The organism is Variovorax sp. P2_H12 (genome assembly GCF_056403395.1).
The window spans coordinates 1-224,345 of the sequence record NZ_JBFUFO010000009.1 but is presented as its reverse complement, the minus strand read 5'-3'; the positions used below and the strand labels follow the sequence as shown (position 1 = coordinate 224,345).

The window sequence follows — 224,345 nt, the reverse complement described above, 5'->3', positions numbered from 1 at the left end:
GGTCTTCGGTCATGCGGGTGGCGGCGGTCGGCGCCAGGCAGTTGACCCGGATGTCGTTCTTCGCGCCCTCGATCGAGAGCGTCTGCATCAGGCCCACGAGCGCCAGCTTGGCGGCGCCGTAGTTGCTCTGGCCGAAATTGCCGTAGAGGCCGGAGGACGAGGTCGTCATCACGATACGGCCGTACTTCTGCTCGTTCATGAGCGGCCACACCGCCTTGGTGCAATGGACCGCCCCCATCAGGTGGACGTCCATCACCAGCCGGAAATCGGCCAGCTCCATCTTGGCGAAGCTCTTGTCGCGCAGGATGCCGGCGTTGTTGACCAGGATGTCGACCCGGCCCCAGGTCTCGACGGCCTGCGCCACCATGGCCTGCACGGCCTCGAAGTCGGTCACCGAGGCGCCGTTGGCGATCGCCTCGCCGCCCGCCGCCTTGATCTCGTCGACCACCGCCTGGGCGGCGCTGACCGAGCCGCCGGAGCCGTCGCGGGCACCGCCCAGGTCGTTGACCACGACCTTGGCGCCACGCGCCGCCAATGCCAGCGCGTGCTGGCGGCCCAGGCCGCCGCCGGCCCCGGTGACGATGGCCACACGGCCCTTGAAGTCGATGCTCATGCTGTCGGTGCTTTCATAAAAAAATGTGACTCGCCCCACTCCATCGGGGGGTGTATGCGGCTGCGCGCAGCGCGCCCGTTCGGGAGCCGCGGCGGAACCGGCTTTGCCGGGCCGCAACGCGGCGCCCCCTGGAAGGGGGTGGGCGGCTACACGCAGTGAGCCAACCTGGGGGTGGGCTCACAACTCAGCGCGTTGGCTAATGGGGGCCGCGGGCGTCTCGGCCCAGTGGTTCTTGAACCCGAGACGCGCCGGGGAGACGTATTGCTCGCGGTAGATCTCGAACGGCATGCTGTCGCTGGCTTCGATGCGCTTCTGCGCCTCGATCGAGGTCTGCGTCATGCGCTCGAACTGCGCGCGCAGGTCGTCCGGGAACGGCAACGCGAGCAATGCTTCGCGCGTTTGCTCGGACCGGGCGCGCACGAAACCGACGAAGGAATCATCGTGCGCCTTCATCGCCTCGAGCACCCTTGCCGACGGCAGCACGGCCGGATCGCGCAAGGCCGCCTCGGCCGCGCGCACCGCCTCGGCGTGCTGCGTGCCGCCGTGCGCCGCATCGAGCGCGGCAGCGATCGGCACGAACTGCTCCAGCAGCTCGGCACCCCAATCGGTCAGCGTGGCGTCGCGCCCGGCGCGCCGCAGTTGCAGGCCGGGCTCGCGCCCGCGCGCGGCCGTCAGGTGCTGGTTGTGCGCCAGGTCGGCGATCTCCTCGCGGGTGTCGGGCGGGCTGTCGGTCAGCAGGCAGTGCAGCAGGAAGACGTCGAGGAATCGCATGGTCTGGGCATTGATGCCGACCGGCTCGAAGGGGTCGAGATCCATCAGCCGCACCTCGACGTATTCGACGCCGCGCTCGCGCAGCGCATGCAGCGGGCGCTCGCCGGGGTAGATCACCCGCTTCGGGCGGATGGTGCCGTAGAACTCGTTCTCGATCTGCAGCAGGCTGGTGGCGAGCTGGTTGTAGTCGCCGCCCAGATTGCGGATGCCGATCGCCTCGTAGGCCGGCCAGGGCCGGGTCAGTGCGTCCTGCAGCGAGGCGCCATAGCCGTCAAGGCTGTTGTAGCTCACGGCCAGCGAGGCCTGCGCCTCGCTCTGGTAGCCCAGCCGGCCCATGCGCAGCGAGGTGCCGTGCGGCATGTGCATGCTGCCCTCGCCCAGCGGCAGCAGCTCGTGTGGCCGGCCATCGACGAAGCTCGAACACAGCGCCGGCGAGGCGCCGAACAGGTAGAGCAGAAGAAAGGCGTGGCGGCGGAAGTTGCGGATCAGCGCGAAGTACTGCTCGCTCGACACGTCGGGCAGCGACCAGTTGTAGTGAATGCCCGAGATGGTCTGCATGCGCCGCCCGTAGCGGTGGCTCAGGCCCATGCGGTAGACGCTCTTGGCGCGTCCGACATTGGACGAGCCGTAGCGCCCGATCGGAATGGTTTCGTCGGGGGGCAGGCCGCAGGGCATGCTCGAAACCCAGAGCCGTTCGTCGCCCGCTTCGTCGAGCACGCGGTAGGTGAACTGGTGCACCCGCACCAGTTCCTCGAGAGCCGCCTCGACGCCCGCATGGGCGCCGGTGATGAGTTCGAGCTGCGACTCGCTGAAATCGGTCGTGATGTGCGGATGCGTGAGCGCCGAGCCCAGCGCCGCGGGATGCGGCGTCGGGGCCAGCTTGCCATCCGGTTGCGCCCGCAGGCTTTCCTTCTCGATCCCGCGCCGCGCCCCCCGGAGCCGCGCGGGCGAGAGCGCGTCCAGGCGCTCCTTGAAGTTACTCATTTAGTTATCACCCATCGTTCTTTGGTGGGGACGGAAGGTAGCATGCCGAAAGAAATGTTGCTCGCCCCCAGGTTGCCCGGCACTTCGTGTCCGGGCGCCCACCCCCTACCGGGGGCAATACCAGCGGCCCGGCGAAGCCGGTTCCGCGGTATTCCACGAAGGGCGGCCTGGCTGCGCCGGCCGAGTCAGGCCAGGACGCGGAGGAGGAATTTATTGAGGTCGGCGATTTCTTCCATGCAGACCGAGTGCTCCATCGGGTAGTCGTGCCATTCGACGTCGTAGTCCAGCGCCTGGAGCGCATCGCGGCTCTGGGTGGCGCGAGCGATCTGGACCACGCCGTCGCGCAGGCCATGGGCCTGGAAGATCGGCGTCTTCTGGTTCGCCGGATGGCGCTCGGCCGCGGTCGTCGCGGCCAGCGGCAGGTAGCCCGACAGGCCGACGATGCCGGCGAGCGTTTCTGCATGGCGCAGCCCGGTCATGAAGGCCATGGCGCAACCCTGGGAAAAGCCGGCGACCACGATCCGCGCGGCCGGGATGCCTCGCGCCTTCTCGTTGGCGATCAGTGTCTCGATCGTCGCCTGCGATCGGCGCAGGCCCGCCTCGTCCTCGCGCTTGGCCAGGTCCGGACCCATGATGTCGTACCAGGCGGGCATCCGGTAACCGCCATTGATGGTGACCGGAATCACGGGTGCGTTCGGGAACACGAAGCGCACCGGGCCGACAGGGCCCAGGTCGAGTTCGTTGGCGATGGGCACGAAGTCATTGCCGTCGGCGCCCAGGCCGTGCATGACGATGACGGTGGCCGTCGGGTTCGGGCCGGTTTCGATTTCGATGGGTGGATTTGACATGGCTCCGAAGTTACCGCAGAAATCGACCCCGCCTCCGACAGGACGGCCGCCTGGCTGCCTTTCGGAAAATCCGTCGCCCGCTCGCTCCGCCAGCGCCGACCGGCAAAATGGCGTCATACCAACGACTGGAGACACTCATGTTGACATTGATCGGCTTCGCAGCCAGCAACTACTACAACAAGGTCAAGCTCGCACTGCTCGAGAAAAACGTGCCCTTCGACGAGGAACTGGCCTGGATCGGCGAAACCGACCTGGCTGCCTCGCCGCTGGGCAAGGTGCCCTACCTGCGCACTGACCAGGGCATGCTGTGCGAGTCTGCCGCGATCAACGAGTACATCGAGGCGGCCTACCCCGAAACCCCGCTGCTGCCGGCCGACCCCTTTGCCGCGGCCAAGGTGCGCGAGCTGACGCTCTACCTCGAACTGCACCTCGAGCTGGTGGCGCGCAACCTCTACCCCGAAGCCTTCTTCGGCGGCAAGGTCAGCGACGGCCTGAAGCAGAAGATCGGCAAGGATCTCGAGAAGAACATCGCCGCCTTCGGCAAGCTCGCGCATTTCGACACCCCCTTCATCGCCGGCGAGCAGTTCACGCTGGCCGACTGCGCGGCGATCACCCATCTGCCGACCGTCGCCGGCGCCACCAAGATGATCTACGGACGCGACCTGCTGGCCGAGCAGCTGCCGGCCGCGCGCGACTACCTCAAGCGCATGAGCCTGCGGCCGCATGTGGTCGCGGTCAACGCCGACCGCAAAACCAACACCGAGGCGATGTTCAAGCGCTACGCCTGAACGGCAACGATCTCTTCAAGGACCACGATGCACAGCTCCGCAGCCACCCGCCATTTCTCGGGCACCTACGCCGAGGCCCGGCGCAAGTTCCTCGATGCCGCCGCCGAACGCGGCGCGGCGGTCGAATCCTTCGTGCTCGAAGCGCATCGCGGCGCGCTCGGCGAGACGCTGGCCACCGACGTGGCGCGGGTCGGCGCGCCGGGCGCCGCCAGGCTGCTGATCGTCAGCTCCGGCACGCACGGCCCCGAAGGCTTCTGCGGCTCGGGCTGCCAGGTCGCGACACTCCACGATGCCGACCTGCTGGCGCGGCTTGCACAGGGCGGAATTGCGCTGCTGCTGGTGCACGCGGTGAATCCGCACGGCTTCTCGCACCTGCACCGCACCAACGAGGACAACATCGACCTGAACCGCAACCACATCCCTTTCGATGCGCCGCTGCCGGTCAACGCCGCCTATGCCGAGGTCGAGCCCTTCGTGCTGCCGGCCAGCTGGCCGCCGACCGCCGCCGACGAGGCCGCGATGGCCGCCTACATCGACAAGCACGGCATGCGGGCCTACCGCACCGCAGTGACGGCCGGTCAGTACACATCGCCCGACGGGGTGTTCTACGGCGGCCTGGCGCCCTCCTGGAGCAACCGCACCATTCGCGCGATCCTGCGCCAGTACGCAGCGACCGCCACCGACATCGCCTGGATCGACATCCACACCGGCCTCGGCCCCTACGGCCACGGCGAGAAGATCTACCCGGGCCGCAACGCGGTGGCGGATCTGGCGCGCGCGCGGGCCTGGTGGGGCGCCGACGTGTTCGCGCCCTTTGAAGGCAATTCCGCCTCGGCCGACGTGTCGGGGCCGGTGGTGTCCACGGTCTATGACGAATGCCCACAGGCCGCCGCATCCCTGATGGGGCTGGAGTTCGGCACCCTGCCCGACCAGGAAGTGATGCGCCGGCTGCGCGCCGACACCTGGCTGCGCCGGCATCCCGAAGCGCCGGCCGCGCAGCAGCGCGCGATCCGACAGGACTTGCGCGACGCCTTCTACTGCGACAACGACGAATGGAAGGGCATGATCCTCGGCCAGACCCGCGTGGTGCTGCTGCAGACGCTGCAGGGGCTCAAGGCATGACCCCGGGGGGCCGCAGGCCGGCTACGGGAAACTTCGGCGCCCGCCGTTCGCGCAGCGACGCCACGCCTTCGCGCACGTCGGGCCCGGCAAAACCCATGAACTCGAGCGCCAGCGAGGCGTCGAAGGTCGGCCCGGCCTGGCGCAGCCAGTTGTTGAGCGCGTACTTGGTGAAGCGGATCGCGCTCTGGCTGCCGGCTGCCAGCCGGTCGGCCAGCGCGTAGGCACGCGGCAGCAACTCGGCCTCGTCCACCGCCAGCGAGACCAGGCCGATGCGCTCGGCCTCCTCGCCGCTGACCGGTTCGCACAGCAGGAGGTGATACTTGGCCTTCGCCATGCCGCACAGCAGCGGCCAGACGATCGCCGCATGGTCGCCGGCCGCGACGCCCAGGCGCGTGTGGCCGTCGACGATCTTGGCGCTCTTGCTGGCGATCGAGATGTCGGCCAGCAGGCCTGCCACCAGCCCGGCGCCGACCGCCGGCCCATGCATCGCACTGACGATCGGCTTGTCGCAGTTGACGATGTTGTAGACCAGGTCGCGCGCCTCTTTCCAGACCCGGGTGCGGACGGCGTCGTCGGTGGTCATCTGCTCGACCATGGCCAGGTCGCCGCCGCCCGAGAATCCCATGCCTTCGCCGCGCAGCACGGCGCAGCGCACGCTGTCGTCGGCCGCCACGTCGCGCCAGATCTCGGCCAGCTCGCGATGGCCGTCGTGCCCTGCCGTGGGCAGTTTTCCGTTCTGGGCCCGCATCTGGATGTCGAGCACGGCATCGGCTTCTCCGCGGCGCGTGATCGCGAGGGTGCTGTAGCGCGTGTAGTCCATGGTGATGCCCTTCGTGGCGTCAGAGCTTGGCCGCGAGATCGCGGCACTGCTGCAGGTTGCGGTTGAACTTCGCTTCCATGCCCGGCTCGCAGGCCGAACTGGTGGTCATGATGCGGCACAGGCCGACCACCAGGAAGTCCGACACCGCATCGGTGCACATCGGGAAGCGCGCCAGCGCGGGGTTGTCGCGCGTCTTGAAGCCCCAGCTGTCGGAGAAGCCCAGCATGCGGCCCATCGCGTCCTCGAAGTAGTCCCGGTCGCGCGCCGCGATGGCCGCTTCCATGGCCGGCAGCTCGCCGCCGAGGAAGCTCATCGCCGCGGCGGGAAAGCGGTTGGCCTCCTGCTGCGCGGCGGCGCCCGAGGCGGCGGCGAGCAGCAGCGGCGCGACGGCGCGCCCGAGGAAGGCAGGAATGCGGGAGCGAAGGAGGTCCATGGGTTCCGGTCTGGCGATGGGCTTCGAAGGCCGCCCGATACAGGCGGCCGCTGGAACCGTATTTGAACCGAAACTTGGGACCGCTGGATCACCAGCTCAGGCGCATGCCGATCGAGCCCTGCAGAGACGATTTCACCTTGGCATCGCCGCCCGCGTTGTAGAGCTGTCCGACTTCGCCGTACAGCGTGGCCGTGGGCGTCAGCGCCAGCGTCATGCCGGCGGCCAGCTCGGTGGAGACATAGCCGCTGGCGCTGGCGATGCGGGTGCTGGCCGCCGGACCGATGAAGGTCGCGACGTCGGTGCCCGAACCGGCGTGATAGACGTTGAAGCGGCCATAGGGTTGGAGCCGGCCGGCCGCGGTCGCGACATCGCCCTTGATGCGCACGCCCAGCCGGCCGATCCAGCTGCCGTCGGCATCCTGGTTCACCAGCGCACCGCTGATCAGCACGTCGTCGAAGCGGTTGCGCTGGTAGATCAGCTGCGCCTGCGGCTCGATCGTCCAGCCCTCGGCCAGCGCGAAGCCCTTGCCGGCCTCGATCGAGGCCGTGAGACTGTTCGACTTGCCCTCGGCGCTCAAATTGCCATTGGGGAGCACCGTGTAGCTGTGGCGGCCGCCCTGCAGCACGGCATCGGCGTAGAGGCCGTCCGCCCCCATCCAGGTCGCATAGCCGCCGAGGTAGCGCGACTGCAGATCGTTGCGGCCGACCGCCGCGACCAGGCCGCGGGCGTTGCCGCTGACGTCGGCGTTGCCGTCCAGCGTGCCGACATAGATACCGGCGCGCCAGCCGCCGGTGGCCAGCAGGTCGGTGCCGGCCTGGACGCCGCTCACGTGGCCCTGGCTCTGTGCCGCGGCCACGCCCTCCTGCCGGATGTCGAGGTCGCTGTAGATGGCGCGGGCCCAGGCCTGGCGCCCAGCTGCGGGGTCTCCGGAGGCAGCGGCCGCCGGCGCCAACTCGTCGCCGACGCGCCGGTGCAGGTTGCCCAGCATCGCCAGATCGGCCTGGCGCAACTGGGCCGGCAGGGCCGCGAAGAGCGGCACTTCGGCACGGTAGGTGGGCACGGCGACCGGCTGCAGGGTCTGCCCCTGACTACTGATGTTCTCGAGAATCGGCAGCGCCGTCGGCACGGTCGGCACTGCCGGCACCGTGGTCGACGAGCGCAGGTACCAGTTCTCGCCGGCCCCCGTGGCATCGGCCGCGTACAGGCGGTATTCGTAGGCACCCGCATCGACGTGGCCGCCGGCCAGCGCGAAGGCGTCGCGCGTGGTCTGGGCGGTGGTGGTGGCGCCGTTCAGCGCGCTCACCACTTCGATGCCGTTGCCCGTGGTCAGGCCGCCGAGGCCGCCGAGATTCGTGACACGCACCGTGGTGCTGCCGCTCGCGCTGGCGGCGGCGCCGTTCAGCACCAGCCGGTCGCTCAGGCTGCCGCTGGCGCCCAGCACCGTGCCGAGACTCAGCACGCCACCGTGGCCGACATAGGCACCGTTCACCGTCAGCGTGCTGCCGGCCTTGCTGCTCAGCAGGTTGACCGTGCCAGCGTTGCGCAGCGACGCGACCGACTGGTCGAAGCCGGCCGTGTCGAGCGCGGCGCCTGCCGCCACGGTGTGGGCCGAGGCAGCGCTGAACACCTTCGCCGCCGCGGCCCGCAAGGTGCCCGCCTCGACCGTGGTGGCGCCGGTGTAGCTGTTCGCGCCCGACAGCACCGTGGCGCCGCTGCCCACCTGCCTCAGCGCGCCGCTGCCGCTGATGACGCCGTCGAGCTGCAGGGTGTTCGAACGGTTCAGGCTCAGCGTGCCGTTGTTGACGACATTGCCGACGACGCTGCCGCTCGTGCCGCCGGCGCCCAGCTGCAGGGTGCCGGCCGTGATGGTCGTGCCGCCGGTGTAGCTGTTGTCGGCCGTGAAGGTCGTGGTGCCGGCGCCCAGCTGCGTCACGTGGCCGCTGCCGCTGATCGGCGCCGCGAACGTGACGGCATCCAGGCGGTTGATCACCAGCGCCGCGTTGTCGACGATGGGTCCGTCGACCTTGCCGGCCGTGCCGCCGGCGCCCAGCTGCAACACGCCGGCCGTGATCGTGGTCGTGCCGGTGATCGCCTGGTCGCGCGTGAGAATCAGCGTGCCGGCACCGGTCTTCTCGATGCCGCCCGAACCGGTCAGCAAGCCGGTGTAGTTGGCATCGGTCGGCTGTGCGAAGCGCACGATGCCGTTGTCCGTGATCGCCAGCGGTGCGAAGCCGGCGCTGGTCTGCAGCGTGCCGGCCGCATCGACCGTCATGCTGCCGGTGTAGCTGCTGGCGTCCGCGCCAAGGACCAGCGTGCCGCCCGCCACCCGGGTGCTGGTGATGTCCGAGGTCGACAGCGCATTGTTGAAGGTCCAGGTGCCGCTGTCGTTCTTGACCAGGGTCTGGAAGTTCGAGATCGGCTGGCCGAAGGTCCCGACCCCGGTGCCGTTGAGGGTCAGCGTGTTGCTGCCGCCGCCGCCGTCGATCCCGCCGGTGATCGACGAGCCGTCGTAGAGGTTCAGCGTGTCGTTGCCGTTGGCGAAGTTCAGCGAGCCCAGCACCTGGCCCCGGTTGGTGAAGGCGATCTCCGTCGTGCCGGACACGCCCATGACCCTGCCCGAGCCGCCGGTGTACTCGATGACGCCGGTGGCACCGTTGACGACGGTGTTCTGGCCCGAATCCGGCTGGAACCAGATTGCCGCGCCGCCCGCGCTCGACCGGATCTCGCCGTCGTTGATGATCAGGTTGCCGGTTCCGAACGCATTGACCGCCTCCGCGGTCCACGAGTTGCCCGTCGAGAGCACCTTGGCGCCCTGTCCGATCGTCAGCGTGTTGTTCGAATACATCTCGATGGTGTTGGCACCCGAGCCCACGCCAAAGAAGCCGTCGCTGCCGGGCGGGGCGGCGTTCTCGACCGTGGCGCCGCCGCGGATCTCGATACTGGAATCGCTGCCGATGCTGATGCCGGCCTGGACGCCGGTGCTGATCAAGGCGCCGGGCTCAACGACGACAGCGGTGCCCGAAGCGGTGCCCGGGCCGCTGCCCACCGTGACCCCCTGCGTGCTTCCGGCGGCGCAGGTGATCACTGCGCCGCTGGTCGAGCACGCGGCCGCCGCGGCACCGCCGAAGCCGAGCAAGGCGGCGCCCAGGGCCATTTGCAGGATCGCGAAGCGCTGGGACGGCCTGGCGTTCGAAGGCGATGACGGGCTGACGCTGCGGGTGGCGGACTTGCCGGCACCGGAAGCCAGCTCGGAGGCCACGGCCCAGACCTGGAGCGAGGAGTTCCAGACGACACTGAAAACGCGATTCATGCAGTTGCTCTTCCAAAAAATGAAACGCCCGAAGGCGAAATGAGTACTTACGAATGTAATCCTTAGGTACACGTTTTTTAGAGGAACAAATTCACGGATCGCACGAAATCGGTGCGTTCGCAGTAAAGAACGCTATGGTTCAAATAGCAAATAAGTCACATTTTTCGGGGTTTTCCTGGGTTCGGAACGGCTCGGGCGGGTCTTTCACCGCCCGGTCGGCCACCGTCTCAGCCGCGTGACACCGGGCGTCGCGCGCACGCGACGGCGAGACGCCCTGGATGGGGCCGTAAACTCGCCCGATGGCATCCAGACGACCCGCGCGGAACCCGCGCACCCTCGAGCGCGGAATCATGTGCATCCTCATCGGCGCGGCGGTGCTGATCGCGCCGAGCTTCCTCTCGTCGCCGGGTTGGCGCGAGACGGTCGGCGGCGCCTACCTGGTCGGCTGGTTCGCGCTGGTGCTGGGCATCGCCCTGGTGGGCGTGGACCTGGTTCAGCGAGCCCGGTCCAGGGGGCGCTGAGCCCCCGGGCGCTTCCCCGCGCCGCGCACGCTCAAGGACGCGCGCGTATCCTCTTCACGAGTTCGACCCCGGCCAGCACGATGCTGCCGGCGACGATCCCGACCGCGGCATTGGCGCCCGTCGAGGCCAGGGCCCGCAGCAGGCCACCGGCATCGGCGGCCCAGGCCTCGACCGCATGGGCCAGAGCCGGCACGCCGTGCACCAGGATGCCGCCGCCGACCAGGAACATCGCCGCCGTGCCGGCGATCGAGAGTCCCTTCATCAGCCAGGGTGCCGCCGCGAGGATGCCGCGCCCCAGGGCCCGCGCGCCCGCGCCTTCGCGCCGGCTCAGGTAGAGCCCCGCGTCGTCGAGCTTCACGATGCCCGCGACCAGGCCGTAGACGCCGACGGTCATGATCAGCGCGATGCCCGCCAGCACCGACAGCTGCGTCAGGAAGGGCTGGCCCTGCACCGTCCCCAGCGTGATCGCGATGATCTCGGCGGACAGGATGAAGTCGGTGCGCACCGCGCCCTTGATCTTCTGCTTCTCGACCGCCACCAGGTCGACCTCGTCGCTGGCCACCGCCTGCTCGTGCCGCGCGGTATCGGCGGCGTGCTCCTTCTGGTGCAGGAACTTGTGCGCAAGCTTCTCGCAGCCCTCGAAACACAGGAAGGCGCCGCCGATCATCAGCAGCGGCGTCACCAGCCAGGGCAGCCAGGTCCCGATCGCCAGCGCCGCCGGCACCAGGATCGCCTTGTTGACGAAAGAGCCCTTGCAGACCGCCCAGACCACCGGCAGCTCGCGGTTGGCCCTGACGCCCGCCACCTGCTGCGCATTCAGCGCCAGGTCGTCGCCAAGGACGCCGGCGGTCTTCTTGGCGGCGACCTTGGTCAACACCGAGACATCGTCGAGCACCGTCGCGATGTCGTCGAGCAGCAGCAGCAGGCTGGTGGCCATGGAGCGCTCCTGCTCAGACGTTGCGCTTGAGGCGGATCTCCTCGATCTTCACGCTCCCGAGGGCCGTGGTCTTCGCGGTCTTCATCTCGCGCTTGAAACCGGCCAACTCGTGGAAGCGCATCGCGCGATCGTTGCGCAGCGGCACCCAGATCGTGACCACGGTGCAGCCCTCTTCCTCGAGGCCGTCGCGGGCGGCGTCCCACAGGGCAACGCCGACGCCCTTGTCCCAGTGCTCGGGATTGACGTAGATGGCCCAGATCTCGCCGGTGGTCGATGGCGTCTTGGCGTCGCGCGAGCGGTCGTAGCCGACGAAGCCGACGACCTCGCCGTCGAGCACTGCGACCTGCACCTGCGGCTCGCTGAACTCGATGGCCTCACGCCACTTGGCTTCGCGGCTGGCGGGCGCCAGCGCGCGCAGCTCGTCTTCGGGCAGGATGCCCTCGTAGGCGGCACGGGCGGCAGCGGCGTGGACTTCGGCGATGGCTTTGGCATCGCGCAGGGTGGCGGGGCGAACTTCGTAGTCGGACATGAATGCGGGAAGCGAAACGGTAAAGGCCATATTGTCGCCGCGCCGAAGCTGCGGGCTAAACTTGCCGCTGCATTTGCATTCGCACTATCCCGGAGAACCCCATGGCAAAGAGTCAGCAGCGCAGCAACAAGGAAGCCAAGAAACCCAAGAAGGACACGGCACCCCCCAAGCCGCCGGGTGCTGCCATCGAACCGGTGCGCACGATCACCACCGCGGTGATCCCGCGCGGCAAGCTCAAGAACAAGTGAGCGACGCGCCCAGCCCGAGCGCGAGCCCGCAGCCGCAGCCGCGCAACCCCCTGCACGGCCTCACGCTGGAGGCCATCGTGACCGCGCTGGCGGACTGCTATGGCTGGGAAGGCCTGGGCGAGCGCATCCCGCTGCGCTGCTTCACCAGCGACCCGAGCGTGGCTTCCAGCCTGAAGTTCCTGCGCAAGACGCCGTGGGCGCGCGAGAAGGTCGAGAGCCTCTATCTCTTCATGCTGCGCGACCAGCGACGGCAGCAGTCGTCGCCGCCGCCGCGCCCCTGATGAAGGTCCGCATCCAACCGGGCGGCTTCAGCTTCGATACCGACGCCGGTCTCACGCTGCTGCAGGCGGCCGATGCCGCGGGCATCGAATTGCCGAGTTCGTGCCGCAACGGCACCTGCCGCAGTTGCATCTGCAGGCTGGTCGAGGGCCATGTCCGCTATCGCATCGAGTGGCCCGGCGTCAGCGCGGACGAGAAGGCCGAGGGCTGGATCCTGCCCTGCGTGGCGGAGCCGCTCGGCGACGTCGCGCTGGACGTGCCGCACGCCTTCTCCGCGTTCTAGGGCCTGTGGAGGAGCCGGTCGCGCTGCGCCAGCGACGGAAAGAGCCGGAACCAGGCCAGCGCCACCAGCACGGTGCCGACGCCGCCCGCCACCACCGACCCGACCGGCCCCAGCAGCGCCGCCGTGGCGCCCGACTCGAACTCGCCCAGCTGGTTGCTGGCGCCGATGAAGATCGAGTTGACCGCGCTCACGCGGCCGCGCATGGCGTCGGGCGTCTCCAACTGCACCAGCGTCTGGCGGATCACGACGTTGACCATGTCGGCGCCGCCGGAGACCGCGAGCGCGATCAACGAGACGATGAAATTGCGCGACAAGCCGAACACCACCATGCAGACGCCGAACAGCGCCACCGCCATCAGCAGCGTGCGGCCCACGTGACGCTCGACCGGCCGGCGCGTGAGCAGGATCGACGTCACGAGCGCGCCCACCGCCGGCGCGCCGCGCAGCAGCCCGAGGCCCCAGGGCCCGGTGTGGAGGATGTCCTTGGCATAGATCGGCAGCAGCGCCACCGCGCCGCCGAGCAGCACCGCGAACAGATCGAGCGAGACCGCCCCGAGCACCGGCTTGCGTTTCCAGATGAAGTCGACGCCGGCCAGCACGGTGGCGAGGGTCACCGGCTCGCGCGCCGGCGGCGTGTGGGCATAGCGCAGCCGCAGCACCAGCGCGGCGGCCAGCGCGAAGAAGACCAGCGCCGCGCCGTACACCACGCCCATGCCGGCCACGAACAGCAGCCCGCCCAGCGCCGGCCCGCCGATGATGGCGCCCTGCATGCCGGCCGAGCTGAAGGCCATCGCGCGCGGCAGCATCATCGGCGGCACCAGCAAGGGCGTGAGCGCCTGCTGCGCCGGCATCTGAAATGCGCGCACGGCCCCCAGCACCAGCGACAGGCCGAGCAGCAAGCCGCGCGAATCGTGCGCCACCTGCACGGCAAGCAGCAGCATCAGCGCCACCGCTGCCTGCACCGAGAAGCAGGCGGCGACGATGCGGCCCCGGTGCCGGCGGTCGACCACGTGGCCCGCGAGCAGCGCCAGCAGCAGCGCCGGCACGAACTGGTAGAGACCGACCAGCCCCAGGTCCCAGGCGCTGCCGGTCAGCTCGTACATGTGCCAGCCGATCGCGACCAGCAGCATCTGGCTGGCGGCGGTGCCGAACAGGCGCGCCACCCAGAGCTGCATGAAGGGCCGCTCGCGCGTGAGATCTGAAAAACGGGTGGGGTGAACGGCAGGCGGCGCAGCAGGCATTGGCTGCGAGGATAGCCGAGCCTTCTAGACTCGACGTCCTGATGACCGAACTGCAAGCGATCCACATCGACCCTCACCTGCTGGTGCTCGACAAGCCCGCCGGCCTGCTGTGCGTGCCCGGCCGGGGCGATGACAAGCAGGACTGCCTGAGCGCCAGGGCGCTGCGGCAATGGCCCGATGCCCTGGTGGTGCACCGGCTCGATATGGCGACCAGCGGCCTGGTGCTGATGGCGCGCAGCCCGCAGATCCAGCGCGCGCTCGGCGACGCGTTCGCGGCGCGGGAAGTGCACAAGGGCTATGAAGCGATCGTCGATGGCCTGCTGCCGGCCGCGCAAGGCTGGTCGCTGATCGATGCGCCCCTGGCCGCCGACTGGCCGCGCAGGCCGCTACAGAAGATCGACCCCGCGGGCAAGCCCAGTCAGACCCGCTGGCGCGTGAAGCGGCAATTGCCCGAACGTCATGCCAGCCACCTCTGGCTGGAACCGCTGACCGGACGCAGCCACCAGTTGCGCGTGCACCTGCTGTCGATCGGGCACCCGATCCTCGGCGATGCACTGTACGGCGACGACACGGTGCGCGAGCGCGCGCCGCGGCTGCTGCTGCATGCCACGAGCCTCGAATTCATCCACCCGGCCGATGGCCGGCTGCTGCGCTTCGACAGCCCGCCCTCCTTCGCATAGACCCCGTCTCGCCCACGGCCGGCGAAGCCAGGCCCGTTCGTGAAACACCGCGGAACCGGCTCCGCCGGGCCGCCGGTGTTGCCCCCGGTAGGGGGTGGGCGGGCTACACGAAGTGAGCCCAACCTGGGGGCGAGCTACAGATCCCCGCGGACCACCAGGACGGGGCATTTGGCGTCCTGCAGCACACGCTGGGTGACGCTGCCCAGCAGGAGCTTCTCGATGCCGGTGCGTCCATGCGAGCCCATGACGATCAGGTCGGCGCCGATCGCGATCGCGGTGTCGACGATGCCCTCGTGCACCACGTGGCCGTCGATCACGCGCTGGTCGCTGTGCAGTCCCTCGGCCGCCAGGGCCGCAACGCCGCGCGCCAGCGCCGCATTGGCGCTGCTGGTGGCGGCCGCGAGGTATTCGTTCTGGCCCAGCGCATAGTCCGCGCCGACGCCAATGAAGGGGTAGTTGTCCACCACATGGATGAGCGTGATGCGACTGCCGAACGCCAGCGCCAGCCCGCTGGCCTTGCTGACCGCGAGCATCGAGGTGTCGGACCCATCGATCGGGACCAGGATGTGATTGAACATGGCAGACCTCTTTGGTTCACTACAGGGTTCGACGGCTCGAACCGGGCCCCGAATTTACATCCAAGGCCGGGCCACAGTTGTAGGACGACTGCGGGGCGCCGCGAGTTCCGGGTCCGGCCGGCGCCGGGCCGCCCCAAGCCGGCTGCGGCCCCCTTGGGGGGCAGCGACCACACGAAGTGAGGGAGCGTGGGGGCATCAGTCCCCCTGGAAACCGTCCGCGCGGCAGGTGACGACCAGCGTGTCGCGCCAGCCCGGCTCGCCGTCGATCAGGGGCTGGATCGGCGTCGACTCGTGGATCACGCGGGCATCGTCGAGCAGCAGCAGCGTCCACGGTTCGGTCAGCGTGAAGCGCTCGCCGCGGCGACCGGTCGCCTCGAACACCCGCGTCTCGCCGCCCTTGATGTTGTGGCGCCCGGCCAGCGCGACCGCCACCAGGTCGACCCCGTCGCGGTGCGCGCCCTCGGGCGTCGGCCGTCCGATACCGTCGGCCGTGTCGATGCGGAACTGATGCGCCTCGACGTACCAGCGCTGCGCGCCACGCAGGCCGCTCGCCACCTCGCCGAGGCCGCGCATCAGCTGCTGCCAGACCGGTTGCGCCACGGTCGCCGCCTCCATCGGCGCGAACCAGCGCTGCATGCCGCCATGCAGCGCGTTGTATTCGACCGGCTGCCAGTGGGCGCGGTGCGGCGCCTGTTCGATGGTCGCGCCCTCGACAGTGAAACAGGCATGGCGCCGCGTGCGATAGCGCCCGCCGTCCTTCAGGTACTCGTCGGGCGGCAGATGGGCCCAGTCGCCATGCAGTGCGTCGAGTGCGGCCAGCGGCATCCCGAGCCAGTCGGCCACGCCCTGCGGACTCAGGACGGCATAGCCATCCTGGCGCAAGGTGGGAACGAGTCGATCGGGTGGAGTGAAAGGCGGACTGAATCCGGTGCTCACTCCGTCACCTTCACGTCCTTCCAGAAGGCCACGCGGTTCCTGACCATCTCCGCCTCGGGCTTCGGGTCGGCGTAGTACCAGGCCGCATCCGCGTGGAGTTCGCCGTTGACCAGCAGCGAGAAGTAGTTCGCCGTGCCCTTCCAGGCGCACGTGGTCTTGTGGTTGCTGAAAGTCACATGGTCGCGGTTGAGCGACTCCATGGGGAAATAGTGGTTGCCTTCGACCAGCACCGTGTCGTCGCTCTCGGCCACGGTGACGCCGTTCCAAACTGCTTTCATCAAGATTCTCCGGTGCCCGCCAAAAACTGGGGCAACACGCTATTGTGCCGCCGGCGCCTGCAGCCAGTGGACGCTGAACAGGCGCTCGGGATCGGTCCACACCGCGGCCGGCCTGAAGCCCGCCTCCTCGGCCAGCGCGCGCAGGCCCTCGACCGTGAACTTGTGCGAGTTCTCGGTGTGCAGGGTCTCGCCTTCCTCGAAGCTGAAACGTTGGCCGTCGAGCGTCACTTCCTGCGACCGGCGGCTCACCAGATGCATCTCGACCCGCCGCAGCGGCGAGTTGTAGAAAGCCGCATGGGTGAAGCCACCGAGGTCGAAGTCGGTGCCGAGCTCGGCGTTGGCGCGCCGCAGCAGGTTGAGGTTGAAGGCGGCGGTCACGCCCTGCGCATCGTTGTAGGCGGCATGCAGCAGGGCCGGGTCCTTGACCAGGTCGACGCCCAGCAGCAGGCCCCCGCCGCGCAGCAGCCGATGCGCGAGCTGCAGGAAGGCCAGCGCCTCGTCGGGTGTGAAGTTGCCCAGGGTCGAGCCCGGAAAGAAGCCCACCCGCTGGCCGATGCCCTTGCCGCGCGCGGGCGGCAGCACCAGCGGCATCGTGTAGTCGGCCACCACCGGCTGCACCGCGAGCCGCGGGTAGTCGGCGCGCAGGCGCGCGGCCGCCGCCTCCAGGTGCGCGCCCGAGATGTCGATCGGCACGTAGCGCCTGGGAGACTCGAGCGCGTCGAGTAGCAGCCGCACCTTGGTGAGCGAGCCGGCGCCGAACTCGATGATCTCGGCATCGGGGCCGATCTGCGCCGCGATCTCGCCGGCGCACTCGGTCAGGATGCGCAGCTCGGTGCGCGTCGGGTAGTACTCCGGCAGTTCGCAGATGCGATCGAACAGCGCCGAGCCCGGGGCGTCGTAGAAGAACTTGGGCGAAATGCTGCGCGCGTCGAGACTCAGGGCCGCGAACAGCTCGCGGGCGAAGTCGGACAGCGGCGCGGCGCGCTGCGCGGCGCGGAATGCGTGGCGGTTGAATGCAGGAGTGCCCATCAGAGGTCCTTCGCGAGCCGCAGCCCCGAGAACTGCCAGCGCGCGGCCGGCGGGAAGAAGTTTCGATAGCTGGCCCGCGTGTGCCCGTCCGGCGTCGCGACACTGCCGCCCCGGAGCACCAGCTGGCCGACCATGAACTTGCCGTTGTATTCCGCCGCGATGCCCGCGAGCGGCCGGAAGCCCGGGTACGGGTCGTACGACGAGCGGGTCCATTGCCACACGTGGCCGCTCATCTGGGTGATGCCGGGCGCATCGTGCGCGACTTCCCATTCGAACTCGGTCGGCAGCCGCGCACCCGCCCATTCGGCGTAGGCCGCGGCTTCGAAGAAGCTCAGCTGCGCCACCGGCGCTTCGAGCTCCAGCGGCCGCACGCCGTGCAGGCCGAAGACCTGCCAGCCGCCCGGCACGCCCTCGTGCGCCAGGCGCGGATCGTCGGGCGCCAGCCAGTAGGCGGGGGCGCGCCAGCCTTGCGCCTGTACGGCGGCCCAGCCGTCGGACAGCCAAAGCTCCGGCCGCTGGTAGCCGCCGTCGGCGATGAACTGCGCAAAGTCGCCGCAACTCACGAGCCGGTTCGCGATCGCATGGGGCTGCAGCAGCACAGGGTGCCGCGGCGTCTCGTTGTCGAAGGCGAAGCCCGGCTCGCCGTGGCCCACCTCCACCACTCCGCCCGGCTGCGGCAGCCAGGTCATGGCGGGGGTCGCGCAAGCCAGCCGCAGCGCCGGGCCGGCCGGCGCACGATAGGCCGGCAGCAAGGGGTTGCACCACAGCGCATGAACGATGTCGGTGACGATCAGTTCCTGGTGCTGCTGCTCGTGCTGCAGGCCCAGCGTGACGATCGGCTCGATGGCGGCCCAGTCGGGCCCGCCCGCCTTGCCGAGCAGCGCCAGCACCGCACCGTCGACATGGCGGCGGAAGGCATGCACCTCGTCCAGCGAGGGCCGAGTCAGCAGGCCGCGCTGCGGCCGGGGGTGGCGCGGGCCCAGTGCTTCGTAGTAGGAGTTGAAGAGATAGTGGAAGCGCGGGTCGAACACCTTGTAGCCGCTCGCGTGCGGCTGCAGCAGCACCGTCTCGAAGAACCAGGTGGTGTGCGCGAGGTGCCACTTGGTCGGACTGGCGTCGGGCATCGACTGGATGCACTGGTCCTCGGCCGACAGGGGTGCGGTCAGCTTGAGGCTGTGCGCGCGCACGGCCGCGAAACGATCGCGCAATGCCTCCGCCGCCGGCAGCTCCGGACGGATCAGGTTCATGGGGTCTCCAGTTTGGACTCGAACGTCTTTTAGCCCACACGGACGGGGAAACGCCGTAGGACAACGGCGCGCCAGGGCGCTGGACCGGGGTGCCGGCGCGGCAAGAGGTGCCACTTTGGCACAAGTCGCGGGCGCCTGCCAGGGGCCTGCGTATCATCCGGCGGATGAGCAGCCCCCCGACGACGACGCCACCTTCCGGCCGCCCCCATGTCCTGATCATCGGCTGCGGCTTCGGCGGCCTGGAGGCTGCGCGCAAGCTCCAGCGGGCCGATGTCGACGTCACGATCGTCGACAAGACCAACCACCACCTGTTCCAGCCCCTGCTCTACCAGGTGGCGACCGCCGGCCTGGCGGCACCCTCGATCGCGGCGCCGATACGCCTGCTGTTCCGGCGCCAGCCCAACATCACGACCCTGCTCGGCGAAGCGGTACGCATCGATCCGGCGGCGCGCACGGTGCACCTGGCCGACGGCAGCCAACTTTCCTGGGACCACCTGCTCGTCGCCGCCGGCTCCACCCATAGCTATTTCGGCAACGACGCCTGGGAGCCGATGGCGCCGGGCCTCAAGACGCTGGCCGACGCCTTCGAGATCCGCCGCCGCGTGCTGGTGAGCTTCGAGGCGGCCGAGGTCGAGTCCGATCCGGTGCGGCGGCGCGCGCTGCTGACCTTCGCCGTCATCGGCGCCGGGCCCACCGGCGTCGAGATGGCCGGCACGCTGGCCGAGATCGCGCGCCACACGCTGGAGGGCGAGTTCCGCAACATCGACCCGAGCAGCGCCGAGGTGCTGCTGATCGAGGGCGGCGCCCGCGTGCTCCAGGCCATGCCCGAGTCGCTGAGCCAGCGCGCGCTGGAACAGTTGCAGAAGCTCGGCGTGCAGGTCCGGCTCAACGCCCGCGTCACCGCCATCGATGCCACCGGGCTGCAGATTTCCTCGCCCTTCAGCGATGGCGGCGCCGGCCTCGGCAGCCACCGCATCGACTGCGGTTGCGTGATCTGGGCCGCCGGCGTCGCCGCCTCGCCGCTCGGCCGGATGCTGGCCTCCGCCACCGGCGCCGAGACCGACCGCGCCGGCCGCGTCAAGGTGCTGCCCGACCTCAGCCTGCCCGGCCGTCCCGACATCAGCGTGGTCGGCGATCTCGCGGCGGCCATGAGCCATCAGCCCGGCAAGGAGCCGACCCCGGTACCCGGGGTCTCGCCCGGCGCCAAGCAGATGGGGCGCGCCGCGGCCGCGAACATCCTGCGGCGGATCGCGGGCCAGCCGACCGAGCCCTTCCGCTACCGCGACTACGGCAACCTCGCCACCATCGGCCGCAACTCGGCCGTGGTCGACCTCGGCACCCCCGTCGGGCCGCTGCGTTTCGCGGGCAAGGCGGCCTGGCTGTTCTGGCTGTTCGCGCACATCTACTTCCTGATCGGTTTCCGCAACCGCTTCGTGGTGCTGATGGACTGGGCCAGCGCCTACTGGAGCTTCCAGCGACATGCCCGGGTGGTGGCGGACGTCCGCGCCAAGGAGAAGATCCAATGACACGCATCGAACAGAAACTGCAGGCCCTGGGACTGGTGCTGCCGCCGCCCGCCAAGCTGCCGGCCGGCGTGGTGCTGCCCTTCCCGTGGGTGCGGCTGGTCGGCCGCCGCGCCCTGGTCTCGGGCCACGGACCGATCGCCGGCGACGGCGGCTTCGCCGTGCCCCTGGGCAAGGTCGGGCGCGAGCTCAGCGTCGAGCAGGGTTACGAGGCGGCGCGCCTGACCGCGCTGGGCATCCTCGCGAGCCTGCAGCGCACCCTCGGCAACCTCGACCGCGTGACGGCCTGGACGCGGGTGTTCGGCATGGTCAACGCGGCGCCGGGCTTCAACCGGATGCCGGCGGTGATCAACGGCTTCTCCGACCTGATCCTCGAGCTCTACGGGCCCGAGGCCGGCGCCCACGCGCGCAGCGCCGTCGGGCTGGCCGAGCTGCCGTTCGACATTCCGGTCGAGATCGAGGCCGAGGTCGAGTTCGACTAGGGGCGCGGCAAGATCCTGCTCACAGTTCGAGAACCAGCCTGCTGCTGCCGCTGCAGGCCCGCGAGCAGCACGTCATCATCTTCGTGTCGGCCTCGCGTTCGGCGCGCGTGAGCACGACGTCGCGGTGGTCGACCTTGCCGGCCAGCACGCGCACTTCGCAGGAGCCGCACAGGCCCTCCTCGCAGTCGCTCTGCACATCGATGTTGGCCGCGCGCAGAGCGCTCAGCACGGTCTGGTCGGCCGGCACGTGCACGACGATGCCCGAATCCTTCAGCTCGACGTCGAACGCATGTTCGCGCGCGGGGTCCAGGGTTCGCAGGGTCGATTCGAAATGCTCGACGTGCAGCGCGTCCTCGGGCCAGGCGGCGCAATGCGCCTCCAGCGCTGCCAGCATGCGCCCTGGCCCGCAGGCGTAGATCTGGGTCCCGGCTTCGGGCGTGGCGAGCAGCGCTGCCAGGTCGTTGCGCCGGCCTTCGTCGCCGGCATGGACCACCAGTCGCTCCCCGTGCAGTTCGGCCAGTTCATCGACCAGCGCCATGCTCGCGCGCGAGCGACCGCTGTAGTGAAGCGTGTAGTCGATGCCCAGCGCGTTGGCGCGTCGTGCCATCGCACTCACAGGCGTGATGCCGATGCCCCCGGCGATGAAGATCACTTTCCTCACCGACTCGTCGAGATGGAAGTGATTGCGCGGACCGCGGATCTTGAGCCGGTCGCCGGCCTTCACGTGCGCATGCACCCAGGCCGAGCCGCCGCGGCCCTCGGCCTCGTGCAGTACCGCGATCTCGAGCGCATTCGCGTCGTCGGGGTCGCCGCACAGCGAGTACTGCCGCGAGAGCTCCGGATGGCCGCATTCGACGTCGATGTGCGAGCCCGGCGTCCAGCGCGGCATCGGCCGGCCGTCCGGTGCGACCAGGCGCAGCTTGACGATGCCGTCCGCCGCCCGCGTGACGCTCTCGACCACCACCGGCCGCGTGATCGCACCCTTCGAGGGTTCGCCGATGCGCACCGGCGCATGAACCTCCGGCCGGCGCAGCGCAGGCTGCGAGCGCTCCGGATTGTGGGCAGGGTCCCATTCGACCCAGAGATGCTCCGGACCGCGAAACGAGGTGTTCGGCACGTACGAGAACGCTTGCGCGGACAGGCGCATGTGGGGCAGCCGCCGCGTGAATTCCTCCAGGAAGATCTGCATCTCCATGCGCGCCAGGTTCTTGCCCATGCACTGGTGCGAGCCGTAGCCGAAGGTGAGATGGTCGCTGGAATTGTCGCGCCGGATGTCGAACAGGTCGGCGTCCGCGAAGTGGGCCTGGTCGTGATTGGCCGACGAGGTGACGATCAGCAGCTTCGAGCCGGCGGGCAGGTCGACGCCGCCCACCTGCGCATCGGCCGTGACGAGACGGCGCCATGCCGCGACCGAGCCGTTGTGCCGCAGGCATTCCTCGACGGCGTTGGGGATCAGGCCCGGGTCTTCGCAGACGTCGCGCCACACGTCGGGGTGCTGCAACAGCAGCTTCATCGCATTGGCGGTGGCGTTGGCCGTGGTCTCGTGGGCCGCGACGATGCCGGCCATCATCATCGAGTGCAGGTACGAATCCGTCACGACCTCGGGCAGCTCACGCTGCTTGCGCAACCCGTACTGCATCCAGCCGCCGCCCTCCGGGTCCTGCCGCATCTTGTCGAGAACCTTGCCGGCGAACTGCCAGAAGTTGCCGACCGCGTGCGCCACCGCCACCTGCTCCTCCGGCTTGGGCCGGCCCCAGGTGTTGACGGTGTGCGCGATCGAATACTGGCGCAGCGTGTCCATGTCCTCCTCGGGCACGCCGAGGAAATGCAGGGCCACGGTCAGCGGAACCTCCCAGAGCATCTGGTCGACGAGGTCCGCACGGCCGTCGTCGATGAAGCGGTCGACGTACTCGCGCGCGAGCCGCCGCACCATCGGTTCATGGTGCTTGAGTTCCTCCGGCGTGAAAGGGTCCATCAGCGCGCGGCGACGCGGCATGTGCGCCGGCTCGTCTTCATTGACCAGCGTGCGGTTCAGCGCGAAGCCGTAGGACGCGAGCACGGCATTCGCCTCGTCGCCGGTCGGCGTGATCTTCTCGAGCGCGATGGAAGGGCTGAAGGTGATGTTGTCGCGGAAGATGGCCTTGATGTCGTCATAGCGCGTGACCACCCAGTAGCCGAGCTTCGGGCTCCAGAAGATCGGCTCCTTCTCGCGCGCCCAGCGCACGTACTCGGGCGGGTCCTGCTGGTAGCCGTCCTCGAAAGGGTCGAAGTCGGCGGCGCGCTGGCTGACCGGGCAGCCGGTCGGCGTTCGCTCGCCGGACAGCGCACCGTGCGCGACGGGACAACCGGTGGATCGACGCGGGACTTCAACACTGCTCATGGCGCGCGCCTCCTCAGTCCAGCGAGATCTTCAGGTCACGGATGAGCTTCTGCCACTTGATGGTTTCGGCCTTCAGCAACTCGGCGAACTGCGCCGGCGTGTTGCCGACCGGCTCGACACCGAAGTCGACCAGCCGCTTGGTGACGGCCGGATCGTGAATTGCCGCAACGACCTGCTTGTTGATCGCGGCGATCGTCGCGGGGGGCGTGCCGGCGGGCACCACCATGCCGACGAGCGCTGCGGCTTCGACGTTCTTGTAGCCCAGTTCGGCAAAGGTCGGCACGTCCGGCAATTGCGGCAGCCGGGTCGCGTTGGCCACCGCCAGCGCCTTGACCTTGCCGCCCTTGATGAAGCCGGCGCCCGCGGCCAGGTCGACCATCATGGCCGGGATCTGGCCTCCGGCCACGTCGGCCAGGGCCGGAGCGGCGCCGCGATACGGCGCATGGACCATCTCGATGCCGGCTTCCGACTTCAGCAGCTCCATGGCCAGATGGTGGGGACTTCCCGCTCCGGCCGAGCCGTAGTTGAAGCCACCGGGCTTGGCCTTGGCCTGGGCGACGAAATCCTTCGCATCACGCACCGCAAGACCGGGGCCGACGACCAGGATCATCGGAAAGCGCCCCATCAGCGTGACGGGTGCCAGGTCCTTGGTGGGGCTGTAGCTGAGCGACTTGTAGAGCACCGGATTGAAGACCAGCGTGCCGTTGTCGGCCGAGAGCACCGTGTACCCGTCCGCGGCGGCACGCGCGACCTCGGCAGCGCCAAGCGCCGTGTTGCCGCCGGGCTTGTTGTCGACCAGGATCGGCTGGCTCGCCTGCGTCGACCAGGTCTGGCCGATGGTGCGGGCGAGGAAGTCGGAGCCGCCACCTGCTGCGTAGGGAACGACCCATCGCACCGGCTTGGCGGGATACGTCGGCTGGGCCTGCTGCGCGAGCGCCAGCGGGTGCAGGACGGGCAACGCCAGCAGCGTGGCGACAAGAAATTTCTTCATCGGGTTGATCCTCGTCAATTATTCGCGTAATTGTTATACGCTATGCGTAATTACTGGATAGGGTTTTTACCAATCCCAACGGCCCTGAGTAGGATCGAGCGACATGAGCAAGACCCAGAAGCCCGCCACGCCTTCGAGCACTTCCACGCCCCGAGTGCTGGAGCGCCGGCAGCGCGTGCAGTCCGCCGAAACCGGCATGGCGGTGTTGAAGACCTTGTCGGCGATGGGCGGCAGCGCAGGCTTGTCCGCGCTGGCCGCGCAGGTGGGCGAAAGCCCGGCCAAGGTGCATCGCTACCTGGCGAGCCTGATCCAGGAAGGCCTGGTCGATCAGGACGCAGACTCCCAGCGCTATTTCCTCGGGCCTGAACTGATCCAGATCGGACTGACGGCCATGCGGCAGGCCGAGCCCATCCGCCTCGCCGAACCGGCGCTGGTCCGACTGCGGGAGAGCCTGGAGATCACCTGCTTTGTGGCCCTCATGGGCAACAAGGGCCCCACCATCATGCGATTCGAGGAGCCGGGCTTGCCCGTGACGGTCAACGTGCGCGCCGGCTCGGTGATGTCGCTCGTCTGGTCGGCGACCGGCCGCGTCTTCCTGGGACTGTTGGACGAGGCCCGGGTGCGGACCCTGGCGGAAGAAGAGCTGGCAGCCGCGACACCGGACATGCTCGCCCTGCTGCCCATGCCGAACCCGATCGACAGCCTGCAAAGCGAAGTCCGGGCAGCCGGTTGCGCTGTCGTCCGGGACGTCTACCTGCGCGGCATCAGCGCCGTGGCAGCCCCCGTGTTCGACTTCACGGGACGGGTCTGCGCAGTGATCACTGCCCTCGGCGCCAGCGGCGGCTTCGATCCTTCCGCGAACGGCCCGATCGCGACGGCGGTTCGGCGTGAAGCGCAGGCCACCAGCGCGAAACTCGGTTACGCGGGCCCGCGTCCGGGAAGCTGAGGGCGGCAGCCTCCGGGTCCCGTCAGGACTCGCTCTCGGCCTCCTGCAGCAGCCGCCACATCACCTTGCCGCTGCCGCTCTTGGGCAGCACATCGACGAATTGCACCACGCGCGGCACCTTGTAGACCGCCATGTTCTCGCGGCACCAGTCGATGATCTGCTGCTCGGTCGTGTCCTTGTGGGTCGGGCGCAGCACCACCACCGCCTTGACCGACTCGCCCCGGTAGGCGTCCTTGATGCCGATCACGCAGGCCTCCTGGATCGCGGGGTGGCGGAACATCAGCAGCTCGACCTCGGCCGGCCAGACCTTGAAGCCGCTCGCGTTGATCATGCGCTTGAGGCGATCGGTCATGAAGAAGTAGCCGTCCTCGTCCATGCGGCCCATGTCGCCGGAGCGGAAGAAGCGCTTGCCCTCGAATTCGACGAAGGCCGCCGCCGTGGCGTCGGGCCGCTTCCAGTAGCCCTGGAACACCTCGGGCCCGTGGATGATGATCTCGCCCGATTCGCCGACCGGCATCTCGATCAGCGTGTCGGGGTCGACCACGCGCGCATCGGTGCTCATGTAGGGGATGCCCAGGCACTGCTGCTTGGGGTTCTCGAAGGGATTGGCGTGCGAGGGCGCGGCGGTCTCGGTCAGGCCATAGCCTTCCTGGTATTTGAGGCCGAACTGCTCGAACAGGCGCTGCGCCACGGCCTGCGGCATCGCGGCCCCGCCGCCGCCGATGTAGCTCAGACTGCTCAGGTCGTAGCTGGCGAAATTGGGGCTGGCCATCAGGTCGATGACCATGGTCGGGATGTTGGTCCAGCTCGTGACCTTGCGGCGCGAGATCAGGCGCCCGGCCACGTCGCGGTCCCAGCGCGGCATGATGACCAGCGTGCCGCCGACCAGCACCGTCGTGTGCATCATGCTGACCACGCCGGTGATGTGGAACATCGGCACCACGGCCAGGACCACCACCTCGGCCGAGCCCAGGCCCCACAGCTGGCTGGCGCAGGCGTTGTGCATCAGGCTCGAATGGTGGTGGACGCAGCCCTTGGGCAGGCCGGTGGTGCCGCTGGTGTAGGGCAGCAGCGCCATGTCGCCGGCGCCCACGACGTGGTCGGGCGGCGCATGGCCGGCGCCCAGCGCATCGGTCCAGGTCATGACCGCGCCGCCTTCCAGGGCCGGCACGGGATGCCGGGTCAGCAGCCAGTCGCGCCAGGCCGGCGCCGGCGCCTCGTCGCCCGTGACTTCGGGGTCGAAGGCATCGGTGAACTGGGTGACGATCATGTGCGCCAGGCGATCCTTGGGCTCCAGCGCATTGCTGGCCTTGGCCAGCTCGGGCGCCAGGTCGCCGGTGGTGATCGCGAACTTCGCGTCGGGGTCGGTGATGTAGTGCTTGAGCTCCTCGGCACGGTTCATCGGATTGACCGGCACCACGACCGCATTGGCGCGCAGGATCGCGAAATGGGCGATCACCAGCTGCGGGCAGTTCTGCATGTCGAGGATCACGCGGTCGCCGCGCCGCACGCCCAGGGCATGCAGGGTGCCGGCGAGCCGCTCGGCCTGCGCCGAGAACTCGGCGTAGCTGATCTCGCTGCCGAAGAAGACCAGCGCGGGCTTGGCGGGATAGCGCGCGGCGTTGACCGCCAGGTTGTGCCACAGCGAGGTCGCCGGCACGGTGATCGAACGGGGCAGGCGCTGGGGCCAGAACTTGTAATGCGGGCGATCCATACAGTCTCCTAAGTGCGTGCGAGCCTACGATGCTCCGTGACCTTGCCGCATCGGGGAAGCCCCGACGCGCGTCACCTGAGCGACTTCGGCCACGGGGCCGGCGCGACTACCGCCATCGACCGACAGACGCGGCGCGCGATCTGCCGTAAAAGGTCAGCCTCTCAACCCATTCGAAAAGGAGCTTCCATGGCCGCAGACAAGCACGCAAGCGTTCATTGGGAAGGCGCCGGCAAGACCGGCAAGGGCCTGATCAGCACCGAGACCGGTGCGCTGAAGGATTTCCCCTACGGCTTCGCGAGCCGCTTCGAGGACGACAAGCGCGGCACCAACCCCGAGGAGATCCTGGGCGCGGCGCACGCCGGCTGCCTGACGATGGCCTTCGCCTTCGCACTCGAAGGCGCCGGCCTCACGGCAACCTCGATCGACACCCGGGCGGCCGTGCGCCTGGCCAAGGACGGTCCGGGCTTCAGGATCGACCGCATCCAGCTCGAACTCGAGGCCGTGGTGCCGGGCATCGACGAGGCGAAGTTCCAGCAGCTCGCGACCGGCGCCAAGGAAGGCTGTCCGCTGTCGAAGGCGCTGGCCAGCGTGCCGGAGATCACCTTCAAGGCGACGCTCAAGTCCTGAAGCCCGGCCGCGGCAGCGGCAGCGGCGCTGTTTATGATCCCCTCGCAACGAGGAGACACCCATGAACATCGCCCGCAAAGGCATCGCCGCGCTGCTGTGGCTGACGGCCTCGGCCGCCGCCCTGGCAGCCTTTCCCGACAAGCCCATCAAGGTCGTCATCGGCTTCCCGGCCGGCGGTCCGCTCGACCAGCACGCACGCCTGCTCACCGAGCGGCTGCAGGCGGTGCTGGGCCAGCCCGTGATCGTCGACTACAAGCCGGGCGCCGGCGGCTCGGTCGGCGCCGAGGCGGTGGCCAAGAGCGCGCCCGACGGCTACACGCTGATGCTGGCGAACACCGGCGTGGCGGTGATCAATGGCGCGCTGTACGCCAAGCTGCCCTACAACACGCTGCGGGACTTCACGCCGATCGCACGCACCGCGATGCAACCGCTCGCGCTGCTGGTGACGCCCAAGCTTCCGGTGAACGACCTGCGCCAGTTCATCGACTACGCCCGCGCGCGCCCGGGCCAGATCAACTACGGCTCGGCCGGCAACGGCGGCATCAGCCACCTGGTGCCCGAGATGTTCAAGAGCGCCACCGGCCTCTTCATGGTCCACATCCCCTACCGCGGCAGCGCGCCGGCCTTCACCGACCTGATGGGCGGCCAGGTGCAGTTCATGGCCGAGTCGATCCCGCAGGCGGCCAACTACCACAAGCAGGGCAAGGTGCGCGCGCTGGCCGTGACCAGCGCGGCGCGCAACCCGGCGCTGCCCGACGTGCCGACCGTGATCGAGGCCGGCATCAAGGGCTTCGAGGTGGTCGGCTTCTACGGCTTCCTGGCGCCCGCGGGCACGCCCAAGGAGGTGGTCGCCAAGCTCAGTGACGCGTTCAGGCAGGTGCTGACCAGCCCCGAGGTGCGCGAGCGCATGGTGAGCCAGGGTGCGGACCCGGCCTTCCTCGGCAGCGAGGATTTCGCCCGGTTCCTGGCGGCCGAAACGCCGCGCTGGGACAAGGCGGTGAAGGCTTCGGGCGCCAAGATGGACTGAGTCGCGCAGCCGGCGACCTCCCCCGGATTGGGGATGGCAGGCATCCCGCGCTTCGGTCGCTCGCTTCCAGAAACGCGATCCGGCCACTAAGCTGAGGGCTTCCATCCGAGGGAAGTTCGCATGCAACTCCAGACTGCAGTCACGCGCCTGCTCGACATCGAGCACCCCGTCCTGTTGGCCGCCATGGACCTGGTGGCCGATGCGCCGCTGGCGGCGGCCGTCATCCGCGCCGGCGGCTATGGCTTCCTGGGAGGAGGCTACGGCGAGGAAGGATGGCTGCGGCGCGAACTCGCCGCACTCGTGCCCGCGGCCAGAAAGACCAACCGCCCGTTCGGCGTCGGCTTCATCACCTGGAGCCTGGCGCGCCAGCCCCGTCTGCTGGACATCGCGCTCGAACAGGGCCCGAGCGCCGTCTGGCTGTCGTTCGGAGACCCGGCGCCGTTCGCGCCACGCATCAAGGCCGCGGGCGCGAAGCTGGTGTGCCAGGTGCAGACCGAGGCGATGGCCCGCCAGGCGCTGGACGCAGGCGCCGACATCCTGGTGGCCCAGGGTGCCGAGGCCGGCGGCCATGGCGTCAGCCGCGGCAGCCTGGCGCTGGTGCCGGCGCTGGTGGACCTCGCGGGACCGGAGGTGCCGGTGGTGGCGGCCGGCGGCATCGCCGACGGGCGCGGCCTGGCGGCCGCCCTGATGCTCGGCGCCAGCGGCGTGGCCCTCGGCACGCGCTTCTATGCCACGGTAGAGGCGGCCGGCTTCGACGCCGCCAAGCGCCGCATCGTCGAGGCAAGCGGCGATGACAGCCTGCGCAGCATCGTCTTCGACATCTCGCGCCGCAACGTCTGGCCGGCGCCGTTCACGGGCCGATGCCTGCACAACGATCACCTGCGGCGCTGGGCCGGGCGGGAAGTCGACCTGATGCGTGCGCTGGGCACGGAAGGCGAGCGATACGCCGCAGCAAGAGCCTCGGGCGACTTCGACACGGCCGCCGTGATCGCGGGCGAGGCATCCGGCCTGATCCACGACGTCCCGCGCGCCGGCGAGTTGATCCGCCGCATGGTCGAAGAGGCCGCCGGGTTGCTGGGCGCGGCGCCCGACTTCCTGGCGGAAAACAGCCGGCAGTCCCTGGCGTCGATCGAGGCGAGGTAGCACCCGCGCAACGACGCGGCATGGCCATGGCTCGCGACCTGCAGGCGTTCTCTGCCGTCCTCGATGCCGAGGGGCCGTTGCAGGCCCTGGCCTACCTCAATGCCGGCGTCCCCCATCGGTACACCGCGGTCTATCGCTTTGCCGGTCCGGTGCTGAGGAATGTCCTGCTGCACGACAAAGAGGGCAAGATGAGGCCCGAATTCCTCGCCGCGGTGCCCTTCGACAAGAGCTATTGCCAGTTCGTCCTGCGCGATGAAGCCTTCCGCACCGACGACTCGTCCGCCGACGCGAGGCTGGAAGGCCACGCTTACCGGGAGGTGGTCGTCTCCTATCACAGCGTCCCCTTGCTCTCCCTGGCCGGTGACCTGTGGGGCACGCTGAGCCATTTCGACCCCGCGCCACTGCCTCTGTCCGACGAGGAGTTCGCGCTTCTCGAGGGAGCAGCGAAGCTGCTGGCCCCCGTGCTGGCCGATATCTGATCAAGGCCTACACCTTTAGTGCGCTTCCATCACGCGCAATCAGTAGTAAAAATGGGTTACATGGAGTCCTTGCATTTTTCCCGGCGGCCCGACCCCGCGCCCGACGGTCTCTTTGGACGCCGGCGGCCCCGGTTGCTGCCCGAAGCGTCTGCACGCAGGCAGGGCCTGCCCACCGCCGAGGAGCGCCTCCCGCGGCCGCTGAGCCCCGCAGAACTGGTTCAGATCGCCAGGGCCTGGAGGCGGCGGGGCGACGGCGCTTCGATCAGGGTTGCCGAAACGCTGGAGTCGCTGGCTGCCCGCCGGGCCCCGCCACTCCCTCCGACGCTCCTGTCGAGGCCGGCCTCGAGATCCGTGGTGCGGAGGATCTCGGAGTTCATGGGTTTGTAGCCGAAGGCATGTGAATTTTTTACACCCGAAAGGGCCGGACCGCGCGAAAATCGGGTTGCTAGTTATTGCTGCAAGTGCAATCAAGGTTCGGCCCGCCTCGTGCGGGCCTTTTTTTTTGGGTGTCACCAGAGCGAGGCACACCTCTTGCATACCGGCTCCTTCGAAGGAGACGCAAGGCGGCCACGGCCGTTCCTTCACCCGACGATTCATCGACCTACCCAGGAGCCCTGTCATGAAGCATTCCCAGCGCGGCATCGCGCTCGCCCTCGCCGCGGCCGCACTGCTCGCCACCGGCGTCTCGCACGCCCAGACCGCACTCGACCACGTGCTGAAGGCAAAGCTCATCAAGATCGCGGTACCGACCGACTACCCGCCCTACGGATCGGTCGACAAGACCATGACGCCGCAGGGTCTCGACGTCGAGATGGCGCAGCTGATCGCGGGCAAGCTCGGCGTCAAGGTGGAACTGGTGGCGGTGACCAGCGCCAACCGCATCCCCTACCTCCAGACCCGCAAGGCCGACCTCGTGATCTCCACGCTCGGCAAGAACGCAGAGCGCGAGAAGGTGATCGACTTCTCGGCCGCCTATGCGCCCTTCTTCCAGGCGGTCTACGCAGCCAGGAGCCTCAACGTCAAGAGCTTCGCCGACATGGGCGGCAAGACGGTCGCCGTGACGCGCGGCGCGATGGAGGACCAGGAACTCGCCAAGGTCGCGCCGGCCAGCCTCGAGTACAAGCGCTTCGAGGACAACAACGCCACCATCGCGGCCTTCGTGGCCGGCCAGACCCAGACCCTGGCCACCAGCGCCGCGGTCGCCGGCGACATGATGCAGAAGAACCCGCAGCTCGGCGCCGAGTACAAGCTGCTGCTCAAGGACAGTCCCTGCTTCATCGGCATCGCCAAGGGCGAGGAGCCGCTGAAGGCCAAGGTCAACGAGATCATCGCCAACGCCAAGAAGGACGGCACGCTCGACGCGATGGCGAAGAAATGGCTCGGCCGCCCGGCCGGCGACCTGCCGGTCTGAAAGGACGAGGCCCCATGCTCGTCACTTCGTGTATTCAACGCCCCCCGAGGGGGTGCAGTCCGCCTTGGGGCGGCCCGGCGGCGGACTAGGCCATGGGCATCGAATTCGACTTCGGCGCCGTCCTCGGCCAATGGCCCCTGCTCGTCAGGGGCGTGCTGTGGACGCTGGCGCTCACGGCGATCGCGACCGTGATCGGCATGGCGGTGGGCGTGGGCTGTGCCTGGGCCCGCGCCAGCGGCCCCACCTGGCTGCGCTGGGTGGTCGGCAGCTATGTGGAGCTGATCCGCAACACGCCCTTCATCGTGCAGCTGTTCTTCATCTTCTTCGGCCTGCCGGCCGCGGGCTTCAAGCTGTCGCCCGAGGTGGCCTCGGTGATCGCGATGGTGCTGAACCTCGGCGCCTACTCGACCGAGATCATCCGCGCCGGCATCGAGGCCACGCCGCGCGGCCAGATCGAGGCCGCGGTGAGCCTGGCGCTCGACAAGGTGCAGGTGTTCACGCGGGTGGTGCTGCCGCCGGCGATGAAGAAGGTCTGGCCCGCGATGGTGAGCCAGATCATCATCGTGATGCTGGGTTCGGCGGTCTGCAGCCAGATCTCGACCGAGGAACTGAGCTACGCCGCCAACCTGATCCAGAGCCGCAACTTCCGCGCCTTCGAGGCCTTCATCGTGGCGACCGTGATCTACCTGGCGCTGTCGGTGGGTGCACGCCGCCTGTTGAACTGGGCCGGTCCCAAGTACTTCTTCGGAAAGTGAATCGCTCATGTCGGACTTTTCGCTCTGGGACATCCTGCGCAACCTGCTGCTGGCGCTGCGCTGGACGGTGGCGCTGTCGCTGATCGCCTTCGTCGGCGGCGGCGTGGTCGGCGGCCTGCTGCTGTTCGCGCGGCTGTCGGGCGGGCCTGTCGTCGATCGGCTCATCGGCCTCTACGTGCAGGTGTTCCAGGGCACGCCGCTGCTGATGCAGCTGTTCCTGGCCTACTTCGGCATCGCGCTGCTCGGCATCGACGTCTCGGCCTGGACCGCGGCCTCGGTGGCGCTCACGCTCTACACCAGCGCCTTTCTCGCCGAGATCTGGCGCGGCTGCGTGGCCTCGATCCCGAAGGGCCAGTGGGAGGCTTCGGGCAGCCTGGCGCTGAGCTTTCGCGAGCAGATGCGCCACGTGATCCTGCCGCAGGCCACGCGCATCGCGGTGGCGCCCACGGTCGGCTTCCTGGTGCAGGTGATCAAGGGCACCGCGCTGGCCTCGGTGATCGGCTTCATCGAGCTCACCAAGGCCGGCAGCATGATCTCCAACGCGACCTTCAAGCCCTTCGTGGTGTTCAGCTGCGTCGCCCTGCTCTATTTCGTGCTGTGCTTTCCCGTGAGCCTGTACGCCAGGAACCTCGAGAGGAAGATCCATGTCGTTCGTCGCTGAAGCCCCCGCATCCGCATCCGCATCCGAAGCCGAACCCGCGGCCCGGCCGTCCGCCGCACCCATCGTGCGCATCACCGCGCTGCGCAAGTCCTACGGCAGCAACGAGGTGCTCAAGGGCATCGACCTCGAGGTCCGGCGCGGCGAGGTGATCGCCATCATCGGCAAGAGCGGCTCGGGCAAGAGCACGCTCCTGCGCTGCATCAACGGCCTCGAGGTGTTCCAGGAAGGCTCGCTCACGGTCGACGGCAAGCCGCTGCTGCACGAGAGCGCGATGGCCATGCGCGAGCTGCGCCAGCACGTGGGCATGATCTTCCAGAGCTTCAACCTGTTCCCTCACCTGACGGTCGGGCGCAACGTGATGCTGGCGCCGACGCTGGTCAAGAAGCGCAGCCGCATCGAGGCCGCCTCGCAGGCGCGCAAGCTGCTCGCCCGCGTCGGCCTGGCCGAGAAATTCGATGCCATGCCGGACCAGCTCTCGGGCGGCCAGCAGCAGCGCGTGGCGATTGCCCGCGCGCTGGCGATGGAGCCGGCGGTGCTGCTGTGCGACGAGATCACTTCCGCGCTCGACCCCGAACTCGTGGGCGAAGTGCTACGGGTGGTGGAATCGCTCGCGGTCGAGGGCATGACCCTCCTGATGGTGACGCACGAGATGAGTTTCGCCCGCAAGGTCAGCGACCGCGTGATCTTCATGCACCAGGGTCGGGTGCACGAGATGGGGCCGCCCGCGGCGTTGTTCGGAAATCCGCGCACCCCGGAGCTGCAACAGTTTCTTTCATCGTTGCACGATTGAGGTTTCGCGGCCGGGGAACCCCCGGCCTGTGGCAAGCTCCGAGCCGTATGCCACTCCGCCCGCTTTCCTCCCGTCGACGGCTGCTGCGCACCTTGTTGGGCGCCGTGGCCCTTCCCGCCCCGCTCGCCGCGCTGGCCGGCTTCAATTTCTTCACCAGCGAATACACCGCCAGCCGCGAGGAATTGCAAGCGCAGGTAGCCAAGCGCTTCCCGGTTCAGCAGCGCTATGCCGAGATCTTCACGGTGGCGCTGCGCGACCCGCAGCTGTCGCTCGACGCCCGCAACAACCGGGCGGCGATCACCGCGGTGCTCTCGATCGCCAGCCCGCTGCTGCGGCCGCCCTCGGTGGAGGGCCTCGTCTCGGTGAGCAGCGCACTCAAGTACGACCCCGCTGCGCGTGCCGTGCGGCTCGACCGGCCGCAGGCCGACCGGATCGAGCTGCAGGGCCTGACCGGCCGCGATGCCGAGCGGCTGCAGCAGATCGGCGCGGTGGTCGCCCAGGAGCTGCTGCGCGACCAGCCGCTGCGCACCTTCAAACCCGAAGAACTCACCGTCGGGCGCAAGACCTACGAGATCGGCGACATCACGGTGCAGGACGACGGCATCACGGTGGTACTGAAATGACTCCCCCCCGAAGCGCCTGCGGCGCCTCCCCCTCGAGGGGGCGATACCAGCGGCCCGGCAAAGCCGGTTCCGCGGTATCTCTTGCTCTCCTCCTGGCTGGGCTGACTCGCACTTCGCGCCGCTTCGCACTCGGCCTCGTCTCTTCCGCCATGTTGATCGCCGGGTGCGCAGCGCCCCCCGCTGCCACGCCACGCAATGTCGACCTGCAGGCGCACCGCGGCGGCCGCGCGCTGGCGCCCGAGAACACGCTGAGCGCGTTTTCCCACGCGATCGAGATCGGTGTCACGACGCTCGAACTCGACATCGGCCTGAGCGCCGACAACATGGTGGTCATCTCGCACGACACGGTGCTGAACCCCGACCATACGCGCGATGCCCGCGGCGACTTTCTCAAGGCCAAGGGACCGTCCATCCGCTCGATGACGCTGGCGCAGTTGCAGACCTACGACGTCGGCCGGATCGATCCCGCGAGCAGCTACGGCAAGCCCTTCCCCAAGCAACTCTGGGCCGATGGCGAACGCATTCCGACACTCGCCGCGCTGTTCGCGCGCGTCAATCAACTGGGCGCGACCGCGGTCCGCTTCAACATCGAGACCAAGCTGGACCCGGGCCGCCCGGAAGAAACCGCATCCCCCGAACAGATGGTCCGCGCCCTGCTGGCCGAGATCGACAAGGCCGGCATGGCGCAGCGCGTGACGGTCCAGAGCTTCGACTGGCGCTCTCTGGCCCTCGTCGGCCGCGACGCGCCGGGGCTGCCGCGCGCCTATCTGACGAGCGCCCGGACGCTCAAGGACAGCCGCTGGACCGCGGGCTTGAGGATCGAGGATTTCGGTTCGGCGCCGAAGCTCGTGAAGGCCGCGGCCGGCGACGGCGGCGGTCCGGTGATCTGGTCGCCGGCCTACGGCGAGCTCACGCCGGCGCTGGTGCAGGAAGCCCATGCGCTCGGCCTGGCCGTGCTGCCCTGGACCGTGAACCAGCGCGCCGACATGACGCGCCTGCTGGACTGGGGCGTGGACGGGATCATCACGGACGACCCGGCGATCCTGCGCGACCTGCTCGGCGAGCGCGGGGTCCCGCTGCCGGCCAAACCGGGGCGTTGAGTTTCAGACGTGGCGCGCGGCGCGTGCCCGCTGGGGGGGTGCCGCGGGCTGGTGATCGGCGCGCGCATGCAGCGTCTCGATGATGTGGCACATCGCGTCGGTGCCGTCGCAGCAGTCGCGCAGCGCGATCAGATCCTTCTCGAGCGAGCGCAGTTCGCGCAGCCGTTCGCGCACGTGGCCCAGGTGGGCGTCGAGCGCGACGCAGGCCGCATCGCAATCGGCCTTGCTGCGCAGGTCGAGCCCCAGCAGCGTGCGCACCTCGTCGAGCGACATGTCCATCGCGCGGCAAAGGCGAATGAAGCGCAGGCGGTGCACGTCGCCGTCGCTGTAGAAGCGGTAGCTGTTGTCGCCCCGGCCCGGCGGGGCGATCAGCCCTTCCTTCTCGTAGTAGCGGATGTTGGCCGCGGTCACGCCGCTGCGCGCCGCCGCATCGCCGATGCGGTAAGCCGGCGTTCCGGAGAAATTCGCAGTCGTCATCGGATGACCTTCAAGTGACTTCAGGGTTTGAATCATCGCAGCGGCGCCCGGGTTCGGCAAGCCGCGCGGCGCGCCCGATAATCGCAGCCGATGTCTGATCAATCTTCACTCGCGGCGCCCAGCGCCATCACCGACGTCGCCGGCATCGAGGTCGGCCACTATTCCGACCCCCGCCGGCCCACCGGCTGCACCGTCATCCTCGCGCGCGACGGCGCGGTCGCGGGCGTGGACGTGCGGGGTGCGGCGCCCGGCACCCGCGAGACCGACCTGCTTGCGCCGGGCAACCTGGTCCAGCAGGTCCACGGCGTGATGCTCGCGGGCGGCAGCGGCTGGGGGCTGGCCGCCGCCGACGGCGCCATGCGCTGGCTGGAAGAGCGGGGCATCGGCCTCGACGTGCGCTTCGGCACCCTGCCGATCATTCCGGCCGCCGTGCTGTTCGATCTGCCGGTCGGCGATGCGCGCATCCGGCCCGACGCCGACGCCGGCTATGCCGCCTGCGAGGCGGCATCGCGGGCGGCGCCGGCCGAAGGCAACGTGGGCGCCGGCAGCGGCGCGCTGGTCGGCAAGCTGTTCGGCGTCGATCGGGCGATGAAAGGCGGCATCGGCACCGCGTCGGTCACCGTCAAGGGCGTCACGGTCGGCGCGTTGATCGCCTGCAACGCGCTCGGCGACGTGATCGACCCGGACACCGCGCAGGTCGTCGCTGGCGCGCGCACCGAGGACGGCAGCGCACTGCTCGACACCCGCCGCGCCCTGCTGCGAGGCGAACTGCCGAAGCCGCTGCTGGCCGGCACCAACACCACGCTGGGCGTGGTCGCGACCGACGCGGTGCTGACCAAGGTGCAGGCCAACCGGCTCGCCACCGTCGCCCATGACGGCCTGGCGCGCGCGATCAATCCGGTCCACACGATGAGCGACGGCGATACGCTGTTTGCGCTGGCCACCGGCCGCGTGCCGCTCGAGGGCGATGACGCCCCGGGGATGACGGTGCTCAGCACGATGGCGGCCGAAGTCGTGGCACTGGCGACCGTGCGCGCGGTGCGGGCCGCGCGCTCGCTGCGCATCGGCGAGAGCTATTTCCCGGCGGCCGCGGACCTGCCCTGAGCGCACCCGGCGGAAGACAGGGTCCGAAGCGCCGCGGCCTGCACCGACACGACGCCGATCAGCAGCAGCGCGCCCAGCCCCGAGTACAGCAGCAGCTTCACCGGCGAGATGAGCGTGAACAGGTCGCGCCCGGCGATCAGCAGCAGCGCGGCGATCGCGAGCAGGGCCAGCAGCAGCTTGGCCGTGGACAGCAGGTGGGTCTTGAGGTTCTTCATGGTCCGGCGAGCGCGAGAGCTTCGGTCCATGCATTGGGCACGCGTCCAGCCGGTGCATCAATAACCCGGCGGATGGATTGACGCGTCTCCGAAGCCTTGCTAAGCAAGTGGCCCACGCGCGTTTTTCACGCGCTTTGTAACCATCCCGCCCCGGAAAGCAAAGAAAATGCCGCTGCCGCGCCCGCGGCGTTCACGAGCCCCGTTTCCAACCTGCCGCCGCATGCCCCAAGCCATCCGCCTGTTCCTGCTGTCGATCCGCGACCTGATCGCCTCCGCCGGGCCCGTCATCTTCCTCGTCATCGCCCTGCTGGCCGCCGCCTACTGGTGGCTGCAGCCGCAGCCGCCCCAGCGCGTGGTGCTCGCCACCGGGCCTGCGGGCAGCGCCTACGCCGGATTCGGCCAGCGCTATGCGGAGGCGCTCAAGGCCAATGGCATCGAGGTCGAGCTCAAGCCCACCGACGGCTCGCTCGACAACCTGGAACTGCTGCGCAGCGACGGGGCCGACGTCGCCTTCGTGCGCGGCGGCAGCGCCGACCCGGTGAAGGACGAGCAAGGCGGACTGACCTCGCTCGGCAGCCTGTTCTTCGAGCCGCTGTGGTTCTTCTACCGCACCGATGCGGCGAAGCGCATCGACCGCAAGACCGGCACCCTGACCTCGCTGACGCAGTTCAAGGACCTGCGCATCAACGTCGACAAGCCCGGCAGCGGCGTGCCCGACATCATGGACCGGATGTTCCGCGCCAACCACATGGACCCGGCCACGCTGGACCTGTCGAACCTCGAGCAGTCCCCCGCCACCGAGGCGCTGCAGGCCGGCCTGCTCGACGTCGTCGTGCTGGCCTCGGCCCCGCAGTCGCCGCTGGTCCAGAAGCTGCTGCGCGCGCCCGACATCCAGCTGATGGACTTCGCCCAGAGCGACGCCTACTCGCGGCGCTTCGCCTTCCTGCAGCCCGTGACCCTGCCGCGCGGCGTGGTCGACCTGGCCGCCGACCTGCCTTCGCACGACGTCTCGCTGCTCGCCGCCACCACCTCGCTGCTGTCGCGCGAGGAAACCCATCCGGCGCTGCGCCAGCTGTTCGCGCAGACCGCCCAGACCCTGCACGGCGGCGCCGGCTGGTTCAACCGGGCGCGCGACTTCCCCAACACGCGCACCAGCGAACTGCCGGTGAGCCCCGAGGGCGACCGCGCGATCAACGGCACGCCGCCGTTCTGGCAGCGCTACCTGCCCTTCTGGGCCAGCAACCTGGTGGAGCGCATGTGGCTGGTGCTGGGCGGCTTGCTGGTGCTGATGCTGCCGCTGTCGCGCGTGGTGCCGCCGCTCTACCAGTTCCGGGTGCGGCGCCGCGTGTTCCGCTGGTACGCGCGGCTGCGCGAGGTCGAGCACAAGCTCGACGCCCGCACGGGCGACGCCGACGCGCTGCTCAAGGAACTGGCCGAGCTCGACCGCGTGGTCAACAAGGTCGCGGTGCCGCTCTCGTATGCCGACGAGCTCTATGCGCTGCGCAACAACATCCACACGGTCCGCAAGCGGGTGCTGGCGAGCGCGCCGGGCGACGCCCAACGAGGACGGCCTTTCGCTTCGGAAGCTGCCTGACCCTCGGGCGATGTCCCGAGGGCCGGCAACTCACCCACTCACCACTTGTCGTCGACGGCGGGCGCTTTCGCCGCGGCAGGCGCAGTCGCGGCCCGCGGCGCGGCCTGCTTCGGCTTGACCGTCGGCGCATCAGTTTGAGCCGAGCTGCCCGTCGCCGCGGCAACGCGCGCCGACACCACCCCGCGCAGTTGAAGCGCACCGGGCTGCAGGCCATCGAGATTCATCTGCACGCGCTCGAGACGGCCCTGCGCCATGCTGGGCGTCACGCGGTCGATCACGACTTCGCAGCAGTCGGACTCGACCCGACCGAGCGACTGGTTGGTCTGCGGGTCGAACATCTCCTTGCCCATGTGGACCAGCCGGTAACGCGCGCCTTCGCGAACGGCCTGGCCGCCCTGGCTCAGCACCACGGCATCGCCCTCGCGCGAAATCACGGTCACCGGGAAGGTGCGCGAGACGATGCCCGAGACGATGCGGCTGGCGATGTCGTTCTGCATGCCCTCGCTCACCTGGGCGCCGTCGACACTGGTGCCCAGCGTCGTGGCGGCCACGTTCGGCGCCTCGCCGCGCAGCGACTCGGACAGCATCACCTGGCGCGTCGCCACGTTCACCAGCTTCTGCGAGACGGCCCAGCCACCCGAGTAGCTCACCAGCTCACGGTCGCTGGTCTGCAGCTTGCGCGCGTGGCGGTTGTAGGCAAAGGAACTGATCTTGCCGACCCACACCACGTCGGCGCTCATCGCCTGGCCCAGCTTGCCGAACTCGGCGCGCGGCGCCTGACCCGACGAGATCAGGTCGAGCTCCTGTGCCACCTCGCCGCCCAGGTCGCGGTCGAGCACCGTGAACCGGCCGGTGTTGGTCAGTGCCGCGAGGATCTGCTGACGCAGGTCCTCGGCCACCTTGTCGGCCGGCACGCTGCGTCCGCCGACCGCGAACGCGTCGGTGTCGAAGCGCAGCGGCGCGATCACGATCTTCAGCTTCTTGCTGTCGGCCGCCGCCGGCGTGAACTTGGCCACCTCGGCGTCGATATCGGCCTTGTAGAAGCCGCGGCTGTCCGGCCCGTCGAGCTGCTTGACCTTGAATCCCGTGATGGCGCCGCCGGCGCTCTGCACGATGTGCTCGGCGAACGCGTTGGCGCGCAGCGCCTCCGCATCCTTGCCGTGCGCCAGCGACAGCGTGACCTTGAACTGCTCGGAACTCAGGTCCACGGTCTGGCCGTTGGCCTGCTTGAGCGCCATGCGGATGGCTTCATCGACGGCTTCGGCCGCCGACGCGCCGGCGCCCTTGGCGTTGACCGTCACGGTGCCGACCTTGCCCACGTCGGGCATCGGCGCCACCGGCGCTGCCGGAGCGGCCGGCGGTGTGGCGGCCACGGGGGCTTCGGGCGGCTTGGCCTTGTCGCAGGCCGCGACCGAAAGAGCCACCAGCGCGGCCAGTGCGAGTCGGTTGAGCTTCATGGGATCAGAACGAGCCCAGCGCCTTGGTGGCGTCGGTCGGCACCGGGATGTCGTGGCTCTTCGCGTAGGCCGTCGAGACGCTCAGCGTGTCGTAGACGTTCTTGGCATTGCCCGGGAAGTTCGTCACCACGTAGGCGCCCGAGCTCAGCTTGGTCATGGCCAGCATCGGCGATGCCTTGAGCGTGCTGGCGAAATTCGTGATGTGCGGGCGCAGGCCGATGTACTTGATTACGCCGGTGCCCAGGGACGCCATGCCCGAGGCGTAGAGCGACTGCGACTCGGCATCCATCTTGAGGTTGCCGTCCTTCAGGCGCTCGCTGATTTCCTTGGACGAATCGCTCTGGATCTTGTCGGCATCCGACAGGTTGCCCTTGGTCGCGCCGTCGCCGAGCGCATCCGCCGTCGACTTGAGCTTGGCCGCCGATTCCTTCAGGCCGACGGCTTCGGCCATCTTCGACTGGGCCACCAGCACCTCCTTGTTGGCGGCGACATAGGCGCGCACCAATTGATCCTGCTGGGCGCCTTCGTTGCCCGCGGGCGCCGACGACGAACCGCCGCCGGTCAGGCCACCGATCGATGGCATGGACAACTGGGCGAAGGCCGAGGACGAGACGAGGACGCAGGCAAGAGCGATGGCGTTGAATTTCATGACGTTCGAGAAAGAAAAGGGAAGAAAGAAGAAAGACCGGCGCATCAGCGCAGGCCGATGTTGGTGACCTGGCTCACGAGTTCGCGCGCGGCGCTGTCGGCGGCCTTCTTGAGGGCGTTGCCGCGCGCTTCGGCTTCGGTCGGGCCGACGCCGGCGTACTGCACCGGGCCGACCGTCGACAGGTTTTCGGGGATGCCGCTGCTGAGATCGAGGATCTTGCCGGTGACGGTCACGGCCACGCGCTTCAGGCCGCTGGCGGGATCGGTGTCGGCGAGACCGACGTCGAGCGTGCCGAATGCGAGGTACGGCACCTGGGCCGCTTGCAGCCCGCGCACGACATCGCGCAGCGTGGCCGGGTCGAGGTCGTTGCCGCTCTTGTAGTCGTTCTCGACGTTCTTGATCTTCAGCAGGCCGTTGGTGTACGGCTCGACGAAGGCGGCTTCGAGCACCTTGAAGCCCGCCGAGGCGAAGACACCGGTGAACACCGAGTTGAGGTTGGCGCTCGGGAAGATGCGCCAGGTGGATTCGCTGGACTTGCGCGTCGTGCTGCCGCCGGTCTCGATCGTGTCGGTGCGCTTGGCCTCGATCGAGGTCGAACGCTTGACCGATGCATTGGTGCCGATCCGGCCATTGCCGATCGACTCGCCCTCGACCCCGCTGCGATCGTCGGAGCCCTTCGCGTCGATCTTCACGCCGCGATCGACGCGCTGGTAGACGCGGTCGTCGAAGCTCTTCTCCGAGTCGACCTGGCGCGAGACGAACAGGAAGGTCAGCTTCGACTTGTCGCCCTTCGCCACGGCCTGCGTCGCCGAGCCGGCCTTCACCGCGTTGCGCAGTTGCGCCACGTTGATCGAGGTGCGCACGGTGACGGTGTAGACGTGCTTGTCGGTCTGGTCCTGTTCGTCCAGCACCGTCGTCTCGAGAATGAACTTGTCGAGATTGGCGGCCACGCGATCGCGGATCGCATCGAAGTTGGCCGACTCCGCCTGCCCCGCCTCGGCGTAGTAGAACTCGACCGCCTTGACCTGCGCTTCGCGCAAGGCCTTCTGCTTGTCGTCGGCCGAGGCCTTGCTGCCGAACACCGAGCCCTGGTAGGTCACGGAAGCCTTGCCGCGCGCGTTGGCGACCTGCGCCTGCGCGGTGAAGGCCGCCGCGGCCATGAGCAGCATCAGGAAGACGTTGCGGATTACTTGCATAGATTGAGTACCTCTTTGGTGGCCGTGATTTGCTTGTCGATGTCCTTGTTCGCCGCGGCATCCTTGAGCCAGGCGTCGCCGGGGCCGGCGAGGACGTTCGAGAGTTTGGTGAACAGGCCGCGCAGGCTGTCGCTGTAGGCCGGGAAATCGTCCACGGTCTGCTGCGAGGACGGAACCGTCTTGACCTCGCCGTTCTTGAATTCGGATTCGAGGTACACGCGGCCGGAGAGCGGCTGGTGGATCTTCAGCTGCACCTTCGAGGCATAGATGTAGCTCGTGCCGGCGGCGACCTTGGCGTGTTCGAAGCGACCGAAGCGCGACACGTCGACCACGATCGCGTAGTCGGGCTCCGGCAGCTTGAGTTCGTACACGGAACCGTCCGCGATGCGCATCGACATCACCTGGCCGATCGCATGGCCCTTCGCATAGGGAAGGATCGGCACACCGGTGCGGCTCGAGATGGCTTCGCTCAGCATGTCCGCGACCCAGGTCTCGGCCACGCCGGGCTGGGCGGCGAGCGCGGCAGGCAGCGCCTTGCGCGCCTCGTCGCTCACCGTGGCCTGGGAGACCTGCAGGAAGCGCGGCACCTGGCTCGGCAGCGAAGCGCGGCCCAGCGCATCGGCGAAGCGCGCGACGATGCCGGGCGTCGTGCCCGCACCAAGATAGAGCGTGCGGACGCGGCTGGCGAGCTCGTCCTCGGTCGGCGCGTGGTCCAGCAGGTCCACATAGGCCACGCTGAAGGGATAGGCACGCAGCACGGTCATCGTCTTGAAGTCGAAGAACATCGCCTGCGCGCGCAGCTGGATGAAAAGCTTGGAGTAGCCACCGAACTGCTCGGTCGAGACCGTCTCGCCGCTCATCACGAGCGCCACCGTGATCGACTGGTCGCGCCCCTTGAGCTCGGCCAGATTGACGGTGTCGAGCTCGAAGGCCCGGGGCGGCTGCGTCGCCACCGCCTGGCGGATCAGGTCATTGACACCCGTCCCCCCGAGCGAGGCCGCGAAGCGCTGCGAATACGGAAAGCGGCTCGGGATGCTCTGCGCGTCGCCCGAGTACGCGAAGCCCGCGAGGGACACCGTGACTGCGAATGCCGGACCGCCGAACCCCAGAATCCCCAAAAAAACCAAGACCAGGCCGCGGCAACGCCGCGCCATTTCCATCCCCATCCCCATACCCATGCCGATATCCCGCTCGCACTAAAAAAGTGCGCGGATTTTACGTCATCAACTGTTACACGTAAAAACAACAACTTTCGACTGAAGATACGTTCACTGGCGCTGCAGCCGCAGCAGCTTGCCGTTGCTGCTGTCGGTCAGCAGGTAGAGCCAGCCGTCGGGCCCCTGCCGCACATCGCGGATGCGTTCGCCACGGTCGGCCAGCAGCCGTTCGCGGGCGATCACGGCATTGCCGTCCAGCGTCAGCCGCCACAGCGCGGTGCCGGCCAGCGCGCCGACGAAGAGATTGCCCTTCCAGTCGGGCAGCGCGTCGCCGGTGTAGAAAGCCAGGCCGCTCGGCGCGATCGACGACTTCGGCGTGCCCGGGGTCCAGGCCGAGCCGTCGCTCTTTTCCCAGTAGGTGAGCGGCTGCTCGAGCCCGGCCTGCGCCGTGCCGACGCCGACCTGCGTGAGGGTGCCGTATTCCTGGCCGTAGCTGATCAGGGGCCAGCCGCAGTTTCGGCCGGCCAGGGTCAGGTTGAGTTCGTCGCCGCCTTGGGGGCCGTGCTCGCTGGTCCAGAGCTCGCCGGTCACGGGATGCAGTGCCGCCCCTTGCGGGTTGCGGTGGCCATAGCTCCAGATGTGGGGCTGCGCGCCGGGGGTCGCGGCGAAAGGATTGCCCGGTGCAGCCGCGCCCTCGGTGGTGATGCGCACCACCTTGCCGTTGCCGCGCGAGAGGTCTTGCGCGAAGCCGCGCTGGGTGTCGAGCAGGCGGTCGCCCAACGACACGAACAGATAGCCGTTGCGATCGAACACCAGCCGGGACCCGAAATGCGCCGTGCTGTCGACCTTGGGCGACTGCCGGTAGATGACGGTCAGGTTGACGAGGCTGCGGCTGGCCGCATCGAGTTCGGCCCGTGCGACCGCAGTGCCGTTGAGACCGGGATTCGATCCGTCGCGCTCGGAGAAGCTGAAATAGATGCGGCGATTGCTCGCAAAGTCCGGGTCCACCGCAATGTCGAGCAAGCCGCCCTGCCCCACCGCGGCGACCGGCGGCACGCCGGCGACCTGGTCGGCTCCGCCGTTGACCGGCGAACCGTCGGCATTGCGCAGCCGCAGCTGGCCGCCGCGCTGGGTGATCAGCATCCGGCCATCGGGCAGGAAGGCCAGGCCCCACGGGATGTCGAGGCCGGTCGCCAGCTCGGTGACCTTGACCGACATCGTCGACGCCGCGGGCGGTGCAGGTGCGGGTGCGGGTGGAGCAGGCGGCGTGGCGACGCTGCCGGCCGGCGGGGCCGGGGTCGGCGTCGCGATGGCGCTAACACCGAAGGCGGCGACCGAGACGCTGGCGCCCCCACCGCCGCCCCCGCAACCGGCCAGGGCGGCCAGGGCCGTCGCAAGAAAGTACCGAGTCGCTGCTGCCATTGCACGCTCCTTCGGACGGGCGCCGCGACGCGCCCGGGTCTTTTTGCCTGACTACTTTAGCGCCTTGAAGCGCATCCGATGCGGCTTGGCGCCTTCTTCGCCCAGGCGCTTCTTCTTGTCGGCTTCGTACTCCTGGTAGTTGCCGTTGAAGAAGGTCCACTGGCTGTCGCCTTCGGCCGCCAGGATGTGGGTCGCGATCCGGTCGAGGAACCAGCGGTCGTGGCTGATCACCAGCACCGAGCCGGCGAACTCGAGCAGCGCGTCTTCCAGCGCCCGCAGGGTTTCGACGTCGAGGTCGTTCGACGGTTCGTCGAGCATCAGCACGTTGCCGCCCGCGATCAGGGTCTTGGCCAGGTGCAGCCGCCCGCGCTCACCGCCCGACAGCGTGCCGACCTTCTTCTGCTGGTCCGCGCCGTTGAAGTTGAAGCGCCCGGCGTAGGCCCGGCTGGCCATCTGGAACTTGCCGACATTGATGATGTCGAGGCCGTTCGAGATGTCTTCCCAGACCGTCTTCTCGTTGGCCAGCGCATCACGGTTCTGGTCGACGAAGGCCATCTTGACCGTCTGGCCGACCACCACCTCGCCGCTGTCGGGCTGCTCCTTGCCGGCGATCAGCTTGAACAGCGTCGACTTGCCGGCGCCGTTCGGGCCGATGATGCCGACGATCGCGCCCGCGGGCACCTCGAAGCTCAGGTTGTCGATCAGCAGGCGGTCGCCGAAGGACTTGCTGACGTTCTTGAACTCGAACACCTGGTTGCCCAGGCGCTCCGCGACCGGGATGAAGATCTCCAGCGTCTCGTTGCGGCGCTGGTATTCGAAATCGCTCAGTTCCTCGAAGCGGGCCAGGCGCGACTTGCTCTTGGCCTGGCGCGCCTTGGGGTTCTGGCGCGACCATTCGAGTTCCTTCTTCAGGGCCTTGGCATGGGCTTCCTCGCCCTTTTGCTCCTGCGCCAGGCGCTCGCCCTTCTGCTCGAGCCAGGTGCTGTAGTTGCCCTTCCATGGGATGCCGCGGCCGCGGTCCAGCTCCAGGATCCACTCGGCGGCGTTGTCGAGGAAGTAGCGGTCGTGGGTGATCGCCACCACGGTGCCCGGGAAGCGCTGCAGGAAGACTTCGAGCCACTCGACCGATTCGGCGTCCAGGTGGTTGGTCGGTTCGTCGAGCAGCAGCATGTCGGGCTTGCTCAGCAGCAGGCGGCACAGCGCGACGCGGCGCTTCTCGCCGCCCGACAGCACGCCGATGTTGGCGTCCCACGGCGGCAGGCGCAGCGCGTCGGCTGCGATCTCGAGCTGGTGCTCGGAGTCGGTGCCGGCGGTCGCGATGATGGCTTCGAGTTCGGCCTGCTCTGCGGCGAGCGCGTCGAAATCGGCATCCTCGGCACCGTAGGCCACATACACCTCTTCGAGCCGCGCCTTGGCCTTGTAGACCGCGCCCATCGCTTCCTCGACCGACTCGCGCACCGTGTGCTCGGGATTGAGCTTGGGTTCCTGCTCGAGGTAGCCGATCGTGAGACCGGGCATCGGCAGCGCCTCGCCATCGATCTCCTTGTCGATGCCGGCCATGATCTTGAGCAGCGACGACTTGCCAGAGCCGTTCAGGCCCAGCACGCCGATCTTGGCGCCGGGGAAGAACGACAGCGAAATGTCCTTCAAGATCTGCCGCTTGGGCGGCACGGTCTTGCTGACCTTGTTCATGGTGTAGACGTACTGGGCCATGTCTATTTCTACTCGGTGATGGGCTGCTGGAAAGATGGGAAAACCGGCCTCGACCCGGCGCGCAAGTCCGGTTCGGCAATCGGGAGGGGTCGCCTCGCCCGTGCGCTGGATCGAAGGGAGTTTCGGCGTGACAGGCGCTTGCTGCTGCTGCGCGCTGGCGCGAAATGCCTGCCGAGTCTAACTCAGGCCCTCATTTGGGGCTGGCAACGGCGGCTTCAACAATGCCGCCAGCATTTTCATCGGCTCGGCAGCCGACGCTTCTCGCGCGGCACCAGAAACATCGGCTGCCGCCCTGAAACTCGTCCTGCAGACACGGGATGCGGGGCTCCCTAGAGTGGGGATCTCCAACCTGCCCGCCCGCCATGCCGTCGTCGAAACCACGCGCAGCATTCGCGCTTTTCCTGGCGCTTGCCTCTGCAGGCCACGCTGCACCCTACCCGGCGGCGCCCGCGGACATCCAGCAACTGGAGCGCAGCGAGCACTTTCTGCGGGGACTCGTCGGATTCGCGGGGCAGCTTTCTGCATCCGACCTTCTTTTCGAAAGACTGTTGCAGGCGTCCGACGCCGAGTCGGTCTTCTTGCAGGTGGCAGGCTCGACGCGGGCGACCGCAGCCGCCAAGGCCTACGCCGCCTGCGGCCTGAGCCGCCTGGGCGGCCGGCATCTCGCGGGGATCGTCCAAGCGCTTGGGCGCGATCGAAGCGTCGTGTCGACGATGCACGGCGATCAGATGTCCGCCAGGCCTCTGTCGCTGGTCGTGCAGCAGATCTCGGAGGCCGGTTGCTGAATGCACCAGCCGCCGCTCGAACCGCATCACAGCCAGGCAGCGCCAACCAGCGCCGACCCAGCCAGCTCTCTGACTTCACTCAGGTTGGACCCATGAAGACTTCTTCCTCGTTCATGCTCGCTTTATCGACGCCGCCCGCCGGCGCCGTGCGCGACGCGCATCACCCCGCTGAGCCGCGCACGCAGCGCCGTGTCCCGTCGCGATCCGAATTGAAGTAGACCGACACCTCCTTCTGGTCATATCAACAAGGCAAGGGTTTGACGCATCGCGGTGCGCGGCTCGGTTTTGTCGACCCACGTCCTGAGGGCGGCGACCCATCGTCGTGCTCGAAAACTTTCAGAAATTTCCCAGCAAAGTTCTCCGAGCTTCTACCGACACTTCAGATCGATCCTGCAGGCGCAGTACGCGAACCTCTCTAGAGTGAGTTCCGCAACTCAAACCTCCCAAAGCATGGAAGGGAAACATGAGGTCAGGACATTTTTCGCAGCGCTTGCGGCGACCGTATTCGGAGCCGCAACATCCGTTTGCTCACCCCAGCAGGCTGCTGAGCGCCCGCCAACCGCTGACGCACCTTCGAAATTTAGCGGTGAGGCGATGAGCCTGTTCCGTACCGAAGCGCTGAAGGCGGGGGCCGGGGCCCTGCACGGCCCCATTGTGCTGGCGCGGTCGTGGCCAAGCTGGGCGTTCGCTCTGACGGGCGCGCTGATCGCACTGGTCATTTGCGGCTATCTCGTGATCGGCAGCTATACCAAGCGAGCCACGGCTGCGGGGCTCCTGGTGCCCACGCAAGGTGCCATACGCATCCTTGCCACGACACCCGGCGTGGTGACCCGAAGACACGTCGAAGAGGGCCAGCACGTGCGCCGCGGTGAGGTGCTGTTCGTACTCGCCGACGAGCGACGAGCCGCCGACATGCCAGGGCACGCACGGCTTTCAGATGTACAGGCCGAATCGCTGGCGCAGCGCCACGCAAGCTTGCTGCGCGCCGTGGAGTCAGCAAAGCTCCTGCGCGAGCAGACGAAGCAAGGCCTGCGCGGAAGGCTGGAAGCATTGCTGGAGCAACGCCGACGCAGCCAGCAGGAGATCGACCTGCACGCGCGTCGCATCGTGGTGGCGGAAAGGATGCTCGAGCGCCATCGGGTTCTGGAACGCGAACGCTTCATCTCACAAGTCGCGCTGCAGGACAAAGAGGACCAGCTCGAAATGCTGCGCGCGCAGCTGATCTCGGCGCAGCGTCTACAGGCCGAATTGACAAACAACGTCGTCTCGGTGCAAAGCGAACTGAGCCAGACCTCCACGCGCACCGATAACCAGATCGGCGAACTGGAACGCGTCCTCGCCGCCCTGGATCAGGAATCGGCCGAAGCACAGACGCGTGATCGGCTCGCCGTCACCGCGCCCCTCGACGGCATCGTCACCGCCATCACGGCGCAGGTCGGGCAACCCGCGGGCAGCCAAGCGCTCGCCACGCTGCTGCCCGAAGGCGCGGAACTGGTTGCCCAGCTCTTCGCCCCTTCGCGCGCGGTGGGGTTCGTCGAGCCAGGTCAGCCGGTGCGCATTCGCTACCAAGCCTATCCCTATCAAAAGTTCGGCCAGTACACCGGGACGGTCACCGAAGTCTCGCGCAGTCCGCTGCAACCCAGCGACTTCACCGCCATGCCTCCGCTCGCGCTGCCCCATCAGGAGGGCGTGTATCGGGTGACGGTGCGGCTCGATTCGCAAAGCGTCATCGCATACGGCAAGTCGGTGCCGCTGATGCCGGGCATGGCGCTTGAAGCGGATATCGAGCAGGAACGCAGGCGCTTGATTGAGTGGGTGCTGGAGCCGCTGATGAGAATGCAGAAGTACGTCTACTAGAGGGAAAGGCAATGCAGAAACACCTCATCGCGCTCCTTGTCTTGCTGGCCGGATCGTCGGAATTTTTCGAGCAGATTCCAGGATCGGCTAGGCCAACCTCTTTCAACCAGGGAGTTTCACAAAATGATGGATCTTGGCGTATCGAGCGAGCAGTTTCTCAAGGATTACTACGAGAGAAAATTCCTCTTCCGGAAGGGCGCATTGACCTGCACGCCCGTGACCTGGAAGGACATCAACACCGCCCTGTTCGCGTGGGATCCCCACGACGGATCGCTTCTGCTCTTCAAGGACGGAATCGTTCCCGCTGAGCGCTACACAGAGACATTCATGGATCTCACGACGCAACGTTCGAAGATCGTCAAGGATATCTTCTACGCGTTGCTGCGCGATGGCGCGACCCTGGTGCTGAACCGCTTGGAAGCGAAGTCGGAAGCCGTTCACGACCTCACCATGGAAATCGCCCGATTCGTTGGCGAAAGAGCAGTCGCCAATGGCTATGTCGCATTCGGCGGCAAGGGCACCTTCGCCAAACATTGGGATACCCATGACGTTTTCGCGGTGCAGCTTATCGGCCGCAAGCACTGGCGTGTCTTCGCTCCCACATTTCCTCTTCCATTGCCTCATCAGAAGAGCAAGGAGCACCTGCACGAATGTACTCGGGAGCCTCTGTTCGACGGATATCTGGAAGCCGGCGACGTTCTCTACATTCCCCGCGGCTGGTGGCACGAGGCGATTCCGCTGGAGGGCGCAGAGACATTCCACATTGCCGTCGGCGTGCACCCGATGCGGTTCACAGACTACATCGCATGGTCCTGCTTCAAGACGCTGCCTTCCGCCATTGACTTGCGCAGATCACTCAAGGCCGAGATCAACGACGTGGCCAGCCTTGAGCGGGCCGCAAAGGCGGCGCAGGAACTCTTGCAAACGGAGTCGTTCCTCGATGCCTTCAAGCAGGAAGTCATCGCCGGCGAGCGGGTGGTTTCAAGGTTTTGCATCGAAACGTTTGGCCGACCGAGACCGACCACGTCGCGAAATGAGTTCAGATTGAACTCAGCTTACAGGACGACACGACTATCCGCAAAAGTCAGCGTCAACGGCCACGCAATCTCGGTGGACGAAGCGAGCCGCAAACACATGACCGCCCTTTTTTCGCAGGCAACTATATCCACCGCTGAATCGTCGCCGTGCCCGACACATTGCAACAAGGCACAAACACTAATGGAGGAACTCGTGGCACGAGACGTCGCTTCTCTGATTCCCAGTTTTTTGCCTCCGGCTCATCCAAAGTGATCTGAGATCGAAATTCATCCACAACTCCATCTCCCGAGTCATCCATCCAAACAAAAAGGGAGGAATTATAGAATAAATTCATTTACCCAGAATCAATCATTCAGTTCATCAAATTCATCAAGGGAAAATAAAATGAGAGAATTAACGATATCGGATATGGAATTGGTCAGCGGAGCAGCGAATTGGGGTCAAGTCGGGACGGGCATTGCCAGCGTAGGTTTGGCAGTGGCGATCGCCGCGACCCCTGTTGGGTGGGTCGGCGCCGCAGGGGCCGGGTTAGCTGCGTACATGGGCGGCCTCATGATTGGCGATGGGCTTGCAAATAACGGCATTTTCGAAAGCGATCAAGGTTAATCAGAGCAACATCTCAAGCATGAGCGAAATCTCAAAAATTCTGATTGCGATTGGCATATTCATCGTTTCGATTGCCATCATACTCAACAAATTGAAGATAGTAACCTCGGAGAATCAAATAGGCAAAATCAATCCAATATTCACTGTCGCCATAATTTTTAGCATTGCATCTGGAATGATTAGCTATTTTTTAAACTAACCATCACAAGCAAGACGTGGTCTTGCTTGTTTCCTTATATTGAAGCATAGATCTAATTTCCCACACCATTTGATCGATATTTGATGACGCAATCGCCCTGCGGCCCCTCCCTCCACCAGCTCGCATGCCCACCTATCTTCAAACGACCTCGACAGAATGCGGGTTGGCTTGTCTAGGCTATGTCGCCGCCCATCACGGCCGGGCTTTCGAAATGAGCGAGTTGAGAGCCCGGTTTGCCATTTCCATGCGCGGTTCGAGCCTCGCGGATCTCATCGCGTTATCAAGAGCGATCGGCCTGCAAGCGCGGCCACTGCGTCTGGACTTGAACGAACTGTCCCAGCTCGCCCTCCCCTGCGTCCTGCACTGGAACATGAGCCATTTCGTCGTTCTGACCCGATGCGCACGCGGCAGGTTGACCATTCACGATCCGGCATCCGGCGAGCGCCGCATGACGATCGCCGAGGCCGGTCCTCATTTCACCGGCGTGGCCCTCGAACTCACGCCCGCGCCCGAGTTCGAGCGCATCGCGCCCAAGCCGCCCATCGGATGGCGGCAATTGGTGGGCCCGCTCCATGGGCTCAAGCGCAGCCTGGGCCAGCTCTTCATACTGGCCGCCAGCCTGCAGGTCGTGCTGCTTGTTGCGCCGTTGTTCACGCAATGGATCGTTGACGGCGCGGTCGTCTCGGGCGATGTCGATTTGCTTTGGCTGCTGGTGATCGGCTTCGGGCTCACCACCCTGATCAAGGTGGCCCTGGAAGCGGCCCGCGGCTGGCTCGGCATCGTCGCCTCGGTGCAGTTCGGCGTGCAGTGGGCGGCGCGGATCATGGGACATCTGCTGCACCTGCCCGCGCAATGGTTCGAAGTGCGGCATACCGGCGACGTGGTGTCGCGCTTCCAGTCGATGCAGAGCATCCAGCAGGCCGTCACTGGCAAGCTGGTCGAAATCCTGCTCGACGGCCTTTTCGCGCTGGTGACGTTGCTGGTCATGCTTTTGTATAGCGTGAAGCTGGCCTCGGTGGTGGTTGCCGCGGTGCTGCTCTACGCAGCGATCCGCGTGCTGCCGCACGGCGCCTTCCATCGCGCAAACGACGAGGTGCTCACGCACGATGCCAGGGCGCAAACGCATTTCCTCGAAAGCCTGCGCGCCGTCCAGACGATCAAGATCGCGGGCCTCGAAGACCAGCGCGTCGCGCGCTGGCTGAACATGGTCGCGCTGGCCACCAACCGCCGAACGAGCACGCAAAGGATGACCCTGGCCTTCGGCGCCGGCTACAGCCTGGTCTTCGGGATGGAGAGCATCGCGGTGCTGGGCCTGGGCGCGGCCATGGCCATCGGCGGCACGCTCACGGTGGGCATGCTGATGGCTTTCGTTTCGTACAAGGACGAGTTCTCCTCGCGGATGCAGCGCTTCATCGACAACCTGATGGCCGTCAGGATGCTGCGGCTGCACGTCGAGCGTCTTTCGGACATCGTGCTTGCCGAGCCGGAGCGGTTGGAGGGCTCCATCGTCCAGTTGGAGGCGACAGAAGGCGCTCGGATCGTGCTCGACGACGTCAGCTTCCGCTATGGGAGCGGAACGCCGTGGGTGCTGCGGCACGTCAACATCGAGATCCGCACCGGCGAGCATGTGGCCATCGTCGGCGCGACCGGTTGCGGCAAGTCCACGCTGGCGAAGATCATCCTCGGGCTCTTGGAACCCACCGAAGGTGCAGTCCGCGTCAACGGCGTGCCGCTCGGTCGGCTTGGGGTGAGCAATTGGCGGCGGCAGGTCGGGGCGGTGATGCAGGACGACCAGCTCTTCTCGGCCAGTCTGCAGGACAACATCGCCGGCTTTGACGAATCGATCGACCTGAAACGCGTTCAGGGCGCCGCCAGCGTTGCCGCGATCCATGCGGAGATCCTGGCCATGCCGATGGGCTATCACACGCTGGTCGGGGACATGGGCAGCAGCCTGTCCGGCGGCCAGAAACAGCGCATCCTGCTGGCGCGGGCGCTGTATCGGCAGCCCAGCCTGCTCTTGCTCGACGAGGCAACGAGCCATCTCGACGTGCCCAAGGAAAAGGAGGTCATCGAGGCGATCGGCAAGCTTCAGATGACGCGCATCGCGATTGCGCACCGGCCCGAAACGATCGCGATGGCGATGCGCGTGATTGAGCTCTCTCCCGCTGCGATGGCCCCACGCAACATCCTCGAATGAGGGTCAACCCCAACTCATGAGACAATAACGCCTGTTGCCGGGTCCAGTTGCCCGCAACGCCGGCTCTCTGCCGGGGACGAAGAAGACCTTTACACGGTTTTCAGGCTCCCACTCCTGACCCATCTGCCCTTACTGGCTCGTCGTCCGATGTGACGCCCGAGCGGGTGGATACCACTGCGCCGTGTAGGGCGCTTGTTGAACTCAATGAACTTTGATGAACTGAAGCTGGCCCCGGCCATCTTGAAGGCCGTGCATGAGCAGGGCTATGAAACCCCCACGCCGATCCAGGCCCAGGCCATTCCGGCCGTGCTCGACGGCCATGACCTGCTGGGCGGCGCCCAGACCGGCACCGGCAAGACCGCTGCCTTCACCCTCCCCCTGCTGCACAAGCTCACGATGAGCCGCAGCGCCACCAACAAGTTCGGCGGCACCGGCATCCGTGCCCTGGTGCTGACCCCCACGCGCGAACTCGCGGCCCAGGTCGAAGAATCCGTTCGTACCTACGGCAAATACCTTCAGCTGACTTCCACCGTGATCTTCGGCGGCGTCGGCATGAACCCGCAGATCAGCAAGCTCAAGAGCGGCGTCGACATCCTGGTGGCCACCCCCGGCCGCCTGCTCGACCTGCAGCAGCAAGGCATGCTCGACCTGTCGCAGGTGCAGATGCTGGTGCTCGACGAAGCCGACCGCATGCTCGACATGGGCTTCATCCATGACGTCAAGAAGATCCTCGCGCTGGTGCCGAAGGAAAAGCAGAGCCTGCTGTTCTCGGCCACCTTCAGCGACGAGATCCGCGACCTCGCCGCCACGCTGCTCAAGAACCCGCAGAGCATCCAGGTCACGCCGCGCAACACCACCGTTCAGCGCATCACGCAGGTGATCCACCCGGTCGGCCGCGGCAAGAAGAAGGCGCTGCTCGCCCACATCATCAACGAGCACAAGTGGAGCCAGGTGCTGGTGTTCACCCGCACCAAGTTCGGCGCCAACAACGTGGCCGAGTTCCTGACCAAGAACGGCATCGAGGCGATGGCGCTGCACGGCAACAAGAGCCAGAGCGCACGCACCCAGGCGCTGGCCGGCTTCAAGAGCGGAGAGATCCGCGCGCTGGTGGCCACCGACATCGCGGCCCGTGGCATCGACATCGACGAGCTGCCGCACGTCGTCAACTACGAGATCCCGAACGTCAGCGAAGACTATGTCCACCGCATCGGCCGCACCGGCCGCGCCGGTTCGAGCGGCGAGGCCGTGAGCTTCGTCTGCCTGGACGAAGAAGGCTTCATGCAGGAGATCGAGCGCTTCACCAAGCAGACGATTCCCGTGCAGGTCATCGACGGCTTCGGCCCCGAGGAAGGCGAACGCGCCGAACCGATCGCCATGGGCCGCCAGACCATCTGGGGCGGCGCCGGCCGGCCGCCGAGCCGTGAAGTGATGCAGGCGGCGGCCAAGGCCGCGCGCACGGAAATGATGCAGCGCATCCGCGACAACAAGGCAGGCCAGGGCGAACGCAGCGGTGGTGGCGGCGGCAATGGCGGTGGCCAGCGTCGCGGCGGCGGCAACGGACAGGGCCAGGGCGCCCCGGCCGGCCGCAGCGCCAATGGTGGCGGCCAGGGCCCGCGCGGCCAGGGTGGCCGTGGCCAAGGCCCGGCACGCGGCCCGCAGGGACCGGCGCGCACGCCGCACCATGCACCGGCGCACCATCAGAACCATCTGCCGCATGAAGAGCGCCAGCCGCGCCATCACGGCAACAGCCACAGCCCGACGCAAGCCGACGCGGTGGCCCATCTGCGTGCCGAAGCGGTGGCCGGCGGCGAGGGACAGCCGGATCCGTTGCGCACCAGCGTCGACAGCCTGGGTGGCGGCCGTGGCCGTCGCGGCGGCGGTGGCGGCTACGGCGGCAACCGTTCCGGCGGTGGCGGCGGGCGTTCGGGCGGCGGCGGCCGTTCGGGTGGCGGCTATGGCGGCGGTGGTGGCGGCTACGGCGGCGGCGGTGGCCGCTCCTTCGGCCGCTGAGTCGCAGCGACTCCTCTCCTCCGTAAAAAAGGGCGCGCTGCGCCCTTTTTCTTTGGGCGCGCGCTCAGGCCAGGCGCAGGCCGGTCTGCCGATCGAACAGGTGCACGCTCTCGTTGCCGATCGCCAGCCCCACGATCTGGTCCGGCTCGGCGTCGACGCGGCCATGCACCGCCAGCGTCAACGTGGTCTCGCCGACCTGGACCACGAGTTCGGTCTCGGCGCCGGTCGGCTCGACCACGATGACCTGGGCCGGCACGCCGCGGTCCGGGGTCGACAGCGTGATGTCGCCCGGCCGCACGCCGTAGTGGACCTGCTGCCCATCGACCGCCGACGTGCCCGCAGGCGCCGGCCACGAGGCGCCCTGCGCCTCGACCCGGCACTGGCCGTCGACGCGCCGCACCATGCCCTCGAGCACGTTCATGGCCGGCGAGCCGATGAACTGGGCGACGAACAGGTTGTCGGGCCGGTCATACAGTTCGAGCGGCGTGCCGATCTGCTCGACCGCGCCGTCGTGCATGACGACGATGCGGTCGGCCATCGTCATGGCCTCGATCTGGTCGTGCGTGACGTAGACCGTGGTGGTCTTCAGGCGCTGGTGCAGCGCCTTGATCTCGGCGCGCATCGCGACCCGCAGCTTGGCGTCGAGGTTCGACAGCGGCTCGTCGAACAGGAACACCTTGGGGTCGCGCACGATCGCCCGCCCCATCGCGACCCGCTGCCGCTGCCCGCCGGAGAGCTCGCGCGGATAGCGTCCGAGCAAGGCGTCGAGATTGAGGATCTTCGCGGCGTCGGCCACACGGCGCTCGGTCAGCTCCTTCTCGGCCTTGCGCAGGCGCAGGCTGAAACCCATGTTCTCGCCCACCGTCATGTGCGGATACAGCGCGTAGCTCTGGAACACCATCGCGATGTCGCGGTCCTTCGACTCGAGTTCGTTGACCACCCGACCGTCGATCATGATCTCGCCGCCGCTGATGTCCTCCAGGCCCGCGAGCATGCGCAGCAGCGTGGACTTGCCGCAGCCCGAGGGGCCGACCAGCACCACGAACTCGCCGTCCTCGATCTCGAAGCCCAGGCGCTCGATGATCCGGGTCTTGCCGTAGGACTTCTGGACATCGCGAAAAGTGACTGAAGCCATATCGTCGTCTCTCTCTCTGTGTAGGCCCGGCGAAGCCCGGGCCTGTTCGGGGGACACTGCGGAACCGGCTTTGCCGGGCCGCTGGTGTCGCCCCCTGCAAGGGGGTGGGCGCCCGGACACGCAGTGCCGGGCAACCTGGGGGTCAGCTCTTGACCGCTCCGGCGGTGATGCCGCCGACCATGTAGCGCTTGAACGTGTAGTAGATCGCTGCCGGCGGCAGCGCGTAGATGAGGCCGGTCGCCATCAGCAGTTCCCAGGGCGAATCGTCGGCCGCAAGGAAGTTGCCGAGCGCCACGGCCAGCGTCACGCTGCGGTCGTTGGACAGCAGCAGGAAGGCATAGAGATACTCGTTCCAGGCCAGCAGCAACGCATAGGTGCCGACCGCCACCAGCGAAGGCACCATCAGCGGCAGGTAGACCAGCCTGAAGAGCTGCAGCGGCGAGGCGCCGTCCATGCGCGCCGCCTCGTCGAGCTCGTAGGGCAGCTTGTCGGAAGCCTGCTTGAGCACCCAGATGCAGTACGGCGAGGCAATCGTCACCATCGCGAGGATCAGCGCCCACTGGCTGTTGAGCAGGCCATAGTTGCCCATGGTCTTGTACATCGGCACGGCCAGGAACGCGGCCGGGATGAAATAGGTGAACAGCGCCATGTTCATCACCGTGCGCCCTCCCCGCACGCGCAGCCGGCTGATCGCGAAAGCCGCGGTGGTCGCCACGAACAGCGTGATCGCGCCGACCGCCACCGCGATGAACAGCGAGTTACCCAACTGCACCCAGAAGTGATCGAGGTAGAAGTGCTTCTGCTGGAACACGGTGCTGAAGTTGTCGAGGGTCGGCGACTTCGGCCAGAGCCGGCCGCTGGTCGCAGTGCCGCGCGGCGAGATGGCGAACAGCACCATGTGGTAGATCGGGATCAGCGTCCAGATCAGCACCGGGATGCCGATCAGCAGCAGCTTGGCTTCGTTGCCTGCCGACTTGAGGGTCCAGCGCTTGCGGCTCATTTCGACAACCTCTTCATCATGAAATAGACCAGGGGCAGGATCAACGGCATCGCGACCACGATGGAGGCCATCGACAGGTCGACCTGGTCGAGCCGCAGATAGCGGATGCCGATGGTCGCGAGCACATGCGTCATGTCGGCCGGGCCGCCGCCGGTCAGCAGGTAGACGCTGTTGAAATCGCCCAGCGTCCAGATCATCGACAGGATCAGCGACGTGACATAGAGCGTGCGCAAGGCCGGCCAGCTGATGAAGCGGAACTTCTGCCACGAACTGGCGCCGTCGACCGAAGCCGCCTCGTACTGCTCGCCCGGTATCGCCAGCCGCCCCGCCACCAGGATCAGGGTCCAGAACGGCAGCGATTTCCAGATGTGCATCAGCATCGCGAAGCCGAGCGCCAGCGTCGGCTCGTTGAGCCAGTTGGGCCCGTCGAGCCCGGTCAGGTGGAAGATGGTGCTGTTGATCACGCCCCACTCGGGGTTGAGCATGAAGCGCACCGACAGGATGGTCGGGATCGACGGCACGGCCCAGGGCAGGATGAAGATCCCCGCGAGGACCTTGATCCACCAGCGCGACTGCACGAAGAAGGCCGACAGCACCAGCGCCACGGCCATCTTGACGTTGATGGCGACGATCAGGAACACCACCGTGTTGATGACCGAGCGGAAGAAGATCGGGTCCTCGACCAGGTGCACGTAGCTCTGCGGATGGCGCGCCAGCCAGAGCCCGTAGCACACCGGGTAGAGGACGAAGACCGCGAACACCAGCAGGTAGGGAACGACCATCAGCCGGCCCCAGAACTGCCAGCGCCCGAGCTTGCTGGCGGGTTGTGCGGCGCTGCCGGCCGCGGTCACGGCGCTTGCGGTGGAACTCATGGTCGGCTACCCCCGAATTTCAGTTACCCATGGCGTAGCACGGCCCGACAGCCGACGAAACCGCCCTGAACGAAGGCCAGGAACCCCGCGGAACCGGCTTCGCCGGGCCGCTGGGGTTGCCCCCTGGAAGGGGGTGCCCGAGCCACACGCAGTGGGCGAGGCTGGGGGTGATCTTCATCGCGCGACCGTCTTGATGCGCTCGATCATCTCGTCGACCGCCTTGTCCACCGGTACCTTGTCGCTCACCACGCGATTCATCGCCTTGGCCCAGACGTTCTCGTTGTTGAGCACGGTGAACTTGTAGTTCTTGGTGAATTCGAAGGTCACGGTGCCGGCCGCGTACTGGTTGAAGACCGACTTGCGATGCGGATCGGCCTGCCAGAACGGGCTCGCCTGCCCCGCCTTGGTGACCGGGAACCAGCGGCCCAGCGAGCCCTCGACGTAGGGCGTGAGATTCTCTTCCTGCAGCAGGAAGGCGACGAACTCCTTGGCGCGCTGCTTGTTCTTGGCCTCCTTGAACACCACGCCGGTCTTGACCGCGGTGCGGTAGACCATCTTGCTGCCGTCGGGCTTGTTCGGGAAGCCTGCGGTGCGGATGCGCTCGGTGTAGTTCTTCTTGGCCTCCTCGCGCTGCTCGGGCGTGAGCGACGCGTTGTTGGAGTCGTCGAGCCACTTGGCGGCAATCGAGATGGTCGCGTTGTGCGTCATGGCGGTCGTCTTGTTGTGGAAGGCGACGTTGTTGTCCGGGTCCTTCCAGCTCGTGGACGACGGCGGCGTGCAGCCCTTGGTGTAGGGCGCCGTGTAGTCGGTCATCGCGCTGATCAGGCCGGCACGCACGGCAGGGTCGTCGACCAGCAGCTTGCCGCTGTCGTTGACCATCTTCACGTTGTAGGCGTCGGCGAAGGTCAGGAAGGAATAGAACGAATCGCTCGAATCCACGCCCATCGGCATGCCGATGCCGAAGTTGCGCTTGCCGCTCTTCTGGCGGCTGGCCGGCTGCACCTTCTCGCACCAGAACGACCAGTAGTCCTTCCAGCCCGTCGGGATGTCCGACTCCTTGACGCCGGCCTCGTTCAGCATGTCGATCCAGTACTCGATGTGCATCGTCTGCTGCTTGATCGGGAAGGCGTAGTAGGCCTTCGCCTTGGTCTTGTCGTCGTACAGGAAGGTGGTCTCGATGGTGTTCGGCGCGAAGCGCGAGGCGATCGGGGCCATCACGCTGCTGATGTCCTCGAGCTTGTCGTCGTAGGCCCACTTGCCCGTGACCTGGAAGTCGTAGACGTCGGCATAGGCGACATCGGGCGGGCTGCCCGAATCGAGCGCCGAGACGGTCTTGGGGATCATGTCCTGCACCGGATACTGCGAGAGTTCGACCTTGACACCCTTGTGCTTGTCCTCGAACTTCTTGATGGCGGCGAACAAGGCGTCGTCCTCGGCCTTGTAGAAGCCCTTGACCCACCAGACAGTGAGCTTCTCCTGCGCCAGGGCCTGGCCGGCGACTGTCAGGCCCAGTGCCATCAATGTCGGGACCACGAGTGCTTTGAATTTCATTTCTCTTGTCTCCTCTTTCTTGCAACGGAAGGGCTCGATGCACGAGCCGGGGTGGGAAGCAGGAATCCGTGGTGCGCCTCAGGCCGCCGCCCGCAGGCGCGGGGGTGGGCGCGACAGCCGGGGCAGCTGGCGGCGCGAGCCCAGCACGTCGTCGATGTCCTCGCGCGCGCTGTCGATCAGCTTGATGATGGCCCGCTCGGCCCGCGCCGGGTTGCGCGCGATCACCGCATCGAGCACCGCGCGGTGCATCGGCAGCGATTGCGCCGGGCCGTCCTTCTTGCTGGTGGAGATCTCGAAGCTGGTGCGCAGCAGCGCATGCAGCGCCTTGCTCATCTGCGCCAGCATGCGGTTGCGCGCACTGCGCAACAGGCCGTTGTGGAAGCGCAGGTCGAAGGTGACGTAGTCGCCGCCGAATTCCACCGCGTGCTTCATGCCGGCGTAGGCGGCCTCGATCTCCTCGATGTCCTGCGGCGTGGCGCGCTCGGCGGCCAGCCGGACGGCGGCGGGTTCCACCGCACGCCGCAGGTCCTGCAGGTCGCGCAGGAACTCGGGCGTGAGGCCGGCGCGCGCCTGCCAGGTGATCACGTCGGGGTCGAACCAGTTCCATTGCTCGTCGGGCAGCACGCGGGTGCCGACCTTGGGGCCGGTGACGATCAGGCCCTTGGCCACCAGCGACTTGACGGCTTCACGCACCACCGTGCGGCTGACGCCGAAGGCCTCGCACAGCAGGGGCTCGGCCGGCATCGGCGCACCGACCGCGTACTGGCGCGAGACGATCGCTTCACCCAGCAGGTCGAGCGTGCGGCCGTGGGTGTTCTTGGCCATGAAACGTCCTGGTCAGGCGTCGACCGGGGTCAACAAGGGCTGGCCGGCGAAATGCGCGCGCAGGTTGTCGAAGGTGAGCTGGCCCATGGCTTCGCGCGTCTGCTTCGTGCCGCTGCCGATGTGCGGCGTCAGCACCACGTTGGGCAGGGCGCGCAGGGCCTCGGGCACGTTCGGTTCGTTGGCGAAGACATCGAGGCCGGCGCCCGCGATGGTGCCGTGGCTCAGGGCGTCGATCAGGGCCGCTTCGTCGACCACGCTGCCGCGCGCGACGTTCACGAGGTAGCCGTCGGGCCCGAGCGCCTTCAGCACGCGCGCATCGATCAGGCCGCGCGTGGCGGCACCGCCGGGCGTGATGACGACCAGGAAGTCGACCGCGGCGGCCAGCGAGACTGCATCGGGATGGTAGGTGTAGCCGACGCCGGCGCGCGGCGAGCGCGAGGTGTAGGCCACGCTCATCTTGAAGGCCAGTGCGCGCTCGGCGATCGCCTGGCCGATGCGGCCCATGCCGACCAGCCCGAGCCGGCCGCCCGTGACCTTGCGGCTCAACGCGATCGGGCCGTGCGTCCATTCGTTGGTGCGCACGAAGCGGTCGGCCTGCGGAATGCGGCGTGCCGTCGCGATCAGCAGGCCGATCGCGAGATCGGCCACATCGTCGTTGAGCACGGCGGGCGTGTTGGTGACCGGCACGCCGCGCTCGTGCGCGGCCGCGACATCGACGCCGTCGTAGCCGACGCCGAAGACCGAGATCACTTCGAGCGCCGGCAGGCGGGCGATCAGTTCGCGCGGCACCTTCGCCTCCCCGTTGGCGACCACGCCGCGGATGCGCGGCGCCACGGCCGCGAAGGCCGCCGGGTCGCTGATGTGGATGCGGTCGTGCAGCGTGTAGTGCTGGCGCAATTGATCCAGCAGGAAGGGCATCAGCGGCGCGACGAGCAGCAGCTCGGGTCGTCCTGCGTTGTCTGGCATCACACTGTCTCCTGCTGGAACCATCGATGCGCACGAAGCGCCCTGCGGCAGCGCCGTCATCCGATCGCTGTCGATTCAAATCATATGATGATTGAAATCGAGAGTCGGCAGGACAAACCCTGATCGGCCGGGATCAGCCCGGCGGTGCGGCCCGCGTCACGAAGCGCCCTGCGCGCGCACCCGTCGCGCGCCCTTCGGCGGTGTAGCTCAACACCCCGTTGACCCAGACATGCTCGATGCCTTCGCTGAACGCGCGCGGATGCTCGAAGGTGGCGCCATCCTTGACGCGCAGCGGATCGAAGACCACCACGTCGGCCATGTAGCCGGCCTTGAGCAGGCCGCGTTCGCCGATGCGAAAGCGCGCGGCCGACAGGCCCGTCATCTTGTGCACGGCTTCCTCGAGGCGCAGCAGCCCCTTGTCGCGCCAGTAGCTGGCCAGCACGCGCGGGAACGCGCCCCACAGGCGCGGATGCGGGCGCTCGTCGTGCGGCAGGCCGTCGGAACCGATCATCGACAGCGGATGCGCCATCACGCGCTGCACGTCGTCCTCGCGCATCTGGAAGTAGCAGGCATTGCCGGGCTTCAGGCGCAGCGCGGCGTCCTGCTGCGAAACGCCCCACTCCGCGGCGATGTCGGCCAGGTAGCGCCCGCCCATCTCGGGGTGCGCCTGGCTGCCCGTGATCAGGATGTCGATGATGCCGTCGACCAGGTCTTCGCGCAGCACCGTGGAGCCCGCGGTGTACGGGTAGACGTCCATGCCGATCTCCTGGCCGCGCGCCAGCGCCTCGATCAGCGGCAGGGTCTCGCGCGTGCGGCCCCAGTTGGCGGGGCCGGCGCACTTGTGGTGCGAGATCACGAGCGGCAGCCCCGATTGGCGCGCAGTGAGCGCCGCCTCCTGCAGCGCCGGCAGGATGCCGGCCAGCTCGTCGCGGACATGGGTGGCATAGACACCGCCGTTGCGTGCCGCCACGCTGGCGACCGCCACCAGTTCCTCGACGTCGGCGGCATAGGCCTCCTCGTAGAAGACGCCGGACGACAGCCCCAGCGCACCGGCGTCCATCGCCTCCTGCATGTCGGCCGCCATCGCGGCGCGCTCGGCCTCATTGGCCGCTCGATCGAGCACCGCCATGTGGCGCATGCGCAGCGCGGTGTGGCCGAGCAGTGCCGCAACGTTGACCGCGGGCCGGGCCGCATTCACGGCGTCGGCATAGGCGCGCATCGTGGCGTGGCGGAACTGGTGCCGGCCCAGCAGCGACAGCGGCGCCCGCGGCGAATCGGTCACCACCGGCGCGAGCGAGATGCCGCAGTTGCCGACGATCACGGTCGTCACGCCCTGCGAGATCTTGGGCAGCATGTCGGCCTTCTCGATCGCAGCCGCGTCGTCGTGCGTGTGGACGTCGATGAAACCGGGCGCGACGACCATCCCGCCGCAATCGATCTCGAGCACCGGGCCTTGCAGTCGCAGGCCGGCCAGCAGTGCGGGCGGCGTCTGGCCGGGCGCGGCGATCGACGCGATGCGTTCGCCGGCCAGCAGCACGTCGGCCTTCCAGCCCGGGCTGTCGCTGCCGTCGACGAGCGTGCCGCCCTTGAGCAGCGTGGGGCGATCGAAGTCTTGCTTCATCGTGAACGGTCGTCGAGTTTTTCCGTGGCGCCCGAGAACTCGGCGCTGTCGAAGCCGTGCTTGTGCAGCAGGTGCTTGAACTGCGTCAGCCCGCGCGTGGCGACCGGCCCGAGCTTCTGCGCCAGTCGCACCATCAGGATCTCGAGCACCACCAGGTGCGCCAGGTAGGCCTCGGTGCCGACGCGCATCACCGCGTCCTGCGGCACCGACACCGCGAGCACCAGGTCCGCGATCTCGGCCAGCGGCGTGTCGGGCTGCGTCAGCGCCACCACGGTGGCGCCCTGCGAGCGCGCGAACCGCGCCGCCTCCAGCGTGTAGGGCATGCGGCCCACGTGCGAAATCACGAAGGCGACGCCGTCGGGCCCCAGCGTGCTGGCCGAGACCAGTTGCTGGTGCAGATCGAAGAAGGCGTTGGAGTTGCAGCCGAGCCGGAACAAGCGGCTCTGCAGCTCGTTCGCCATGAAGGTCGATGCCGCGCCCACCGAGTAGCAGTCGATGCGCCTGGCCTCGGCCAGGCGGCTCGCGACCTGGTCGATCACCTCGACGTCGATGCGGCGGCCCAGCTCGGTCAGCGAGGACACGGCCGCATGGATGATCTTGCTGGCGACGTCGCCCGCGCTGTCCTCGGCCAGCACGCTGCGGTGCAGGTAGGAGCCGGTGACCGCGAGGTCCTGCGCCAGCGCCAGCATGAACTCGCGCACCGACTCGAAGCCGAAGCTGCGGCAGGTGCGCACGATGGTCGGCATCGAGACGCCGGCCTGCTGCGCGAGCTGCTCGACGGTGGCGGCCACGGCCGCGCGCGGGTCTTCGAGCACGCACTGCACCACGCTGCGCTGGGCGGCCGGCAGCTCGGGCAGGCGCTCGCGCAGGCGCTGCAGCAATTGAGCGGAGGAACCGTTCATTGCGTCCTTCAGAAGCGGGTGCTGACCGCACCGGTGACCGCGCCGTCGTCCTCGACGAGCGCCAGCCAGCGCCACTTGTCGAAGGTGGTGCACGGGTGGGAGATGCCCAGGGCAACGCGGTCGCCGACCTGCGGCGCCGGCCCTGCGGGGTCGAAGCGCAGGTAGGCATGCTGGTCGTTGAGCGCGCTGACGCGCCAGCCCGGCGGTGCGGCGTCCGGGCTGCGCGCACCGCGCGGGGCATGGCGCACCGGGATCGGCATCTCGAGGTCGTAGGAGATGTCGCGCCGGCCGCAGGTCAGCAAGGCCAGGCCGGGCTCGGGCACCGACTGCACCATGGCCCAGACTTCGAGCGCCGCCCGCAGCGAGGCATCCAGCCCCTCGCGCCGCTCGACCTGCTTCAGGAAGCGCGCGTAGTTGCCGTGGTCGTGCGTGATGTAGCAGCCCGAGCGCAGCACGCCCTGCACCGGGCGCGACAGGCCCTGCGCGCGCAGCAGCGGCAGCACCAGGTCGAACACGGCCGAGCCGCCGGCCGTCAGCATCACGGTGGGGTCGCAGAACAGCTGCTGCGCATCGCAGGCCTGCGCCACTTCCAGCACGCGGTTCACGAGCGCCGTGACTTCGCGCGCGTCATGCGCGCTGTCGCAGGTCGCGAGGCCGCCCTCGTAGCACTCGATGCCGCCCAGTTGCGCGGTGGACGAGCGCGCGATGGCGGCGGCCAGCGCCAGGGCCTCCTCGCGCGTGCGGCAGCCGGTGCGCTGGCCCGGCACGCCGATCTCGACCAGCACGTCGAAGCGGCGGCCCGACCCGCGGCGCGCTGCCCAGTCCTCGATCAGCGCCAGCTGCGCCAGCGAGTCGACCAGGAACCAGACCCGCAGGCCGTCGTGGCGCGCGAGCAGCAGGTCGAGCGCGTCGAGGTCGGCGTCGCAGACCACCTGGTTGGCGATGATGGCGCGGCGGGCGCCGGCTTCCACGCCGACGGCCAGCTGGAAGATCGTCGCGAAGGTCAGGCCCCAGGCGCCGCCCGCCAGTTGCTGCGCGAACAGCTCGGGCGACATGGTGGTCTTGCCGTGCGGCGCCAGGCTGACGCCCTTGCGCTCGGCATAGTCCTGCATCCAGGCGATGTTGTGGGCCAGCGCGGAGCGCCGGATCACGGCCAGCGGGTAGGCCAGGTCGTCGGCCAGCAGGTTCCACTTGTTCCTGCCGATATCGGCGGCGCGGCACGGCGCAGCCGTGAGCGGGTAGCTCTTGCTGCGGTGATCGAGGATCAGCTCTGGGGTCATGGTGTGTGGAGGTTACTCAAAGATCGTTGCGCCAGCAGGCATGCCAGTGGCCGGGCTGCACTTCGCGCAGTTGCATGTCGGCGCTCGCGCAGCGCGCCTGCGCCAGCGGGCAGCGGGTGCGGAACACGCAGCCCGAGGGCGGATTCGCGGGGCTGGGCAGATCGCCCTGCAGCAGCGGCACCACGCGCCGCTGGGCGGGGTCGGGAATCGGCGCCGCCGCCAGCAGCGCACGCGTGTACGGGTGCTGCGGACTGGCGTAGAGCGCTTCGGTCGGCGCGATCTCCATCACGCGGCCGAGGTACAGCACGACCACCCGGTCGCAGAGGTATTCCACCACGTCGAGGTCGTGCGAGATGAACAGCAGCGTGAGGCCGAGCTGCTCCTTGAGCTCGCCCAGCAGGTTGACCACCTGGGCCTGGATCGACACGTCGAGCGCCGACAGCGGCTCGTCGGCCACGATGAACTGCGGCTCGACCGCCAATGCGCGCGCGATACCGATGCGCTGGCGCTGGCCGCCCGAGAACTCGTGCGGAAAGCGATCGGCATGCTCGGAGCGAAGGCCCACCTGCTGCAGCAACTGCTCGATGCGCGGCTTGCGCGCCGCGCCCTTGGCCAGGCCGTGGGTGTCCAGCGCCTCGGCCAGCACCTCGCGGATCCGCATGCGCGGGTTGAGGCTGGCGTAAGGGTCCTGGAAGATGATCTGGACCTTGGAGCGCAACGGCCTGAACTGCGACTGCGTGAGATGCGCCAGATCCTGCGGCGCCGCGTCCGAGCCCTGCGGCTGATACAGCATCTGGCCAGCGGTCGGATCGACCAGCCGCGTGAGCAGCCGGCCGATGGTGCTCTTGCCCGAGCCCGATTCGCCGACGAGGCCCAGTGTCTCGCCCTTGCGGATCGTGAAGCTCACGTCGTCGACCGCCCGCACCGGATGGCTGCCCTTGCCGAAGTACTTCTTGAGATTCCGGATCTCGAGCAGATGCTCGCTCGCCAATGCCGCACTCGTCATGCCGCCACCTCCTCGGTGAATCCGATGCAGCGCATCATGCGTGCGCCCCCGGTGGTTTCGAGCATCGGCATGCGGGCATCGCAGGCTTCTCGACGGAATGCGCAGCGCGGCGCGAAGGCACAGCCCGGCGGCGGTGCGAACGGGCTCGATACCTGGCCCGGGATCGCCACGAGTTGCGGACGCCTGCCGGCCTGCACAGGCGAGCCGCGCCGCCGCGCCACACCCGGCAGGCAGGCCAGCAGGCCCCGGGTGTACGGATGCCCGGGCCGCGCAAACAGATCGTGCACCGGCGCCGATTCGACGATCCGCCCCGCATACATCACGGCCACCGCATCGGCGTACTGCGCCACCACGCCGAGGTTGTGCGTGACGAACAGCATGCTCATGCCGGTCTCCTTCTGCAGCCGGCCCATCAGCGCGAGGATCTGGGCCTGGATCGTGACGTCGAGCGCGGTGGTCGGCTCGTCGGCGATCAGCAGCGTCGGGTTGCAGGCCATCGCGAGCGCGATCATCACGCGCTGGCGCATGCCGCCCGAGAGCTGGTGCGGATACTCGTTGACCCGCTGAGCGGCGGCCGGGATCTCGACCAGTTCGAGCATCCGCCGCGCATGGGCATGGGCCGCCTTGCGGTCCAGCTTCAGATGCAGGCGCACCGATTCGGCAATCTGCTCGCCGATGGTCAGCACCGGGTTCAGGCTGGTCATGGGCTCCTGGAAGATCATGCCGAGCTCGTTGCCGCGCAGCGCGCGCTTCTCGGATTCGGGCATGTCGAGCAGGTTCACCCGGCGGCCGTCGCGCCGCACGAACCACGCTTCGCCCTCGACCTGCGCATGCGAGGTCTTGGCATGCAGGCCCATGAGCGTGAGGCTGGTGACGGACTTGCCCGAGCCCGATTCGCCGACCAGCGCCAGCGTCTGGCCGGGCCGGATCGCAAAGGAGACGTCGGCCACGCTCTGGATGCGGCCGGCTTCGGTGGCGAAGGAGGTCGACAGGCCCTGCACTTCGAGCCGCGGCGCTGTAGAAGCATTCGTATTCATGCGGCCTTCCTCAGCTTGGGGTCGAGCAGGTCGCGCACGCCATCGCCCAGCATCTGCAGCGACAGCGCGGTCAGCACGATCGCGAGGCCGGGGCAGAAGATGGTCCAGAAGGCCTTGTCTGCATAGTCGAGACTGCCCGCGATCATCGTGCCCCAGGTCGGGATGTCGGGCGGCACGCCGACGCCGAGAAACGACAGGCCCGCCTCGGCCAGGATGGCGTAGGCGAAGATGAAGGTCACCTGCACCAGGATCGGCGACATCAGGTTCGGCAGGATGTGCTTGCACAGGATGCGAGGCGTGCGCACCCCCAGCGCGCGCGCCGCATCGACGAACAGCAGCTCGCGCAGCACCAGCGTGGTGGCGCGCACCACGCGGGCCACGCGCGGCGTGTAGACGATCACCAGCGCCAGCATCACGTTCCACAGCGAGACGCCGAGGATCGACACCAGCGCGATCCCCAACAGGATGTCGGGGAACGACATCATGGCGTCGACCACGCGCATCAGCGGCGCATCGAGCCGGCGGAAGAACCCGGCGAGCATGCCCATCAGCGTGCCGAACAGCACCGCGCCCGCGGCCGTGACGAAGCCGATCAAGAGCGAGTAGCGCGCGCCGTGCACGATGCGCAGCATCACGTCGCGTCCCAGCTCGTCGGTGCCGGCCCAGTGCGTCCACGACGGTGCATGCAGGCGCTGGCCGATCTCGATGGCGCCGGGGTCGGCGTCGGAGAGCAGCGGATAGAGCAGCGCGACGCCCACCACGAGCAGCAGCACCAGCGCCGCGGCCAGCACGATCCTGCGCCCGAACAGGCGGCGAGCGACCGGCATCGCACCGGACAGCCAGGCAAGGGCAGCGGCTCTCATTTGCCCTCCAGCCGGATGCGCGGATCGACCAGGGTGTAGATGAAGTCGACGCCGAGGTTGATGAAGACGTAGATCGCGGCGATCACCAGCAGCGTGCCCTGGATCACCGGATAGTCGCGCCGGAGCACCGCGCGCACCACCAGGTTGCCGACGCCCGGCAGGTTGAAGACGGTTTCGGTCACCACGGTGCCGCCGATCATCAGCGCCAGCGTGAGGCCCAGCACGGTGACGATCGGCACCAGCGCGTTGCGCAGCACGTGCTTGACCATGATCACGCCCTCGGGCAGGCCCTTGGCGCGCGCCGTGCGCACGTAGTCCTCGCCGAGGATGTCGAGCATCGAGGCGCGCGTGAAGCGGATGATCAGCGCCGAGTTGAGCAGGCCCAGCACCAGCGCCGGAAGCAACAGGTGCTGCAGCCGTTCGCCGAAGGAGGCGCTGGGGTCGCCATAGCCCGAGGCCGGGAACCAGCCGAGCTTGACCGCGAAGAACTGGATCAGGATCAGGCCGAGCCAGAAGCTCGGGATGCTGGCGCCCAGCATCGCCACGCCGCTGACCACCTGGTCGGCCGCGCTGCCGCGCCAGACGGCGGCCGCCATGCCGGCCGGGATGCCGATCAGCGCCGCGATGGCGACCGCGAACAGCGCCAGAAACAGCGTCGGCTCGGCGCGCTCCAGCAGCGCCTGCGCCACCGGGCGCTGCAGGAACAGCGACTGCCCGAGATTGCCCTGCAGCAGCTCGCCCACCCACAGCACGAACTGGGTCGGCAGGGGCTTGTCCAGGCCGTACCGGATGCGGGCCTGGGCGATGTCCTCGGTGGTCGCCTGGTCGCCGAGCAGCAGTGCGACCGGGTCGCCGGACGCCAGGCGGGTCAGGGCGAAAACCAGCACCGCGACGATGGCGAGCACCACCAGGGCCCCGGCCAGGCGGGTGAGCAGGAAGCGCAGCATGGGAATCCGCTCTTACTTGCCGAGGCCCGTGTTCCAGAAGAAGGGCCAGATCGCGGGCGTGTAGCCCTCCAGCCTGGCCGAGCGCGCCGACAGGCTGTTGAACTTGCCGACCTCGATGAACGGCACCTCGTCATACACGGTCTGCTGCACCGGGCCCCATAGCGCCCCGCGCTTGGCGCTGTCGGTTTCCTGGTTGAAGGCCGTCAGCGTCGACTTCTTGGCGGCCGTGTCCCACCAGCCCGGCGCGCCGTCGCCCAGTTGCGGCGGCGACAGCATCGGCTCGGGGAACAGGCCCGAATGCGTGAAGTACACATCCCACAGCTTGGCGTCGTTGCGGCGCTGCACCAGCGTGGCCCAGTCGACCACCTGCAGGTCGGTCTTGAAGCCGGCCTTCTTGAGCTGTTCGGCCATCACCAGCGCCATGTTGTAGTGGAACTCGTACTGGCGGCTCGCCATGATGCGGATCGGCTGGCCGTTGTAGCCGGCCTTGGCCGCGAGCTCCTTGGCCGCTTGAGGGTTGCGCGTGTTGTAGGCATTGCTGCCGGCGGCCGAATAGTAGGGCGTGCCCTTGGGGAAAAAGTTGGGCTCGACCACGAAGAAGCGGTTGTCGCCGAAGCCCGCGGCCATCAGCTCGCCCTGCCCGACCGCGGTCTGCACCGCGCGGCGCAGCGGCTGCGAGGCCAGCACGCCTTCCTTGGTGTTGAACACGATGTAGGGGAAGCCGAAGTTCTTGGTCACGATCGGCACCACGGCCGGCGCGCCCTTCTCGATCCGGCCCGCGGCCTCCACCGGCAGCAGGTCGGCGTACTGGAACTGGCCCGAGAGCGAGCCTTCGACCCGGGTGTTGGCATTCGGCACGGGCACGAAGCGCAGTTCGTCGAGCAGCGCTTCACGGCGGCCCGCGTAACCGCTCGGCGCCTCCTTGCGCGAGGTGTAGCCGTCGTGGCGCACCAGCACCGTGAACTGGTCGGGACGGCGCTCCTTGAACTTGTAGGGCCCGGTGCCGATGAACTCCTTGAGCTGCGGCGCGATGCTCTCCTTGGCCATGATCGCCGCCATGCCGCTCGGCAGCGCGAGCTGCGCCAGCAGCGGCGCGTAGGGGCTCTTGAGCTTGAGCTCCACGGTGAGCGGGCCCTTGGCCGTCAGCGACTCCACTTCCTTGCCGACCGCCTTGCCGCGCGGCGACAGTTCCATCCAGCGCTGCAGCGAGGCCACGACATCCTCCGCGCCGAGGTCGCGCCCGTTGTGCAGCTTGACGCCCTTGCGGATCGCGATGGTGTAGCTCAGGCCGTCCTTCGACACCACCGGCAGGCCTTCGGCCAGCATCGGCGCCACGTTCCAGTTGGCATCGAAGGTGTAGAGCGGCTCGTAGACGTGCTGCATGATCGTGCCGACCAGGTCGGCGGTGCTGACCATCGGGTCCAGGCCCTGGGGCTCGCCGACCATCGCGAGATTGGCGGCGCCGCCCCTGGCAGGCTGGGCCGACGCCACGGATGCGGCCAGGCCGAGCGCGAGCGTGGCGGCGATGGCACCGGCCACCTGGCGCCAGACCGGCGCGCGCCTGAACAAAGCAGATGTCGCTACAGTGAGGGCGGGAGATTGCATCGTGGCTCCGTGAGTAATAACATTACATCGTCGATCGTATTTGCAGTCGTATCGAGGTCAATAAGGGGTTTGCCCTTATCTATTTTGTAAATTTCTTACACATTCATCGCCATGTCTCACGTTGAAATGCTCGGCCAATCACCCATCGCCTCGGACCGCCAGGCCCGTCCGCTGTCCCCCGCCACCCGCGCCGGCGACTTCGTTTTCGTCTCCGGGCAGGTCCCCACCGACGACCAGGGCCAGGTCATCGTCGGCGGCATCGAAGCCCAGACGCGCCAGGTCTTCAAGCGCATCGAGCAGGCCCTGGCGCTGGCCGACTGCACGCTGGCCGACATCGCCAAGGTCAGCGTCTGGCTCAACGACGCGCGCGACTTCGGCAGCTTCAACCGGGTCTACATGGAATGCCTGGGCGACCATCGTCCGGCACGCTCGACCGTCGAATCGCGGCTGATGATCGATGCCAAGGTCGAGATCGACGTCACGGCCTACAAGCCGCGCGGCTGAACCGGAGCACGCATCCATGGCCCACCACCGACTCGTCGCCGTCGACTGGGGCACCAGTTCGCTGCGCGGCGCGCTGCTCGACGCCGACGGCCGGGTGCTGGACGAGCAGGCCCATCCGCGCGGCATCCTCAACGTCAAGCCCGGCGGCTTCACCGAGGTGTTCGAGACGCTGTTCGCCGACTGGATGCGCCCGGCCGGAACCCGCTGCCTGATCTCGGGCATGGCCGGCAGCAAGCAGGGCTGGGTCGAGGCGCCCTACTGCGCCTGCCCCGCAGGCCTGGCCGAGGTGCGCGGCAAGATCCTCGAGATCGAGCCCGGCCGGATCTCGATCGTGCCGGGCCTGAGCGACACCCACGACGGCGTGCCCGACGTGATGCGCGGCGAAGAGGTGCAGATCCTCGGCGCCATGGCGCTGACCGGCCTGCGCGACGGCCTGTTCGTGCTGCCGGGCACGCACAACAAGTGGGCCCGGGTGAAGAACGGCATGGTGACCGGCTTCCGCACCTTCATGACCGGCGAGTTCTATGCCCTCCTGAGCCAGCACTCGATCCTCGCGCGCACGCTGGACACTTCCGCGCCGCTCGACGAGGCCGCCTTCCTGCAAGGCGTGACGCAGTCCGACAACGGCCAGGGCCTGCTGCACAACGCTTTCGGCGCGCGCACCCTGGCCCTGTTCGACCGCATGCCGACGCGCGAACTCTCGAGCTATCTCTCGGGCCTGCTGATCGGCGAGGAACTTCGCACCCAGTCGGTCCATGCTGCGGTCGAGGTGGTGCTGATCGGCGCGCCCGCGCTCACGCAGCGCTACCTGCTGGCGTTGCAGGCGGCCGGCACTCAGGCCCGCACGCTCGGCACCGAAGCCACCTGGGCCGGCCTGCACGCACTCCATTCATCGAACCACAGAAGACCATGAGCACACCCACGACCAAGTTCTCCGCCGCCCTGCAGGCGCTGCCGCTGGTGGCGATCCTGCGCGGGCTCACGCCGGCCGAAGCGCCCGCGGTGGGCGACGCGATCGTCGAGTCGGGCTTCCGCCTGCTGGAGGTGCCGCTGAATTCGCCGCAGCCGCTCGAGAGCATCGCGCTGCTGCGCCAGCGCTTTCCGCAGGCGCTGGTGGGCGCCGGCACGGTGCTCGGCGCGCAGCAGGTGCGCGAGGTGCATGCCGCCGGCGGCGAATTGATCGTGGCGCCGAACTTCAACGCCGAGGTGATCGCCGAGGCCGCCCGGCTCGGGCTCGTGAGCCTGCCCGGCGTGATGACGCCGACCGAGGCCTTCGGCGCACTGGCCGCAGGCGCCACCGGCCTCAAGCTGTTTCCCGCCGAACTGGCCTCGCCGGCGGTGGTCAAGGCGCTGCTCGCGGTGCTGCCCAAGGGCACGCCGCTGATGCCGGTCGGCGGCATCACGCCCGACAACATGGCCACCTGGCGCGCGGCCGGCGCGGCCGGCTTCGGCATCGGCTCGGCGCTCTACAAGCCCGGCAAGAGCGCGGCCGCGGTGCGGGAGGACGCGCTGCGCTTCGTGGCCGCCTTCTCGGGCAGCCAGCGCGCCTGAAACCGCCTTCCTTCAACAACTCTCCGACGAGCCCCGCCATGTCCGCAGATTCCGACTACGCCAGCCCCGCCGTGCGCACCCTGCGCCAGGACCTCGCGCTCGCCCTCCGTGCCGCCGCGCACCACGGCCTGTCCGAGGGCGTGTGCAACCATTTCAGCGTCATGCTGCCCGGCGCCCAGGACCGCTACCTGATCAACCCGCGCGGCCTGCACTGGAGCGAGATCGGCCCCGACGACATCGTCCTGATCGACGTCCATGGCGAGGTGCTCGCGGGCCGGCACCGGGTCGAGCCCACCGCCCTCTTCATCCATGGCGCGGTGCATCGCGTCAGGGGCCACGCGGTGGTGCTGCATTGCCATATGCCCTATGCCACCGCACTCACGCTGACGGTCGACCGGGCGCTCGACCCGACGCTGAGCCAGAACGCGATGCGCTTCATGGACCGGATCGCGATCGACGCCGACTACAACGGCCTGGCGCTCGACGACCACGAGGGCGAACGCATCGCCCGCGCGATGGCCGGCAAGGACGTGGCCTTCCTCGCGAACCACGGCGTGGTGGTGGCCGGGGCGACCATCGCCCATGCCTACGACGACCTGTACTACCTCGAGCGCGCCTGCCTGCACCAGGTGATCGCGCAGTCCACCGGCCGGCCGCTGGTGCCGGTCGGGGCCGCGCTGGCCGCGCAGGTGGCGGCGCAAATCCAGGGCGAGCGCGAGCAGTCGGACCTGTTCTTCAAGGCGCTCGGGCGCCTGCTGCCGGCGCCGCGCCACGCCGCATAGGGCACGCGCCGCGGCGCGCTCAGGCGCGCCGCACAGTGCCGGCCCAGAACAGTTCCATCGGACGGCTGCGCATCCGGCGCCAGACGCCTTCGTACAACGAGCGGACGTGCGCGCGCCGCAAGTCGCGCGAGCGGATGGCCATGTGGAACGCCAGCGCGAAACTCACCGCCACGTTCAACACCGCCATGCTGCAGACGCCGGCCACCGCCCACCACAGTTCCGCCGAATGCAGGGGCGCCTTGCCGAGCACGCCGAGCGCGACGCCGATCGAGCCCGCGCTCAGCGTCACGTGCCGCACCTCGAAGCTGAACGCGAAGGCCGACAGGAGGGCAGGAACGAGTCCCAGAAGGAGCCCCAGCGAGATGTTGCCGGCCACGCCGGCGATGTTCGAGCGCCAGAAGGCCGCCAGCCGGGCCACGCCGGCGGCGCCGAGCGTCAGGCGCAGGCGGCGGTTGTAAGCCAGCGCGTCGCCGACCCGGTGCAGCACGAACCAGTTGTCGACCCAGCCCGCGAACAGGCTTGACGACCACAGCAGCACGCCCGTCAAGGCGGCGTAGATCGGGGTCGGCCCGAGCAGCGAGAACGACTGCAGCGTGGCGTGCGCCTTGTCCGGCGAGATGAGGTCCGATCCGAAGAGCGTGCGCCACAACAGCGCCACGCCGAGGCACACGGGAAAGACCGCCAGCACATTGCCGAGCACCGCGGCCGCCTGGGTGCGGATCAAGGCCAGCACGGAAGTCACGAAGTCGTCCATGCCCTGGGGCGTGCCTGCCGCGTCGAGTTCGCGGGCCAGCGTCGGCGCGGTCATCGCGGGCTGCTTGGTCGCCAGCGAGAAGTGCAGGAAGTGGATCAGCAGGAAGCTCGCGGCGTAGTTGATGCCGGCCAGCAGGCCCTCGAGCAGGGAGGCCAATTGGGCGCCGCTGATCGCGAACTTGACGCAGACCGTGACCACCGTGACGAGGCCGCCGCCGGCCGCCATGCGCAGCATCTTCAGGTATTCCTGGCGGTCGCGGGCGATGTAGTGCTCGCCGGTGTCGGCGTTGTATTCGACCACCTTGCGCGCCAGCAGCGAGAAGTTGCTGCGCATCAGGTGCGAGACGCTCTGGCTTTCCTGGTTCGCCGTCACGAGTTCGGCCGTCAGGCGCGCCATGGCACGCATGTCGTCGGGCGCCATCCAGGTGTCCAGCAGTTGCTCGGCGCGGGCGATGCGCATGCGCATGCGCTCCATCTGGAACACGATGTCGATGCTGACACCGTTTTGGTAGAGGTTGGCGAACACGTCGTCGATGGCGATGCGGCACTGGTCCAGCAGGACCCGCAGGTAGTTGACCTCGCGCAGCAGCCGGCCGGGCTCCGCGCCGTCCTCGACCGCCTCGTGCGCGGCCTCGACCGCCAGCATGGCACGCGGCAGCCGGTAGAACGGCTGCGATTCGGTCGCGACGCGGGCGTCGGCATCGCCGAGCCGGCCGCGCACCATCTGCGACATGCCCGTCGAGCTGATCTGGCAGGTCAGGTTGTGCAGGGCGGCCAGCAGGTCGAGCGAGAAGGCGCCCGTACGCCGCGTGTCGTCAGCCGCGTCGTGATCGAACAGCGCCCGGATGCGATCGAGCACATCGGGCGGCAGCGTGTCGATCCAGTCGGCGTCCGCGCTCGACGTGAACATCAGCGTGAACAGCGCGCTCAGTTCGCGCCGGTTCGGCGCCGGCGGAATCAGCGACGACTGGATGCGCTCGGTCAACGCGCCGAAGAAGCCGGAGTGAACCGGCATGCCGGCATCGCACAAGAGCGAGATGCCGTCGCTCTCGCGCAGCACGGCGCGCAGGATGCCCGCGACATTCGCCTTCCACGCGGGATTGCGGTCGAGCACGTTCAGCATGTAGCGCAAGCGGGTGTGCTCCTGGACGGAGCGCGCCTCCGTGGCGCCGTCCGCCTGCACGATGCCGCGGCGGCGAATCCAGTGCGCGAGTTCGATCAGCCATTCGCTGCGCTCGGCATAGGACGCTGTCGCGTCCGCCATCGCCAGCAGGGCGTCGAGCTGGTGCCCCGCGCTGCGCGACGCGCGCCACTTCTTGAAGGCGGTGAAGATGCCAGGCATGGAGCTCACGAAATTGAATCCGGTGGGGAGGAAGCGACGCTGGCGCACACCGCTTCCTGCTGATTCTTCGACCGGAAACGCGCACAGCCGCATCTGCCTGGAGAGCGCGGGCCGACGTGTCCACAGCAGCAAAATGCCGACAGCGAACACGCCGATCCGCGCCAGGCACCAAGCGCGGGGAGCGATGATAACTGCCGGCGCCCGGGGCGGATCGCCGGCCTGGCTCACGCCGCGTAAGGCGGCGCTTCGGCCGACAGGCCCTGCTTGACCTGCCGCGTCAGGGCATCGGCCAGCACCTCGAACTGCCCGGCCTCCAGCGCCGCGAAGGTCTGCTTCACCACCTCGTCGGGCGAGGCCTTGGCGCCGGGCACCTTGCTCGTCATGTCGGTGTCCATGAAGGCCACGTGCAGGCTCAGCACCTGCGTCCCCTGCTCGCGCAAGGCATTGCGCAATCCATTGCTCAGCGACCAGGCGGCCGACTTCGAGGCGCTGTAGGTCGCGGAGCCCGGAAGGCTGAGCCAGCTCAGCACCGACAACACGTTGATGATCGCGCCGCCGCCGTTCGCGGCCAGCACCGGCGCGAAGGCGCGGGCGACCGCCCAGGGGCCGAAGAAGTTGGTCTCGAACTCGGCCCGCGCCGACTCGAAGGCGTCGGGCGAACCCAGCAGGCTCGCGCCGCGCGAGATGCCGGCGTTGTTGATCAGCAGCGTGACGTCACTGCAATCGCGCGCGGCGGCCTCGGCCTGCTCGGGCCGGGTGACGTCGAGCGCCACCGGATGCACGCCCGCCAGCGTGATGCTCCGGGGGTCGCGCGCGGCCGCGTAGACCTTCTTCGCGCCGCCGGCCAGGGCCGCCTTCGCGAAGGCCAGGCCCAGGCCGCGGTTGGCGCCGGTGATGAACACGACGGAGTCCTTGAGGTTCATGGTCTTCTTTCGGGAAGGGATGAAAAAAATCAGGAAGCCTCGATGCGGCGCAGCAGCGCGCGGGTGCTGCGCGGCCAGCCGACCCGGCCGAACCAGGCGCCGCCCGCGATCGCCGAGGCGATGACGATGCCGTACACCACCAGTGCCGCACCCTGCATCACGAAGACATGCACGAGATCGCCGCCCCAGCGCAGAGCGAGCCAGCCGCCGAGGCCGGCGACGACCAGCCGCGCGATGTTGCCGAGCACCGGCCACAGCAGCCGGCCCGCGCCCTGGGATGCGAAGTACAGCACCAGCCCGACGCCAAAGAAGCCATAGAACGGCCCGACGGCGCGCAGGTACTGCGAACCGGCCTCGAGCATCGCGGGGTCGCTGCCGAAGAGCAGCAGCCAGGGGCGCGGGAACAGCGCGGCGGCCAGGCCGATCGCCCCCGAGAGCACGAAGGCGATGGCCGCGCCGGCCCAGGTGGCGCGCAGGGCGCGCTCGCGCTGGCCGGCGCCGATGCAGGTGCCGACCATCGCGACCAGCGGCGCGCCGAGGCCGAACACCAGCGGCACCAGCAGGTATTCGAGCCGCGACGCGGTGCCGTAGCCGGCGATCGCGCCCGGACCGAAATGGCCCGTGAGCGCGGTCGCGATGCCGATCGACAGGTTGGTCGCCACGGTCGACACCGCACCCACCAGTCCGATGCGCAGGATGTCGCGGAACAGCGGCCAGCGGAAACGCACGCTCGCCCACGAGGGCTTCAGCAGGCTGCCCGCCGAGCGCAGGTAGGCCCACAGCGCGAGCGAGCCGCCCAGGTAATAGACCAGCAGCGCCACCGCGCCGCCCGCGATGCCGAGGCCCGGGATCGGGCCCCAGCCGAAGATCAGCAGCGGCGACAGCGGAACCAGCACCACGACGCCGGCCACCGTGACGTTGGCCGGCACCGCCATGTTGCCGGTGCCGCGCACCACCGCGGCCAGCGAGTTGAAGATCCACACCAGCACCGCGCCCGCGAAGGCGACGTTGGAATAGACCATCGCGGCCTCGAGCGAAGCGCCGGTGCCGCCCATCAGCGAGAACAGCCAGCGTCCGCCGAACAGCATCGCCACCATGAACAGCGCGCCGAAGCCGATCGCGATCGCGATCGCATGCAGCACCAGCGCGTCGGCGTCGTCGCGCCGGCGGGCACCGAGCGCGCGCGCGATCGAGGACGCGATGCCGCCGCCCATGGCGCCGGCCGAGGTCATCTGCATCAGCATCACGATCGGGAACACCAGCGCCATGCCGGCCAGCGCGTCGGTGCCGAGCTTGCCGACGAAGAAGGTCTCGATCAGCCCGACCGAGGCCTGCGCCACCATCACCACCACGTTGGGCGCGGCCAGGCGCAGCAGCGTGGGCACGATCGGCGCTTCGAGCAGGCGCCGGGTGCGCGGGTCCAGCGACGTCAATGGAGCACCTTCGTGCTTCGCACTGCGGTGCAAGCTTGCTTGGGAGCGGCCCGGCGCTGCGCTCATGCGAGCGCCTTCGCCATCAGCACCGGCCGCGATTCGCGGATCGGCAGGTTGACCAGCGCCGCCCCGGCCGCCAGCACGATGTCGATGTACCAGACGATGTCGTAGCTGCCGGTGGCCTGGAACACATAGCCGCCGAGGAAGGCGCCGAGGAAGCCGCCGACCTGGTGCGCCAGCATCACGATGCCGAACAGCATCGCCATGTTGGCGGGGCCGAACATCTTGGCGACCAGGCCCGCGGTCGGCGGAACGGTCGAGAGGAAGGTCACGCCCATCACGGCGGCGAAGACCAGCATCACGACCGGCGTCTTGGGCGCCAGCAGGAAGACCAGCACCGCGAGGCCGCGGGTCGCATAGAGCAGCGCCAGCAGCGACTTCATGCGCCAGCGGCCGACGGCCCAGCCCATCGCCAGGCTGCCGACGATGTTGAAGAGGCCGATCATGCCGAGCGCCCAGCCGCCGATCTCGGGCGGCAGGCCGCAGGCCGCGACCACGCCCGGAAGATGGGTGGCGAGGAAGGCGACGTGGAAGCCGCAGACCAGGAAGCCGAGGCTCAGGTAGCGATAGCTCGGCGTGCCGAGCGCCTGCCGGATCGCCTCGCGTGCACTGAGCGGCTGGATGCCGCTGGCGGCAGCCGATTGCGCCGCGAGCAGGTTCGAGTTGCCCTTGAGCACCCACACCGCCGGCAGCGCCAGCAGGATCAGGATGGCCAGCCACTGCATGGCGCTGGCCCAGCCGACGGCAGCCATCAGCCCGATCGCGATCGGCGCCATCGCGAACTGGCCGAAGGAGCCGCCCGCGTTGACGATGCCGGTGGCCAGGCCGCGCCTGTGGGCCGGCACCAGGCGCGTGGTCGCGGCCATCAGCACCGACGGCCCCGCCATGCCCGCACCGCCCGCGGCCAGCACGCCGATCGCGAAGATCAGGCCGGCCGTGGTGGTCATCAGCGGCGTGAGGAAGGTGCCCAGCGCCACCAGCAGCACGCCGATGAAGATCACGCGGCCGGTACCGATGCGGTCGGCCACCGCGCCCGCGAAGGGCTGCGTGAGGCCCCACCACAGCTGGCCGAAGGCGAAGGCCAGGCTGATGCTGCCGATGCCCAGGCCGGTCGAGGTGTTGAGCGACGACAGGAACAGCCCCATCGTCTGGCGCACCCCCATGGTCAGCGCGAAGGTGCCGGCCGCGGCCAGCAGCACGACCCAGACGGCGTAGCGGGCGACGGACGACGCGCCCGCGGTGGTGTGGTCATTCATCGAGTGCTCCCTCGGCGATCTCGCCCGGACCCTGCAGGATGGCGATGCTCTCGTCGAGCAGCTGGTGCAGTGCCAGCACCCGCTCGACACCGAGCAGCTCGTTGAGCGTCTCCTGCGCGATGCGCCAGTGGCGCTGCGCCTCGCTGCGCTTGCGCCGGCCCTCGTCGGTGATCGCGACCAGCCGGCTGCGCGCATCGGGGCCCTCGCCCTGCGTCAGCCAGCCGGCGGCGACCATCGGCTTGAGGTTGCGCGTGAGCGTCGAGGCCTCGACGCCCATCGCCTTCGCCAGGTCGACCGGCCGCAGCGGCCCGAGATGCAGCACATGCGACAGCAGCGAGTACTGCGTGGTCTTGAGACCGCTCTTCGCGAGCTCGGCGTCGTAGTGGCGCGAGACCTGCCGCACCAGGTGCCGCAGCCGGAAATTGGTACAGCCTTGCGGCTTCGCGATGGTGTTCATGTCGATGATTGTAGCTACAATCATTGCATATGCAACTTTAAGGGAATTCGCATGACATCGACCGATCAACTGGCGGCCTGGATCGCCGAGGAAGCCACGATCTCGGAACGGCTGGACGCGGGCCCGGGCCCCGGGGTCGCGCAGCGGGAGCAGATCGCCGGCAAGACCGGGCTGGAGATCATGAGGGCGATGCTGCGGGCCGAGATCCCGTATGCCCCGATCGCCAAGACGCTGTCCTTCCAGCTGATCGAGGTCGAACCGGGGCGCGCGGTGTTCCAGGGCAGGCCGCTGGCCGAACACCTGAATCCGCTCGGGACCGTCCATGGCGGCTGGTTCGCCACCCTGCTCGATTCGGCGCTGGGCTGTGCCGTGCACACGATGCTGCCGGCCGGCCATGGCTACACCACGGCCGAGCTTGGCGTGAACCTCGTGAAGGCGCTGACGCCCAAGGTGCAGCGCGTGCGCGCCGAGGGCAAGGTGCTGCATTGCGGCCGCCAGCTGGCCACCGCCGAGGCCCGCCTCGTCGGTGCCGACGGCACCCTCTATGCGCACGCCACCACCACTTGCCTGGTGTTCGAACTGCCGAGCCGCTGAGAGCCCCTGCGCACTCTGAGGTGAATACACCTTCGGCGGCGGGGGGACATTGCGCCGCCCCCGGGGGGACGCCAGTGATTATGATTCGCATTGACGCACGCGAGCCGCGCGCCGATGCCACTCGATCCACAGTCCCCTGGAGACGCTTCATGACCGCACGCCCTCGCGCGCCTGCCCGCGCGACCCTCGCGCTGGGCGCGACCGCCCTCGTCCTGCTGGCCGCCGCCCTGCCCGCCCACGCGGCCGGCGAAGTCACGCTCTACACCACCCGCGAACCGGGCCTGATCCAGCCGTTGCTCGCGGCCTTCAGCGCACAGAACGACATCAAGGTCAACACCGTGTTCGTGAAGGACGGCCTGCTCGAGCGCGTCAAGGCCGAAGGCGCCCGCTCGCCGGCCGACGTGCTGATGACGGTCGACATCGGCAACCTGATCGACCTGGTCGACGGCGGCGTCACCCAGCCGGTGAAATCGGCCGCCCTCGAATCCGCCATTCCGTCCAACCTGCGCGGTGCCGACGGCCAATGGTTCGGGCTGTCGATGCGCGCCCGGGTGCTGTATGCCGACAAGAGCCTGCCGCTCACCTCGTTCCACTATGAAGACCTCGCGAACCCGAAGTACAAGGGCAAGGTCTGCATCCGCTCGGGCCAGCATCCCTACAACGTGGCGCTGGTGTCGGCGCTGATCGCGCACGAGGGCGAGGCCAAGGCCGAGCAATGGCTGCGCGGCGTCAAGGCCAACCTGGGCCGCAAGGCCACCGGCGGCGACCGCGACGTGGCGCGCGACATCCTCGGCGGCATCTGCGACGTCGGCCTGGCCAACTCCTACTACGTCGGCCAGCTGAAGGGCGCCAAGGAAGGCACCGACGCGCGCAAGTGGGGCGACGCGATCAAGGTGATCAAGCCGACCTTCGTGCAGGGCGGCGGCACGCACGTCAACATCAGCGGCGCCTCGGTGGCGAAGAACGCGCCGCAGCGCGCCAACGCGGTCAAGCTGCTCGAGTTCCTGGTGTCGCCGCCGGCGCAGGTGCTCTATGCCGAAGCCAACTACGAATACCCGGTGCGCAAGGGCGTGGCGCTCGATCCGATCATTGCCTCCAGCATCGGCGAGCTCAAGGTCGACCCGCTGCCGATCGCCGAGGTCGCGAAGTACCGAAAGCAGGCCAGCGCGCTGGTCGACAAGGTCGCGTTCGACCAGTGACGCGGCTGCGGTCGGTCGGCCCGGTCTGGCGGATCGCTTCGGTGCTGATCGCACTCGGCGTGCTGGCGCCGGTGCTGAGTCTGCTGTGGCTCGCCTTCGGTTCGGGCCTGGGGCACTGGGGCCACCTGGCCCGGCATGTGCTGCCCCGGGCGGCGCTCGACACCGCGATGCTGCTGGCCGGCGTCGGGCTGCTGGTGCTGGTGATCGGCACCGGCTGCGCCTGGCTGGTGACCGCCTGCGACTTCCCCGGCCGCGGCGTCCTGCACTGGGCGCTGCTGCTGCCGCTGGCGATGCCCACCTACATCGTGGCCTTCGCCTACCTCGACCTGCTGCATCCGCTCGGTCCGGTGCAGGGCGCGATCCGATGGCTGCTGGGCTTCGACAGCCCGCGCCAGTTCCGCCTGCCCGACCTGCGCTCCATGCCCGGCGCGATCTTCGTGCTCGGCTTCGTGCTCTACCCTTATGTCTACATGACCGCACGCGCCATGTTCATGACCCAGCCCGCCCACCTGATGGAGGCGGCCCGCTCGCTCGGCGAGAGCCGCCTGGGCGCCTTCGTGCGGGTGGCGCTGCCGCTGGCCCGGCCGGCGCTGGCGGTCGGCCTCAGCCTGGCTTTGCTCGAAACGCTCAACGACATCGGCGCCTCCGAATTCCTCGGCATCCAGACGCTCACGGTCGCGGTCTACACGACCTGGATCACCCGCTCCGACCTCGCGGGCGCGGCCCAGATCGCCTCCGCCATGCTGTTCGTGGTGATCGCGCTGGTGCTGCTGGAGCGCCACGGCCGGCGCCACCAGCGCTTCGGCTCGGCGCAGCGCATGCGCGCCATCCAGCCGCGCCGGCTGCACGGCGCGGCGGCATGGCTCGCCAGCGCCGCGGCCGCGCTGCCGGTGCTGGTCGGCTTCGCCGCGCCGGCGCTCTACCTGGTGTGGGAAACGGCGAAGCGCCTGCGCCTGGGCGGCGGGATTTCGGCCGGCCTGGTCTCCAGCCTCGTCAACACGATCGGCGTCGCCGCGGGCGTGACCACGGTCGCGGTCGCTGCCGGCCTGGTCGTGGCCTGGGCGGTGCGCACGCAGGGCTCGATGCGCAACCGCGGGCGCTGGCAGGGCCGGATCGCCACGCTGGGCTATGCGGTGCCGGGCACCGTGCTCGCGATCGGTCTCCTGACGCCGGCGCTGGCCGCCGATGCCGCGCTGGCCGCGCTGATCGGCCATCCGGGCCTGCCGCTGATGGGCGCGGGCATCGTGCTGGTGGTGGCCTGCGCGATCCGCTTCCTGGCGATGCCGGTGGGCGGCATCGAGGCCGGCCTGGCACGCATCCCGCCGGCGCTCGAACAGGCGTCGCGCCTGCTCGGCGAGAACGCCAACGGCACGCTGCGCCGCGTCCACCTGCCGCTGCTGCGGCCCGCGATCGCGGCCAGCGCGCTGCTGGTGTTCGTCGATGCCATGAAGGAGCTGCCGGCCACCCTGCTGCTGCGGCCGGCCAACTTCGACACGCTCGCCACCTGGCTCTATGCGGAAGCCGCGCGCGGCACCTACGAGGAAGGCGCGATCGCGGCACTGGCGATCGTGGTCGCGGGGCTGCTGCCGGTGGTGCTGCTGGCGCGCAGTGGATTCTCGGAGGCCGCGTCATGAGCGCCGCGCCGGGCCGCCCCAAGCAAGCTCGCACCCCCTGGGGGGGCAGCGAGGACACGCAGTGCCGAGCGTGGGGGCTCGTATGAGCGCCGCGCCGGGCCGCCCCAAGCAAGCTCGCACCGCAGTGCGAAGCACGAAGGTATTCCAATGAGCGCCGCGCTGGAAATCGAAGACCTGCGCCTCGGCTACGAAGGCGCCCACGGCCTGCACACGGTGGTCGATGGCTTTTCCCTCTCGCTCGCCGCCGGCGACATCGGCTGCCTGCTCGGCCCCTCGGGCTGCGGCAAGACCACGGTGCTGCGCGCGATCGCCGGCTTCGAGCCGGTGCGCGCGGGCCGCATCCGCCTCGGCGACAGCCTGCTGTCGTCGGCCGAGGTGCACGTGCCGCCCGAGCGGCGTCGCGTCGGCATGATGTTCCAGGAGTACGCGCTGTTTCCGCATCTGAGCGCGGCACGCAACGTCGCCTTCGGCCTGCGCCGCTGGCCGCGCGCCGCGCAACGCGAGCGCGTGGCGGCGATGCTCGCGCTGGTCGGGCTTCCCAACGCGGGCGAGCGCCTTCCGCACGAACTCTCGGGCGGCCAGCAGCAGCGCATCGCGCTGGCGCGCGCACTGGCACCCGAGCCCGCGTTGCTGCTGCTCGACGAACCCTTCTCCAATCTCGACGGCAGCACGCGCGAGCGCTTGACGGCCGAGGTGCGCGAAATCCTCAAGAGCGCCGGCCAGACCGCGGTGCTGGTGACGCACAACGAGGCCGAGGCGCACGCCATGGCCGACCGCATCGGCGTCATGCACGACGGCCGGCTGACCCGCTGGTCCGCCAGCAGCCGCGGCTAATGCGGAGAGGGCTTTTTTAGACAAGGTCTTCACGGCCCGGAAGAATTCCCGCTTCCAGACCCACTCCGAACGAGAGAGAGAGCACCATGTCCCAGCCCCAACCGCTCACCCTGGTCAGCCACCTGCTCTGCCCCTACGTGCAGCGCGCCGCGATCGCCCTGCACGAGAAGGGCGTCGCTTTCGAACGCGTCGTCATCGACCTGGCCGACAAGCCGGACTGGTTCACCGCCATCTCGCCGCTCGGCAAGGTGCCGCTTCTGCGCGTGCCGCAGTCCGGCGGCGGCGAAGCGATCCTGTTCGAAAGCAATGTGATCTGCGAGTACCTCGAAGAAACGCAGTCCGGCGTGCGCCTGCACCCCGAAGACCCGCTCGCACGTGCCGAGTCCCGGGGCTGGATGGAGTTCGGCTCCGCGATCCTGGCCGACCTGTGGGGCTACGAGACCACGCGCGATGCCGAGGTGTTCGAGCAGAAACGCCTTGCGCTCGCGGGCAAGTTCGAACGCGTCGAGGCGGCGCTGAAGGACGGCCCGTACTTCGCGGGCGCAAGCTTCAGCCTGGTCGATGCCGTCTTCGCACCGATCTTTCGCTACTTCGACGTCTTCGACGAGATCAGCGACTCGCGCGTCTTCGAGGCGACACCCCGGGTGCGCGACTGGCGCGCAGCGCTGGCGGTCCGCCCGAGCGTGCGCGCTGCCGTGGTGCCCGCGTACGCGCAGCACCTGCGGGACTTCCTGCGCCGGCATGAGGCGCATCTGCTGACGCTGGCCGGCCCCGCCGCGCGCGCCTGACGCGCGACAATGGCGAAACGACCACTCTTCGCGCCCCACGACATGCGACTTCTCCACACCATGCTGCGCGTTGGCAACCTCCAGCGCTCGATCGACTTCTACACCCAGGTGCTGGGCATGCAACTGCTGCGCACCTCCGAGAACCCCGAGTACAAGTACAGCCTCGCCTTCGTCGGCTACGAGGGCAACCCGGCGCAGGCCGAGATCGAGCTGACCTACAACTGGGGCACCGACAACTACGAGATGGGCACCGCCTACGGCCACATCGCGCTCGGCGTGCCCGACGCCTACGCGGCCTGCGAGAAGATCAAGGCGGCGGGCGGCAACGTCACGCGCGAGGCCGGGCCGGTCAAGGGCGGCAGCACCGTGATTGCCTTCGTGACGGATCCGGATGGGTACAAGATCGAACTCATCCAGCGCGCGGAAGGCGCCGCGGGCGGCGGGCTGCGCTGAGGCCCTTCGCGCAGCCCGGCGCCTGCCGGCCCGGGGCCCAGGCTCAGCCCATCGGCGCGGCCGTGGTCCACAGGCCGAAGTAGATGTCGGCCTTCTCGCGTGCGATGGCCGAGCCGCTGCGCTCGATCGACGCCGGCGACCTGCTCGCGAAGTCCGCGATCGACTGCGACAGGTTCCAGACCTCCGCACGGTCGATCAGCAACAGGCGGTCATGGAGGGGCTTGGTGGCTGACAGGCGCACTTCGAGCGGCCGCGCTGTGCGGTACTGCGCCTGCCAGCGGCTGACCGCGGGGCCGAGGCTGGACTTGGCGCCCGCGCGATCGCCGAGGATGCGGATGCGCACGCCTTCGCGCGCGCAGACCGCGATGTCGGTCAGCGCGGTGGCGTTGACATAGGGGTCGACGATCAGGATCTCGTTGCGGGCGGCGCGCACCACCTTCGAGAGCTCGGCGAAGACTTCGAAGGGGGCGTGGCGCGCGATGAGCGCGCCGCCCTCGGCCGCCGCCGGACGGGCGGGCGATGGCGCGGCACGCTGCAGGCGCCGGTCCACGATCGAGGCGAGGCAGCGGCGGCGCGGGGCGGGTGCGAAGGGACGACTGTCGCCGTTCAAGACGATCTGGATGGAACGCGTGCCGATCGTGAGGACGATGTCGGCGGGATGTCTATGATTCGAGGTAGCCATGATGTGCGTTGCTTTCTACATGTTGCACGTTGTGGTTAGAGCCTCGTTGGTGTTGGTTGCACCTTCGGGGCTCGCCTTTTTGTCTCAGATGGATGTGATGAGTTCACGCATCCCGCCCTGAGGCGCGGCGGCTTTTCTTGGGCGCACCCATTCACTTGGAATGGCGGGGAAGCGAAGCGAGGGCGTTCGGAACGCGCCGAGGGAAAAGTCCGAAAGTGCCGCCGGCGCTTCGGCCTCAATGCTTCGTCCCATGCATGACGCATCGGTCTGAACGACGGCCGAATCGTCGACAACCCGATGTCTGCGCGCCTGAGCAGGCATCGCATTGCTGGCCTCGTCCGCCGGACCGACGAGAACGGAATCGAGCAGCGGGAGAACCGCCGATCAAAGGTCGCGCAACACGGGCTTGGTCGGTGCCGGCAGGACCCGCTTTCGGGGCCGGCCTGCCATCGGAACTTCAGCCGGCAGCGCATCGATCTCTTCGTCACTGAGTTCGACCGCAGGCGCTTCGGGCTCGAACGCGGGCTGAGAGCGTGGCAACGGCGTCTGCATCAGCTCGGGCGGCCGTGCGGACGTGGCTGGCGCTGATGCCACCGGCGATCGCGGCGCAGCACGCTGCGCATCGCCGCTCGGCAGCGGCCCCCTCGCCGATTGCGCCGACATCACATGGAGCAACGCGCGGAACTCCTGGGCGCGACGCTCCTCCTGATCCGCCTGCCAGCGCCGCAGTTCCTCCGCTCGGGCCTGATCACGTTCCGCCTGCTGCCGTTCCTGGAACTCGAGCTCGATCTGGATGGCCTGGCGCACGGCCTGGGCGACGTCCGCGTTGCGTCCGGGCGCGTCCACCGGCTGCAGCCGCCCTTGCGCCAATGCCGGCAGATCCCGCAGCGCCAGCCGGATCTGCTCGCCGAATGCGGCTCGGAGCCGGCGCACGCACCACCAGGCCACCACCGAGGTCCCTGTCAGGACCGCCAGCAGGCACCCGAGCCAGAGGATGGCCATGAACTGACCCCAATCACTCATGCTTGAGCTCCTTCGCCAGCTGTGTCATGGTCCAACTCCCATTTCTTCAGCAGGTCCAGGGGGATCGCGTCGGCCACCTCGTAGAAGCGCTTGCCTACCATCCGCTCGGCCTGCTTGAGCAGCACGGCCACGGGGCTGCTCGGCTCATGCGTTTCGAACCACTCGCGCGCCGAGCGGATGCGGCCCAGGATGTCGGCGCGCGTCGCGGCGCCTTGGCCGGACCGCGACCAGGTCCCCGGATCGGTCGACGCCGAGGCATCCGCGCGCCAGCCTCCCTCGCGCGGCGCCGCCTGGACATCCGCCGGCGCGTTCTCCAATGTGGCGGCGTTCGCCGTCTCCGGTGTGACGAACACGTCCAGCAATCGAACCAGCGCCTGCAGCGAGGGCGCGTCCTCGCCCAGATGGGCCTTGGTCCAGGCATCGATCTCGCGCGCATGCCGCGCGGCTTGCGCGAGCAGCTTCACGGGCGCCTGCGCATCCCGCCCGGCGGCCGCATGCAGCGCCAGCAACTGCAGGCTCACCGACTCCGGGCTCTGCGCATCGGCGGGCCGCGGCACGGCAAAGGCCCGCTCGACGTCGCGCACCGTCAGGCGCAAGGCGGTGCTGGAGGCGACCACGATCTCGCGCACGTCGCTCATCAATCCCTCGGGATCGACCAGCGCGGCCAGCGCGTTGGCGCGCACCTCGGGATCGGCCTGGCCCTCGATCACGAGCTGCGGATGGATGGCGTCGGGCCAGGTGCGCAATGCCGCTTCCAGCATGGAAAGCACCTGTGCAAGCCCCGCGGCCTGGCTCTGGCGCGCGCGTGCGCGGCAGAGCCACACGAACAGGCCGATGTCCTTGGTCCGCAGCAGCAGGCGACGGCAGTCGCGCTCGATCTCGGCCCAATTGGGCGCATCGGACGTGCCGACGAACTTGCCGTATTGCGCTTCGCCGCGCGGCGTCATGCGCGACAGGAGCACCGCGTATTCGGCGTCGTATTCCAGGCTGGCGCCACAGGGCTGGGTGCTGCTGATCGGCCGCAGCCAGTCGGGGACCGCGGCCGCTGGCGGGTTCGAGGGGTTGGAAGCGTGAATCATGGATCTGGAATGGAATGAAGTGAACTCACTGGATGCTGGCGGGGCCACGGCAGGTACGCAGGCCGATGTATTCCTCCGGCTCGAACACCATGCCGACCGCGTAGTCGGGGCCGCCCGCGGCCGGCCGGCCATGCTCGACGCCCAGCCCCGCGCCGTCCGAGCCGCCCAGCCAGGTCGACCAGCCGAGCTTCTCCTTGTCTTCGAGGCGGGCCGGCGGCGCGCTGTCGTTGCGCACACGCAGCTCGACCTCCCAGACGAACTCGAAGCCGATGAAGCCGCGCACCCACTCGACCAGCATCGGCAGGTCCTTGCCTTGCGGCGTAAAGCGAAGGTACTGGTCGAGACTCAAGGGCCCTATCACCAACCGGAACTTGTTCTGGCGATCGGCCACCACCTCGCCGGCGATGGCGCCAAGCCCCATCACGCTCGAGGTGCGCGGCACGCCCAGGTGGGTCTGGTCCTCGGCATCGATGCGGATCCAGTGCATCACGAATTCCTGCAGTTGCACCGGCACCGCGAAGAAGCGCGCCAGCGTGGCGGCCAGGCCGTCGGGGTTGCGCGCTTCGCGGCTCAGGTGGGTGGAGGCGGCCATCCGCGCATGGGCGGGCAGCACCGAGTCCCGGATCTCGAGCGGATCGTGGCCGGTCAGCCGCGCGATGTAGCGGCTGAAGGTCTCGTCGTCGGCACGGTCGAGCCCGGCCGCCGCCTGGCTTTGCGCCCAGGCCCGGTGCATGTGCGTGAGAAAGCGGTGATGGAAGATGTCGAGGAAGTCGGCCAGCGTGCTGTCGCGGTGGTTCTCGGTGCGGTCGCGCACGAGTTCGGTGTAGTGCAGCGGCAGCGGCCCGTTGGGCCCCAGCAGCCCGAGCCCGTACAGCCGCACCATCGGCAGCGCCGGGTTGTTGCCGGTGCGCGCCGGCGCACTGCCAGTCCCGGGCGTTGGCACGCTCGCGCCCGGCAGCGCCACCTCGGCGATCTCGCGCGGCGCGAAGCTCAGCGCCGCGGTCTGGCCGAGCCTGAAGCGCTCCTGCTGCGGGCGGCTGGCCCGCCCGATGGGTGGCAGCTCGGAATGCAGCGCGCCGAAGCGGCGCATCAGCACCGTGAAGCCGAACTTCCAAGGCGCCTGGCGCAGGCGCTCCAGCGTGGTCTGCAGGGCCAGGTCGTTTTTCGCGTGGGTCTCGACCGTTTTTCTCATGCCACCCCTCGCCCGCCCATGCGCACCGGCCAGCGCGCGACCGTGCCGCGCTGCATCGACTCGAGCACCGTCTGGGTGAACACGTTGATGCTGACGTGGCGCGCGAGATAGTGCTCGAGCACCAGCCCGAACAGATAGGGGCTGGTGCCCGAGAAGCCCTGCTCGTCCACGCTCAGGATGCAGCGCACGCCGCGGCCGTAGATCAGCGGACCGGCGCCCGGCAGGCGCCGCGTGACGGGCTCGATGCGCGACCCCACCAGGCTTTCGATCTGGCGGCGCTGCACGTCGTTGTCGATCGAGACGAACAGCCGCAGCATGTCGCGCAGCGCCTGCGCGCCTTCGCGGTGCGGCAGGTCGGCCAGCGGCAGGTGGTTGAAGCCGAGCTGGCGGATCAACCGCCAGGCGATCTCGCGCTGCGCGAACGGCGACTTGGGCGTGCTCGGCGGCCGGATCAGCCCCACGCCGGCCACCGGGATCGACTCGGCCACCGCCAGGTCGGTCTTGCCGTTGCGAGGCACCAGGCACGGCAGGTCGCGGTTGGTCAGCAGCGCCTTGACCGAGAGATAACGGATGGTGTCGGCATAGGGGGCCTCGTTCTGGTCGACCAGCGAGACGAACACCTCGGTGCCGACGTAGGGCGTGCGCGTGCCGTACTTGCGCGAGGTGTCGGACGCCAGGCGCGGCTCGCGGCGCACCGAGAAGTAGCGGCCATAGTTGCCCTCGTCCTCGTTGAGGGTCTGGTAGAGCGGCCGGAAGTCCATCGCGGCCGTGGTCTGCGCCTGCTGGCCCGCGATGCCCTTGACCGCGTAGACCTCGAAGTCGAGCGGGCGCGAGCGGTCGGGCACCAGGTGGAATTCCGGCTCCGCGGTGTTGAGTTCGATGCGGTCGGTGCGGCGCTCGAACAGATTGACCACCGGCGTGCAGAAGAGCGCGAACTGGCCGGCGTCGACGAGCCCGGCCAGCGCGCCTGGCGGCCGGGTCAGCAGGATCAGCAGCTCGGCCTCCCTGCCCGCCACGCGCGAGAGGCCCGGGGCCAGTTGCGTCAGCGTGAAGAAGTAGAAGCGCTCCGGGCAGGCAAAGTACTCGTGCAGCAGGTTGTGGCCGTGGAAGGTGTTCCATTCCAACGGCAGCAGGCCCTGCCCCGGATCGAGTCCCTCGTGCACCAGCGCACCCTCGGTCACGACGTGCGGCCGCTGCATCAACTGGCCCGGCACGCCGGTGAAGGTGGCGACCGCCGAGGTGTGCAGCAGTTCGAACAGGTGCGAAGCCACCTGCTCGTTGCCCTGCAGGTAGACCGGCAGGCGGTCGAGGCCCTTCAACGCATCGAAAGTGAGTTCGCCGACCGTGCGCAGGCGCAGGCGCAGGGCGCCCGTCACCTGCACGTGGGGCGGTACGTAGCGCTCGAGCGCGGGGATGTCGGGCGGGGCGCCCGTGAGGCGGGCATCGACGATCTCGATCGGCCACAGCATCACGTCCTGGCTGGAGCGGAATTCGCAAGGCGTTTCCTCGCCCGGCGGCACCCGGGCGTGGAAAGCGGTGTCGCGCGGCACCGCGAAGCCGCGCGTGAAATCGCCCTCCGTCACGCTCGGGTTCAGCTGCGCCACCGCCATCGACGGCGTCGGGCTCAGGTAGTTGGGGTACAGCACCTCCAGCAGCCGTTGCGTGAAGCGCGGGAACTCGGCATCGAGCTTGATCTGCATGCGCGCCGAGAGAAAGCTGAACGATTCGATCAGCCGCTCCACGTACGGGTCGTCGACCTCCACGCCGTGCATGCCCAGCCGCCGGGCGATCTTCGGATGCGAAGCCGCGAACTCCGCGGCCGCGTCGCGCATGTAGACGAGCTCTTTGTTGTAGTAGTCGAGAAGGTCGGGGTCCATGGGGTTCCAGCAGGGCCGCGGTTCAGCCCGAGGCGCGCGACGAGGCGCGCAACGGCAGGGTGACGCTCATGCGGTTGGTTTCGAGGTCCACCGAGCTCTGCACGGTGAGCTCCAGCGGGTAGGGCTTGAGATTGATCATGGCGCGGATCTCGAACAGGAGGACGTTGTAGGACTCGCTCGCGCCCTCCTTCATCAGTGGCGAGACCTTGATGCTGCCGGGCAGCAGGCGCGGCTCGTAGTCGGTGATGGCGCGCCGGATGATCACTTCGATATCGGCCCACTTGCGCTCGGAGATGTAGCTGCCGGCCAGCGGCGGCACGCCGAAGTTGACGGTCGAGGCCGCGGCCTCGGGGTGACGCGTGCGGTCGATCAGGTCTTCGGCGTTGCTGGTGTTGAGCAGGAAGGCCAGGTCGCGCTGGACGATGTCGCGCATCTGGGCAGGCGTGACTGTGTAGTCGGACGGCCGCTCGCCGGCGCGGCCGGGCGCGTCGTCGCGCAGGCGATCGAAGAGCGTCGGCAGCAGCTGCGCGTGCGCGCGCACCGCGCGCTCCTCGGGCGGGCGCGGAGAGCGAATGCCCGGATGGACCGGGTGCGTGCGGTGCGCGCCGCCGGCGCGAGGCAACGGGTCCGCGAATTCGGTGTCGGGGGCTTCAGCCTGCGGCATCGCCCTGCCCTCCCACGGCACCGAACTCGCAATGGCGCAGATCGAGCAAGGCCATGTCGCCGGCATCGGTGCTCCACATCTTCTGGCCGCGCGCCAGCACGCCGGTGCGGCCGACATCGGACCAGACCGTCTCGCGCGCCATCAGCAGCGCATCGCGATCGCCGGCATGGACCGGGTAGCGCATCGGCAGGTAGGCCCTGAGCGGCGTGCCGTCGCGCAGCACCAGGTCGGCCTGGGACCAGAGCAGGTCGAGCAGGCGCGCCGGGCCGGCCTTGGTGACGGACCTCAGATCGTCGAAAGGCAACCAGCGGTAGGCGCCGGCCAGGACCACCTCGCACACCGGCCCCAGGCGCGAGTCGGAATCCGAGATCCAGGCGAACGAGGGTTGCAGGTTGCTCGCACCCGGCACGTCGGGTGCCTGTGCCAGCGCCGCCTCGCGGACCCGGTCGCCGCCCTCGGTGGCCGCAGGGTCGCCGCCGATTGCCAGCTTCAAGGCCTCGGCCAGACCCACCACCCAAGCGGGCACCTTGCGCTCGCTGGCGATCAGCGTTGCGGGCTCGGCGCGACCCACCAGGACTTCCAGGCGCTGATGCTCGGCCCGGATCAGCCCGCGCATCACATGCGCCGTGCTCTCGTTGTCACGCGCGAGGGTCGCCCATGTCTGCAATTGCTTGAGGGCACGCTCCCACTGCCCGAGCAGGCACAGCAGTTCGAACAGGAACCAGCGGGCGTGCGAGGCCTGCGGCCTGGCGCGCACCTCGGCTTCGGCGCGAGACAGGGATTCGGACAGGGGGTGGGCCTGGGACCAGTCGCGGAAAGACTGGGAGGTGCCCGGCGCGGCGCGCGAAGAACTGGATGGATTCATGGAATGTGGTGGGCTCAGAAGTCATTCAAAGTGATGGCCTGTCGAGGTCGTCAAGACCCGCGGATTCGTCCAGCGCGACGACCTGGGTCGATGCGCTCACCCGGGGTTCCCGCTGTTCCTCGAACGCCTTGCCGGCAGCTCGCGCGTCGAGCGTCGGCATGTGGCTGTCCGGCGACAGCGCATGATGCTCACGCCGTGTCAGGCTCGGGATGGCGGGCTGGCTGCCGTGCATCAGTTCCGGTGCGAAAAGCTGCAACACCTCCTGGGGCGCCTCGCCATCGAGAGAGATCGGCCGGCCCAGCGGATCGAAGCTGTCGAGCACCTTGTCGATGCCCGCGCGCGACTGCACGATGTCGCCCAGCATGGGGTACTTCTCCCCGTCCCGGCTCAGTTCCTCCATGCTGGGTGCGGTCGGGCCTTCGGGCGCAGCTGCGCCCTGCCAATCGCCCCCCCCGGTGAGACGGGTCGGATCGCGCACCACGCGAGCGAACTCCGCGTGCAGGCCGTCGAACAAGTCGGGCACCGTCAGCTGCAGCGCGGTGGGGTCCGCGGCCGACGACGCCAGCGCCTGACCATCCGCTGCGACACGCCCAAGGCGCGTGATGTCCAAAGGTGTTGCGGCAGGCCGTGGCGGCAGCTCACCCAGCAACTCGGCCAGGGGATCGGCCACAGGCCGTGGTATCGCCCCGGCGATGTCGAGAACGCCGAAGGGATCGTTGAAAGCTTGTGCCGGCTGCGAGTTGCCGGACAGCGCGAGGTCGCGCAGATCGAAGGCTTCTTCCGCGGCACTTGCGGCCTCTTCTGTTTGAAGGGGTGATGGGGCGCTGTTCATGGCTCGATGCTCCAAAGGTCTGTCAACCGGTTCGCCGCGTGGACGAATCCGCCATAGGCGTCCCGCAGCCAGAACGCACAGTCCGCCTCGCCGTGGTGCAGGCGGGCGGGCCAGTCGGCCCACGGCAGGTCGCGGGCGCCGCTCAGGCATTGCACAAGGTCGTCGGGCGATGCGGGGCCGGCCGTGCGATCGAGCAGCGCCATCGCGCGCAGGCACTCCGACTCGGTGAGTTCGCGGCGCGGACGGCGCGCGCCCAGCTCGCGCCAGCCCGGCGCGTGCAACGGCCACAACGTCTGCACCGAGCGCTCGAGGGCCCGCAATTCAGCCGCTCCGCGCTCCCCGGTGTGGCGCCCGACCGCCAGCGCCAGCCAGAACAGCCAGTCGCGCGGCTGCAGGGCCTGGGCTTCGAAATGCCCGCGAACCCAGGCCGGATGCGCCCGTTGGTACACGAGCAGTGCATGGCGGCGCCCCGCCCGGTCTGCCGAAGGCGTGACCACGCCGAGCACGAAGTGCGTCGGCGCAAAGGCCAGGGTGCCCGGAGGCAGCACGAAGGCAGCCGGCAGCGCACGGCGCAGGTCGAGCGCCGCCATGTCGGCGTGCCGGGCCAGCCAGGGTTGCCAGCCTTCGATCTCGCCGTGCCGCACGCCGCTGCGCACGAAGTCCGCATGGCCGCGCAGCTTGCCCCAGATGGCAGGCGGCGAAACGAGGGTGCTCGCGATCAGGTTTTGCAACATGGCGCCGGCTCAGGCAAAGCGGCCCGGGCAGCGAAAGCCCTTGAGCACATCGCTGTTGAGCGGATTCGGCTGGCTGCCCGAATGGATGTCGAGCAGCGCCTTGCGGCCATCGAACTGGAACTCGACGCTCATGCGTCCGGGCGTGGCGGTGCTGACGATGCGGCCTTTTTCGAGCAATCGGAACAAGGCCCAGGGCCCATGGGCCTGCACCGTCGACGTCGCCCCCGAGATGCGCGGATTGGCGGTCAGCTCGGCCGTCGAACCACCGCGCGGTCCGGGCCAGTTCACGGCAAAGGATTGCACCGGGCCATGCACATAGCGCAGGCCCTGGCCGTCGATGTCGATGATGAGATCGGTGACGCTGGGCTCCAGCTCCATCACCTTCAGCTCCATCTTCCACGCGAACTTCTTGCCCGCCGCGTCGCGGAAGAACAGCTCGCGGATCTGGCGCGCACGGTAGAAGGCATCCAGGTTCGGGCCGCTCTGTGCCAGCAGTTTCAGCAACTCTCCGAGCAGCGTCGGCCCCGTGGTCGCGGGCTGCGGCGCGGTGCCGTTGGCCACGCCTTCCGCGCCGACCATCGCATTCGCCATGTCGGGATGCTTGTAGCGCCACGGGCGCACGCTGGTGTCGACGAAAGGCGCCAGGTACTTGGTGAAGAATTCGTCCGCCGCGCCGCCGGCGGCGAACACTTGCGAGAAGTCCTCGATCGAGGCGTCCTCCGCCACGGCCGCGAGCGGATAGCGGCCCTCGACGCCGCGCCGGCAGGGCTCGCTGACCTGCATCGCCATCAGGCCCATGATGCGGTCGAGCTGCACCTGCGCCTGCTGGCGCAGGATGCCGGCCGAGCCCTCGGCCACCTTGCCGCCGCCGCTGTCTGCCAAGGCCGTCAACACCTCCCGAAAAGGCGCCGGCAACTTGCCGGCCTCCAGCTTCAGTCGGGCGCCCACCTCGGCGCCGCCAGGCGGCAGGCTGCCGGCCGTGAGCGCCGTGTCGGCCACCACCAGCGTGGTGTAGAACTCGTTGATCAGGCCCGAGATGGCTTCGAGCCCGGGCTTGGCGCTGCTGGCGCCGACGCCGGAGCTCAGCGCGATGTCGGGCTGCCCCGTGACCACTTCGCGCAGGGCGGCGAAGCGGTTGTCGACGATCTCGCGCTCCAGCCGCTCTTCGGCGCGGATGCCGAAGTTCTTGCCGATCTCGCGCGTCTTCTTGTCGAGCTCGTCAGCCGCCTTGTCGAGAAAGCTCCTCTCCTGCTGCGCCTGCACCACGAGCGGACGCGAGAGCGTGGTCTCGCGCGCCGCTGCGCGCGCCAGCCGCGACAGCGGCGAATCGGGCGCGGCCAGCTGGCGCAGCACGCTGAGATCGAAACCCAGGCTGGTGCCGGTGACCTCGCTGCCGCCGACGGTGCGGATCGAATCGAGAAAATTCTCCCATTCGCTCGCGTACTCGTTCAGGTACTGGCGGCGCACGTCCTCCAGCAAGGCGCTGTGGCGCAGCCGGTCTGCCGCTTCGTCCGCCGCGCCCTTCTTCAGGCTGTCCAATGCGAAGGCCGCATGGCCCTGCCCCATGACCCAGGCATCGTCGCCCAGCGCGCGCGCCACGAATTCAGGCAGCCGCTTGCTGAAGAGCTCGTGGTAGCCGTCGTAGGTGAACATGCCGGGCACGCCCTTCTCGAGCGGCTGTCCATCCACGCGCGAGAACACGGTGCCCGCCTGCGGCCCCACGGCGCGCACCAGCGTGAACTCTTCGGGCGCCTGCTGCCGCATGGCCGCCTTGGCGCGCTCGTAGACGCGTTGCGTCGAGGTGTTGCTGTTCAGGAAGCTCTGCACCTGGCGCACCAGCGCCTCGTTCGGCAGCGAAGCCGACTGCACCGGGCGCTGCCCCGAGAACAGGGCCTGCACATGGCCCACCATCGAGGCGCGGCCACCGAAGACCGCCGCGCTCTCGGTGGTCTCCCAATCCTTGAGCACCCAGTCGCGCACGTCGCGCGCGCCGCCGCTCATGAAGCGCTCCTTGTCGTGCAGCAGCTTGTAGACGCGCAGGGTTTCGTAGGCGCTCTTCGCGTCCTGGTCGCGCACGCTCTGCGCCAGCACGGCCTCCATGCGCTGCAGGATGGCCGGCACCAGCATGTGGTCCTGCAACTGGGCATAGGTCTCGGACGAAGCCTCCAGCACCGGCGGCACGCTGTACAGGCCGTAGAGATGGCTGAGCGGCGGGTTGTCGACGTCCAGGCCCGGATGGCCCGGCAGCTCGCGCGCGCCGTTGAGCACGTCGGGCACGCCGGTGGGCTTGAAGCTGGCATACAGGGCGCGCACCTGGCCCATCAGCGCCTGGGCCCGTTGGCCCACGACCGCCAGGTAGTCCTTGTTGTGGCCGAAGCTCAAGGTCAGCGCACCGGCCAGCCACAGGAAGACCACCACCGCCAGCGCATGGCCTAGCAGGCGCAGCAGGCGGAAGCGGAACTCCCAGCGCAGGTTGGGGCGCACGAGATGCGCCTCGGGGATGATGACCTTGGTGAGCAGGTCTTGCAGGAAGAAGCCCTGCTTGCCGCGATCGGCGTCGGTGACGATCGGCTCCGGGCCCGCGGCGACGCCGACGATCGGCACGCTCGCGGCCGCCTTTGCAGGCTGCGTCTCGGTGGACGATGCCTCGGCGTCTGGCGATGCGCCGCCCTGCTTGGCCCTTTCGGTCGAATCGGCTGCCGGCGGCGTTGCCATTGCCGCTTCCGTCACCGGCGCCTCCTTGTCCTTGCGCGGCGAGGCGCGGCCCGCGGGCTCCAGGCTTTGCCACAGGCGCTGCATCAGCGTGCTCTTGTCCGCGAAGACGGGTTCCAGGGCCTGCGCGCCGCTCGTGAAGTACACGCCGCGCAGCGTGTTGTGCAGTTGGGTGGTGTCGTAGCGCGAATCCAGGAAGATCTCGTCGATCGCCTCGACCAGGGGTTGGATCAGGCCCTGCAACTCCTGCGGCAGGCCCAGCAGCCGATGGCGGCGCTCGATGTCGTATTCCTCGTTCAGCCGGGGCCGCAGTCCTTCATGGAGGCGGCCCACGAGAAGACCGAACTCGGCATCGAGCTTCGTGCGCAGGGCGTCGCGTCGGGCGGCGAAGTCGGCCGCCGAGTTCTGCGGCCTGCCCTTGAGCCCCTCATAGGGCAGCGTGAAGCCCCAGGTCTGGGCCCGGCCTTCGCTGGTGAGCGACTGGAAGTACTCCGAGAAGCCGCTCAGCAGGTCGGTCTTGGTGACGACCACGTACACCGGAAAGCGGATGCCCAGCTCCTGGCGCAGTTCGGCCAGCCGGTCGCGCACCATGCCGGCGTGTTGCCGGCGTTCGACGTCGGACCTGCGCAGCAGCTCGGCCGTGTTCAGCGCCACGATCGCGCCGTTGATCGGCGCGCGCGTGCGGTGCTTGCGCAGCAGGCCCAGGAAACCGCGCCACTCGATGGTGTTGGCGGCATCGCTGTCCTGCGTGGTGTAGCGGCCGGCGGTGTCGATCAGCACCGCCTCGTTGCTGAGCCACCAGTCGCAGTTCAGGGTGCCGGCGCCGGATGCGAAAGCCGCGCTGCCCGAGGGCCCGCTCATCTTGCGCGCCAACGGAAACTGCAGGCCCGAGTTCAGCAGCGCGGTGGTCTTTCCGGCGTCGGGGCTGCCGACGATCATGTACCAGGGCAGGTCGTACAGGTAGCGCTTGCCTTCGACGATGCGACGCAGTCCACCGGTGCCCCGCAGGTTCCTGAGCTGCGCGAGCGCTCCCTGGACCACGCTGGTGACGCTCTTGAGCTGCTCCTTGGTGTCCTGCCGGAGCTTCTCTTTCTCGGACTTGGCGGTGAAGAACTTGGCGATCGCCCCCGGGTCCGCCTTGACGGCCTGCCACAGCTTGTAGAGCCAGTAGACCGCGCAGAGCCCCACGATCACGCCGATCACGGTCGCGCGCACCCACACGGGCTGGAGCGGGCGTGCCGCGCCCAGCGAGAGCAGCGGCCCGGCATGCCAGGTGAGCAGGCACAGGGCCGCCACGCCCGCGAGGCTGACCGGCGCGGAAGCCAGCCACAGGATCGCGAAGGCCAGCAGCAGCACCAGCAGGCTGACGCGCACGCCGACCCCTGCCAGCGGCCGCAGGCCGTCCACCGCGATCAGCGGGCCGACGAACCAGATCGCCAGCCCCAGCACCGCCAGAGCGATGAAGGCCAGCATGGCGCGGGAGAAAAAGAAAGCGAGAAAGGATCTGAGAAATTGCATGAGAACTTGTCCTGGATGGCTCAGCCGACCGTCTGGTCGACGGAGCCGATCAGCACCGAGCCGCAGGCCGTGCGGTGCCCTTCGAGCGCCACCGGCCGGCCACCGATGTCATGGCCCGGCTCGCCTTCGACGATCTTGTTGACGCCGTGCAGCGGGCAGTCCACTTCGTCGCCCAGCCGGGCGACGGGCCGGTCCTGCACCGTGAGGCCGGCGGCGCCGGAGATCACCTTGCCGCCATGGGTGGTGCGGTCGCCGACCACGATCACTCTTCGACTCATGGCTTCGCTCCAGAGTCGCTGCCGAGCGGCGCGCGGCCGCTCGTCGGCGCAGGCGCATCGCCCTGCGTCACCACGATGTCCACGCGCCGGTTGCGCGCACGCCCCGGCGCCGTGGCGTTGTCGGCCATCGGCTGGGTGTCGCCCCTGCCCTCCACCACCAGGCGGTCGAGGGCCACGCCGCGGCTCTTGAGCACCTCCGCCACGGCGGCGGCGCGCTGCTCGCTGAGCGCCTGGTTGTCGGGGAACTGGCGGGTCTTGATCGGCCGGTTGTCCGAGTGCCCCGTGATGCGCACGGTGCCCGAGACCTCGTTGATCTCGTTGGCCACCTTGGCGATCGTGGGCAGCAGCCTGGCGTTGACCCGCGCCTGGCCCGGCACGAACATGTCGTCGCCCTTGAAGCTGACCGCGCTGTGCGCGTCGTCTTCCTCCACGCTCACGCTGCCGCGCGCGATCTCGGGCGCCAGCAGTTCCTTCAGCCGCAGCGACCTGTGCGCGGGCGCCGGTGGCGGGGGTGGCGGACGCAGCGCGCCGATGGCGCGGATGCTGGCCTCGACCTCGGTGCTGCTGTGCACGAGCTGGTACTTGTACCAGGCGTACTGCCCCAGCAGCCCCAGCGACAGCAGCGACACCGTGACCCACACCGGCACCGTGCGCAGCAGCCGGAACTTGCCCGCGCCCACGCCCTTCCAGTGCGGAGACAGCGCGCGCGGTACGTCGCCGCGTGCGCGCATGACGATGTCGTAGAGACGATGGCGGATGGTTTCGAGCTGGCGCGGGCCGTTGGTGGGCGAGTGGTAGCGGCCCTCGAAGCCCAGGGCCAGAATGAAGAACAACAGGTCGAGAAGATCGATGTGCTCCTGCGGCGAGGCCGCCAGCCGGCCGATGAGGAGGAAGACCTTTTCGCCGCCCTTGTGGTCGTCGTGGAATTTCTGCGCCAGTTGCTGTTTGGCCCACACGCCGGTGCTGCCGCCCACGCCGCCGCCCCAGGCGGTGCGGTTGGCGGCTTCGTCGATGGCGGTACACAGCGCATAGCTGGCCGCCACCACGTGCTCGTTCCGGATCTGGGCATTGCTGCACACCATCTGGAAGGTGGTGACTTCGCGCACCAGCAGACGGTGCAGCACCTCGACCCGGTCGGCTGAGAGTTCCTTGGGCATGTCGCAGAGCGCGCGCAGCAAGGGCTGCGCGGCTTCGAGCAAAGGGTTCTGGGCGGCCTTGACGGCGGCGAGGCGGGCGTCATGGGGAGGTTCGGGCGCCAAGGGAATGGTCTCATCGCCGGCGCTCTGGGTTTCCCCGCCCCACCGGGTACCTTGCCCGTCCGCGGAGGTTGGCGAGGTGCCTGTGTGGGCGCTGTCGGGCGCGGTAGCGGGTTCAGTCATGGGAGCAGAAAAACTTGGAGAGAGAAATGAAAGGGGATTGGGAAAGGCAACGCACCGGTTGGGCAGCGAATGCGTGAATGGCGAGGCGCTAGCGCTTGCGCACCGAGGCCAGCATCTCGTCCCACAGCTTCAGCACCTGCTCGTCGGACAGGCTGGCGTCGCTTTCCGGGTGCACGATCGCGTGGTCTTGCTGCAGGTAGTACGCCTCGCCCTCAGTCTCCGGTGGCTTCTGCCCCGCAGCGACCGGAACCTGGTACATGCTGCCCGTCTTCAGGGTGATGCCGAAATACGGCCGGTCGAGCGTGCGCGGCTGATCGTCGCGCCGCTCAATGTTGAAGACATGCTGAATCGGGGAGCGGTTCGTCTTGGTGAGCGACTCCTCGGCAGCGTCTCCGCCCAACTGCAACTTTCGCTCGCGCAGGGTCGCGATCTGGGTCCGAAACGGCGCGTGCGCAGCAAAGGCCTTCTTCGTTCGCTCCAGAACGCCTTGACTCGGCTGCCCGGTGACGGCGTGGTAGTCGACATCCACGCTCACGTCGCCCATGTCCTTGGCCGTGAAATAGAAGGAAGCCCTCTCATCGTCCTGCCCCACATCGAACAGCACCCCCTGCATACAGAAGCCCGGCTTTGCCCGCTCCGCGTTCTCGTAGGGCAGGAGCTTGGAGGCGATCAGCTTCAGGCGGGTCTCGGCGGCGGTCGGATCGGCGTTCTTGTAAGTAATGTCGTTGTCATCGTTGCTGTGCGACTTTTGCTCCAACGTTACGTAGCGAGGTCCCACCAGCACATGCACCTCGGTCTTGATCGAGCCTGCGGATACCTCGTCAGGCAAACGCCGCAACAACGCGGAGACCGTGCTGAGTTGCTCGCCGTGCAGCAGCATTGACCCTTTGGTCTTGTCGTTCCTCGCGCCGCTCAATTCAAAGCGCCGCTTGTTCACTTCATTCCAGAACTCTTCATTCGTATAGCGCTCCGGTTTGACGGTCGCATAGACCCGCTGGAAGTGCCTGTCCAGCCCGTAGTACAGCTCGATGTTTCCCCACCCCCCGGTGCGCAGCTCGAAGTTCGAAGGCAGCGTGATCAGATAGCGGCCGATGCAGTGGGTGGTGCGTTGGGTCGGGATGGTGGTCATGGTCTTGGGGGTATAGCCAGGGGCGTAGATGAAGGGGAGCCAGCCGCGCAGCGCCGCGGCGGCGACGAGCATGAGCAGCAACGCCAATGCAACCAACGCCCAACGGCGGTAGCGTGAACGAGACTGTCCGGTGGCAGAGAGGTTTGTCATGGTTCAGCTCTTCGCCTTGATTGCCGCGCCCTGCGGCACCTTGGCCTCCAGCGCGATCTTGCTGATGGCGTAGAGCGCGATCTGCCGCGCGAAGGGGCTGTCTTCCTTGTAGGCCGGCTCGTGCTCCAGGCCTCTCACGCGGAAGACCTGGCGCACCTTGGCGCAGTCCACGGGGCTGCGGCCGGACTGCGCGGGCACGGTGCCATCGCCCGTGCCGTCCGCCGTGTCGGCCTGCAATTCCCACTGGGTTGTTTCAGTTTCGAATGTCTGGCCGTTTCTTCCCGTGTTGATGGTTTGCTTCGTCCTCACGTACTCGGGGTTCTCACCGTCCATCGTCACTTGCTGCGGCGTCATGCCGTAGACCTCGTCGGGCGTCGGTCCTTCGCCCAAGGCCTTCCTGCTGCGCTTCATCCGCCACACGACGCGCTCGAAGCTTTGGGTCTTGCGCTTGTTGTCGGCTCCGTAGAAGGCGTAGGTGTTCGGGTGGTAGGTTTCGGGGGTGACCAGCTTGTGAAAGTCTTCTGCTTGCTTCAGAAACTCCAAGTAGTCAGCCCATTCGATTGGAACCCCATCCTTCGGCGCAAGCCACTCCTTCTTGACGAGTGCCCACCAACGGTCGCTCCGCCTGTAGATCTCGGCGTAAGGATCGGCCTCCGGCAGCAGCTTCGGCGCCATCTCGCGCTCGGGGCCACGAACTTCCAGCCAACTCTGCATGTGGGTCCTGCCCGGAGCCGGCGACAGCTTGTAGCGCTGGGTCGGCAACAGCTCCAGCGTGCCGGGGGCTTGCGCGAAAACAGCTGTCACTTCCTGGCCGGTGCTGCCGATGACCTGGCCCAGGCCCCAGCCTTCCTCGGCCAGACCCAGCTTGCAGCGGCGGTAGGCGATTGGCGCGCCGTCCACGGGCATCACACCATGCACGATGCCTGCGATGGCGGCCTCCATGCCGTCCAGCTGCTGGCACGCGCGCGCCACCAGCCCGCCCATGCTGTGGGTGACCAGGATGACCTGTTCGCAGCTCGCGCTGTCGGTGTTGTTCTCGGCGATCACCTGCCGGATGCGCTGCTGAAGCCGCTTGGCGCCCTTGGCGTTGTCGTCCAGCCAGTTGTAGCCGCAGGCATAGACCGGAAAGGCCCAGTGGCGCAGATTGGCGATGTCCTCGGGATCGCTGAGTGCCGGGCCCTTCTCGGCCCGCCACCGCTGGTCGACGGGCTTCCTGGCCTTCAGTTCCTCCATCAGCACGTTGATCTTGGCCGCCACGTCGGTGTGGGCAGGCTGGTCCGATCGGTAGCCGTTCAGCGACTTCTCCAGGAAGATCAGGAAGTCCTGATAGCTGCCCTTGCCGACCTCGCCCCAGCCGCGGCGCTGGTAGTAGTGCTTCAGTTCCTTCTTGCTCGTCGGCACCACGCTGCCGACTGTGTGGGAGGGGACTTCCCCCCGGGGGTCGACCTCGGTGCGGTCGGGATGCAGAAGCTCCTGGCGCTTGCCCGCGTTTTGCCGCCATTTGTCCCAGAACAGTTCAGGCAAGGAGTCGAGGTTCCAGACCTTCAGTTGCTTGCTGTCCGTGGTGCGCAAGTTGCTGCCCATGACCCCCGGCACGAAGACAATCGGCAGCACGTTCACGGTGCAAACGCGAACCTCGACCAGATCGGTCCGCTCCTTGCGCGTGAGGTTGTGACAGTAGCGCGACGTGCCGTCGGGTTGCGGCATCGGCAGCAGGACGCGCGGTTCAGTGGAAGTGCTTGTGTCTGTCATGGATCGATGAATGGGCTGGCGCCGGAGAAGACCCGGCAGTCCGGGCAGCACGCTGAATGGGCCGCCCTTGCGTTGTGATGTCTGTTGTCGGTCTCAGCGATGCCTAGCGCGTTCGCACCGAGGCCAGCATCTCGTCCCACAGCTTGAGCACCTGCTCGTCGGACAGGCTGGCGTCGCCTTCCGGGTGCACGATCGCGTGGCTTTGCGATGAGTAGTACGCCTCGCCGTCAGTCTCCGGAGGCTTCCGGCCCGCGGCGACCGGGACCAGATACCGCATGCCCGTCTTCAGCGTGATGCCGAAGTAGGGTCGGTCCAGCGTGCGCGGTTGGTCATCGCGCCGCTCGATGTTGAAGTGGTGCTGAATCGGGGAACGGTTCGTCTTGGTGAGCGACTCCTCGGCAGCGTCTCCGCCCAACTGCAACGTTCGCTCGCGCAGGGTCGCGATCTGGGTCCGAAACGGCGCGTGCGCTGCATAGGCCTTCTTCGTTCGCTCCAGAACGCCTTGACTCGGTTGCCCGGTGACGGCGTGGTAGTCGACGTCCACGCTCACGTCGCCCATGTCCTTGGCCGTGAAATAGAACGAAGCCCTCTCGTCGTCCTGCCCCACATCGAACAGCACCCCCTGCATGCAGAAGCCCGGCTTCGCCCGCTCCGCGTTCTCGTAGGGCAGGAGCTTGGAGGCGATCAGCTTCAGGCGGGTCTCGGTGGGAACGGGATCCACGTTCTTGTAGTCCATGCGCCGGCGCAGGGTCTCGGCGGTGTAGTCGTAGGACTCCTGCTCCAGCGTCACGTAGCGCGGCCCCACCAGCACGTGCACTTCGGTCTTGATTGACATGCCATAGTGCGTGTCTCCCAAGCGTCTCAACAACGCCGATGATGTATTGAGCTGTTCGCCGTGCAACAGCATCGATGTCTTGGTTGCAGCATTCTTGGAATCGGCCAGTTCGAAGCGCCGCTTGTTCACTTCGTTCCAGAACTCTTCATTCGTATAGCGCCCGGGCTTGACGGTCGCATAGACGCGCTGGAAGTTCCTGTCCAGCCCGTAGTACAGCTCGATATTCCCCCAGCCCCCAGTGCGCAACTCGAAGTTCGAAGGCAGCGTGATCAGATAGCGGCCGATGCAGTGGGTGGTGCGTTGGGTCGTGACGGTGGTCATGGTCTTGGGGGTGTAGTCGGCAGCAAGGGGGAGCGGCGCGCAGCCGCTCAGCGAGGCGGCCGCGGCAAGCACGAGTGAGCGCAGGTTCATGGTTGACAAGGGGTTAGCGCTGGCGACCCAGCAGTTCGAGCGACACGCTGTCGGGGCCAACGCCCTTCTGCAGCGGAACCTTGGCGTCGGCGCCGGTGACGCCTTCGACCACGCCGCCGTCCATGTACGTCAGGCGGTACTTCATCCCGGGCACCGGCTTGCCGGCCTGGTCCTTCACGACAAAGCCATCGTCGAACCCCGTCTCCGGGAAGCTCGGCAGGTCGATCGACAAGGCGCTCGGGCCCTGGAGGCTCATGCCGGCCGACTTGACGAGGAACCGGCCCTTCATGCCGAAGACCGCCTGTCCTCCGCCGATCCGCAGGTAGGTGCCGTCCTCCACCACGAGCAAGATGCTCTTCTTGCCGCGCACGACGATGCCTTCATCGGTGGAAGTGATGGTGACGTCCTCCTGCCCCGTGATCTCGACGCTGTTGTGCTGCGCCTGCTGGATGACCTTGCCCTTGTTGGCAATGTGACGGACATCGCCCGCGACGGCGAACTGCTCGATGTCCCGGCCGGCGCTTTGCAGGATCGAGCGGCCCGCATAGTGCTGCTGGTTGCGACCGGCAACGGTGTCGATGTTCTCCCCCGCGTACTGCGTGTGGTCCCGGGGCGTGGCGCTCGCGATGCCGGCGGCACCGCTGATCGCCAGCACCGGTTGTCCGCCCGCCGCATCGCCCGTGGCATCAGCTTCGTCGCCGCTGCCGTGGCCGAGCGCATCGACGGCTTCGCTCAGTTCCTGCTGCGGCGCGGTCTCGCGCGCCGGCCCTTGGCAGTCTTCGGCTGCCTTGCCCAGGTCTTCGGCCAAGGCGAGCGCCTGTCGCAGGCAACTGACCAGTTCATCCCGGCTCAGGATGCCGCCGACCGCGCCGGACCGGCCGTCGGTGGTGAGCATCAAGCCTCTGGCGGCGCGCAGGGCGCCCTGGCCGTCGGTTCGCAGTTCGAAGCCCTCGCCTCGCGGGTCCTTGCGTCCGGCGTTGTCTTCGATGCGCGTGATGTGGCCCAGGCCGAGTTGACTGTGCTGGTGGTCGCTTTTGAGTTGCGCCTGGATCTTCTCGGCCGTGTCGTCCAGCACCAGATGGTTGCTGCGCCCGGCCGCGCTGTTGCCGCCGTCCTTTTCCAGTTCCCTCGAACGCAGGCCGGAGAGCGCGCTCTGCCCCGGCAGCGCCCACGGCGGCAGGTTGTTCTGGTTGTGCAGCCGCCCCGTGACGACCGGCAGGTCCGGGTCGCCGTCGAGGAAGCTGACGATGACTTCCTGGCCGATGCGCGGCACGTGAACACCGCCCAACTGGTTGCCCGCCCATTCGCTGGAGACCCGAACCCAGCAGGTCGAATGCTGGTTCTTCTCGCCGAGTCGGTCCCAGGGGAACTGCACCTTGATGCGGCCGTACTGGTCGGTCCAGAGGTTCTGGCCCTCGGGGCCGACGACCAAGGCCGACTGCGGCCCGCGCACGTAGGGCTTGGGCTGGGTCAACGCCGGGCGCAGCGGCTCGGTGACGGGATGCGCGGTGAAGTCCACCTCGACCTTCCACTGCTGCTTGCGCCCGGGCGCGGCGTCCTTGATCTGGCTGTCCTGGGCCACGTCCTCGATCAGGAAAGTGGTGTCGAGGATGAGGTACTCGGCATTGGCCTTCTGGCGCGGGTGCTTCGCCAGCTTGAAGGTGCAGCCGGGCACCATGCCGCGCAGGTTGCCGCTGGCCCTGGCCCTGGCGCCGTGGGTGCGCAGGGCCTGCATGCGCAGCAGCGCCAGCTGGCGGCCTTCGTCCTGCGGGTCGTTGGCCTCGGCGCTGCCGGCTCTGGGCTGGGCGTAGTGGCTGCCGCCCCGGCCGGCGTGCCACTGGTAGACCTCGCCGTCGGCCTGGCCGGTGGGACGCGGGTCGCTGCGCGATTGGGTGAGGTCGGCACGCGGGCGGGTGTAGTCGTAGTCCCGGGTGGTGTAGCGCCCGCTGGTGAGCTGGTGCTCGGGCACGAAGCTGTGGAGGTATTCGGCATCGATCTTCCAGCCGGGTGCGTGGTACTCGACCTGCCGATAAGCCTCGCTGTCGTTTTCGCGGTAGGCGGCCATGGCGTCGCTGAGCACCAGCCGGTGCTTGCCCTCGCTGTGCTCGAAGTGGTAGCTGATGCCCCATTCCTGGCACAGGCGGATGAAGAACTCGAGGTCGCTCTCGTTGTGCTGGGTCTGGTAGTCGCGCGGGGGGTAGGTGTCGAACAGGCGCTTGTCGACCGAAAAGGGGTAGGCGCCGAGCAGTTCATCGAGGATGTCGACGACGGTCTTGTTCTGGAAGATTTTGCAATCGGTGTTTTGGTCCAGCAGATGCAGCCAGGGGCGCAGCGTGAGCTTGTACTGGAGGTGCCGCCCCTCCTCGCCCCAGAAGGCGGCGACCGCGATCACGGCGTTGATCTGGCGGGTGCCGGCGCCCATGCGATCGACGCTGGCGCCGACCGCGCCGGGAATGAACTCGCCCGAGCCGTCGAGCTCGATGCTGCAGCTGATCTCGCGCCCGATGAAGTCGTCGAGATCGAAGTCGGCCGCGCCGCTGGCGCCGAGGTTCAAGGCATCGGGCGTCTTGAGCAGAAGCTCGTATTCGAAGAGGCTGTTGAGACCCTCGCGGCCCGACAGGCGCACGGGCTCCAGCGCCGGGCGGCCCAGGACGACCGGGATCGCCGGGGATTCGATGGACAGGGTGTGGTTGCTCGACATGATGGGTCTCCTCTACGTGATGGCGCCGCGGTGCCGCCGGTCTACTTTTCTCGCACGCCCCACAGCTCCATGCGCAGGCCCGGGATCTCGCCGGCGATGTGCAGCGCGAGACCGCCGTGCTTGAGCAGGTGTTCCCACAAAGGCCCGCGCGAATCGATCTGGAAATAGACGAAGCCGGCGTTGAACGGGATCTGCCGCGGCGGCACCGGCAACGCCTGCAGCGGGATCCCGGGCAGGTGCGAGCGGATGAGCTCAGGCAGGCGGTCGCTGGGGCCGACCTTGCAGCGCGCGGGAAACTGGCTGGCAAGCACATCGGGCGGCGCATGGGCCGCGACGGCAAACACCAGGCTCGCGAAGCCTTGCAGCTCGCCGGGGTCGACGCTTGCCACGCGCACGCCATTGGGGCGATCCGCCAGCGGGATGCTTTGCGCGCTGCGCACCAGCACGTCGTTGAGCAGCGCCTGAACGTCGCCCACCAGGCCCTTGAAGGAGAGGTGCGGGTCCATGTGCTGGTAGGCCGGATGCTCTTTGGGCCGGCGCGTGCTGGCCCTGACGAAGGTGGCGAGTTCGCCGCTCAGGGTGCGCAGCGCGATGTAGAGCGCCTCGGGCGAGGTCTCGCGCACCCGCAGCCAATGCGCCAGCATCGGCTCGTAGCGATTGAGGATCTGCAGCAGCAAGAAGTCCGACACCTCGGCCGCCTCGCTGGACTTGCCGTCGCTGCCGCTGAGCCGCGCCGCCAGCGATTCGGCACGCAGGCGGCACAGGCCATGCAGGTTGGTGATCCAGTCGGCCAGCAGCGAACTCGCGCCATAGCCGGCGACAGGCGGGATCAGCTGCGCATCGAGCGTGATGCTGCCGTCCGAGCGCAAGGTGGTCACGCGGGTCAGCGGCAGGCCGATCCAGGCGTCGGTCATCTCGCGCTGCGGCAACAGGCGAAGGCGCAGGCGCGACAGCTGCACGGTCTTCGGGCCCTGCCCGACGGAGTTGGCATCGCGAAGCTCGGTGTCGAACACCGAGAAGCGCGCGAGCGACGCGCTCGACACCGCGGCATCGTCGAAGGTGGTTTCCTCGCCGTTGGGCGTGCGAATCGGCACCGCGAGGTAGATGAGTTGCTCCAGATGCTCAGGCAGGATCGTGAGCGGCGCGGGCGGCAGCGTCTGGCCGGGCGTGTCGAAGGGCGTCCCATCGGAAAAGATGCCGCTCGCACTCGCCAGCACCACCTTGCCCAGCGCCAGCGATTCGACATCGATGGCATAGCGACCGAAGCCCCAATAGAACGGGCTCAGCGCGGCGGCGCGTTTGTGCGCCAGGTGTTCCAGGTAGCGCTCTTGCTGCTGGAACAGCTGCGGCCGCAGAAAAAGGCCTTCGCTCCAGGCGACCTTGTTGTACCAACTCATGGTGTCGTTGCTTCCGCTCGCAGGCAGTGGGGATCAATCAATGGAGGGGCGTGAGCCGAACGCCCTGGGCCTGGAGCTCGATCTGCAGCCTGACCTTCTGGGCCGGCAGCACGGTCCGGTACCAGGCGGCCTCGGGCGCGGGTTCGACCTTCTGCACCGCGCGCCAGTCGGCGTGGGCCAGGTCGCGGTAGCCCGCCAGCACGCCGATGGCGGCCAGGTCGGGATGCGATTTGCGGCGGATGGTCTTGACGTCGCCGGGCCGCATGATGAATTCCTCGCGCACCAGCAGGTCGCTGCCGATCAGCGCCTTGTCGTGCTGCTGGAGCGAGAAGAAGTCGGCCGACTCGAAGCCGGCTTCGGAGCGCAGTTCGTAGATGCGCACCAGGATCGGCGCCGCCCTGCCCTTGTCGTCCGGGTTCAGGTCACTGGCCGCCGTGAGCCTGATGTCGAGCTTGGTCTGCTCCCGCGGATACGAGAACGGGGTCGAGAACGAGGACGGTGCAGCGAAGGATGGTACCGAGGGCAAGGATGGAGGCTCGACGGACACCGAGATCTGCGCCTGCGCCGTCAGGGCAATCGCCGCCAGCGCGCAGGCGATCGCGATGCGCCAGGGATCTGACAAGTGGAGGGCCATGCTGAACTTGGTGAGGATCGGAAAAAGAAAAGGAGCCCGCCCGGCCGCGCGCGATGCGGGCATGCATTCGCGGCCGGAGGCGCGGTTCCTCGAAGGGCCCGGCATGCCGGGCCCTCGGCATCAGGACTCCTTGTTGCCCTTGATGTCGTAGCCGGCCGTGATGGCGCCGGCGCTGCCGCCCTGGGCGTTCTGCACCGCGTACTCCTGCTTGACCTTCGAGAAGGACAGGCGCACGGTCTCGCGCACGCGCGATTCGTCGCTGTTGGAACCCTTCGGCGCGACGCTGGTGATGATCACGTCGGTGAAGGTGAACTTGAGGTACTCGAGCGGATTGCCGCCGGCCTTGCGGACCGTGAGCTTGGCTTCGGCCACGTGCTTGCCGGTCAGGCAGTACTTCATGAGGTTGGGGCTCGACCGGTCGACGAAGTGGTCGAACTCCAGGTCATCCACCGTGGCCTTGCCGGCGCCGCCGCCCGAACCGGCGTGCATCATCGATTCCTGCGCGACCTTCCAGTTGAAGGACAGCACTTCGATCTCGTTCTTGTGGGCCGCGTCGGGCGCCTCGCCTTCGATGCCGTTGAGTTTCAGAAAGATATCTTGAGACATGAGAATTCCCTGAGCAGTAATTGCTTCTTTATGAGTTGATTGGCCGCCGCGAGCGCGGATGCGCCTCGGCGCTTCTTCGTCGGGCGACGTCTGCGCGCCGCTTCATCAATGCTTGAAGACGCAGTCGGTCAGGCCGCTTCCTTGAGCGAAGGCAGCTTCGCAACCAGGCGCAGCGAGACCGTGAGGCCTTCGAGCTGGAAGTGCGGACGCAGGAAGAACTTCGCGCTGTAGTAGCCCGGGTTGCCCTCGATGTCTTCGACGACCACCTCGGCCGCCGCGAGCGGACGCCGCGCCTTGGTTTCCTGGGACGAGTTGGCTGGGTCGGCATCGACGTATTCCATGATCCATTCGTTGAGCCAGCGCTGCATCTCGTCGCGCTCCTTGAAGGTGCCGATCTTGTCGCGCACGATGCACTTGAGGTAGTGCGCAAAGCGGGTGCTCGCGAACAGGTACGGCAGCCGTGCCGACAGGTTGGCATTAGCGGTCGCGTCCGGGTCCATGTACTCCTGCGGCTTCTGCATCGACTGCGCGCCGATGAAGGCCGCGTGGTCGGTGTTCTTGCGATGCACCAGCGGGATCAGGCCGGCCTTGGCGAGTTCGGCTTCGCGCCGGTCGGAGATCGCGATCTCGGTCGGGCACTTCATGTCGAAGCCGCCGTCGTCGGTCGGGAAGGTGTGGCAGGGCAGGTTCTCGACCGTGCCGCCCGATTCGACGCCGCGGATCATGGTGCACCAGCCGTAGAGCTTGAAGCTGCGGTTGATGTTGACGGCCATGGCGTAGGCCGCATTGCTCCACACGTAGTTGCGGTGGTCCGCGCCTTCGGTTTCTTCCTCGAAGTCGAACTCGTCGACCGGGTTGGTCTTCACGCCGTAGGGCAGGCGCGCCAGGAAGCGCGGCATGGCCAGGCCCACATAGCGCGAGTCCTCGGTCTCGCGCAGCGAATTCCACGGCGCATGTTCGAGGTTCGAGGTGATCTTGGCCAGGTCGCGCGGGTTGGCGAGTTCCTGCCACGACTCCATGCCGAGCAGCGCAGGCGACGAGCCCGCAATGAAAGGCGCATGCGATGCGGCCGAGATCTTGGCGATGGCGGCCAGCAATTCGACGTCGGCCGGCGTGTGGTCGAAGTAGTAGTCGGCGACCAGGCAGCCGTAGGGCTCGCCGCCCAATTGCCCGTATTCTTCTTCGTAGACGCGCTTGAAGATCGGGCTCTGGTCCCAGGCGATGCCCTTGTGGCGGCGCATGGTGCGGCGCATCTCGTCCTTCGAGATGTCCATGAAGCGGATCTTGAGCTTCTCGTCGGTCTCGGTGTTGTGGACGAGGTGGTGCATGCCGCGCCAGGCGGACTCGAGCTTCTGGAACTCTTCCTTGTGCATCACGAGATTGATCTGCTCGGACAGCTTGCGGTCGATCTCGGCGATGACCGCCTCGATGTTGCTGTAGGCGTCGTCGGTCATCGTGGCCGCGTTGACCAGCGCCTGCTCGGCCAGGGTACGGACCGCAGCCTCGACGGCATCGCGGGCCTCTTCGGTCTTCGGCTTGAATTCCTTGTCGAGCAAGGACGAGAAATCGGAAATCTCGGCGAATGGGGTCGCGGCGCCGGCGGCCTGCTTGGTATTTGGCTTCATGGGTTTCTCCCTGTCAGACTGGATGTGAATCGGCGCGGTATCAGGCAGTGGCGGCTTCGGCGCCGCTCTCGTCTGCTGCCTTGGGCTTCGGTGCCGCGGCGAGCGACTTCATCAGCGCCGGGTCCTGCATGAGCTTGTTGATCAGGCTCTCGGCCCCGGCCTTGCCATCCATGTAGGTCTGCAGGTTCGACAGTTGCGTGCGGGCGTCGAGCAACTGCTTGAGCGGACCGACCTTGCGCGCCACCGCGGCCGGCGAGAAGTCGTCGATGCTCTCGAAGCTCATGTCGACCATCAGGCGGCCTTCGCCAGTCAGGGTGTTGGCCACCGAGAACGCGACGCGCGGCTGGATCGCCTTCATGCGCTCGTCGAAGTTGTCGATGTCGATGTCGAGGAACTTGCGCTCGCTCACCGTGGGCAGCGGCTCGACCGGCTTGCCCGACAGGTCGGCCAGAACGCCCATGACGAAGGGCAACTCGATCTTTTTCTCCGAGCCGTAGATCTCGACGTCGTATTCGATCTGCACGCGCGGCGCTCGGTTGCGAGCGATGAATTTCTGGCTGTTCTGGTAGCTCATAAAGACTCCGGGGGGTGGATGAAATGAAATAAAGGGGAGTGAAGGGTCGGGTTGCGATGTCTTCAGCCGTACTCGACTTCGCAGGCGAAGTCTTCGTTCGACATGTCAACGGCCAGCCGAAGGATCCGTCGCCGCTCCTGCAAGGCACCCAGCCAATGCCGCGAAAGCACCGGCAACAGGTTCTGCTCGATGAAGCCGATCAGGCGGCGCGCGCCTGTCTCGTGAGTGCCGCACTGGTCGATGACGTGCTTGACCAGCGCCGGCGGGTAGCTCAGCGCGATGCCGTGCTGCGCCTGCATGCGGTCGACCACGCGATTCAGGTGCAGCATGACGATGTCGCCCAGCGTGCTCTCGGCCAGCGGCAGATACGGCACGACTGTCAGCCGCCCGATGAAGGCCGCCGGAAACACCTGCCGCAGTGCCGGCTGCAGGGCTTCGCGCAGCGCGGCTGCGTCAGGAATCAGCGCCGGGTCTTCGCACAGGGATGAGATCAGCTCGGAGCCGGTGTTGCTGGTGAGCAGGATGGTGCAGTTGCGGAAGTCGATGCGGCGCCCTTCCCCGTCTTCCATCCAGCCCTTGTCGAAGACCTGGAAGAAGATCTCGTGCACGTCGGGGTGGGCCTTCTCGACTTCGTCGAGCAGGATCACGCTGTAGGGCTTGCGGCGCACGGCCTCGGTCAGCACGCCGCCCTCGCCAAAGCCCACGTAGCCCGGCGGCGCGCCCTTGAGCGTCGACACGGTGTGGGACTCCTGGAACTCGCTCATGTTGATGGTGATGAGGTTCTGCTCGCCGCCATACATCGCCTCGGCCAGCGCCAGTGCGGTTTCGGTCTTGCCCACGCCCGATGGACCTACCAGGAGAAACACGCCCACCGGCTTGTCGGGATCGGTCAGGCGCGCGCGGGCCGTCTGGACCCGCTCGGTGATCACCTTGAGCGCGTCGCCCTGTCCGATGACGCGGCGGTCGAGCGTCGCGTGCAGCTGAAACACGGCGGCCACATCGTCCTTCACCATGCGGCCGACCGGGATGCCCGTCCAGTCGGCGACGATGGCGGCGACCACGTCTTCGTCGACCTGCGGGAAGATCAGCGGCGCATCCTGCTGGCGGTCCGCGAGTTCGGCTTCGAGCGCCGTCAGTTCGGCGGACGGCGCCGGCACGGCGTCGGCCGCATGCTCGGCACGCAGGGCCTGGATCTTTCGGACCATGGCGAGCTCGTCCTGCCAGCGTTGTTCCTGCGCCGACAGTGCGTCGGTCTCGCGAGCTTGCTCCGCCTGGATGGCGGCGATGCGTGCCGAACGGGCTTCCCGGCCCTGGGCGACCACGCCTTCTTTGTCGAGCAGGTCGAGTTCGGTCCGCAAGGCCGCGATGCGCTGGCGCAGATGCTCCACCGCGGCCGGCGGCGTCTGCAGCGACATGGCGACACGGGCGCAGGCGGTGTCGAGCAGGCTGATGGCCTTGTCGGGCAGTTGGCGCGCCGGGATGTAGCGATGCGACAGCAGCACGGCGGCGCGCACGGCTTCGTCGAGCACGGTGACGCCGTGGTGCGCGGTGAAGGTCACGACCAGACCGCGCACCATCTCGATGGCGGAGGTTTCTTCAGGCTCCGCGACCTGCAGCACCTGGAAGCGGCGTGTGAGCGCCGGGTCTTTTTCGATGTGCCGCTTGTATTCGCTCCACGTGGTCGCGCCGATGGTGCGCAAGGTGCCGCGCGCCAACGCCGGCTTGAGCAGATTGGCCGCATCGCCGGTGCCGGCCTGGCCGCCGGCGCCGATCAAGGTATGCACTTCGTCGACGAACAGGATCACGGGCTGCGGCGAGCGGCTCGCTTCCTCGAGCAGGCTCTTGAGGCGCGACTCGAATTCGCCGCGCAGGCTGGCACCGGCCAGCAGCGCGCCGACGTCGAGGCTCAGCAGGCGGACCTCGCGCAGGCTGGCCGGCACTTCGGCGCGAGCGATGGCCAGCGCCAGCCCCTCCACCACCGCGGTCTTGCCGACGCCCGCCTCGCCGGTCAGCAGGGGGTTGTTCTGCCGACGGCGCAGCAGGATGTCGACCATGGTGCGGATCTCGTGCTCGCGACCGATCACGGGATCGATCTCGTTGGCTCGTGCCCGCTGCGTCAGGTCGACGCAGTATTTGGCCAGCGCCGAACTTCCGTCGGCTTCCTGTGCAATGGCGCCACTGGCTTCGCCGGGCATGGCCGATGCCAGCCCTGAGCCATCGTGAGGCCCTTCGTTCGATTCCGGCGATCCTGCGATGAGAGACGCCAGCGACTCGGTGAGCTGCTCGGCCGGTATCTTCTTGAAGACGGGCGAGATGGTCAGCAGCACGCCGCGCAGCTCGGGGGTTTGCAGCAATGCGGCAAGCAGCCAGGCGCTGCGGACGCAGTGGCCGCCGAACTCAAGACTGGACAGGACCCAGGCCCGTTCGATCGCGGCGCCGATGTGATGCGAAAAATCGCTGAGCGACGAAGCCCCGGAGGGCAGCGCGGCCAGCGCCGATGCCAGGTCGCGCTCGACCGATTGCGGCTCGATCTGATAGTGGCGGCAGATCCGGTGCAGGTCGCTGTCGCTGAGCTGCCAGAGCTGATGCAGCCAGTGCGTCAGCTCGACATAGGGATTGCCTCGAAGCTTGGCGAATGCCGTGGCCGATTCGATGGCGCGGAACAGGGTCAGGTCGAGCTTGCCGAACAAGGCTCGTCGCGAAATCGCCATGCGCGGCCCCTAGCGTGCGCAGCGAGACAGCGAGGGGGTGCGGCTACAGCCGTCGCAGCAGCGTGCCGAGGCAACGGCTCTCAAGTGTGTCTTCATTGGCACCGGCTCCCACCCTCACGTTCGTTCTTGTCGATGCACACTCTAGGTGCGCAAGACAGACACGTCAGTAGGTTCAGTCCGGAACCCGGCGCCGAAACATCGAGCACATGCAGAGAAATATCTGCATGCGTACGTTCAGCGGAAGATCAGCAGCCCAGCAGATCCGCCAGCGCCCCGATGTCCCGTGCGTGCAGCGTGTTGTCGGGCCGCGGCGAGACATCCTTCGGCCGCCCGGGGCCGAACTCCAGGGGCCGCTCGATGTAGCCGGTGCGCAGGCCGCAGGCACGGGCCGCCGCCAGGTCGTCGTGGTGCGCGGCCGCCAGCATCACCTGCCCTGGCGTGACATCGAACACCGCGGCCACGCCGATGTAGGTGCGCGGGTCGGGCTTGTAGGCCTTGAATACTTCCGCCGACAGCACGCAGTCCCAGGGCAGGCCGGCGCGCTTGGCCATCTCGGTCAGCAGACCGATGTTGCCGTTGGAGAGCGTGCAGATCGTGTACTTGCGCTTGAGCCGGGCCAGGCCCTCGACCGCATCGGGCCATGCCGGCAGCCGGTGCCAGGCCTTGTTGAGTTCGCGCTTCGTGCCGGCGTCGAGATCGGCGGCGCCGAATTCGCGCAGCACATCGCCGAGGATGCCCATGTGCAGCTCGTCGAGCAGCGTGAAGCCGCCCTCGCCGGCCGCCAGCCGTTCCATCACGCCCTGCATCGCGGGCTGGTAGCCGGCGCGCCAGGCCAGTGCGAAGGCGCCGCCATCGACACCGGGCAGCAGCCGCTCGGCCTCGGCGGCAATGCCGGAATACCAGTCGACCACGGTGCCGAAGACGTCGAAGGCGATGACCTTCAGTTCGCTGCCGTCCAGGATGTCTCCCATGCCCGGGCCCTCAGCGCGCCAGCTGGCAGGCCTCGCGCGCGAGCGCCTCGATGCGGCCCCAGTCGCCGGCGGCGATGGCATCGGTCGGCACGATCCACGAGCCGCCGACGCAGGCCACGTTGGACAGCGCGAGGAACTCGTGCGCATTGCCGGCGTGGACGCCGCCCGTGGGGCAGAACCTGACGTCGCCGAAGGGCCCTTGCCAGGCCTTGAGCATCGCCAGGCCGCCGGCCTGCACGGCAGGGAAGAACTTGAGCTCGGTCAGGCCGTCTTCCTGGGCCATCATGATCTCGCTGCCGGTCGCGACGCCGGGCAGGAGCGGCAGTCCGAGGTCGTGGCAGGCCTTGCCGACCGCGCGCGTGTAGCCCGGGCTGACGCCGAATTTCGCGCCGGCCAGCGCCGAGGCCTGGGCATCGGCGGCGCTGCGGATGGTGCCGGCGCCGGCCACGGCCTCGGGCACTTCCTTGGCGATGAGCTCGATGCACTCGAGCGCCTCGCGGGTGCGCAGCGTGACCTCGAGCATGCGGATGCCGCCGGCCACCAGTGCGCGCGCCAGCGGCACCGCGTCCTTGACGTCGTGGAGCACGATGACCGGAATCACCGGGGCGTCGCGCATCACGTCGAGCGCGGACAACGAATCTTTCACAGCCATGAGCAGGCTCCTTCTTCAGCAGTCAATGCATTGCGCCGCATGCCGGCGAACAGGTCGCGGCCCAGGCCGCGGCCGTTGGCGGCACGCGCCTCGTCGGGCATGGTCGCGGTTTCGCGCGCCGCCCATTCGTCCTCGGGCAGCAGCACGGTGAGGGTGCCGGCCACGCCATCGAGCCGGATCAGGTCGCCGTCGCGCACCTTGGCCAGCGGCCCGCCGGCGGCGGCCTCGGGCGAGACGTGGATCGCGGCCGGCACCTTGCCGGACGCACCGCTCATGCGGCCATCGGTCACCAGCGCCACCCGGAAGCCCTTGCCCTGCAGCACCGACAGCGGCGGCGTGAGCTTGTGCAGCTCGGGCATGCCGTTGGCCTGCGGGCCCTGCCAGCGCACCACGCAGACCACGTCGCGCTCGAGTTCGCCCGCAGTGAAGGCCTGCTGCAGCGCGGCCTGCGAATCGAAGACCCGCGCGGGCGCCTCGATCACGTGGCGGTCGGTCGGCACCGAGGACACCTTGATCACGCTGCGGCCCAGGTTGCCCTGCAACAGCTTCAGCCCGCCGGTGGCGCTGAAGGGCGCCGAGACCGGCCGCGCGATGCTGTCGTCCTTCGATGGCGCGGCGGCCTCCCACTTGAGCGAGCGTTCGGCCGAAGGAGCCCCGGCGAGTTGCGGAATGCCGGCGAATTCGCGGATGCCGCCGGCCCGCACGCTGAGCACGTCGGCATGCATCAGGCCGGCGTCGAGCAGTTCGCCGATCACGAAGCCCGGCCCCCCCGCGGCCTGGAAACCGTTGACGTCGGCGCTGCCGTTGGGATAGACCCGCGCCAGCAACGGCACCACTTCCGACAGCTCGGCGAAATCGTTCCAGTCGATCAGGATGCCGGCGGCGCGCGCCACGGCGACCCAGTGGATCAGGTGGTTGGTCGAGCCGCCGGTGGCGAGCAGCGCCGCCATGGCGTTGACGATCACGCGCTCGTCGACCAGTTCGCCGATCGGCGGCACCGCGAAGGCGGCGTCCGTTGCCCGGCCCAGCACGGTGCGCACCGCCTCGCGCGTGAGCGCCTCGCGCATGTCGTCGCCGGGCTGGATGAAGGCCGAGCCCGGCACGTGCAGGCCCATGGCCTCGAGCAGCATCTGGTTGCTGTTGGCGGTGCCGTAGAAGGTGCAGGTGCCCTGCGCGTGGTAGGCCTGCATCTCGGCGTCGAGCAGGCCCTGGCGCCCGACCAGCCCCTGGGCCGCTTGCTCGCGCACCTTCGACTTGGCGGTGTTCGACAGGCCCGAGGGCATCGGCCCGGCGGGCACGAAGACGGTCGGCAGGTGGCCGAAATGCAGCGCGCCGATCAAGAGGCCCGGCACGATCTTGTCGCAGACGCCGAGCAGCAGCGCGGCATCGAACATGTCGTGCGTGAGCGCCACCGCGGTGCCCATCGCGATGACGTCGCGGCTGAACAGGCTCAGCTCCATGCCGGGCGTGCCCTGGGTAACGCCGTCGCACATCGCGGGCACGCCGCCGGCCACCTGGGCGGTGGCGCCGAGGCGGCGCGCCTCGTGCTTGACGATGTCGGGGTAGCCCTGGTACGGCGCATGGGCCGAGAGCATGTCGTTGTAGGCGGTGACGATGCCGATGTTGGGCGCCCGCTCGCTCACGACCTTGAACTTGTCGTTGGCCGGGATGCCGGCCACGGCGTGCGCGACGTTGGCGCAGCCCATCCGGTCGGAGCCGCGGTCGCGGCTTCGGGTTTCGGCCAGGTCCTGCAGGTAGGCGCTGCGCAGGCTCTGGCTGCGCGCGCGGATGCGCTCGGTGACAGCGCGGACGGTGGGATGTGTGGTCATGGGGTGTGTCGCTCTGCCGGAGAGCCGCGACGCGGCGGCTCGGAAGTGCATGGTATCAAGTCCAAATGAAAAAGCCCGGACGCGCCCGGGCTTTGCATGGCTGCGAACGCGCTGGCGCTCAATCCAGCAACTTGACTTCGACCCGGCGGGCTTCGGCGTTGTTCCCCGTTCCGGACGTGACGGCCGGCTTCTCGAGCTCGACCTTGTCGGCCGGGACGCCGAGGCCGGTCAGGACGTCGCGCACGGTCTCGGCGCGCTTCTTCGCCAGGGCCTCGTTGATCGCGGCGTCGCCGGTGGTGTCATGGAAGCCCGAAATCACCGCCTTGCGGCCGCTCTCGACGCCCTTGATGACCACGGCCAGGGCCTCGGCGGCGCCCGGCGCCAGGTCGGCGCTGGCGGTGGCGAAATAGAAGTTCACGACCCCGCCGATGACGCGGATGCTGGCGCCGTCGGGAATCACGACCGTCACGGTCTCGGTCACGACCGCCAGCGTGGTCACCGGCACGGCCGCGGCCACCGGGGGCGTCGCCGGAGCCGGCGCATGGCTGCGGGTGTAGAGCACGATCCCGATCACGAACAGGATCACGAGGGCGATCAGGCCGAGCAGGAAGGCGAGGATGAAGTTCTGCTGGCTTTCGTCATCACTGTTGGCTGACATGGGCGGGGCTCCGTAGTTGAGGGGTCGGTAAATAATGGTGCGGTGAACCATGACCGCCAAATTGTAGGTGCCGCCTCCGACGGCCCGGTCGGCGACCCCGGGCCGCCCGGCCTGGGCCCGCTGCCGAAGCCCTTGCGCGATCCCAAGCCGATGCTCGACCGCGTGATCGCCGAATGGGGCGGCCACGAGGACCTCTGGCTGTTCGGCTACGGTTCCTTGATCTGGCGGCCGGATTTCGGCTTCGTCGAGCGGCATCCGGCCCGGGTCCACGGCTGGCACCGCGCGCTCAAGATGTGGAGCCGGGTCAACCGCGGCACGGTCGAGAACCCCGGACTGGTGTTCGGCCTGTTGTCGGGCGGCAGCTGCCGCGGCATGGTGTTCCGCGTGCCTGCCGCCCACGGGCTCGAAACCCTGGGCCGGCTCTGGCTGCGCGAGATGCCGACCGGCGTCTACGATCCGCGCTGGCTCGAGTGCGCGACGCCCCATTCGACGGCGCGTGCGCTGGCCTTCACCCTGTCGCGGCACAGCCCCAACTTCACCGGGGAGTTGAGCGACGAGCGCTACGCCCGGATCTTCAAGACCGCGGTCGGCCGCTACGGCAGCTCGCTGGACTATGCGCACCAGACCCTGCTCGAGCTGCGGCGCCATGCGATCCACGATGCCGCGCTGGCACGGCTGGTCAGGCTGGCGGATTCGCGCCTGTCGGCATCGGCCGACAGCGGCGAGCCTGCCGCTGCGATGTACCCTTCAGCGTCAACCCGGAAAACCAAGGAGTAACTTGATCATGCGCCCTCGCCACATCGTCCCTGCCCTCGCCGTCGTCGCGGCCGGCCTGCTCGCGGCCTGCGGCACCCTGGGCCCCAAGGCCGGCGCCACCGCCGAGCTCGCGCCGACCGGCGCGATCTCGCCGAATCCGACCGTGGGCAAGGTGACATTCACGGCGCTCGACCACGGCGTGCGCGTCAAGGGCGAGGTCCGTGGCTTTGCGCCGGGCACCGAGCACGGCTTCCACATCCACGAAAAGGGCGACTGCGGCGACAACGGCAATGCCTCGGGCGGCCACTTCAATCCGGCCGGCGGCACGCACGGCAAGTTCGCCGCGCCCGGCAGCCATGCGGGCGAGCTGCCGAGCCTGGTGGCCGACGCCGCCGGCGTGGCGCGTTTCAGCGTCGACGTGCACAACATCTCGATGACCGAAGGCGCCGCCAACAACGTGATCGGCCGGGCGCTGGTGGTGCACCGCGACCGCGACGACTTCACGACCCAGCCGGCCGGCAACTCCGGCCCGCGCGTCGCCTGCGGGATCATCGCCCGGAGCTAGCTAGCCCCCACGCTCCCCCACTGCGTGTGGGTCGCTGCCCCCCGAGGGGGCCGCAGGCCGCCTTGGGGCGGCCCGGCGCCGGCCTGGATGGCCCCCACGCTCCCCCACTGCGTGTGGGTCGCTGCCCCCCGAGGGGGCCGCAGGCCGCCTTGGGGCGGCCCGGCGCCGGCCTGGATGGCCCCCACGCTCCCCCACTTCGTGTGGGTCGCTGCCCCCCGAGGGGGCCGCAGGCCGCCTTGGGGCGGCCCGGCGCCGGCCTGAAGCGTTAGCCAAGCCGCGCCTTGATCAAGGCCTCGGCGCGCGCGAGTTCTTCGGGGGTGTCGATGTCGGTCACGACACCGATGTCGTCGACCTCGATGTCGGCCACCTGCCCTGCCGCCCTGAGCGCACGCAGCACGGGGGCAGCACCCTGGTTGCCCGACAGCTGCGAAAGCGGGTCGAAGCAGCTGGCGGCGAAGCCCACCGGATGGCCGCGCTGGCCGCCGTAGTGCGGCTGTGCCGCCTGCACCGCCGGACCCAGCGCACGCGCCACGCCTGCAGCTTGTGGCCGGCGCCGCCGGCGGCGCGGAAGCGCTCGCCGCGTCCGGAGGCGAGGACGATGACAGTCGGTGGTCGAATTTCGGGCACGGCGTTCATGGCCCGCAGTATCTCCGCTTCGCTTGCGCAACAATGGCGCCATGAGTTCAACCCACGAATCGCTGGCCGCGCTGCGCAAAAGCTACGAGCGCGCCGAGCTCGACGAAACCAGCAGCGCCGCCGACCCGCTCGACCTGTTCGAGCGCTGGCTGGCCGAGGCGATCGACGCCCAGGTGCCCGAACCCAACGCGATGACCCTGGCCACCGTCGGCGGCGACCTGCGCCCCTCCACCCGGATCGTGCTGATCAAGGGCTACGGCGCCCGCGGCATCGTCTGGTACACCAACTACCAGAGCCGCAAGGGCCAGGAGCTGGCCGGCAATCCCTATGCGGCGCTGCAGTTCCACTGGGTCGAGCTCGAGCGCGTGGTGCGCATCGAGGGTCGGGTCCGCAAGGTCGACGCCGCCGAGAGCGACGCCTACTTCGCGAGCCGCCCGCTCGACTCCCGCATCGGCGCCTGGGCCAGCCCGCAGAGCGAGGTCATCAGCGGGCGCGACGTGCTCGTGAAGAACGCCGCGGTGCAGGCCGCGAAGCACCTGTTCTCGCCGCCGCGGCCGCCGCACTGGGGCGGCTTCCGGCTGGAACCCGACCGCTGGGAGTTCTGGCAGGGCCGCAAGAGCCGGCTGCACGACCGGCTGCGCTATCGCCGCGAAGGTGGCGACTGGGTGCGCGAACGGCTGGCGCCCTGAACTCCGATCGGAGTCAGAGCCGGCCCGCGACCGCCATCACCGCCGAGAGCGTCGCCAGCGCCATGACCGTCGAAACCACCACGCTCGCGGTGATCAGCGCTTCCGAGGTCCGGTAGCGCTGCGCGAACAGGAACACGTTGGCGCCGATCGGCAGCGCGGCGGCCACCACCATCACGGTCAGCGGCAGGCCGCGCAGGCCGAAGGCCCAGCCGAGCACGGCCACCAGCGCCGGATGCACCAGGTTCTTGACCAGCGCCTGGGTCAGCGCGTTGCGCCAGTGCAGGCCCACCGGCGTCAGCGCCAGCGTGATGCCGACGAGCACCAGGGCCACCGGGCTGAAGGCCTGCCCGAGCAAGGCGATCGGCTTGTCCAGCGGCTCGGGAATCGCGAGCCCGGTCTGCGCGAACAGCAGGCCCAGCAGGATCGGCGCCTGCACCGGATGGATGATCGCGTTGCGCAGCGCGCGCGCCACGGCGCGTGCCATCGCGCGCCGCCCTTGCCCGCCCGGCGCGTGGCGCTGCGCGTCCTCGCGCGCCACCGCGAGTTCGAGGAACACGGTGGCGCTGGTCAGGAGCACCAGCGAATGCAGCGAGATCAGCGTCAGCAGCACCACCATGCCCTCGGGCCCGTAGGCCAGGCCCACCAGCGCAATGCCGATCATGACGGTGTTGCTGTAGGTGTTGGCGAGCGCCAGCACGACGCCGGTGCGGTTGAAGCCGCGCCACGCCAGCGTGGCCGCGAAGATCAGGCCGGCGGCGACGAAATAGGCCGCCACCGGCTTCAGGCTCAGTTGCTCCAGGCGCACCGTGCTCATCGAGCGGAACAGCAGCGGCGGCGCCAGCAGCAGGAACACCAGGTTCGACAGGTCCTTGACCGCACCGCCCTGGATCCAGCGAAGCCTCCCCGCCAGGTAGCCGGCCGCGATGAGGAACACCACGGGCAGCAGCGAGGAAACGACGGGACCATTCATGCCCGTCGAGAATAGCCGAGGCCCAGGCCTGCGCCGGGGCCGACCCGAGGCGGCGGCTGCCCCCTCGAGGGCTGCGGCGCACGAAGCGAGGCTAGAACGTCGCCCGCAGGCCCACCTTCAGGCTGCGCCCCGGCAGCGGCGCATTGGGGTACACCGTGGTCGTCAGGATCGAGGTCGCGCTATAGGCCAGCGTGTTGCCGATGTTGTCGACGCGCGCATACCAGGTGAGATTGGCGCGCTGCACCCGCATCTGGTAGCTGACCGACGCGGTCCAGAGCGTGTAGGCCTCGGTCGCGCGGTCGCCCAGCGGCGGCACTCGGTTCTGCGCCGCGTAGTAGTCGAAGCCCAGGCGCGCGGTCCAGGGGCCGTTGCCGTAGGCCAGCGTGCTGCCGATGCGCCACGGCGCGATGCGCGGCAGCGGCTCGTTGGTGTCGGTGTTGGTGGCGCGCACCAGGTCGCCGCGCCACTCGAGGTCGAGCGTGGAGCCGTCGCCCGGGCGCGAGAAGCCGTCGGCCCCGAGCAGTTGCAGGTTGCCGTTGGCCTCGAGGCCGGTGAAGCGGGCTCGCACCCCGTGGTAGACGTAGTCGGCAAACACCTCGGGGAACAGCAATTGCCCGTCCGCCGTCTCGATCGGCGGTGGATTGAGTTCGCCGTCGGCACTGCGCACGTTGCCGGTGGCGCTGAGCCCGATGTAGTTGCTGAAGCGGGTCGCGTAGGCGTTCACCTTGGCCGTGTGGGCGCCGGACTTCCATTGGGCGCCCAGGTCCAGGCCGGTCGACTTCTCCACCTTGAGGTTCGGGTCGCCGGTCTCCCAGGCCGCGGTCGCCAGGTGGGGGCCGTTGGCGAACAGCTCGTAGTCCTTCGGCGCCCGCTGGGTGTAGGCGAGGTTCGAGGTCAGCTGCCATTGCGGCGACAGGTTCACCAGCGCACCGAAGGCGGCGCTGCTCGGGTGGAAGTCACGCTCGCCGACGAAGAAGCGCGTGACCTCCGGGTTGGACGGATCCCCGAGCGATTGCACCTTGACCTCCTCGGTGCGGGCGCCGAAGCTCAGCCGCCCCCACGAGGTGCCGAGCTCCTCGTGCAGGAACAGCGCATTGGCCTTGGTGCGGCTGTTCGGCGCGAAGGCCTCCTCGCCATTGGCCGAGAAACGGCCGCTCTCGCTGGTGAAGCCGACCATGCCCTCGAGATCGCCGATCTTGCGGTGCCGCGCCTCGATGCGCAGGTCGTTGCTGTCGTTGGTGAAGGTGGTGCCGGGCAACGGGCCTTCGTACTCGGTGTGGCGGTACTCGGTGCGGCTGAACTTGGCATGGACGCTGCTGAAGAAGCCGCCGGGCCGCCATTCGCCCTCGAGCGCGTAGCGGTCGGACTTCATGCCGATCGTGACGTCGGGCTCGGCCACGGTGCCGTAGCTGCTGCGGTAGGTGCTGGCCGAGGCGCCGATCCAGCCCTGGTCGAAGAACAGCGTGCCGCCGAAGGCGCCGCCGTCGGCCTGGTTGGCCGAGTTGCAGATCTTGCGCGCGAAGCCGAGATGCCCGGGCTTCTCGCAGCCCAGTTCGATCGGCACCGAGACGTCGTCGGAATCGCGCCGGAAGGCATCGACGTGCAGCGCATAGCGGTCGGTGCCGCCTTCGAGCACCACGCCGCCCGCCTTCTCGCGATTGCCGGTGGCGTAGCCCAGGTCGGCGCGGCCGCCGAAGCCCTCGATCGGTTCGGTCGGGATGCGGTTGTCGATCACGTTGACCACGCCGCCGACCGCACTCCCGCCGTACTGCAGCGCGGCCGGTCCGCGCAGCACCTCGAGCCGGTCTGTCACCAGCGCATCGACCGGCACGGCGTGGTCGTAGCTCAGGGCCGAGGCGTCGGGCGCGCTGCCGCCGTTCTGCAGGATGCGGATGCGGTCGCCGTCCTGGCCGCGGATCGTGGGCCGGCTCGCGTTGGGACCGAAGTAGGTGCTGTTGACGCCCGGCAGGCCGTTCAGCGTCTCGCCGAGGGTGGACTGGGAACGCAGCAGCAGGGCCTCGTTCGCGAGCGACGTGGTCGGCGCGATCAGGTCGCTGGCGCCGAGCGGATTGCCGGTGACGGTGATCTCGCCGAGCGAGGGCGCCGGTGCGCCAGGAGAGGCTTGCGCCCAGGCGCCGCCGGCGGCGCAGGACAGGAAGGACAGCACCGCGGCGCCAACGCCATGGCGATGAAAAAGGAAAGTCATGAAGGAACACTCGTTGAATCGATGAACAGCCGGCCGCGCCCCGCCAGGCGGGGTCGGCAACCGGAAGGCAGGGGGATTCAGCGAGCGGAAGGCGGACCGCGCGCGTCGAACAGCGCGATCCAGCGGGCGAAGACTTCGCCCTCGAGCCAGACGAAGCTGGCGGCCGGCAGCAGCACCGGCAGGAAGACCGGGGGCACGCAAGGCGCGGCCGACCCGTGGGACAACTGGTCGTAGAGCCGGCACTCGGCCTCGGTGTGGACACCGAAGAGCGCGGACAGGCCGTGCGAGGCCGCGGCCTCGTCGACCTGCGCGGAGACAGCGGTCGACGGTGCCGGCGGCGAACCGTGCAGCGTGCGGTGCAGCAGGCCCAGCGTGGTCGCGGCCCACAGCGCGAATGCCAGCGCGCACAACAGGGTGCGGCTGCGGAGGGTGCGCTGGGCAAAAGGCATCTTTAGTCAGTCGAGGACAGAGCAAAAACTGCTTCGCAGTTTCTTGGTCTGTCCCGCGAAGTTTCAGGTTGGTCGAGGACAGAGCAAAAACTGCTTCGCAGTTTCTTGGTCTGTCCCGCGAGGTTTCAAGCTTTCACGCGGGCCGCGAAGGTCTGCTGGAACTTCTCGACCTTGGGCCCGACCACGAAGGCGCAGTAGCCCTGGTCCGGGTGGTTCAGGAAGTAGTCCTGGTGGTAGGCCTCGGCGGTCGAGTAGTTGGCCAGCGGCGCGACCTCGGTCACGATCGGCGAGCGGTAGGTTCCGCCGTCGGCGATCTCGCGGATCACCTCCTCGGCCACTTGCTTCTGCGCCTCGTCGGTGTAGTAGATGCCGCTGCGATACTGGGTGCCGGCGTCGTTGCCCTGGCGGTTGAGGGTGGTCGGGTCGTGCACCACGAAGAAGATCTCGAGGATCTCGCGCAAAGTGATCTGCGACGGGTCGAAAGCCACCTTGACGACTTCGGCATGCCCGGTGCGGCCGGTGCAGACCTGGTCGTAGCTCGGGTTCACGACTTGTCCGTTGCTGTAGCCGGACTCCACATCCAGCACGCCCTGCACGCGGTCGAACACCGCTTCGGTGCACCAGAAGCAGCCACCGCCGAGGATGATGGTTTCGGTTGGCGAGGATGGCGATGGCATGGCAACTCCGGCGAAGGTCGAGACGAACCCCGCATTGTGCCGGCTTGACGCCCCGCACCGGCCTCACTACATTACTAACCCGTCAGTCATTAATTCACATGCCCGCTCCCCGATTCCTCAAGGACAAGTTGTGTCCCGTGAGCGCCAAGCGCGAGCGGCGCAAGGAGGCCCGTCCGGGCGAGTTGCTGGAGGCGGCGCTGGACCTGTTCGTCGAGAAAGGCTTCGCCGCCACCCGCTCGGAGGAGGTCGCGGTCCGCGCCGGCGTCTCCAAGGGCACCCTCTTCCTTTACTTCCAGAGCAAGGAAGAGCTGTTCAAGGCCGTCGTGATCGAGAACCTGGCCGGCCGCTTCACCGAGTGGAACCGCGAGTTCGACGAGTACGAAGGCAGCACCGCCGACATGCTGCGCTATTGCATGCGGGTCTGGTGGGAACGCGTCGGCTCGACCAAGGCCTCGGGCCTGACGAAGCTGATGATGAGCGAGGGCCGGAACTTTCCCGAGCTGGCCGAGTTCTATCGCCGCGAAGTGGTGCAGCCGGGCCACAAGCTGCTGCGGCGCATCGTCCAGCGCGGCATCGACAGTGGCGAGTTCGCACCGGTCGACGTCGACCTCGCGATCTACACCGTCGTCGCGCCGATGATCTTCCTGATGCTCACCAAGCATTCGCCGGCCATCTGCTTCGACGAGAAATCCGACATCGACCCCGAGAAATACCTGGCGCTCCAGGCCGAGACCGTGCTGCACGGCCTCAGCCTGCCGCCGAAGGCTGCCGCATGAAAAGAACGATGAAGTGGGCCGTCGCGGCGCTGATCCTGGTGCTGCTCGTAGGCGGCGCGCTGCGCGCCCTTGGCGCGCGCAAGGCGCAGCAGGCAAAGCTGGCAGCCGGTGCGCCCGCGGCCGAGACCGTGGTGGAACTCTCGCCGGCCGACGTGGTGCGGGTCGCGCGCCGCGAGCTCGCCGAGACGCTGCCGGTCTCGGGCACGCTCAGGGCGGTCGATTCGGCACAGGTCAAGGCCCGTGTCGCCGGCGAGCTGATCGGGCTCGCGGTGCGCGAGGGCGACACGGTCGCGGCGGGCCAGGTGATCGCGCGCATCGACCCGATCGAATATCAGTCGCGCCTGCGCCAGGCCCAGGAGCAGGCCGATTCGGCCCGCGCCCAGGCCGAGGTGGCGCAGCGCACCTTCGACAACAACAAGGCGCTGGTCGATCAGGGCTTCATCTCCCGGACCGCGCTCGAGACCTCGCAGTCGAACCTCAATTCGGCGCTGTCGACCCACCGCGCCGCGCTGGCGGCGGTCGAGATGACCCGCAAGTCGCTCGACGACACCGTGCTCAAGAGCCCGATCGCGGGCCAGGTGGCGCAGCGCTTCGCGCAATCGGGCGAGCGCGTCGGGGTCGATGCCAAGATCATCGAAGTGGTGGACCTGAGCCGCATCGAGGTCGAGGCCACGCTGGCCGCGGCCGACTCGGTGGCGGTGCGCGTCGGCCAGCGCGCCAGCCTGCAGATCGAGGGCAGCGGCGCGACCGACCCGAAGGGCGGCGAACGCAGCGTCGGCGCCAGCGTGGTGCGCGTCAATCCGAGCGCGCAGGCGGGCAGCCGCAGCGTGCTGGTCTACCTGCGGCTCGACCGCTCCACCGGTTTCCGCCAGGGGCTGTTCGCGCAGGGCACGATCGACGTCGGCCGCACCGAAACGCTGGCCCTGCCGCTGAGCGCGGTGCGCACCGACAAGCCGGCGCCCTACGTGCAGATGGTGGTCGACGGACGCATCGTGCACCGTCCGGTCGAGACCGGCCTGCGCGGCCAGTTCGACGGCCAGACGATGGTCTCGGTGCGCGGCATCGACGACGGCGCGGTGGTGGTGGCCGGCAGCCTCGGCCCGCTGCGCCAGGGCACGGCGGTGCGGCTGACACCGGTGGCCGCCGGCACGGCGCCGGCCGCCGTTCCTTCAGCGCGCAGCGCGCCCTGAGGCTGGCACGGCATGTGGTTCACCCGCGTCAGCCTCAAGAACCCGGTCTTCGCGACCATGTTGATGCTCGCCCTGGTGGTGCTGGGCGCCTTCTCCTACCAGCGGCTGCAGGTCGACCAGTTTCCGAACATCGATTTCCCGGTGGTGGTGGTGATCACCGAGTACCCCGGCGCCTCGCCCGAGATCGTCGAGAGCGAGGTCACCAAGAAGATCGAGGAAGGCGTCAACTCGATCGCCGGCATCAACGCGCTGACCTCGCGCAGCTACGAGGGCCAGTCGGTCGTCATCATCGAGTTCCAGCTCTACGTCGATGGCCGCAAGGCGGCCGAGGACGTGCGCGAGAAGGTGGCCGGCGTGCGGCCGCTGTTCCGCGACGAGGTGAAGGACCCGCGCGTGCTGCGCTTCGACCCGGCCTCGCGCGCCGTCTGGTCGGTGGCGGTGCTGCCCGAAGGGCCGAAGGAGCAGCAACCCAGCGCGGTCGAACTCACCAACTGGGCCGACCAGGTGCTCAAGAAGCGCCTGGAGAACGTGCGCGGCGTCGGCTCGGTGACGCTGGTCGGCGGCACCAAGCGCGAGATCAACATCTACCTCAATCCGCAGGCGATGGAGGCCTTCGGCGTCAGCGCCAGCCAGGTGGTCGATGCGGTGCGCAGCGAGAACCAGGCGCTGCCGGTCGGCTCGGTGCGCTCGCTCGAACAGGACCGCGTGGTCCAGATCGACGCCCGCATGGAGCGACCCGAGGACTTCGGCCGCATCATCGTCGCCCGCAAGGGCGGTGCGCCGATCCGGGTCGACCAGGTCGCGACCGTGCGCGACGGCGCCCAGGAGATCGACAGCCTGGCCCTCTACAACGGCCAGCGCACGCTGCTGCTGTCGGTGCAGAAGGCGCAGGACGAGAACACCATCCAGGTGGTCGACGGGCTCGTGAAGGCGATCGCCGAGATCAAGCCGCAGCTGCCGCCGGGCGTGCGGCTCGAACCCATCGGGGACGCCTCGCGCCCGATCCGGGTCGCGGTCGAGAACGTGCGCCAGACGCTGATCGAAGGCGCCCTGCTCACGGTGCTGATCGTGTTCCTGTTCCTGAACTCGTGGCGCTCGACCGTGATCACCGGCCTGACGCTGCCGATCGCGCTGATCGGCACCTTCTGGTTCATGGCGATGTTCGGCTTCACGATCAACATGATCACGCTGATGGCGCTGTCGCTGTGCGTGGGCCTCCTGATCGACGACGCGATCGTGGTGCGCGAGAACATCGTGCGCCACGTGCAGATGGGCAAGGGGCCCTACCGCGCCTCGCTCGACGGCACCCAGGAGATCGGCCTGGCGGTGCTGGCGACCACGCTGTCGATCGTGGCGGTGTTCCTGCCGATCGGCTTCATGGAAGGCATCATCGGCAAGTTCTTCCACGAGTTCGGCATCACGATCGTGGCGGCCGTGATGATCTCGATGTTCGTGAGCTTCACGCTCGACCCGATGCTGTCGAGCATCTGGCACGACCCGGCGATCGACAAGCATGGCAAGAACGAGGCCCCCGCCACCTTCTACGACAGGACCATCGGCCGCGTCACCGGCTGGTTCGACCGCGCCACCGAGCGCCTCGCCGAGGGCTATCAGGGCATCCTGCGCTGGGCGCTGGTGCACAAGCTGGCCACCGTGCTGGCGGCCCTGGGCATCTTCATCGCCAGCATCTTCATGGTGCCGCTGCTGGGCACCGAATTCGTGCCCAAGGCCGACTTCTCCGAAACCTCGATCAGTTTCTACACCCCGGTCGGCTCCTCGCTCGAGGTGACCGAGGCCAAGGCGCGCCAGGTCGAGGCGGTGCTGCGCGAGATGCCCGAGGTGCGCTACACGCTCACCACCATCAACAGCGGCGACGCGCAGGGCAAGATCTACGCGAGCATCTACGTGCGGCTGGTCGATCGCCGCTCGCGCAGCCGCAGCGTCGACCAGATGTCCACGGTGCTGCGCGAGCGGCTGCGATCGATTCCCGGCATCACGGTCACGCACGTCGGCCTGCGCGACTCGGTCGGCGGCAACAAGCCGATCGAGTTCTCGCTCCAGGGCCCGGACCTCAAGGAACTCGAGCGCCTCACCCGAAAAGTGATGGAGTCGATCCGCCCGATCCCCGGCCTGGTCGACCTCGACTCCAGCCTGAAACCCGACAAGCCGACGGTCAGCGTGGTGATCCGGCGCGATGCCGCCTCCGATCTCGGCCTCGGCGTGGCGCCGATCGCGGCCGCGCTGCGCACGCTGGTGGCCGGCACCACGGTGGGCAACTGGCGTGCGCCCGACGACCAGACCTACGACGTCAACGTGCGGCTGGCACCCGAGGTGCGCAATTCGCCGGCCGACCTGGCCCGCCTGCCCTTCCTGAGCACCGCGGTGGGCGCCAACGCCGACGGCTCGAGCCGCATCGTGCGCCTGGCGCAGGTGGCCGAGGTGCGCGAATCCGCCGGCCCGAACCAGATCAACCGCCGCGCGCTGGCGCGCGAGGTGAGCATCAACGCCAACGTCGACGGCCGCTCGGCCGGCGAGATCTCGGCCGACGTCCGCGCCGCGCTGGCCGGCATCGCGTTTCCGCCGGGCTACGGCTGGCAGTTCAGCGGCTCGACCAAGAACATGCAGGAGTCCTTCGGCTATGCGGTCTCGGCGCTGGCGCTGGCGGTGATCTTCATCTACATGATCCTGGCCAGCCAGTTCAGGAGCTTCCTGCAGCCGCTGGCGCTCATGACCGCGCTGCCGCTGACCCTGATCGGCGTCGTGCTGGCGCTCCTGATCTTCCGCTCGACGCTGTCGATGTTCTCGATCATCGGCGTCGTCATGCTGATGGGCCTGGTGACCAAGAACGCAATTCTGCTGGTCGACTTCGCGATCCGCTCGCGCGAGCCCGGCGTCGCCGAGGACGGCACGCCGATCCCGGGGCTGCCGCGCGCCGAGGCCCTGCTGCTGGCGGCCCGCGTGCGGCTGCGCCCGATCCTCATGACCACGCTGGCGATGATCTTCGGCATGGTGCCGCTGGCCTTCGCCGTGAGCGAGGGTTCCGAGCAGCGCGCGCCGATGGGCCAGGCCGTGATCGGCGGCGTCATCACCTCGTCGCTGCTGACGCTGGTGGTGGTGCCGGTCGTCTATTGCTACATGGACGACCTGGCCAACTGGGCCAGGCGCCGCTGGGCCGGCAAGCCCAAGGCGGCGGCCGAAGAAGCCGCCGGTCCGGCGCCTAAAATCGAAAGTTTGTCCTGAGTCCCCGAGGAGAGACCCCATGAACCCCACCCCGACACTGGAGCGCCTGCGCTTCAACATGATCGAACAGCAGATCCGACCCTGGGACGTGCTCGATCTCGAAATTCTCGACCTGCTGGCCCAGATCCGGCGCGAGGACTATGTGCCCGAAGCGCACCGCGCCCTGGCCTTCTTCGACATGGAGATCCCGCTCGAAGGCGCAAGCACGGCCAGGGAACCCGGCCAGTGCATGCTCTCGCCCAAGGTCGAGGCGCGCATGCTGCAGGACCTGCACATCCAGAAGCATGAAACCGTGCTCGAGATCGGCACTGGCTCCGGCTTCATGGCCGCCCTGCTGGCCCACCGCGCGGCCCAGGTGCTGACGCTGGAGATCGATCCCGGCCTGGCCGCCGGCGCCGCCCAGAACCTGCGTCGCAATGGCGTGTTGAACGTCGAGGTGCGCCATGCCGACGGCGCCACGCCGCTGCCGAGCGGCCCGACCTTCGACGTCATCGTGCTGAGCGGCTCGGTGGCCCGCATTCCGCAAGGCCTGCTGGGCTCGCTGAACATGGGCGGCCGGCTGGCGGCCGTGGTCGGCGACGAACCCATGATGCGCGCCCATTTCGTGACCCGCACCGGCGAAGGCAAGTGGGACGTGCTTCAGCCGTGGGACACGGTCGCGCCGCGCCTGCTGAACTTCCCCGCGCCCTCGCGCTTCAACTTCTGAACCCCAACTCCTGTCTTTCATGATCGATCAAATCCGCCCGGCCGAGCTTGCCGACTGGTTCGCCAGGAACCCGAACGCGAGGCCGGTGGTGCTCGACGTGCGCGAGCCGTGGGAGCTCAAGACCGCAAGCGTGGTGCCACAGGGCTTCACCCTGGCGACGATCCCGATGAACGAGATCCCGGCGCGCGTCAGCGAACTCGACCCGGGCCAGCGCATCGCCTGCCTGTGCCACCACGGCGGGCGCAGCCAGCGCGTGGCCGCCTTCCTGGCACAGAACGGTTTCGACGAGGTGGCGAACATCGCCGGCGGCATCGATGCCTGGTCGGCCCAGCAGGATCCGGCCATCCCCCGGTACTAGATGAAACACCCCCGAAGCGCCTGCGGCGCCTCCCCCTCAAGGGGGCGATACCAGCGGCCCGTCAAAGCCGGTTCCGCGGTATCTCTGGAATTGGGCTGCGCCGGTTTGATGCGTTGCGGGCAGCGCTGAGTTCTCGCCACCGAGTCATCAATTTTGAATCTCCAAGGACGCTTCATGCCCGTGCCCAGGCCTCTTCCTCTATCGGCAGCGCTCGCGACGGTGTTCGCAGCGGCATTCGCGCTGCCGGCCCATGGCCAGAGCCTGATCGAACTCTACGACGCGGCACGCGGCTATGACGCCACCTACCAGGGGGCACGGGCGCAGTACGACGCCAACCTGGCACGGGCCGCGCAGGCCAAGGCCGGCATCCTGCCGGCGGTGGGGCTGTCGGGCAACGCCACGGCCACCCATCAGGAACTCTCGACCGACAACGCCTTTCTCAACCGCGGCATCCCGACGCAGGCCGCCGGCATCAACGCCACGCAGCCGCTCTACCGGCCCGCCAACTGGGCCGCCTACGAGCAGAGCAAGCGCCAGGTCACGATCGCCGAGGACGTCCTCAAGATCGCCGAGCAGGACCTGGTGGTGCGGGTGAGCCAGGCCTACTTCGACGTTCTCTCGAGCCAGGACAGCCTGGCGCTGGTTCGGGCGCAGAAGATCGGCGTCGCCGAGCAGCTGGCCTCGGCCAAGCGCAACTTCGAGGTCGGCACTTCGACCATCACCGACACGCGCGAGGCCCAGGCCCGCTACGACCTGGTCCTGGCCCAGGAGATCGCGGCCGAGAACGACCTGCAGGTCAGGAAGATCGTGCTCGACCAGCTGGTCGGCCGCCCCGGCACCCAGCCGATCCCGCTGGCCGCACCGGTGGCGCTGCCGACGGTGCTGCCGGCCGACATCAATGCCTGGGTCACCCAGGCCGAAGACGCGCATCCGGCCATCGACCAGGCACGGCTGGGCCTCGAAGTGGCGAAGCTCGAGGTCGACAAGGCCCAGGCCGGCCACAAGCCCACGCTCGATGCGCAGCTGGGCTACAACGTCACGAACAACCCGAACGGCACCACCACCAGCACGACCACCGGCAAGGTACGCGTGAACGCCGCGAGCATCGCGGTGGTGTTCAACATGCCGCTGTTCGCGGGTTTCGCGACCGAGAACCGCGTGAAGGAAACGCTGGCGCTCGAAGAGAACTCGCGCCAGACGCTGGAGTCGACCCGCCGCAGCGTCTCGCAGGCCACGCGCTCGGCCTACCTGGGGCTGATCTCGGGTGCGGGCCAGGTGAAGGCGCTGGAAGCTGCAGAGGCCTCCAGCCAGAGCGCACTCGACGCCAACCGGCTCGGCTACCAGGTGGGCGTGCGCATCAACATCGACGTGCTCAACTCCCAGGCCCAGCTGTTCCAGACCAAGCGCGACCTCGCGGTGGCGCGCTACAACGTGCTGGTGGGCAACCTCAAGCTGCGCCAGGCCAACGGCACGCTGAGCGCCGACGACTTGAAGGCGATCAACGACACGCTCGCGATCGGCGGCCGCGCCAGCGTCCAGAGCGAGGCCTCGCCGACCCAGCCGTCGGCCGCCACGCGCAGCCCGGTGCCGGTGCCGCCCTCCTCGCTGCCGACGCCGGTGCCGTCGGCCATTCCCGTGATTCCGCCCGTGATCACGCCGCCCTTCAATCCCCAGCCGCCGACGATGCCGGTGCCGCCCCCGCCGCCCGAGATCGTCCTGCCTCCGCAGCCTGCGCGCTAGGCCGGCGCCGGGCCGCCAGCGCGGCGAAGTCCGCGCTTCGCGCTGACGGGCGGCCTGCTGACCCCCCTCGGGGGGCAGCGACCCACACGCAGTGGGGGAGCGTGGGGGCTCTCAAGCCTGCATCATGTCGCGGACCAGGCTCGTGAACGCAAGCGCCGCCGGCGACAGCGTGCGATTGGCGAGCATCACGATGCTGTAGTGCGTCTGCATGCGGGTCAGCCGCTTGATCGGCAGCCGCAGCAGCGATTCGGTGCCGTGGTTGAGTCCCGCCGTGTCGGGCGCGAGGATCACCGCGCTGGCGGTCAGCGCCAGATGCCTGAGCGTCCCCAGGTCGTCGCAGACGATGTTGAACACGGGGCGATCGATGCGCTTCACCTGCTTGTCGAAATGCGCGTTCACGCCCAGCGGCAGGTTGGGACTGGCCACCGGATAGTCCATCGCCTGGTCGAGCGTCACCTCCCCGAGCGCCAGCAGCGGGTGCTTCGGCCGCACGAAGAAGGACACCGACACGTTGGGCAGCCGCTTCATCTGCAGCCCCGGCTGCTTCTTCAGGTCGCGCGTATCGGCGACGAACAGGTCGAGCTGGCGCCGGTGCAGCCGATCGCACAGTGAATTGGGATCGGCCACCTCGATGCGCACCACGAGCTGCGGATAGCGCTGCGTCATCAGCGACAGGGCCGGCCGGCCCAGCATGCCGGCGGCGAAGGGGCCGAGCCCCACCTGCAGGCTGCCGGTCGACAGGCCCTGCAGCAGCAGGACGTCGCGCCGCACCTGCGCGGCATCGGCCATGAGCTCCCTGGCGCGTGCCAGCACCAGCTCGCCCGCGGCGGTGAAGCGCACCTGGCCGTAGGCACGGTCGACCAACCGCGCCTGCAGGTCTTCCTCGAGCTTGTCGATGCTGCGCGACAGCGCGGGCTGCGACAGGTGCACCGCCTCGGCGGCGCGGCCGAAGCTGCCCTGCTCGGCGAGCGCGATCAGGTGCTGAAGCTGGCGCAGCTGCATTTTGCGCTCCAGTACAAATTGAAAGCCCTATTTTGCATTGGCTATCAGATTCTCCATTGCCCAGAATAGGCGCCATTCAAGCAATGAAGGAGACGCGATGAAGACGGCATTCAAGTGGCGGCTGGCCGGCCTCCTGCTGGCGGGCCTCGGCTGGCAGGCGCAGGCCCAGTCGCCGGACTATCCGCGCAAGGCCGTGACGATGGTCGTGCCCTATGCGGCCGGCGGTGGCACGGACGTGGTCGCGCGCTCGCTGGCCGAGCAGATGACGCGGCAGCTCGGCCAGCCGGTGATCATCGACAACAAGCCCGGCGCCGGCGGCATCCTCGGCACCACGGCGGTGGCCAAGGCGGCGCCGGACGGCTACACGGTGCTGGTCGGGCTCACGCAGTCGCTCCTGACCAACCAGTTCCTCTACGAGAAGCTGCCCTACGACCCACGCAAGGAACTGGCCCTGGTGACGCAGATCGCCACCGCGCCGCTGATGCTGCTGGTGCCGGCAGCGTCGCGGATCCAGAACGTCGCCGACCTGCAGCGCGAGATGCGCGGCTCGGCCGCCGGCGGCAACTGCGGCTCGTGGGGCGCGGGCTCGTACCCGCACCTGGCCTGCGCGCACATGGCGCAGTTCTGGAAGGCCGGCATCACGCACATCGCCTACAAGGGCGAGGCGCCGATGCTGCAGGACCTGGTCGGCGGCCAGCTCAGCTTCACCTTCGCGAGCATCGTCTCGGCCAAGCCCTACCTCGACGGCGGCAAGCTGCGCGCGCTCGCGATCACCGGCGAGCAGCGCATGCTCCAGATGCCGAACCTGCCGACCTTCGCCGAAGCGGGCTTCGCCGATGCCGAGTACCGGATGTCGGGCTGGCTCGCGCTGGCGGTGCCGCACGGCACGCCGAAGCCGGTGGTCGCGCGGCTGCAGCAGGCCGCGCAGCAGGCGCTGGCCTCGCCCGAGCTGGTCAAGCGCTTCGAGATGCTGGGCATGGCGCCGATGGGCAGCACACCCGAGCAGTTCCATCAGAGCTATGACGCCGCCTGGCCGGTCTGGGAACGTCTGGTGAAGGTTTCGGGAGCCAGATTGGACTGACCCCCAGGTTGGCTCACTTCGTGTAGCCGCCCACCCCTTCCAGGGGGCAATACCAGCGGCCCGGCAAAGCCGGTTGCGCGGCATTCCCCGCATTGCGGGGCCCTTCACTTGGACCTTGAGACAACGATGCAGACGAACAACGCTTTCCTCGACGACGTCGAGCTCGAAGACCCCACCACCCGCGGCTTCGTCGCGACCTGGCCGAACGCCGAGATCCGCGACGCCGCCGGGCGCGTCGTCTGGACCCTGGCCGGCTACGAGTTCCTCGCAGCGGAAGAGCCGGCCCCGACCGTCCATCCCGGTCTCTGGCAGCAGGCCCGCCGCAACATGACGCACGGCCTGTTCGAGGTGTGCGAGCGCATCTACCAGGTGCGCGGCTTCGACCTCGCCAACATGACGATCATCGAGGGCGAGCGCGGCGTCATCATCATCGACCCGCTGACCTGCGCCGAGACCGCGGCGGCGGCGCTCAGGCTGTACCGCGAGCAGCGCGGCGACCGGCCCGTCACGGCCGTGATCTACAGCCACAGCCATGTCGACCATTTCGGAGGCGTGCGCGGCGTCATCGACGAGCAGGAGGCGATTCGCCTGGGCGTGCCGATCATCGCGCCGGCCGGTTTCCTCTGGCACACCGTGGCCGAGAACATGATCGCCGGCAATGCGATGTCGCGGCGCTCGCAGTTCCAGTTCGGCCACACGCTGCAGCGCGGCGTCTGCGGCCAGGTCGACTGCGGCCTGGGCAAGAGCCTGCCGCACGGCACCGTGACCCTGATCCCGCCCACCCGCACGATCGAAAAGGAGCGCGAACGCCACGTGGTCGACGGCGTCGAGATCGTCTTCGCGCTGGCGCCCGAGAGCGAGGCGCCATCGGAGATGTTCTTCTTCTTTCCGCAGCTGCGGGCGCTGAACCTCGCCGAGCTGGGCCAGCACACCATGCACAACCTGTGTCCGCTGCGCGGCGCCCAGGTGCGTGATGCGCGCCTGTGGTCGCGCTACCTCGACGAGGCGCTGCACGAGTTCGCGCCGCATTCGGACGTGGTCTTCGCGCAGCACAACTGGCCCACCTGGGGCAACGACACGCTGACGCGCTTCATCGCCCGGCAGCGCGACCTCTACAAGTATGTGCACGACCAGACCGTGCGGCTCATGAACAAGGGCCAGACCGCGATCGAGATCGCGGAAGCGCTGCGGCTGCCGCCCGAGCTGGTCGACGTCGAGCATGCGCAGGGCTACTACGGCACGCTGGTGCACAACGTCAAGGCGGTGGTGCAGCACTACCTGGGCTGGTACGACGGCAACCCGTCGCGGCTGCATGCGCTGCCGCCGGTCGAGGCCGGCACGCGCTACGTGGCCTACATGGGCGGTGCTGCCGCGCTGCTCGAACGCGCGCAGGCCGACTTCCAGCGCGGCGAGCACCGCTGGGTCGCCGAGGTCACGAGCCATCTGGTGTTCGCCGAGCCCGGCAACCAGGCCGCGCGCGCGCTCTGTGCGGCGTCGCTCGAGGCGCTGGGCTTCGCCAGCGAATCGGCGACCTGGCGCAACGCCTACCTGCTGGCGGCGCGCGAGCTGCGCCTGGGCGTGCCGGCGGCGAAGCGCCGCAGCCTGAGCTACGACCTGCTGAAGGCGGTGCCGATGGAGATGTTCCTCGACTGCCTGGCGATCCGGCTGGTCGCCGAACGCGCGAGCGGCCACCACCTGGGCCTCGCCTGGCACATCGTCGACGCCGGCGAGTCCTGGATGCTGACGCTGGCCAACGCCGCCCTGACCTACCGGCGCTGCGAGCCCGGCGCCGCCGCCGACGCCTCCATCGCGGTGAGCCGCGACCGGCTCGCCGGCCTGCTCGCCGATGAGTCCGGCATCGCGGCCGCGATCGCGAGCGGCATCGAGGCCGGCCAGATCGCGGTGGAGGGCGAGGCGTCGCGGGTCTACGCGCTGCTCGGCATGCTCGACGAGTTCGAACCGATGTTCAACGTCGTCGAACCCTGAGACCGCGGGCGGCAGGCCGCTACTTGGCCAGCTCGCTCAGGTTTACCGGCTTGATCTTGCCGCCTTCCACGGTGGCGACCAGCGGGTCGACGATGGTGCCGCCGACGGCGTCGACGCCCTTGAACTCGCCGGCGTTGGTTTCCTTCGCCATCTTGGTGAGCGCCTCGCCGATCTTGGCGCGGATCGCGGCCGCATCGGTGGTGGTGCCGGCGAGCTTCATGGCGCTGGCCAGTGCGTGCGTCAACGTGTAGTTGTAGGAAGACTCGGTGGTCGGGTCCTTGTCGGCGCCATAGGCCTTGCGGTAGGCCGCGGCGAAAGTCTTCGGGCCGACCCGCTCGTCATACGAGACCGGCAACACGCCGATCGAACCCTCGAGCGGCGCCAGGCCACCGGTGACCTTCGCCATCTCGTCCAGCTTGGCCTGGTCCATGATCAGGAAGCCGCCCTTGAAACCCAGCTCGCGCGCCTGCTTGACCACCAGCGCGGTCGGCTCCGACGGGCCGCCGACGAACAGCACGTCGGGCTTCTCGGCCAGCACGCGGCTCACGCCGCTGTAGAAATCGGCCGAGCGGTTGTAGGACATCGGGTTGTTGGAGGCGATCGCGCCGCCGGCCTTTTCCCAGGCCGGGCCGAAGAGCTGGGTCCAGTTCTTGGCGTACTCGTGGTCGCCCGGCAGCATGCCGACCTTCTTGCCGAACTTCTTCATCTCGTAGCTCGTGAAGGGCTCGATGTAGGAGTTGAAGGTCGGCGGGATGCGGATCGTGAGCTTGTTGCCGGTCTCGGTGATCTTCGGCGTGCTCGAGTACGCCATCACGATGAACTTCTCCTGCTCGTTGAAGGCCTGCATCGCGTAGATGCCGCCCGAGTGCGGCACGAACACCGCCGGGCTCTGGTACTGCTGCACCAGGCGCCGGGCGTTGATCGCGGCCTCGGCCGGCGCGTACTTGTCGTCCAGCGCCACCAGCTCGAGCTTGACCTTCTTGCCGGCGACCTCGAGGCCCGCGGCGTTGATCTCCTTGATGGCCATCTCCATGCCGTTGACCACGTTCTTGCCGTACAGCGCGGCGCCGCCGCTCAAGGGGCCGGTGAACCCGATCTTGACGGTTTCCTGCGCCAACGCGGCGCCCGCGCCGAAGGCAGCCGCGAGTGCGACGACGAGGGGCAAGGCAGTTCTTTTGATACTCATACGGGTGGCTCCAGGTGGTTGAACAATTTGATCAGTTGAGGACAGAGCAAGAACTGCTGCGCAGTTTCTTGGTCTGTCCCGCAAAGCCTCAGCAAGTCGAGGACAGAGCAAAAACTGCTGCGCAGTTTCTTGGTCTGTCCCGCAAGGTCTCAGGCTCCGATATAGGCAGCGCGCACCGCCTCGTTGTGCAGCAGCGAGTCGCGGTCGCCTTCGAGCGCGATGCGGCCGCGCTCGATCACGTAGGCGCGGTGCGCGATGGCCAGCGCCGAGTACGCGTTCTGCTCGGCCAGCAGCACCGTGGTGCCGGCCTGGTTGATGCGCTGGATGACCTCGAACACCTGCTTGACGATCAGCGGCGCGAGGCCCAGCGAGGGCTCGTCGAGCAGCAGCAGCTTCGGTCGGCCGAGCAAGGCGCGGCCGATCGCCACCATCTGCTGCTGGCCGCCCGAGAGCGAGCCGGCCGGATGGTCCTGCTTCTGCGCGAGGACCGGGAACAGCTCGAACACCTCGTCGAGCGAGCGCTGGATGCCGGCCGTGTCGCGCCGGTGCACGTAGGCGCCGAGCACGAGGTTCTTCTTCACCGACATCATCGCAAACAGCTTGCGGCCCTCGGGACAATGCACCAGCCCCGAGGCGACGATCTGCGCCGGCCGCTGCCCGACCAGCTCGCGCTCGCCGAAGCGGATGCTGCCGGCGCTCGGCTTGTGGATGCCGCTGGCGGCCATGAAGATCGAGGTCTTGCCGGCGCCGTTGGCGCCCAGCAGCACCACCAGCTCGCCCGGTGCCGCGTGCAGCGTCACGCCGGAGAGCGCGCGGAAGCTGCCGTAGTGCAGGTCGACGCCGTCAAACCGCAACATGGTCGGCTCCCAGGTAGGCTTCGATCACCTGCGGGTCGCGCCGGATCTGGTCCGGCGTGCCTTCGGCGATCTTGGCGCCGTTGTTGAGCACGACGATCTTGTCGGCCAGTCGCATGATCATGTCCATCTTGTGCTCGATCAGGCAGACCGTCTTGCCGTGGTCCACCAGCTTGCGGATCAGGGCCGCGAGGCCCACGGTCTCCTCGGGGTTCACGCCGCCGGCCGGCTCGTCGAGCAGCAGCAGCTCCGGGTCGGTGGCCAGCGCCAGCGCGAAGGCGACGCGCTTGCGCTCCTCCTGCGTGATGTCGGCCGCGATGCGGTGGGCGACATGCGACAGGCCGACGAAGTCGAGCGCCTCCTGCGCCCTGTCGCGGCACAGGCGCTCTTCCTGCTGCAGCCGGCGCGTGTTGGCGAGCACGTCCCACAGGCCCGACTTCGTGCGCAGGCGGTGGCCGACGATCAGGTTGTCGAGCACGGTGGCGTGGTCGAACAGGTGGGTGGTCTGGAAGGTGCGCGCGATGCCCAGCCGTGCCACGTGATCGGGCCGCATGCCGGTCACGTCCTGGCCGTTGAAGCGGATGCGCCCCGAGCTCGGCTTGTGCGTGCCCGCCACCAGGTTGAAGAAGGTGGTCTTGCCGGCGCCGTTGGGTCCGATGATGGCGCTCACCTGGCCCCGTTCGAAGCGGGTCGACACGTTGTCGACCGCGGTGAGCCCGAAGAACTGCTTGGTCAGCGATTCGATTTCAAGCATGGGTCTGTGCCTCCTGGGCGACCGCGCCCGTGCGGGCCGCCTGGGCGACCTTCGCCGCATCCGCGCGCTGGGCCCGGCGCTTGAGCCAGGTGCCGACGATGCCGTCCGGCAGGAAGATGATCAGGGCGATCAGCACCGGGCCGAACACCACCATGCGGTAGTCCTGCAGGAACTGAAGGCTCTGCGTCAGCCAGGTGACCAGGAAGGTGCCGAGCAGCGGCCCGAGCAGCGTGCCGATGCCGCCGACCAGCACGAACATGACGAGATCGAAGGTCACGGCTTCGCTCGCCAGGTCGGGGCCGAGGAAGCGCACCTGGCCCGCATACAGCGCGCCGGCGAAGCCGGCATAGACCACCGACAGCACGAAGGACAGCGTCTTGGTGCGCATCAGGTCGATGCCCAGCGCCTCGGCCAGGTCGTCGCTGTTGCGCACCGCCATGAAGCTGCGGCCCAGCAGCGAGCGCACGATGCGCGCCATGATCCAGAGCCCCAGCACCAGGAAGGCCAGCACCAGGTAGTACTGCGACAGCGGCGTGCCGAACTGCAGCGGCCCGATGCCGGTCGGCGCCGGGATGCCCATGATGCCGACCGGCCCGTGGGTCAGGCTCTCCCACTTCTCGATCAGCAGGAACATGATGTAGCTCACGCACAGCGTGAAGATCGAGAAGTAGTGGCCCTTGAGCCGCAGCGACAGCAGGCCGATGAAGAAGCCCAGCACCGCGGTCACCAGTCCGGCCGCCATGAAGGCGATCCAGAACGGCACCTGGTGGTCGACCGTCAGGATGCCCACCGTGTAGGCGCCGACCGCCATGAAGGCGCCGTGCGCCAGATTGAACTGCCCGGTGTAGCCGGTGATGAGGTTCAGCCCCAGCGCGGCGATGGCCATGATGAAGGCCTGCGTCGCCACCGAGATCAGGTAGTTGTTCTGCGCGAACAGCGGGAACACGAGCGCCGCCGCGGCCAGCAGGGCCCAGCCGGTCTTTCCTTGGAGCCAGTTCATCAGCGCGCTCCTTTCGCGGTGAACAGGCCCTGCGGGCGGAACGACAGGATCACCACCAGCAGCACGAAGGCGATGATGTCCTTGTAGTCGGTCGAGAAGTAGAAGCCGCCGAAGCTCTCGGCCATGCCGATGATCAGCCCGCCGACGATGGCCCCCGGGAAGCTGCCCATGCCGCCCAGGATGATGATCACGAAGGCCTTGGTGATCACCAGGTTGCCCATCGCCGGGTACACCAGGTTGATCGGCGCATAGAGCACCGCGGCGACCGCGGCCAGCGCACCCGAGATCGCGAACACCAGCAGCGTCACGCGCGTGGCGTCGATGCCGACGAGCGCGGCGCCGTCGCGGTTCTGCGCCATCGCGATGATGGTCGAGCCGATCACCGTGTGGTTCAGGAACAGGTGCAGCAGCACCATGAGGCCGAAGGCGCCGGCGATGATCAGCAGCCGCTGCAGGGGCGCCGTGAGGCCGAAGACCTCGACAACCTGCCCGTAGGGCGTGGGCATGCGGTGGAAGTCGGCCCCGAACAGGGCCTGCGCACCGGCCTCGAGGAACAGCAGCACGCCGATGGCCGCGATCATGTCGTGCAGCTCCGGCGCGTTGCGCAGCGGATGGAACACCAGCCGCTGCGTCAGCATCGAGATCGCCGCCACGATGGCCGCCGCGCCGGCCATCGCCAGCCAGTAGTTGAGGCCCAGTTTGGCCATCAGGTAGTAGCCCGCGAAGGCGCCCGACATGTAGAACGCGCCATGGGCGAAGTTCGGTACGTGCAGGATGCCGTAGACCAGCGTCAGGCCCAGCGCCACCAGGCTGTAGACGCCCCCGACGGTGAGGCCGTTCAGGAGTTGCTGAAAGAACATTTCCACATGATTCCTCGGTGTGACCCAGGCGATGCAGCCGCGGCGGCATCGAACGCGCCGGGCCATTGTGTGAGGGAGTGCGAGGACGCCGACTAAGGTTTCTCCGGGGTCCGCGTCGCCTTGGAGACTCGCGCTCCTACCCGGCGGTAGGGAGCAGAATGCGGCGCCAGGAGGCTTCCATGACACGCACCATTGCCGACAAACGCACCGACTTTCGCGCCCTCCACGCCCAGGGCTTCTTCGTGCTGCCCAATCCCTGGGACGTGGGCAGCGCGCGCTATCTCGAAGGCCTGGGATTCAAGGCGCTGGCGACCACCAGCTCGGGCTGTGCCTGGTCGCAGGGCCGTCCCGACGGCGCCCTCTCGCGCGACGCGGTGCTGGCCCATCTGCGGGACATCGTGGCGGCGACCGACCTGCCCGTGAACGCCGACTTCGAGAGCGGTTTCGGCGCCGATCCGCAAGGCGTTGCAGAGAGCGTCCGGATGGCGGCGGCCACCGGCGTGGCGGGCCTCTCGATCGAGGACTCGACCGGCGACCCCGCCCATCCGCTGCATGACATCGATGTCGCGGTCGCGCGCATGCGCGCCGCGCGCGCGGCCATCGACGAGGCCGGCGGCGATGTGCTGCTGGTGGGGCGGGCGGAGAACTTCTTCGCCGGACGCCCCGACCTGGACGACGCCATCGCCCGCCTGAAGGCCTATGCGGAGGCCGGCGCCGATTGCCTCTACGCGCCGGGCATTCGCACGCGCGAGCAGATCGCCGCCGTGGTGGCCGCGGTGGCGCCGAAGCCGGTCAACCTGCTGGTCGGAGCGGCCAGCGACTTCACGCTGCAGGACATCGAAGCGCTCGGCGTGCGCAGGGTCAGCGTCGGCGGCGCCATGGCGCGCTCGGCCTGGGGCGGGTTCATTCGGGCCGCGCGCGGCATCGCCGAGCAGGGGCGCTTCGACGGCTTCGCCGACGCCGCATCCGGCAACGAACTCAACGCGTTCTTCAAGAGCGCGGACCGGCAGCCTTGAGGCGAAGGGCCTGACGCGCCCTTCAGCATTCGGGCGGGATGCCGATAAGGTTCTCATGAACACCTATCCGACCTCCAGCCAGGCGACCGGCGTCGCCCGCACGCTGAGCAAGCGCTTTCCAGGCACCATCGTGGTCTACCAGACCTCCGAGCGGGAGTTCGTGACGGCCCGTTCCAACGACCGGGTCAGCGGCCTGGTCCAGGGCCTCTACCGCGACGGCTACCTGCTGCCGCCGGCACACCGGCCGGAATCGCTCAGGCGCTGATTTCCACCCGATTGCCGCGTGCCTTGCGCGATCCATGAGACGCGGCTGAAACTCGAAAGGGGCGTTCGGGGTTCGGCGCGCGTGCCGAGGCCACCGACGGACGAGCGCCCCTTGACGCCCGACACGGGTGAAAGGTGGTCAAATGACGACGCTCCCGCGGAGGCGAAGTCGATATGGATGCCTTGTCCGAGGTCTTGAAGATCCTGCAGTTCAACAGCGCGATCTTCTTCAACGCCAGATTCACCGCACCCTGGTGTTTTGCTTCGCCGGAAGCGGACGCGGTGGCCAAGCAGGTCAATGCGGGATCCGAGCGCCTGCTTTTCTACCATTTCTTCGTGGACGGTTCGTGCACCGTGAAGCTCGACGGCATGCCGCCGCTGGACCTGCAAGCCGGCGACATCATCCTGTTTCCGCATGGCGATGCCCACACGATGGCCTCGTCAGGGCGGGCCGGGCCCGGGCCGCTGCTCGACGTGCGTGCGCTGTTGCGCGAGAGGCCCGACGAACTGCAGCTGGGCGGCGGCGGCGAGCCGACCCGCTTCATCTGCGGCTATCTGTCATGCGATCCAATCCTTTGCCGACCGGTCCTGGCGGCGCTGCCCAGGGTGTTGACGGTCAGGCTCAGGAACGACGAAAAGACCGACTGGGTGGAGCGTTCCTTTGTCTACGCGGTGGCGGAGGCCGCTTCCACGCAACCCGGTGGCGAAGGCGTGCTGGCCAAATTGTCCGAGGTGCTGGTGGTCGAGACATTGCGCCGATACATCTCCCAGATGCCCGAGGGCCAGACCGGTTGGCTCGCGGGCTTGCGCGATCGCACCGTCGGCAAGTGCCTCGCCCTCATGCACGAGAAGCCGGCGAGCCAGTGGACGCTCGAGAGCCTTGCACGCGAGGCCGGGACATCACGGTCGGTTCTCGCCGAGAAATTCACTCACTTCGTCGGACAACCCCCCATCCAGTATCTCGGCAAGTGGCGCATGGCGCTCGCCTCGAACCTGCTTCGACGCAGCGCCTTGAGCATGATGCACATCGCGCTGGAAGTCGGCTATGAAACCGATACCGCCTTCAGCCGCGCCTTCAGGCGCGAATTCGGCATGCCCCCGGCATCCTGGCGCCGCGAGCACAACCTCAAGGGTCCGTCTGAACTCAACGACCGAAAGCGATCCATGCGATCAGCGCACCGAAGCTGAGGAACTGAACGAAGAACAACGTGAAGCGCACCGACACCACCCGATCCGTCTGGGCCAAGCAGACGTGGACCAGCGACTGGGGGATCCGCGTCGCCAGGATGACCACGCACAGCGCATCCACCGCGGGATCGGCGATGCCGAAGGCGCGCAACGCAAAGACCAGTACCGCGAACACCGGCAGGTTCTCGACGCAGTTCGCATGCGCGCGCATGGCGCGCACGTACCAGTCCTGCCCCTCGACATGATCGGCCCGGAAATCGCCCATTCCCGCCCGACCACGGAAGACCCGGCTCAACCGGTAGGCGCCCACGGTCGTGAGCAGGAGGATCAGGGTCCAGGCGGCGAAGCCCATCAGCATCAATTCCGGCAGCATCTCGGTCTCCTGTTGTGGACCCTGATGGGCATGGCGACGCCCTACTGGGGAAGCGCCGCGGACGATGGAGTGGGCATCGCGTAGAGCAGCGGCCCGAGCGCATCCGTCACCCTGGCAACCTGCCGGTCATCGAGAACGCTGAAGAGCACCTTCTGGAAGCGCGGCGCCGTCACGCCCGACACGATGTACTGCCAGCGATACGCCTTCAGGATCCCCTCGCCGATGGCGGTTCGTTGCGCATCCGCGTAGTGCTTGCCCGCCATCGACTCGAAGTAGTTCGCATCGGCGCGAGCCTGAGCCTGGAGAATGCCGTCGACCGCCACGACCAGGTCGATCAGGTCGCCGACGGCCGCGTCGCGTTCGGCGGCGTTCAGGCGCGCGTCCTCGCGAAGGAACTCGAGTTCGTCCAGCACGGCGTGCTGCGACTCCTCTTTCCAGTGGGCCAGGAAGACGTCTTTCCACAGTTCGCACAGGTCGTCCCGCGGTTCGATGCTGGCGCGATAGTGAGCCAGCGTGAAGAGCTCGATGTCCAGAGTCAGTGCAAGGACCGACCAGCTGCTCTTGCTCAGCACGGCTGTCGCGACGGCATTGGGATCGGCCGTTGCCACGTATCCCGCCGGCATGTCGGCGGCCATCATCGTTTCCATGCGCCGGAACAACTCCTGGTGCTTCAGTTCCTCGTCGGCCATGCGGACCAGGGCCTCGAGGGCCATTTGGTCGCCGAGCGCGTGCTGCCGGCTGATCTCGAGCACCTTGGCGCCGATGAAGCGCTCCACCAGGCCGAAGATGTAGGCGTAGCTTCGACCCTGCACCTGGCTCAGCAAACGCTGGGCATCGGGCGTCATGAAATCCAGCTCGTTCACCAGCGACAGGCCGGCCGGCAGGAACGTCTTCTCGAAATCGAATCGCCGGCCACGAATGACGTCGTTGTCGATGTCCCAGCGGATGCGTTTGGAATTCGCGATGACCTTCGAGTACTGGTTCGCGGAGGTGACGGTTTCCATGATGGCCTCTTTCAAAGTCGTTGAAGGAGCCTCCATGATCGAAGCGCGACGTGAAGCAAGTCGGGCCACGCGTCCGCAAATCTTGCCCGTTGATCCGGGCGCGCCGGTGCCAAGTCCGCGCCGGACCCATCGCACGCCGTCGGCGCGAGCCCGCCCCGATGCCCCACAGTCCCGCGGTGACTCAGCCCTACTCCAGCCGCGGCTCCGCCCGCTCCTCGCCGACCGGCGAGGCGGCCTCCGCGATCACCAGCAGCGCGGTCGCGGTGCGCTCGGCCGCACCTCGGTTCGCATTGGCGAAGGCCAGCGCGGCTTGCGCCATCGCCTCGCGGCGCTCGGGGTTCTCGGTCAGCTTGAGCGCCGCCGTCACCGCGTGTTCCATGTCGGCAACGCGCTGCGAGGCGCCGGCCGCGAGCGAGAGTTCGGCGGCTTCGGCGAAATTGAAGGTGGACGGTCCCATGATCACCGGGCAGCCGCAGGCGGCGGCCTCGATCAGGTTCTGCCCGCCCAGCGGCTCGAAGCTGCCGCCCAGCAGCGCGACATCGGCCAGGCCGTAGTAGAGCGCCATCTCGCCCAGCGAATCGCCGAGCCAGATCTCGGCTTCGGTCGGCGCCCCCGCGGCACTGCGGCGCGCGACCGCGAAGCCGTGCGATTCGACCAGCGCCGCGACCTCGTCGAAGCGCTGCGGATGCCGCGGCACGATCATCCACTGCACATCGTGCACGCGCCGCGCGATCGACTGGATCGCCTCCTGTTCGGGCGGCACCGGCGCCAGGGCGCCGAAGCGCTTGAGCACCTCGAGCAATTGCCGCTCCTCGCCGTCGCGCGAGCTCGCAAAGACCACGATCGGCCGCGGCAACTGCGTGCGCAGCTTGGCCGCCGCGTTGAGCTGCCGCAGATCCGGCGTGGCATCGAACTTGAGGTTGCCGAACACGCCCGAGACCTTGGCACCCAGCGACACCAGGCGATGCGAATCGGCTTCGGTCTGGGCCCACACGGCCGCCAGCGCCGAGTAGGCGGGCCGCGCCAGCCAGGCGAGCCGCTCGGCCCCGGCCAGCGACTTCTCGTTCAGGCGCGCGTTGGCCAGCACCAGCGGAATGCCGCGCTCGGTGCAGGCGGCGGTCATCTCGGGCCAGACCTCGGTCTCCATCAGCACGCCGATGCGCGGGCGAAAGCGATCGAGGAAGCGCGCCACCGCACCCGGCGCATCCCACGGCTGCCAGACCTGCAGGTCGCCGGGCTCCAGCAGCTTGGCGCCCTCCTCGCGGCCGGTCGCCGTGCCGTTGGTGAGCAGGATCGGAATGCCCGGGTATTGCCGGCGCAGCTCGGTGATCAGGATGCCGGCGGCGCGCGCCTCGCCGAGCGAGACCGCATGGATCCAGCACCAGCCGGTGCCGACCGCCGCCTCGTCGTAGTGGCCGAAGCGCTCCTCGACCGCATGGGCATAGCCCGGTTCGGCCACGGCGCGGCGGCGCAGCTTGCGCCGTACCAGCGGCTGGGCCAGGGTGGTGAAGGCGCCGTAGAGGCGCAAGAGCAGGGAACGCACGTTGTCCGTATCGATGTCAGTACTTCATCAGGCGGTCGCCTGACCCACGACGCATGAAACCGGCGCAGTCAAAGGCCAGGAACACCGCGGAACCGGCTTTGCCGGGCCGCTGGTGTTGCCCCCTCGAGGGGGCGGCGCCGCAAGGCGCTTCGGGGGTGAGCGTCATCTCAGTGCGCGGCCGCGGCGAGTTTCGCCTCGGGCTTGGCGCTGCGCAGCAGCGCCAGCATCTCGCCCTCGATGCGATGCAGCGCGGCCTCGGTCTGGCCTTCGAAGCGCAGCACCAGCACCGGCGTGGTGTTCGATGCGCGAACCAGGCCGAAGCCGTCGGGCCAGTCGACCCGCACGCCGTCGATGGTCGAGACCCGCGCCGGCGGCGCGAACTTCGCGCTCTCGACCAGTTGGGCGACCACGGCGTGGGGCTCGCCCTCGGCGCAGGCGACGTTGAGTTCGGGGGTCGAGAAGCTGGTCGGCAAGGCATTGAGCACATCGCTCGCATTCGGGCTATTGCTGAGGATCTCGAGCAGGCGGCAGCCGGCATAGGTGCCGTCGTCGAAGCCGAACCAGCGCTCCTTGAAGAAGATGTGGCCGCTCATCTCGCCGCCCAGCGGCGAGTCGATCTCCTTCATCTTGGCCTTGATCAGCGAATGCCCGGTCTTGTAGATCAGCGGCTTGCCGCCCGCGGCCTCGATCGCCGGGCCCAGGCGCTGCGAGCACTTGACGTCGTAGACGATGGTGGCGCCCGGCACCCGCGACAGCACGTCCTGCGCGAACAGCATCATCTGGCGGTCGGGATAGATGTTGCTGCCGTCCTTCGTGACGATGCCCAGGCGGTCGCCGTCGCCGTCGAAGGCCAGGCCCAGTTCGGCATCGCCCGACTGCAGCGCGGCGATCAGATCCTTCAGGTTCTCGGGCTTGCTCGGATCGGGATGGTGGTTGGGGAAATCGCCGTCGACCTCGCTGAACAGCTCGGTCACTTCGCAGCCGATGGCGCGCAGGATGGCGGGGGCCGAAGCGCCCGCGATGCCGTTGCCGGAATCGACCACGATCTTCAGCGGCCGCGCCAGCTTGATGTCGCCGACGATGCGCTGCGTGTAGGCCTCGGTCACATCGACCTTGCGCACGCTGCCGCCGGGCGCGAGTTTCGCGCTGCCGGCTTCCATGACCCGGCGAAGGCCCTGGATCTCGTCGCCGTAGATCGCGCGGCCGGCCAGCACCATCTTGAAGCCGTTGTAGTCTTTCGGGTTGTGGCTGCCGGTGACCTGGATGCCGCTGCGGCACAGCGTGTGCGCAGCGAAATACAGCATCGGCGTGGTGACCGCGCCGACGTCGATCACCTCGATGCCGGTGGCGACCAGCCCTTCGATCAGCGACTCGACCAGTGCCGGCCCCGACAGCCGGCCGTCGCGGCCGACGGCCACCGCCTTCTCGCCCGCCGCGCGGGCGGCGCTGCCGAAGGCCCTGCCGAGCGCTTCGGCGACTTTCGCGTCGAGCGTGGCGGGCACCACGCCGCGAATGTCGTAGGCCTTGAAGATCGATGCGCTGAGCTGCATGAAAGCTATCCCCTGAAAGTTCCAAAAACGTAGAACATTGTAGGCATGCCCTCAGGGAGCCAGATGTCCGGAAATGGCTACTCTTGCACAGGTGCGGCCGTATCATCGTTGCATGCCAGCCGCCCCCGCCTTCACCGCCGGACCCGAAAGCGACGCCTGCTACCTGGCCCTGAAGGCCCGCGACGCACGCTTCGACGGCTCCTTCTTCACCGGCGTGACCTCCACCGGCATCTACTGCCGTCCGGTCTGCCGCGTCAAGCTGCCGCGGCGCGAGAACTGCTGCTTTTTCCGCCACGCGGCGCAGGCCGAGGCCGCGGGCTTCAGGCCCTGCCTGCGCTGCCGACCCGAACTGGCGCCGCGGGCCGCGAGCTGGTCGACCGAGGATGCCTCGCGCATCCTGGCGCTGCAGGCCGCGCGCCTGATCGACGAGCCCGATGCCTGGGGCGATGACGGGCCCGGCGCGGCCCGCATCGCCGAGCGGCTCGGCGTCAGCGACCGCCACCTGCGCCGCATCTTCGAAAACCAGTTCGGCGTCTCGCCGCTGCAGTACCTGCAGACCCGCCGCCTGCTGGCCGCCAAGCAGCTGATCGCCGACACCCGGCTGCCGATGACGCAGGTCGCGCTGGCCAGCGGCTTTGCGAGCGTGCGCCGCTTCAACGCCGCCTTCCTCACGCACTACGGCCTGAATCCGAGCGCCCTGCGCCGCGCCGGCGCCGCGAGCGGCGGCCGCGAGGGCGAATCGGTCGACGTGCGGCTGGGCTTTCGTCCGCCCTACGACAGCCAGGCGATGCTGGGATTCTTCGCTCGCCGGGCGCTGCGCGGCGTCGAGCTGTCGACCGACCCGGGCGGCAGGCCGCAACTCGCGCGCACACTGCGCGTGACGCAGGGCGGCCGCAGCCTCGCGGGCTGGCTGCAGCTGCGCTTCGACCCCGAGCGCGAACAGCTCCTGCTGCGCGTGGGCGATTCGCTCGCCGCGGTGCTGCCAACCGTGATCAGCCGCGTGCGTGCAATGCTCGACCTGGACGCCGAGCCGATGGCGATCAACAGCGCGCTGCATGCCAGCTTCCCCGACGGCGACGGGCTGCGCGTGCCGGGCACGGTCGACGGCTTCGAGCTCGCGGTGCGCGCCGTGCTGGGCCAGCAGATCACGGTGGCCGCGGCACGCACGCTGGGCTCGCGGCTGGTCGAGGCCTTCGGCGAGCCGATCGCGACGCCGATCGACGGGCTGGACCGCCTGTTCCCGACGCCCGCGGCCATCGCCGGCGCCAGCGGCGATGCACTGGGCCGGCTCGGCATCGTGCGCCAGCGGCAGGCCGCGCTGCTGGCCGTGGCGCACGAGGTGCTCGGAGGCCGGCTCACGTTGCACCCCGGGGCCGACGTCCCCGCCACCCTCGCGGCGCTGCAGGCGCTGCCCGGCATCGGCGACTGGACCGCGCAGTACATCGCGATGCGCGCGCTGCGCTGGCCCGACGCCTTCCCGGCCGGCGACGTGGCGCTGCAGAAAGCGCTCGGCGTCGGTTCGGCGCGCGCCGCGGCCGAGGCCTCGCTGGCCTGGCGGCCCTGGCGCGGCTATGCCGTGCTGCGCGCCTGGCAGCGTCCCGCTCCCTCCCCGACGGTCGATGCGACCGCCGATTCCCGAACCCGCACCGGCGCCATCGCCTGAATGCCATGAAGTTCAAGACCGCGACGCTCTACAGCACCCACATCGACAGCCCGCTCGGCGGCATCACGCTGGCCGCCACCGACCAGGGCCTGGCCGGCGCCTGGTTCGACCGCCAGCGCCACTGGCCCGACACGAGCGGCTGGCAGGCCGACCCTGCGCACCCGGTGCTGCGCGAAGCCGCGGCACAGCTGGGCGACTACTTCGCCGGCCGGCGCGAACACTTCGACCTGCCGCTGGACCTGTCCCACGGCACCGCGTTCCAGCAGTCGGTGTGGCAGGCGCTGCTCGCCATCCCGGCCGGCCAGACCACCAGCTACGGCGCCTTGAGCGCCGGCGTCGGCAATCCGGCCGCGGTGCGCGCGGTGGGCGCGGCGGTCGGGCGCAACCCGATCAGCGTGATCGTGCCCTGTCACCGCGTGCTCGGCGCCGACGGCTCCCTGACCGGCTATGCCGGCGGGCTCGATCGCAAGGCGGCACTGCTGGAACTGGAAGGCGCGCTGTGAGCGAAGGCGAATGCAGCGCAGCCGCGCCCGAGCGATCCACGACGGCCTCGCCTGCCCCTTCCGCCAGCCGGGCCTGGCTGTTCGACCTGGTGCTGCTCGGCGCGCTGTGGGGCTCTTCGTTCCTCTTCATGCGCATCGGCGCGGCCGAGTTCGGCGCCCTCCCGACCGCCGCGGTGCGGGTCGCGATCGCGATGCTGTTCCTGCTGCCGCTGCTGTTCCTGCGCGGCCAGTGGTCCGCCTTCAGGCAGCACTGGAAGCCCGCGCTCGGCATCGGCATCCTGAACTCCGGCCTGCCCTTCGCCTTCTTCTCCTTCGCCCTGCTGACCATCAACAGCGGGCTCGCGGCGGTCCTCAACGCCACGGTGCCGATGTTCGGCGCCCTGGTCGCCTGGGCCTGGTTCAAGGACCGGCCCGACCGCTCGCGCATCCTCGGCCTGGTGATCGGCTTCGCCGGCGTGGCAATGCTGGCCGGGCGCAGCGCCGGCTTCCATTCGGGCGCGGACGAGAGCGCCGCGCTGTGGGCCATCGGGGCCTGCCTGGCGGCCTGCATCTGCTATGCCTTCTCGGCCAACCTGACGCGCAAGCACCTGGCCGGCGTGCCGGCGATGGCGACCGCGACCGGCAGCCAGATCGGGGCCACGCTGGCGCTGGCGCTGCCCGCCGCCTGGCTGTGGCCCGCCCAGATGCCCAGCCTGAAGGCCTGGCTGGCGCTGGTGGCGGTGGGCACCGCCTGCACCGGCCTGGCCTACATCCTGTTCTTCCGGCTGATCGAGCGGGCCGGACCGGCGCGCGCGCTCACCGTGACCTTCCTGGTGCCGGTGTTCGCGCTGTTCTACGGCGCGGTGTTCCTGGGCGAGCAGATCACGCAGTGGATGCTGATCTGCGCGCTGGTGATCGTCTGCGGCGTCGCGCTATCGACAGGACTGGTCAAGCTGGGCCGCCGCGGCACCGCTGCCGGCTGAGCCGCCACCCGGACTGCCCTGCATCGAGGACGCCACGACATTGATGGACAGCGCGAGCACCAGCATGTTGAAGGCGAAGGACAGCACGCCGTGCACCAGCGTGATGCGCCGCATCTCGCGCGAGGTGACCTGCACGTCAGACACCTGCGAGGTCATGCCGACCACGAAGGAGTGATAGAGGAAGTCGAAGTAGTCCGGCTCCAGCTTGCCCGGGAACTTGAGCCCCGGTCCCTGCGGCCTGGGCTCCATTTCCGCCTGGTAGAAGCGGTGCGCGTAATGAAAGGCGTAGATCGTGTGGATCATGAGCCACGAGCCCGTGAGCGCCACGAGGCCGAGCGCGACGTGGCCGATGCGCTGCGCGCCGCACAGCTGCGGCACCCGCTGCAGCAGCATCGCGATGACCACCATGCTGACGCCGACGACGCTCACCATGATGGCCAGGATCAGCGCATTCGGCTGGTCCTGGGACTGGGCGCGCGAACGGGTACGCTCGGGATTGCAGGTCTCGGCCAGCCACCAGGCAGGCAACAGGTAGACAGCGGCCCCGCTGCACCAGCCCAGCAGTCCGCGCGTCACGCCGTCGAGCGGCCCGGGCAGCAGCCCGAGGCCAAGGCCGACGCCCAGGCCGACCACGGCGCCGAACAGCAGCCGCAGCCAGCCGGGCGTCTGGAGGAATCGGGACCGCATGAGGCGACTTTAGCCGGTCGCCGCGCAACTGATCCGATCGATTCGCGTCACACTGCGCCTGTTCTTTTCATCACCGATCGCCGACAGTCGATGGTTAAAAAAAAATTTCGCCACGCATGAAACCTCTCCGCCTCCTGCAGACCCTGCTGCTCGCCGCCTGGAGCCTTGCTGCACCGGCCGCCCCGGCGCCGATGCACGTCCCCGACACCATCGAGCAGCGCGCCGCCGCCTGCATCGCCTGCCACGGGCGCGAGGGCGCCAGCATCGACGGCGGCTACTTCCCTCGCCTGTCGGGCAAGCCCGAGGGCTATCTGTTCAACCAGTTGCAGAGTTTCCGGGACGGCCGCCGCTTCAACTCCGACATGACGCACATGGTGCAGCACCTGTCGGACGCCTACCTGCGCGAACTCGCGGCCTATTTCGCCGGCCTCGATCTGCCGTATCCGCCGGTTCGCGCCACCACCGATGCCACGCCCGAGATGCTGGCGCGCGGCAAGGCGCTGGTGTTCCAGGGCGATGCGGCACGCGGCATTCCGGCCTGCGCCCAATGCCACGGCCAGGCGCTCACGGGCGTGCAGCCGGGCATTCCGGGGCTGGTCGGCCTGCCGCGCCTCTATCTGTCCTCCCAGCTCGGTGCCTGGCTCACCAACGATCGCCACGCGCGGGCGCCCGACTGCATGGCCGAGGTGGGCAAGAAACTCACCACCGCCGACATCAACGCCGTGACCAGCTGGCTGGCGCTGCAGCCCGTGCCCGCGGACACCCGTCCCCTGGCCGCGCTGCCCGGCCCGCTGCCCACGCCCTGCAGCGCCATGAACCGCTGATCCGCCATGCGACGCTTCTTCTATTTCCTGGCCTCCCTGGCCATCCTCGTGCTGCTGGCCGCCGTGGCCATCGTGGCGCTCAACCTGCGCGGCGAGGACACGCTGCCCGACATCGCGGCAACGCCCGTCACCCCGACCGCGGCGCAGATCGAGCGCGGCCGCTACCTGGCGCTGGCGGGCAACTGCGCCGGCTGCCACACGACGCGCGGCGGCGCCGCGTACGCGGGCGGCGTCGGCATCGAGACGCCCTTCGGCACCGTGTTCTCGGGCAATCTCACGCCGGACCCGAAGGCCGGCATCGGCAGCTGGAGCCCGGCGCACTTCTGGCGCGCCATGCACAACGGCCGCTCGAAGGACGGGCGGCTGCTCTACCCGGCCTTTCCGTACCCGAGCTTCACGCGGGTGACGCGCGAGGATTCGGACGCGATCTTCGCCTACCTGCAGAGCATCCCGCCGGCACCGGCGCCCAACCTCGCGCACAAGCTGCGCTTCCCCTACGACACCCAGGCCGCGCTGGCGGTCTGGCGCGCGCTGTCGTTCGCGCCGGGCACCTTCGTCCCCGAACCGGCCAAGCCGGCCGAATGGAACCGCGGCGCCTACCTGGTCGAGGGCCTCGGCCACTGCATCGCCTGCCACGGCACGCGCAACGTGCTCGGCGCGACCGAAGAGAAACTCGGCCTGTCGGGCGGGCTGATCCCGGTCGAGAACTGGTACGCGCCCTCGCTGACCTCGCGGCGGGAAGCCGGCGTCGCCGACTGGAATCCGCTCGACATCGTGGCGCTGCTGAAGACCGGCCACTCGCCGCGCGGCTCGGTCATGGGCCCGATGGCCGACGTGGTGTTCCGCAGCACCCAGTACCTGGACCCGGCCGACCTGCACGCCATGGCGCTGTACCTGAAGGCGCTGCCGGAGGCGGACCCGCCGCCGGCCACACCGGCCGCGCCGTCCGTGCGCCGCGACGCCCGCGTGATGGAACGCGGCGCGAAGATCTACGACCAGCGTTGCGCCTACTGCCACGGCGACGTGGGCCAGGGCGCCCAGGACGCCTATCCCGCGCTCGCCGGCAACCGGGCCGTGCTGATGGATTCCACGGCCAACCTGATCCAGATCGTGCGCCACGGCGGCTTCCTGCCCGCCACCGCAGGCAATCCGCGTCCCTACGGCATGCCGCCTTTCAATCAGGTGCTCGACGACAGCGACGTCGCGGCCGTGCTGACCTTCGTGCGCGCCTCCTGGGGCAACGACGCGCCGGCGCTTTCGGCGCGCGACATGATGCGCCGGTGACCCGGCGCCTTCAGAACGAGCCGGGAGGCGGATTCGCGAAGCGGCGCAAGCGACCGATGGGCGCCATGATCCGCGACAGGGAAGCAAGCCCCGCGCCGATCGCCCTGCCGATCGGCGCCTTGATCCCATCCGAAACGGCGGACTCGCCCGGGTAGGCCGGCGACAGCCCGCACTTGCGCAACACCCGGTTGAGCTGGTGCACGCGCGCCGCCTTGCGCGTGGCCGAGGTATAGAAGGTCACTCCGATCGAGATCGCGACGCCGTCGCCCGGCTTGGTCCAGTCGGGATCCGAGCGCGTCATGTGCGGCGACGTGCTCGGGAAGTAGATGCCATCGCCCGCCTGGGTGTCGAACTGGTGGCTGCGCGACCTGAACTCTTCCTTGAGCCGGACGTTTCGCAGCGAACCGCTGACGATGAAGTCCTCCACCTCGGGCGCCGGCACCACGACCCGGTCGGTCGCTTCCCAGACGTTCATGACCTTGCGTCCGCGCAACTGCAGCCAGAAATTGTTCTCGCGGTCGATGTGGAACGGCGTCACCGACGGCGGGGCGGAAATGAAGATGAAGCCGGTCACCAGGAAGATGCCCGGCTGCTCGCGCTCGACGATCTCGCGCATCGGGTCCAGGATGCCGTCGAGCAGGGCCTGGTAGCGCGGAACGACTTCGACATCGTAGAGCGCGATCCACGAACCCGGCTCCTCGATGCGCCTGAAGACGTCCTCGATGCCGCGCCCGTCGGGGTGCTCGCTGGCGTGCGCGAAGGCAGATGCCTGCGTCACGCCCTGCCTGACGAAGCGGCATTGCTTCAAGGGCATCAACTCCTTGGCCAACGCCTCGAGTTCAGGCAGCTGAAACAGCGGATGCCGGTGGTAGTTGTGGTGGAACCTGCCCACCTTGCGGGTCGTGAAGCCGGCAGGGTCGTCCACCCATATGCGGCAGTCGGTGGTCGTGGACATCATCTGTTCGATCTCGCTCGCGCCCATGGCTGGCATCTCCTTACCCAGCGCAGCATAAACCATGTAACAACAAATTACTAACTTTCGACCGAAGTATGGCAAACGGACGGTGCACGGAACGCGCTTGACCCTCCCATGATGGGAAGGTTGATACTTCCTTCATTCCTCGTTCATCGAGGTTCGATAGACAGGAGCAATCAATGAACAACAGCCTGGCGCTATCGCCTGGCGCAGCCGGCTTCCAGGAGTTTTCGCTGCCGATCGAAGGAATGACTTGCGCGTCCTGCGTCGCCCGCGTCGAGCGTTCCCTGGCGGCCGTGCCCGGCGTGACGGAAGCCAGCGTCAACCTCGCAACCGAAGCGGCCAACGTGCGCGCCGACGGCTCCGTCGCGCTCGGCGCCCTGCGTAGCGCCGTCGAGAAGGCCGGCTACAGCGTCGGCGAGGAAGAAGCCCCATCGTCCGCAGGCCCCGCCGCTTCCGAAGCAGCAGCGGCCAGGCCCGACCGCCGCAACGATGCCTGGCCCGTGATCGCGGCTGCGCTCCTCTCCACGCCCCTGGTGCTGCCGATGCTCGGACTGATGTTCGGCAAGGCGTGGATGCTCGACGGCTGGGTGCAACTCGCGCTGGCCACGCCGGTGCAGTTCTGGCTGGGCGCGCGCTTCTACCGTTCGGGATGGAAGGCCCTGAAGGCCCGCGCCGGCAACATGGACCTGCTCGTGGCGCTCGGAACGACGGCCGCCTACGGACTCAGCGTGTACCTGCTGCTCGCGCACGCTGCCCATGGCATGCCGCACCTCTACTTCGAAGCCTCGGCGGTGGTCATCACGCTGGTGCTGCTGGGCAAGTGGCTCGAGACGCGGGCCAAGCGCCAGACCACCGAGGCGATCCGCGCACTCCATGCGCTGCGGCCCGACCGGGCCCGCGTGCGCCGCGACGGCATCGACCAGGACCTGCCGCTGGCGCAAGTCCGGATCGACGACCTGGTCGTGATCCGGCCGGGCGAGCGCGTGCCGGTCGACGCCCTGGTGATCGAGGGCATGAGCGAGGTCGACGAATCGCTCATCACCGGCGAGAGCCTGCCGGTCGCCAAACAGGCGGCCGACGCGGTGACCGGCGGCTCGGTCAACGGCGAAGGCCTGCTGCTGGTCCGCACCACCGCGGTCGGCGCCGAATCGACGCTCGCGCGCATCGTGCGGCTGGTGGAATCGGCGCAGGCGAAGAAAGCGCCGATCCAGCGCCTGGTCGACCGCGTGAGCAGCGTGTTCGTGCCGGTGGTGATCGGCATCGCGCTGCTGACCTTCCTGGGCTGGGGCCTCGGCACCGGCCAATGGGAAACCGCGATCCTCAACGCGGTCGCGGTGCTCGTGATCGCCTGCCCTTGCGCACTGGGCCTGGCGACGCCGACCGCGATCATGGCCGGCACCGGCGTCGCCGCCCGGCATGGCGTGCTGATCAAGGACGCCGAGGCGCTCGAGGTGGCGCACGGCGTCGGGATCGTCGCCTTCGACAAGACCGGAACACTGACCGAGGGCCGCCCCGAACTGGTGGCCTGCGAGGCGGTCGACGGCGATGCGCAGGCCCTGCTGCGCGCCAGCGCCACCCTGCAGGCGGGCAGCGAGCATCCGCTCGCCCGCGCGGTGCTGGGCGCCGCGCACCAGGCCGGCGTCGCGATCGGCCAGGCCAGCGGGGTGCGGGCGGTGGCGGGACGCGGCGTGTCGGCCATCGTCGACGGCCGCGCGCTGCGCCTGGGCAGCAGTCGCTTCATGCGCGAGCTGTCGGTGCCGCTGGGCGGGCTCGGCGAGCGTGCCCTGCAGCTGGAGTCCGAAGGGCGCACGGTCTCGTGGCTGGCCGACCTGAGCGCCCGCCCCACCCTGGTCGGCCTGCTCGCGTTCGGCGACCAGCCCAAGCCCGGCGCCGCGGCAGCCATCGAGCGGCTGCATGCGCAGGGCATCCGCACCGCACTGGTCTCGGGCGACAACCGCGGCAGCGCCGAGGCGGTGGCCCGCCTGCTGAAGATCGACACGGTCCGGGCCGAAGTGCTGCCCGAGGACAAGGCGGCAATCATCGGGCAGCTGAAGGCGGACGGCGTCCGCGTCGCGATGGTCGGCGACGGCATCAACGATGCGCCGGCGCTGGCCGCGGCCGATGTCGGCATCGCGATGTCCACCGGCACCGACGTCGCCATGCATGCGGCCGGCATCACGCTGATGCGCGGCGACCCGGCCCTGGTCAGCGACGCGATCGACATCTCGCGCCGCACTTACGCCAAGATCCGCCAGAACCTGTTCTGGGCCTTCGCCTACAACGTGGTCGGGATTCCGCTGGCGGCCTTCGGGCTGCTGAGCCCGGTGATCGCCGGCGCAGCGATGGCCTTCAGCAGCGTGAGCGTGGTGAGCAATGCACTGCTGCTGCGGCGCTGGAAAGGACAGGCACGATGAACGCATCACACGGCACGGAGATGGATCGATGAGCACGGAACCCTTCAACATCGGCCAGGCCGCGGCCCTCTCGGGCGTCTCGGCCAAGATGGTGCGCCACTACGAATCGCTGGGCCTGCTGCCGGAGGTCGCGCGCACCGACGCGGGCTACCGGCAATACACCGAGAGCAACGTCCACACGTTGCGCTTCATCCGGCGCGCGCGCGACCTTGGGTTCAGCATGGCCGAGATCGCGGAACTGCTGAAGCTGTGGCAGAACAAGGGCCGCGCCAGCGCGGACGTCAAGCGCATCGCGCTCACGCACGCGGCCGACCTGCACCGCCGGATCGAGGAGATGAGCGCGATGAAGCGGACGCTGGAGCGGCTGGCCGACTGCTGCCACGGCGACCACCGGCCGGATTGCCCTATTCTCGAAGAACTGGGCTCGCTGAGGTGAGCTCGCCCCCAGGTCGGGCTCACTGCGTGTAGCCCTCCCACCCCCTACCGGGGGCAACACCAGCGGCCCGGCGAAGCCGGTTCCGCGGTGTTTCACCAACGGCCTGGCTGCGCCGGCCAAGCCATCAGGCTGTGTTTTTTCTGCGGCTGCGCGCAGCGCGCCTGTTCGTGGGCAGTCGCGGAACCGGCTTCGCCGGGCCGCTGACTGCGCCCCCGGTAGGGGGTGGGCGCCCCGACACGAAGTGCGGGGCAACCTGGGGGCGAGCCAAGTTCACCGATTTTCGAAGCGGTTCAGGTCCAGGATGCCGGCCTGGATCGGCTGGTCGCGGCGATAGCGCTCGACCAGCGCATCGCTCACGGCCCAGAAGCCGGGGTCGGTGCGGCGCACCGCGAAGCGCTCCGAGAAGGCCGCGTAGTCCGCCTCGGACTTCAGCTTCCGAATGGCGTCGGCCATGGCCGGCAACTGGTCCGGACTGATCCGGTAGAAGGCATTGGGATAGGCGCCGATCACGCCGGGCACGAGGGTCAGCGTGTTCTCGTCGGGCCGCAGTTCGCGGCGCTCGTCCAGCAGGTGCGAGACGCTGGCATGCCCGGTGTCGCGCAGCAGGCTGAAGGTGGCCGGCGCGGCGCCCGGCGCCTGCACCACCAGCGCGGCATCCTCGGGCAGCCATTGCAGCGATGCGCCGCGCACGGCACCGAGTTCACGCAGCGGCGCCTGCAATGCGGGCGCCGCGCGATTCAGCTCGAACTCCGAGGGCAGCACCCGCGCCAGCCGGGTCTTCATCATCTGCAGCAGTTCGAGCCGGGCGTCGCCGGTGCGGTAGCGGATGCCGCTGTCGATCGAGAGCGTGGTGGACGGCCCGCCGTACACCTGCTCGCGCGTGGCCTGGCTGTCGGCGCGGTACCAGAGGTCGCGCGTCGCGATGCGCTGCGCCTTGGGCAGCAGCGTGAGGAAGTTGAACTCGCCCTCCATCCGCAGGAAGTCCATGTAGAGGCGCGAATTGAGCTGGTGCCCCACATTGCCGAAGACGTCGTAGTCGGCCACCAGCAGATAGTGGATGCGCTCGAGCAGCGGATAGCCGATGACCCAGGCGGTCTTGGGCGCGTCGCCGACCATGCCCTTGACCACGCTGGCGCTGTCGAAGTGCCTGAAGACGGTCAGCGCGGCGTTGTCGTTGCGGCCGTCGCCGTCCCACATCAGGCGCAGGTCGAGGTTCTCCGGCCCGCCCAGGCTCTGGGCGAGATGCTCCGACTTGGCACGCAGGTATTCGTTCTCGAGCCGTGCGTATTCGAGCCACGGCGTGACCACCGCCTCGTCGCTGCTGCCGGTGGGCAGGCGCAGCAGGTTGGCATCGCGGGCCAGCAGGTCGGCCTGCGCCTGGTCGTTGCGCTGCGAAGGCGCGAGGAAGACCACCCAGAAACGGTCCTCGATGACATCGAGCGCCATCTGGCCGCGGCACACCGGGCCCTTGATGAAGCCCATGATCGTGAACTCGGCCTCGTCGAGCATGAAGCGGTAGCGCGCGTTCACCGGCAAAGCCGCGAAGGTGGCGAAGGGATTGGCCGCGGTCTCGGCGCTGTAGCCCGGCAGGCGATCGACCGCATAAGGCACATCGAGGAACAGCGCGCGCCAGCGGGCCATGCGCCCGGCGCCCAGCGCGTAGGGCATGTGGGTCTTGGCGACGATGGTCTCGCGCTCGGGCACGATGCGGTAGTAGACGCGCTCGACGCCGGGATCGTCGACCGGCCGGCGGCTGGCGATCAGTTGCACCGGCTGGCCCGGCGGCGTGGCCGAGCGCACCAGCTTGAAGTACCGGCGCTCCGGGTCGTCGTCGAAGTAGAGGTGGGCAAGGAACAGGTGTTCGTAGGCATAGCGGCTGAAGAGCCGCTCTTTCAGCGAATCGCCGTTGAGGAAGCGCTCCCACAGCGCGATGCGCTGCAGCCCCAGCGGCGTCGGTGCCGGGGGCCCCTCGTAGGGCGCGCCGCGCTCGATCCAGCGGGTCAGCACGCCCAGCTCGGACGGGCTCAGGCCCGGCAGTCCGAAGGGCATGCCACCGAGCGGCATCTTGCGCTCGTAGTCGTCGATCTCGGCGCCGGCCGGGCACATCGCCTCGCGGCCGACCGAGAAATCGAGCCCTCCCCCGACGATGCCGCGGGTCGGCAGCGGATGCTTCTCCTTCTGCATCAGCAGCCGGTGCATCAGTCCGGCGGCGCGGTTGGCCTCGGGCGTGGGCGCATGTTCGTTGAGCACCGGGAAGAAGCCTCTCTCGCGCCATTGCGAGGGCTGCTCGGCATCGACGAAGAGCCGCGTCGGCGTCGCCGCGAGCAGCCGCGAGGCGTCATAGACCGGCGTCTTGCTGGCGCCGCGCGCCAGTCCTTCCCAGGCCGTGGCCTTGAGCTGGCAGGGCGCGTCGTAGCAGGCATGGCAGACCACGCAGCGCCGGTCGAGGATCGGCTGGATGGTCTGGGCGTAGGACTCGCCCGCAGGCGGTGCCAGCGGGTGGTCGAAGCGCTTCGGGTCGGCCGGCCCGTAGAGTTCATCGAAGCGGTGGAGGGCCACCGTTGTACATGCGGCGACCAGGAGGATCAGGATCAGGGATGCGACACGACGCATGCGAATTGCTCTCGACTTCGGCTGTGGATCGAGAAATGTACCCGCGCAGAGGCAGCGACCACACGAAGTGAGGGAGCGTGGGGGCTCAGGCCGGCGCCGGGCCGCCCCAAGGCGGCCTGCGGCCCCCTTGGGGGGCAGCGACCACACGAAGTGAGGGAGCGTGGGGGCCACTAATCGCAGCGGGCGGCAATCCATTGCCGCCACTGCGCCGCCGCGACGCTGCGCACGGCGACATCGGCGCCGTTCGGGTCGTAGGCGCCGAGCGAGCACCACACGCTGGCCCAGTCGGCGACGTCCGGCAGCGTCGGCACCACGGCCTGCAGCACCGCGAAGGCGCGCTGCCGGGTCAGCGGCAGCGGCGCGATCACCGACAGCGCTTCGGCGCCACGTGCGATCAGCACGTAGGTGGCGAGTGTGTGCGGCGCACGCAGCAGGTCGGGATGGTCATCGAAGGTCCGGGCGAGCGCGTCCAGCGAATCGGGCGCGCCGATCGCCGCCAGCGCCTGGGCGGCGCGCCCACGCACCAGCGGGTCGCAGTCGGCGACCGCGGCACGCAGGGCGTCGGTGGCCGCCGGATCGGCGATCTCCGCCAACCCCTGCGCCGCTTTTTCGCGCACCCCGGCGTCGCCGTGGTGGAGTGCGCGCAGCAGCACCGGCGTCGATGCCCGGCCGGCCACCACCAGCGTGGCGAGCGCGCGGCCGCGATCGGTGGCATCGGCCGCATCGAGCCCGCCGAGATCGCCTGGCGCCATGCTCATGGTCCTCTCGACACCGGCGCCGGCCGCTCCGATGCATGTTCCAGCGAATCCGCTTCGCGCCCCACCCCGCGTGGCAGGAAGCGCGGCACGCCGGCGCGTGGCGTCCCGGGCTGTCGTTCCATCGCATGTCTCATCGCATGGCTCCTTGCTCGGCATCATCCCCCTGCATTCGCGTCAGGACAACGTGCCGATGGGCCGCGCTTCATGGCGCGCCCGCGCCGAGGCCGATGGAGTGGCTGGCTCAAACGGCGAGCGCCTTCCGGTTCCACGGCATCTTCAGGAGAACCCGCGCCATTCCGCAAAAGCCCGAGACGCCTGCGAACACCAGGCCTGCGCCGACGAAACCGGACAGCAGATGGAACCAGGGCGAAACGGTCGCGCCCAGCACCGCCCCGGCCACGATCAGGGAGCCCGCGGCGATCTGCACCTGCCGCGCCAGTTCGAGCGGCTGCGATGCGTCGCAGACGACCGGAAGGCCGGCTTTCTTCCAGCCGTCGAGCCCGCCTTCGAGCACGTAGGCATCGCCCGGCGCGCAGGCACCGAGCGCCACGGCATTGATCCGGGTCCGGTTGCCCGAACGGCAGTAGAAGATGACGGCGCGGCTGTCACCGGCCGGCAATTGGCGGGCCGCAAGCTGCGCCATCGGGATGTGGCGCGCCTGCCCGATGTGCTCGCGCGCGAACTCGTCGGCGGCACGGATATCGACCAGCAAGGCGCCCTCGGCAACGCGTTCGCGGGCAACTTCGGGCGTGAGGGTTTCGATGGCCATGGTGTGTTTTCCTTGGTGGGGTGGATTCAGGGGCAGAAGATGGTCTTGAGCGTCGCGACCAGTTTTTCCACATCGGGGTTCTCGATGCGGTAGTGCAGCGTCTGGGCTTCGCGCCGGAAGCTCACCAGGCCTTCGTCCCGCATCTTGGCCAGGTGCTGGGACAGGGCCGACTGGCTCAGCTCGACCCGCTCCAGCAGCTCGCTCACGCTCATCTCGCCATGCTCGATGAGCAGGCACAGCACCAGCAGGCGATGCTCGTTGCCCACGGCGCGCAAGAGGCTCGCAGCCTTCGCCGCCCCTTCCTGGAGAAACAAACGGTCTTTCCTGCTCAGTGCCATGGTGGGATTATATTAGTATTCTCTAATTTAGCAATATCTAATATGATCAGTGCCATCGAATGATCCGACAGGAGTCCTCCATGACCGCACAGGCCGACATCCGGGCCTTCTTCGACGCCGCGACCCAGACGGTCACCTACCTGGTCTCCGAACCCGGCAGCCGCCAGGCGGCAGTGATCGACCCGGTGCTCGACTACGACCATCGCAGCGGCAAGGCCTCCACCGTTTCAGCGGATCGCCTGCTCGAGGCCGCGCGCGAGGCGGATCTGCGCATCGCCTGGGTACTCGAGACCCATGCACATGCCGACCACCTGAGCGCTGCGCCCCATCTGCAGCGGCACACCGGCGCCTCGATCGGCATCGGCGAGCACATCCGGGAGGTGCAGAAGATCTTCGGCCCGGCATTCAACCTGACGCAGGTGTCGGGCGACGGCAGCGAGTTCGACCGGCTGCTGCGAGACGGCGATCGGCTACCGCTCGGCGCGCTCGACATCGAGGTCATCCACACGCCCGGCCACACGCCGGCGTGCGTGTCCTACCGCATCGGCGACGCGGTCTTCGTCGGCGACACCCTGTTCATGCCGGACTACGGCACGGCGCGGGCCGACTTCCCCGGCGGCAGCGCGCGCACGCTGTACCACTCGATCCGCCGCCTGCTGGCCCTGCCGCCGCAGACGCGGCTCTTCATGTGCCACGACTACAAGGCGCCGGGGCGCGACGACTACCGCTGGGAGACCACGGTGCAGGCGCAGCGCGCGCACAGCGTCCACGTCCACGACGGGGTCGCCGAGGATGACTTCGTCGCCATGCGGCAGCAGCGCGATGCCACCCTGCCGGCGCCGACGCTGCTGCTGCCGTCGATCCAGCTGAACATCCGCGCCGGCCGCTTGCCCGAGGCAGAATCCAACGGCGTGCGCTACCTCAAGATCCCGCTGCAGATCGCGGGTCCGAAAGACACGGAATGAAAGGCAGACACGGATGACACGACAGCTCCCGATCGCGAAGCGAAGCGCCTGCGTCCTTCTTGCCGCGCTGGCGGCCAGCCTGCATGCCGAACCCGCGCACTGGCGCGGCGACTTCGTCTATTTCGCCGATGCCGCCTTGTTCACCGACTGCGCGAGCGGCAAGCGCTGGCCGGTGGCAATGACCGCGGACGCCGTGGCGCTGCAGCGCAGCTACCTCGCGTGGCGCAAGGAACCCGCCGCGCCGCTGCTGGTCAACTTCGACGGCCGGCTCGAAGTCCGCGAGTCGATGGAAGGGCCGCCGCGCGAGCATCTGGTGATCGAGAGATTCCGTTCGGTCGAGCCGGGGAACACGTGCGCGACGGTGGCGGCGGTCAAGGGCAAGTGACCCGACTGCCGATGCTGGCCAGCGGGGCTTGCTGCACGATCTGGCGGACCCGCCCCAAGGCGGCCTGCGGCCCCTAGTTGACGACCACCGTGAGCGTCGTCCCGGCCGGCACGCGGACGGTCTCCGCGTAGTTGCCCGACACGTTGGGACGCGCCACCGGGAAGCTGCCCAGCTTGTGCAGCAGGTCCGGCACCGCCTGCGGCAGCGCCCGGCTGCTGCGGCCCAGGTTCGACGGGTCGATCGCCGGCAGGCTGAAGCCGCCTTCGCTGCGCGCCGGCATGCTGTACTCGGCGATGCCCGCGCCGAGCGGAATGACGCCGGCCGCGGTCGCCGAGAAGCGGCGCAGTTCCTCGCCCACGCCGGAGCCCGGCCGTTTCGACTTGATGGCAGCATCCAGCATCGCGATCGAGTCCTCGCTGCCCGTGCTGTTCAGCAGCGCCTTGTAGAAATCGAGGCCGAACTGGCGATTCAGGAAGCCGCCGAACGAGCCGGTCAGCGCGTAGCTCTCGCAGCTGGCGCCCATCGGCGTCCACTCGGACAGCGTGCAGTTGTAGCTGCCGGATCCGTTGTAGGCCAGGTAGTACGGGAAGCGCGAATCGCGGATGGCGTTGTGGCTGGCATCGATGCTGAAGCTCGCCCAGTCCTCCATCATCAGCGCCGACATCTCCTCGAGCCAGACATCGAAGGTGTATTTCGACCCCATCTTCACGCCGCGGCGGTAGAAGTTCTGCATGTGCATGCCTTCGTGCGCCATCGTGGTTGCAATCTGCTTCACACCGGTCTCGCCGTCCAGGTAGAGCGATTCGGAATCGAGATAGAGGCTCAGCGACTCATTGGTGTAGGCCAGGTCGCCCGCGCCCTTCTTGAAGTTGTTCAGGCCCCAGAAGTAGCCGATGAGTCCATACGGCTTGCCGTTGGAGTCGAAATTGACGAAGTAGATGTCGATGGGTTGGCCGCTTCCCGGCACCATCTCGCTGAAGGCGTGCCCGCCCCAGAGCGGGCCGCCGGTGCGCACCAGCATGTCGTAGATGCCGCCGGGCGCGGCGAACTTGTCTTCCATGCGCTGGGCGAGCTCGGCCGTGATGCGCGACGGGCTCAGTTCGCTGGCTTCGACCCACAGGTTGATCAGCGTACCGTCGCTCGCGGCGCGCTGGACGGCCAGCTTCACGGTGCGCTGCGAGCGGTCGTGGAGGTAGATGCTGCGCTGATCATTGACGGCATAGGCGGCCGACGGCGCGATCGACTTGGAGACCTGGGACTGAGTCTTCGACGCCGGGCCCAGCAGCTGACCGAAGCCCGCGCGGTTGAACTCGCCGATCGCCAGCTTTTGCGCTTCGATGCTGTCGCTGGCGTTATCGCCCTGCACCATCGCCTTGCTCGGCGCGATGCTGCGTTCGGCGTTGGAACGCAGCACCATCCCGGCCAGCGTCTGGTTCTGCGCGCTCTCGTTCGTCAACACCAGCGTCACGGTCTGGCCGGCGAGACCGGAGATCGACAGCGGGATGTCGGTGGGGGCCTGGGACTTGTTGATGCCCTGCCAGACGCCGGTACCCGAACCCGCGTAGGTGCTGACGACGACTGCGCCGCACGACGTGCAGGAGCTCGTGATCGCAACACCGTCCGCCGCTTTCACCTCCGCGGGCGGCGGCGCCGCGGCGGCGGGCGCCGCGATGACGCCGCCACCGCCACCGCCACCTCCGCCACCACCTCCGCCGCCACCGCAGGCCGAGAGCGACACGGCGACCGCCACCATGGCGGCCGCGCCCCGAAACAATTCCACTCGTGACCTGCAGCGCATCTTTCTCTTCCTCGTTCGACCGTTGGGCGGCGTGGAATCGAAGGCCGGCTCCACGCTGCACAGCCCGGAGGAATGCGCGACAGATCGGCATTCGGAAACTCGGGTTGCCAGTGCTTATCGGCCGATGCGGAGAAATATTCAGGGCGCGGTTCGGTCGCCGGCGTCACGGCGCGACGCAGCGCACGTGTATGCCGCGCCACCGACGCTGCGCAGGGCGCGAGCGGAAACAAGAAAAGCCGTCGCAAGTCCCGGACCCGCAACGGCTTTTCGTATTCACGGTGGCGCGTCCGCCGCGCCTGCGCCTCCTAGAGCCGCATGAGCTCCGAGATCCTTTGCCCGACGATGCGGGCCCGGCTGCGCGGTGCCGCCGCAGCCCGGCGATAGTCGGCCAGCGACTCGAGCGCCTGGGCGACCGTGTCCGCGCGATCCTCGTCTTCCCCCGCCCGGCTGCGCCAGTTCTTGGCGATCTCGCTCAACTCGTCGACGCTCAAGGGCTCCGGCGGGTCATTGACGGTTCGCGCCGGCCGCGGCGCCTGGACCGTCCGGCCTGCCTGCGGGCCGCCTGAGGGCAAGCTGGCTCGAAGAATGCCCAGCAGCCCTTTGGTGGACCACTGCAGTTGGGGTGAGCGGGTGGAGTGCATGTAAGGCATTATGACTAATAATACTTTTGGTTACAAGCCCTCCAAATGGACTAGCCGTTTCGCGTCGCCACCCGGACGGCCGCCAGGCCTGCTGCCGCTGGGGATCGAAGTCTCTGGTATAATTCGCCCTCCCCGAAATGCCTTGGCCTCTTTCGGTTGCCTGCGCAGGCAAGCCGCATCTCACGCCGGCGCGTCGAAGCCACCACGACGAGAAAAACGACAGGTGACTTCCGCAAGTGAACATTTGCCGTAACGTGGGTCGCGTAAGTGCCCACGGCCACATTCCCGAAAGCCCGCCACGAGCGGGCTTTTTCATTCCCACGCCTCGCGCAGCGTACCCCCTCTTCGCCGGCAAATCCCCAAATCGTTTGAATTCAAATGATTTTGATAAGATCAAGATCATGGAGAACACCTCTTCCGAACTGCATCACCGCATCGGCATCCGCCTGGTCGGGCTCGCCCGGCGATGGCGCCAGGCGCTGGATGCCCGCCTTTCGTCCGCCGGACTGAGCGACGCCACCTGGGCACCCCTGGTCCATCTGCACGAACTCGGCGACGGTATCTCGCAGAGCGAACTGGCCGCGGCGGTCGGACTCGACGGCTCCAGCCTGGTCCGCTTGCTCGACATCCTGGTCGAACAGGACTTGATCGAGCGGCGCCCCCACGCGGTCGACCGCCGCGTCAAGCTGGTGCACCTGACGGCGGCCGGGCGCCGGACCGTGGCCGCCATTCGCAAACGACTGAGAGCCATCGAAAGCGAATTGCTGGCCGACGTCGACGATGGGGATGCGCAAGCCTTGCTGCGCGCCTTCGAGAAGATCGAAGCCCGGATTGCCGCAGCGGGCTGAAGGACACCCATGACCACCCGCCGCGCGTCCATCCGCCATCTGCTGGCAGCCGCCCGCATCCGCGAGAGTTTCACCCTCGCGACCCCGCCCTCGCTGCGCAACGCCGCCGTGGCCGGCATGCAGACGTCCCTGGCGGTGTTGATCGCCGTGACTGCGACCCACCTGTCGCCCTGGGCGCAGCTCGAGGGCTTTCCCGCGCTGGGCGCCCTGGCCGCGCTCTTCGGCCGCTTCGCACCGGGCCGACGGCGCCTGGCGATCGTCGCCACGTCGGGCGTGCTGCTCACCGCATCGGTCGGACTGCTTTCGCTGGTCGCGCAGGCAGGCGCCGCGCCCGCGACGATGCTGCTGTGCCTGGCGGTGCTGGCGGGGATCCTGAGCGCACTGGTGGGCCGATGGCGGATCGGCGCCCCCGGGGCCGTCATCTTCGTCTTCGCGGCCTGCGCCGCGGTCGGGCCCGCAGAGAGCTGGCGCACCGTGGCCGAACGCACGATCTTCACGGCGGCCGGCGCGGCCATCGCCTGGCTGGTCTGCCGCCTGACGGACCGGCTGCGCTCACAGGCATCGGCGTCCGTCGTCGAGATACCTGAAGCGGCCCCGCCGACGGGACCTCAGCTGATCGCAGCCGCGCGCATCGCGTGCTGCGCGGCCATCGCGGCGCTGCTGGCCCTTGCCGCCGGCTGGTCGCATCCGGCCTGGGCGGCGATCGGCGCGACGGCGGTGCTGCAAGGCAGCCACCTGCACGTCACGATGCATCGCGCCGTGCAGCGCACGATCGGCACCCTCGTCGGTTCGGGCATCGCCTGGGTCATCCTGGCGAACCATCCGTCCTTCTGGCTGGTACTGCTGGCGGTGGTCGTGCTGCAGTTCATCACCGAACTGGTGATCGGCTTCAACTATGTCTTCGGCCTGGTCTGCGTCACGCCGATGGCCCTGCTCATGACCTCTCTCGCGGCGCCTTCGGCCGCCGCCGACATGCCCCTCACGCGCGTGCTCGACACGGCGCTGGGCGCACTGATCGGCGTCGCGTTCGCGGTGGTGTTTTCAACGCTGGCCGACCGGGCCCACCTGGCGGCGCATCATGCCAGGACGCGGCCCGGCTAGAAGGCCTCGAAAGTCATGCAGGTCGGCTCCAGATCAAGCGCTCATGCCGCGGACGAAACAGCGTCAGATCGACGGCTTCATCATCAAGCGCATCGATGTCGACGGGTACGCGGCGAGCATATCTTCAATCTGAATTCGTTCAACTCGTCACCTGCAGGCGCCCTTCCCCTGCATTTCCCGCTACAGCAGCGGCTCGATGATTCGTCGGGCCTGCAGCAGGCAGTCGGCAAACGAGCGCCGGAACCCAATGGCGTCGATGGCATCGAATTCCGCCTCCGCCAGTTCGGACCTCTCATGCAGGCGCATCAGAAACGTTGCACCATGCCTGTGCCTGCTCAAAAATCGCGCAGCGGATTGAATTGCATCGGGCTCCGCGTCAGCCACCGCGCACAAGTCGTAAAGGTCACGGGCCTTTGCGTGATTACCGCGGTCCATCCACACGCCGGGCCTGCCCATGTCAGGCAGCGGTCTCATTGCCAAAGCTCGCGGCTGCTCTTGAGATCGTGGGCCAGTTCGCGCATGTGCTTCCACACCTGCGCACGATCCACCCGCCCCTCCCGATGCAGTTGCTCCACCACGGAAGCCAGCAAGGCGACGGGTGCCTCGTCGAGCAAGGCATGCATGTGGGGAAGAAAACCCTTCGGCACCGAGCCGGTGATCAAGGCATCACGCAACTTGGGCGGGCTCAGGGGTACCTTGTAGCTGACGCTGGCAGTCCGCGCGGCGATGTCCAACGCGTGACTCTTTCCGCCTTCAGCCTGGTTGCTTCTCGAGCGCGGGGCCGTGATCGTCACGGACAATCCGAGTGCTTCAAGCAGCTTGGCGGCCCTCGTCATGCTCAAGTCCTTGATGGTTCCCTTTTCCACCTGGTTGACAGTCGCGCGCGATAGGCCACTGAGCCTGGCCAGGGTCATTTGGGTCAACCCCATGTCAGAGCGGCGGACACGCACGGCAGCGCCGAGTTCGAAGATCGCAGACATGGTCGGAGCCTAGCCATCGCCGTCAACGATGTCAAATATATTTAACTTTCAGACAGATGCAGCGAGACAAGATCGAACGCCCGCTCACGGTGTGATGGCCACCTTGAGCACCCCGTCGCGCTGGTTGGCGAACAGTTCGTAGGCCGCCTCGATGTCGTCGAGCTTGAAGCGATGCGTGACCAGCGGCTTCAGGTCCACGCGCCCCGAACCGACGACGTCCATCAACCGGCGCATGCGCTCCTTGCCGCCGGGGCACAGCGTGCTGACGATCTTCAGATCGCCGAGGCCGGCGGAGAAGGCGCCGAGCGGAATCCGCAGATCGCTCGAATACACGCCCAGGCTGGACAGCGTGCCGCCCGGTCGCAGCACGCGCAGCGACGACTCGAAGGTGCCTTGCGTGCCGAGAGCCTCGATCGCGACATCGACGCCGCGCCCGTCCGTCAACGCCATGATCTGTTCGACCGGATCGCCCTGCTTGAAGTCCACGACGTGGTCGGCGCCGAGGCTGCGGGCCACGTCGAGCCGCGCGCGCACCGTGTCGACGCCGATGATGGTGGTGGCGCCCATCAGCTTCGCACCGGCGACCGCGCACAGGCCGATGGGCCCGAGCGCGAAAACCACGACGGTGTCCCCGATCCTCACCTTGCCGCTTTCGGCGCCGGAGAAGCCCGTGGACATGATGTCCGGGCACATCAGCACCTGTTCGTCCGTGAGGCCATCCGGGATCGGGCTGAGGTTGGCCATGGCGTCCTTGACCAGCACATACTCGGCCTGGCAGCCGTCGATGGTGTTGCCGAACTTCCAGCCGCCCATGGCCTTGAAGCCATGCCTGGTGCCCACGCCGTCCTGCGAACCGCAGCCGCACAGGCAGGCGTAGCTGTGGCCGCTGGGCGTGATGGCGCCGGCGATCACGCGCTGGCCCTCCTCGAAGCCGGCGACCGCCGAACCCAGCTTCTCAATGACACCGACCGGCTCGTGGCCGATGGTCAGGCCGCGCTCGACCGGGTACTCGCCCTTGAGGATGTGAACGTCCGTGCCGCAGATCGTGGTGGTGGTGACGCGGATCAGGGCATCGAGCGGACCGACGTCGGGAATCGGCTTCTCGTCGAGCACGATGCGGCCCTTTTCGACAAAGATGGCGGCTTTCATTTTCTTCATGGCAAGACCCTTTCTTTCAGTCCATCCATTGGACGCCGTGCGCGTGACGCCGGCTTGACCTCGCGCAACAACGACCGAGAAAGACGCCGCCGGCGCCAGGCCCGCACCGAAGCCCTTCAACCCTTCGACGTCATGTAGCCCATCCACGGCCAGTAGGTGAGCGCGAAGACGACCAGCAGCACGGTGGCGGCCGCCGTGATCGCGAGCCCGGTGCGCACGAAGTCGCGCGCCTCGAAGGTGTCGGTGCCGTAGGCGATCATGTTCTGCGGCGCGTTCACCGGCAGGATGAAGCCGAAGCTCACCACGAACTGCAGCAGCATCGTCATGCCCACCACGTTGAGGCCCGGCGTCTGCACCGCCGTGAGCACGCTGATCACGATCGGGATCATGGTCGAGGCGAGCGCCGTGGCGCTCGCGAAGCCGAGGTGGATCACGATCAGGAACAGCGACAGCAGCATCAGGATCGCGAACGCGCCGGCCTGCTGCAGCCCCAGGTGATGGACGATCAGGTTGGCCAGCCAGCCGGCGGCATCGGTCCTGAGCAGCGCGGTGCCGACGCTGATGCCGACCGCGAACAGCACCACCGTGCCCCACGGAAAGCCGCGCTGCGATTCCTTCCAGTCCATCACGCCGATGCGCGGCAGCAGCATCAGCGCGATGGCGGCGATGGTGGTCGACGAGGTGTCGAAATCGTGCAGCACCTTCTCGGTCGACCAGAAGCCCAGCAGCGCGAGCACCAGCACGAGCAGCTTCCATTCGCGGCCCGTCATCGGTCCGATCGCATCGAGCTGCTGGCGGAGCGTGGCCTTGCCGCCGGCGATCTCGGTCATCTCGGGCTTCAGCATCCGGGTCATGATGAAGTAGAGCGCGACGCTGAGCAGGGCCGAGAACGGCGCCCCGGCGATGAACCATTCGGTCCAGGTGATGTTGACGCCGAACTGCTTCTCGATGAAGCCGACCGCCACCATGTTCTGTGCCGCCGCGGTCTTGATGCCGACGTTCCAGACGCTGGCGGTCTGCGCCGCCGTGATCACCAGCAAGGCGGCGAAGCGGCTGCGCTTGTCGACCTTGAAGGCCAGGATGAAGCCCATCATGATCGGCATCAGGCAGGCCACGCGCGCCGTGGTGCTGGGCACGATGAAGGACAGCAGGAAACCCACCGCCATGGCGCCGATCACGATGCGGTTGGTGCGCGCGTCGACCTTCGACAGCACCACCAGCGCAATGCGGCGGTCGAGCCCGGTGGCGGTCATCGCCGCGGCGATGAAGCAGGCCGCCGCCACCAGGGCCACGGCGCTGCTGGCAAAGCCCGACAACGCCAGCCCGAGCGCGGCGGCCGTCCCCATGTCGGCGCCGGCGGGCTTGGCCGCGTCGGGCGCGTAGGCCAGCAGGAAGATCATCAGGGCCCCGATCACCACCGCGCTCACGGCGTAGTCGAGCGCCTCGGTCATCCAGACGATCACGGCGAAGGCCAGGATGGCGAGCATCACCTGTCCGGCCTGGGGCAGGCCCTGGGCCGCGGGCATCCATACGATCGCGAGCAGGGCCGCGAGCGCGGCGACGAGGCCGGCGCGCTTGACGATCGAGACCGGCGCCGGCGCGGCGGCAGGCGTGGGCGGGGCGATGGCGTTCATGGTTCTCCTGGTTCCAGATCCGGTCGATCTTCGGCGCTGGACTGGCGCCGGCCTTTGACATGGATCATCTCAGGTGGACGCGGCCCTGCGCCAGGCCGGCGCCTCAGGTGCTGCGTCGATCGACGCGCATGCGCCGCAGCGGCGCGAGCGGAAGGTCCGTGCCGGGCAACAGGTCGGCCAGCGTGACGCCATCCAGGTGCGCCATGAAATCGTGCAGCGCGCCCTGCAGCACGCCGGCAAGGCGACAGTTGCCGGTCAGCGCGCAATGGTCATTCGTGCCGAAGCACTCGACCAGGTCGAAATCCGGCTCGACGCTGCGCACCACCGCGCCGAGGTTGATGTCCGCGGGCGCATGGGCCAGACGCATGCCGCCGCCCTTGCCGCGCACGGTCTCGATCCAGCCCTGCAGGCCGAGCTGGTGCGTCACCTTCATCAGGTGCGCTTCGGAAACGCCGTGGGCCTGCGCGACCTCGGCGATGGTGCACAGCCGCTGCGGCTGCTGCGCCACGTACATCAACAGGCGCAGCGCGTAGTCGGTCATCATCGTCAGGCGCATGGGGCTTTCCGTTCACTTCGTCGCACGCAGGCGCAGGCCGGGCTTGAGCACCTGCGGCGCGGCCGCCGCGTCGACGCGGGGCCGGATCATCACGGGGAAGAAGCGCCACAGGTACAGCGCGAAGGCGAGCACCCAGGCGCCGGCCGACGCATGCAGCGCGCCGAGCGCCAGGTCCGTCGGCAGCAGGGCCAGCAGGCGCAGCGCGGCGGCGGCGATCACGAGCAGATAGCAAGCCACCAGGGTGCGGTCCGCGCGCAGGGGCCGCCCCAGGTGGCCCAGGGCCGTGCGCGTCACCATGCCGATGATCAGCACCGACAGGCCGGCCACAGCGATCACGTGCACCGGCCAGGCCGCCCGCAGCACCCAGCCCGCCGCGTGCGCGGCCGCCACCAGCAAGCCTGCGCCGAGCGCGGCATAGCCGAGATACAGGACCCAGAGCAGCGGCGCGCGCCGCACCGCCCAGGGCTTCCAGGCCATGACCTGCCGCAGTGCGATGGCACCGGCCACGGCCAGGGCCGCGGCCATGGCGGGCATCTGGCCCAGCAGCCCGAAGCCGATGGCCAGGCCGCCCGCGCCAAGCTGCCAATGACCGCTGCGCGTGTGCATGGGAATCGACAGGCCGGGCAGCGCGCGCATCGCGAAGAACGGAATCACCCGGCGCGCCACCAGCAGTGCGATCACCGCCATGCACAGCAGGCCGGTGTCCAAGCGCTGCATCAGCAGCGCATGGTCGCCCAGCCTAGCCGCGCGCAGGTACAGCGCATCGGCCACGCCGAGAGCCAGCACGAGCGGCGGCACGCCGTAGTTGCGCCGGCTGCGTGCGCCGTAGATGGCACGGCCCAGCGCGGCCGCGGCCCAGCCGAAGAACAGCAGTTCGCAGCACGCGGCCAGCCAGAAGGCGCCCTGCCCCGGCACGAGAAAGCCCACCCGCGCCAACACCCACAGCACGCACAGCACACCCAGGGCGCGCCCCTTCAACGGATTGATCCCGGTCCAGTTGCTGCCCGCCGTGAGGAGGAAGCCCACCGCGATGGTGGCGATGAAGGCCCAGAGCATCTCGTGCGCATGCCAGGCAACGCCGGCCAGCGTGCCGCCGAGCCAGCCTGGCGCAAAGACCCACAAGGCCACCGAGACCGCGGCCCAGAAGCTGCCCGCCAGATAGAGCGGCCGGAACCCGAGCTCGAGGAAGGCCTTCCACTGCGGCGGCGGCGCCCTCGTGCCCGCGGGCTCTTCGATGTGGAGCAGCTCAGCCATGCGACAACTCCGTCGGCAGGGCATCCGGATCGCGGCTTGCCTGGTAGCCCATCCACAGGCTTTGCGCGATGCGCTGCGCCATCGCCTGGGCCTCTTCGGCCATGGCGCGATTGGCTTGCGCGCCGGCGGTCTCGCGGAACAGGTCCAGCCAGCGCTCGAACAGCGCCGCGGTCAGGCCGGGCAGCACCGCGTGCTTGGGCATCGGCGCGCCCGTGAAACGGCCGGTGCGTCGCAGGATGGCCGACCAGAAGTCCACCAGCCTGGCCAGGTGAGGATCCCAGTCGTCGATATGCGTGTCGAAGATCGGGCCCAGGACTTCGTCCTGGCGCACCCGCGCATAGAACGCATGGACCATGCGCGAGATTTCTTCCTCGGTGCACAACTCGGTGGCAGTCAATGTCCGCTCCTTGGCTTGCCGACGGCAAGACTTCATAAGATTTATCTGAAATATATCTTATAGAGACATCATCTACGCATAAACCCCAATATTTCTGTCAATTTCAATACATATAGTCCGTATAACCGGACAACCTGACATTCACGCCTGGACGTCAGCCAGAACGGGAATCCTGAGCCGCCGCGGCGTTGCCCGCGCCAACGAGACCGTGATCGCCCCATGAGCATTTCGCCAACGATCGACCGTGACTCCCCGCTGCCGCTCTACGCGCAGGTCAAGCGCAGCCTGCAGGCCAAGCTCATGTCCTGGCCGGCCGAGGACGACCGCTTCTACACCGACCAGGACCTGCAGCGCATCTTCGGCGTGAGCCGGGCCACCGTGCGCCAGGCGCTGACCGAACTCGAGGGCGAAGGCCTGGTGCGCCGGCGCCGCGGCTTCGGCACCTTCGTCAACCGAGACAAGATCGAGGAGTCCTTCGCCGCGCGCAGCGACTTCTCGGGCCAATGGGCGCAGAGCGGCCGTTCGCTGCAGGTCGCCAACCTGAAGGTCGAACGCACCCCCTGCCCGGCCCATTTCGCGAAGGCGCTGGGCCTGCCCGCGCGCACCGAGGTGCTGAGCATGGAGCGCCTGCGCCTGTCGGGTGAGTTGCGCGTGGCCTGGGACCTGCGCTACATCCCGCTGGCCATCGCAGGCGAGATCGCGCTCAAGGAATTCGAGAACGTCTCGCTGCTGCAGGTGCTGCGGTCCCAGGTCGCGATCGAGCGCGCCGACACCCAGATCGAAGCCGCCCTGGCCGGCGAGGAATATGCCGAGCGACTGAATATCCACCCGGCCGCGCCGGTCCTCGTGCGCGAGATGACCTACTTCGCCGCGGGAGGCACGCCGGCCTTCACCGGCATCTCGGTCTATCGCGCCGACCAGGTCCGCTACAAGTTCAGCGGCCCGCTCGAGATCGATGGCGACATCGGGCGCTCCGATGTCCGCGTCAAGGCCGTCCAGCCCGCCGAGGCATGAAGCGCCCTCCTTCCTTTCCCGCACCGGCCCGCATCCAGGGCCCCAACTTCCACCGTTGTTTCGAGGAGTGTCGTGATGAATCGTGAACTGTTCCCGAAGATGTCTTTGTCGGTGTTGCTGGCGGCGACCCTGTCGTTCGCCGCGACGTCGTCCGCGTTCGCGCAGGCCACCGTGAAGGTCGGCTCGATCCTCTCCGTCACCGGCCCCGCGGCCTTCCTCGGCGAGGACATGAAGGCCGGCATGGAGCTCGCGGTCGAGGAGATCAATGCCAAGGGCGGCGTGGGCGGCAAGAAGATCGATTGGGTGTTCTACGACGCCGAGAGCCAGACCCAGAAGGGCCTGACCGCCACGCGCCGCCTGCTCGACCAGGACAAGGTCGACATGATCGTGGGCGGCGGCAACATGAGCGGCATGGCGATCGCCATGCTCGGGCTCACCGAGAAGGCCTCGGTGCCCTTCATCTCGACCGAGGGCGCGATGGACATCGTGACGCCGGTGGCCGAGCGCCAGTGGACCTTCAAGAGTACGGCCGACGACGAGCAGGTGATGGAGCGGCTCGCCGACTACTACGCCAAGAAGGGCATCAAGAAGATCGCCTTCCTCGGCGACTCGAGCGGCTTCGGCCAGGGCGCCGCGGTCCAGCTCAAGAAGGTGGCGGCGCGCCGCGGGCTCGACGTGATGTACGAGAGCTTCAACCCCTCCGACACCGACCTCACGCCGCAGCTCGGCAAGATCAAGGCCGCCGGCGTGCAGTCGGTCATCTGCTGGACCGTCACGCCGGCCGGCGTGGTGTTCCTCAAGCAGGCGCAGCAGCTGGGCATGGAACAGATGAACCTGATCCACAGCTACGGCTTCGTCGACAAGCGCTACATGGACCTGGCCGGCGATGCGGCCAAGAACGTGCTGCTGGTGTCGGTCAAGTTCCCGATCGGCGCGCAGTTGCCCGACGGCGATCCGCAGAAGGAGCGCATTGCCGCGCTGACCAAGGCCTTCGAGGCCAAGTACAAGCGCAAGCCGAACCAGTTCGCCGCGCAGACCTACGACGCGATCTACCTCGCGCGCACCGCGATCGATCGCGCCGGCGGCGCGGACCGCACCAAGGTCCGCGACGCGTTGGCGGGCATCGACAAATGGCCGGGTGTCGGCGGCGTCTTCAATTTCAGCCCGCAGCGCCACTCGGGGCTGTCGAAGGATGACCTGGTGCTGCTGAGCTACCGCGATGGTGCCTTCCAGCTGGCCGACTACAAGTGATCCATCGCGAGTGAATGCAGCCATGACCAACGCCACCCTTGCGCAGTCCGCGGCGCCCCGGGCCCTGTTCCCCGATGCCGCCACCATCATCGATGTGCCCGAGAGCCGGTTCCCCTTGAAGCTCGGCGTCGAGAACCGGCGCATCCGCGAGCTGTTCCACACCGCGACCCGGATGCAATGGAACCCGGCCACCGACATCGACTGGGACCAGCTCCACCCCGAGCAGTACACCGACGAGCAGCGCCGCGCCGCGCGCATGTACTGGAGCCGGCGCGCCTGGGGAGAGTACGGCGCGATCTCGGAAAGCCCGGCGCTGCAGATCCGCTTCTGCCACGAGCGCTGCCCGCCGGACATGGCGCTGTTCTTCTCGATCCGCTCGCAGGAGGAATCGCGCCATGCCGAGGTCTGCTTTCGCATGGCCGAGGCCCTCGGCGGCTATTTCGACCAGCCGGCCGCGGTCGCGTTCCAGGGTTCGGTGGCCTCGCACGGCATCCGCAAGGTGGCGCTCGATCCGGCGATCTCTCTCGAAGGCACGATCGCGGCCCTGGTCTGCGCGGCCGAGGAAATCGCCTTCGATGTGTTCCGCCATCTGACCGAGATCACGGTGAACCCGGTCGCACGCCAGGTGGTCAAGGCCATCCTGCGCGACGAGGTGCGGCACTGTGCCTTCGGCTGGGCCTTCCTCGAGCAGCGCATGCCGCAGATGAGCGCGCAGGAGAAGGACGTGGTGCGCCAGGCGGTCATCAACATGATCGAGAAGGTGGAGCTCAACGGCTACCACAGCTCCTGGCTCGCGCCCGCCAACCCCTCGTCCACGGCCGAGATGGAGGTCGACGAGATCACCCACCAGGCAGGCCTGGGCGCGACCACCGAGGCCCTCGAAAAGCCGGTGTTCCTCCAATCGATCGCCGCGATGCGCGAACGCATGCGCGACAACTGGGGCATCGAGATCCCGATGTTCCGCCACCCGAAGATCGAGGGGCCGTTCTAGGCGCTGCGCGCCGCTGGCCCATCACAGGCCCCTCATCTTCCGCCGCCCGCCTTCTTCGTCGACCTTGCCAAGGAGCACCGCCGTGCCGCACCCCGATTCCACCGCCGCGTCGCCCGCACGCACCGCCATCCGCATCGAGCGCCGCTTCCCGCTCGACCTGCGCCAGTCCGACCAGGCCATCCGCACGCTCTACGAGGATTCGAAGAAGGCCCGCTGGGCGCCCGAGCTCGACATTCCGTGGGACGCCTTCGATGCCCGCGCGCACGATCCGGCCGCGCTCGACGCCGCACGGCGCGTCTGGAGCCGCCGCGCCTGGCTCGAATACACGGGCCTGGCCGAAACGCCGGCGCTGGTGATCCGCTTCTGCCTCGAGCTCGACCGCGAGGCCGACCCCAAGTACTTCCTGACGGTGCGCAACACCGAGGAGGCCTGGAACGTCGAGTCGTTCCATCGCTATGCCGAGGCCTGCGGCGGCTACCTGGACACGCCCGCCGACCCGCACTGGCAGCCGCTCTTCAACCGCGGGCTGCACCGCGATGCGCTCGACGCCGACCGTTCGCTCGACGGCCACGTGCTGACCCATTGCACCTTCGGCGACGGCCTCGAGCATGCGCTGGCCGGCGCCTGGCTCGCGCAGACCCGCGAGCCCGTCGCCAGGGCGCTGCTGGCGCGCTGCGTCGAGGCGCGCGAGCGTCATGCCCGCTTCGGCTGGCTCTACATCGAGCGGCGCGCGCCGCTGATGTCGAACGAAGAGCGCGCCGCGGCCGTGCAGGCCCTGGTGCAGCACCTGATGCAGGTCGAGCTGGCGGGCTCGCGCTGCGTCGGCCTTGCGACCGCGATCGACGCCTCGGCCGACATCGCCGATCTCGACCGCGTGGCCGCGGCGGGTCTCGGAGCCGCAGGCGCCGAGGCCGAGGTGCAGGTCTTCAGGCAACACCTCGCCGACTGCCGCGACCGCCTCGACGCCATCGGCCTCGAGCTGCCGGCGCTCGACCATCCCCGGCTCGGCCGCCTCTGAACATCGAGCCCCTGGTGGATCAACTGCCCAACCTGCTGCTGTCCGGTATTTCGACCGGCAGCGTCTACGCGCTCGTGGCGCTCGGCTTCAACGTCATCTTCAAGAGCACCGGCGCGATCAACTTCGCGCAGGGCGAGTGGGTGATGATGGGCGGCATGGTCGCCGCCGCGGCCGTCGCGGCCCAGGTGCCGCTGGGCCTTGCGGTGCCCTGCGCGATCGCGGCCGTCGTGCTGCTCGCGCTGCTCAGCGAACGCTTCGTCGTGCGCCGCCTGCCGGTCCAAAGCCCGCTGACGGTCACGCTCGTGATGATCGCAGTGGCGATCTGCTTCAAGAGCCTGGTGATGCTCGTGCTCGGCAAGAACCCGATGAGCCTGCCGGGCTTCTCGGGCAGCACGCCGATCGTGCTCGGCGCCCTGCGCATCCATCCGCAGACCCTGTGGATCGTCGGCACCTGCGCCCTGGTCATGGTCGGCGCGCACTGGTTCTTCGAGCGCACCGTGCTCGGCCGCGCGATGCGCGCGGTCGCGGCCCAGCCCGAGGCCGCGGCGCTCTGCGGCATCGAGCCGCGCATGGCGATGGCGCTGTCCTTCGGCCTGGCGGCGGCCTTCGGCGCCATCGCGGGCATCGTGATCACGCCGCTCACGCTGACCTCTTTCGACCACGGCACCGTGCTCGGCTTCAAGGGCTTCTCGGCCGCCATGCTCGGCGGCCTCGGCAGCCTGCCGGGCGCGCTGGTGGGCGGGCTGCTGCTGGGCCTGCTCGAGGCGCTGTCGGGCGGGCTGCTGTCCTCGCACTTCAAGGATGCGGTCGCCTTCGTCGCGCTGCTGGCGACGCTGTTCCTGCGTCCCTCGGGCCTGCTCGGGCGCCATGCCGTGGAGCGCGTATGAAGCACCCCGCCGCCCTTCCTCTTGCCTCCTCGCCGCTTCGCGAGCGCAGCCTGCGCATCCGGCACGTCGCCGTGGTCTGGCTCCTGTTTGCCGCCTGGCCGCTGGTCGCGGGCAACGACTACGTGCTGAGTCTCGGCATCTTCTTCTTCATCAACCTGCTGCTGCTGGGCGGGCTCAATCTCGTGATGGGCTACGGAGGGCAGATCTCGCTGTGCCAGGCCGGTTTCTTCGGCCTGGGGGCCTATCTGTCGGGCGTGCTCTCGGTACGCTGGGGCGTGCCGCCGGCGATCGGCGCGCTGGCCGCGATGGCCGGCGCGGCGCTGTCGGCCTTCGTGATCGGCCTGCCGGCGCTACGGCTGCGCGGACACTACCTGAGCATGGCGACGCTGGGCTTCAACGCGATCCTGTCGGTGCTGTTCAACGAACTGGTGTCGGTCACCGGCGGGCCCAACGGGCTGTCGGGCGTGCCGCCGATCGCGCTGTTCGGCTTCGCCTTCGACACGCCCGCGCGCTTCTTCTGGCTCGCGTGGCTCGGTGGCCTGGCGGTGATGCTGCTCGTGGCCTCGCTGCTCGCGAGCCGCGCAGGCCGCGCCTTGCGCGCGGTCTCGGGCAGCGAGGTGGCGGCCGACAGCATGGGCATCGACCCGTTCCGCAGCAAGCTCGCGGCCTTCATGGCCTCGGCGGTGGCCGCGGGGCTGGCGGGTGCGCTCTACGTCCACTTCAACCAGTACGCCTCGCCGGAGACCTTCAGCTTCTCGGCCTCGGTGCTGCTGGTGGTCATGGTGGCCATCGGCGGCTGGGGCCGGTTCTGGGGCCCGCTGTTCGGGGCCGCGGTCTTTACCGCGGTGCCCGAGCTGCTGCGCCGCATCCAGGATGCCGAGCTGCTCGTGTTCGGCGCCGGCATGGTGGTGGTGCTGCTGTTCCTGCCCGGCGGCATCGCGAGCCTGGCCGCCCGCCTCGGCCGGCGCAGGAAGACCGTGGTCCCGGAGCCGAAGAAAGAAAAGGTGGCGCGCCATGGCCTTGCCTGAAGCAAGCCTGGAACGCAGGCCCGTCCCCGGCCTCGCCGCCGCGCCCGCGCCGGGCCCCGCGCTCGAGGTGCAGTCGCTGAGCGTGAGCTTCGGCGGCCTGCACGCGGTGGACCAGCTCTCGTTCACGGTCGCGCCCGGCATCATCAAGGGCATCATCGGCCCCAACGGCGCCGGCAAGACCACCCTGTTCAATGCCGTTGCCGGCGTCACGGCGCCCACGCGCGGAAGCGTCAGGCTCGACGGCCGCGACATCACGGCGCTGCGTCCGCACCAGCGCGCGGCGCTCGGCCTCTCGCGCACCTTCCAGAACCTGCAGCTGTTCCCGGCGATGAGCGTGCTCGAGAACGTCATGGTCGGCGCCCATCCGCGCCTGGCCGGCGGCTGGTGGTCGGGCCTGTTCGGCGGCGCGCTGGCCGAGGAGCGCGGTGCCGAGGCCGAGGCCTGGCGCCTGCTCGCGCTGCTCGGGCTCGAGGCGCGCGCCGGCACGCTCGCGGCGGACCTCGGCTTCGCCGATGCCAAGCTGCTCGAGATCGCGCGTGCGATGGCCTCGAGGCCGCGGCTGCTGCTGCTCGACGAACCGATCGCGGGCGTGCCGCTGGCGGAGCAGAACCGCATCCTCGAAGTGATCCGCGCGATCAATGCAGACGGCGTGACCGTGGTGCTGGTCGAGCACAACATGCGGGTCGTGATGAGCGCCTGCGACGAGATCCTGGTGATGAACCACGGCAAGCGGCTCGCCGAGGGCCGGCCCGCGGAAGTCTCGCGCAACCCGGAGGTGATCCGCGCCTACCTGGGTGGGGAGGCGGCGCATGCCACTGCTTGACATCCAGGGCCTGCACGCGGGCTACGGCGCCTCCGACGTGCTGCACGACGTCGCGATCGCGATGGAGCCCGGCTCCTTCCATGCCTTGATCGGCGCCAACGGCGCCGGCAAGTCCACCACGATGAAGGCGCTGTCGGGGCTGCTGCGGCCGGTGCGCGGTTCGATCGCGTTCGCTGGCGAGGACATCGCGCGGCTGCCGGCCGCGCGCATCGTCTCGAAGGGCTTCGCGCTGGTGCCGGAGGGCCGGCGCGTATTCGGTCCGCTGAGCGTGAAGGACAACCTGCAGATGGGCGCCTTCACCGACCTGTTCCCGCGGCGCAAGAACAACCTCGACGATCGGCTGGCCTTCGTGCTGTCGACCTTTCCGCGGCTGGAAGAAAGGCTCGCCCAGGCCGCGGGCACCTTGTCGGGCGGCGAACAGCAAATGCTCGCCATCGGCCGCGCACTGATGTCGGGCCCGCGCCTGCTCGCGCTCGACGAACCGTCGATGGGGCTCGCGCCGGTGATCGTCGAGCAGGTCTTCGCCGCGCTCAAGCAGCTGCAGCGCGGCGGGCTGACGATCCTGGTGTCGGAGCAGAACGCGAGCATCACGCTCGCCCATGCGGACATCGGCCACGTGATGGAAAGCGGCGCGATCACGCTCTCGGGCGCGGCTGCGGCCTTGCGCGACGACGACCGCGTGCGGGAGGCCTACCTTGGACTTTGAGCCCGCCGACCCCCAGCTGTTGCCGCCGGTGGACCCGGCCCTCGAAAGCGAATACGCCCTGCGCTCGCGGCACCCCGAGCGCAATGCGGTCTACGAGCGCCAGGCCCGCGCGAGCGCCGACCTGCGCCGCGCCATGCCAGGGCTCCAGACGCGGCGCTATGCCGCGTCGAGAGGATGCCTGCTCGACTTCCTGCCGACGCCGCATCCGGCCACGGCGGCCGCACCGCTGTTCGTCTTCATCCACGGCGGCTACTGGCGGGCGCTGGAGCGCGGCATCTTCACCTTCCTCGCCGCCCCCTGGCTCCAGCGCGGCGTCCACGCGGCCTTCATCGGCTACGACCTGGCGCCGGCGCTGCGGGTGTCGGACATCGTCGCGGAGGTCGGCGAGGCGATGGCCTGGCTGCGCGGGCACGCGCAGGAGCTCGGCGTCGACAGCGCGCGCATGCTCGTCGCCGGCCATTCCGCGGGCGCGCAACTCGGCGCCTGCGTGCTCGACGGCCCGCAGGGCTGGCAGGCCGCCGCCTTCGTCGGCGTCAGCGGCGTCTATGACCTCGAGCCCTTGCGCCACACCAGCATCAATGCCGACATCCGGCTCGACGAACGCGAGGCGCGCGCGCTCAGTCCGATGGCAGGGCCGGCCGAGCGCGCGACGAAGCACCTCCTGGCCGTCGGCGGCGCCGAGACCGAAGGATTTCGCGGCCAGTCGATCGACTATGCCGAGCATCTGCGGCGCGCGGGCTGCGCGGCGACGCTGCGCATCGTGCCGGAGCGCACCCATTTCGACATCCTCGACGACCTCGGCGATGGCGGCAACGCGCTGTTCCGCGATGCCTTCGCGCTGCTGGCCCCTCCCTGAATCCACACCCTGCATGGCCATGAAAAAACACAACCCTTCCACCATCGCCGCGCCGGCCGGCGCCTATTCGAATGGCGTCTCGGCGCCCGCTGGCGGTCGCTGGCTGCACATTGCCGGCCAGGTCGCGATCGACGTCGACGGCACGGTCCCCGAGAGCTTCGAAGCGCAGGCGCATGTGGCCTGGCGCAACCTGCTCGCCGTGCTGGCCGATGCCGGCATGGGCGTGGCCGACCTGGTCAAGGTGAACCACTTTCTCGTGGACGCCAACGACATGGCCGCCTATGCGGCGGTGCGGGCCGGCTACCTCGGCGAGGCGCGGCCGGCTTCGACGCTGCTGATCGTGCAGGCGCTGGCCCGTCCGGCGTGGCGGGTCGAGATCGATGCCGTGGCCTGGAAGGCGCAAGGCTGAATCGCAGGCGCGGGCAGCCCTTCGCAGACCGCACGACGATGACTCTGCCCTCTTCTCCAGCCACGCATCCGCCGCCCGAACCGCATGCCGCGATGGCGGCGCTTCTCACGCGTCTTGCGGCAGCCCGCGCCGGGCAGCCGAGCCGCTATGCGCTGCCCTTTCCGGAAGCGCGCGCGCAACTGCTGGCCGAGCGCGAGCCCTGGCTCGACGACGGTCCGCCGTGCGCGCTTTCGTCGCGGCGGCTCGAAACGCAAGGCCGCTCGGTCGAGCTGCAGATCGTGACGCCGCGACGCTGCGAAAGCGATCGCGTGGCGGTCTACCTGCACGGCGGCGGCTGGTGCGTGGGCTCGCCGCGCACCCACGAGTCCATTGTGCGGCGGCTGGCCGAGGCCTTGTGCTGCGAGGTCTGGTCCGTCGACTACGCGCTGGCGCCCGAGCATCCGTACCCCGCGGGTCTGCAGGACTGCATCGCGGCAATCGACCAGGCGGCGCGGGAACACCCGGGCGCCCGCCTGATCGTGGCCGGCGATTCGGCCGGCGCCAACCTCGCGCTCGAGGCAACGATCCGACTGCGCGATCGCCAGCGCACCGAGGACCGGCAGACGAATCGCGCCTGGCCCGAGGCGCTGCTGCTGTTCTATGGCGTCTACACGCGGTCGTTCGCGGGCGCGAGCATGGCGGCCTTCGGCGATGGGCGCCATGGCCTGTCGATCGCGGCGCAGGAGCGCTATCTGCGCGCCTACCTGGGCCAGGAACCCGGCCCTGAGGGCGATCCAAACGCTGCAATACCGCCTCACACGGCCTTTGCGCTCGATGGCGGCGTCGACCTCGGCGCCCTTCCCCGTGCCTTCCTGCTGGCGGCCGAGATCGACATCCTTCGCGACCAGACGCTCGCCCTGGCCGCGGCGCTGCGAGCCTCCGGCAATGCCGTCGAAACCATGGAGGTGCCCGGGGTGACCCATGGCTTCCTGGCCTATGGCAAGGCGTTGCCGGGCGAGGTGGATGGCGCGATTTGCGCGGCGGCGGAGTTTGCGCTTCGGGTTAGTTGACGAAGAGGGCTGTTCGGGCAGCAGACGTGCAAGCGCCAGCCTAAGAACTGCCGGATGCTCCGCCGACCCAGTTCTCAACCGCCAGACCCTCCACGCGACGGAACTCACGTTCGTTGTTGGTGACCAGCACCCAACCTTCAGCGCGGGCGTGCGCCGCAATCCAGAGATCGTTGTTGCCGATGGGCGTCCCTGCGCGCTCCAGCACACTGCGAATCTCGCCATAGTGCTGCCCCACGGCATCGGTCAGCGGCGCGACCTGGATCGCGCTTTGCAGCCGTTGCAGCGCGGCCAGGGCCTTGGCACGGGCTTGGCTTTTTTCGGCGCCGTGTCGCAACTCGCCCAGGGTGATGACCGACATGGCCAGTGCATCGGCGCTGAGTCGCTCGAAGCGCGCTCGAACGGCGGGCGGATTGTGCTTGGCGATATAGATGCAGATGTTGGTGTCGAGCAGGAAGCGGATGGCCATTCAAAACGTCTCCCGCTCTTGAGGGGGGCTGTCGTTGCGTCCGTCGGCCATGAAGTCGGCCGGCATGGCGATCAGGGCGTCAAAAATGGCGACGGCGCTGACGGGCCGCTCGCGCAAGACGATGTCGTTGCCTTGGCGAAAGATCTCGACCTGTTCGGAGTTGAACCGGAACTCCTTGGGCAGGCGCACGGCTTGGCTGTTGCCGGATTGGAAGACACGGGCGTAGGTCATGCGGTGTTCCTTCGAAATATATACAAAAAGTATATACATTCAATCCAGGCTGGTCAATGTTGCGCGCAGGGCGTGGCCGCGCCAGGCTACCCGCCGAACTCGCACAGTACGATTCACCTCCATGGAAAACCAAGACCACCCGCTCAGTTCGAGACCTCTGCTGCCGTAGCCCATGAACCTGAGCTACTTCTGCCCCTTCTTCGCCGCGACCATCGCAGGCGTCTTCGTTGCCGGTGGCGTCTGGAAGCAACTGCGCCCCCGCGCGATCGGATGGGATGCGGTGGTCGCGGCCACCCTCTTGACCGGTGTCGCGATTGCCATCATCCGCATTCCGCTGAATCCTTGAACCAGCGACCGACGATGCCTCTACGGCGAGCGATCACCGAGCACGTGGATCATCGATCGAGTTTGAGGAACAGATCGCGATCGGGAGCGAAGTTCGCGTACAACGGCAGCAGCGCGCCGCCGATGGCGCGCGCATCGGCGCCGATCGCGCCGGCCAGCACCTTGGGACGGGCCACGCCTTCCCAGCTGTAGCGGTCGAGCGCGCCGTCGACCGCCGCGAGCACCTCGGCGAGCATCTCGCGGCTGAACGACCCGTCGATGATCGCCCCGTCGAGCTCGAGCAGCGCCGTCGCGCTGTGGATCGCCAGTGCGATCGCCGGGCTCGTCTGCTGCATCCACGCGCGCGTGACCGGCAGCCATGGCGGCGCGACCGCGCGTTCGTCCGCCACGGCACCGACATCGAGCCCGGCCTGTGCGTACAGCGCCTCCAACGTGAACAGCGACGCCACGCTCAGCAACTGGGGCGGCGGTGCGCCGTCGGCGCCACCCAGGCCGAGCGACATCGACCCCACGGCGCCCGCGTTGCCGGCCCCGCCGCTGCGCAAGTGGCTGTCGATCACGAGCCCGCCGCCGATGAAGGTGTCGATGAAGAGGTACAAGAAGCTGCGGATGCTGCGTCCGCGCCCGGCCACCAGTTCGGCCACGCAAGCGGCCGTCGTGTCCTTGACCAGCTCGACCGGCAGCTGGGTCATGGCCGCCACCCGCCCGCGGATGTCGATCGAAGTCCACTTGCCGGCCTGCTCCGGCGCCACGCCGAGCAGCGACTGCCAGCCGCCCAGCGACAGCGGGGCCGCAATGCCGATGCCGTGCAGCAGCTGCGCGCGCTTGGGCCCGAGCGCCTTGCGCAGCGTCGCCAGGCGCGCACGGATCTCGTCGAACAGCGTGTCGGGGTCGGGGAACTCGTAGTCCAGCGTGAGGCGCTCGCGCACCTGGGCGGTGAAATCGACCAGCAGCACGTCGAGGCTGCGCCGGCCGATCTTGATGCCGATCGAGAAGGCGCCATCCGGGTTCAATGCCATCGGCACCGACGGCTGGCCGATCTTGCCGCGCACCGGTGCGTGCTTGAGCACCAGCCCGTCGGCTTCCAGCCGCGCGATGATGATCTGCACCGTCTGGGCCGTGAGGTTGGTCAGGCGCGCGATTTCGGCCTTCGGCAGCGCGCCATGCAGGCGGATCGCCTGCAGCACCACGCGCTCGTTGAACTGGCCCATGCCCACCTGGTTGGAGCCGCGCGGGCGCAGCCGAACTGCAATCTCGCCGCTGTTCATGGCGAAAGTTCGCGAGCGAGCACGCCTTCGAGCGGCTCGGGGCCGAGCCATGGAGGGAGGTTCATTGGCATGTTGGAATGTATCGGGCGCGGGTGTCAGTCAAGGGCTTCGGCGGGCAGTTCGTCGGGACGCATGGCGCCCGTCATGACCGCGACCGTGTCGCTCATGCTGATCTTCTTCGGGTTGACGATGCAGGCGCGCTTGCCGAGCCGCGCGATGTGAATCCGATCGGCGATCTCGAACACATGCGGCATGTTGTGGCTGATCAGGATCACCGGCAGGCCCTTGTCGCGCACGCGCCGGATCAGCTCGAGCACCATGTTTCCCTCCTTCACGCCGAGCGCGGCGGTCGGCTCGTCGAGGATCACCACGTGCCGCGCGAAGGCCGCGCTGCGCGCCACCGCCACGCACTGGCGCTGCCCGCCGGAGAGAGTTTCGACGGCCTGCGTCATCGAGCGGATGCCGACCTTCAGGTCGTTCATCCGCGCGGTGCTTTCGTCGAGCATCTTCTTCTTGTCGATGATGCGCAGCAGGCGAGACAGGAAGCCCGTCTTGATGATCTCGCGGCCGAGAAAGAGGTTCTCCGCAATGGTCATCGCCGGCGCCACGGCCAGGTCCTGGTAGACGGTCTCGATGCCTTCGCGGCGGGCGTCGATCGGCGACTTGAAGTGGATGGTCTTGCCGTCGAGCTTGATCTCGCCTTCGTCGGGAATGGTGGCGCCCGACAGGGCCTTGATCAGCGACGACTTGCCGGCACCGTTGTCGCCGATCACCGCCATGATCTCGCCCGCGCGCAATTCGAAGTCGGCGCCGTCCAGTGCGGTGACGTTGCCGTAGCGCTTGACCAGGCCGCGCGCTTCCATCACGAGCGGCGGCGTGCCTTGGGATGGCGTGTTCATCAACGGGCTCCCTTGCGTGACAGCTGATCGGTCGTGACGGCGAGGATGACGAGCACGCCCGTGATCAGGACCTGGTAGACCGAGGACACGCCCATCAGCGTGAGTCCGTTGCGGAACACGCCGACGATCAGCGCGCCCAGCAGGGTGCCCAGGATGATGCCGCGGCCGCCGAACAGGCTGGTGCCGCCGAGCACCACCGCCGTGATGGCGTCGAGGTTCTCGGTCTGCCCCGCGTTCGGGTCGCCGACACCGGTGCGCGCCACCGACAGCAGCGATGCGATGCCGTAGAACAGGCCCGCCGTCACATACACGCCCAGCAGCACCCGGTCGGTCGCAATGCCGGTCAGGCGCGTGGCCTCGGGGTTGTTGCCCACGGCATAGACGTGGCGGCCCGGTTGGGTGTCGCGCAGGCCCCACCACATGAAGACATACATCGCGATCATGAGCAAGGTGCCGTAGTTGACGGCCGCGCCGCCGAGCGAGATGGTGTTGCCGAAGAAAGTCATCGCCGGCGGCAGGTCGGTGACGGTCTGGGCACCCGAATACAACTGCGTGATCGCGAACGCGATATTCATCGTGCCCAGCGTCACGATGAACGGAGGCAGGCGGATGCGGGTCACGAGCAACCCGTTGAGCAGGCCGAAGGCCATGCACGCGAGCAGCCCGCACAAGATCGCGAGGTATTCGTTCAGGCCGCTGGCCACCGCCAGCTTGGTCATCACGATGCCGCCGAGCGCCATCACCATGCCGCAGCTGAGGTCGATGCCCGCCGTCAGGATGACCAGCGTCTGGCCGATCGCGATCGTGCCCACCACCATCACCTGCTGCAGGATCAGCGAGAAGTTCTGCACCGACAGGAAGCGGTCGCTCTGCGTCGTGAAGAAGACGACCGCCAGCAGCAGCGCGATCAGCGGGCCGAGCGTGGCAATGGGCGGAAGCCTGGAGGACTTGGTCGATGTCATGGCGTCTCCGGATCGTTCGGTGAGCTCGGCAGCCGGCATGTGTGCCTCCTACTTGTTGCCCCAGCACAGTTCGGTGCCGACCTTGGTGTCCTTGCTCTCCACGCCGCCCATCGGCTTGTCGGTGATGAGCGTGACGCCGGTGTCGGTATAGCCCTTGACCTTCTTGCCGTCCTTGGCGTACTGGACGCCGGCCGCGACACCCATCGACGCCATCTTGAGCGGGTATTGCTGCGAGGTGGCCGCGATCACGCCGGCCTTGACGTTCTTCACGCCAGCGCAGCCGCCGTCCACCGAGACGATGACGACGCCCTTTTCCTTGCCCGCCGCCTTCAGCGCCTGGTAGGCGCCCGCCGCCGCGGGTTCGTTGATGGTGTAGACGACGTTGATGTCGGGGTTCTTCTGCAGGCAGTTTTCCATCGCGGTCTGGCCCTTGGCCTGGTCGCCGAAACTGTCGGCCATGCAGACGATCTCCGGGCTCTTCGAGAGTTCGTTGCTCTTCGCATCGGCCGCCTGCAGCCCGAAGCCCGACATGAAGCCGTTGTGCCGCTGCGCGCCGACCGGGTGGCCCGGGAACAGGTCCAGCGTGGCGATCCTGGCCGGCTTGCCGGCCATGGCGGCCTTGGCGTACTGGCCGATAAGCTGGCCGGCCTTGTAGTTGTCGGTGGCGAACAGCGCGTCGGTGGCGTCGACCGGGTCGGCCGGGCTGTCGAGCGCGATGAACATCACACCCTTTTCCTGCGCTTTCTTGATCGCCGGCACGATGGCCTTCGAATCGCTGGGCGTGATGAGAATGGTCTTGGCGCCCCCGGCGATCATGTTCTCGATGGCCGTCACCTGACCGGCGTTGTCGCCATCCGTCTTGCCGGCTGCGCTGAGCAGCTTCGCGCCCTGCGCGGAGGCCGCGGCCTGCGCCCCTTCCTTCATCTTCACGAAGAAGGGGTTGGTATCGGTCTTGGTGATCAGCCCGATCACCGGCGGGTCCGCCGCGTTCGAGATGCCTGCGGCACAGAGGCCGGCGGTAATGGTGAAAGCGATCCGAAGCTGAGTCTTCAACATGGGGCGTCTCCGTGTGCGTCGAGCGGTCGGCGAGCCGACTGCGGAATTTCCTGAGGCCGGCGCCGCGATGCGGGGATGCATGGCGGCGTGAGAAGAATTGTGGGCATGCCGACTTAATAAATCAATTAGATTTATTAGGTACTTTCCCGGGGTCTCGGCGCGCTGTTCGTGCGGCATGCTGGCCTCCCCGGCCGGCTGCAATCCTGTGCTCGCCAGCCATGAATCGATTGGGAGAATGCGATGTTCCTCGTCTGCGGAGAAGCGTTGATGGATGTGTTCGCCAGCGGCGACACGCCCACGGGAATGGCGTTCGATGCGCGCGTCGGCGGCTCACCCTTCAACGTCGCGGTGGGACTGGCGCGTCTGGGGCAGCCCGTGGCCTTCTTCAGCGCGCTGTCGCGCGGCTTTCTCGGCGAGCGCCTGATGCGCGCGCTGCAGGACGAAGGCGTCGCCACCGCTTCGGTGGCGCGGGTCGACGCCCCCACGACCTTGGGACTGGTGGGGCTCGATGCGCAAGGCGTTCCCTCGTACGCCTTCTACGGCGAAGGCGGCGCCGACCGACAACTCGGAGTCGACACACTCGCCTCGCTGCCCGCGGACATTCGCGCCGTCCAGATCGGCTCGTACGCCGCGGTGGTCGAGCCCATTGCCTCCACGCTGCGCGCGCTGGTGGCGCGCGAGCACGCGCGCACGCCGATCTGCTACGACCCCAACATCCGGCTCAACGTCGAGCCCGACCTGGCACGCTGGCGCGACATGCTGCAGTGGATGCTGCCGCGCACGCACCTGCTCAAGATCAGCGAGGAGGACCTCTCGCTGCTGTCGCCAGGCACAGGCCTGCAGCAGTTCGCCGACGATGCGATAGCGCGCGGCGTGGGCCTCGTCGTGGTCACGCGCGGCGGCGACGGCGCGGTGGCCTGGACGCGGTCCGGCTCGGTGAGCGTGCCCGCGGTCGCGCTGCCGGTGGTGGACACCGTCGGTGCCGGCGACACCTTCCAGGCGGCGCTGTTGACCTGGCTGGCCGAACACGACAGCCTGTCGATCGGCGCCATCGCGTCGTTGTCCGTCGCCCGCCTGCGCATGGCCCTGCAATTCGCCGTCGCCGCGGCGGCCATCACGTGTTCGCGCCGGGGCGCGGACTTGCCGCGGCGCAGCGAGCTCAAGCCCTGAGCGGACTGCAGCCCGTCAGCGCACCAGCAGCACCGGCACCGCGCAGCGCGCCAGCACCTTGGTGGCGACCGAGCCGAGCACCAGGTTCGCCAGGGCGCCCTGGCCATGCGACCCCATGACCAGCAGGTCGAACTTGCCCGACTCGGCGTACGACGCGATCTCCTCCGCCGGATGTCCCACCTTGTGTACGAACCTGGCTTCGATTCCCTCCGCCGCCAGGCGCGCACGCACGGGGTCGAGCACGACCCGGGCATCGTCGTCGTAGTAGCCATGGACGATGTCCGGTCCCGCGAACGCCGCCGCCCGGTGAGGGACCGGAAGGACCGCATGGAACACCGTGAAGTCATGGCCTGCGCCCCAGAACTCCTTGTGCGCGCCCAGGCAGGAGAGCATTCGCTTCGTGTAGTCGCTGCCGTCGACGGCAAGAAGAATCTTCATGGTGTTCTCCTGTCGAGAGTTCTGGAAGGCTCGATGTTCGCCGAGGCGCCATCCGCATGGCTTGCGCCAGGTCAAGGGCGCGATGCGCCGTCGATCCGAAGCCGGTCACCGCGGTCACCGGGCCCGGGCGAGCCAGCGGTCAAGGAGCGACGCGACATCCAGTGGCTCTTCGGTGGCGACATCCAGCGTCATCGCCCGCTCCTCGCCATCCAGCGCCTCGTGGGTGGCCAACTGCCGCTCCAGCACCGCCAGGTTCGCCTCCGACGCATCGGTACCGCTGGCCCGGCGCGCCACCACCCGCTGGCGCAGCTGCGCTTCGGTGGCCTGGCAGTGAAGGATCGAGAAAGTCACGCGCAGTTCGGCCGCCAGCGCCCGGAACGCCATCCGTTCGTCTCGCCGCAGGAAGGCCGCGTCGACGATCACCGGATAGCCGGCCTCCAGTGCCGTGCGCGCGCAGGCCGCCAGCCGCTCGAAGGTCCGTCGGGTCGCTTCGGGGGTGTAGATGTCCACCGCCTGCTCGGTCGATCGCTGCAGGGGTGCCAGGCCGAAGAGCCGCTTGCGCTCGACGTCGGAGCGGATGCGGATCGCGCCCGCGACCGCCAGCAGCTCCGCCGCGATCGTGGATTTCCCCGCGCCGGACAGCCCGTGCGTGATCATCAGGCGGGGCGCCGGAGCCGCGTCGCGCGCCGCAAGCGCCTCGGCGCAGGCAAGATAGTCGGGATCGACCGGCTGCGCGCTTGCGCCGACCGACCGCGCACGCAGGCAGGCCACCATCGCGCGCACCAGCGCCCGATACACCTCGTACACGCGCAAGACCTGCACGCCGGCATAGTCGCCGCTGTGCTGCAGATAAGCGTCGAGAAGGCGGTGCGCGAGGTCGCTGCGCCCGTGCGCCTTCAGGTCCATGGTGAGGAAGGCCACGTCGCTCATCACGTCGATCCAGCGCAGCGCAGGATCGAACTCGATGCAGTCGAACGCGGTCAGTTCGGTCCCGATGAGCACCACATTGGCCAGATGAAGATCGCCATGGCATTCGCGCACCGCGCCCTCGCGCTGTCGTCCGGTCCATGCCGTGCGAAGCCCCGCGCTCCGCTCGGCCACCCAGGTCCGCACCGCCTGCAGCCGATCGGCGCCGTATTCGGCCTGCAGGGTCGCCAGCGCGTCGGTCATCGGACGCAGCACCTGCTCCGGCGCGCCGAACTCCGAGAACAGCGGCGCGGGCTGCGCTTGCCCATGGAATGCCGCCAACCGCTGCGCGAAACGCACGAGATGATCCGTCCTCAACCGCCCCGCCAGAAGCAGGTTGCGCAGCAGCGCGTCCTCCGGAAAGCGCCGCATGCAGACGGCGAAGTCGATGGCGCCTTCGCCGCCCAGGTGTGGCGCCTCCTGCGTGCCGCACACGGGCACCACTTCGAGGTAGATCGAGGGCGCCAGTCGGCGGTTGAGCCGGAGTTCCTCCTCGCAGAAGTGCTTGCGCGCCGCCAGCGTGCCGAAGTCGACGAAGGACAGGCGAACCGGCTTCTTCAGCTTGTAGGCAAATTGATCGGTCAGCAACACCCACGAGATGTGGGTCTCGATCAGCGCGACCGCCTGCCCGGTTTCAGAGCGCAGGTGCTCACGCAGCGCCGTCACCAGCGTGCGATCCGCCCGTGGCATCGCCATCAACGGCGCCCGCCTCCGGCTGGCGTCAGCACCACCGGTGGACCGGGGGGCAACTTGAATCCGTAGAAGCGCTCGTTGAGGTGTGACGTGACTGCAATGATGTCCTCGTCGCTCCAGTTCAGCGAACCTGCGGCTTGCCAGCGCGCCACTTGCGCCTGGAGACTGTTCCAGTCGATGGCCAATCTCCGGTCCCGCCAATGCACCTGCGTCGTGTGGCAGGCGATGCAATGCGTCGCGTACAAGAGTTCTCCGCGCGATTGAGCACCCGCCGGGGGACCGAACAGGACCGCGCCGACCAGAACGCATGCCGTCAGTGGGTGGGTTGACATGGTGTCGCTCCTCGCTTTCAACAGGGCAGGACCGAGAATCGCACACGTGAGGGCTTGCAGCTTGACGCAGCGCAATCGGCACGCAACTCTCTCCTGAATCGCCGCCGATGCTGGCGGGCTTGCGCGCGATCAAGTTCTTGCATGCCCATCCGGCTTAACGTCATGCTGTTCCCTGGCCGCTTCCGTCTTCGGCGGGATCGCCGATCGGCTCGACAGAGGGGTTCGCGGCTCATCCGTCGGAGAGCAACCATGACATCAAAGAGTCTTCTCGCCGTGTGGATCCTCGTCTTGAGCGCGTCGGCATACGCGACGGACAACACCCCACCCGGTCCATTGAACCCGCCAGCGACGCCCTCCCAGAAAGCCAGGGACGCCGCGGCCAAGGCAGCTCAAGAGGCACAGATCGCCGCGCAAAAGGCGGCCGATGCGGCCAAGGCGGCAACCGAGCAGGGCAAGATGGACGCCGGAAAGATCTCCAAGGCAATCGCGGAAGGCATCCGGCGCGCAGCGCAGAAGGCCGCCGAGGCGGCGAACCGCTTCCAGGAGAAGGCCACCGCTTCAGCCGGGAAGGCCCTCGACGCCGCCGAGAAAGCCGTGCGCGAGGCGGAGGAAGAAAGCAGGAAGGCATCGGCGGCGACCAAGGAAGCACTCGACCTGGCCGAAGAAGCGGCGAGAAAGGTGATGGCGTCAAGCAAGGAGGAGGCCGAGAAGGCGGCGCAGTCGACACGCGACGCATTGCAGAACGCCGAGGAGGCCACGCGTGCCGCCGCGCTGTCCGCGAGGGATGCCGCGCGAGAGACGATGGAGGCCGCCAAAGGGTCCAGGTCCACCCCTGCGCAGCCCGCGGGAAAATGACCCGAACGAAGGCCCGTGCCTGCAGTCGACTCAATGCGACATCAGCACCGGCAGCGTCATGGATTGGAGGATCGATCGCGTGGCACCGCCCCATACCCATTCGCGCGCGCGACTGTGGCCGTAGCACCCCATCACGAGCAAGTCCGCGCTCATGTCCGCGGCCGTCGACAGAAGCTTCTCGCCGGCATCACCCCCTTCCGGGCCGCCCGGACGCACGGAGACGCTCACGCCCTGCCGCCCCAGATAGTCCTGCAGGCTCTGCAAGGATGCGCCCGCCGCTTCGCCGTAGCTGACCGCGTGCACCGACTCCGCCTGCCTCATCCAGGGCAGCGCCGCCGACACCGCGCGCGCGGCCTCGCGCGACTCCTTCCAGGCCACCAGCACGGTGCGCCCGATGGGGGCGATCGGCCCCGTGTAAGGCAGCACCAACGCGGGCCGGCCGCTCTCGACGAGCACGCTCGGCAGGAAGTCGGCCGGCAGTTCGGCGGCGGCGGGGTCGTCAGCGTCGCGCTGGCCCAGGATCAACAGGTCGGCATACAGGGCGCGCCGGGCGAAGCCCCAGGGCGCATCGCTCATCGGCTCGGCCCAGCGCAGGCGCGGCGAGCCGCCCCCGGCTGCCATGAAAGTCGCATAGGCCTTGTCCCGGCATTCCTGGTCGAGCTCCAGCATGATCGCCACGGCTTCTGCCGCTCCTTCCACCGCATAGGGAAAGCGCATGAGCGCTGACAGCGTGCATGGCAAGCCCGTGACTTCGGCATCGAAGGCCTCAGCCAGTTGCCGGGCGACCTTGACGCGCTCCGCGGCGCGCGCTGAACCGTCCAGGTGAAGCAGGATCGTCTTCGGTGCTTGCATGGGAACTCCTTCGAAATCCAAGTGTGGGATGCAGGCAACTTAGCGCGATCGGCACCGCCTCGCCTTGCGCGGCGTCAAATCACGACGCGTATCCCGCCTGAACTACCGGCGAAGCGCGCGGTCTGAGGCGCGGACGACCGCTTGATCCAGCGCAAGCCCGGCCGCGCTGTTGTTCCTAAAGTAGGCCTATGGGCGCCACGCGCGCGAATCCGGGCGCGGCGACAGCTTCCGCTTCGACCGACCAAGGAAAGGACCCCCTCATGAAATCCGATGCAATGCTGCGAAGCGACATCGTCGCCGAGCTGAACTTCGACCCCGTCATCACGACCGCCGCCACCGACATCGGCATCATCGTCAAGGACGGCGTGGTCACCCTGACCGGCCATCCCGCCAGTCACGCCGAGAAGCACGCCATCGAGCGCGCGGCGCAGCGCGTCAGGGGCGTGAAGGCGCTCGCCATCGAAATGTCGGTCAAGCTTGCGCCCAACTTCGAGCGCACCGACGCCGACATCGCCCTGGCGGCGGAGCGTGCGCTCGAATGGAACGTGCTCGTGCCCGACGAGGCGATCCGTCCGATGGTGGAAAACGGCTGGCTCACGCTCAGCGGTCGGGTCGAATGGGAATACCAGCGCAGGGCCGCCGAAGTCGCCGTGCGCGACCTGCTGGGTGTCAAGGGCGTCACCGACCTGGTCGAGGTGAAGGCAAGGTTCTCGCCGGTCGATATCGAGAAGAAGATCAAGGAGGCCCTGCACCGCCAAGCCGACCGTGATTCGGAGCACATCGAGGTCATCGTCAACGGCGGCCAGGTCACCCTGCGAGGCAGGGTCCGGTCCTGGGCCGAGCGCAAGGCCGCGCAGGGTGCCGCCTGGTCGGCGCCAGGCGTCGCGAGCGTGGTGAACAACCTCCTTGTCGAACCCTGACCATGCGAGTCGCACGGGTCGCTCCCTGCCTACTCGGATTCTCCGGAGCCGCACATGCGATCGAATGACGGACGGGGGCTGGCAACGATGCAGGCGATGGTCCTTCAGGCCGCCGGCCACCCGCTGCGGATGGAGCAACGCCCGCTCCCGGAGCCTGCCGCCGGTGAGTTGCGTCTTCGCGTGCTGGCCTGCGCGGTCTGCCGCACCGACCTGCACGTGGTCGACGGCGACCTGCCGCTGCCCCTGCTGCCCATCGTGCCGGGCCACGAGATCGTCGGCGAAGTGGAGGCGCTCGGCGCGGGCGTCCAGGGGCATCGCATCGGCGACAGGGTCGGCGTGCCGTGGCTTGGCCACAGCTGCGGGCACTGCGCCTATTGTGCCGCCGGCCGGGAGAACCTTTGCGACACGCCGCGCTTTACCGGCTATCACCGCGACGGCGGTTTCGCGAGCCACGTCGTCGCCGAGGCCGAATTCTGTCTGCCGCTAGGCGGCCTGAACCAGGAGCCGGCCCGGATCGCGCCCTTGCTTTGCGCCGGCCTGATCGGGTGGCGCAGCCTGAAGGCGGCAGGCAATGACGCGCGGCACCTGGGGATCTACGGATTCGGAGCCGCCGCGCACCTGATCGCCCAGGTGGCTGCCGCGCAGGGCCGGCAGGTCTACGCGTTCACGCGCCCTGGCGACACGTCAGGCCAGGCCTTCGCGAGAACCCTCGGCGCCGCCTGGGCCGGAGGCTCGGACGAAATGCCGGCCGCGCCGCTGGACGCCGCGATCATCTTCGCTCCCGCCGGCGAGTTGGTGCCGCTGGCCTTGCAAGCGGTGCGCAAAGGCGGGCGCGTGGTCTGCGGCGGTATTCACATGAGCGACATTCCCTCGTTCCAGTACCGCTTGCTGTGGGAGGAACGACGGCTCGTGTCGGTGGCCAATCTGACACGCAGCGATGCGCGCGAGTTTCTCGCGCTGGTGCAGTCGCATCCGCCGCAGGTCCACGTCACGACCTACCCGCTGGCGCAGGCCAACGAGGCAATGGCTGACCTGCGGGCCGGCCGCGTGCGGGGTGCCGCGGTGCTGCTCCCCCCAGCGTGACGAATACGACCGCGATCGCAGCGATTTGACGGCCGTCAAACCGGGGCAGTCCGAGGGCGGCGAAGATCACCAAGCCCCATCCAACGAACACCTCCCATGACCCCTCTCACTGAATCGGACCGCAAGGCCCTGGCCCTGCAACTCGACGGCCTGAAGCGTCGCGTGCTCGACGAGCTTCACAGTGCCGCAGCGCATGCCGGGACCGGCGCGCCCGCCACCGACCATGAGGTCCACAGCCATGCCGACGACGCCGAGGCCGAGCGACTGGACGACGTGCATTTCGCCGAGATCGAGGTCGACCGTGCGAGGTTGCATGACATCGAACTGGCGCAGCAGCGCATGGTCGACGGCCTCTACGGCATCTGCGCCGACTGCGGCGAGGGAATTCCGCGCGAGCGACTCCTGGCCCAGCCCACGGCCATCCGTTGCGCCGCTTGCCAGACCGAGGCCGAAAACCGGCAGCGCCGCTGAGGGCGCCCGCCCGCCCCGACGGCGTGACGTTGCGATACAGCCGGAACAGGGAATAACATGCACCGGTGACCACCCCCACCCACCTCGCGGTCCTCGACGACGAAGCGGACATCACGCAACTGCTCGCCAGCTACCTCGGGGCCCAAGGCTTTCGCGTCAGCCAGGTTCATTCCGGCGCCGCGCTCATGGCGCTGATGTCGCGCGATGCGCCGGCGCTCGTCCTGCTCGACCTGGGCTTGCCCGGCGAAGATGGCTTCGCGATCGCGCGCCAGCTGCGCGAGCACTGGCGGTGCGGGCTGGTGATCGTCACGGGTCGCGGCGACCCGGTGGACAAGGTGGTCGGCCTCGAGGTCGGGGCCGACGACTATGTGACCAAGCCTTTCGATCTGCGCGAACTGGTCGCGCGCATCAGGGCCGTGCTGCGCCGCCTGGCACCTGAAGGGCAGCTCGCACCAGCCAGCGCCGAGGCCGCAACGCGGCTGCGCTTCGCGCAATGGGAGCTCGACACGGCCGCCCGGCGCCTGCTGGATTCGAGCCGGCAGGAGGTGGCCCTGACCTCCGGAGAATTCGACCTGCTGAACACGCTGGCCACGCATCCGGGCCGGGTGCTGTCGCGGGACTTCCTGCTCGAACACACACGAGGCCGAGACGGCGGCCCCTTCGACCGAACCATCGATGTCCAGATCGGTCGATTGCGCCGAAAGATCGAGGCCGACCCCGACCATCCCCAGATCATCAAATCGGTCCGCGGCGCTGGCTACATCCTGGTTCCCAAGGTCGAGGCGGGCTGACCGTGGACGTATCCGCTGTCCCGGGGTTCGACGACGAAGCCGTGTTCCGCTCGCTCTTCATGGCCTACCCGGACGCCCTGCTCCTGGTGGATCTGCAAGGCGTGATCGGTCTTGCGAATCCCGCCGCACTGGAGCTTCTGGGCTACGCAAAGGAAGAGCTGGTGGGTCTGTGCGTGGACGAACTGGTCCCGGATGCCATCCGGCCGCGCCATTCCGCCTATCGCAACACCTATGCCGACCATCCCCGCGCACGCCCGATGGGCATGCAGATGGACCTGGTGGCCAAGCGGCGCGACGGCAGCGAAGTGATGGTCGAGATCGCACTGAGTCCGCTGCAGAACCACGGCCTGCCCTACGTGGTCGCCGCGATCCGCGCGGTGGGCGCGTATCCCCGCGTGAAGCAGGCCCTGCAGCGGGCCCGCTACGCCGAATACCTCGCGCAGTTCGGTCGCCATGCGGTGGATGCGCGCGACTCGAAGACACTCCTCCCGCTCGTACCGGAAATCGCGGTGCAAGCCTTGCAAGTCGAGATGGCCAAGATCCTGCTGCTGGAGCCGAGCGGCCTTGCGTTCCGCATCGTCGCCGGCGTGGGCCTTCTGCCAGAGGAAACGATCGGCCATCGGATCCCGAACGAGCCCGGCTCCCCGTCCGGCTACGTGGTGGCTCGGGGCCAGCCGGTGCTGATTGGCGACTATGCGCAGGAGGCACGCTTCGCGATTCCGCCCCACTACCTCAAGGCCGGCTTGGTCTGCGAACTCTCCGTGCCGCTGGCGGACCGGGGCCGCGCCATCGGAACGCTGGCGGTTCGTTCGCGCACCCCGCAACGCTTCGGCGACGACGAGGTGCGCTTCCTGGAATCCCTGTCGAGCATGCTCGCCACCGTGCTGCAGCGAGAGAGCAGCGAGGAAGCGCTCATCCATGCCCAGCGGCTCGAGAGCGTCGGCCAATTGACCGGCGGCGTCGCGCACGATTTCAACAACCTGCTGACCGTGATCTCGGGCAACCTGCAAGTGCTCGCAGAGGCCCCCGCGTACGCCGCCGATCCCTTCGTGCAGCAACTCGTCGGTGCCGCCGCGCGCGCCACCCGCCGCGGCGCCGAACTGACGAGCAAGCTCCTTGCATTCTCGCGACGCCAGGTCCTTCAGCCTGCGATCGTCGACATCGCCGCGCTGCTGCGGTCGCTGACCGACATGCTGAGGCGCACGCTCGACGAGCGCATCGTCATCACGCTCGACACCGAAGATGCACTCTGCATGGCGGATCCGGTCCAGCTCGAATCTGCGCTGCTGAACGTGGCCATCAATGCACGCGACGCGATGCCGCAGGGGGGCACGCTGTCGTTCACCTGCGGCACGGTGCCTGCATTGCCAGATGAACTGAATGCTCCACTGGACCGATCCGCCGAGGAAGGCTTCGTGTCGATTGCCATTTCGGACACCGGCGAAGGCATGTCCGAGAGCGTCAAGCTGCGCGCTTTCGAGCCCTTCTTCACCACCAAGGACACCGGCCGCGGCACTGGCCTCGGCCTGTCCACCGTCTACGGCTTCGCCAAGCAGTCGCGCGGTGCCGTCAGCCTGGCGAGTGCCACCGGCGCGGGGACGACCGTCACGATATTCCTGCCGCGCGTCGAGGGAGACCGGGCGACCGATGAGGACCTCGGGACCGCGACGAGTGATGTGCCCCCGGGACTGCACGTCCTGCTGGTGGAGGACGATCCGGAGGTTCGCGGCGTGGTCCAGAGGTTCCTGGCCTCGATGGCCTGCCAGGTCACCGCCTTCGCCGACGGCGAGGAAGCGTTGCGCGTGCTTGCATCGGACCCGTCCATCGGCCTGCTGCTCACCGACATCCTGCTCGGCGCGGGCCTGCGGGGCACCCAACTGGCGGATGCCGCACACGCGCTGTGGCCTGGCCTTCCGGTGCTGCTGATGTCCGGCTATTCCGGAGAGCTGCTCGGCGAATTCCACGTCCGCGACCTGCTGCGCAAACCCTTCACGCAAGCGGACCTCGAGCAGGCCATTGCGCGGGTGCTCGACGGCGCTCAGTGAAGGGCGCCGGCCATCGGCACGGCCGTGCGCTGGATGAAGGCCGTGAGTGCCTCCACCTGCGGAATATGGATGTCGCGCCGGCCCTTTTCGGTGAACCGGATGACGTCCCCCCGCGCCAGCCGTGACAGCGCCCGGCTCACGGTCTCCAGCGTCATTCCGAGATAGTTGCCGATTTCGGCACGCGTCATGCGCAGCGTGATCTGGTCAGTGCGCAGGCCGCGCTGCGCCAGCGCATCGGCCCAGTAGCGAAGGAAGCCCGCGACGCGCGCATCGGCGGGCAGCGTGCACAAGGACAGCATCGAATCGTGATCGCGGGTGAGTTCACGGCTCATGGCCTCGTGCAGCGCGGTCAGCAGCGCCGGTGCGCGCACGGCCGCCTGGATCAGGGTCTCGTATCGGATGGCCCAGATCTCCCCGGTGTCCATCGCCACCGCGTCGCACGCGTAGTGCGCCGTCGCGATGCCGTCGAGGCCGAGCCAGTCGCCCTTGAAGTACAGACCGACCACCTGTTCGCGCCCTTCCCCCGACAGGTTGACCATCTTGAAGTAGCCGGAATTCACGACATAGAGGCACCCGAACTCCTGGCCCACCTGGTACACCGTGTCGCCGGCACGGACGATGCGCCGGTGGATCGGAAAACTGTCCTGGAGCAGTTGCAGCGTGTCGGCGATGCGCCGAACGACAGACCCTGTGCACTTCGGAAAGCTCGCTTCAGTCATCACCGGCTCCTTGCAGATCGATGGGCAAAGCTTAGGAAGCGTGTGCAACGGAAGCGCCAATGCCATGGCGTCCTCCGTAACAGCAGGTGAATGCTTTGTGTCCGATCGGTATCGGCAAGGGTGCGCAGCGAGATGTTGATGCCCGTCAATGCCGCAAAGGGCAAACGTCATACCGTCACCGATGTGAGAGACATTCACTCCTTTCCCTCCCGCAGCTTGTCGATCGATGAGCCGCTGCTCGCAGGAAGAATCGCGGCCCTCTTCGCCGCCGCCCGGCGCCTGCGAGCGGATGCGCATTCGGGTGCGGTCGGCAAGGCCTTGCGCGGCAAGAACCTGGCATTGCTTCAGACGGTGCCCCCGGGACGCGAGACTTCGCCCCTTCATCGCGCCGCCCAGGATCTCGGCGTCCGGGTCGCCGAGGTGCGTTTCGAGACCGGCGGGCCGACCCAGCCCGACATCGGCAGCCTCGCCCGCCTCCTGGGGCGCATGTATGACGCCATCGACTGCGGGGCGCTGCCACCGCCCACGGTGCAAAGGATCGAACTGGAGGCTGGCGTTCCCGTCTACGCCGGACTGGGCCTGGACGATCACCCTGCCAGGGTGCTGGCCGACCTCATGACACTTTGCGAGCATGGCTCGCCGCCGGCGCCACGGTGGAGCATTCTGTTCCTCGGAGACTCGCAGACGGGGCGAGGCCGCGCCTTCCTGTCGGCCGCGCGGGAGATGGGCTTTGCGCTTCACCTGGCCGAACCCGGGCGTCCGGCGTCGAACGAGCCGACCTTCGTGGTCGATGCCATGCACTCCCCGCATTGGTCGCTGCATGGGTCAGGCCACCCGATCGACGAGGCCCGGCGATCGGAAAACCACCGTTGCGTGATGCAAATCGTGCTGCTCGACACCATGGCCCAGCCCTGACCCGCGCTCAGGGCGGAGCCGCAACCACACGCAACACCTTGCCGCTGCGCCCGGCGCGGCCGGGCTCGCCGCTGCGGCAATGGACGTGCACGTCCACGGCACCCTGGGATTCGAGGAATTCGCCAAGCACCCGCTGCGCCCGCTGCAGCGCGAGTTCGGCCTCCCTGCCGCGCAGGCCGGTGCGCAGCAGCAACTCGCAGGGGCCCTCCTGCACGAGCTGAAAATCGAACAGGCCGGCATCCTCTTCGAGCTTCGTGCTCAGTGCCAGGGGAAGCACACTGACCGAACCCGACCCGGCGCGGCCCAGATGCAGGGTGTCCTCGCTGCGGCCCTGCACTTCAATGACGGGCAGGCAGGAGCCGCATCTGCATGCCCGTGCCTGCACGGTGACGCGGTCGCCCAGGTCGTAGCGGATCAAGGGCTGCACATGGTTCGCCAGGTTGGTGAGCAGCGTCGTCGCACCCGCCTCGCCGGGCGCGGCAGCGCGGCCCTGCGCGTCCACCGGCTCGAGGATCACCCAGTCACTGTTGAGATGCAGGCGGCCGTGTTCGCACTCGGACGCCAGCGACAGGAACTCCGAGGCGCCGTAGCTGTTGACCACGGGGCAGTCGAACGCCCGCTGCACGAATTCGCGCTTGGCCGCCGACAGGTCTTCACCGCCGGTCCAGACTTCGCGCGGTGATGATCGCAGCCGTCCGTTCAGGCGTTCTTCGGCCAGCAGCACCGCGGCGCTCGGATAGGTAGCGATCACCGTCGGGGCAAAGGCGTTCAGTTCCGCCACCATGCCCTTGGCGGGCTGCAGGAACGAGATGCCGTGCAGGCGGCTCGACAACACCGGATTGAGCCGCCGCAGGCGCTCGATCGAGACGGTGCTGGCGAAATGCCCGCCGGTCGCACCGACGAAGGCGATGCGCTCGCCCAGGCCCCAGGGGTCCAGCAGCCGCTGCATCGGACGCAGCACGGGCCGCCGCAGGGCCTCCAGTGCGTCATAGACCGCCATCGCCTTCGCGTCCTGCACGAAGATGCCGGGCTCGCCGCTGCTGCCCGAGCTCTCCCACACCGTGTAGCGTCCGAGGAAGGGCTCGGCAATGCGCCGGCGATCAGCCACGAAGCGGCGCAGTCCGTCCAGCCGAAGACGGACGTCCGTCACCCATTCATCGAAATGCAGCATCAGCTCGGCCTTGTGCGCGACCGGCAGATCCTCCAGGCGCAGGCTGCCGAGGTCGCGGCCCTTGAGCAGGCGCCGGTACAGCGGCGATCGCAGCGTCGCCGCTGCGAGCAGTTCGCCGAGGCGACGTGCCTGCCGGGCTTTCATTGCGTCGGCAGGCGCGTGCGAGACCAGCGCGACGTCGGCCGCCACGGTGCCTGACAACCAGAGATCGAGCGGGGGCGATGGGACCGTGTTCATGACATCCTTGCGGGACGCAGCAGCGCCGCCACCACGCCCATGGCAAGCCCCGTGTCGGCGCACAGATGCCGGCAGGTGCCGATGCCGGCTGTGCCGCCGAGGAATTGAATGCGCAATCGTCACTCCTGGGGGATCCGAGCCTGGCAGCCGACGGGCATCTCGACCTGGCGGTCATCAAGGAAACGCGGCTTCGCGCCTTGAAGGATGTTCACTGCGCCGAAGGCCGGTCGGATCCGACCCTCCTGTGTACGCCTGCCGACACGGTCGCGCAACTGGTTTCCGAGGGGCGGCACCCATGCAGTGATCTCCGGGTGCTCCGCCCTCCTGGAGACGGGCCCTGCTACCCGGCATGCTCCGCGGCGGCGAAAGACCGTACGGCGCCGGAGGGTTCGTCGGTCGTCCGCCGGTCGCCGGATACGGCGCGCTTGATGTGGCGGTCGTTGAGCAGGAAGTGGGACAGCGCCGGGATCAGCACGAGAGCGCCGACCATGTTCCACAGGAACATGAACGTCAGCAGGATGCCCATGTCGGCCTGGAACTTGATCGGCGAAAAGGCCCAGGTGATCACACCGGCGGCCAGCGTCACGCCGACGAGCGCGACCACGCGGCCGGTGAAGAGCAGTGCATCGCTGTAGGCCTGTGCCAGGCTCAGGCCGCGGCGCTGCCCGGCCAGCTGCACGCTCAGCAGGTACAGCGCGTAGTCGACGCCGATGCCCACGCCGAGCGCGATCACCGGCAGGGTCGCAACCTTCACGCCGATGCCCAGCAGCACCATCAGCGCCTCGCACAGGATCGAGGTGATGACCAGCGGGATCACCGCCACCACCACCGCGCGCCACGAGCGGAAGGTCAGGAAGCACAGCGCGATGACCGCGGCATACACGTACAGAAGCATCGTGCGGTTGGCCTCGTGCACCACGATATTGGTCGCCGCCTCGATGCCGGCCGAGCCGGCGGCCGGCAGCACCTGCACCACGGCGGGGTCGGTCGGATGCTCGGCGACGAACTTCTCCACCACGCGCAGCACTTTCTGCAGCGTCTCGGCCTTGTGGTCGGTGAGATAGGCCACCAGCGGCATCACCGAGCATTCGGTGTTGAACATCTCCGGGTTGTTGACCGTGGCCTGCTGTGCGCCGTAGTTCAGGATGTCCTGGTTGCGCGAGATGGTCTGCCACTTCAGGTTGCCTTCGAAGGAGCCGGCGGTGATCTGCCGCACGACATCGGTCAGCGCGATGGTGGTGCGCACCTGCGGCAGCTGCTGCAGTTCCCAGGCCAGGCGGTCGACGTGCACCAGCGTGTCGTACTTGAGGCAGCCTTCCTTCGGCGTCTTGATGATGACCGCGAACAGGTCGCTGGACAGCGAGTAGTTCTTCGTGATGAACGCGTTGTCGCGGTTGTAGCGGGAGTCCGGCCTCAGCTCCGGCGCGCCGGGATCGAGGTCGCCGACCTGGAGCCGCGTGCTGATCGCATAGCCGCCGACCGTCAGCGCCAGCGACCCGAGGATGGCGGCGAGCGCCCAGCTGCGCCTTTGCGCGAAGTGGCCCAGCAGGCGCCACACGCGCCCGCCGCGGCCGGCGGCTTGTTCCTGCTCCAGTTCCAGGCTCCGGGCGGCCGCGGCCGGGCTCACGCCGACGTACGACAGCAGCACCGGCAGCAGCAGCAGGTTGGTGAAGATCAGCACGGCGACGCCGATGCTGGCGGTGAGCGCCAGTTCGCGGATCACCGGGATCGGGATCAGCATCAGCACGCCGAAGCCGATCGCGTCCGCCAGCAGCGCGGTGACGCCGGCGAGGAACAGGCGGCGGAAGGTGTAGCGCGCGGCCACCAGCCGGTGCGTGCCGCGGCCGATGTCCTGCATGATGCCGTTCATCTTCTGCGCGCCGTGGCTGACGCCGATGGCGAAGACGAGGAAAGGCACCAGCATCGAGTAGGGATCGAGCTCGAGCCCCACCAGTCGCACCAGGCCGACCTGCCAGAGCACCGCCACCAGCGAGCAGGCCAGCACCATCGCCGTGCTGCGCACGCAGCGCGTGTAGCCGTACAGCAGCAGGCCGGCGACGATCGTGGCGACGCCGAAATACAGCATCACCTGCAGCAGCCCGTCGAGCAGGTCGCCGATGATCTTGGCGAAGCCGATGACGTGCACCTTCACGCCCCAGGGCTTGCCGTCCGGCGCGAGGCCGTGCTCGTACTTGTCGCGGATCCTGGTCTCGACTTCACGCGAGAGCTGCCAGTAGTCGAGGCGGCCGTCCTTGCCGCCGTCGAGCAACGGCGCGACGATGGCACTCGACTTGAAGTCGTTGGCCACGATGCTGCCGACGAGACCCGCCCGCGCGACGTTGAGCCGCAGCCGATCGACGCTGGCGGGTGCGCCACTGAAGTTGTCGGGCATGACCGGCCCGCCTTGAAAGCCTTCCTCGGTCACTTCGGTCCAGCGCGTGGCCGGCGTCCACAGCGACTTGACCCAGGCGCGGTCAACGCCCGGCGTCAGGAACAGGTCGTCGTTGATGTGCTTGAGCGCATCGAGGTAGCGGGCGTCGAAGATGTCGCCCTTCTCGTTCTCGACCACGACGCGCAACGTGTTGCCCATGCCGCGCAGTTCGCTGCGGTTGTTGAGGTAGTTCTGGATGTAGGGATGACCCACGGGGATCATCTTGTCGAAGCTGGCGTTGAGCGCGACGCGGGTGGCGAAGATGCCCAGCACCAGCGTGGCGACCAGGCAGGCCAGGGCCACCGCCAGGCGGTGGTTGAAGACGGCGCGTTCCAGCCAGTTGCCGGAGTCGCGCGGGAAATCCGCGAGGTCGCGCACGACCGGCATGCGGTCGAGGCCTGAAGAGACTGCCATTTCTATTTGTCCTTGGTCGCCAGCTCGATGGTGCGCAGGCCACGCGGGCCGCCCACGACCAGCGAGGCATTCGAGCTGAACGCGACGGCGGCCAGCGGCATTTGCGGGCGCAGGCCCGAACGGGTGAAGTGGCGTCCGCCATCGGCGCTGAGCGCAATGCTGCCGCCCTGGTCGACGAGCGCCACGGTGCCGTCGTCGGCGACCGCGCCGCTCACGATGCTGGCCGGCAGGCCGGTGTCCACCGGCTGCCAGGTCCGGCCTTCGTCGACGCTCAGGAAGGCATTGCCGCGCATGCCGAAGGCCAGCACGCCGGCGCTCGTCGCCACGACGCCGAAGAAGCTGCCCTTGTAGGGCGAGGTCAGCGCGCGGAATCGCCGGCCATCGGCGTCGAGCTTCAGCAGCAGCCCGGCTTCACCGGCGGCGTAGGTCGCGCCGCGCGCGGCGCAGATGGCGTAGATGCTCAGCAAGCCGGGGTTGTCGACGCGGTCGAACCACGACTCCCAGCGCTTGCCGCCATCTGCGGTGCGCAGCACGAGCCCGTAGGCACCGACCACGAAGCCTTGGCTGGCGCTGTGGAAATGCAGGTCGAGGAAGGGCTTGTCGGGGCCGGCCTCGGCATTGCGCCTGGCTTCGTCGAGCAGCTTGCGGTCGGCATCGCTGGCATCGGCCGCGGCGGTGCGTTGCCGCATCTGATCGAGCACCAATGCATTGGCCTGTCGTCCGTCGAGCAGTCGCGTCCAGCCGAGGCCGCCGTCGCGCGTGCCGAGCACCACGCCGTCGTGGCCGGTGGCATAGCCGATGCTGTCGTCGACGAAGCGCACGGCGGTGAGGTCGATGCTCACCGGCACCTCGGACTGCACCCACGGCTGGCCGCCGCCGGACGAATGCAGGATATGGCCGCGCTGCCCGACGGCCACCAGGCGGCCGCCGGCGCGCGCGATGCCGGTGATGAGACGCTGGTCGGCCACCGCGCTCATGCGTGCCGGCAGGTCGAGCATCTCGCTGCCGCTATCGGCCTTGCCGGCTTCGCCGGCGCGGGCGCACACGCCCGCGCCGGAAGCCAGGGCGGCCAGGAGGATGCTGCGACGCTGCATGCCTGCTCCCGTCAGCGCACGCCGGAGCCGGCCAGGGCGTCCGCGGACCAGGCGTTGGCCGACTGCGGCTCCATGAACTTCAGGCCGACGTTGTAGGCGCCCATCAGGCCGGTCATGTTGTAGCCGCCGGTGGTGAAGTCGTGGAACGACTGGCCGACGCTGGTCGGTGCGGGCACTTCGTAGGCGGGGTTCGAATACACGAAGCCGGCGCGGTAGAGCTGGCCGCGCGCGTCGTATTCGTCCGAAGCCACGGCGATCCAGCTGTCCTCGTCGATGTAGAAGGTGCGCTTGGCGTAGATGTGGCGCTTGTCGGCCTTCAGCGTGGCCTCGACCACCCACACGCGATGCGGTTCCCAGCGCACGTAGTCCGGGTTCAGGTGGTTCGGCGTGGTGGTCGCGTACGGATCCTTCGCGTAGATCAGCTTGAACGCGTTGTAGGGAACAAGCATCTCCTGCTTGCCGACCAGCTTGAAGTCGTAGCGGTCCATCGCACCGTTGAAGACCCAGGCGTCGTCGTACGTCGATGCGCCGGCCGAGCCGGGGTTCGGCGTGTCGTAGGCGATATCGGGTGCGAGCTTGACGCGGCGCTGGCCGGGCAGGTACTGCCAGGCGCGGCGGCCGTACTTCATCGGGTTGATGTAGTCCTGCGCCAGCAGCGCTTCACCATTGCGGCGGGCCGGCGCGGTGTAGGCGATCCTGGTGCGGAAATAGATGTCGCTGTCGCTCGATGCGCCGGTGCGCTTCGGGTCGTAGTACGGATAGTCCATGTGGATCTGGCCGGTGGTGGCGAGCACCGCCTTGCCAGACGAATCCACATTGATCGAGTCGTACTGCGTGTAGGAGCTCTGGCCGGTGAAGCGCAGCAGGTGGTTCCACATCGCTTCGTTGCCGGTCTTCGGGATCGGGAAGGGAATGCCCGCGTAGGTGCCTTCCAGGCCCAGTCCGTCGTCGGTGGTCTTGACGGCGGTGGCGTTCTTCACCGTGTTGTCGAGCACGTACTTCGGGAAGGCCATCGAGCGATGCGACGGGTACACGTCGACGCGCATCGTCGGGTACTTCTTCAGCATCTCCCTGGTGCCGGCGGTCAGCTTGGATTCGTACTGCGCCATGTTCTGCGCCGTGATGGCGTAGAGCGGCTTCTCGGCGGCGTACGGGTCGGGGCGGATGCCCGAGCCCTTCTCGTAGCCGGGCGGCGGCGTGGTCAGGCCGCCGGTGTACTCGGGGATCGTCTTGTCGGCATTGCCGGCGCGCTCGGCGCCGGTCTGGGTGAGCGTGGTGCCCAGCTTCTTCGCTTCATCGGGCCCGACGGCAGCGAGGACGGATTGAGCGGCCAGCGCGATCACTGCGCCGGCCACGAGGGTGAGTTTCTTCATGGGAATGTCTCCGTTCGGTAGGGGATCGATCGACCTCAGAAGGTCGTCTTGAAAGTCAGCAGCACGTGGCCACGGTCGGACAGCAGCGCGTTGACGCTCTCGGCGACGTTCATCGCACCGGCCGCCGTGGTGCTGTAGTTGCCGTAGAAGCCCACGTAGCGCAGCGCGAAGTTGTACTTGTTTCGCACATCCGCGGCGACGCCCAGCGAGTAGGAGCCGTTGTTCTTGGCACCGCCCGTCGTCACGGCCGAGATGCCCGACAGACCTCCGCCCCAACTCAGCGGCATAGACAGGTCCACGCCGGGGTAGACCTGGAACCAGGTCGGCGTGAAGTTGATCGCCAGGCCGAAGTAGTCGCGCGTCACCGCATCGACGTTGGCGGCCACCGCGCGGTAGGCCGCGCTGCCCTTGAAGACATTGGGGTTCTGCGCCACGCTCAGCCAACGGTTCCAGGTGACTTCGGCCATCCAGGTGGCGCTGTCCCACAGCGGCGTCCTGGAGACCGAGCCGATCAGGTTGAACACGCCGTGCATGGTGTTGCCCACCGCGCCGGGCGCGCCGCCGTTGGCAAGCTGCGCGGGCGTGATCTGGCCGAGCGCCGGATTCGCCAGGCCGGCCGGGAGTACCTGCACCGGCGTGCTCTGCAGCGGCATGTTGTGGCGGTAGCTCAGTTCGGCGCCGAAGCTCAGGCCGGCGATGTTCTTCGCCAGGCTCAGGCCGTAGATGTCGATGTCCTTGCCGTAGAAGGCCTGGTACTGGCCGAGGTAGCCGGCGCGGATCTGCGACAGCGTGGCGGCCCCCGGGTTGATGTAGCAGGTGGTCGGGCCGATGGCGGTCGCGCCGGCACGGGCGCAGGCGGCGGCCGGCACGGCGGCCACTGCCGGCGTCAGCGCGAGCTGCGGCTGGATGTCCGCGGTGCGGCGGCCGTAGAGGCCGGCGGTGCCGTCGAGCCAGTCGGGGCTCCAGCGCGCCGACAGGCCGAAGTCGCCGTTCTTGTTGGGCTCGCCCGCGGCGGCCTGCAGCAGCCGCTGGCCCGGGCCCGTGATCAGCGACTGGCCGCCGTAGAGCAGTGCGTCGTTGACCGTCAGGTAGCTGCCCGATTCCGGATAGCGCGCTGCTTCCCAGTCGAAGAAGGTCTGCGCCGACAGCGACAGGTCCGGTGCCGGCTGCACCTGCAGGGTCATCTGCGTGCGCGGGCGATAGAGCTCCTTGGCCTCGATGCCGGGCGTCGCCAGCGCCTTCCAGAGGTCCAGCGAATACTGGCCGTAGGAGATGCCGTGGATCGCACCGCCGCCCAGCAGGCTTTCGCCCCAGTAGACGGTGGTCTTGCCGAGCCGCAGGCCGACGTTGGTGTCGCCGAAGTCGCGGCTGCCGAACACGAAGGCGTCGAGCAGTTCGCCCGACGGGCCCTTGGCATAGCGGCTGGTGTAGGGCGACAGGATGCCCGCGGTCGGCAGGCCGTACGACAGGGTGTTGGCGGTGGCGTTGTTGTGGTTGTCCAGGCTGTTGTAGGCACCGTCGGCCCAGGCCGCGCCGCTGACGCGAAAGCCGTACTTCTTGTCGACCACCATGTCGAACTCGCTCAGCAGATCGATCCGGCTGGCGATCAAGGCGCCGTTGCCGAAGTTGCGGTCGCCGTCGTCGTTGTTCGGATTGCCGAGGATCGCCTTGGACTGGTCCTGCGTGCGATAGCCCAGGTTGTAGCGCACCGTGTTGTCCCAGCGCACCACGACATCCGGATTGCCGGTATCGATCTCCATGGCGCGGGAGGTTGAGGCGAGCGCGAGGAGCGCGAGCGCTGCAGAAGTCAATGCGCTGAGGCGGTGCCTGGTGACCGGCGTGCGCGTGAGGTGCTGGGGCATGGAGTTGTCTCTTGAATTCTTTTTCTGATGAGTTGGCGGCGAAGATGCCGGCTCAGGCGATCAGCTTGACGACGTTGTGATAGCTGTTCGGCAGCAACCGCGACAGCCAGAACAGCGTGGTGGACTGGTTGCCCGTCACCACGCGCTTCTTGCCTAGCCGCACGCCTTTCAGGATGGCGGCTGCGCAGTCCTCTGGCGGAGTGGTGAGCAGCTTTTCGCCCAAGGCCGAGAAGCGCGCCTCTTCCTTTCCAGCGTTCTTGCATCGCCGGCCGGCTCGCTCGAAGTTCGTCTTGATGCCGCCAGGGTGCACGCTGAGCGCCCGCACGCCAGTGCCTTCGAGTTCACGCCACAGGCACTCGGTGAGTCCGCGAACGCCGAATTTGGAGATGTTGTAGGCGCTCTGGGCCGGAAAGCCGACCAGCCCGAACACGCTCGACATGTTGACAATGCAGCCCTCGCGCTGCGACAGCATCATCGGCAGAAAGGCCTTGGTGCCGTAGATCACGCCCCACAGATTGATGTTGAGTTGCCACTCGATCTCCTCGATCTCGAGATGCTCCACCGTGCCGATCACGGTGACGCCGGCGTTGTTGAAGACGAAGTGCGCAGCGCCGAAGTCGCGCCTCACGTCGTCCGCGTGCGCAAACACGGCTTCGCGCGACGAGACGTCGAGCGCGTACGCGCGCGCCTCGCTGCCGGCCGGGAGCTGGCGAATCGTCTGAACGAGTCCCGTCGCGTCGACGTCGGACAGCGCGAGTCGCGCACCGGCGGCGGCGAGCTGAAGGGCCAGCGCCCGACCGATGCCCGAACCGGCGCCGGTGATGACCGCGACCTTGCCTTTGAAATGGGGTTGCACGAAGTCTCCTTAGTTCTTGGTGAGAATATGAATGGCAAGGGCGGCCTCTTCGATGCCCTGGAGGCCGCCCCCGTTTTCCTGGATGGCATGGCGTGCGCCGTGGACCTGGCGTGCGCCGGCTTCACCGCGCAGTTGAGTGACCAACTCGTGGATCTGGCCCAGCCCGGTCGCGCCCAAGGGGTGGCCCTTGGACTCCAGGCCGCCGGAGGGATTGATCGGAATGCGTCCGCCGATGGTGAAGTCGCCGCGCTCTGCGGCGGGGCCGCCTTGTCCGAGCGGGACAAGGCCGAGGTTTTCGGCCTGGATGATCTCCCCCATCGCGGACGCATCGTGCACCTCGGCCACGTGCATGTCGCCGGGGCCGAGCGCGGCCTGGTCGTAGGCCTGCTGCGCTGCGAGCCGGCCGATGTTGAGATCCGGCTGATCGAGCCCGCGCACGGTGAAGCTGCGCATCACGCTCGCAGCGACTTTCACGTTGCGCGAAGCCAACGCGCTGATGCGGCGCAGGCCCTTTGCGGTGCAGATGATGACCGCCGCCGCACCGTCGGACAGCGGCGCGCACATCGGCAAGGTCAACGGATAGGTGATGGGCGGCGCGGCCAGGACTTCGTCGATGGTGAATGGCTTGCGAATCTGCGACAGCGCGTTGTGCACGGAGTGCAGATGGTTCTTGGCCGAAACCGCTGCGATCTGTCGCTGCGTGGTGCCGTGCGTCTTCATGTGATGACGGCACAACGCCGCGTAGATCGCCATGAAGCGGCTGTAGGGCTTGTCGGATTCCGACCCCGGAGGCGGCTCGATGCCCTCGCCCATGCGAATCAACTGCTCGTAGTTCTGCTGTGCGCGCGAGACGTCCCAGCCGGCCTCGAAGAGCGCGAAGGCCTTGGGCTTGTCGGCAACGTTCATCTTCTCCGCGCCCAGCGCGAGTGCGATGTCGCAGGCACCCGCCTTCAGGTGCTGGACGGCCAAGTGGAGCGCCGTGCTGCCGGAGGCGCAGGCGTTCTCGACGTTGAAGATCGGAATGCCTGCGATGCCGCTCTTGCCGAGGACGACCTGGCCCGGGATCGAGAGCTGCCCCTGCAGCGGCCCGTTGGTCACGCCCGAGTAGAAAGCCGCGCCGAGATCGCCGATGTAGCATCCCGCATCCTGCAGGGCGCCATTCAGCGCTTCGCCCGCCATGTCTTCGAGCGAACGCTCCGGATGGCGACCGAACACGGTCATGCCGACGCCGGCAATGTAGACGCCGTTCATGGTGGCCTCAGGCCGCGCTGCGCTGCAGGAAGCGCAGGAACAGCAGCGAGTAGATGACGTCGCCGCTCACCAGGAGCGCCATTTGCGGCGTCGTGCTGCCCGCCAGCCAGTTCGCCCAGACGATCGCCACGACCGCCAGCTTGCCGAGCACACCCAGCGCGACGATGCCGCGGTAGGCGGTCGGCGCCATTCCGACCAGCCAGTAGCCGCACCCGAAGACGAAGATGGCGCCGAGGGTGATCTGGCCGAACAGGGACTGCAGCGGCGGCTCCAGGCCCAACGCATGCGCAAGGAGCGCCAGGATCAACACGGCGGCCCAGTTGAAGAGCGCAGCGGAATAGAAAAGGGCCTTGGTTTGTGCGAGTGTCATCGTGGTTCTCGTGGAGGTGTGGCGGTGCGGGAGCGCTCAGATCGCACGTGCGGCATGGGCCCAGTAGGGAGCCCGCAAGTCCTTCTTGAGGACCTTGCCTGCGGCACTGCGCGGCAGCGCGGCCGTGAAGTCGATCGTTTTCGGCGACTTCACCGGACCGAGCTTCTCGCGGCACAGCGCGATCAACTCGTCGGCGCCGACTTCCTGGCCGGGGCTCAGTTCGACGACGGCCTTCACCGCCTCGCCCCATTTCTCGTCGGGCACGCCGATGACGGCACAGTCCTGCACCGCGGGGTGCGCCCAGATCACCTGCTCGACTTCGCTCGGATAGACGTTGAAGCCGCCGCTGATGATCATGTCCTTCTTGCGGTCGGTGATGTGCAGGTAGCCCTCGGCGTCGAGGTGCCCGACGTCGCCGGTATGCAGCCAGCCATCGACGAGGGTCTCGGCGGTCTTCTCCGGGGCCTTGTAGTAGCCCTTCATGACCAGGTCGCCGCGCACGCAGATCTCGCCGGTCTCGCCCTGTGCCAGCAGTTCGCCGCGTTCGTTCATGATCTCCACGCGCACCAGGGGATTGGGCCGCCCTACGGACGACAGGCGCTCATCCCCCGCGATGCGACCGAGGACGAAGTGCTCGGCCGGTGTCAGGAAGGAGATCGAGGCCGGGCATTCGGTCTGGCCGTAGCCGCCCATCATCACCGGGCCGAAGACTTCGATGGCGCGCTTGAGCTTCTCGACGGACATGGGCGCCGCACCGTAGAGGAAGTAGCGCAGCGAGGCAAAGTCGACCTTCTCGATGCCGGGAATGTCCAGCAGCTTGTAGATCACCGTCGGCGGCAGGAAGAGTTCGGTCACTCTGTGGCGCGCGATCGCTCCCAGCAGGAGCGCAGGGTCCGGCTTTGTCAGCACGATCACGGTGCCGCCGCGGGCCGTGCAGGGCACCGCGAGCATGCCGGCGGTGTGTGTGATCGGCGCCGCGGCCAGGTTCACCGGATATTCGTCGCCGCCGTAGCTCGCGGCTGTCATGAAGTGTGCAATGAAGGCCTGCAGGCTTCGGTGCGTGTTCATCACGCCCTTGGGGCTGCCGGTGGTGCCGCCGGTGGGCGACAACGCGACCACGTCGTCCATGTCGCAGGCCACATCGGGTCGGGTGGCAGCCGCTGTTTCCGTCCAATCCGCCAGCGCTTGCGCACCGGGATGAAGGCCGTCCAGGCAGATCCAGCGCTGAACCTTCGGCAGGCGCTCGCGCAGCGCGTCGATCTGGGCGCCGAAGGCCTGCTGGAAGAAGACGATCTCGCAATCGAAGCTGTCGAGGATGTAGTGGTTCTCCTCGGAGGCATTGCGCACGTTGATGGGAATCCACGTCATGTTCGCGCGCCACAGGCCGAGGGTGCAAATCCATGCGGTCACGTCGTTGCCGGCCCAGACGGCGCCGCGCGTACCCTTGGCGAATCCGTCCGCCAGCAGTTGGTTGGCGATGCGGCAGGACAGGTTGCCGACCTCGTCGAAACTGTACTTTCGCTCGTCCTGGATGTAGGCGATGCCGGTCGGGTTGATGCGCCAGCCGCGGTCGAAGAAATCGATGATGGCCATGGGGCCTCCTTTGGAATCTCGGGCGCGAGCGCATCCGCAGGGCCGGCGGCTGCCGGCCCGAGATGCCTCGCGAGAATGATCAGCGTGTCAGAGGTGCGTGACGGTGGCTCTCGCCAGCCCACGCTGCTCGAGGAAGCCCAACAGGTAGCGATGGCCCAGGGCCTTGGCGGCCGAGGCGAAGCCGACCTTGGCGGTGTCGTTGTCGATCAGCTTGATCGCAGCGGCCGCCTGCAATACGCCGGTGGAAATGTAGGGAGTCAGGCCATGCACCGTGGCGCGCACGGCCGCGAGATGACCGCGGCCGATGGCGAAGTCGACGGTGCGCTGGATCGTGGTGCGCTCACGCGGCGGCATCTGCGGCGTCGTGGAGTCGACGAGATGTTTGACCACCGCATCCTGCTCGCCCTTGCTCAGGTGCTTGTATTCGGCTTCCCACTTCTGGCCGACCGAATGCACCAGCTTCATCACCTCGTTGTCATAGAAGCCGACGGCCGATGTGCAGGCCCGCACGCGCGAGTCCTGCTCGTAGAACACCGGCAGCGAGGTGCCGCCCCAAGGAAGGCAAAAGATCGGCTGCATGAAATCGGGCGAGACGATGTTGTAGCTGGTGCCGGGCGCATGCTTGACCAGCTTCTTCTCCCACAGGTAGAGCTCTTGCTCGCGATACTGCCCGAAGATCGACGCGGTCGAGCCGACGGTGACACCCGAGCCGGCGCCGCGCGGGCCACGGCACAGGGTGGCGGTCTCGAGCGTGTCCACGCCCTCGGTTTCGAGCGCCAGTTCGGCGGCGATTTCCGCGAAGCTAAACATGTAGGAAGTAGACGGCGCTACCAGCAGACCGGCCTGGCGGAACAGACTATCGAATTGCTCGCGCACTTGCAGGATGTAGGCCTGCTCTCCCGTGCTATCGACATAGTGGCAGCCCGCCTTGAGCGCGGCTTCGACGGCCACCAAGCCGAAATCCACGAATGGACCGACGGTGTTGCAGACGACCTTGGCGCCCGCGAAGGCCTTCGTCAGCGACGCGACGTCGTGGTCGCATTCGATGATTTCATAGGTCGCGGATTCCAGGCGGACCACGCGCTGCGCCATCATTTCGCGGGTGCGTGCGGCGCTGCGGGCGACTGCGGTGAAAGGAATGTTCTGGTCGATGAGCGCGTCCATGATGAGCATGCCGGTGTAGCCACTGGCTCCATAGACGACGACGGGGTGCTTTGCCATTGCGAGTCTCCTGTGTGAGTGTTGCGCTGCTTGAAGAAAGGGCCGAACGCCTCAGCCTTGCCGCCAGTGTCCTGATTTGCCGTGTGCCGCTCAATCACGGAAAGCCGGGAATTCATTCCAAGCATCGATTCACGGAATTCCGTGAACGACTGTCCTTCCCCCGCGCCAGATGGTTGCGCGAGACCTCAGCCGCCTTGACGCGCGCGCCTTCGCCATCAGTACTTACCCGGAAGCCGCAATCGAAGTTCGCAATGGGAGAATGGCCGCACTCCCGAAAGTCACCCGCCCGCTTCTGTGATGTTGTCCTATGCCCCAAGGCCGCTATTCCTGAAGCTGTGCGCTCCTCGTCCGGTTCCTCATGAAATCGAGCGCAACGCGGTCGCTGCGCTCCTTGCTCAGTCTGCGGCGAGCGTGGTGCTGGTCACTGCGCCAGCGGGATACGGGAAGTCCACCGCCATGGGGCAATGCCATCGTGCGCTGCATGAGCAGGGGATCCCGGTGGCGTGGCTGACGGTCGATCAGGACGACAACGATCCGGGGCGATTTGTCTCTCATCTGCAGTCGGCGCTGGCGCCGGTGTTTTCGAAGTTGCTTCCGGCGCGCGCGCTCGTCGAAGGCGACCATGCCGATGCGACAGCAGGCAGCCGTGCCTACCAGCTGCTCAACGAGCTGGCCGCGGTCCAAACCGGCTTCGTGCTGTTCGTCGACGATGTCGAACGTCTCGACAACCTCGAGGTACTGCACACATTCGTCCGTGTCATCGACACACTGGGACCGGACCAGCGCGTCGTGATCGGCTCGCGTTCGATGCCAACGCTGGCACTGGGACGGCTTCGAGCGCAAGGGGCATTGCTGGAGATCGATCGGAAGGCGCTGCGGTTCTCGATGGAGGACATGCGCGACTACCTCGCCGCCCGTCTGACCTCACCCATCGATGAGCCCGACCTGGCCATGCTCCAGGCCCAGACCGATGGCTGGCCTGTGGCCTTGCAACTGGCGGGCTCGCTCATTGGCTCCGCAGGCGTCGATGCGGCTTTGCGCGGTACCGGGGAATTTTCACGGGCCATGGCAAGCTATCTTGCCGAAGACGTTCTCGCGAGACTGCCATCGCATCAGTTGGACTTTCTGCGGCAAACCGCCCTGTTCGAAACCTTCTGCGCCGCCATGTGCGATGCCGTCCTGGACCGCGCAGACAGCATGGTCCTGCTGCAAGAGATCGAACGCGAGAACATTCTCCTGTTTGCTGTTGAATCGGACGGCGGCGATTGGCATGAGTACCATCCGTTGTTTCTGGCATTCCTTCGCAATCAACCGGGTGTTCCGGTAGGCGAGTCAGCGCATGGGCTGCACGTGAGGGCCGCAAGGTGGTTGGCTCAGGAAGGTCGTTTGATACAGGCCATCCACCATGCGCTCGCAGGTGGGGCGGTCGAACTCGCTGCCCAGTGGATGGCGCTTTGCGCCTCCGAGATGATCAATACCGGCCAGATCGATGCCCTGGCCAAATGGGTCGCCTCCATCCCCGAACACTTGTTGGAAGCGCACCCGGACCTGGCCATTTCCGGCGCCTACGCCATGGCCATCCGTCATCGCCACGCGGCTGCAATTCGGCTGATCGACATCGTCGAACGCGTGGCTGCGTCGGATTCGCAAGTCGCCTCCGAGTTGGTGGGCGCAAGGCTGGCTGCCTATTCGTGGGGTGACGAGGTTCCGAAAGCCACGGCACTCGCCCTCGCCTGCGTGGGCGGCTCTGACGCTGCCCCACCGCGAACTCGCGGCTTGATCCTCAACGTGTCCGCCTACGCCTGTATTTGCCGAGGAGACTATGCACAGGCACTGCGCTATCTGGCCACCGCCAAGCGCGCCTATGTCGGCGAGATCCACGGGCTCAATCACACCCTGTGTTTCGAAGGGGCGATTGAGCTGCACCAGGGCAACGTCGGCGAAGCGCGCCTGCGCTTCGAGGCCACATTGCACAAGATCATCGACGCGGGCTATCGATTCACGGATGCGTCGGGCGTCGCTGCAGCCCATTTGGCCGAAGCCCTTTACGAACTGAACGACCTCCAGGCTGTAGAGCTTCTGCTGGAAGACTACCTGCCGACCATCCGGGACGCCTGCACCGCGGATTACGTGATCGTCGCCTTTCGTGTGGCGGCGCGCACGCACGCCTTGCGCGGGCGCACCCAGTCTGCCCAACAGACGCTCTCCGAGATGCTTGACCTTGGCGACGCCTGGGGCATACCTCGTATCGCCTCGGCAGCCCGGCAGGAGAAGCTGAGACTGGCACTGCTGGGCGGCGACCTGGCGAGTGCGCGCCACCTCATGACGCTGATCGAGCAAAGCGGCGGCTGGAAAGCCGAGGCCGGCCAGTTCCTCCATGCCGACGATCTCGACGATGGCTTCATCACGGCCGTGCGGCTTTCCATGCGCTCGGGGGCGGCACCGTCGATGATCCCGCGCGTGCAGGAGGCGGTGGCGCAGGCCGAGGCGGCCCATCACACGCGCCGTGCCGTGCGCCTGCGCTGCCTGCTGGCACAGGCCTACGAGGCCGCGCTCAAACGCCCGCAGGCGCTGGAGGTGCTCGAGCAAGCGCTGGATGTTGCCAGTACCAAGGGACTTGTGCGGGTGCTGGCCGACGAACCCTGGCATCTTCAGCCCCTGCTGGAGGCGATGGCGACACGGGATGGCGTGCACCCCCTGCATCTGGCCGCGGTCTGCGACGCCATGCGCCACACCCTGATGGCGGTGCCCCCGGCTCCAGCCCAGAGTGCGACCGAAAGCCTGCTGAGCCAGCGCGAGCGCCAGGTGCTGCGCCTGCTGGCCGACGGGCTATCGAACAAGGAACTGAGCCGCAACCTGTTCATCAGCGAGAACACCGTGGAAAGCCACCTTCGTCGCATCAACGGCAAGCTGGGCGCGAAGAACCGCATGCAGGCGGTCACACGGGCGCGCGAATTGGGTCTGATCTAGGGCCTGTTCGACCTAAGGCGTCCGCGCACACCTTCCCCAAAGGGAAGTAGACGGCGAGCTCGGGCGCGCTCAAAGTACCTGGGGACCGATGAGCATCAGCACCCTGCCTGTGCAGCGGTCGTCGATGAGGACCCATGCCTTGACCCATCACTCGCGTCGTCCTCGCGGCAGGAGCGGCGCGATGGACTCGGTCGAGGGTCTGCAAAGCGGACTTCAATGGGCCTCTCGGTCAGGCTCCCTGGGTCCCAACCCGTTCTGGAGAAATTTGAATGAACATCAACCTGAAAAGAACCGGTCATCGGCTTGGCTATGCCTTGCTGGCGGCCTCGACGCTGCTGGCATCCCATCGCATTGCACTGGCCCAGGAGACATCGGCGCCGGTCGCAGCATCCGCGAAGGCGTTCAAGGACGAGCGCGCCCTCGGTCTGCTCAAGGCCATGAGCGACACGCTGGCCGGGGCGAAAACCCTTGGATTCAAGGTTCGCGGCATCGTCCCGACGCCCTCTCCGACCGGGCAGTACGTCAGCCTGTTCGCTTCTTCGCGCGTGGTGATGCAGCGGCCCGACAAGCTGTTCGTGGCGGCGCGTGGAGACCTGTTCCCGAGCGACATCGTCTACGACGGCAAGACGGTGACCGCCATCGGCGTGGACCGCAAGTTCTATGCGCAACGCGAGGCAGCGGGCGGCGCCATCGAATCACTCATGAAGAGCGAGCTGCCGGGGTCCGATGCCACGACGCCGTTTCTGGATCTTCTCGTTCCGGACCCCTATGCGTTCCTGACGAAGGATCTTGCCAGCGCGTTCTGGGTCGGCCAGTCGACCGTCGGCGGCGTCAAGACGGATCACCTGGCGTTCACTGCCGAGGGACTGGACTGGGAAGTCTGGATCGGCGCCATCGACAAGCTGCCGCGCCTGATGGTCATTTCCTACCGCAGCGGCGATCGTCAACCGACGTTCACCGTGGAGTTCTCCGATTGGAAGCTCGGCGCACCCGTTGCGTCGCAGACCTTCAACCCGTCCATCCCCAAGGGTGCGGTGAAGCTCGAGTTCAAGCAGATCGAACAAGTCAAGTGATCACGCAAAGGACAATGTGATGAAGCAAATCAAGACACTCGTCATCAGCGTCGCGATCGTGACCGGCACGCTCGCTCCCTTGTCTGCTGCGAATGCATGGGTCGCCGCTGCGGGCGGCTGGCGCGGCGGGGCTGTGGCGGTCGGTGGCGTGCACCGTCCCTACTATCACCCCTACTACCGCCCCCCCGGCTGCTACGGCTGCGGTGCTGCCGCCGGTGCGGTCGCCGGCATGGCGGTGGGCGCCGCGATCGCGACCGCGGCGCGCCCCGCCACGGTCGTGGTCCAGCAGCCATCGGCCATCGTCGTCCAGCAGCCCGTCTATGGGGTCCACCCCAACTTGCCGATCGGCACCCAGGTGGCGCAGATGCCCAGTGGGGCGAGGGATATGGTCGTGAACGGCACCCACTTCTATCAGGCCGGTCCGAATTGGTACAAGCCCTATTTCGGGTCCAGCGGCGTCTACTACGAAGTCGTGCCTGCACCTTAGGGCAGTCCGGCATGGCTCGCTCATCAATCTACAAAGGAAAGAATAGAAGCTCATGAAACAGGTACTTTTTGGCGCGGTCATCGCCGCCGCGATCGCCACGACGGCTTTCGCACAGCCCTACAAGATGACGACACCTATCGCGCCGGGCGTCGCCGTGCCGAACAAGATCGATTCTTCGATCGGAACCCTGAACCTCAATTACGGCTACCCGTCGGCCGAAACCGTCGACAAGATCTACGACAACCTGGACCGTTCGCGCGCCCTTCAGGCCTATCTGCTCGCGATCCCGATCGTCAATCAGGCCGGTATGCGCGAATCGCTGCGCAAGTTCGGACCCGACAACCAGACCAACGTGATCTGGGAAAATCTGCTCGATTCGAAGACCGTCGCCCTGACCGGCAACGACAACACGATCTACAACTTCATGTGGGTCGACACGAGCAAGGGTCCGGTGGTGGCCGAGATTCCGCCCAAGGTGCTCGGGACGGTCGACGACTTCTGGTACAAGTGGGTGGGCGACATCGGCATCACCGGGGCCGACAAGGGCGAAGGCGGCAAGTACCTCCTGTTGCCGCCTGGATTCAAGGGCGACATACCCGCCGGGTATCACGTCTTGCGGCCGAGCACCTTCGGCAGTTACTTCGTCTTTCGCTCTTTTCTCGTAGACGGCTCCACCCAACCCGCCGTCGAATCGGCCAAGAAGAACCTGCGCCTCTATCCCCTGGCCGAAGCCGCCAACCCGCCGAAGATGAAGTTCGTCAATGCCTCGGGGCTTCCAGCGAACTTCGTCGCACCGGGTGACTATTCGTTCTGGAGCTTGTTGAACCAGGTCATCCAGGAAGAGCCAGCGGAGGGTTCCGACCCGACCACCCTGGGCCTGTTCGCCTCGATCGGCATCGTCAAGGGCAAGCCATTTGCGCCCGATGAGCGGATGAAGAAGATCCTCACCGACGCCGCCAACATCGGCGCGGTGACGGCACGCACCATTGCCTTCAAGATTCGCCCGAAGGATGCGTATTTCTATCCGGACAGTGCGTGGCGCCTGCCGTTCCTGGGCGGCTACAAGTTCGAGTCGGCGCCCGGTGTCAGCAACCTGGACGGTGCCGTCTTCTTCTATTACTTTGCCATCGCCGTGACGCCGGCGATGGAGGAAAAGATGGTGGGCCGTGGGTCGCAGTACCCCTGGTCGGTCCAGGATGCGAAGGGCCATCCGTTGGATGGCGGCAAGAACTACAAGCTGCGCCTGCCGCCCAACGTCCCGGTCAAGGATTTCTGGTCGGTCATCGTCTACGACAACCAGACCCGCTCGATGGTGCAAACCGACCAAAAGGCCCCGAGCGTCAGCAGCCAGAGCAAGGGCGTCAAGACCAATGCGGACGGCTCGGTGGACGTCTACTTCGGACCGAAGGCCCCGGCGGGAATGGAGAACAACTGGGTGCAGACGATTCCGGGCAAGGGCTGGTTCACGCTGCTGCGCCTCTACGGTCCGCTGGAACCGTGGTTCAACAAGACCTGGCGGCCGGGCGAGATCGAGCTGCTACCCTGATCGACTCCGGCACGAAGCCGGTCAGGAACTCAACGGCGGCACGTGAACGGGCCGCCGTTTTGCTTCTTGCAGAGAGCATCGGTCCGGGTGAACGCCCGACAATCTGCGTAGCCGCTGACATGTCACCGACGTGCGGCCGGCGCGGGTTCGGGCGCCGCGTCAAGTCGTCCGTCGTCGAGGCCTATTTCTTGGCCGGTGCCGCCGGATCCACGGAGAGCGCCAGCGCCTCGGCGTACACGGCATGGATCTGGTCGCCCACCTTGATCAGCCTCATTTGGCCGGGGTCGCGTAGCTTCAGATCGACGACTTGCTTCGGTCCGCGCAGCGTGACCGTCTTGGCCCAGGTATGGACGGCGATCACGTCGGCTGTGACTTCGACCTGCTGCGCGACCGTTCCTGCCGGCCAATCGCCAGCGGCGGCTCGCGCGGCGTCCTCGGTCTGGACGCTGCTGCGAAGTTCCTTGCCGTCCTTCCTGAGTGTGAGCGACAGCGCGTCCAGATAACGCACCGTGACGCGGTCGCCGAGCTTGACTTGCGCAAGGTTGCGTACATCGGGACCGGCCGTCAGGGGGAGCACCCTGCCCTTGCGGCCCTTGAGCACAACCCGACGCTGCATCAGATCGACGGCCTCGACCGTGCCGGTGATCTTCGTGGCGCGGGCGAGCGTCGCCTTGCCCGACATCGGTTCAGCCATTGCCACGGTATGGGCGACTTGCTTCTGCTGTGCGGGAGCAGGCATCGAGAGTGCGCTCAGCAGCCAGGCGATGATGAGAATCCGTGGATGATTCAAGCTGAAATTCAGTGTGCGAGTCGGCGGGGCCGCGCAACTCGGCATCAGCAGCTGCTGCCAAGCTCGGTCTTGCTTTTGCGCAGCGGCTTGATGTCGCGGGCCATCAGCGGCGTAACCGCCCGGCGGGTGAACGTGCGCAGATCGGCGTCGGTGTCGTCGCCGTTCCAGGAAACCTCGAAGGACAGCGCGCCGCCCGGCAGACTCCAGCGTTCGATCTTGATGTGGTCCGCCTCGATGCGCAGGACCTGGCTGCTGCAGCCGAAAGGTTTTGCCGCGAACCGGGCCGGCAGCACGTTCGCGAGCGAGCCGCCGGCATCGCAACTGCGCGAATAGCTCTTCTGCGGCAGGCCTTCGGCCGTGAAGCCGATGTCGATCTCGGTCTTGTGCTTCGTGTACGGCTCGAACGGACAGCGCCAGGCGGCGAGCGGGCCGCTGGCCAGGAACGGTACGTCGCTCCGGAGCTTGTACATGGCTTCGGTCCGCTGCCCGAAGCTGCGTTCCCGGGCGATGGCGCGGGTGCCCGGCGGCAGGTCGGCCGGCTGCACCACCGAGAAGTAGCGCACCGTGAAGGCCTTCCGCTTGCCGTGCGGGAGATCGAGCAAGACCACGACCTCCTCCATGCTTCGCGGACCGCCTTCCGATGGGTCCCAGCGGATCGCGAACTCGGCACCGTCGGCGGCGAGTGCCGCATGTGCCAGCAGCGGCCATGCCGCCGCGGCGACCAGTGTCCGGGCGAAGCTTGCAGACGTCGCCGCCATTCAGTGCTTCTTTCCCTTGTGCTTCTTCGGCTGGTCCGCCACGGGCCCGCCGCCGCCGTCGTTGAGCACCAGCTTGCTCGGATCGAGCTGTCGCTTCTGCAGGTCATGGCGAAGGCCGGCGTCGCTGAGGTCGATCTTGTGCGAGGACACCCAGTCGCGATGCGCGGTTTCCTCGAGGCGCTGCACGGTGCCGGAATGGTCGGTCTCGATGGCCAGTTCGCGCCGGCCGTCGAAGCTGCCCGGAGCGAGGTTGATCGAGCCGACGATCGCGCGCTCACCATCGGCCAGCATCATCTTGGCGTGCAGTTTCAGGTGCTTCATGGTGTG

At 68.3% G+C, this 224,345-nt stretch carries 212 protein-coding genes (1 of these 212 running past the window's edge); 87 read left to right on the top strand and 125 right to left on the bottom strand.

Translation table 11 applies throughout. The features are described 5' to 3' along the window. From AC1DYK_RS08775 to AC1DYK_RS08765, 3 genes are all read right to left on the bottom strand, one after another. On the bottom strand, positions 1-613 hold the 5' portion of the coding sequence (locus tag AC1DYK_RS08775) for an SDR family NAD(P)-dependent oxidoreductase (protein WP_478165914.1). It extends 302 nt beyond the left edge of the window; the window shows 613 of its 915 coding nt (coding positions 1-613); it begins with the start codon at positions 611-613; its stop codon lies off the left edge, out of view. 177 nt (positions 614-790) lie between these two features. Next, positions 791-2,368: a glutamate--cysteine ligase gene (gshA, locus tag AC1DYK_RS08770; RefSeq protein ID WP_478165913.1), complete on the bottom strand. Its 1,578-nt coding sequence runs from the start codon at positions 2,366-2,368 to the stop codon at positions 791-793. 185 nt (positions 2,369-2,553) lie between these two features. Further along, a complete protein-coding gene (locus AC1DYK_RS08765) occupies positions 2,554-3,216 on the bottom strand; it encodes an alpha/beta hydrolase (protein WP_478165912.1) in 663 nt (220 codons plus the stop codon). 137 nt (positions 3,217-3,353) lie between these two features. Between AC1DYK_RS08765 and AC1DYK_RS08760 the strand changes: the two genes are divergently transcribed. Then, on the top strand, positions 3,354-4,004 hold the full coding sequence (locus AC1DYK_RS08760; RefSeq protein ID WP_478165911.1) for a glutathione S-transferase: 651 nt from the start codon (positions 3,354-3,356) through the stop codon (positions 4,002-4,004). A gap of 27 nt (positions 4,005-4,031) precedes the next feature. Beyond that, positions 4,032-5,126 carry a M14 family metallopeptidase gene (locus AC1DYK_RS08755; RefSeq protein WP_478165910.1) on the top strand — a complete coding sequence of 365 codons (1,095 nt, stop codon included), beginning with the start codon at positions 4,032-4,034 and terminating at the stop codon, positions 5,124-5,126. Here AC1DYK_RS08755 and AC1DYK_RS08750 read toward each other — a convergent pair. From AC1DYK_RS08750 to AC1DYK_RS08740, 3 genes are all read right to left on the bottom strand, one after another. Further along, entirely contained in the window at positions 5,116-5,946 is an 831-nt protein-coding gene (locus AC1DYK_RS08750) for an enoyl-CoA hydratase/isomerase family protein (protein ID WP_478165909.1), read from the bottom strand. The genes AC1DYK_RS08755 and AC1DYK_RS08750 overlap by 11 nt on opposite strands. A 19-nt stretch (positions 5,947-5,965) precedes the next feature. Continuing rightward, entirely contained in the window at positions 5,966-6,379 is a 414-nt protein-coding gene (locus AC1DYK_RS08745; RefSeq protein WP_478165908.1) for a hypothetical protein, read from the bottom strand. 88 nt (positions 6,380-6,467) lie between these two features. Next, positions 6,468-9,689: an autotransporter outer membrane beta-barrel domain-containing protein gene (locus tag AC1DYK_RS08740; RefSeq protein WP_478165907.1), complete on the bottom strand. Its 3,222-nt coding sequence runs from the start codon at positions 9,687-9,689 to the stop codon at positions 6,468-6,470. 350 nt (positions 9,690-10,039) lie between these two features. Between AC1DYK_RS08740 and AC1DYK_RS08735 the strand changes: the two genes are divergently transcribed. Continuing rightward, positions 10,040-10,210, top strand: coding sequence for a hypothetical protein (locus tag AC1DYK_RS08735; RefSeq protein WP_478165906.1), 171 nt, complete (start codon positions 10,040-10,042; stop codon positions 10,208-10,210). A gap of 31 nt (positions 10,211-10,241) precedes the next feature. On the opposite strand, the gene AC1DYK_RS08730 is transcribed toward AC1DYK_RS08735, so the two are convergent. After that, positions 10,242-11,147, bottom strand: a complete 906-nt coding sequence (locus tag AC1DYK_RS08730) for a DUF808 domain-containing protein (protein ID WP_478165905.1) — start codon at positions 11,145-11,147, stop codon at positions 10,242-10,244. Positions 11,148-11,160: 13 nt separating this feature from the next. Further along, positions 11,161-11,676 (bottom strand): N-acetyltransferase family protein, encoded by a 516-nt coding sequence (locus AC1DYK_RS08725; protein ID WP_478165904.1) that lies wholly within the window; start codon positions 11,674-11,676, stop codon positions 11,161-11,163. Positions 11,677-11,777: 101 nt separating this feature from the next. Here AC1DYK_RS08725 and AC1DYK_RS08720 point away from each other — a divergent pair, with 101 nt between their 5' ends. From AC1DYK_RS08720 to AC1DYK_RS08710, 3 genes are read left to right on the top strand one after another with little or no spacing between them, the layout of a single operon-like run. Next, the gene (locus tag AC1DYK_RS08720; RefSeq protein ID WP_442284930.1) at positions 11,778-11,924 is read left to right on the top strand and encodes a hypothetical protein; all 147 of its coding nucleotides are present in this window, start codon (positions 11,778-11,780) and stop codon (positions 11,922-11,924) included. Beyond that, positions 11,921-12,205, top strand: coding sequence for a VF530 family protein (locus AC1DYK_RS08715; RefSeq protein ID WP_478165903.1), 285 nt, complete (start codon positions 11,921-11,923; stop codon positions 12,203-12,205). The genes AC1DYK_RS08720 and AC1DYK_RS08715 overlap by 4 nt, the downstream gene beginning before the upstream one ends. Beyond that, a complete protein-coding gene (locus tag AC1DYK_RS08710) occupies positions 12,205-12,486 on the top strand; it encodes a 2Fe-2S iron-sulfur cluster-binding protein (RefSeq protein ID WP_478165902.1) in 282 nt (93 codons plus the stop codon). Before AC1DYK_RS08715 ends, AC1DYK_RS08710 begins: the two co-directional genes overlap by 1 nt. Here the strand turns inward: AC1DYK_RS08710 and AC1DYK_RS08705 are convergent. Then, positions 12,483-13,727, bottom strand: a complete 1,245-nt coding sequence (locus tag AC1DYK_RS08705; RefSeq protein WP_478165901.1) for an MFS transporter — start codon at positions 13,725-13,727, stop codon at positions 12,483-12,485. The two genes, AC1DYK_RS08710 and AC1DYK_RS08705, sit on opposite strands and share 4 nt — an antisense overlap. Positions 13,728-13,768: 41 nt before the next feature. Here AC1DYK_RS08705 and AC1DYK_RS08700 point away from each other — a divergent pair, with 41 nt between their 5' ends. Further along, positions 13,769-14,407: an RluA family pseudouridine synthase gene (locus AC1DYK_RS08700; protein WP_478165900.1), complete on the top strand. Its 639-nt coding sequence runs from the start codon at positions 13,769-13,771 to the stop codon at positions 14,405-14,407. A 134-nt stretch (positions 14,408-14,541) separates the two neighbouring features. Here AC1DYK_RS08700 and AC1DYK_RS08695 read toward each other — a convergent pair whose 3' ends face one another. The 5 genes from AC1DYK_RS08695 to egtB all read right to left on the bottom strand — a co-directional run bounded on the left by AC1DYK_RS08695 (position 14,542) and on the right by egtB (position 18,475). Further along, complete coding sequence (locus AC1DYK_RS08695) at positions 14,542-14,985, bottom strand: universal stress protein (protein ID WP_478165899.1); 444 nt, start codon at positions 14,983-14,985, stop codon at positions 14,542-14,544. A gap of 195 nt (positions 14,986-15,180) precedes the next feature. Then, positions 15,181-15,921, bottom strand: a complete 741-nt coding sequence (locus AC1DYK_RS08690; RefSeq protein ID WP_478158084.1) for a 2OG-Fe dioxygenase family protein — start codon at positions 15,919-15,921, stop codon at positions 15,181-15,183. Then, positions 15,918-16,199 (bottom strand): DUF427 domain-containing protein, encoded by a 282-nt coding sequence (locus AC1DYK_RS08685; protein ID WP_478090172.1) that lies wholly within the window; start codon positions 16,197-16,199, stop codon positions 15,918-15,920. Before AC1DYK_RS08685 ends, AC1DYK_RS08690 begins: the two co-directional genes overlap by 4 nt. Positions 16,200-16,238: 39 nt before the next feature. After that, positions 16,239-17,228, bottom strand: a complete 990-nt coding sequence (gene egtD, locus AC1DYK_RS08680; RefSeq protein WP_478165898.1) for an L-histidine N(alpha)-methyltransferase — start codon at positions 17,226-17,228, stop codon at positions 16,239-16,241. Next, positions 17,228-18,475, bottom strand: coding sequence for an ergothioneine biosynthesis protein EgtB (gene egtB / locus AC1DYK_RS08675; protein WP_478165897.1), 1,248 nt, complete (start codon positions 18,473-18,475; stop codon positions 17,228-17,230). Before egtB ends, egtD begins: the two co-directional genes overlap by 1 nt. A 164-nt stretch (positions 18,476-18,639) precedes the next feature. On the opposite strand from egtB, the gene AC1DYK_RS08670 reads away from it, so the two are divergent. Both AC1DYK_RS08670 and AC1DYK_RS08665 read left to right on the top strand, forming a co-directional pair. After that, complete coding sequence (locus AC1DYK_RS08670; protein ID WP_478165896.1) at positions 18,640-20,001, top strand: NAD(P)/FAD-dependent oxidoreductase; 1,362 nt, start codon at positions 18,640-18,642, stop codon at positions 19,999-20,001. Next, a complete protein-coding gene (locus AC1DYK_RS08665) occupies positions 19,998-20,480 on the top strand; it encodes a RidA family protein (RefSeq protein WP_478165895.1) in 483 nt (160 codons plus the stop codon). The genes AC1DYK_RS08670 and AC1DYK_RS08665 overlap by 4 nt, the downstream gene beginning before the upstream one ends. 19 nt (positions 20,481-20,499) lie before the next feature. Here the strand turns inward: AC1DYK_RS08665 and AC1DYK_RS08660 are convergent, their stop codons facing one another. Further along, complete coding sequence (locus AC1DYK_RS08660; RefSeq protein ID WP_478165894.1) at positions 20,500-22,860, bottom strand: cytochrome P450; 2,361 nt, start codon at positions 22,858-22,860, stop codon at positions 20,500-20,502. A 13-nt stretch (positions 22,861-22,873) separates the two neighbouring features. After that, on the bottom strand, positions 22,874-23,851 hold the full coding sequence (locus AC1DYK_RS08655) for a Bug family tripartite tricarboxylate transporter substrate binding protein (RefSeq protein WP_478165893.1): 978 nt from the start codon (positions 23,849-23,851) through the stop codon (positions 22,874-22,876). A 103-nt stretch (positions 23,852-23,954) separates the two neighbouring features. Here AC1DYK_RS08655 and AC1DYK_RS08650 point away from each other — a divergent pair, with 103 nt between their 5' ends. Next, positions 23,955-24,797, top strand: coding sequence for an IclR family transcriptional regulator (locus tag AC1DYK_RS08650; protein ID WP_478165892.1), 843 nt, complete (start codon positions 23,955-23,957; stop codon positions 24,795-24,797). Positions 24,798-24,819: 22 nt separating this feature from the next. On the opposite strand, the gene AC1DYK_RS08645 is transcribed toward AC1DYK_RS08650, so the two are convergent. After that, a complete protein-coding gene (locus AC1DYK_RS08645; RefSeq protein WP_478165891.1) occupies positions 24,820-26,511 on the bottom strand; it encodes a long-chain fatty acid--CoA ligase in 1,692 nt (563 codons plus the stop codon). 186 nt (positions 26,512-26,697) lie between these two features. On the opposite strand from AC1DYK_RS08645, the gene AC1DYK_RS08640 reads away from it, so the two are divergent. From AC1DYK_RS08640 to AC1DYK_RS08625, 4 genes are all read left to right on the top strand, one after another. Further along, positions 26,698-27,138, top strand: coding sequence for an OsmC family protein (locus AC1DYK_RS08640; protein WP_478158079.1), 441 nt, complete (start codon positions 26,698-26,700; stop codon positions 27,136-27,138). A gap of 61 nt (positions 27,139-27,199) precedes the next feature. Beyond that, on the top strand, positions 27,200-28,165 hold the full coding sequence (locus tag AC1DYK_RS08635) for a Bug family tripartite tricarboxylate transporter substrate binding protein (protein WP_478165890.1): 966 nt from the start codon (positions 27,200-27,202) through the stop codon (positions 28,163-28,165). 120 nt (positions 28,166-28,285) lie between these two features. Next, on the top strand, positions 28,286-29,308 hold the full coding sequence (locus AC1DYK_RS08630) for an NAD(P)H-dependent flavin oxidoreductase (protein ID WP_478165889.1): 1,023 nt from the start codon (positions 28,286-28,288) through the stop codon (positions 29,306-29,308). A 20-nt stretch (positions 29,309-29,328) separates the two neighbouring features. After that, positions 29,329-29,787, top strand: coding sequence for a GAF domain-containing protein (locus AC1DYK_RS08625; protein ID WP_478090886.1), 459 nt, complete (start codon positions 29,329-29,331; stop codon positions 29,785-29,787). 218 nt (positions 29,788-30,005) lie between these two features. On the opposite strand, the gene AC1DYK_RS08620 is transcribed toward AC1DYK_RS08625, so the two are convergent. After that, complete coding sequence (locus AC1DYK_RS08620; protein ID WP_478165888.1) at positions 30,006-30,164, bottom strand: hypothetical protein; 159 nt, start codon at positions 30,162-30,164, stop codon at positions 30,006-30,008. A 242-nt stretch (positions 30,165-30,406) separates the two neighbouring features. Between AC1DYK_RS08620 and AC1DYK_RS08615 the strand changes: the two genes are divergently transcribed. The 6 genes from AC1DYK_RS08615 (at position 30,407) to AC1DYK_RS08590 (ending at position 35,127) form a co-directional block, all read left to right on the top strand. Beyond that, a complete protein-coding gene (locus AC1DYK_RS08615) occupies positions 30,407-31,198 on the top strand; it encodes a transporter substrate-binding domain-containing protein (RefSeq protein WP_478165887.1) in 792 nt (263 codons plus the stop codon). Between the two features lie 92 nt (positions 31,199-31,290). Beyond that, positions 31,291-31,953, top strand: coding sequence for an amino acid ABC transporter permease (locus AC1DYK_RS08610; RefSeq protein ID WP_478090883.1), 663 nt, complete (start codon positions 31,291-31,293; stop codon positions 31,951-31,953). Positions 31,954-31,960: 7 nt separating this feature from the next. Next, entirely contained in the window at positions 31,961-32,614 is a 654-nt protein-coding gene (locus tag AC1DYK_RS08605) for an amino acid ABC transporter permease (protein ID WP_478165886.1), read from the top strand. Then, on the top strand, positions 32,598-33,404 hold the full coding sequence (locus AC1DYK_RS08600; protein WP_478165885.1) for an amino acid ABC transporter ATP-binding protein: 807 nt from the start codon (positions 32,598-32,600) through the stop codon (positions 33,402-33,404). Before AC1DYK_RS08605 ends, AC1DYK_RS08600 begins: the two co-directional genes overlap by 17 nt. Before the next feature lie 104 nt (positions 33,405-33,508). Next, the gene (locus AC1DYK_RS08595) at positions 33,509-34,027 is read left to right on the top strand and encodes a DUF1439 domain-containing protein (RefSeq protein ID WP_478165884.1); all 519 of its coding nucleotides are present in this window, start codon (positions 33,509-33,511) and stop codon (positions 34,025-34,027) included. 149 nt (positions 34,028-34,176) lie between these two features. Next, positions 34,177-35,127, top strand: a complete 951-nt coding sequence (locus AC1DYK_RS08590) for a glycerophosphodiester phosphodiesterase (RefSeq protein ID WP_478165883.1) — start codon at positions 34,177-34,179, stop codon at positions 35,125-35,127. Between the two features lie 3 nt (positions 35,128-35,130). On the opposite strand, the gene AC1DYK_RS08585 is transcribed toward AC1DYK_RS08590, so the two are convergent. Continuing rightward, positions 35,131-35,604: a Cd(II)/Pb(II)-responsive transcriptional regulator gene (locus tag AC1DYK_RS08585; RefSeq protein ID WP_478165882.1), complete on the bottom strand. Its 474-nt coding sequence runs from the start codon at positions 35,602-35,604 to the stop codon at positions 35,131-35,133. A 90-nt stretch (positions 35,605-35,694) separates the two neighbouring features. Here AC1DYK_RS08585 and AC1DYK_RS08580 point away from each other — a divergent pair, with 90 nt between their 5' ends. After that, complete coding sequence (locus tag AC1DYK_RS08580) at positions 35,695-36,708, top strand: P1 family peptidase (protein ID WP_478165881.1); 1,014 nt, start codon at positions 35,695-35,697, stop codon at positions 36,706-36,708. On the opposite strand, the gene AC1DYK_RS08575 is transcribed toward AC1DYK_RS08580, so the two are convergent. Continuing rightward, positions 36,678-36,923 (bottom strand): hypothetical protein, encoded by a 246-nt coding sequence (locus tag AC1DYK_RS08575; RefSeq protein WP_478165880.1) that lies wholly within the window; start codon positions 36,921-36,923, stop codon positions 36,678-36,680. The genes AC1DYK_RS08580 and AC1DYK_RS08575 overlap by 31 nt on opposite strands. A 220-nt stretch (positions 36,924-37,143) precedes the next feature. On the opposite strand from AC1DYK_RS08575, the gene AC1DYK_RS08570 reads away from it, so the two are divergent. After that, positions 37,144-38,517 carry a TAXI family TRAP transporter solute-binding subunit gene (locus AC1DYK_RS08570; RefSeq protein ID WP_478165879.1) on the top strand — a complete coding sequence of 458 codons (1,374 nt, stop codon included), beginning with the start codon at positions 37,144-37,146 and terminating at the stop codon, positions 38,515-38,517. A 38-nt stretch (positions 38,518-38,555) separates the two neighbouring features. Here the strand turns inward: AC1DYK_RS08570 and AC1DYK_RS08565 are convergent, their stop codons facing one another. The 6 genes from AC1DYK_RS08565 to ettA form a co-directional block, all read right to left on the bottom strand. Then, positions 38,556-39,974: a CsgG/HfaB family protein gene (locus tag AC1DYK_RS08565; protein ID WP_478165878.1), complete on the bottom strand. Its 1,419-nt coding sequence runs from the start codon at positions 39,972-39,974 to the stop codon at positions 38,556-38,558. A 4-nt stretch (positions 39,975-39,978) separates the two neighbouring features. Next, the gene (locus AC1DYK_RS08560; protein WP_478165877.1) at positions 39,979-40,623 is read right to left on the bottom strand and encodes a hypothetical protein; all 645 of its coding nucleotides are present in this window, start codon (positions 40,621-40,623) and stop codon (positions 39,979-39,981) included. A gap of 44 nt (positions 40,624-40,667) precedes the next feature. Continuing rightward, the gene (locus AC1DYK_RS08555; protein WP_478165876.1) at positions 40,668-41,819 is read right to left on the bottom strand and encodes a hypothetical protein; all 1,152 of its coding nucleotides are present in this window, start codon (positions 41,817-41,819) and stop codon (positions 40,668-40,670) included. Then, on the bottom strand, positions 41,810-42,895 hold the full coding sequence (locus AC1DYK_RS08550) for a hypothetical protein (protein WP_478165875.1): 1,086 nt from the start codon (positions 42,893-42,895) through the stop codon (positions 41,810-41,812). Before AC1DYK_RS08550 ends, AC1DYK_RS08555 begins: the two co-directional genes overlap by 10 nt. 192 nt (positions 42,896-43,087) lie before the next feature. Beyond that, positions 43,088-44,398, bottom strand: coding sequence for a PQQ-dependent sugar dehydrogenase (locus tag AC1DYK_RS08545; protein ID WP_478165874.1), 1,311 nt, complete (start codon positions 44,396-44,398; stop codon positions 43,088-43,090). 51 nt (positions 44,399-44,449) lie between these two features. Beyond that, positions 44,450-46,111, bottom strand: coding sequence for an energy-dependent translational throttle protein EttA (ettA, locus tag AC1DYK_RS08540; protein ID WP_478158075.1), 1,662 nt, complete (start codon positions 46,109-46,111; stop codon positions 44,450-44,452). 362 nt (positions 46,112-46,473) lie between these two features. Here ettA and AC1DYK_RS08535 point away from each other — a divergent pair, with 362 nt between their 5' ends. From AC1DYK_RS08535 to AC1DYK_RS08510, 6 genes are all read left to right on the top strand, one after another. Next, entirely contained in the window at positions 46,474-46,896 is a 423-nt protein-coding gene (locus AC1DYK_RS08535) for a hypothetical protein (RefSeq protein WP_478165873.1), read from the top strand. A gap of 92 nt (positions 46,897-46,988) precedes the next feature. Beyond that, positions 46,989-47,114 carry a hypothetical protein gene (locus AC1DYK_RS08530; RefSeq protein WP_478165872.1) on the top strand — a complete coding sequence of 42 codons (126 nt, stop codon included), beginning with the start codon at positions 46,989-46,991 and terminating at the stop codon, positions 47,112-47,114. A gap of 376 nt (positions 47,115-47,490) precedes the next feature. Then, positions 47,491-48,753: an HlyD family secretion protein gene (locus AC1DYK_RS08525; protein ID WP_478165871.1), complete on the top strand. Its 1,263-nt coding sequence runs from the start codon at positions 47,491-47,493 to the stop codon at positions 48,751-48,753. 123 nt (positions 48,754-48,876) lie between these two features. After that, entirely contained in the window at positions 48,877-50,043 is a 1,167-nt protein-coding gene (locus tag AC1DYK_RS08520) for a JmjC domain-containing protein (protein ID WP_478165870.1), read from the top strand. A gap of 677 nt (positions 50,044-50,720) precedes the next feature. Further along, positions 50,721-52,793 carry a peptidase domain-containing ABC transporter gene (locus AC1DYK_RS08515; RefSeq protein WP_478165869.1) on the top strand — a complete coding sequence of 691 codons (2,073 nt, stop codon included), beginning with the start codon at positions 50,721-50,723 and terminating at the stop codon, positions 52,791-52,793. Positions 52,794-52,997: 204 nt separating this feature from the next. Then, positions 52,998-54,803 (top strand): DEAD/DEAH box helicase, encoded by a 1,806-nt coding sequence (locus AC1DYK_RS08510; protein ID WP_478165868.1) that lies wholly within the window; start codon positions 52,998-53,000, stop codon positions 54,801-54,803. Positions 54,804-54,867: 64 nt separating this feature from the next. Here the strand turns inward: AC1DYK_RS08510 and AC1DYK_RS08505 are convergent, their stop codons facing one another. From AC1DYK_RS08505 to AC1DYK_RS08440, 14 genes are all read right to left on the bottom strand, one after another. Further along, positions 54,868-55,938 carry an ABC transporter ATP-binding protein gene (locus AC1DYK_RS08505; RefSeq protein ID WP_478165867.1) on the bottom strand — a complete coding sequence of 357 codons (1,071 nt, stop codon included), beginning with the start codon at positions 55,936-55,938 and terminating at the stop codon, positions 54,868-54,870. Between the two features lie 142 nt (positions 55,939-56,080). Continuing rightward, positions 56,081-56,938 carry a carbohydrate ABC transporter permease gene (locus tag AC1DYK_RS08500; protein WP_442284888.1) on the bottom strand — a complete coding sequence of 286 codons (858 nt, stop codon included), beginning with the start codon at positions 56,936-56,938 and terminating at the stop codon, positions 56,081-56,083. Further along, positions 56,935-57,810, bottom strand: a complete 876-nt coding sequence (locus AC1DYK_RS08495) for a carbohydrate ABC transporter permease (RefSeq protein ID WP_478165866.1) — start codon at positions 57,808-57,810, stop codon at positions 56,935-56,937. The genes AC1DYK_RS08500 and AC1DYK_RS08495 overlap by 4 nt, the downstream gene beginning before the upstream one ends. 174 nt (positions 57,811-57,984) lie before the next feature. Beyond that, positions 57,985-59,361 (bottom strand): ABC transporter substrate-binding protein, encoded by a 1,377-nt coding sequence (locus AC1DYK_RS08490; protein ID WP_478165865.1) that lies wholly within the window; start codon positions 59,359-59,361, stop codon positions 57,985-57,987. A 78-nt stretch (positions 59,362-59,439) separates the two neighbouring features. Continuing rightward, complete coding sequence (locus tag AC1DYK_RS08485; protein WP_478165864.1) at positions 59,440-60,186, bottom strand: FadR/GntR family transcriptional regulator; 747 nt, start codon at positions 60,184-60,186, stop codon at positions 59,440-59,442. A 12-nt stretch (positions 60,187-60,198) separates the two neighbouring features. After that, the gene (locus AC1DYK_RS08480) at positions 60,199-61,152 is read right to left on the bottom strand and encodes a 2-hydroxyacid dehydrogenase (RefSeq protein ID WP_478165863.1); all 954 of its coding nucleotides are present in this window, start codon (positions 61,150-61,152) and stop codon (positions 60,199-60,201) included. 133 nt (positions 61,153-61,285) lie between these two features. Continuing rightward, positions 61,286-62,773, bottom strand: coding sequence for an N-acyl-D-amino-acid deacylase family protein (locus AC1DYK_RS08475; RefSeq protein ID WP_478165862.1), 1,488 nt, complete (start codon positions 62,771-62,773; stop codon positions 61,286-61,288). Beyond that, a complete protein-coding gene (locus AC1DYK_RS08470) occupies positions 62,770-63,675 on the bottom strand; it encodes a MurR/RpiR family transcriptional regulator (protein WP_478165861.1) in 906 nt (301 codons plus the stop codon). The genes AC1DYK_RS08475 and AC1DYK_RS08470 overlap by 4 nt, the downstream gene beginning before the upstream one ends. 8 nt (positions 63,676-63,683) lie before the next feature. Beyond that, complete coding sequence (locus AC1DYK_RS08465) at positions 63,684-64,955, bottom strand: amino acid deaminase (RefSeq protein ID WP_478165860.1); 1,272 nt, start codon at positions 64,953-64,955, stop codon at positions 63,684-63,686. A 16-nt stretch (positions 64,956-64,971) separates the two neighbouring features. Further along, positions 64,972-65,961, bottom strand: coding sequence for an ABC transporter ATP-binding protein (locus AC1DYK_RS08460; protein ID WP_478165859.1), 990 nt, complete (start codon positions 65,959-65,961; stop codon positions 64,972-64,974). After that, entirely contained in the window at positions 65,958-66,998 is a 1,041-nt protein-coding gene (locus AC1DYK_RS08455) for an ABC transporter ATP-binding protein (RefSeq protein ID WP_478165858.1), read from the bottom strand. Before AC1DYK_RS08455 ends, AC1DYK_RS08460 begins: the two co-directional genes overlap by 4 nt. Next, positions 66,995-67,861: an ABC transporter permease gene (locus AC1DYK_RS08450; RefSeq protein ID WP_478165857.1), complete on the bottom strand. Its 867-nt coding sequence runs from the start codon at positions 67,859-67,861 to the stop codon at positions 66,995-66,997. The genes AC1DYK_RS08455 and AC1DYK_RS08450 overlap by 4 nt, the downstream gene beginning before the upstream one ends. After that, positions 67,858-68,808 (bottom strand): ABC transporter permease, encoded by a 951-nt coding sequence (locus AC1DYK_RS08445; protein ID WP_478165856.1) that lies wholly within the window; start codon positions 68,806-68,808, stop codon positions 67,858-67,860. The genes AC1DYK_RS08450 and AC1DYK_RS08445 overlap by 4 nt, the downstream gene beginning before the upstream one ends. Before the next feature lie 12 nt (positions 68,809-68,820). Further along, on the bottom strand, positions 68,821-70,413 hold the full coding sequence (locus AC1DYK_RS08440; RefSeq protein WP_478165855.1) for an ABC transporter substrate-binding protein: 1,593 nt from the start codon (positions 70,411-70,413) through the stop codon (positions 68,821-68,823). A 111-nt stretch (positions 70,414-70,524) separates the two neighbouring features. On the opposite strand from AC1DYK_RS08440, the gene AC1DYK_RS08435 reads away from it, so the two are divergent. From AC1DYK_RS08435 to AC1DYK_RS08420, 4 genes are read left to right on the top strand one after another with little or no spacing between them, the layout of a single operon-like run. Beyond that, positions 70,525-70,917: a RidA family protein gene (locus AC1DYK_RS08435; protein ID WP_478097372.1), complete on the top strand. Its 393-nt coding sequence runs from the start codon at positions 70,525-70,527 to the stop codon at positions 70,915-70,917. Between the two features lie 16 nt (positions 70,918-70,933). After that, a complete protein-coding gene (locus AC1DYK_RS08430; RefSeq protein ID WP_478165854.1) occupies positions 70,934-71,830 on the top strand; it encodes a 2-dehydro-3-deoxygalactonokinase in 897 nt (298 codons plus the stop codon). Further along, complete coding sequence (locus tag AC1DYK_RS08425; RefSeq protein ID WP_478165853.1) at positions 71,827-72,468, top strand: 2-dehydro-3-deoxy-6-phosphogalactonate aldolase; 642 nt, start codon at positions 71,827-71,829, stop codon at positions 72,466-72,468. The genes AC1DYK_RS08430 and AC1DYK_RS08425 overlap by 4 nt, the downstream gene beginning before the upstream one ends. Continuing rightward, the gene (locus AC1DYK_RS08420) at positions 72,465-73,250 is read left to right on the top strand and encodes an aldolase (protein ID WP_478165933.1); all 786 of its coding nucleotides are present in this window, start codon (positions 72,465-72,467) and stop codon (positions 73,248-73,250) included. The genes AC1DYK_RS08425 and AC1DYK_RS08420 overlap by 4 nt, the downstream gene beginning before the upstream one ends. Before the next feature lie 19 nt (positions 73,251-73,269). Here AC1DYK_RS08420 and AC1DYK_RS08415 read toward each other — a convergent pair whose 3' ends face one another. From AC1DYK_RS08415 to AC1DYK_RS08395, 5 genes are all read right to left on the bottom strand, one after another. Next, the gene (locus AC1DYK_RS08415; protein ID WP_478165932.1) at positions 73,270-75,345 is read right to left on the bottom strand and encodes a site-specific recombinase; all 2,076 of its coding nucleotides are present in this window, start codon (positions 75,343-75,345) and stop codon (positions 73,270-73,272) included. A 224-nt stretch (positions 75,346-75,569) separates the two neighbouring features. Beyond that, positions 75,570-76,268: an SDR family oxidoreductase gene (locus tag AC1DYK_RS08410; protein ID WP_478165852.1), complete on the bottom strand. Its 699-nt coding sequence runs from the start codon at positions 76,266-76,268 to the stop codon at positions 75,570-75,572. Positions 76,269-76,297: 29 nt separating this feature from the next. Further along, positions 76,298-77,701: an MATE family efflux transporter gene (locus AC1DYK_RS08405; protein WP_478165851.1), complete on the bottom strand. Its 1,404-nt coding sequence runs from the start codon at positions 77,699-77,701 to the stop codon at positions 76,298-76,300. Positions 77,702-77,763: 62 nt separating this feature from the next. Then, positions 77,764-79,017 (bottom strand): MFS transporter, encoded by a 1,254-nt coding sequence (locus AC1DYK_RS08400; protein WP_478165850.1) that lies wholly within the window; start codon positions 79,015-79,017, stop codon positions 77,764-77,766. Further along, a complete protein-coding gene (locus AC1DYK_RS08395; protein WP_478165849.1) occupies positions 79,010-79,474 on the bottom strand; it encodes a MarR family winged helix-turn-helix transcriptional regulator in 465 nt (154 codons plus the stop codon). Before AC1DYK_RS08395 ends, AC1DYK_RS08400 begins: the two co-directional genes overlap by 8 nt. Positions 79,475-79,525: 51 nt before the next feature. Between AC1DYK_RS08395 and AC1DYK_RS08390 the strand changes: the two genes are divergently transcribed. From AC1DYK_RS08390 to gloA, 6 genes are all read left to right on the top strand, one after another. After that, the gene (locus tag AC1DYK_RS08390) at positions 79,526-80,068 is read left to right on the top strand and encodes a PaaI family thioesterase (protein WP_478165848.1); all 543 of its coding nucleotides are present in this window, start codon (positions 79,526-79,528) and stop codon (positions 80,066-80,068) included. Positions 80,069-80,217: 149 nt separating this feature from the next. Next, entirely contained in the window at positions 80,218-81,267 is a 1,050-nt protein-coding gene (locus AC1DYK_RS08385) for an extracellular solute-binding protein (protein WP_478165847.1), read from the top strand. Beyond that, positions 81,264-82,901 (top strand): ABC transporter permease, encoded by a 1,638-nt coding sequence (locus tag AC1DYK_RS08380; protein WP_478165846.1) that lies wholly within the window; start codon positions 81,264-81,266, stop codon positions 82,899-82,901. The genes AC1DYK_RS08385 and AC1DYK_RS08380 overlap by 4 nt, the downstream gene beginning before the upstream one ends. Positions 82,902-83,048: 147 nt before the next feature. Beyond that, complete coding sequence (locus tag AC1DYK_RS08375; RefSeq protein ID WP_478165845.1) at positions 83,049-83,735, top strand: ABC transporter ATP-binding protein; 687 nt, start codon at positions 83,049-83,051, stop codon at positions 83,733-83,735. 86 nt (positions 83,736-83,821) lie between these two features. Then, positions 83,822-84,523 carry a glutathione S-transferase family protein gene (locus AC1DYK_RS08370; RefSeq protein WP_478165844.1) on the top strand — a complete coding sequence of 234 codons (702 nt, stop codon included), beginning with the start codon at positions 83,822-83,824 and terminating at the stop codon, positions 84,521-84,523. A 42-nt stretch (positions 84,524-84,565) separates the two neighbouring features. Next, positions 84,566-84,976: a lactoylglutathione lyase gene (gene gloA / locus AC1DYK_RS08365; RefSeq protein ID WP_478165843.1), complete on the top strand. Its 411-nt coding sequence runs from the start codon at positions 84,566-84,568 to the stop codon at positions 84,974-84,976. Between the two features lie 43 nt (positions 84,977-85,019). On the opposite strand, the gene AC1DYK_RS08360 is transcribed toward gloA, so the two are convergent. From AC1DYK_RS08360 to AC1DYK_RS08235, 26 genes are all read right to left on the bottom strand, one after another. Beyond that, positions 85,020-85,658, bottom strand: a complete 639-nt coding sequence (locus AC1DYK_RS08360; protein WP_478165842.1) for a hypothetical protein — start codon at positions 85,656-85,658, stop codon at positions 85,020-85,022. A 384-nt stretch (positions 85,659-86,042) separates the two neighbouring features. Further along, a complete protein-coding gene (locus tag AC1DYK_RS08355) occupies positions 86,043-86,660 on the bottom strand; it encodes a hypothetical protein (protein ID WP_478165841.1) in 618 nt (205 codons plus the stop codon). A gap of 17 nt (positions 86,661-86,677) precedes the next feature. Continuing rightward, complete coding sequence (locus AC1DYK_RS08350) at positions 86,678-87,760, bottom strand: type VI secretion system protein TssA (RefSeq protein WP_478165840.1); 1,083 nt, start codon at positions 87,758-87,760, stop codon at positions 86,678-86,680. 25 nt (positions 87,761-87,785) lie between these two features. Beyond that, entirely contained in the window at positions 87,786-88,952 is a 1,167-nt protein-coding gene (tssG, locus tag AC1DYK_RS08345) for a type VI secretion system baseplate subunit TssG (protein WP_478165839.1), read from the bottom strand. Next, positions 88,949-90,829 carry a type VI secretion system baseplate subunit TssF gene (gene tssF, locus AC1DYK_RS08340; RefSeq protein WP_478165838.1) on the bottom strand — a complete coding sequence of 627 codons (1,881 nt, stop codon included), beginning with the start codon at positions 90,827-90,829 and terminating at the stop codon, positions 88,949-88,951. Before tssF ends, tssG begins: the two co-directional genes overlap by 4 nt. A gap of 22 nt (positions 90,830-90,851) precedes the next feature. Then, on the bottom strand, positions 90,852-91,403 hold the full coding sequence (tssE, locus tag AC1DYK_RS08335) for a type VI secretion system baseplate subunit TssE (RefSeq protein WP_478165931.1): 552 nt from the start codon (positions 91,401-91,403) through the stop codon (positions 90,852-90,854). A gap of 76 nt (positions 91,404-91,479) precedes the next feature. Beyond that, positions 91,480-92,358 carry a type VI secretion system accessory protein TagJ gene (locus AC1DYK_RS08330; RefSeq protein ID WP_478165837.1) on the bottom strand — a complete coding sequence of 293 codons (879 nt, stop codon included), beginning with the start codon at positions 92,356-92,358 and terminating at the stop codon, positions 91,480-91,482. A 25-nt stretch (positions 92,359-92,383) separates the two neighbouring features. After that, positions 92,384-93,190, bottom strand: a complete 807-nt coding sequence (locus AC1DYK_RS08325) for a TagK domain-containing protein (RefSeq protein ID WP_478165836.1) — start codon at positions 93,188-93,190, stop codon at positions 92,384-92,386. Continuing rightward, positions 93,187-93,924 carry a TagF domain-containing protein gene (locus AC1DYK_RS08320; RefSeq protein ID WP_478165835.1) on the bottom strand — a complete coding sequence of 246 codons (738 nt, stop codon included), beginning with the start codon at positions 93,922-93,924 and terminating at the stop codon, positions 93,187-93,189. Before AC1DYK_RS08320 ends, AC1DYK_RS08325 begins: the two co-directional genes overlap by 4 nt. A gap of 9 nt (positions 93,925-93,933) precedes the next feature. Continuing rightward, positions 93,934-98,154: a type VI secretion system membrane subunit TssM gene (gene tssM / locus AC1DYK_RS08315; protein ID WP_478165834.1), complete on the bottom strand. Its 4,221-nt coding sequence runs from the start codon at positions 98,152-98,154 to the stop codon at positions 93,934-93,936. Between the two features lie 20 nt (positions 98,155-98,174). Then, positions 98,175-98,432, bottom strand: a complete 258-nt coding sequence (locus tag AC1DYK_RS08310; protein ID WP_478165833.1) for a PAAR domain-containing protein — start codon at positions 98,430-98,432, stop codon at positions 98,175-98,177. Continuing rightward, positions 98,429-99,691 carry a type VI secretion system protein TssL, long form gene (tssL, locus tag AC1DYK_RS08305; protein ID WP_478165832.1) on the bottom strand — a complete coding sequence of 421 codons (1,263 nt, stop codon included), beginning with the start codon at positions 99,689-99,691 and terminating at the stop codon, positions 98,429-98,431. Before tssL ends, AC1DYK_RS08310 begins: the two co-directional genes overlap by 4 nt. Positions 99,692-99,899: 208 nt before the next feature. Further along, positions 99,900-101,090 carry a T6SS immunity protein Tli4 family protein gene (locus AC1DYK_RS08300; RefSeq protein WP_478165831.1) on the bottom strand — a complete coding sequence of 397 codons (1,191 nt, stop codon included), beginning with the start codon at positions 101,088-101,090 and terminating at the stop codon, positions 99,900-99,902. A 3-nt stretch (positions 101,091-101,093) separates the two neighbouring features. Further along, positions 101,094-102,842, bottom strand: a complete 1,749-nt coding sequence (locus tag AC1DYK_RS08295; protein ID WP_478165830.1) for an esterase/lipase family protein — start codon at positions 102,840-102,842, stop codon at positions 101,094-101,096. Positions 102,843-102,945: 103 nt separating this feature from the next. Continuing rightward, positions 102,946-104,070 carry a T6SS immunity protein Tli4 family protein gene (locus AC1DYK_RS08290; protein ID WP_478165829.1) on the bottom strand — a complete coding sequence of 375 codons (1,125 nt, stop codon included), beginning with the start codon at positions 104,068-104,070 and terminating at the stop codon, positions 102,946-102,948. A gap of 31 nt (positions 104,071-104,101) precedes the next feature. After that, positions 104,102-106,789, bottom strand: coding sequence for a type VI secretion system Vgr family protein (locus AC1DYK_RS08285; RefSeq protein WP_478165828.1), 2,688 nt, complete (start codon positions 106,787-106,789; stop codon positions 104,102-104,104). Between the two features lie 41 nt (positions 106,790-106,830). Then, positions 106,831-108,186 (bottom strand): type VI secretion system baseplate subunit TssK, encoded by a 1,356-nt coding sequence (tssK, locus tag AC1DYK_RS08280; RefSeq protein ID WP_478165827.1) that lies wholly within the window; start codon positions 108,184-108,186, stop codon positions 106,831-106,833. Between the two features lie 37 nt (positions 108,187-108,223). Further along, positions 108,224-108,820 (bottom strand): type VI secretion system lipoprotein TssJ, encoded by a 597-nt coding sequence (tssJ, locus tag AC1DYK_RS08275; RefSeq protein WP_478165826.1) that lies wholly within the window; start codon positions 108,818-108,820, stop codon positions 108,224-108,226. A 120-nt stretch (positions 108,821-108,940) separates the two neighbouring features. After that, on the bottom strand, positions 108,941-109,426 hold the full coding sequence (locus tag AC1DYK_RS08270; protein ID WP_478165825.1) for an Hcp family type VI secretion system effector: 486 nt from the start codon (positions 109,424-109,426) through the stop codon (positions 108,941-108,943). Between the two features lie 128 nt (positions 109,427-109,554). Further along, positions 109,555-111,051, bottom strand: a complete 1,497-nt coding sequence (gene tssC / locus AC1DYK_RS08265) for a type VI secretion system contractile sheath large subunit (RefSeq protein ID WP_478165824.1) — start codon at positions 111,049-111,051, stop codon at positions 109,555-109,557. A 40-nt stretch (positions 111,052-111,091) separates the two neighbouring features. Continuing rightward, complete coding sequence (gene tssB / locus AC1DYK_RS08260; RefSeq protein WP_478165823.1) at positions 111,092-111,625, bottom strand: type VI secretion system contractile sheath small subunit; 534 nt, start codon at positions 111,623-111,625, stop codon at positions 111,092-111,094. A 62-nt stretch (positions 111,626-111,687) separates the two neighbouring features. Then, positions 111,688-114,336 carry a type VI secretion system ATPase TssH gene (gene tssH / locus AC1DYK_RS08255; RefSeq protein WP_478165822.1) on the bottom strand — a complete coding sequence of 883 codons (2,649 nt, stop codon included), beginning with the start codon at positions 114,334-114,336 and terminating at the stop codon, positions 111,688-111,690. 245 nt (positions 114,337-114,581) lie between these two features. Continuing rightward, positions 114,582-115,307: a haloacid dehalogenase type II gene (locus tag AC1DYK_RS08250; protein WP_478165821.1), complete on the bottom strand. Its 726-nt coding sequence runs from the start codon at positions 115,305-115,307 to the stop codon at positions 114,582-114,584. A 10-nt stretch (positions 115,308-115,317) separates the two neighbouring features. Further along, positions 115,318-115,959, bottom strand: a complete 642-nt coding sequence (gene eda / locus AC1DYK_RS08245) for a bifunctional 4-hydroxy-2-oxoglutarate aldolase/2-dehydro-3-deoxy-phosphogluconate aldolase (protein ID WP_478165820.1) — start codon at positions 115,957-115,959, stop codon at positions 115,318-115,320. Further along, on the bottom strand, positions 115,950-117,788 hold the full coding sequence (gene edd / locus AC1DYK_RS08240; protein ID WP_478165819.1) for a phosphogluconate dehydratase: 1,839 nt from the start codon (positions 117,786-117,788) through the stop codon (positions 115,950-115,952). Before edd ends, eda begins: the two co-directional genes overlap by 10 nt. Before the next feature lie 118 nt (positions 117,789-117,906). After that, complete coding sequence (locus AC1DYK_RS08235) at positions 117,907-118,446, bottom strand: OmpA family protein (protein WP_478088122.1); 540 nt, start codon at positions 118,444-118,446, stop codon at positions 117,907-117,909. A 42-nt stretch (positions 118,447-118,488) separates the two neighbouring features. Here AC1DYK_RS08235 and AC1DYK_RS08230 point away from each other — a divergent pair, with 42 nt between their 5' ends. Together AC1DYK_RS08230 and AC1DYK_RS08225 are read left to right on the top strand one after the other, a co-directional pair. Next, positions 118,489-119,223: a gamma-glutamylcyclotransferase gene (locus tag AC1DYK_RS08230; RefSeq protein WP_478165818.1), complete on the top strand. Its 735-nt coding sequence runs from the start codon at positions 118,489-118,491 to the stop codon at positions 119,221-119,223. Between the two features lie 7 nt (positions 119,224-119,230). Beyond that, the gene (locus AC1DYK_RS08225; protein WP_478088126.1) at positions 119,231-119,767 is read left to right on the top strand and encodes a superoxide dismutase family protein; all 537 of its coding nucleotides are present in this window, start codon (positions 119,231-119,233) and stop codon (positions 119,765-119,767) included. 265 nt (positions 119,768-120,032) lie between these two features. Here the strand turns inward: AC1DYK_RS08225 and AC1DYK_RS08220 are convergent, their stop codons facing one another. Next, positions 120,033-120,299, bottom strand: a complete 267-nt coding sequence (locus tag AC1DYK_RS08220; RefSeq protein ID WP_478165817.1) for a hypothetical protein — start codon at positions 120,297-120,299, stop codon at positions 120,033-120,035. 145 nt (positions 120,300-120,444) lie between these two features. Here AC1DYK_RS08220 and pdxH point away from each other — a divergent pair, with 145 nt between their 5' ends. After that, positions 120,445-121,092 (top strand): pyridoxamine 5'-phosphate oxidase, encoded by a 648-nt coding sequence (gene pdxH, locus AC1DYK_RS08215; RefSeq protein WP_478165816.1) that lies wholly within the window; start codon positions 120,445-120,447, stop codon positions 121,090-121,092. A 13-nt stretch (positions 121,093-121,105) separates the two neighbouring features. On the opposite strand, the gene AC1DYK_RS08210 is transcribed toward pdxH, so the two are convergent. From AC1DYK_RS08210 to msrA, 4 genes are all read right to left on the bottom strand, one after another. Further along, on the bottom strand, positions 121,106-122,062 hold the full coding sequence (locus AC1DYK_RS08210) for an AEC family transporter (RefSeq protein WP_478165815.1): 957 nt from the start codon (positions 122,060-122,062) through the stop codon (positions 121,106-121,108). 91 nt (positions 122,063-122,153) lie between these two features. Then, the gene (locus AC1DYK_RS08205) at positions 122,154-124,268 is read right to left on the bottom strand and encodes a TonB-dependent receptor (RefSeq protein ID WP_478165814.1); all 2,115 of its coding nucleotides are present in this window, start codon (positions 124,266-124,268) and stop codon (positions 122,154-122,156) included. Between the two features lie 77 nt (positions 124,269-124,345). After that, positions 124,346-124,717 carry a hypothetical protein gene (locus AC1DYK_RS08200; RefSeq protein WP_478165813.1) on the bottom strand — a complete coding sequence of 124 codons (372 nt, stop codon included), beginning with the start codon at positions 124,715-124,717 and terminating at the stop codon, positions 124,346-124,348. 125 nt (positions 124,718-124,842) lie between these two features. Then, complete coding sequence (gene msrA / locus AC1DYK_RS08195) at positions 124,843-125,394, bottom strand: peptide-methionine (S)-S-oxide reductase MsrA (RefSeq protein ID WP_478165812.1); 552 nt, start codon at positions 125,392-125,394, stop codon at positions 124,843-124,845. Between the two features lie 98 nt (positions 125,395-125,492). Here msrA and AC1DYK_RS08190 point away from each other — a divergent pair, with 98 nt between their 5' ends. The 6 genes from AC1DYK_RS08190 to AC1DYK_RS08165 all read left to right on the top strand — a co-directional run bounded on the left by AC1DYK_RS08190 (position 125,493) and on the right by AC1DYK_RS08165 (position 133,404). Continuing rightward, positions 125,493-126,170 carry a TetR/AcrR family transcriptional regulator gene (locus tag AC1DYK_RS08190; protein WP_478165811.1) on the top strand — a complete coding sequence of 226 codons (678 nt, stop codon included), beginning with the start codon at positions 125,493-125,495 and terminating at the stop codon, positions 126,168-126,170. Next, complete coding sequence (locus AC1DYK_RS08185; protein ID WP_478165810.1) at positions 126,167-127,360, top strand: efflux RND transporter periplasmic adaptor subunit; 1,194 nt, start codon at positions 126,167-126,169, stop codon at positions 127,358-127,360. The genes AC1DYK_RS08190 and AC1DYK_RS08185 overlap by 4 nt, the downstream gene beginning before the upstream one ends. 12 nt (positions 127,361-127,372) lie before the next feature. Then, the gene (locus AC1DYK_RS08180; RefSeq protein WP_478165809.1) at positions 127,373-130,600 is read left to right on the top strand and encodes an efflux RND transporter permease subunit; all 3,228 of its coding nucleotides are present in this window, start codon (positions 127,373-127,375) and stop codon (positions 130,598-130,600) included. Between the two features lie 19 nt (positions 130,601-130,619). Beyond that, positions 130,620-131,306: a protein-L-isoaspartate O-methyltransferase family protein gene (locus tag AC1DYK_RS08175; protein ID WP_478165808.1), complete on the top strand. Its 687-nt coding sequence runs from the start codon at positions 130,620-130,622 to the stop codon at positions 131,304-131,306. Between the two features lie 19 nt (positions 131,307-131,325). Beyond that, complete coding sequence (locus AC1DYK_RS08170) at positions 131,326-131,664, top strand: rhodanese-like domain-containing protein (protein ID WP_478094035.1); 339 nt, start codon at positions 131,326-131,328, stop codon at positions 131,662-131,664. Between the two features lie 174 nt (positions 131,665-131,838). Continuing rightward, on the top strand, positions 131,839-133,404 hold the full coding sequence (locus AC1DYK_RS08165; protein WP_478165807.1) for a TolC family outer membrane protein: 1,566 nt from the start codon (positions 131,839-131,841) through the stop codon (positions 133,402-133,404). A gap of 111 nt (positions 133,405-133,515) precedes the next feature. Here AC1DYK_RS08165 and AC1DYK_RS08160 read toward each other — a convergent pair whose 3' ends face one another. Further along, on the bottom strand, positions 133,516-134,406 hold the full coding sequence (locus AC1DYK_RS08160) for a LysR family transcriptional regulator (protein WP_478165806.1): 891 nt from the start codon (positions 134,404-134,406) through the stop codon (positions 133,516-133,518). Positions 134,407-134,503: 97 nt separating this feature from the next. On the opposite strand from AC1DYK_RS08160, the gene AC1DYK_RS08155 reads away from it, so the two are divergent. Together AC1DYK_RS08155 and AC1DYK_RS08150 are read left to right on the top strand one after the other, a co-directional pair. Continuing rightward, positions 134,504-135,487 carry a Bug family tripartite tricarboxylate transporter substrate binding protein gene (locus AC1DYK_RS08155; protein ID WP_478165805.1) on the top strand — a complete coding sequence of 328 codons (984 nt, stop codon included), beginning with the start codon at positions 134,504-134,506 and terminating at the stop codon, positions 135,485-135,487. Positions 135,488-135,613: 126 nt separating this feature from the next. After that, positions 135,614-137,473 carry an alkyl/aryl-sulfatase gene (locus AC1DYK_RS08150; protein WP_478165804.1) on the top strand — a complete coding sequence of 620 codons (1,860 nt, stop codon included), beginning with the start codon at positions 135,614-135,616 and terminating at the stop codon, positions 137,471-137,473. A 19-nt stretch (positions 137,474-137,492) separates the two neighbouring features. Here the strand turns inward: AC1DYK_RS08150 and AC1DYK_RS08145 are convergent, their stop codons facing one another. The 5 genes from AC1DYK_RS08145 to AC1DYK_RS08125 all read right to left on the bottom strand — a co-directional run bounded on the left by AC1DYK_RS08145 (position 137,493) and on the right by AC1DYK_RS08125 (position 142,133). Beyond that, positions 137,493-138,659: an ABC transporter substrate-binding protein gene (locus AC1DYK_RS08145; RefSeq protein ID WP_478165803.1), complete on the bottom strand. Its 1,167-nt coding sequence runs from the start codon at positions 138,657-138,659 to the stop codon at positions 137,493-137,495. A 149-nt stretch (positions 138,660-138,808) separates the two neighbouring features. Next, positions 138,809-139,516 carry an ABC transporter ATP-binding protein gene (locus AC1DYK_RS08140; RefSeq protein ID WP_478165802.1) on the bottom strand — a complete coding sequence of 236 codons (708 nt, stop codon included), beginning with the start codon at positions 139,514-139,516 and terminating at the stop codon, positions 138,809-138,811. Continuing rightward, complete coding sequence (locus AC1DYK_RS08135; RefSeq protein ID WP_478165801.1) at positions 139,503-140,267, bottom strand: ABC transporter ATP-binding protein; 765 nt, start codon at positions 140,265-140,267, stop codon at positions 139,503-139,505. The genes AC1DYK_RS08140 and AC1DYK_RS08135 overlap by 14 nt, the downstream gene beginning before the upstream one ends. Continuing rightward, positions 140,260-141,267, bottom strand: coding sequence for a branched-chain amino acid ABC transporter permease (locus tag AC1DYK_RS08130; RefSeq protein WP_478165800.1), 1,008 nt, complete (start codon positions 141,265-141,267; stop codon positions 140,260-140,262). Before AC1DYK_RS08130 ends, AC1DYK_RS08135 begins: the two co-directional genes overlap by 8 nt. After that, entirely contained in the window at positions 141,267-142,133 is an 867-nt protein-coding gene (locus AC1DYK_RS08125; protein WP_478086173.1) for a branched-chain amino acid ABC transporter permease, read from the bottom strand. The genes AC1DYK_RS08130 and AC1DYK_RS08125 overlap by 1 nt, the downstream gene beginning before the upstream one ends. A 173-nt stretch (positions 142,134-142,306) precedes the next feature. Here AC1DYK_RS08125 and AC1DYK_RS08120 point away from each other — a divergent pair, with 173 nt between their 5' ends. The 3 genes from AC1DYK_RS08120 (at position 142,307) to AC1DYK_RS08110 (ending at position 144,595) form a co-directional block, all read left to right on the top strand. After that, positions 142,307-143,143, top strand: a complete 837-nt coding sequence (locus tag AC1DYK_RS08120; RefSeq protein ID WP_478165799.1) for an isocitrate lyase/PEP mutase family protein — start codon at positions 142,307-142,309, stop codon at positions 143,141-143,143. Positions 143,144-143,198: 55 nt separating this feature from the next. Beyond that, the gene (locus AC1DYK_RS08115) at positions 143,199-143,408 is read left to right on the top strand and encodes a hypothetical protein (RefSeq protein ID WP_478165798.1); all 210 of its coding nucleotides are present in this window, start codon (positions 143,199-143,201) and stop codon (positions 143,406-143,408) included. Positions 143,409-143,581: 173 nt separating this feature from the next. Beyond that, a complete protein-coding gene (locus AC1DYK_RS08110; RefSeq protein WP_478165797.1) occupies positions 143,582-144,595 on the top strand; it encodes an AraC family transcriptional regulator in 1,014 nt (337 codons plus the stop codon). On the opposite strand, the gene AC1DYK_RS08105 is transcribed toward AC1DYK_RS08110, so the two are convergent. The 4 genes from AC1DYK_RS08105 to AC1DYK_RS08090 all read right to left on the bottom strand — a co-directional run bounded on the left by AC1DYK_RS08105 (position 144,552) and on the right by AC1DYK_RS08090 (position 149,065). Then, positions 144,552-144,968 carry an MAPEG family protein gene (locus tag AC1DYK_RS08105; RefSeq protein WP_478165796.1) on the bottom strand — a complete coding sequence of 139 codons (417 nt, stop codon included), beginning with the start codon at positions 144,966-144,968 and terminating at the stop codon, positions 144,552-144,554. The two genes, AC1DYK_RS08110 and AC1DYK_RS08105, sit on opposite strands and share 44 nt — an antisense overlap. Positions 144,969-145,009: 41 nt before the next feature. Continuing rightward, positions 145,010-145,972, bottom strand: coding sequence for a hypothetical protein (locus AC1DYK_RS08100; RefSeq protein WP_478165795.1), 963 nt, complete (start codon positions 145,970-145,972; stop codon positions 145,010-145,012). Between the two features lie 187 nt (positions 145,973-146,159). Further along, the gene (locus tag AC1DYK_RS08095) at positions 146,160-147,515 is read right to left on the bottom strand and encodes a 3-deoxy-D-manno-octulosonic acid transferase (protein WP_478165794.1); all 1,356 of its coding nucleotides are present in this window, start codon (positions 147,513-147,515) and stop codon (positions 146,160-146,162) included. Between the two features lie 167 nt (positions 147,516-147,682). Beyond that, entirely contained in the window at positions 147,683-149,065 is a 1,383-nt protein-coding gene (locus tag AC1DYK_RS08090; protein ID WP_478165793.1) for a phosphomannomutase/phosphoglucomutase, read from the bottom strand. A gap of 112 nt (positions 149,066-149,177) precedes the next feature. On the opposite strand from AC1DYK_RS08090, the gene AC1DYK_RS08085 reads away from it, so the two are divergent. From AC1DYK_RS08085 to AC1DYK_RS08075, 3 genes are read left to right on the top strand one after another with little or no spacing between them, the layout of a single operon-like run. Beyond that, on the top strand, positions 149,178-150,728 hold the full coding sequence (locus AC1DYK_RS08085; RefSeq protein WP_478165792.1) for a DNA-3-methyladenine glycosylase 2 family protein: 1,551 nt from the start codon (positions 149,178-149,180) through the stop codon (positions 150,726-150,728). 5 nt (positions 150,729-150,733) lie between these two features. Beyond that, positions 150,734-151,231, top strand: a complete 498-nt coding sequence (locus tag AC1DYK_RS08080; RefSeq protein ID WP_478165791.1) for a methylated-DNA--[protein]-cysteine S-methyltransferase — start codon at positions 150,734-150,736, stop codon at positions 151,229-151,231. Further along, the gene (locus AC1DYK_RS08075) at positions 151,228-152,193 is read left to right on the top strand and encodes a DMT family transporter (RefSeq protein ID WP_478165790.1); all 966 of its coding nucleotides are present in this window, start codon (positions 151,228-151,230) and stop codon (positions 152,191-152,193) included. The genes AC1DYK_RS08080 and AC1DYK_RS08075 overlap by 4 nt, the downstream gene beginning before the upstream one ends. Here AC1DYK_RS08075 and AC1DYK_RS08070 read toward each other — a convergent pair. Continuing rightward, entirely contained in the window at positions 152,143-152,880 is a 738-nt protein-coding gene (locus tag AC1DYK_RS08070; protein WP_478165789.1) for a DUF1345 domain-containing protein, read from the bottom strand. The two genes, AC1DYK_RS08075 and AC1DYK_RS08070, sit on opposite strands and share 51 nt — an antisense overlap. A gap of 116 nt (positions 152,881-152,996) precedes the next feature. Between AC1DYK_RS08070 and AC1DYK_RS08065 the strand changes: the two genes are divergently transcribed. After that, positions 152,997-153,704, top strand: coding sequence for a c-type cytochrome (locus tag AC1DYK_RS08065; protein WP_478165788.1), 708 nt, complete (start codon positions 152,997-152,999; stop codon positions 153,702-153,704). Positions 153,705-153,710: 6 nt separating this feature from the next. Next, on the top strand, positions 153,711-154,988 hold the full coding sequence (locus AC1DYK_RS08060; RefSeq protein ID WP_478165787.1) for a c-type cytochrome: 1,278 nt from the start codon (positions 153,711-153,713) through the stop codon (positions 154,986-154,988). A gap of 10 nt (positions 154,989-154,998) precedes the next feature. Here the strand turns inward: AC1DYK_RS08060 and AC1DYK_RS08055 are convergent, their stop codons facing one another. Then, complete coding sequence (locus AC1DYK_RS08055; RefSeq protein WP_478165786.1) at positions 154,999-155,970, bottom strand: JmjC domain-containing protein; 972 nt, start codon at positions 155,968-155,970, stop codon at positions 154,999-155,001. 173 nt (positions 155,971-156,143) lie between these two features. On the opposite strand from AC1DYK_RS08055, the gene AC1DYK_RS08050 reads away from it, so the two are divergent. Both AC1DYK_RS08050 and cueR read left to right on the top strand, forming a co-directional pair. After that, a complete protein-coding gene (locus AC1DYK_RS08050; RefSeq protein WP_478165785.1) occupies positions 156,144-158,381 on the top strand; it encodes a heavy metal translocating P-type ATPase in 2,238 nt (745 codons plus the stop codon). Positions 158,382-158,409: 28 nt separating this feature from the next. Next, positions 158,410-158,817, top strand: a complete 408-nt coding sequence (cueR, locus tag AC1DYK_RS08045; RefSeq protein WP_478165784.1) for a Cu(I)-responsive transcriptional regulator — start codon at positions 158,410-158,412, stop codon at positions 158,815-158,817. A gap of 270 nt (positions 158,818-159,087) precedes the next feature. Here the strand turns inward: cueR and AC1DYK_RS08040 are convergent, their stop codons facing one another. From AC1DYK_RS08040 to AC1DYK_RS08025, 4 genes are all read right to left on the bottom strand, one after another. Next, positions 159,088-161,430, bottom strand: coding sequence for a fatty acid cis/trans isomerase (locus AC1DYK_RS08040; RefSeq protein ID WP_478165783.1), 2,343 nt, complete (start codon positions 161,428-161,430; stop codon positions 159,088-159,090). A 170-nt stretch (positions 161,431-161,600) separates the two neighbouring features. Then, positions 161,601-162,188, bottom strand: a complete 588-nt coding sequence (locus tag AC1DYK_RS08035; RefSeq protein ID WP_478165782.1) for a HEAT repeat domain-containing protein — start codon at positions 162,186-162,188, stop codon at positions 161,601-161,603. Positions 162,189-162,429: 241 nt separating this feature from the next. Then, positions 162,430-162,957 carry a rhodanese family protein gene (locus AC1DYK_RS08030; protein ID WP_478165781.1) on the bottom strand — a complete coding sequence of 176 codons (528 nt, stop codon included), beginning with the start codon at positions 162,955-162,957 and terminating at the stop codon, positions 162,430-162,432. Positions 162,958-162,983: 26 nt separating this feature from the next. Then, positions 162,984-163,295, bottom strand: a complete 312-nt coding sequence (locus tag AC1DYK_RS08025; RefSeq protein WP_478165780.1) for an ArsR/SmtB family transcription factor — start codon at positions 163,293-163,295, stop codon at positions 162,984-162,986. Between the two features lie 80 nt (positions 163,296-163,375). Here AC1DYK_RS08025 and AC1DYK_RS08020 point away from each other — a divergent pair, with 80 nt between their 5' ends. Both AC1DYK_RS08020 and AC1DYK_RS08015 read left to right on the top strand, forming a co-directional pair. Further along, the gene (locus AC1DYK_RS08020) at positions 163,376-164,260 is read left to right on the top strand and encodes an MBL fold metallo-hydrolase (protein WP_478165779.1); all 885 of its coding nucleotides are present in this window, start codon (positions 163,376-163,378) and stop codon (positions 164,258-164,260) included. A 13-nt stretch (positions 164,261-164,273) separates the two neighbouring features. Next, the gene (locus AC1DYK_RS08015; RefSeq protein ID WP_478165778.1) at positions 164,274-164,645 is read left to right on the top strand and encodes a hypothetical protein; all 372 of its coding nucleotides are present in this window, start codon (positions 164,274-164,276) and stop codon (positions 164,643-164,645) included. A gap of 73 nt (positions 164,646-164,718) precedes the next feature. On the opposite strand, the gene AC1DYK_RS08010 is transcribed toward AC1DYK_RS08015, so the two are convergent. Beyond that, the gene (locus tag AC1DYK_RS08010; RefSeq protein ID WP_478165777.1) at positions 164,719-166,425 is read right to left on the bottom strand and encodes a M30 family zinc metallopeptidase; all 1,707 of its coding nucleotides are present in this window, start codon (positions 166,423-166,425) and stop codon (positions 164,719-164,721) included. Positions 166,426-166,748: 323 nt separating this feature from the next. Further along, positions 166,749-167,084, bottom strand: coding sequence for a hypothetical protein (locus AC1DYK_RS08005; protein WP_478165776.1), 336 nt, complete (start codon positions 167,082-167,084; stop codon positions 166,749-166,751). Positions 167,085-167,485: 401 nt separating this feature from the next. Between AC1DYK_RS08005 and AC1DYK_RS08000 the strand changes: the two genes are divergently transcribed. Both AC1DYK_RS08000 and AC1DYK_RS07995 read left to right on the top strand, forming a co-directional pair. Beyond that, a complete protein-coding gene (locus tag AC1DYK_RS08000) occupies positions 167,486-167,932 on the top strand; it encodes a MarR family winged helix-turn-helix transcriptional regulator (RefSeq protein WP_478165775.1) in 447 nt (148 codons plus the stop codon). A 9-nt stretch (positions 167,933-167,941) separates the two neighbouring features. Continuing rightward, positions 167,942-169,033, top strand: coding sequence for an FUSC family protein (locus AC1DYK_RS07995; RefSeq protein ID WP_478165774.1), 1,092 nt, complete (start codon positions 167,942-167,944; stop codon positions 169,031-169,033). A gap of 180 nt (positions 169,034-169,213) precedes the next feature. Here AC1DYK_RS07995 and AC1DYK_RS07990 read toward each other — a convergent pair whose 3' ends face one another. From AC1DYK_RS07990 to AC1DYK_RS07960, 7 genes are all read right to left on the bottom strand, one after another. Next, entirely contained in the window at positions 169,214-169,489 is a 276-nt protein-coding gene (locus AC1DYK_RS07990; protein WP_478165773.1) for a nucleotidyl transferase AbiEii/AbiGii toxin family protein, read from the bottom strand. 14 nt (positions 169,490-169,503) lie between these two features. Further along, entirely contained in the window at positions 169,504-170,013 is a 510-nt protein-coding gene (locus tag AC1DYK_RS07985; protein ID WP_478165772.1) for a helix-turn-helix transcriptional regulator, read from the bottom strand. An 84-nt stretch (positions 170,014-170,097) separates the two neighbouring features. After that, positions 170,098-171,171 carry an NAD(P)-dependent alcohol dehydrogenase gene (locus AC1DYK_RS07980; RefSeq protein ID WP_478165771.1) on the bottom strand — a complete coding sequence of 358 codons (1,074 nt, stop codon included), beginning with the start codon at positions 171,169-171,171 and terminating at the stop codon, positions 170,098-170,100. Between the two features lie 116 nt (positions 171,172-171,287). After that, complete coding sequence (locus AC1DYK_RS07975; RefSeq protein ID WP_478165770.1) at positions 171,288-172,805, bottom strand: SLC13 family permease; 1,518 nt, start codon at positions 172,803-172,805, stop codon at positions 171,288-171,290. Between the two features lie 103 nt (positions 172,806-172,908). Beyond that, positions 172,909-173,361: an RrF2 family transcriptional regulator gene (locus tag AC1DYK_RS07970; RefSeq protein WP_478092225.1), complete on the bottom strand. Its 453-nt coding sequence runs from the start codon at positions 173,359-173,361 to the stop codon at positions 172,909-172,911. Between the two features lie 12 nt (positions 173,362-173,373). Further along, positions 173,374-174,615 carry an NnrS family protein gene (locus AC1DYK_RS07965; protein ID WP_478165769.1) on the bottom strand — a complete coding sequence of 414 codons (1,242 nt, stop codon included), beginning with the start codon at positions 174,613-174,615 and terminating at the stop codon, positions 173,374-173,376. After that, positions 174,608-175,012: a group III truncated hemoglobin gene (locus AC1DYK_RS07960; RefSeq protein WP_478165768.1), complete on the bottom strand. Its 405-nt coding sequence runs from the start codon at positions 175,010-175,012 to the stop codon at positions 174,608-174,610. Before AC1DYK_RS07960 ends, AC1DYK_RS07965 begins: the two co-directional genes overlap by 8 nt. A gap of 219 nt (positions 175,013-175,231) precedes the next feature. Here AC1DYK_RS07960 and AC1DYK_RS07955 point away from each other — a divergent pair, with 219 nt between their 5' ends. The 11 genes from AC1DYK_RS07955 (at position 175,232) to AC1DYK_RS07905 (ending at position 185,044) form a co-directional block, all read left to right on the top strand. After that, positions 175,232-176,026 carry a GntR family transcriptional regulator gene (locus AC1DYK_RS07955; RefSeq protein WP_478165767.1) on the top strand — a complete coding sequence of 265 codons (795 nt, stop codon included), beginning with the start codon at positions 175,232-175,234 and terminating at the stop codon, positions 176,024-176,026. Positions 176,027-176,101: 75 nt separating this feature from the next. Beyond that, positions 176,102-177,277, top strand: a complete 1,176-nt coding sequence (locus AC1DYK_RS07950; RefSeq protein ID WP_478092218.1) for an ABC transporter substrate-binding protein — start codon at positions 176,102-176,104, stop codon at positions 177,275-177,277. Between the two features lie 22 nt (positions 177,278-177,299). Then, entirely contained in the window at positions 177,300-178,268 is a 969-nt protein-coding gene (locus tag AC1DYK_RS07945; RefSeq protein ID WP_478165766.1) for a ferritin-like domain-containing protein, read from the top strand. Between the two features lie 82 nt (positions 178,269-178,350). Continuing rightward, entirely contained in the window at positions 178,351-179,286 is a 936-nt protein-coding gene (locus tag AC1DYK_RS07940) for a hypothetical protein (protein WP_478165765.1), read from the top strand. A 14-nt stretch (positions 179,287-179,300) separates the two neighbouring features. Further along, complete coding sequence (locus AC1DYK_RS07935) at positions 179,301-180,173, top strand: branched-chain amino acid ABC transporter permease (RefSeq protein WP_478165764.1); 873 nt, start codon at positions 179,301-179,303, stop codon at positions 180,171-180,173. Next, positions 180,170-181,201, top strand: coding sequence for a branched-chain amino acid ABC transporter permease (locus AC1DYK_RS07930; protein WP_478165763.1), 1,032 nt, complete (start codon positions 180,170-180,172; stop codon positions 181,199-181,201). The genes AC1DYK_RS07935 and AC1DYK_RS07930 overlap by 4 nt, the downstream gene beginning before the upstream one ends. After that, the gene (locus AC1DYK_RS07925) at positions 181,188-182,024 is read left to right on the top strand and encodes an ABC transporter ATP-binding protein (protein ID WP_478165762.1); all 837 of its coding nucleotides are present in this window, start codon (positions 181,188-181,190) and stop codon (positions 182,022-182,024) included. Before AC1DYK_RS07930 ends, AC1DYK_RS07925 begins: the two co-directional genes overlap by 14 nt. Then, a complete protein-coding gene (locus tag AC1DYK_RS07920) occupies positions 182,011-182,730 on the top strand; it encodes an ABC transporter ATP-binding protein (protein WP_478165761.1) in 720 nt (239 codons plus the stop codon). The genes AC1DYK_RS07925 and AC1DYK_RS07920 overlap by 14 nt, the downstream gene beginning before the upstream one ends. Then, positions 182,720-183,586: an alpha/beta hydrolase gene (locus tag AC1DYK_RS07915; RefSeq protein WP_478165760.1), complete on the top strand. Its 867-nt coding sequence runs from the start codon at positions 182,720-182,722 to the stop codon at positions 183,584-183,586. The genes AC1DYK_RS07920 and AC1DYK_RS07915 overlap by 11 nt, the downstream gene beginning before the upstream one ends. Before the next feature lie 19 nt (positions 183,587-183,605). Next, positions 183,606-183,995: a RidA family protein gene (locus tag AC1DYK_RS07910; RefSeq protein ID WP_478165759.1), complete on the top strand. Its 390-nt coding sequence runs from the start codon at positions 183,606-183,608 to the stop codon at positions 183,993-183,995. Positions 183,996-184,033: 38 nt separating this feature from the next. Next, positions 184,034-185,044: an alpha/beta hydrolase gene (locus tag AC1DYK_RS07905; RefSeq protein WP_478165758.1), complete on the top strand. Its 1,011-nt coding sequence runs from the start codon at positions 184,034-184,036 to the stop codon at positions 185,042-185,044. A 40-nt stretch (positions 185,045-185,084) separates the two neighbouring features. Here AC1DYK_RS07905 and vapC read toward each other — a convergent pair whose 3' ends face one another. Then, positions 185,085-185,510 carry a type II toxin-antitoxin system tRNA(fMet)-specific endonuclease VapC gene (gene vapC, locus AC1DYK_RS07900; RefSeq protein ID WP_478165757.1) on the bottom strand — a complete coding sequence of 142 codons (426 nt, stop codon included), beginning with the start codon at positions 185,508-185,510 and terminating at the stop codon, positions 185,085-185,087. Then, a complete protein-coding gene (locus AC1DYK_RS07895) occupies positions 185,511-185,741 on the bottom strand; it encodes an antitoxin (protein ID WP_478165756.1) in 231 nt (76 codons plus the stop codon). Positions 185,742-185,913: 172 nt separating this feature from the next. Here AC1DYK_RS07895 and AC1DYK_RS07890 point away from each other — a divergent pair, with 172 nt between their 5' ends. After that, entirely contained in the window at positions 185,914-186,087 is a 174-nt protein-coding gene (locus AC1DYK_RS07890) for a hypothetical protein (RefSeq protein ID WP_478165755.1), read from the top strand. A gap of 49 nt (positions 186,088-186,136) precedes the next feature. Here the strand turns inward: AC1DYK_RS07890 and AC1DYK_RS07885 are convergent, their stop codons facing one another. From AC1DYK_RS07885 to AC1DYK_RS07870, 4 genes are all read right to left on the bottom strand, one after another. Then, positions 186,137-187,354, bottom strand: a complete 1,218-nt coding sequence (locus AC1DYK_RS07885) for an ROK family transcriptional regulator (protein WP_478165754.1) — start codon at positions 187,352-187,354, stop codon at positions 186,137-186,139. Positions 187,355-187,449: 95 nt separating this feature from the next. Beyond that, a complete protein-coding gene (locus AC1DYK_RS07880) occupies positions 187,450-188,253 on the bottom strand; it encodes an ATP-binding cassette domain-containing protein (protein WP_478165753.1) in 804 nt (267 codons plus the stop codon). Then, a complete protein-coding gene (locus AC1DYK_RS07875; protein WP_478165752.1) occupies positions 188,253-189,215 on the bottom strand; it encodes an ABC transporter permease in 963 nt (320 codons plus the stop codon). Before AC1DYK_RS07875 ends, AC1DYK_RS07880 begins: the two co-directional genes overlap by 1 nt. A 48-nt stretch (positions 189,216-189,263) precedes the next feature. Further along, positions 189,264-190,271 (bottom strand): substrate-binding domain-containing protein, encoded by a 1,008-nt coding sequence (locus tag AC1DYK_RS07870; protein WP_478165751.1) that lies wholly within the window; start codon positions 190,269-190,271, stop codon positions 189,264-189,266. Positions 190,272-190,511: 240 nt separating this feature from the next. Between AC1DYK_RS07870 and AC1DYK_RS07865 the strand changes: the two genes are divergently transcribed. Beyond that, on the top strand, positions 190,512-191,441 hold the full coding sequence (locus tag AC1DYK_RS07865) for a carbohydrate kinase family protein (protein WP_478165750.1): 930 nt from the start codon (positions 190,512-190,514) through the stop codon (positions 191,439-191,441). 15 nt (positions 191,442-191,456) lie between these two features. Here AC1DYK_RS07865 and AC1DYK_RS07860 read toward each other — a convergent pair whose 3' ends face one another. From AC1DYK_RS07860 to AC1DYK_RS07850, 3 genes are all read right to left on the bottom strand, one after another. Then, positions 191,457-191,879, bottom strand: coding sequence for a universal stress protein (locus AC1DYK_RS07860; RefSeq protein WP_478089140.1), 423 nt, complete (start codon positions 191,877-191,879; stop codon positions 191,457-191,459). Between the two features lie 114 nt (positions 191,880-191,993). Further along, complete coding sequence (locus AC1DYK_RS07855) at positions 191,994-193,541, bottom strand: bifunctional aminoglycoside phosphotransferase/ATP-binding protein (protein WP_478165749.1); 1,548 nt, start codon at positions 193,539-193,541, stop codon at positions 191,994-191,996. Further along, positions 193,541-193,870, bottom strand: a complete 330-nt coding sequence (locus AC1DYK_RS07850) for a cytochrome C (RefSeq protein ID WP_478165748.1) — start codon at positions 193,868-193,870, stop codon at positions 193,541-193,543. Before AC1DYK_RS07850 ends, AC1DYK_RS07855 begins: the two co-directional genes overlap by 1 nt. Before the next feature lie 273 nt (positions 193,871-194,143). Between AC1DYK_RS07850 and AC1DYK_RS07845 the strand changes: the two genes are divergently transcribed. Beyond that, on the top strand, positions 194,144-194,725 hold the full coding sequence (locus AC1DYK_RS07845) for a hypothetical protein (protein ID WP_478165747.1): 582 nt from the start codon (positions 194,144-194,146) through the stop codon (positions 194,723-194,725). A 30-nt stretch (positions 194,726-194,755) separates the two neighbouring features. On the opposite strand, the gene AC1DYK_RS07840 is transcribed toward AC1DYK_RS07845, so the two are convergent. Further along, positions 194,756-195,577, bottom strand: coding sequence for a universal stress protein (locus AC1DYK_RS07840; RefSeq protein WP_478165746.1), 822 nt, complete (start codon positions 195,575-195,577; stop codon positions 194,756-194,758). Between the two features lie 260 nt (positions 195,578-195,837). Here AC1DYK_RS07840 and AC1DYK_RS07835 point away from each other — a divergent pair, with 260 nt between their 5' ends. The 5 genes from AC1DYK_RS07835 (at position 195,838) to AC1DYK_RS07815 (ending at position 200,887) form a co-directional block, all read left to right on the top strand. Next, a complete protein-coding gene (locus tag AC1DYK_RS07835; RefSeq protein WP_478165745.1) occupies positions 195,838-196,497 on the top strand; it encodes a BON domain-containing protein in 660 nt (219 codons plus the stop codon). 87 nt (positions 196,498-196,584) lie between these two features. Continuing rightward, entirely contained in the window at positions 196,585-197,580 is a 996-nt protein-coding gene (locus AC1DYK_RS07830; RefSeq protein ID WP_478165930.1) for a zinc-dependent alcohol dehydrogenase family protein, read from the top strand. 96 nt (positions 197,581-197,676) lie between these two features. Beyond that, positions 197,677-198,051, top strand: a complete 375-nt coding sequence (locus AC1DYK_RS07825; RefSeq protein ID WP_478165744.1) for a TraR/DksA family transcriptional regulator — start codon at positions 197,677-197,679, stop codon at positions 198,049-198,051. A gap of 65 nt (positions 198,052-198,116) precedes the next feature. Further along, positions 198,117-198,842 (top strand): winged helix-turn-helix domain-containing protein, encoded by a 726-nt coding sequence (locus tag AC1DYK_RS07820; protein WP_478165743.1) that lies wholly within the window; start codon positions 198,117-198,119, stop codon positions 198,840-198,842. A gap of 2 nt (positions 198,843-198,844) precedes the next feature. Then, complete coding sequence (locus AC1DYK_RS07815; protein WP_478165742.1) at positions 198,845-200,887, top strand: PAS domain S-box protein; 2,043 nt, start codon at positions 198,845-198,847, stop codon at positions 200,885-200,887. On the opposite strand, the gene AC1DYK_RS07810 is transcribed toward AC1DYK_RS07815, so the two are convergent. Continuing rightward, the gene (locus tag AC1DYK_RS07810) at positions 200,881-201,606 is read right to left on the bottom strand and encodes a Crp/Fnr family transcriptional regulator (RefSeq protein WP_478165741.1); all 726 of its coding nucleotides are present in this window, start codon (positions 201,604-201,606) and stop codon (positions 200,881-200,883) included. The two genes, AC1DYK_RS07815 and AC1DYK_RS07810, sit on opposite strands and share 7 nt — an antisense overlap. Before the next feature lie 120 nt (positions 201,607-201,726). Here AC1DYK_RS07810 and AC1DYK_RS07805 point away from each other — a divergent pair, with 120 nt between their 5' ends. Then, complete coding sequence (locus AC1DYK_RS07805; RefSeq protein WP_478165740.1) at positions 201,727-202,521, top strand: Rossmann-fold NAD(P)-binding domain-containing protein; 795 nt, start codon at positions 201,727-201,729, stop codon at positions 202,519-202,521. A 7-nt stretch (positions 202,522-202,528) separates the two neighbouring features. Here AC1DYK_RS07805 and AC1DYK_RS07800 read toward each other — a convergent pair whose 3' ends face one another. The 10 genes from AC1DYK_RS07800 to AC1DYK_RS07755 all read right to left on the bottom strand — a co-directional run bounded on the left by AC1DYK_RS07800 (position 202,529) and on the right by AC1DYK_RS07755 (position 216,394). Then, on the bottom strand, positions 202,529-203,929 hold the full coding sequence (locus AC1DYK_RS07800) for a phenylacetate--CoA ligase family protein (protein ID WP_478165739.1): 1,401 nt from the start codon (positions 203,927-203,929) through the stop codon (positions 202,529-202,531). 340 nt (positions 203,930-204,269) lie between these two features. Beyond that, entirely contained in the window at positions 204,270-206,774 is a 2,505-nt protein-coding gene (locus AC1DYK_RS07795; protein WP_478165738.1) for an efflux RND transporter permease subunit, read from the bottom strand. Between the two features lie 2 nt (positions 206,775-206,776). Then, positions 206,777-207,868 (bottom strand): WD40/YVTN/BNR-like repeat-containing protein, encoded by a 1,092-nt coding sequence (locus AC1DYK_RS07790; RefSeq protein WP_478165737.1) that lies wholly within the window; start codon positions 207,866-207,868, stop codon positions 206,777-206,779. Positions 207,869-207,879: 11 nt separating this feature from the next. Continuing rightward, positions 207,880-209,241, bottom strand: coding sequence for a DUF1329 domain-containing protein (locus tag AC1DYK_RS07785; protein WP_478165736.1), 1,362 nt, complete (start codon positions 209,239-209,241; stop codon positions 207,880-207,882). Positions 209,242-209,276: 35 nt separating this feature from the next. Next, positions 209,277-211,103 (bottom strand): DUF1302 domain-containing protein, encoded by a 1,827-nt coding sequence (locus AC1DYK_RS07780; RefSeq protein ID WP_478165735.1) that lies wholly within the window; start codon positions 211,101-211,103, stop codon positions 209,277-209,279. Positions 211,104-211,155: 52 nt separating this feature from the next. After that, positions 211,156-211,959 (bottom strand): SDR family NAD(P)-dependent oxidoreductase, encoded by an 804-nt coding sequence (locus tag AC1DYK_RS07775; protein WP_478165734.1) that lies wholly within the window; start codon positions 211,957-211,959, stop codon positions 211,156-211,158. Between the two features lie 9 nt (positions 211,960-211,968). Then, positions 211,969-213,210, bottom strand: coding sequence for a thiolase family protein (locus tag AC1DYK_RS07770; RefSeq protein ID WP_478165733.1), 1,242 nt, complete (start codon positions 213,208-213,210; stop codon positions 211,969-211,971). A 7-nt stretch (positions 213,211-213,217) separates the two neighbouring features. Further along, a complete protein-coding gene (locus tag AC1DYK_RS07765) occupies positions 213,218-213,580 on the bottom strand; it encodes a hypothetical protein (RefSeq protein ID WP_478165732.1) in 363 nt (120 codons plus the stop codon). Between the two features lie 36 nt (positions 213,581-213,616). After that, on the bottom strand, positions 213,617-215,173 hold the full coding sequence (locus AC1DYK_RS07760) for an AMP-binding protein (protein WP_478165731.1): 1,557 nt from the start codon (positions 215,171-215,173) through the stop codon (positions 213,617-213,619). A gap of 87 nt (positions 215,174-215,260) precedes the next feature. Then, a complete protein-coding gene (locus AC1DYK_RS07755) occupies positions 215,261-216,394 on the bottom strand; it encodes a saccharopine dehydrogenase family protein (RefSeq protein WP_478165730.1) in 1,134 nt (377 codons plus the stop codon). Between the two features lie 297 nt (positions 216,395-216,691). Here AC1DYK_RS07755 and AC1DYK_RS07750 point away from each other — a divergent pair, with 297 nt between their 5' ends. From AC1DYK_RS07750 to AC1DYK_RS07735, 4 genes are all read left to right on the top strand, one after another. After that, positions 216,692-219,364: a LuxR C-terminal-related transcriptional regulator gene (locus AC1DYK_RS07750; RefSeq protein ID WP_478165729.1), complete on the top strand. Its 2,673-nt coding sequence runs from the start codon at positions 216,692-216,694 to the stop codon at positions 219,362-219,364. A gap of 269 nt (positions 219,365-219,633) precedes the next feature. Beyond that, the gene (locus AC1DYK_RS07745; protein WP_478165728.1) at positions 219,634-220,437 is read left to right on the top strand and encodes a DUF2092 domain-containing protein; all 804 of its coding nucleotides are present in this window, start codon (positions 219,634-219,636) and stop codon (positions 220,435-220,437) included. Positions 220,438-220,456: 19 nt separating this feature from the next. Further along, entirely contained in the window at positions 220,457-220,924 is a 468-nt protein-coding gene (locus AC1DYK_RS07740; protein ID WP_478165727.1) for a hypothetical protein, read from the top strand. A gap of 52 nt (positions 220,925-220,976) precedes the next feature. Continuing rightward, the gene (locus AC1DYK_RS07735) at positions 220,977-222,470 is read left to right on the top strand and encodes a DUF1254 domain-containing protein (protein WP_478165726.1); all 1,494 of its coding nucleotides are present in this window, start codon (positions 220,977-220,979) and stop codon (positions 222,468-222,470) included. Between the two features lie 181 nt (positions 222,471-222,651). Here AC1DYK_RS07735 and AC1DYK_RS07730 read toward each other — a convergent pair whose 3' ends face one another. The 3 genes from AC1DYK_RS07730 to AC1DYK_RS07720 all read right to left on the bottom strand — a co-directional run. Continuing rightward, entirely contained in the window at positions 222,652-223,260 is a 609-nt protein-coding gene (locus AC1DYK_RS07730) for a hypothetical protein (RefSeq protein ID WP_478165725.1), read from the bottom strand. A 44-nt stretch (positions 223,261-223,304) separates the two neighbouring features. Beyond that, positions 223,305-223,880, bottom strand: coding sequence for a hypothetical protein (locus tag AC1DYK_RS07725; protein WP_478165724.1), 576 nt, complete (start codon positions 223,878-223,880; stop codon positions 223,305-223,307). A gap of 138 nt (positions 223,881-224,018) precedes the next feature. Then, positions 224,019-224,345: phospholipase D-like domain-containing protein (locus AC1DYK_RS07720; RefSeq protein WP_478165723.1), on the bottom strand; the 327-nt coding region annotated here is incomplete at its 5' end.

Bases quoted from the DNA above. Each gene is read 5' to 3' on its own strand.
- AC1DYK_RS07830 (WP_478165930.1), top strand. From the start codon at position 196,585: ATGCAGGCGATGGTCCTTCAGGCCGCCGGCCACCCGCTGCGGATGGAG.
- AC1DYK_RS07765 (WP_478165732.1), bottom strand. From the start codon at position 213,580: ATGACACTCGCACAAACCAAGGCCCTTTTCTATTCCGCTGCGCTCTTC.
- AC1DYK_RS07930 (WP_478165763.1), top strand. From the start codon at position 180,170: ATGAAGCACCCCGCCGCCCTTCCTCTTGCCTCCTCGCCGCTTCGCGAG.
- AC1DYK_RS08155 (WP_478165805.1), top strand. From the start codon at position 134,504: ATGAAGACGGCATTCAAGTGGCGGCTGGCCGGCCTCCTGCTGGCGGGC.
- AC1DYK_RS08545 (WP_478165874.1), bottom strand. From the start codon at position 44,398: ATGGCAGCAGCGACTCGGTACTTTCTTGCGACGGCCCTGGCCGCCCTG.
- AC1DYK_RS08225 (WP_478088126.1), top strand. From the start codon at position 119,231: ATGCGCCCTCGCCACATCGTCCCTGCCCTCGCCGTCGTCGCGGCCGGC.
- AC1DYK_RS08090 (WP_478165793.1), bottom strand. From the start codon at position 149,065: ATGCAGCTCAGCGCATCGATCTTCAAGGCCTACGACATTCGCGGCGTG.
- AC1DYK_RS07990 (WP_478165773.1), bottom strand. From the start codon at position 169,489: ATGGGCAGGCCCGGCGTGTGGATGGACCGCGGTAATCACGCAAAGGCC.
- AC1DYK_RS08005 (WP_478165776.1), bottom strand. From the start codon at position 167,084: ATGCACTCCACCCGCTCACCCCAACTGCAGTGGTCCACCAAAGGGCTG.
- AC1DYK_RS08110 (WP_478165797.1), top strand. From the start codon at position 143,582: ATGGATGCCTTGTCCGAGGTCTTGAAGATCCTGCAGTTCAACAGCGCG.
- AC1DYK_RS08635 (WP_478165890.1), top strand. From the start codon at position 27,200: ATGAACATCGCCCGCAAAGGCATCGCCGCGCTGCTGTGGCTGACGGCC.
- AC1DYK_RS08320 (WP_478165835.1), bottom strand. From the start codon at position 93,924: ATGTTGCAAAACCTGATCGCGAGCACCCTCGTTTCGCCGCCTGCCATC.
- AC1DYK_RS08150 (WP_478165804.1), top strand. From the start codon at position 135,614: ATGCAGACGAACAACGCTTTCCTCGACGACGTCGAGCTCGAAGACCCC.
- tssF (WP_478165838.1), bottom strand. From the start codon at position 90,829: ATGGACCCCGACCTTCTCGACTACTACAACAAAGAGCTCGTCTACATG.
- AC1DYK_RS07910 (WP_478165759.1), top strand. From the start codon at position 183,606: ATGAAAAAACACAACCCTTCCACCATCGCCGCGCCGGCCGGCGCCTAT.
- AC1DYK_RS08390 (WP_478165848.1), top strand. From the start codon at position 79,526: ATGACATCGACCGATCAACTGGCGGCCTGGATCGCCGAGGAAGCCACG.
- AC1DYK_RS08590 (WP_478165883.1), top strand. From the start codon at position 34,177: ATGTTGATCGCCGGGTGCGCAGCGCCCCCCGCTGCCACGCCACGCAAT.
- AC1DYK_RS08030 (WP_478165781.1), bottom strand. From the start codon at position 162,957: ATGGCCATCGAAACCCTCACGCCCGAAGTTGCCCGCGAACGCGTTGCC.
- AC1DYK_RS07905 (WP_478165758.1), top strand. From the start codon at position 184,034: ATGACTCTGCCCTCTTCTCCAGCCACGCATCCGCCGCCCGAACCGCAT.
- egtD (WP_478165898.1), bottom strand. From the start codon at position 17,228: ATGGGCACTCCTGCATTCAACCGCCACGCATTCCGCGCCGCGCAGCGC.
- AC1DYK_RS08575 (WP_478165880.1), bottom strand. From the start codon at position 36,923: ATGAAGAACCTCAAGACCCACCTGCTGTCCACGGCCAAGCTGCTGCTG.
- AC1DYK_RS07880 (WP_478165753.1), bottom strand. From the start codon at position 188,253: ATGAACACGCCATCCCAAGGCACGCCGCCGCTCGTGATGGAAGCGCGC.
- AC1DYK_RS08360 (WP_478165842.1), bottom strand. From the start codon at position 85,658: ATGGCTACCTCGAATCATAGACATCCCGCCGACATCGTCCTCACGATC.
- AC1DYK_RS07785 (WP_478165736.1), bottom strand. From the start codon at position 209,241: ATGAAGAAACTCACCCTCGTGGCCGGCGCAGTGATCGCGCTGGCCGCT.
- gshA (WP_478165913.1), bottom strand. From the start codon at position 2,368: ATGAGTAACTTCAAGGAGCGCCTGGACGCGCTCTCGCCCGCGCGGCTC.
- AC1DYK_RS08565 (WP_478165878.1), bottom strand. From the start codon at position 39,974: ATGAAGCTCAACCGACTCGCACTGGCCGCGCTGGTGGCTCTTTCGGTC.
- AC1DYK_RS07770 (WP_478165733.1), bottom strand. From the start codon at position 213,210: ATGAACGGCGTCTACATTGCCGGCGTCGGCATGACCGTGTTCGGTCGC.
- AC1DYK_RS08060 (WP_478165787.1), top strand. From the start codon at position 153,711: ATGCGACGCTTCTTCTATTTCCTGGCCTCCCTGGCCATCCTCGTGCTG.
- AC1DYK_RS08295 (WP_478165830.1), bottom strand. From the start codon at position 102,842: ATGACAGACACAAGCACTTCCACTGAACCGCGCGTCCTGCTGCCGATG.
- AC1DYK_RS08370 (WP_478165844.1), top strand. From the start codon at position 83,822: ATGTCCCAGCCCCAACCGCTCACCCTGGTCAGCCACCTGCTCTGCCCC.
- AC1DYK_RS08140 (WP_478165802.1), bottom strand. From the start codon at position 139,516: ATGTTGCGGTTTGACGGCGTCGACCTGCACTACGGCAGCTTCCGCGCG.
- AC1DYK_RS08470 (WP_478165861.1), bottom strand. From the start codon at position 63,675: ATGAACGGTTCCTCCGCTCAATTGCTGCAGCGCCTGCGCGAGCGCCTG.
- AC1DYK_RS07985 (WP_478165772.1), bottom strand. From the start codon at position 170,013: ATGTCTGCGATCTTCGAACTCGGCGCTGCCGTGCGTGTCCGCCGCTCT.
- tssG (WP_478165839.1), bottom strand. From the start codon at position 88,952: ATGAGAAAAACGGTCGAGACCCACGCGAAAAACGACCTGGCCCTGCAG.
- AC1DYK_RS08495 (WP_478165866.1), bottom strand. From the start codon at position 57,810: ATGAGTTCCACCGCAAGCGCCGTGACCGCGGCCGGCAGCGCCGCACAA.
- tssH (WP_478165822.1), bottom strand. From the start codon at position 114,336: ATGGCGATTTCGCGACGAGCCTTGTTCGGCAAGCTCGACCTGACCCTG.
- AC1DYK_RS08510 (WP_478165868.1), top strand. From the start codon at position 52,998: ATGAACTTTGATGAACTGAAGCTGGCCCCGGCCATCTTGAAGGCCGTG.
- AC1DYK_RS08750 (WP_478165909.1), bottom strand. From the start codon at position 5,946: ATGGACTACACGCGCTACAGCACCCTCGCGATCACGCGCCGCGGAGAA.
- egtB (WP_478165897.1), bottom strand. From the start codon at position 18,475: ATGAACCTGATCCGTCCGGAGCTGCCGGCGGCGGAGGCATTGCGCGAT.
- AC1DYK_RS08285 (WP_478165828.1), bottom strand. From the start codon at position 106,789: ATGTCGAGCAACCACACCCTGTCCATCGAATCCCCGGCGATCCCGGTC.
- AC1DYK_RS08375 (WP_478165845.1), top strand. From the start codon at position 83,049: ATGAGCGCCGCGCTGGAAATCGAAGACCTGCGCCTCGGCTACGAAGGC.
- AC1DYK_RS08710 (WP_478165902.1), top strand. From the start codon at position 12,205: ATGAAGGTCCGCATCCAACCGGGCGGCTTCAGCTTCGATACCGACGCC.
- AC1DYK_RS08180 (WP_478165809.1), top strand. From the start codon at position 127,373: ATGTGGTTCACCCGCGTCAGCCTCAAGAACCCGGTCTTCGCGACCATG.
- AC1DYK_RS08235 (WP_478088122.1), bottom strand. From the start codon at position 118,446: ATGTCAGCCAACAGTGATGACGAAAGCCAGCAGAACTTCATCCTCGCC.
- AC1DYK_RS08105 (WP_478165796.1), bottom strand. From the start codon at position 144,968: ATGCTGCCGGAATTGATGCTGATGGGCTTCGCCGCCTGGACCCTGATC.
- AC1DYK_RS08200 (WP_478165813.1), bottom strand. From the start codon at position 124,717: ATGCCTTTTGCCCAGCGCACCCTCCGCAGCCGCACCCTGTTGTGCGCG.
- AC1DYK_RS08450 (WP_478165857.1), bottom strand. From the start codon at position 67,861: ATGAGAGCCGCTGCCCTTGCCTGGCTGTCCGGTGCGATGCCGGTCGCT.
- AC1DYK_RS07850 (WP_478165748.1), bottom strand. From the start codon at position 193,870: ATGTCAACCCACCCACTGACGGCATGCGTTCTGGTCGGCGCGGTCCTG.
- AC1DYK_RS08725 (WP_478165904.1), bottom strand. From the start codon at position 11,676: ATGTCCGACTACGAAGTTCGCCCCGCCACCCTGCGCGATGCCAAAGCC.
- tssC (WP_478165824.1), bottom strand. From the start codon at position 111,051: ATGAAGCCAAATACCAAGCAGGCCGCCGGCGCCGCGACCCCATTCGCC.
- AC1DYK_RS08395 (WP_478165849.1), bottom strand. From the start codon at position 79,474: ATGAACACCATCGCGAAGCCGCAAGGCTGTACCAATTTCCGGCTGCGG.
- tssM (WP_478165834.1), bottom strand. From the start codon at position 98,154: ATGCAATTTCTCAGATCCTTTCTCGCTTTCTTTTTCTCCCGCGCCATG.
- edd (WP_478165819.1), bottom strand. From the start codon at position 117,788: ATGACCACACATCCCACCGTCCGCGCTGTCACCGAGCGCATCCGCGCG.
- AC1DYK_RS08190 (WP_478165811.1), top strand. From the start codon at position 125,493: ATGCCCGCTCCCCGATTCCTCAAGGACAAGTTGTGTCCCGTGAGCGCC.
- AC1DYK_RS08670 (WP_478165896.1), top strand. From the start codon at position 18,640: ATGAGCAGCCCCCCGACGACGACGCCACCTTCCGGCCGCCCCCATGTC.
- AC1DYK_RS07925 (WP_478165762.1), top strand. From the start codon at position 181,188: ATGGCCTTGCCTGAAGCAAGCCTGGAACGCAGGCCCGTCCCCGGCCTC.
- AC1DYK_RS08035 (WP_478165782.1), bottom strand. From the start codon at position 162,188: ATGAGCATGGCGCCAGGCGATCTCGGCGGGCTCGATGCGGCCGATGCC.
- AC1DYK_RS07740 (WP_478165727.1), top strand. From the start codon at position 220,457: ATGAAGCAAATCAAGACACTCGTCATCAGCGTCGCGATCGTGACCGGC.
- AC1DYK_RS08410 (WP_478165852.1), bottom strand. From the start codon at position 76,268: ATGAACCTCAAGGACTCCGTCGTGTTCATCACCGGCGCCAACCGCGGC.
- AC1DYK_RS08755 (WP_478165910.1), top strand. From the start codon at position 4,032: ATGCACAGCTCCGCAGCCACCCGCCATTTCTCGGGCACCTACGCCGAG.
- AC1DYK_RS08520 (WP_478165870.1), top strand. From the start codon at position 48,877: ATGATGGATCTTGGCGTATCGAGCGAGCAGTTTCTCAAGGATTACTAC.
- AC1DYK_RS08115 (WP_478165798.1), top strand. From the start codon at position 143,199: ATGAACACCTATCCGACCTCCAGCCAGGCGACCGGCGTCGCCCGCACG.
- AC1DYK_RS08080 (WP_478165791.1), top strand. From the start codon at position 150,734: ATGAAGTTCAAGACCGCGACGCTCTACAGCACCCACATCGACAGCCCG.
- AC1DYK_RS08600 (WP_478165885.1), top strand. From the start codon at position 32,598: ATGTCGTTCGTCGCTGAAGCCCCCGCATCCGCATCCGCATCCGAAGCC.
- AC1DYK_RS08055 (WP_478165786.1), bottom strand. From the start codon at position 155,970: ATGGGCGCGAGCGAGATCGAACAGATGATGTCCACGACCACCGACTGC.
- AC1DYK_RS08640 (WP_478158079.1), top strand. From the start codon at position 26,698: ATGGCCGCAGACAAGCACGCAAGCGTTCATTGGGAAGGCGCCGGCAAG.
- AC1DYK_RS08515 (WP_478165869.1), top strand. From the start codon at position 50,721: ATGCCCACCTATCTTCAAACGACCTCGACAGAATGCGGGTTGGCTTGT.
- AC1DYK_RS07835 (WP_478165745.1), top strand. From the start codon at position 195,838: ATGAAATCCGATGCAATGCTGCGAAGCGACATCGTCGCCGAGCTGAAC.
- AC1DYK_RS08440 (WP_478165855.1), bottom strand. From the start codon at position 70,413: ATGCAATCTCCCGCCCTCACTGTAGCGACATCTGCTTTGTTCAGGCGC.
- vapC (WP_478165757.1), bottom strand. From the start codon at position 185,510: ATGGCCATCCGCTTCCTGCTCGACACCAACATCTGCATCTATATCGCC.
- AC1DYK_RS07995 (WP_478165774.1), top strand. From the start codon at position 167,942: ATGACCACCCGCCGCGCGTCCATCCGCCATCTGCTGGCAGCCGCCCGC.
- AC1DYK_RS07840 (WP_478165746.1), bottom strand. From the start codon at position 195,577: ATGCAAGCACCGAAGACGATCCTGCTTCACCTGGACGGTTCAGCGCGC.
- AC1DYK_RS08650 (WP_478165892.1), top strand. From the start codon at position 23,955: ATGAGCAAGACCCAGAAGCCCGCCACGCCTTCGAGCACTTCCACGCCC.
- AC1DYK_RS08085 (WP_478165792.1), top strand. From the start codon at position 149,178: ATGCCAGCCGCCCCCGCCTTCACCGCCGGACCCGAAAGCGACGCCTGC.
- AC1DYK_RS08430 (WP_478165854.1), top strand. From the start codon at position 70,934: ATGGCCCACCACCGACTCGTCGCCGTCGACTGGGGCACCAGTTCGCTG.
- AC1DYK_RS07865 (WP_478165750.1), top strand. From the start codon at position 190,512: ATGTTCCTCGTCTGCGGAGAAGCGTTGATGGATGTGTTCGCCAGCGGC.
- AC1DYK_RS08020 (WP_478165779.1), top strand. From the start codon at position 163,376: ATGACCGCACAGGCCGACATCCGGGCCTTCTTCGACGCCGCGACCCAG.
- AC1DYK_RS07885 (WP_478165754.1), bottom strand. From the start codon at position 187,354: ATGAACAGCGGCGAGATTGCAGTTCGGCTGCGCCCGCGCGGCTCCAAC.
- AC1DYK_RS08700 (WP_478165900.1), top strand. From the start codon at position 13,769: ATGACCGAACTGCAAGCGATCCACATCGACCCTCACCTGCTGGTGCTC.
- AC1DYK_RS08025 (WP_478165780.1), bottom strand. From the start codon at position 163,295: ATGGCACTGAGCAGGAAAGACCGTTTGTTTCTCCAGGAAGGGGCGGCG.
- AC1DYK_RS07955 (WP_478165767.1), top strand. From the start codon at position 175,232: ATGAGCATTTCGCCAACGATCGACCGTGACTCCCCGCTGCCGCTCTAC.
- AC1DYK_RS07950 (WP_478092218.1), top strand. From the start codon at position 176,102: ATGAATCGTGAACTGTTCCCGAAGATGTCTTTGTCGGTGTTGCTGGCG.
- AC1DYK_RS07975 (WP_478165770.1), bottom strand. From the start codon at position 172,805: ATGAACGCCATCGCCCCGCCCACGCCTGCCGCCGCGCCGGCGCCGGTC.
- AC1DYK_RS08330 (WP_478165837.1), bottom strand. From the start codon at position 92,358: ATGAATCCATCCAGTTCTTCGCGCGCCGCGCCGGGCACCTCCCAGTCT.
- AC1DYK_RS08740 (WP_478165907.1), bottom strand. From the start codon at position 9,689: ATGAATCGCGTTTTCAGTGTCGTCTGGAACTCCTCGCTCCAGGTCTGG.
- AC1DYK_RS08655 (WP_478165893.1), bottom strand. From the start codon at position 23,851: ATGAAGAAATTTCTTGTCGCCACGCTGCTGGCGTTGCCCGTCCTGCAC.
- AC1DYK_RS08475 (WP_478165862.1), bottom strand. From the start codon at position 62,773: ATGAAGCAAGACTTCGATCGCCCCACGCTGCTCAAGGGCGGCACGCTC.
- AC1DYK_RS08555 (WP_478165876.1), bottom strand. From the start codon at position 41,819: ATGCAAGTAATCCGCAACGTCTTCCTGATGCTGCTCATGGCCGCGGCG.
- cueR (WP_478165784.1), top strand. From the start codon at position 158,410: ATGAGCACGGAACCCTTCAACATCGGCCAGGCCGCGGCCCTCTCGGGC.
- AC1DYK_RS08015 (WP_478165778.1), top strand. From the start codon at position 164,274: ATGACACGACAGCTCCCGATCGCGAAGCGAAGCGCCTGCGTCCTTCTT.
- AC1DYK_RS08145 (WP_478165803.1), bottom strand. From the start codon at position 138,659: ATGAGTATCAAAAGAACTGCCTTGCCCCTCGTCGTCGCACTCGCGGCT.
- AC1DYK_RS08610 (WP_478090883.1), top strand. From the start codon at position 31,291: ATGGGCATCGAATTCGACTTCGGCGCCGTCCTCGGCCAATGGCCCCTG.
- AC1DYK_RS08585 (WP_478165882.1), bottom strand. From the start codon at position 35,604: ATGACGACTGCGAATTTCTCCGGAACGCCGGCTTACCGCATCGGCGAT.
- AC1DYK_RS07725 (WP_478165724.1), bottom strand. From the start codon at position 223,880: ATGGAGGAGGTCGTGGTCTTGCTCGATCTCCCGCACGGCAAGCGGAAG.
- AC1DYK_RS08580 (WP_478165881.1), top strand. From the start codon at position 35,695: ATGTCTGATCAATCTTCACTCGCGGCGCCCAGCGCCATCACCGACGTC.
- AC1DYK_RS08455 (WP_478165858.1), bottom strand. From the start codon at position 66,998: ATGAATACGAATGCTTCTACAGCGCCGCGGCTCGAAGTGCAGGGCCTG.
- AC1DYK_RS08170 (WP_478094035.1), top strand. From the start codon at position 131,326: ATGATCGATCAAATCCGCCCGGCCGAGCTTGCCGACTGGTTCGCCAGG.
- AC1DYK_RS08130 (WP_478165800.1), bottom strand. From the start codon at position 141,267: ATGAACTGGCTCCAAGGAAAGACCGGCTGGGCCCTGCTGGCCGCGGCG.
- AC1DYK_RS08310 (WP_478165833.1), bottom strand. From the start codon at position 98,432: ATGAGTCGAAGAGTGATCGTGGTCGGCGACCGCACCACCCATGGCGGC.
- AC1DYK_RS08695 (WP_478165899.1), bottom strand. From the start codon at position 14,985: ATGTTCAATCACATCCTGGTCCCGATCGATGGGTCCGACACCTCGATG.
- AC1DYK_RS07895 (WP_478165756.1), bottom strand. From the start codon at position 185,741: ATGACCTACGCCCGTGTCTTCCAATCCGGCAACAGCCAAGCCGTGCGC.
- AC1DYK_RS07795 (WP_478165738.1), bottom strand. From the start codon at position 206,774: ATGGCAGTCTCTTCAGGCCTCGACCGCATGCCGGTCGTGCGCGACCTC.
- tssJ (WP_478165826.1), bottom strand. From the start codon at position 108,820: ATGGCCCTCCACTTGTCAGATCCCTGGCGCATCGCGATCGCCTGCGCG.
- AC1DYK_RS07825 (WP_478165744.1), top strand. From the start codon at position 197,677: ATGACCCCTCTCACTGAATCGGACCGCAAGGCCCTGGCCCTGCAACTC.
- AC1DYK_RS08760 (WP_478165911.1), top strand. From the start codon at position 3,354: ATGTTGACATTGATCGGCTTCGCAGCCAGCAACTACTACAACAAGGTC.
- AC1DYK_RS08415 (WP_478165932.1), bottom strand. From the start codon at position 75,345: ATGCCTGGCATCTTCACCGCCTTCAAGAAGTGGCGCGCGTCGCGCAGC.
- AC1DYK_RS08535 (WP_478165873.1), top strand. From the start codon at position 46,474: ATGCCGTCGTCGAAACCACGCGCAGCATTCGCGCTTTTCCTGGCGCTT.
- msrA (WP_478165812.1), bottom strand. From the start codon at position 125,394: ATGCCATCGCCATCCTCGCCAACCGAAACCATCATCCTCGGCGGTGGC.
- AC1DYK_RS07810 (WP_478165741.1), bottom strand. From the start codon at position 201,606: ATGACTGAAGCGAGCTTTCCGAAGTGCACAGGGTCTGTCGTTCGGCGC.
- AC1DYK_RS08400 (WP_478165850.1), bottom strand. From the start codon at position 79,017: ATGAATGACCACACCACCGCGGGCGCGTCGTCCGTCGCCCGCTACGCC.
- AC1DYK_RS07920 (WP_478165761.1), top strand. From the start codon at position 182,011: ATGCCACTGCTTGACATCCAGGGCCTGCACGCGGGCTACGGCGCCTCC.
- AC1DYK_RS07760 (WP_478165731.1), bottom strand. From the start codon at position 215,173: ATGGCCATCATCGATTTCTTCGACCGCGGCTGGCGCATCAACCCGACC.
- pdxH (WP_478165816.1), top strand. From the start codon at position 120,445: ATGAGTTCAACCCACGAATCGCTGGCCGCGCTGCGCAAAAGCTACGAG.
- AC1DYK_RS08665 (WP_478165895.1), top strand. From the start codon at position 19,998: ATGACACGCATCGAACAGAAACTGCAGGCCCTGGGACTGGTGCTGCCG.
- AC1DYK_RS08435 (WP_478097372.1), top strand. From the start codon at position 70,525: ATGTCTCACGTTGAAATGCTCGGCCAATCACCCATCGCCTCGGACCGC.
- AC1DYK_RS08355 (WP_478165841.1), bottom strand. From the start codon at position 86,660: ATGGCCATCCTCTGGCTCGGGTGCCTGCTGGCGGTCCTGACAGGGACC.
- AC1DYK_RS08135 (WP_478165801.1), bottom strand. From the start codon at position 140,267: ATGCTTGAAATCGAATCGCTGACCAAGCAGTTCTTCGGGCTCACCGCG.
- gloA (WP_478165843.1), top strand. From the start codon at position 84,566: ATGCGACTTCTCCACACCATGCTGCGCGTTGGCAACCTCCAGCGCTCG.
- AC1DYK_RS08460 (WP_478165859.1), bottom strand. From the start codon at position 65,961: ATGACGAGTGCGGCATTGGCGAGCGAGCATCTGCTCGAGATCCGGAAT.
- AC1DYK_RS08000 (WP_478165775.1), top strand. From the start codon at position 167,486: ATGGAGAACACCTCTTCCGAACTGCATCACCGCATCGGCATCCGCCTG.
- AC1DYK_RS08445 (WP_478165856.1), bottom strand. From the start codon at position 68,808: ATGCTGCGCTTCCTGCTCACCCGCCTGGCCGGGGCCCTGGTGGTGCTC.
- AC1DYK_RS08465 (WP_478165860.1), bottom strand. From the start codon at position 64,955: ATGACCCCAGAGCTGATCCTCGATCACCGCAGCAAGAGCTACCCGCTC.
- AC1DYK_RS07875 (WP_478165752.1), bottom strand. From the start codon at position 189,215: ATGACATCGACCAAGTCCTCCAGGCTTCCGCCCATTGCCACGCTCGGC.
- AC1DYK_RS07965 (WP_478165769.1), bottom strand. From the start codon at position 174,615: ATGGCTGAGCTGCTCCACATCGAAGAGCCCGCGGGCACGAGGGCGCCG.
- AC1DYK_RS07890 (WP_478165755.1), top strand. From the start codon at position 185,914: ATGAACCTGAGCTACTTCTGCCCCTTCTTCGCCGCGACCATCGCAGGC.
- AC1DYK_RS07980 (WP_478165771.1), bottom strand. From the start codon at position 171,171: ATGAAGAAAATGAAAGCCGCCATCTTTGTCGAAAAGGGCCGCATCGTG.
- AC1DYK_RS08065 (WP_478165788.1), top strand. From the start codon at position 152,997: ATGAAACCTCTCCGCCTCCTGCAGACCCTGCTGCTCGCCGCCTGGAGC.
- AC1DYK_RS08625 (WP_478090886.1), top strand. From the start codon at position 29,329: ATGGCCATGGCTCGCGACCTGCAGGCGTTCTCTGCCGTCCTCGATGCC.
- ettA (WP_478158075.1), bottom strand. From the start codon at position 46,111: ATGGCCCAGTACGTCTACACCATGAACAAGGTCAGCAAGACCGTGCCG.
- eda (WP_478165820.1), bottom strand. From the start codon at position 115,959: ATGGCTGTGAAAGATTCGTTGTCCGCGCTCGACGTGATGCGCGACGCC.
- AC1DYK_RS08730 (WP_478165905.1), bottom strand. From the start codon at position 11,147: ATGGCCACCAGCCTGCTGCTGCTGCTCGACGACATCGCGACGGTGCTC.
- AC1DYK_RS08605 (WP_478165886.1), top strand. From the start codon at position 31,961: ATGTCGGACTTTTCGCTCTGGGACATCCTGCGCAACCTGCTGCTGGCG.
- AC1DYK_RS07945 (WP_478165766.1), top strand. From the start codon at position 177,300: ATGACCAACGCCACCCTTGCGCAGTCCGCGGCGCCCCGGGCCCTGTTC.
- AC1DYK_RS08630 (WP_478165889.1), top strand. From the start codon at position 28,286: ATGCAACTCCAGACTGCAGTCACGCGCCTGCTCGACATCGAGCACCCC.
- AC1DYK_RS08685 (WP_478090172.1), bottom strand. From the start codon at position 16,199: ATGAAAGCAGTTTGGAACGGCGTCACCGTGGCCGAGAGCGACGACACG.
- AC1DYK_RS08500 (WP_442284888.1), bottom strand. From the start codon at position 56,938: ATGAGCCGCAAGCGCTGGACCCTCAAGTCGGCAGGCAACGAAGCCAAG.
- AC1DYK_RS08480 (WP_478165863.1), bottom strand. From the start codon at position 61,152: ATGCCAGACAACGCAGGACGACCCGAGCTGCTGCTCGTCGCGCCGCTG.
- AC1DYK_RS08490 (WP_478165865.1), bottom strand. From the start codon at position 59,361: ATGAAATTCAAAGCACTCGTGGTCCCGACATTGATGGCACTGGGCCTG.
- AC1DYK_RS08525 (WP_478165871.1), top strand. From the start codon at position 47,491: ATGAGCCTGTTCCGTACCGAAGCGCTGAAGGCGGGGGCCGGGGCCCTG.
- AC1DYK_RS08530 (WP_478165872.1), top strand. From the start codon at position 46,989: ATGAAGACTTCTTCCTCGTTCATGCTCGCTTTATCGACGCCGCCCGCC.
- AC1DYK_RS08570 (WP_478165879.1), top strand. From the start codon at position 37,144: ATGCCCCAAGCCATCCGCCTGTTCCTGCTGTCGATCCGCGACCTGATC.
- AC1DYK_RS08270 (WP_478165825.1), bottom strand. From the start codon at position 109,426: ATGTCTCAAGATATCTTTCTGAAACTCAACGGCATCGAAGGCGAGGCG.
- AC1DYK_RS08660 (WP_478165894.1), bottom strand. From the start codon at position 22,860: ATGAGCAGTGTTGAAGTCCCGCGTCGATCCACCGGTTGTCCCGTCGCG.
- AC1DYK_RS08160 (WP_478165806.1), bottom strand. From the start codon at position 134,406: ATGCAGCTGCGCCAGCTTCAGCACCTGATCGCGCTCGCCGAGCAGGGC.
- AC1DYK_RS08735 (WP_478165906.1), top strand. From the start codon at position 10,040: ATGTGCATCCTCATCGGCGCGGCGGTGCTGATCGCGCCGAGCTTCCTC.
- AC1DYK_RS08505 (WP_478165867.1), bottom strand. From the start codon at position 55,938: ATGGCTTCAGTCACTTTTCGCGATGTCCAGAAGTCCTACGGCAAGACC.
- AC1DYK_RS08100 (WP_478165795.1), bottom strand. From the start codon at position 145,972: ATGGAAACCGTCACCTCCGCGAACCAGTACTCGAAGGTCATCGCGAAT.
- AC1DYK_RS07970 (WP_478092225.1), bottom strand. From the start codon at position 173,361: ATGCGCCTGACGATGATGACCGACTACGCGCTGCGCCTGTTGATGTAC.
- AC1DYK_RS07745 (WP_478165728.1), top strand. From the start codon at position 219,634: ATGAACATCAACCTGAAAAGAACCGGTCATCGGCTTGGCTATGCCTTG.
- AC1DYK_RS08040 (WP_478165783.1), bottom strand. From the start codon at position 161,430: ATGCGTCGTGTCGCATCCCTGATCCTGATCCTCCTGGTCGCCGCATGT.
- tssK (WP_478165827.1), bottom strand. From the start codon at position 108,186: ATGAGTTGGTACAACAAGGTCGCCTGGAGCGAAGGCCTTTTTCTGCGG.
- AC1DYK_RS08560 (WP_478165877.1), bottom strand. From the start codon at position 40,623: ATGAAATTCAACGCCATCGCTCTTGCCTGCGTCCTCGTCTCGTCCTCG.
- AC1DYK_RS08120 (WP_478165799.1), top strand. From the start codon at position 142,307: ATGACACGCACCATTGCCGACAAACGCACCGACTTTCGCGCCCTCCAC.
- AC1DYK_RS08250 (WP_478165821.1), bottom strand. From the start codon at position 115,307: ATGGGAGACATCCTGGACGGCAGCGAACTGAAGGTCATCGCCTTCGAC.
- AC1DYK_RS08705 (WP_478165901.1), bottom strand. From the start codon at position 13,727: ATGCCTGCTGCGCCGCCTGCCGTTCACCCCACCCGTTTTTCAGATCTC.
- AC1DYK_RS07735 (WP_478165726.1), top strand. From the start codon at position 220,977: ATGAAACAGGTACTTTTTGGCGCGGTCATCGCCGCCGCGATCGCCACG.
- tssB (WP_478165823.1), bottom strand. From the start codon at position 111,625: ATGAGCTACCAGAACAGCCAGAAATTCATCGCTCGCAACCGAGCGCCG.
- AC1DYK_RS08765 (WP_478165912.1), bottom strand. From the start codon at position 3,216: ATGTCAAATCCACCCATCGAAATCGAAACCGGCCCGAACCCGACGGCC.
- AC1DYK_RS08350 (WP_478165840.1), bottom strand. From the start codon at position 87,760: ATGATTCACGCTTCCAACCCCTCGAACCCGCCAGCGGCCGCGGTCCCC.
- AC1DYK_RS08165 (WP_478165807.1), top strand. From the start codon at position 131,839: ATGCCCGTGCCCAGGCCTCTTCCTCTATCGGCAGCGCTCGCGACGGTG.
- AC1DYK_RS08175 (WP_478165808.1), top strand. From the start codon at position 130,620: ATGAACCCCACCCCGACACTGGAGCGCCTGCGCTTCAACATGATCGAA.
- AC1DYK_RS08720 (WP_442284930.1), top strand. From the start codon at position 11,778: ATGGCAAAGAGTCAGCAGCGCAGCAACAAGGAAGCCAAGAAACCCAAG.
- AC1DYK_RS07750 (WP_478165729.1), top strand. From the start codon at position 216,692: ATGTTGTCCTATGCCCCAAGGCCGCTATTCCTGAAGCTGTGCGCTCCT.
- AC1DYK_RS08385 (WP_478165847.1), top strand. From the start codon at position 80,218: ATGACCGCACGCCCTCGCGCGCCTGCCCGCGCGACCCTCGCGCTGGGC.
- AC1DYK_RS07755 (WP_478165730.1), bottom strand. From the start codon at position 216,394: ATGGCAAAGCACCCCGTCGTCGTCTATGGAGCCAGTGGCTACACCGGC.
- AC1DYK_RS07800 (WP_478165739.1), bottom strand. From the start codon at position 203,929: ATGAACACGGTCCCATCGCCCCCGCTCGATCTCTGGTTGTCAGGCACC.
- AC1DYK_RS08485 (WP_478165864.1), bottom strand. From the start codon at position 60,186: ATGGCCAAGAACACCCACGGCCGCACGCTCGACCTGCTGGGTGAAGCG.
- AC1DYK_RS07855 (WP_478165749.1), bottom strand. From the start codon at position 193,541: ATGGCGATGCCACGGGCGGATCGCACGCTGGTGACGGCGCTGCGTGAG.
- AC1DYK_RS08325 (WP_478165836.1), bottom strand. From the start codon at position 93,190: ATGAACAGCGCCCCATCACCCCTTCAAACAGAAGAGGCCGCAAGTGCC.
- AC1DYK_RS07790 (WP_478165737.1), bottom strand. From the start codon at position 207,868: ATGCAGCGTCGCAGCATCCTCCTGGCCGCCCTGGCTTCCGGCGCGGGC.
- AC1DYK_RS08620 (WP_478165888.1), bottom strand. From the start codon at position 30,164: ATGAACTCCGAGATCCTCCGCACCACGGATCTCGAGGCCGGCCTCGAC.
- AC1DYK_RS07870 (WP_478165751.1), bottom strand. From the start codon at position 190,271: ATGTTGAAGACTCAGCTTCGGATCGCTTTCACCATTACCGCCGGCCTC.
- AC1DYK_RS08300 (WP_478165831.1), bottom strand. From the start codon at position 101,090: ATGACAAACCTCTCTGCCACCGGACAGTCTCGTTCACGCTACCGCCGT.
- AC1DYK_RS08615 (WP_478165887.1), top strand. From the start codon at position 30,407: ATGAAGCATTCCCAGCGCGGCATCGCGCTCGCCCTCGCCGCGGCCGCA.
- AC1DYK_RS08205 (WP_478165814.1), bottom strand. From the start codon at position 124,268: ATGACTTTCCTTTTTCATCGCCATGGCGTTGGCGCCGCGGTGCTGTCC.
- AC1DYK_RS08645 (WP_478165891.1), bottom strand. From the start codon at position 26,511: ATGGATCGCCCGCATTACAAGTTCTGGCCCCAGCGCCTGCCCCGTTCG.
- AC1DYK_RS07780 (WP_478165735.1), bottom strand. From the start codon at position 211,103: ATGCCCCAGCACCTCACGCGCACGCCGGTCACCAGGCACCGCCTCAGC.
- AC1DYK_RS08210 (WP_478165815.1), bottom strand. From the start codon at position 122,062: ATGAATGGTCCCGTCGTTTCCTCGCTGCTGCCCGTGGTGTTCCTCATC.
- AC1DYK_RS08425 (WP_478165853.1), top strand. From the start codon at position 71,827: ATGAGCACACCCACGACCAAGTTCTCCGCCGCCCTGCAGGCGCTGCCG.
- AC1DYK_RS08050 (WP_478165785.1), top strand. From the start codon at position 156,144: ATGAACAACAGCCTGGCGCTATCGCCTGGCGCAGCCGGCTTCCAGGAG.
- AC1DYK_RS07860 (WP_478089140.1), bottom strand. From the start codon at position 191,879: ATGAAGATTCTTCTTGCCGTCGACGGCAGCGACTACACGAAGCGAATG.
- AC1DYK_RS08185 (WP_478165810.1), top strand. From the start codon at position 126,167: ATGAAAAGAACGATGAAGTGGGCCGTCGCGGCGCTGATCCTGGTGCTG.
- AC1DYK_RS08070 (WP_478165789.1), bottom strand. From the start codon at position 152,880: ATGCGGTCCCGATTCCTCCAGACGCCCGGCTGGCTGCGGCTGCTGTTC.
- AC1DYK_RS08745 (WP_478165908.1), bottom strand. From the start codon at position 6,379: ATGGACCTCCTTCGCTCCCGCATTCCTGCCTTCCTCGGGCGCGCCGTC.